The following is a 230,686-nucleotide window of genomic DNA, read 5'->3' on the forward strand; positions in this document are numbered from 1 at the left end:
TTCGACCTTGGCGAGCAGGTCGGTGGCCTGGGTGAGCAGTTCCTCGCGCAGGTTCCAGAACTCGTCGGCGGTGTCGGGGGAGTCGATGTCTTGGGCGGCGAGCAGGTCGTCGTAGGCGGCGCGGCGACGCTCGATCTGCTCGGATTCGGTCTCGGCCGCGGTCACCTGGGACTGCAGCGGGGCGATGTTCGCGCTGGAGCCGCTGATCTGGGCGTTGAGCGAATCCGCTTCGGCCTTGGCGAGATTCAGGCTACGGGTGACGTCCTCGTACTCGTTCTCGAGCTGGGCGATGGTGCCGTCGAGCGTGGTGATCTGGGTGGGGCTTTGGGCGAGGCGGACGTGGTCGGTGAAGGCGCGGACCATGGGCGCGTCGACGAGGTCGATGATGCCGAGGTCCGACGACTCAGAGGCGTAGCGCAGATGGATCTGCTCGATGTCGCCGAGGATCTTGCGCTTCTTCTGCGCGACGGCCAGCAGTTCGCGGGCTTCGACGAGGGGGTCGATCTGTTTGAGCGCTTCGGGGAGGCGGGCGAGACTGTCGGGTTCGTCGAGCATAAACTCGCGGACGAATTGCTCCAGCCCACCAACGCTTTTCAGTGACTTGGCCTTGCCGAGGAGTTGTTGGGCGGCGTCGGAGGCGCGGATTCCGATGGTGGCGTACAGCTGGGCGAGGTACTGGGATTCGACCTTGGTGGAGAAGCGCCACTGGTCGGTGAAGACCTTGGCGTCGAAGCGACCGGACGCCCAGCGGTTGCAGACGTCTTCGATGTCGAGGTCGCCGTCGCCGAGGACGAAGCGGCTGGAGGAGTCGTTGCGGGATTCGCCGGTGAGCCATTTGAGGACGAGACCGGTGACGGTGCGGCCAGAGTCGCTGGCGTAGGTGACGGCGACGGCCGACCAGGCGGTGCCGTCGCCGCGCAGGTACATGACGCGGCTGGTGCCGCCGTCGCTGCGCTGGCCCCAGGCGCCGCGGACGTACTTGTCCACGGTGCGGCGGCCGGCGCTGGACCCGGCGGCCGTGTTGTCGCCGGAGGCGTTGAAATTGCGGCGGTTAAACGGCAGGAAGCCGAGCGAAATCGCATCCAGGAGTGAGGATTTACCGCTGCCGGAGGCGCCGGCGATCAGGGCGCCGCCGGAGCTGAACGGGATCGAGTGGTAGCCGTCGAAGACGCCCCAGTTGATGACCTGCAGCCGGGACAGGTGGAACTGTTCAGTCAAGTTCGACTTCTTCCTCGGCGTCGGCGGGGGTGCCGCCGTTGAGTAGCTGTTCGAACTGCTGCTGCAGTTCGGTGATGACCGAGGCGGTCATGATGGCGGTGATGACGGGGGAGATGGTGTAGCTGTCCTCGTCGTCGCGGGTCTTGCGCAGGATCTCCAGGCTGGTGAGGCGGGCGATGGCGCCGTCGATGCGGGCGGCGAAGGTGACGGCGTCGCGGTCGGTGTCGTTGAGGACGCCGGAGAACAGGCCGTGCATCTCGTCGCGGCTGATGACGACGGCCTGGCCGCCGGAGGCGCGCGACATTTGGCAGAGGTGCAGGGCGAGGATGGAGTCGTAGGTGCCGAGCGGTTCGCGGCGCAGAAGCTTGATGCCCCTGGCGGATTCGTAGCGGGCCTGTTCGACGAAGGCGACCTCGGTGCCGTCGACGATGCGCAGGAGCAGGTCGAGTTCGGACAGGCGGACGGACAGGTCCTTGCGGTATTCGAGGACCCAGCTGTAGACGTCGGCGTCGGCTTCGGCGCTGATGTAGCGGCGGGTGAGCAGGTGCTGCAGGGCCCAGCAGGCGCGGTCGGGCAGTTCGGAGACGTCGCCGTCGAAGCGCGGACGACGTTGGCCGGGAGTGCGGGTCTGTTGGTCGACCTGGGGGAGTGAGGAGAAGTCGATATCGGCTTCTGTGGTCACGTGGCGGCTCCAGCGAGGGTCGTGATGGGTTCGGTGAATGTCAGGCGGGGGACGGCGATTTCGCGGTCCCGGCCGTCGAGTGAGCGGAAGCGGACGGTGGTGGACTCGATTTCTGGCGGGTTGGGCTGGGTGAGCGCCCAGGACCAGAGGACGATGACGTGGCCGAGGTAGGCGGTGTCGAGCATAGCGACGGCGTCGGGGAGCTCGACGGGCCCGTCGCGGAGGGCGTGGTTGAGCATGTCGGACATGGCGGGGGCGTCGACCTGGGTGGTGAGGGCGGCGAAGCTGGTGAGGTCGACGTCGCCCTCGGCGGCCTTTGCGGGCTGCGGGTTAGAGAGGTCGCCGATCTTGAAGCCAAGGGCGCCAACGGAACTGATGGCGTGACGGGCAAGGGGGACGTCGATGTCGAGGCGGGAGTCGGTGAAGCTGGTCTTGAGGAGAGCGCGGGCGGCACCGATGGCGTCGTTGAGTTGACGGGCGACGCCGCGGCTCTGTTCCATGGTGCCGAAGGCGGTGAAGCGTTTGACGCGCTGGGCACAGCGCTGCTGGATGCGTTCGACTTCGTCGATCTGGTGGCCGACGAGTTCGAAGAAGCCGGCCATGACCTTGCGCAGGGCGGGGTCGAGGGCGGGCAGGGCTTCGGCGACGGCGGCGACGTCGGATTCGAACTCGGCGCGTTGGTCGGGGTCGTTGATCATGCGCAGGAACGCGCGGTGGGAGTCGCGGCCCTGGGAGTCCCAGGCGGCCTGGTAATCCTCGTACATCTGGTTCTGGCGGTCGCGGTATTCGGTGTTGGAGTCGATGGGTTCGTCGAGGGCGGCGGTGGCCTGCTCGATCATGGTGCCGTACTGGCCGATGTCGGTGATGAGGCGTTCCATCTGCAGGGCGATGGCGCGGGCTTCGTCGTAGCAGTCGGTGACGTCGGGTTGGGGGCGTTGGCCGGCGTCGAGTTGGTCGAGTTCCTCATGAAGGGTGGCGATTTCGGCTTCGATGTGTTTGCGGATGCGGGCGGGGTCGTTGTCGACTTTGACGGCGACCTGCTTCAGACGCGAGGCGATGCCGGTGATGGAGCCGCCGGTTGCGATGGTGTCCTGGCGGCGCATGCCGCGGAGGAAGTCGAGGGCGCGGCGGGCGTCTTGGGTGAGGTAGCAGACGTTCTGGTTGTGGCGTTCGTCGACGATGCGGTGGAGCCAGCCTTGGGCGGCCCAGGACTTGATGAGGGCCAGGCCGGACTGGAGGTCGTCGAGGTCGTCGAGGTCGCGCTCGAGGCGGACGACGAGTTCGGTCTCGGGAAGTTGGCCGTCGCTGAGGTGACGCTCCATCAACGTCGCGTACAGGCTGAGGTTGATGGTGGCGAGTAGGCGGATGGCGCGGGAGCCCTGGAGATCGCGGTTGAGTTCGAGCAGGTCGGCTGTCGATAGCGCCGCGTTGTCGCTAGCGTGCTTCTCTCTATCTGGTGCGCTCATCTTGGCGTCCGAACATTGAGCAAGTCAACTACATGTCCGACGCGCAGAGACTTCCGCGGCCCGTCTCTCAAGCAACGGCAGGTTGGTTGTCGGCTGTCAACGACGCTTATCAAGTTTCCTCAGGAGGGTATTCGTGAGCAATTTGATGTCATTCGGGGTGTTTTGCAAACTGTTCCAACGTCTTTGGTCCTCTGGCCCGAGGTCCCAAGTACCTTCGGTCCACGCTGCGATTTCGTAAATGGGCTCTAGTCGGCTGCCTAGATCAACCTTCGGTAGATCGTCGACGCTGTGCGCTTCCGTAAGGGCGTCCATGACGTAGCCCATTGACTGAATACCGACACCGTGGGTTAGCCGAGACTTTCGAGGAATCAGTTTCCATTCGATGGGCCACATGCACTCGACGAGCTTCCAAAACGCCGTGAGGTGGAGAACCATCTGGTCAACATCGCCCGAACCATCGCTCGGATCGCGGTACTGATACAGCGCACCGTCGTACAAGCTGTTCTCGATCATCTTCAGGACGCTGTTGTCCTTGATGCGGCCTTCGGGCGACGTCGGTGTGGCGATGGCGCCGAGGAACGGGCCCTCTGGGTCGAGGTTGAGGCGCGTCATCACCTGCGCCGGGAGTTGGCGCCTTGCATACTTGGGCGGCAAATGCCCGGTCGCGTCGGGTAGGAGTTCGTGGATCAGGCCCTTCGGCAACGGCTTTGTGTTGTTCACCAAGATGAATTGCGAGCGCTGTTCTGCATCACCCGAGGCAATGAAAGCAACTGCAGCGACCGGGAACTCCGCAACATCTGCGTCGCGGATCGCGGCAGCGCGCTGCTGACCATCTACAAGCAGCGCTGGTTTCTCCGATTCGGGCAGCGACTCATCGACCGGAATGATCAACTCGCCCATCGTCGAGTACTCGACAGAGCTTTTTCGGCGTGCTGGCACGAAGCGCACGCGCGAGTCGAATGCAAGAACGACTGCATTAGGCAGCATCGCCTCTGGAGACTCGATGTATCGCCTGATTGCGCGAATGTGGTTCATCACCTCGGGGCGTTGGTAGCCATCCAGTCGCCCCTTCTCTGAACGCCTAACCCTAGATACAGCGGTGAACTCCAGGAGCCGTTTACCGTCCACCGCGAAGCAATAGATCGTCCGCTCGCCCTGCCGAACCTCAAGGGCGGGCACCTTGATTTCATATCTGTCAGCCACCGGCAGTCCTTTCGAGGATGGGCTCATCGGCCGGGCGGAGTGTTTTCATCTTCTCGGCCAGAACCGACAAGTTGTGGAAGCCGCGCCGCTTATTGCGTTCACTTGCGCGGAAGATCGCCATCTCGATACCGTGTCTTTCGCACAGTCCGCAACGGCAAGACTTCCAAGGCGCGGCTTTGAGGGTCTCGGAGTATGCGTCTCGATACGACTTCTTGACGCCAATTACCTCTTCGTAAGCGATTACTTCGTCGAGCGTCTGGTCGACCGTGAGTTCGCCCTTGTCGAACGCGCGCAACGCTTGCAGACTGTTTCGTTCGGCTTCGATGGCGTGCTGCTGTGATACGCGGCCAGCCAGAATCGCCCTTTTCAGCGACACGTTGCCATCGACCTGGGGAACTTTGATCGCTGCGAACGTCCGCGACGTCGTGTGGTAATTGTCTCTATCGTCCATGAATGACTGGCGGAATACCGACGTGCTGTCGAAGCTTGCGACACCCAGAGATTCGAACTCAGCCATCGCCTCGAGTCTGGTGATCCCCAGCAAGTGCAATTGTGTCTTCGGTGTTCGGATTCGCTCGATGGTCAAGAGACACGCCAAAATATCGGTGGTCTTGAGGGGGACCATACCTCCGAGCGCGATGCGGGTGTAACCCATGTCTTGCAGTTGCCGAACACTGTCTGCGTAGCTCTTGGGATCCCACCCCTGTGCGGCGCCCAACAAAGACATCGAAGAGTTCCGCGCCTCGGCCGCAGCCTTGAACGTCTCGGCCAGCGCTAGTGAGATTCGCCGGCGTTCCTTCCAATCGTCGGGAGCGTCACTGAGGTCTCGCCGGAAGCCGAGGATGATGTGATCAACGCTCACCCCGGCGTCAAAGCCGCAATGCTCGTAGAAGTCGAGCACTTCATCAACCGTGTAGGGGGGCTTCGGTTCGTTCACGTAGTTGAAGGCGCCGCAATCTCCCAAGGTTTCGACATCCGAAGGGAGCCGATAGAAACCCCGCACTCCGAGTCGGTAGAGGCGCTGCCTTTGGGGCATGGAGTACTTGCCGACGCCTTTTATGGATCCGTCGACGATTGCCTTTGATACGAGAATTCCGTCGTACGCCGGTGCCGTAAGGACCTCGTGGGCGTAGCGGTCGTCTCGCTGCCGAACGCGCAAAGGCGAATGCTCGTCGTGCACAAAGTCGTATGTGGGGCTAACTTGGTCGAGGCTGTCCGGAAAAAAGAACTTCATGCGCCACCTTTTCGGGCATCGACGTAGGCACGCGCCAGAAAGTTCGACAGAGCTGAAATATGCTTCGCCACGTTCTGCACGTCGTCCCAGGGAAGGCCCAACTCTTCCCATACACCGCCGGTCCAATGACACCGCTCGGCGATACGCGCGATCTCCTTCTGAGTCTCTGCTTGGGCGTTTGACGAGGCAGTATCAACGTGGACCATCACTCGGTCCATCAGCCTGCTCATCGCACGAATACCGACGCCTCCCATGAGTTTTGACTCCGTCGGAGGTCGTCCCCACGCATCGGGAAATACCTCGCGCACTGCACGCCAGTAAGTCAGGAGAATGCGTCGGATTCCATCTGTGTCCGTCGTTCCGGTCGCCATATTGCGGTACGGGAACAGCACACCAGAGGGAGATTCAAGCGATTCCTTGAGAGCCTCTACGAGGCTTGTGTCCGTCACTACCGCGGCACGTCGGTCTTCGACCTCAGTCGACGCCCGCTTGATCAACCCGTGGAAAGGCGACTCTGGATCCCGATTGAGCATATCGACGAGGGCTGAGGGCATCCTTCGCTGCGAAAGGCGCGGCGACGGAGCCGAAATGACCTCCGGCAGAAGTTCGGTAACCAGATTCGAGGGAAGCGGCGCAACAGTGTTGACCCTCAAGAACTGGTCGCGTTGTATCTCAAGCGTCGGAGCAACGAATCCGGCTACAGGTACTGCCAAATTGCTATTGGCGGTTCGCGCCAAGGCAAGGCTGCGCTGTTGTCCGTCGACTATCCACGCCGGTCGGGGTTGCGACTCGTCAGCGGGCAATGGAATCTCTATCGTTCCCGCGGTCGTACCGATATCGTCCGTAGTTCCGGGCCCACGGCTCGAGCGAAACCTCACTGTGTCTGGCAATGCCAGGATTAATCCGTTCGGGAAAAGGACGTCGCCTGAGTTCAAATACTCAAGGATCTGTTTTACGTGATTGCGCCGCTCTGGCCGTTGGTAGCCGATGAGCTTGCCTGCTTCGTCTCGCGATATTCGTGCAACGTCTGCAACCTCACGAATCTCATGTGCTGCCAATGCGAATAGGTACAGAGGTGTATGCGAGTTCTGTTCGATTCGAACCGCTCGCCGTTCTATGAGCTTGTCTTTCTTCGCTGTCATCGGGAGCCCGCTTCACGCCTGAAGAGCGCACCAAATCGCTTCTGTTCGCAGGCGATTCCGCGATCGCGAACTATTCGTAGGGCGCGGGTCGCCGACATGGCGCCGTCGTCGTGGACGATTTCGCGGATGACCTTCGAGATCTCATCGTCACCCATGGGCGCGCGGTCGTAGAGTTCCGAACGGCGTGCGCGCCGGGCCCACCGTGACCACCGGACATGGTCTGCGTTTGTGAAGAGTTCCTCTCCTGACCGGCGCGACATCCAACGTCGAGCCATGCGTAATCCAAGACTCGAGACTGTTCCTCCCAGAGCGTGTCGTAGATCTCGATCTGCAGGGAGACGAGGAAAGCCATCGATAGTTCGCCACCCTCCTACGAGCATGAAGTTGCCGCCGCGTTTCGCCATCTCAACAAGGTCATCGTCCATGGCGCGCGCGTAGTTCTCGGAGAGCACAAGCAGGGCGGGACCTCGCTGCAACTTCGAAAATGAGACAGTCTGTGGCATCTCGCGAAGGTGCTGCCACCAGTCAGGCAGTCGCTTTACATCTTGAATGACTGAGTCCGCATGGCCGCTAGCGAACGTTGCGGCGTACGAAGGGGCGAACTGAGTGACATCTCTCAGGCCCAGCCCAGCCGACGCGACCAGCATCTTGACCGTTGCGCCGCGTTGGCGTGCCTCATCAGCGAGGGCTTTGGCCTGGAGCCAAGCCTCACCTCGATATAGATCAAGGAGGCGGAAGGAGTCGTCTGCTCCTTCGACACGCCGACGCCATGATGCGAACCGTGTGGACGTGTCTCCAGCGGGCAACGCCTGAATACGCAGGTCAGCGCTTGGAGCAGCAGATTTACGGTCGGTGCAGTTGACTACGATGGTTAGTTTTCCCACGTCACCTCCTCCCTGTCGCAGAAACTACGCTTCAAACGTGTCGGAACCCGAGTGTAGTTTTGGCTACTATAACCGCATAGCCCGACAGATAGCCGGAGGTTTCGATGGGCGATCCAGCAGTAGTTTTACTCAGTGGGGGTCTGGACTCGACGACGGTGCTAGCCATCGCGAAGGATCAGGGTTTCGCGCCATATGCGTTGTCTTTTCGCTACGGGCAACGCCACGCGGTCGAACTTGAGTCTGCTCGGCGCGTCGCCGGCGCCCTCGGTGTGGTTCGTCATGTAGTCGCCGACATCGACCTGCGGGTTTTCGGTGGTTCTGCGCTTACCGCCGATATTGACGTGCCGAAGCACAACACCGTGGCTGAGCTATCCGCGGATATACCCTCGACGTACGTGCCCGCGCGGAACACGATCTTCCTGTCGTTCGCCCTCGCATTTGCCGAAACAGTTGGCGCACAGCACATATTCATCGGTGTCAATGCACTCGACTACTCGGGGTACCCGGACTGCCGACCCGAGTACATCGCGGCGTTTCAGCACATGGCGAAGCTCGCTACGAAGGCGGGAGTTGGTGGCCGTAGCCTGAAGATTCACACACCGCTTATCCAGCTGACCAAAGCCGAGATTGTCCGCACAGGGGCCTCTCTCGGAGTCGATTACGGACTAACGTCCTCGTGCTATGACCCCAGTACGAGCGGTCAACCCTGTGGGCGCTGCGACTCATGTCTGCTGCGTTTGAAGGGCTTCGAAGAAGCCGGTCTAACTGACCCCTTGGTATATCAGGCGGCCTGATGCCATACACAGTCAAGGAGATCTTCTACACCCTCCAAGGAGAGGGCACCCACACGGGACGGCCAGCGGTGTTCTGCAGGTTCGCCAGTTGCAACCTTTGGACTGGCAAGGAGAAGGACCGCGGTCGCGCCATCTGCCAGTTCTGCGATACCGACTTCGTTGGAACCGACGGGATGGGAGGAGGTCATTTCAAGACCGCTGACGACCTCGTCGCGGCAGTAGCAAGAACGTGGCCCGAAGCAGGACACGCGGACCGGATGGTTGTCTGCACGGGAGGCGAGCCACTTCTTCAACTCGACAAAACGCTTGTCGATGCGCTTCACAGTGAGGGTTTCTATGTTGCGATCGAGACGAACGGCACTCGACCGGCGCCGCCCGGTATCGACTGGATCTGCGTCAGTCCGAAGATCGGCGCACCACTGGTGCTTACGTCAGGTGACGAATTGAAGTTGGTATATCCGCAAGAAGGTTGTGACCCAGCACAGTTCGAAAGTCTCGACTTTCGGTTTTTCCGCCTGTCGCCAATGGACGGTCCAGTGATTCGTGAGAACACGGCCGCCGCTGTCGAATATTGCTTGAAGCGCCCGAAATGGCGACTGAACCTGCAAACCCACAAATTCCTAGGAATCCCATGACCGAAACGATGGAAATTTTCTACGAGTTCAAATTTGAAGCGGCGCATCGTCTTCCGAACGTCCCCAGTGACCACAAGTGCTCGCGCCTGCACGGGCATTCCTATCAGGTCCAGGTTCACGTCAAAGGGCCAGTCGGGGAGCAATCAGGTTGGGTCCTCGACTTCGGGAATATCAAGGACGCCTGCAAGCCCGTGATCGATCGACTTGACCACTACTACCTCAATGAGATCGACGGACTGGAGAATCCGACCAGCGAGCGCCTCGCCGCGTGGATCTGGCACGAACTCACATCGTCACTACCCATGATGTCTGCAGTTCAAGTGCGAGAGACGTGTACGTCGGGCTGTATCTATCGAGGACCGAGCGGCAGATGAAGGACCTGCTGCCTGACGTTCAGAGTGCGCCGGAGACCCGCGGTATCGCTATTGATGAGGTCGGCATCTCTGGCCTGCGGTATCCAATGACATTCGATGATGGCGTAATTGAGCAGTCCGGCATAGCAGAGATCGAGATGACCGTCGGCCTGCCCCGCGATCGTCGCGGCACGCACATGAGTCGCATGGTTCAGGGCGTCGAGTCTCATCTCTGCAGGGTGAATCCGTACGAGTTGCACACCGCGTTCAAGGCGGTCGCAGCCCTCTTGGATATCGCCGACCTTCGTGTCTCGCTCTTCATGCCAGTTGCCACGCGAGTTGACTCGCCAGCCACCAACAACTCCGGGTACCAAGTGCACGACATGTCTTTGAAGGGTCGGTTGGTCGATGGCAAGTTTGACCTGACGACAACGTTGACCACGGACGTTACAACGCTGTGCCCATGCAGCAAGGCGATTAGCGACTACGGCGCGCACAATCAACGCAGTCGAGTGTCGCTGTCGACACTCGGAACAAATGACTCTCCGTATCCGCTGCAGGTAACCGATCTGGTGCAGTTGATCCGCGGTGCCTCCTCGTGTCCGGTCTACCCCGTGGTGAAGCGACCTGACGAACGTGCGATCACTATGGCGGCGTACGACAATCCGAAGTTCGTCGAGGACCTGATCCGCGACTTAACGATCAGTTGCCGTGAAATCCAGGTGCCCCATGAGATCGTTACGCGCAACATCGAGAGCATTCACAGCCACGATGCGGTAGCGCGCCTTTCATGGATTCCGTCAGTTCCATAGTCGAGCAATTCATTACACCGCTTGGCGTAGAGCGTTCATGATCGCCGACGTGCCTTTAGCGTTGACGCGCACGATATCTCGGGTGCCGCGTTCCGCCTCGATGAATTCGGTTGCTGCATGTTTGGCGGCAGCAGTGACGATGACAAAAATGTCGGCATTTCTGCTCGCCTGTTCGAGCGCCGACGACCCGCCGGCTTTGTCACTGAATAGCCGAACGTCGATGCTAGGGATTATCTTTCGGAGTAATTGGGCTGCACGCGTCGCGGAAGTCTGCATCAGCGAGTACAGTGCTATCTTCTTATCCGCCAAGTATGCGTACTGGCTGGACTCGTCGTTTGCGCCGTCGAGGAGTAAAGCGGCGAGGATAGGTGGGAACTCCGCGGGGTACTCATCGCAAACGACCTGGATCGCCCGCAGGGCGACCGTCGACAGCGCGTACCGAAACGCGATGAACTGCTCGAGTGCTGAGGACACAAAGTTGTCTAGCGCGCCAACTTCGTCCTTCGACTTCGGGAACGAGGTGAGCATCTGGAAAAGATCGGCCTGCCATTCGACAGTGCTCGAAGCGGAGTTCGTGTGCCGAATGTCGTTGATATACGACACGGTTTCGGAGTACTCGGTGCCGGAGAAACTCGCGGAGAACGCCACATCGATGAGGCTCAGCGTCTGAGAGCGGATGCCGGACGACGCCTTCATACTCACTGCAAGAGCCCCGATTAATCTCCTACTCAAACCAGCGCCGGCGCTGCCAGCGGCCTCGATGACATCGCGGTGCGCGGCGAGAAACTGGCCCGACACTTCGCCGAGTGCCATGAGAGCGTCGTCGTTCATCGCTTCTAGGCGCGCCGACAGATCAGCAAACGAGAGCGGCGGCCACTGCGATGGATCCGAAGTTACGAAGTCAAGCGTGCCAGTCTCGGCATCGGCTTGTGTGATCTGATCGAGCCATGCCGTCCAGTCGGACGGCCCCTCGAACGCTACCGCCTGCTCGAGTGTCCGGACTGCGTTTCGGATCTGCTTGCTACTTAAAACTGCTGACCGAATATCCGCATTGGCTGAGATGTAGTCGAGCGCGCTCCTCGCCGCGGCTTTCTCATCAATATCGGCCGCCGCCAATACGGCCAAACGTGCTGTTGCGTTAGTACAGGGCAAACCAAGTACGAGTCGCAACGCGCCGCCTGGGTCGCCCGCCGCATAGAGTGCGAAAGCAGCTGCTTCCGGAGGAACCGGAACTGACGTGACGTCGGCGGACTTCGTAGCCACCGACGCAAGTCGTGACAGGCGTTGTGTCAGACCTACGCGCAGCTCGTCACCGACTCGGGCCATGCTCTGGACGAGGTCCGCTGGCAACGGGGGATCAGACGTTAGTGCAAGTAGAAGCTGAAACACCAACTCGTCACCGTGCTCTGCGCGCGGACCGGTGGCCGTAGTCCGATATTGAGCGGGCAGGTCGCGCGCCGCGTCGAGAAGGTCAGCGTCGCGTTCGGCTAAATCCAGTGCTGCGAAATAGCGTTGGTAGACGGCGCGCCGGATTGCCCTAGTAACACCAGGGGGTCTCGCAACCTGGAGCAGATCACTAATCGATCGATCTTCGATCAGACCAGCCCAGTCTTCGAGCGAAGCGAAAGCGCGAACGCGGACGAACGTCTGATTGAGAGTATCTAGGTCGCCGTTGGTTGACAGGCTCTCCAGGGCGCTGTCGACCGCGTCGCGATCGCGTGCAGCTAGAGCATGACCGAGGTCGTCGAGGATCTCGCTGGTCGACTTGGCGAGTTCAAACTCCGAATCGGGCCGATTGTCGAGGAGTGCTGCCAACCGGATCAAAGCCTCGCGGACAAACCGTCGAGCTTCGGCGACATGCGACGAACCAGAACGGGGCAAGACCTCGAACCGCAGAACCGTTGAAGGAGACAAGGACACGATGCGGGAGTCAAAGGGATCGAGGTGGTCGAGTCGACCACGTTTGACTGTCACGTCACTATGGGTGGGTCCGACCCAAGCGCCGAGTAGTTCGAGTATCTCATTGGCTCGTCGATCGCCGGGAGTAAAGACGTACCAGAAGAGTTGGCCATCAACCTCGCGCGGAAGAAATGATGTGCGCTCGGGATTGTCCAGCGATCGAATCCAGGTGTCGAGCTGCGTTCGCAGATGGCCGGCAACCATCGTCGGGTTCAACGTGTTGCCGTCGCCAAAGAACGCCGTGGCAAGTTCGTTCATGGAGTGCCGAACCGTTCGCGATAGTCGAGTCTGGCTGCGGCAATCGACTCCCTATTGTTGTCGAGTGTCAGTGCTTCCTCGTTGACCTCGCGTCCGTAGTGCGTGAAGTTCATCGATCCGTGTAGGAAGAATCGCTCGGTCAACAAGGCCTTCTCATGCAAGTTGTCATTCACTAGGACCTGGATCGTCGGGCTTCCGTCGTCGAATGATGCGTGGCGAAGTTTGTCGACCACAAGATGATTGCGCGGGTCTGGTCGGACAATGACGAAGATCTGGGTTCCTTGGCCCGCCAGGTAGACCAGCGTGTCGGTCAAAGGGATCGAACCGACTGGTCGAGAAGGCATCAATACGGAGAATGTGCCCGCGCTGTTGTCGATCACTGGTATGTCCGATATCCAAGGCGACAGTAGCCAGAGTTCGCGCGATGGTGTCAGGATCTCAGTTACGAAAAGCGATTGAACGAGATCGGATGCGAGAAGCGTGGGACCGCCCCCACGGGTTACTACGCGTCTCATCGAGTGCCCTCGGCAGTTTCAAAGGTGAGCACGGTGTTTCCGTTGCTGGCCCGCTCTACCTCCACGACGCCGGGATGCAGGAACATCCATTCGCTCTCCACGGGAGTTGCGGTGAGATTGACAATCAGATCGGATGCCAGGCCAAGATCGAAGCGCGGGACTATGACGCGTACTTGATCGTTGGCAGCGAGTAATTCGCGAATTTGGTGCTCTACGTCGCTGTCATGGATGGACACTGTCGGTGCTTCGTGTGGCGCCATTGCGCGCAGTAGCTCAGGCAATGGGTCGGGCAGAGTTGCGAACGGGTTCCACGTCTGCAGAGCATCACTTCGAACTCGCCAACCCGTCGGCCACAGCAAGCTGAGGATGATGTCGATTCGCCTCTGTTGTGCGTCGGGTGCAGGAGCAACACCGAGGGCCGCATCGTAGACGGCATTTCCGCTCGCAATGAACGCCCAAGTGCGGGTGGAGATCTCTATCCCTAAGCGCTCTTCTAGTGCCGATCGATCCGCGAGCAACGACTGCAGGGTCATGTCTGTCGCATGGGAGGTGTTCGGGCGCATTATGCGATTGGCAAGGTTACTGATGAACATCTGTTGGTCGCCGGACATGTGCATTTCGGACGCTGCCGCGCGTACAGCGCGCAGAGCAGAGACCCGTGACTGCTGGCTCTCGCTGGAACGGTAGAGGGCTACAGCTTCAGTCAATACGTTGTCGCTGCCTAGTTGGCTTACGATCGCCGTGAGTTGGTTTCCTACCCGTTCCGCAGGACCGGGCTGAATTGCACCCCACATCAGTCGGAGGAAGCGCCTGGGTTCGGCTTGTATTCGACGTGCGAGTGCCTCCAGGAATCCACCTCCGCCCATTGTCGGTTCGGACAACCACACCTGATTCCGCCGGGGGATGCTATCCGCGTTCAGTCCGGGTTCCACATCGACTAGCAACCCGTCCGGATCGTGATCGGGACATAGCGCCCGGGCGGCGGCAAAAGCAGCTTGTCCTACTGTCGACAGCAGACGATTACGTACCCACTCCATCATTTCGGTTGTGGGAGGGAGCCACAATTGAGGGATCAATTCGTCGAGTCTGTTGACGATGGCGGGTGCGTTCAGGAGCGAGGTCAAACGTTGGAGGAGCTTGCTTGGTTGGGAGTCAATGTTGTTGTCGCCCAGGATAAGGCCTGGGCGCTGGAATAGCGCCTCGAGTGTTGGTTTAAGGTGCGCAACGAGCGACCCGCTAATCGCTCGGTAGGAATCTTCGAGCGTGTCACCTCGCTCCGCCGCCTTGAGTACGAGCATCGTCTCCATCGCCTCGTGAAGCCACGTCAACTGGAACACGTTGGCGTACGCCAATAGTGCTTCGTCGGTCGTGATCAGGTGTGCAAACCACGCACTGCGCAATCCAGGATCTCGCGCGACGGCATCGTTGGTGGGTGTCGGAAGATCTACATCCAGTCGGAGCGCATCGACATCAAGGGTGACTCCAAGACCAGCAGGTGCGCCCTGGTGGGTAAATTGCGTTCTGGTCCTTCGCTCAGTTCCGTCCTCGAACTGTACTGTCGCGTCGCTCTCCACCGCCAGGCGACTAATCTGCACCCACGTGCTCTGCGCGTGTAGGAAGAATGTGGCCGCAGAGATGAGTGCACCGATCCTGTCAGTGGACGGCAACCTCAACGCGATTCCGGTTCCCTGCTCAATGAATTGGCTGCGCCAGGTGAGATGTGCGTTGGAGGAGTCGGTGATTTCTTCGGGGGCCAGTGCCAGGGTGGCGCGATGTGGTCGGACGACCTCGTAGGTCGTCAGTCTGCCGCGGTGCGTGATTTGCGGGATGGCGGAGACGTCAAAGTCGTCGACGAATGTCGAAACCTCCTGTGTGCTCTCACTACTCTCCCAGTCGACAGGAACCCAATGGCGATGCCAGGCATTCCGAGTTGCGTATCTCCGCGAGACCCGACCGGGGGCATATTCGCGCATCATCTGTGCGACACCCATTGACTCGATCGACATGTCCGAGGCATATGACGTCTGGGATGGAACGACGACGTCAACTTCCGAGAGACTGAGTTCGGTGAAGAGGTTTCCTGGAAAGTAATCGGGCAGAGGGTGGTCCGAGACGGCATCTGCCCCAGCGGTGACGATGGTAGCCGTCGCTGACGCAAACCGTGAGCGCAGGCGTCGAATGAGAGTCGGGACGGCCCCGAGGAGAACTGGCCGCGGTGGGTGCCAAAGTATCTCGTCGACTTCCGATGACGTTAACGCCAGCGAGAGTCGCAGCCATCTGGCCAGATCGTTTTGCGCGGATGGTTCGGCAAGGAGTGTCTCCAGCACTTCGACGGCTTTGGCGTGCATCTCGGCGTTCTGTCGGGCATACGAACCTTCGGGTGGTCCTTTGAGGTCCAGCCATAGGTTGGCCCGGGGATGCGTTACTCGGATCTTGACGGCCACCCACTCTAGGAGTGATTGGGCGGCATGCATGCGGAGGACAGCCCGGTTGTGGATCGGCAACGTGCGTGGAGGTAGAACTGGATCGAAAAGTGTGTCCCAGCCTTCGTAGGCGGCGCGATCTCGACCGTAGTCAGATAGCACTACCAGGGTGATCGGGCGCATTCCACGCGGTCGCCCAGCACGTCCTTTGCGCTGAATGAACTGTGCTGCATCTCGTGGCGCCTTGTGCTGAATCACCGCGCCAACCGTCGGATCGTCAAATCCGACCTCTAGCGACGCAGTTGCCACGACGGCTTGAGCTTCTGAATCAACGCCGACATCCTGTGACGACGTGCGGCCGATGCGAAGTCGGCCGGTCGCGTCAATGGGATGGCCTAAATGTTCAGGCAGATCCCATGACTGACCGGCCAGGCGGCGTGGGACGCCACCGCCCAGCGCCGGATTTCGCAATGCCGCCAATGGCTCCTTGCGGCCTGGAACTGCTCGGCCGGAGGCCGCGAGTCGTAGACCTTCGGCATCGGCGAGGTCGTAATAGAGCCTATTGGTTACGTCGAGATCGTCGGTGAACACGAACGTTTTACTGCCGTAGCCGCCAGCCGATAGGCCTGATACTGGTGTATCCATCAAGCGCGACAGCAGCATGGTGGACTGAATCGTCGCCGAAAGTACGCTCGTTCCACTAGTAGGATCACTGCGTGCTGCGACGAGATACTCGGCGCCTTCAGTAGTTAGTTCATCGGGTGTCGGTTCAATGCTTTGAACGGAGTTGGCGCTCACGCCAATGAGACTGGCGAAATAGTTGCCGGCGTCGACGAGCGTGGCCGACAAGCCGACGAACGTAACGGGAGTACTGATACGGTGCCGCCACCGTCGCAACACCATGGCGGTTTGGGCGCCGCTTGCACCTCCATAGGTGTGGATCTCATCGAGCAGCACAAGCCGGGGCCTCTTCGGTTCTGGCACGCCGATGCCGAGAATTGAACCACTGGAGAGGTCGATCATCGACCGGTTCAACATCTCCGTTGTACTAAAAACAATATCTGGTGCAACAGATTTCATGCGTTGGCGTGTGATGACTATCGTGTCGTCGCCGAACCGCGCACCGCAGGCCGCGCAGATCAGTAATTCCTCACCACGCTTCACGTGGTCGTCGGGCCAGTGCAGTTCGCCGCCGCAACCTTGGCCCTCGTCGCCAGGGCATGTGAGGTACGGGCAGAGATACCCGAGGGATGTATGTCGCCATTGCGAGAACTTCGTATCGAGCGTGGTGCTGCTTGCCGGTGCGGCGCCGTAGAAAGCGCCGAGTCTCAGCTTGCGTCCAGTTTCAGCTTCGAAAAGGCCGTCTGCGCGACGGGCATTCGCGAAAGCACTGGTGAACTGGTCGCGGAGCAGTTCATTACGCGGATAGATCGCGAGACAACGAGTCCACGTCGACGAGTCTTGAAGTGACGCAAGATACGCATAGGCAGGTAGGTAGAACGCGAGTGTCTTACCGCTGCCTGTGCCGGCCCCGACAACGATTCCGTTCGATTTCTTCGACTGAAGCGCACCAATGACTTCGCGGGTTGCTCGCACCTGAAAGCCGCTAAGAGCGAGTGACCCATTGTTCGTTGTGGTCAACGAAGCCAGGCTGCGACGCAGGGCGCCGTCAGCATCGTTTAGGCCGTCTAGCGTTGCCGTCCAGTCGAGGTCGCGTCGCGGGTATGAGCGGGGACGGCGCATGTATCGGAAGTCGGCCACCAGAGGTGTGCCTCGCCGCCAAGCTTCAGCAGGTTTGCTCGCGGGGAAAATCTGGCGAAGACGGGCTAGGAGTCGAAGACCTTCGGCGATGCGACTGCGCCAGCGGGGTGGCTGTACCGCGTCGTCATAGAACAGCATGCCGTGGTCTGTGAGTTGCTGGATGATGGTGTCCACGTCACCAAATGGGTTGTGCGCAAGTGTCCAGTCGAACACGACTTGACGCAGCTCGCGCGTCGAGAGGCCACCGTCGACAACTCCCCACGAGAGCAGCGCGTCTTCGCGGGACTCAATGGTGTCGAGGAGGTTGAGGAGTTGAGCGGAGTCCGTCACTGTCGGCCCTTGATGGAGTAGCGATCGGTGATGTTGTGGTTGTCGAGAAAGGCGCGGACTTCGTCGGTGAGCGCCGACAATGGCGCTCCGGTCGGACTATCGGTCTGCCGAAAGAATGCCGAGATCGCAGCAGGTACCACCCCGGATAGTCCTTCAGCGACGCGCCGCAACTCATCGACATGAGCGTTCCACTTCGCGACGTCGCCTTCGTGGGGTAGCGCTCGTTCGCTGAGCAGGTCGAGACCGAAGGACGCTTTGTCGTAGTCCTCGAGAAGGTCCTCGACATCGATGCCGGAGCGATTCAGGAGGTCGAGCAGTTCGCGGTCCACAACGGAACGACGGTGTTCGTTCCTGTACTCGGCCCAGGCGCCGCCCAAAATGCCTTCGACAAAATTGACGACGCGTTCTGCAGTGCCGACTCTCTCAGCGAATTGTGGCGTAGCACCGCCTAACTGCTGCGTGTTGGTCAGCGTCGCCATCTGTGTCAACTCGGTGTGAATGGTGCGGAAGTTGCCCACGGCGGGTGCGCACTCTGGTGCTTTGACAGTGACCAATTCGTCGTACGACGTGATGAGCTTTTGCAGAGAGCGGCCCAAGGTGGCGAGGCGTTGAGTGATGCGGTCGAGCTTGTTGAGGTCCTGACGAAGGGTCCCATCATCACGTGCTGCCTGAGCACGCCCCTCGATCTGCTGAAGTCGATCCAGAATCATCATGATTGCGATCCCTGTTGCACATGGCCCGCTATCGCGACAAGCGCTGCGTTGAGTTCGGTCGTTAGCGCGCGATCCGCGGTAGTTGACTGCTCTTTCAGTTGAGGATCGATTCTGGACTCGACCATGCCCTCCACCAGATCCAGGGTCTTAGTGACTGCGGCGATCCATGGTGTGAGCTTCGCAGCAGATAACGGCCAGTCACCACCCAGTGCCTTGAGCCGATCTGAATTCGTCAAACTTTCCCAACTGAGAAGGCTTTCGCGCAACCTGTTCACGCGTTGAACATCGCTCGAGTCGATGCCGTCACCTAGCCGATTCAGGCCAGCGACGTCGACTGATGCGGGAACCATGTTGAATGCTTGAAGCGACTTGATCGTCTTTTCGATCGCCTTAACCGTCTCCTTGACGTTCGAACTGACTGTCGTCGTGTCGGGTAGGACGGCCTCAATCGGAATTCGGAGTGAATCGAGGCTCTCATTTAGAGCAGTCATTCTTGACACGAAATCGACTACTCCGGAGGGGATCTCAGTGGGTATGGTCTCTCGACGAGCATCGTCTTTAAGTGACCGCAGGATACGAGCACTGTCTACTGCTGCTGCCGCGCCGGTACCCTGGCTGTAACTTGTGCGGCGCAACAGTAACCGCTGTAAGGTTTCTCGACCACTCTTGCCTTTGAGTTCATTGGCTCCCGAGCGCAACACCTTGACTGGCTGCGGCAAAAGGTCGGGTTCGCAGTCGGGTGCGGGAGCGAAGATTGAATCTACGACCTTGCCCGAGTCCTTAGGCTCGAAACTCGAAGGAATACTCAACATTTGAGCGCTTAAGAGCAAAGCGCTGGCTAGATAGCCCACCTCGGTATCTATTGCGTTCATGTCGTCACGGGGAACATCAAACTGCTGCTCAATGTGTCGCACCCACTTGGCCACCTGACGCGTTGCGAGACGTTGCAAATCGGCGCCGTGGTCCATATCGGTCCACGACCTGCCGTGGTCGAGGAAGGCGAGTGCACGCAGGGATCGCACAGCATCAATATCGCTGCGGTTGATGTCAAGTCGAATTCCCGTGATATTGGCCTGTTTAGTCCCTTCAAGGAATATCGAGATCTGCCCAAAAGTGGCCGCGCCCGACAGACTGCGCGTGGCCGGTTCTTGGTCATCATCGTCCGCACCCGACTCAGGCTGCGATGAGGGTTTGCGCTTAGTCGGGGTCCAATTGGACCCTCCTCCCAAAGAATCTTCGAAATCCAAAGCCGCGACGACAGCATTGAAAACGACCTTGCGAAGATCGTTTTGTGCTGCTTGCTTGAGTGACTGCCCACGAGACCATGCGTCGACAGCTTGCACCAGCTGAGGGTCAGTGTCGTCGCGAACCGCTGGTCGTGAACGGTCTTTGGGCCGGTATTGTTGCTTCCGCCGTTCATCGTCGTTGGTGCGACCGCCGGTGTCTTCGTGGCGGACGTCAGTCGAGTCTGGCAGTCCTACAACCTGCGGTATACCGAACGACTTATGAATGTAGGGGCTGAGGTTCTGTGGGACCGGTGAGCGCGCGAAGTACGTCAGCAACCTTCGTCGTCGATTGACTTGTTCATCTGACTCACCAGGGTTCCTAATCTGTGCCGTGTCTTCGATACTCCAATCAATTTCAAGAGCACGAGTCGGAAAGCGCTTCTCGAAGTCGGCAGAGGGAAAGTTCGATTCGGCAATGATCTCTCGGTCGTCTTGAAGAACTGGCCGTACAACATCTTTCAGCACATTCCGCGCTACGAAGATATCGCCGGTACTCTGCTGAGTCTGCATTGCCCGTTCGAGAGCTACAGCGTTGAACGGATAGAGTCCGATGCCGGCGCTTGATCCGTATGCGGTGTGACACGGGTCTGCTACCGGGCATTTTTCGCACTTGTTCGGGGGTTGCTCACGCGCTGCGAACGACTCCTCGAGTGCGTCTGCGCCCACACGCACTGCGTTCAGATAGGGTGCGACGAACGATGGCAAGTCAGTACTATTCGCCGAACCCGCGACGTCGAGGTCGAATGCAAAGTATGTTCTGGTTTTTGCAGTATCCGGAACCTGGTCGGCGAAGTAGCCAGTCGTCACTGCCATCACCACCCGCATGGGGCACAGCGGTACTGCGGCGGTCGGCACCTGCGTCATCGCATCGATGAGTCCACCCTGAACACCTTGGAAGATGGAAAAATCCTCGATTAGTAAGAGGAGTTCCTCCCCAGACTTCATGAGATCGAGGCGCAAGTCAATGAGCAGGTTCTTTAGGTCATCACCGCCAACGCCGAATACTGAACTTACGGCGGGCGACAGTTGCTCGTTAAGCATTCTCGCCGCCAGTTCGCGCAAGTGCATATCGCCGCCGAGCACATCGGCGATATCGCGGGCCGCCGCACTGGCGTTGTTCGTGTCGTCGACGGTGAGCCGCAAATCTTCGGCCCTGAACTCGAAAGGCTCTTCTTTATCTTCAGCCGATTTGCCCGAGAACTTCTCCTTCGACAAGCGCGCGAGGGCGCCGTCGTCGGCCAAAATTCTCCGCTTGAAGACTGGATCGTCGAGTAAACTCGGAAGCTCGTTGGCTAGGTACTCGCGTTCGGCTTTGTCATCAGCGTTCAGATGCGATGGGTCACGCGGCGATTCGGCAATCAAGTAGGACAGCACGGCTCGAAGTCGATTGCGAGCGTCAGTCTCGTTGTCCAGCTTCTCGGTCGCTTCGCGGACGCGCTGCCTGTACTCGTCAGCGGCAGCGCCGGTGGCCTCGTCGAGAATCAGGTCGAGAATCGCACGGAGGGACATCTTGTGTTTGGGGACGAAGATCACGCGGCGGTGAGGTCGCGAGTGGCTCAACTCGCGGAGTTGCAAGCGCAACCACCGAACCAAGTGAGACTTGCCGGTTCCCGAATTGCCAAGTATGGGAATGATCGGTAGATCGGCAGGCTGATTTTCGACAGCCGCGAGCAGATCCTCCTCCTGCACAACGTCGCCGCCAGGGCGGTTCAGATTTGACCGACGCACTATCGCGAGTTTGCTGTGAGTAGCTGCAAAGACCCCGTCGAGAGGAGTTTCTGCTTCAACCGGTATGACGTCCAGAACGGACGATGCCTCCCAACAAAGGATCGGAAGCGTTGCTGGCGCCGTCATGGGGAGTGTCCTCCGATTACCTCGATATGAGTGAGACGGCGCTGCGGCGTTGTGCCGAGGCCGATCGTTCGTCCGGTTGCGTCGGCTTGGGGAGGGGGCAGTTCCAGTATGGCTTCTTCCTCGAGTGCGAGAATCGATTGCGCGAGTGTCGTGTCGAGCAAGCCGATCGCTGCGTCTGGATCGGGATCAGCGGAGGTGTGCTGAAGAAAGCCCAAGTGCAGCTCTCCGCCGCTTAGAACTGGTAGACGACTTGTAAGGGTGTCGAGAAATCCGTCGATGGTTTGGCGCCCGGATGGCATGTCGAGGACCTGGTCGCGGACAGCCACCGTGGCGTCGGGGTAGATGCCCGCTACCTGAAACGCTGGTTGTGCCATTCCTAATGCCGCTGCCCATCGCATGAAAGCACCCCATCGGACTCCGTTTGCGAAGGGCCGCAACTCCGGACTGTCAGGCAACTGGTCTTGTTGGATCAACTGCACGCTCAGCAATCCGCCGTTGGTCTTGTCCCACGTGAGAGTGCTACGTACATCTTGTGCGAGCGACCATGAAAGTGCGCGATTGATGTCCTTGGTACCGCTCGTAAGGGTGTCTCCTGCTGCTAGACGCCACGGATCAGCATCGCCAACGGTAAACATGAAGTGCTGCAGTAGTTTTCGGTACAAGGATCGAGGAATTCGCGATCCATGAAGCATTGTCTGCGCCTGCGGTACGAGAAGCACTTTTGCATCTCGCTCTTCCGTAACTCCGATGTCCTTGAGCGCGAGCAGTGTGGCGTCGATATTCGATAATGGACTCTTGCCGGCGTGGAGTGACTCCGGGAGCAGTCTCGAGCGTAGTTTGTCCTTTTCCATCTCGAACTCTGCTTCGGCCAACGTGCTAACGATGAGGCGCCCGAGTCCGGGTAATGCTGCTCCACCTCCTGCGTTAATAACGGTCACTAGAGCCTCCTCACAAGATCGGCAAGCGAGGCATTGGGTTGGACAACGTCCTCAAGAGTGAGATGCGGACGATCTGCTGCCGGCGTACCAGACGGCACGACCAGGAGTCTCGTCATTGCGTGCGGCGGTGGGTAGATGAGGCTGGGCGGCAAGACTCCATCGCTATCGCTGACCACGACAATCGTGGGGTAGTCAAGCGCCCGGCGTGGCCGCTGCAAGTCGTTTGGCTCGACTATGACCAGTTCTGAGTGACCGACACCCCGCCGGATTTCACTAATTACAAGCTCGTTAAGACGCTCGGAGAACTGAATCTGCTTGATTCCGTTGCTGACCGCTTTGGCGACAAATCGACGAAAGTTAGTGCGATAGAGCGCTTGACGCACCGACACTGGATCGTAGGTGACGAGCATAATGTTGCGATCCATTAGTAACTCGGTGAGGGACGGCATCAGCGCGAACTTCATCTTGGGGATCATGGGAAGCGAGCGCGTGCCGATTACCGGGGATGAGTCAGATCGGCTGGGATGACAGCGGCCAGGACAACCGGAGCAAGACGAGCTCAAATGGTAGTTGGCGCCCGCGAGCTCAGGCACGTCCAATGAATACTCAGGGGCGAACACGTGACCCCAGCACCGTTCTAGCTCCAGCAATTGACGGATACGCCTGAATGACTCGTCTTCGCGTTCCTTGACGCTGCTTCGCACCTTTTGGAACGCGGCATTGAACACTGTCTCATCCAGACTGCCGCTAGGAACGTTTACGGTCACATCCAACTTGTTGTGGAAGTTCTCCCATTCAATCGCCGTTCGTTGTTCCCACTCGGCATCCGTTTCGGTCGAGGCACGTCGGAGTTCTGGCGGCGCAATCGGCGCGAAATCGACTACCTCTGCGCGTCGCAGGATTGTGATGATGTTCCTGTTCCATAGCCGGTTCTTGTCATTGTCGACGTCGCTGTGGGACGGCACCGTGCGTAGGTCGACGGTCATTGAGAACGCAGATCCGGTCGCGGCACTTTCGGCGCGGTCTCGCATGGCCATCCATCGACTCCAACCCTTTTGATGGCCGATCAGTCTGGTCAGTTCGATTCGCGACTTAGCAAAATCGGTACCGGAGTCTGGTAGCCAGATGGAGACGGAAGTGTGGCCGTCACGTCCTGCGCGGCCGACTTCCTGATAGAAGCGGTCAACTGAGCGCGGAATACACGCGTGAACGATCGTGCGTACATCAGACTGATCGACCCCCAACCCGAACGCGGTGGTACCGACGACAATGTCAATGGCGGTGCCGTCGCCCGAGTCAGTCCATTCGTTCAATATTGTTTCGCGTCGGTCGCTGGAGGTGTCGCCGTGAAACGCAGTCGTCCGCGCGAAGCCTTGGGCACGAAGGCTTTCGGCGATTTCCTCAGCGTCCTGACGCGTTGTCGTGTAGATGATCGCTGGCTTTGGACAACGTCGCATGAGTTCGGAAACACGCTGTGCGCGTTGAGTACTATCGGTTTCTGCGTACAGGTAGCGCAACTCGGTCCGCAAGTAATTGGTCCCAACGAAGATCGACCGACCATCAGAGAAGAGTTGATCGTTGAGCCTGAGGGCCTGCGCGGACAAGGTGGCCGTCATTAATAGTGTCTTGGCTTCCGCAACGCCTACGTGACGTGATATCGCACGCAACTCGTGAACCAGCGAAGCGGCCAATTGGAACTCGGGGCGGAAGTCGGTTCCCCACGCGTACACCAAGTGGGCCTCGTCGATTACAACGTATGTGAGTCCGCCTCGACTCGCTAAATCGCGTAGTGGTCGGGCGAGGCTTTGCACAAGCGCCTCCGGGGACGTGAATAGTAAGCGCTGAGTGCCGGACACAAGCCGATCGCGGATCGCCCGCTTCTCCTCAGTTGGGCGGAACCCGTGATACGCGAGTTCGCGAGGAAGTCCCGCCTCGGGGTAGCGATTTCTGGCCTGCAACTCCTGATCGAGCGCCAGGGCTATGGTCGGAACCACGACCACTGTCGTCGCGTTTGGCTGGATTAGTCCTGGAATTATCCCAACCAGCGACTTTCCCGAACCCGTAGGCAGCACAACGTGGATCGTCGATCCGGACTCTGCAAATGCTACCGCGCGCAGGGCGACGGCTTGAGCTGCTGACTTGTAGTGAATGATGTTCGGTGCGACCGCGTGCACCGCAGGATCGGCTGGAATTCGGGTTGGCGTCGGCGGTTGAGCGTCTGTACTGATCGGAAGGTTCGTCTCGTAAACGATCGTGTCGGGACTGGCGATAGCGTGATCTATCCAACGATGGTCGCCGCTCAACCACGTTGGAGTCCATGACTTTCCGGGCTCTAGTCGAACGAGTCCCCCATAGGCAGGGCTGGCGATGAGACCGAAGTCCTCTAACCGATCGCTAGGAATGCCCCTGTCTTCGAGGTGCATTTCCAGAGCTGGGTTCGGCCCGTCTGATGTAAGTCGCTGGTGATGAAGGACGTGAGAGACCAGCGACAAGATGTCAGCGTAGATATCCATACCGGGCACCGGCGAAGTCCATGCATCAGCGAGTCGCAGAAACGGGCCCTTGAGCTGTCGGCGGTCAAAGAACTTGTCTAGCAGTGCTTCTTGCACGCATTCCAGTTGTTTTTGCGTCATTCCGTCTGATCTTCGAGTGGGTGTCCTGCGACGATCACAATGCCGGTTGAGTCGAGACTTAGCCGTGGCGCGCGAATGGCTTTGTCCAATGTGGACGTCATGAGCTCCTCCAGTTCGCGTTCACGGCGGAGGTCTGCCCTTTCCAAGCCTTCACTGTAGGCCTCACGCAGCGCGAGTTGGCGCTGACGTGCTTGACCGTCGTACGCGCAGGACTCTAGTCCGGCGCCGACACGTTCGACGAACGACTCAAGGTGAACGATGGTCTGTCTCGCAGCTGCTTCCGCGTCTCGCCACGAATCTTTCCAGTTTGACTGTGGTAGAACGCTGTACGCCTCCCCAAGCCGTGCTGGATTCAGGTTCAGGTCACCGTCTGCCCCTGCGGTGGGTGGTTTGCGGTAGCGACGTTCGAGGATACCGACAATAGTAGGATCGACGATCGCCATCCCGTCGATGTCTATCCACACCGTTTCAACAGCGGGAGGAAAGATTGCGTCCGCGCGACGGCGCAAAGCCTTGGGCTCATCTCCCTGGGACGCGGGTTCCGCTGAGACGGATTGTGGTAGATCGGCCTCAACGTGGTAATCAAAGCGGTAGGCAATGAGGTCTTCGTCATGCCAGGAGGAGTCGTACCGCCACATCCCGAAACAGCGGCCTCGATCGTCGTTCCAGATGAAGTCGCTGATAGCGTCTATCAATGGCGACCCATACCGGTAGAGGCGAATGTCCGGTTGTTGAACTGCGACGTCCCGGCGGAACGTTCCAGCTTGTCCCTCGAGGTGAATGAAATCGCGTCGAATGCGCCACAGCGGGATCAGCGGCGGTTCTGCTCGGCTATCGGGAGTAACGGTGTAGCTTCCTGCGCCAGTTGTGGGCGTGCCAATACGTTTCATTCGAACATTGCCTGGTGCCCCATCACGAGCCAGGAGGTGATCCGTCGTTTCGGCGAAGTCTTGCTCGGCGGCCTCGACGGCGGAAATCTGAGCGTAGATCGATCGGGAATCCGTCCTAACTTCGCGACTGTCTAGCGCGTCCTGCTCACGTACGTTGCCTAGTTCCTCGGCTAATTCATCGCGAATAAGCTCGGCGAGCGTGTCGGCTACGCCTGTGCCGTCAGTTACGAACCTCTCCCATGACCGGGTCGCGCTGTTGTCCACTGCGTGCTGAAGGCTGGCGATGGATTTCGTGAAGACCTCGAATCCTTCACGGACAACCTGAAACCACGCGGTGTCCCACTGTTCGGCACCTAGGCCCGACACGATGAGGTAGGAGCGCGCAGGAGTGGGGGCAGCGTCACCGGACCACCGATCCGATCGCCCGATCCGCTGCTCGAGGCGGTTGACGTCGCTGGGCAAGCCAACGTGGAAAACGACGTCGGCGAATTGAAAATTGCGCCCTTCCTCTGCCGATCGGTCGCTTACCAGGATCCGGTTGCTCTTGCCGTTTGATTCGAAGGATCGAATCAACGCGTCTAGGGCGGCGGGATCGCTTTCCGCGATGTGCAAACCGACCGAACTCGCGCCGACGTGCTTCTGCAGCGCTCCACCTACCGCTTCTGCCACAGTCGTGGTGGGACAGAAGACTACGACTCGTTCGCGCACGGTGACCTCGTTGGTCACAAAGTCGGCAACTCGATTACTGAGTTCGGTATTGCCATCGGCGTTGTCCATCGTGTCTATAAGTCGCCGCAGCACCGACGCTTCGTCCTCGGTGCTTGCATCATCGCAGCGCCGACGCGCCCAAGTCGTTAAGGCGACTGGATCGAGAAGGACAGCGCAAGCTTGTGCTAACAATGCTCCGGCCTCCGATACGTCTAGGTCTCCAATTTCGACTGCCCCCAACGCGTACTGACGCCATTCGTCGATCAACGCAGATGCCGTTCGGAAGAGGGTGGTGTCGAGCGGTAGAGCAGTCGGCGTTGTCCGTCCCTGAACGCTGTACTTCTGAAACAGGTCCTCGGTCCTGCGTGTTCGAATCATCCTGCGGTGTACGCGATAGGCGTCGGCAACGTATCCTTGCAGCGCATCGATTGCTCCCGGCATTGCGGACTTGTCCTGTTCTGCGGCCGTTTCCACGGCGAGGATCAGACTCTGAACTTGGTCGTCAGCGGCGAGCATGGCGCGAAGATCGTTGAGACGGCGAACTATGACCGACGCGGGCAGAGACGGCTTAAGGCCGAGGAGTGATCGCGCGAGCTCCGTTCTTATGGCGACTCGCTTGCGAAGGTCCTCTGAGGTGGCTTGTCCATATAAAGAAGGATCAAGCAGGCGCAGCATTCCGAGGAATATGTCTTCGTTGTGGAGTACCGGAGTTGCCGACAGAAGAAGTAAGCGCGTGCTCCCCAGAGCAACGGACGCAAGCTTCTGATATCTGCCCTGCATCGCCGCGTCGTCACTGATTCGCAAGCGAGCGAGATTGTGCGCCTCATCGACGACCAGCAGATCTGCTGATGTCCAATCGTCGGGTCGGTCGTCCCGAGCGAAATTAATCCTCCCGATAGCGAAGTCGGCAATGCCGAATTTTGTATTCAGCTCACGCTTCCATTGATCCAGGAGGAACGGCGGCAGGATCAGACTTACGGTCGATGATGGGTGGTCGTCGAGAATCTGCCGTATGACGATGCCGGCCTCGATGGTTTTACCGAGGCCAACCTCATCCGCTAGGAGGTAACGCTGGATCGGGTCCTCGAGCACACGACGGGCGGCATCGAGTTGATGGGCGTGCAGTTGAATCGACGATGATAGGGCAGCGCCCACCCCATGCGCCGCTGATCGTTGACCGAGTGTGTGGTGCATAAACGGTCGTCGGAGATCGGAAAGGTACGGCGACTCCATCAATCCGGCCTCGCCGAATCCGACGGGGTCCTCTAGTGGACGGTCCCACCGGATGTAGACGTCCTTCTCTGGCAGGAACATCGATTCTCCGCGAGAGCGGACACTGATGTCGCGGTATTCGTTGATGTCTTCTAGGCGTCCGGAGTGCCAGATGCCGTTCTTCTCCCAAAAAACCCGCACCTCTTGGTCGAGCTTGAATCGCTTTAGGCCAGTCATCGGCACCTGGGCGCGGAACCGCTCGCCAGGAGCCTGCCCTGGATTGTCAAAATACTCGAGGGTCAGCGCATCACCGTTGCGTGCTACAGCCTTCCCGACACCGAAATTGTTAGCTGTTGACACGATTAGGTCGCCGATGTTCAAGGGTTGGCGTTTGCCGCGGGATGTCGACGGCGCGGCACGTTCGCCCGTCCGCTTACGCGCAGTGTCCCCGGATTTCTTAGGAGCGGCGCCTGAGTTCGACGCACTTCCTCTGCATGCTGGGAATCGGGTGCAGCCCAGAAATACCTGACCAGCCCGTGCGCCTCTGGTCGCCATCCGTTCCGTCATAGGCGACCCGCATAGTGGGCAGTGAATCACGTCAGTACTCATAACTTGCCAACCGTCGAGTGTCTTCAGGACGCGTTCGTAAACGAGGTGCTATCCGCCCGGTCCCGTGTTCACCGCCTCGGCGAGATAGAAAGGCGCGGCTATCAACTACCAACATTTCGCGGAGTAGTTCGAGCATCGTTCCGTTCTCACTCGCAACGTCCGGGGACGCCCCGTCTGCGGTCCCTAGCGTCGAGACCGGTACAAAAGCTGATTGATTGTCAGCCGTCACAGCGGGTCCCCTCCTGACTACGCATACCCTAAGCGGTGGCTATGAAACCCGTCAGCAACTTCGACGCTCAAAGATCCTCACCGGTTGATGTACGTGCTGCGAGTAGCGCAGACGGTTTGCTAGACGTTGTCGGGACCATCCGTTAATGGGTCCGCGATACAGTTCGAGGGTTCGCGAATCGCTGCTGACCAACCACGTGAGGCGACTCGAAGTCGCTACGCCGCGCGCATCTGTAGAACCCCTTGGAACTTCCATCGGCGCGTATGAAGCCCAGAACACGCGCATCTGGGCGAACATGAGGTAGGAGGGTGAATGGCGACTCCGGTGCTCTTGGGCGGATATGCGGCTAAGCGGTGCCCGGTTCGCGTGCAGAACGATTTTTCACCCGAGGTAGAGACCTTGAAGTGGTCGCCGTCGGCAGAAGACCTGGCCCGACTCCGGGCCGGTAACGATTTCGAGGCGATGATTTTCGCGCAGTTGGCGTCAATACATCCGGAGTGTGCGCAAATCAGTACCGGCTCAAAAGCTGACGCGATAGCGGCCACGGTAGCCGCCATGGACGCGGATGTCGGCCTGATCCTTGGCGGTTGGCTTCCTGATGACCCGTTAGGCGGTCGCACCGGCCGCCCTGACATCTTGATACGCGTCGATGGTGGCTACTTGCCCGCAGATGTAAAGAATCACAAGACAATGGGACCCGCTGCGAAAGCTTCGACGGTGTTATCACCGCTTTCTCGGCCGTCTTCTCGGCGGCCGGTGACGGCGTTGACGACTGCGACGTCGCACAGATTCGACGACGGCATGCAGTTGGCCCACTACACACGCATGCTGCAGGCTTGCGGGCGCCATCCCGGTGACGAGTTTCTGATCGGCGCCGTCCTTGGTACGAGTGAGGTTTCGCTTGACGGTCACGCTCCGACTGAGCGGATGTTCGTTTGGCACGACCTTTCGGAGCGAGTCGCAACTACCTATTCGCGTCGCTTTGGGAAAGCTAAGCGTTCCTTGTTGGAACGCTACGACCATGAGTTTCGCTTCCGGGTCAAGGTCGCTGAGCACGCCCTTCAGATCATCGGACGCGAAGACGATCCAGAACCTCTCGTGACACCTATAGGGCAGGCGGAATGTGGCACCTGCCCTTATGAGGTTCCGTGTGCCGAAGCGATGGGAGACGACCCATCAGCTGCGATTACTGTAGGCAGATTAAATACCCGCGAGTGGCTCACGTTGCGCTCACTGGGGGTCGCGACGACGCTGGAGCTAGCTGACCTTGATCCCGATGACACGGCCTTCTTCGACCTATACGCCGAGGAGGTCGCTCATCACAGCCGCGAGAACGCCCGCAAGCGCCTGGTGGTAGCCATCGAACGCGCCGCAATGATCCGCGACGGAATCGAATTCTGGCCGAACAGTGACGCCCCAGTTGAGGTGCCGACAGCAACGATCGAGATCGATCTGGATGTCGAGTCCGACCAGCACGGCCGGGTCTACATGTGGGGGGCTTGCATCCGCCGAGGCGCCGACGACGCCTGGGCGACCTACATTTCCGACTTCACCGCATGGGATCCACTCGATAACGCAACGGAATATGCCCTCGCTTCGCGGTTTGTCGAGTGGTTGCGCAGTCAACGCGCAGACGCGGTTGCGAACGGAGGAACTCTTCGCGTATTCCACTGGTCTCACCCTGAATGGTCCAACTTGAAGCGAATCCTGGGCGCAGACGCTGTGCGCGATTTGATCGGACATGGCGGCAGCGACGGGTTGGACGGCTACCACGCGGGGGTGTTCATCGACCTGGAAAAGGTCTTCAAGCGGCATTTCACAACGCTTCGCGGAACTAGCCTCAAGAAGGTCGCGCCGCTGTTCGGGTTTCATTGGCATGTGCCGGACCCGGGCGGCGACGTGTCGCAGACGTATTTATCGACTATATATACGAGCCCCGACGAATCGAAGGTTGCCGCAGCGAAGGCATGGCTTCTGTCCTACAACGAAGACGACAACAGAGCTATGACTGTGATTCGTGACGGGATGCGGGCATGGCGGCCCTGACGTGATCGAAACCGTGACAGACCCTCATTGTGCGAATACCGCATTTGGCAGAACGTGCACGCCTACGCCCCGTGACGGCAACGTCTACGTGCGAAAATAAGAAAATGGGGCGTAAGAACGTATTTGACCCGAGCCAGCGATCGGCGATGCGGCGCGAGTACCGCGGTCTCCCCGACGATCAGGCCGAGTTGTATGAGGGGCGCATGGCCCATCGCTTCGGCGTGGACCGCACGGTGATCCGCGCGGCATTGCAGTACAACCGGGGACGGTTCCCGTTCCGTGTGCAGGCCGCGCCTCCGGTAGAAGATCCGCACTGGGAGGGGCACGGGCAGTTGCCGTCTCACCAACCCAGAGGATTAAAGAAGGACGACTTTCAGTGCGACACGCCGTCACCGAAGCCGAAGCAAGAGCGCAAGTTGGTCAATGTGTTCCGCACCGGTCCGGCAACGAGGTCTAAAGCGAACACCGCTGAGGCGATCCGGCTAAGGACAGGCGCAGGTGAGCACCCCGCACGACCACGGTGATCTGAGTCCGCGCGCGCTCGCAATAAACGCACGTCCACGCATGATCCCCCCTGAATTTGCGCTTTGACGTGACTGTGAGACGCGGCACCGACAAGATTTTCGTCAAGACTTCCCGACACGGGAACCGGCCGATCCGTTCAGCTCAACGGCGTGTCAGCTTCTCCCGGACGTTGTCGCTGAGACTCCGCACCGCTGATACCGGCTGGAAGGCCCGAGCGGCGGTGGTCAGCGCATCGATCGCCTCCGGCTTCAGCTCGATGTCGGCAGCCTCGACGTTGAACTCGAGCTGCTCGACACTCGACGCTCCGGGAATGGCGACCACGCCGGGCAGACTGATCAGCCAGGCCAGCGCGACCTGCGCCGGTTTCGCGCCGACCTCGGCCGCCACCTCCCGCACCGCATTCAGCAACGGTTCGACCCGCTTGAGATTCTCGGTGCCGAACAACGGGTTGAACGCGCGCACCCCGCCGGGCCGGTTGTCGACGCCGTACTTGCCGCCGAGCAGTCCCTGCGCGAGGGGGCTGTAGGCCATCACCATCCGGTTCTCCCGCTCGGCGAACGGCACCAGGTCATCGAGCGGCTGCGCATGCGCCAACGAGAAGTGGACCTGATTGCTGATTACCGGGCGACCCAACGCTGCGTCGGCCTTGCGCCACCGCTGAAGCGAGTAATTGGACACCCCTGCCGCGCCGATGCGCCCGCTGTCGAGCAGGTCGCGCATCCCCGGCATGATCACCGAATCGGGGACCACCGGATTCGACTGATGAATCTGGTACAGCGGGATGCGTTCCAGCTGAAGCCTTTTCGCGCTCGCCGCCGCCCGCTGCTTCACGATCGCGGGGAACGGCGCGACCGGAAAGATCTTGCTCGCCACCACAACGTCGGAGCGCTCATCGCCGAGCGCCTCGCCCAGGATGCGCTCGCTCTTGCCCGTGCCGTAGATCTCGGCGGTGTCGAACAGGTTGACGCCCAGAGCGCGGGCGCGGGAGACGATGTCGCGCGCCGCGCCGGACGCGTAGCTGGTCCCGTAGCCCCACTCTCGCGATCCGAACTGCCACGTGCCCAGTCCGATCCTGCTGACCTGCCCCAGCCCGTCGACCTCCAGATGCTTCATGAATTCCACCGTACTGACCGTCGGCACCGGCGACCGTCGTTACCATCGGCACCGATCACAGGGGAGGTTTGATGGTGCGGTCACGCGGCGGCGAACGGTCGACGCATCGATGACGATCACGCCCAGCGAGACGCCGCGCCTGGCCAACGGCGCCGAACGCAAGGTCTACCAGGCACTGATCGACCAACTGCAGCCCAACGACCGGGTGATTCCGGGCCAGCGTGTCACCGACCATCTGAAGGACCACGAGGTCGACTTCGTCGTCGCCATTGAGGGCGCGGGCATCGTCTGCATCGAAGTCAAGGGCGGCGAGGTGTGGCACGACGGTGATTCCTGGCGCCAGTTCCGGGCAGGCCACAACCACGCGCACAAGATCGACCCGGTCCGCCAGGCGCGTGCAGCCTGCTATGCCCTGCGCGACTTCATCGAGAGTGATCCGCGCTGGACCCAGAACCGGTTGCGCTGGGACCACGTGGTCGTGCTCCCCAACGCCGAGATCGACGCCGACTTCGCGCTCCCGGAGTGCCCGCGTTGGAAGGTCATCGACCGCAATGACCTCGCGACTCTCGCGGACAAGCTTCGCTACATCCTGGTCCGACAAGAACTGGACCGTCCGCTGTTGTCGCGGCAGGGCATCGATCAGCTCTCAACGGCATTGAGCGGCAGGGGATTACCGCAACGCAGCGTCGTGGCGCGTGCACTGGCGAATGAGGACGCCGCCGACGCGCTCACCGAACATCAAGCTGTCGTCCTCGACGCCATCAAACTACTGCACCGTGTCGATGTCCGCGGGGGAGCGGGCAGCGGCAAGACCTTCCTCGCCATGGAACAGGCCCGCCGACTATCCGCGAAAGGCCAACGCGTCGCACTGGTCTGCTACTCGCACGGCCTCGCGTCGTATCTCGAGCGGATCACCGCCACCTGGTCGCGCCGCCAACAACCCGCTTACGTCGGCGAATTCCATGATCTCGGCAAGCAATGGGGTGCACCAGAAGGTCCGGACGAGTCTATCGCCAGCGCCGAGACAGCACAGTTCTGGGAATATGATCTTCCGCTCCAAATGGCCGAACTGGCAATGGTACTGGAGCACGGTCATCGTTTCGATTCCATTGTGGTCGACGAGGCGCAGGACTTCGCCGACTCCTGGTGGAAGCCGCTCCTGATGCGCTGAAAGATCCGGACGAGGGTGGGCTGTACGTGTTCACCGACGAAGGGCAGCGGGTCTTCGACCGGCACGGGTCGCCCCCGGTGCCGCTCGTGCCGCTGCTGCTCGACCATAATGTGCGCAACACCCGCCAGATCGCCAACGCGTTTCAACCGCTGGTCGACCATCCGATGCGATTCCTGGGCGGCGAGGGGCCAGCCGTGAGGTTCGTCGCCTGCGCTCGTGAGGCCGCGATGGACGCGGGCGACGACGAGGTCGACAAACTGCTCGACGACGGCTGGCGTCCCGAAGACGTCGCCCTGCTGACCACCGGAAGCCGGCATCCCGAGCAGAAGGAGCGCCAGGCCGCCGGCAGCGCCGCCTACTGGGATAGCTTCTGGGACGCCGAGCAGGTCTTCTACGGCCACGTCCTCGGCTTCAAGGGCCTCGAACGACGGGCGGTCGTGCTCGTGGTTAACGAGGAGTCCGCGTTCGAGCGCTCCCGCGAGCGTCTGTACGTCGGATTATCCAGGGCACGAGATCAACTCGTCGTCTGCGGGGATCCCGACTTCATCCGCGACGTGGGTGGGCCTGACCTCGCGCGCCGACTGAACCTGTCGGCGTAATTGGCGGTTCGACGTCGGTCACGTCAGCGCCAAATTCGTCCCGAAGAAACTGGGCGACACGGAAGGCGACGGTATCCTCCGCCTTGTCTTTCGTGTCAAACGCGAGCTGCCGCAGGGTCTTTCGCAGATCGTTTTCGCCTTCGGATATCTCGTCATAAGTCTCGTCGAGAAAGAACGCGAGCGAGGTTGTTGATAAGTAGGCGACGAGATCCACGAATATCTCCAGCTGGCGCGCCGCCAGCGGATCAACGCCATTCTTCTTCGGTCCCGCCATTGCAACGATATGGAGGTCATGGCCCCATAGGTCCTCTTCCAAATCATCTTCGTGGACCGTGAGAATGGTTGCGAGTGCACTGCTATCCGCGCGATCTCCTACTGCAGCGCGGACTTCGTAGATGAGCTCGTGAAAGTCTTCATCGCGAAGCGAGTACCCGACGAACATCATGTGGCGGGTCATCAGCATGCCCTGCACAAGCCCCATTAATGCTCCATGTCGTCGAGGCATGTCCAGGTAGTCGGATCGCGTGAGAATGATTTTCTCTGGTTCTTCGACTGATCCATGTAGCTTGAGCAGCCACCGTCCTCCTACGCTGCTGACACCTGGTAGCACTGTCACTTGCCGGCCGCGGGTCGACCATGCGGCCTCGAATAGGCAGTCGAAATTGGTAGTGACCGCTTCGCTACTTGGCAGCGAAGCCAGCAGGCCGTGCAAGAGTGTGTAGTAGCGAGAATCCAGCTCGCGTGCGACTTCATTCTTCAGTTCGTTGATACTCCTTCCGCCCTTAGCCATTCGGCTTTCGACGATTGATGCCTGGTCCCGCGGATCCTTCTCTGACAAAAGGCGGAGAGATTCTTCTGGGATTCCTGCGCTGTTGGCTAGGCGACCCAGGAGCGCGTTCCACAGCGGCAACCCTGCGCCTGAACTGCAGCCCGCTCCGAGGAACAGGACAAGATGGCTACGGACAGCCTTACTTGCCAATTCTCTTCCGCAAGAGATCAGCTCGGCCCTTCTAGGACTAGTCAGTGGCCAGTGTGCCTCGAGCGCATCGTCGTCGACGCCTATGAGCTGGCGGCGAGCACGCTGTGCGGCCGCATACTGCTTGGCACCGAACGTAACAAGCACGATGTCTACACCGTTGTCCTTCGCTAGGCAATCGAGGCTCCGTACGAGGCCACCTACGAGGTCGCCTTTTCGTTGTGAACCGCCACCTCGGCCTGATCCGATGAGGTTGACAGCGATTCGAGGGATCGGCCAATCATGAATACGATAGCGACTATCTGCCTTCAGCGACTTGGCTGCCCGCTCGACGAACTCCGTAACCGCTGGTTTGAATGCGTCCGCGAAGCTCCGACGATGTCCGAGTTGGCCGACGTTCGCCAGCCATACCCACGGGTGCTTTTGCCGTTGATCGAGATGAAGCGTTCTGTGCCCACCCCAGCTATGTGGAGCTTCGCGCCTTAGCTCAGCGATCTGCGCTCTATGGGCAGATTTGATCACCCGCCACTCGGGCTCGATCTTGAAGGATTCATCCGTCGGAATGAGGATGGCGTCGCAAGCCAGCTTGGTTAGATCACCGTCGATGACGAAGAGATGGCCGGTCATAGATTCCGACGCTTTCATAGTCAGTTGAATGGCATGTGCGAATTGAGTTTTTAGAGAATTCCTTTGCCGAGGTCTTCCGCCGCCAACTCCTTTGCCGCGCGCAGAGTCGGCGTCGGGTTCCAGCTGACAGTTTCCCTGGCGCCGGCCACATATCGAGTCAGCACCCAGCCCGTTTCATCGCGAATTGCTTTATACGTGCACTGTGTGTCGTCGATCCACGCCGTCATCGAGTGCTTGCCCGCGCGGAGCCGGTGCCAGCGGTAGGCAGGTTTCTTGGTCACACGAACCCCTCGTCGACGAGAATCGCGCCCGCGCTTGTGATCACATGCTCCTGACCGGACCCGCCCACCACTCGACACCAACTCTTCACATCGAGAAAGTTCTCCTGCAGTCGAATGTCGAAGCCGCCGTACATGCCCGGCACCGGAAACCATAGGTGACTGTCCGGCACTTCGTGGAGTATTGCGACGGGCGGGTACCGCAGGACCTCTCGCGGATCGCGGCCGTCAAACAGCGCGCGAACGCGTCCGTCGATGACTTCGGCGAGATGACTTTCCAGCGAACAGATTTCGTCCGGTGAGAGCGGTGATGGCGGCGGCGTCAGCTGCTCTTCAAGCAGGGTGCGCGGCGCCTGGGCGACGCCGGAATCCTTGCGCCAGTGGATCTTGCCCGCCCGGTCCATCAGCACATCGTGGGCGGTACGCCCGCTCGACTCCGTCAGCGTCAGTAGCGCACCACGTCGGATGACCGCGGCGACAACACTGGCCGGTGCACCGTGCCACGCCGCCTGGTGAAGCACCGTGAACCACGCGGCGCCCCCCGGCCGCCACCAATTGATGTCGATCGCCAACGTCGGATCGTTGAGCATGTGCAGTACGGCCGACCACTCACCGGCCTTCGCGGCATCGGCAAACCGGTGCGACGCGACGACGACGTGATCATGCAGCAGCGCCGGATCGAGCACGCCGCGCCACACCAAGGCCCGGCCGTTCGGCGACGACTTACCTGCCGGCATGACCGTCACTTCCTCGTTGATCGGCACCGCGAGAAGTTAGGCGTCGCAGCGCTTCCCGAAACGCGCGATTCGGATGCGCGCCCGGTAGTACGGCCTTGATGTCGCGCACGGCTTCGTCGACACATATGCCGCGCAGGCGCGCCCCGTACAGCGCGCCGATCGTCGGCGTCCGGCTGTACGCCCCGACGCAGTGCACCAACACCGTACGGCCCTCCCGTCGAAACTGCTCCACCAGCCGAGCGGTGTCCAGCAGCACGAAGTCGAGATGCGGGTTCTCGTCGTTCTCTGGCCGATCGATCAGGCGGACCTCGACATGCGGTACGTCGCCGCGCATGTCGTCGTCGGCGAGTCGGCAAAGTGAGACGACTGCGCCCACCTCCTCCGGTGGCTGTCGAAGGACGCCGATACCGCCGAGCAACACGCCGTCGTCGTACGGGTGACGGGCGAACGTGTCGATCGGCGAACCGAGATACGAGAAGTCGAACCCATCCGGTTTGCCGTTGCGCTCGATCGCCGACCCGAGCGCGACCAGGTCATGCGCGTCGATGCTCGGCCACCCGTGCAGCAGTCGACGCCACTCGCCTGGGACCGCTGATGCTCCATACACGGCACCGAGCAGGCCGCCCGCGATCGCCGCGACCGTGTCCGTGTCGTAGCCGGCCCGAACAGCCGCGTCCAACGCCAGCCGGAGGTGATCGGCACGGAACACACCGCCTTTCGGGTCATCGGCCGGCACCGGCGTTGTCGTTATCGCCGACACCGCCGCCTGCAGCGCCGTCACCACCCAACCGTTGTTCGGAAACGACGCCGGGGGAGCGGACTCGGCCTCGTCCAGTCGCTTCGACCATAGGTCGCGCCGGTCAGAATTAATGTGGCGCAGACCGATTCGCACGTCGAGCTTCCCGGTCTGCACCGCATGTCGAATGGCGCAGCACCACAGCACGCACGCATCGGCCGCATCTGGGTCGAAGTGTGTCAGCTCGCTGATCGCACGCGCCGCCTCGACCATCGCCTCCTCGTCGTCGAGATAGGCCAGCGCCACTGGCGCCGTGCGCATCAGCGATCCGTTGCCGGCGGTGCGACCGGTGCGCTGGTGGAGCTCGGCCAACTTGGCACGGGCGAGTTCCGCGGTGATGACGCCGTCGCGTGCCGCTCCGCGGAGGACCGAACTCGTTTGGATGCCCACGTCCTTCGCGTTGAGCGACCACTCGTACCAGCGCTGCACGATCAGATCTTGTGCTGACGCGTCGCGCAGGTCGGCGCCGGTCGCGGCCACCTCCGCGATGGCGATCGCCATCGACGTGTCGTCGGTCCACTCGCCCCGCTCCCAGCCGCCGCCCCCGACCATCGCCACCTCGAGCCCCGGCCTGCGCGGCGGCTTGAACTCGTATGGCGCACCGAGCGCATCCCCTGCAGCGGTTCCCAGCAGTACACCTTCGACTCGATCGTTGTATGAAGTCATCGTCGAACTCCCTCCCCTGAACTATTTTGAGCAAAACTCCGCTAATCAGTTTTCACTGTACGCTGGTGCACCGACATGAGCCAGCGACGCTACCGAGATTCCAGCGGGCGGACCCTCGCCGACTACCCGCGGCCGTCTGTTGCTGTCGACACTGCGGTGCTCACGGTGGACCCCGACCAAAGGTTGGTGGTGTTGGAAGTCCGCAGGCCAACGTCTTCCGGGTGGCTCCTGCCGGGAACCTTCTTGCACGAGGGGGAGACGCTGGCCGACGCCGTGGACCGGTCTCTGCGCGTCAAGGCCAACGTGCGAGGGCTGCATCCACGCCAGTTGCATGTCTTCGACGACCCACATCGCGACGAACGCGGATGGGTGCTGTCCGTCGCGCACGTCGACGTGGTTCGTGCGGAACAACTGGAGACGAGGTTGACCGACGTGACCAGGCTCGTTCCCGTCGACGCCCCGGGGCGCTTGCCCTGGGGCCACGAAGGCATCGTCAAGCGGGCGGTCGATCACGTCCGCGCCGATTACCTCGACAAGCCGGACCCCGCCGGTCTCCTCGGTGACGAGTTCACGCTTCGCGAGTTGCGGCTGGTGCACGAGGCCATCGCTGGACAGAGCCGTCAGCGCGACACATTCAGGCGCACGATGGAGCCGCATCTCGAGGCGACGGGCTCTGCCACGGTCGGCGGTCGGGGGCGGCCGGCGGAGTTGTTCCGACGACGGAGCGGGTAGTCGCGTCTGCATCAACGTCAAGTCCGTGTCCGACAGTCGATGTAGGCTGGCTTTGCTTCATGAGATGCCTTCTCCAAGCTCCGACTGGACGGCACGCCAACCCCACGCTCGCGGGTGGCTCGGATGACGAAGCGGCCAACACCAACCGGTGTCGGCAAGAGCGCTTCCCCCGCGGAGGCCCGAGTTCGGGAGTGCAGCCCATGTCTCAACGCGCCTGCGGGTCCTATTGGCCCGGCCACGAGATGCATTGGATCCATGCGAAGAAGTCATTTGAGGATGGTCAACCGGTCATCCGGGTGAAAGTTGTTGCGGTGCAGGATGACGGCAATGTCGACATCGAGGGTGACGACCTCGAATTGACGCTCTGGCACCACGATCCCGATCGCCTACGTTCGGCGCTTCGGTTCGGTGGTAGTGCTGAATGGAAGCCGAAGTATCACGTGTTGTACGTCATCTCGAGCGGATCATTCAATCTCGCAAGGCGCGAGCAAACGCAGCCGTGCAAGCCGCCGAGGTTGACGTGATCCCATCATGCGGTTGATAACCGCCGCAGTTCCCCAACAAAGCAAACCGTCCACCGGCCGTGTCTGAATTTGCCGCATAGGGGACACCAACCGCTGCGATAGCGTTGGGATCGTTGGAGGGGGTGGCATGGCGAAAGACCTCGATGTGCACGCGGGCGGGTTGCTGTTGGCTGCCGCTGACAGCGCCGCGTTAGCCGCTGGCTTGCGCGCAGATGGTGTTGTTTTGGTTTGCGCTCGCCCAAGCGGTGCCGGAGTTGCTGCATTCGACGCTGTGAGTGCTGCCGTTCGCTCCCGTCTGTCTAGTCGCATCGCTGGTCAAGCTGGTGATATAGGTGCGGCAGCTGGACGCTATGACGCCACGGACGGAGGCAATGCGGACACCATCTCGGTGACTGTGTGAACCCTGCCGCTACGCCAACGGCGGGCCCGAGCCGCTCGGACATCGAGGAGTGGAATTGCTCGGATCTGGATTCTGCTGCAGTTCGCTGGCAGGCATCAGCGGAACTATTGGAGTCTGCGATCGAGCAGCACAGGCAGAACATCCTGACCCCTGGCGGCGCGACCTGGGAAGGTGACGCCAAGGACGCGGCGCTGGATCGGGTGACCGCTGATATGGCGGCGGTACGTCTGCAGGGCGATGTGCATCGTGAAGCGGCCGGTGTCGCGAGGCGCGGCAGCGAGGACATCCGGGCTGCACGCGCGCAGGTGCTTGAAGCCATCGTTGAAGCCGAGCAGGACGACTTCAGCGTCGGTGAGGACCTCTCGGTGACTGACAACCGTGTGTATGACGGGGATACTGCGGCAGCCCGTGCGACCGCTGCGATTGAGCATGCTGAGTTCATTCGGTGGCGAGTTGAGCAGCTCGTTGCCACCGATGCTCTGGTCGGGCAACAGCTTCAAGCGAAAGCCGTTGAACTGGAGGGTGTTCAGTTCGAAGGCGAGAGCGACGGGAATCGGAGTGACTCCGCGGTGCGGCTCGTGGACCACAAGACCGAGGAGAAGGGCTCGCAGACAGAATCGTCGGAACGCTTGGAACCTGGCGCCCAGGAATCTTCAGGCACGTGGCGCGACATGCTGGTGCCTCCTGGAACTGCCGAAGCCGGTGATGCAGCCAAGTCGCCGTTGCACGCGCTGTTGGGGGAGGGCAAGACCACAGACGACGACCCACCCTCGAACCTTGATGAGGCGTTGTCCGGGGTCGCGGGGCAACCCGTTGCTGCGCCGCCCACGGCGTTGGAACGCATCATCAACGAGCATGCTGGTGGCGGCAAGGGCGAGAACAGGCGCTACACCCAGCATCCGCTGGAAGCTCCAATCGTCGGTGCCGATCCGTCGGCAGTCGGCCAGCAGCAGGCCAGGGTGGACGCCGCGCACGAGAACGTCGCATCCGCTCAAGACTCACTCGATGACGCTCTAGCTCAGGCCACGGTGGCGGGTGCCGGGGCCGGTCCTAGCCGCGACCAGCTAGAAGATCTGGGTCAGGCGTTGATGGATGCGCGCAGTGACGTGACCAGTCAGACCGAGATTCTGGAGAATCTCAACGCAGCGGCAGGTGAGCTTGGTTACGAAGCAGTGCCGATTCCTGAACTGCCTGAGAATGCTGATGTTCAGGCATTTCCGCCAGAGCCGTCGGCATTCGCCGAAGGCAGCCGCGCCCTGAGCGAAGGCAGTCTCGGTTTCATCCCCGATGTTGCCCACGACATCGATGTGTTCACCAATTGGAGCGAACACTCTGTTGAGGATCGCCTTGGAGCGGTGCTCGATGTCGCCGGGGCGGCACCCATCCCTGGCGGCAAGTTCGTGACCGAGGGCATCGAACACGCTGTTGATGGCTTAAACGCCTACCGACACCTGGACGACGGTCTCGATGCCGTTAGCTCGGGAACGCATCACGTTCCCGATGCGCCGTCGACTTCGCACGTTGACCAGACGACAGAGGGACCTAGCTCGCACGGTGGCGGCGGTGCCGACGCAGGTCCTACGGGCTCTTTCGGGTTTGAGGATGCCAGCTCGCTCTTACAGAGCAGTGAAGCCAACGGTGGACATCTCATCGAGCGTCACGTCGGGCAGACCTTTGATGACCTTTCCGCCCGACTGGATGAATATCCTCGACTCGGGCAAGTATCGACGTTCGGGTCGGTCGATGAGGCAGCTGCTGCACTCGGGAGCGCACTCAACCACAACAAGAATGCGTTCGATGATTGGATTACCAACGGAGCGAAGGGAAAACTCGAGTTGGTTGCACCGTTTGAAGGCGGATCGGTCTTAGCGCGGGGATCCGATGCCCCGGTACCGGGGTCAAGCGTCAAGATGATCCTCAAGTCCAATGGATCCGGCGGATGGTACGTACTAACAGGAATGGTCAATCCGTGAGCGCGAACTCGGTTTCAGGTCCCTTACGCCATTTCTTCGGGGCATACTTCCACGAGGACTGGGTGCTGGAGGCCGATGACTGGCTAGGGGTCGTCGACAGCTTTGTTCAGGACGAAGAACCGTCATCGGAGTTGCTTCGCACGTTGTCCCAAGAAATCGATGACCTGGCTGGCGAGTGCTCCGAACCCGACGCGGAACGACTTGTGACACGCACGATGGGTGCCAACTACTACCCGATGCCTGAACTCACTTACAAAGAGTGGCTCGGTCAGGTCGCTGCGCGCCTACGCCACCACTCCGCTGCGATTGATGGTGGTGCTTCCCCTCCCACTGCTTGAGGGCAGTTTCGCCTCGGAGGGTGTGCAACATCTCGAGCGTCACCGGTGAAGGACGGCCCGACCTCGGCGGACCTGAACCGCGCCGAACGGGAGCCGAAATATCAGGTGCTGTACGTCATCTCGAGCGGATGTTCAATGTTTCTACACGCCAGCAGGTGATGCCCTGCAAGCCGCCGATTGAGACGCGATCGGGGGCAAGACGTCTCCGTGAATGGCGGCGGCGAAGGACCGTGTGACTCGACGCAATCACAACCGACAAGTCCTCGAAGTTGGCGCGCCCGCGCTACTAACGGTCGCTGAGGAAGTCCTGCAGACGCTCCAGCTCGTTCACGTCATCGTTGAATGCCTGCACCGTCCAGTGTGAGGAGTCTGGGCCGGTGTCGGCCTCGAGCCGTGCGGTGCGCGACTGAGCCCGCTGGATCGTCCACCGGTGCGCAACGTCCGGCCAGAAGCGCGCTCGATCGCGGAATGTGCCACCGGGCATGTCGTCGATACGCGCGACGATGGCGGGCACTTCGCCGGCGTTGACTTCGCGGTAGCGGCCACGCATGGAAAGGTCGTCGGTCCAATTGCCGCAGTGGGGACTACGCGCAAGCCAGTTGCCCCTGCCCCAGTAGCGTTCGGCAGGCCGCTTCATCAGATTGGCGTCGCCGGTAGCCGGAACCCGAATTAGCGCTTGGTCGTCGATCTCGGCGAAATAGATCCAGCTGATGCATTCAGGCATGGTCAGCCCCTTTCTTGGCAATTTCAGTGGATTTGCAGGGGCTGTCGCGGGCACTTCACGCGGCTCTCACCTGCAATCACACTGTATCGCGGAGGTATGACATGGCCGTCCTCGTAATCGAATCGGGTGACGAGGCGCTTGCAATGAATGCGCGCAACTGAAGCTAACTCCACTGTCGACGTCGGAGAACGTTTGCGTATCACTAGGCCCTGTTGAAGATGAATGCCTCACAATCTCCCGCTTCTTGCGTCGGAAACAATCCCTCCGGATACGCCGCGCCAACCGCGCAGGACTACTAGCGTGAATTCTCCGTAACAGCTGACGCTGGGAGGCGAACGATGCGAGCCAAGTATGTGACCGACAGAAGTGGCCCACATCGACTGGCGGCCCTGTTCGCCGCGATCCTCATAGCGCTCCTTGGCACCGGGCTGCTGAACCCGGCACCCGCGCACGCGCAAGACGAGACCTACGTCATCGCTACCGATACGACGTTCGCTCCATTCGAATTCCAGGACGAGGACGGCGAATTCGTCGGCATCGACATGGACCTGCTCCGAGACATCGCAAAGGACCAGGGCTTCGAGGTCGACATCAAACCGCTGGGCTTCGACGCGGCACTGCAAGCGGTGCAAGCGAACCAGGTCGACGGCGTCATCGCCGGCATGTCCATCACCGACGACCGCAAGCAGGTCTTCGACTTCTCCGACCCATACTTCGAGTCCGGCGTCCAGATGGCCGTGCTGGCCACTAACAACGACATCAACGACTACGAAGACCTCCGAGGCCAGCGGGTGGCCGTGAAGAACGGCACCGAAGGCGCGACCTTCGCCGAGTCGATCAAGGACAAGTATGGCTTCGAGACCGTCTACTTCGCTGACTCCTCGTCGATGTACGACGAGGTGAAGACCGGCAACTCCGTCGCCGTCTTCGACGACTACCCCGTCCTCGCCTACGGCATCACCCAGGGCAACGGCCTGAAGACCGTCACGCCGAAGGAGAAGGGCGCCAGTTACGGCTTCGCCGTCAATAAGGGCCAAAACGCCGAACTTCTAGCGAAATTCAACGCCGGCCTCAAGAACCTCAAAGAGTCCGGCCGCTACCAGGAAGTGCTCGACACCTACCTCGGCGAAGATGCTGCAGCCACCGACAACTCGTTCTTCGGCCTGCTGAAGAGCACCTTCCCGCTGTTGATGGAAGGCCTGAAGATGACCGTCATCCTGACGGTCATCTCGATCGCATGCGCGTTGGTGCTCGGCGTGATCTTCGGCCTGATGCGGGTGTCCCGGTCGATCTGGCTGCGCGCGATCGGCACCACCTTCGTCGACATCTTCCGCGGCACACCACTTCTCGTGCAGGCATTCTTCATCTATTTCGGAATCCCCGCCGCACTGGGCTTCGAGATGTCGGCGTTCACGGCCGGCATCATCACCCTCTCGCTGAACGCGGGCGCGTACATGACGGAGATCGTGCGCGGTGGGATCCTGTCCGTCGACAAGGGGCAGATGGAGGCCTCCCGCAGCCTGGGTGTCGGATATCTGCCCACAATGCGCAAAGTGATTCTGCCGCAAGCGGTCCGAACGATGATCCCGTCCTACATCAACCAGTTCGTCATCACGTTGAAGGACACGTCGATCCTGTCGGTCATCGGCATCGCTGAGCTGACCCAGACCGGCCGGATCATTATTGCCCGCAACTTCCAGTCGTTCCAGATGTGGCTGATCATCGGCATCGTCTACTTCATCGTCATCATGGCGCTGACCAAGTTCTCGGATCGGCTCGAGAAGAGGATCAACAAATGAACCAGCTCGTCCCGGAGGCCGCGGCCGCCGAACCCGAAGGCACCGTGAAGATTCGCATCGAGGGACTCAAGAAGTCCTTCGGTGATCTGGAGGTGCTCAACGGCATCGACACCACCATCAGCCAGGGTGAGGTGGTCTGCGTCATCGGCCCGTCGGGATCGGGCAAGTCGACGTTCCTGCGGTGCCTGAACAAGCTCGAGGACATCACCGGCGGCAAGGTCGTGGTCGACGAATACGACCTGACCGACAAGAAGGTCGACCTCGATAAGGTCCGCCAGCACATCGGCATGGTGTTCCAGCACTTCAACCTGTTTCCGCACATGACGGTGATCGACAACGTGACCATGGCGCCACTGCTGACAAAGAAGATGGACAAGGCGGCCGCGGAGCAGAAGGCGCTCGAACTTCTCGATCAGGTCGGGCTGAAGGAGAAGGCTCAGGTGAAGCCGTCGACGTTGTCCGGCGGTCAGAAGCAGCGCGTCGCGATCGCCAGAGCGTTGGCGATGAACCCGTCGATCATGTTGTTCGACGAGGCCACCAGTGCCCTGGACCCCGAGATGGTGGGTGACGTGCTCGAGGTGCTGCGTGACCTCGCCGCAGGCGGCATGACGATGGTCGTCGTCACCCACGAGATGGGCTTCGCGCGGGAAGTGTCCTCACGGGTGCTGTTCATGGACGGCGGCAAGATCGTCGAGGACGCCCCGCCGGCGGAGCTCTTCGATAACCCCAAACATCCACGGCTGCAAGAGTTTCTGTCGAAGGTCCTGTAAGCGGAGGTTGGAGCGAACCGTCGAGACTGCGGGGGATGTATTCCAGCGCGTGGGTGTTCACTCTCCGCTGGTGCCCCAACGATTAGCTCAGATGGCAGTCAGTTGCTTTCGGGCAGTTGTGGTTCGTAGTCGTCCCTGCTGTGGAAGACGATCTCAGCACCGCATCCAGGGCAATGGATTGAGTACTCGTGCTTCCTGTCGGCAACATCCCCCGCCGCGACCCATAAACGCTTGTCGATCACCAAGTCGGCATCGCCGTTCTGCGGGCAGCGGATACCCTCCCATGAGCCTGCAGTGACCAGCTTGGTCACCTCGGTCCACCGCTTCACTTGTGAAGCGTAATCGGGCATTTCGTCAGTCACTGCTGCCGTCTTCGAACGCGGCGGCCTGCTGGCGCAGGCGATCCGCGACCTGACCCAGCCACTCCTTGTAGGTCAGCGGCTGGGGGCCGTAGTAAACACCGACTGTGCGCACCAAATAATGTTCCAAGTCCGGTTCCGCACGGGCCCCGCGCAGGTCGTCGATCTCCTGGGCCAGCGTCCGCAGGTGCCCGGCGGCGGGATCGGCGTTGACATAGTTGTCGACGACTCCCTGCCAATCGTCGGCTTCCAGATCCCAGTCCTGATGGAAGTATGCGGCGAAGAATTGATACAAGTCCGTCGAGATCGAGCCATCGTTCATGGTGTGGGGAATCCTGTCAGCACGTACCACCCGCCGTTTCCGTCGCCTTTGAGCACCACCCTAACGCCGGTTCCTGCCACCCCCTCCGCGCTGCCACGCTCTAGCACTGCTCCGCCATTGAAGGGTGCATCGAGTTCGAGATAACGGACAGCCCCGCTCGATAGCCATTCGTCAATCGCCTGCTGATTGCCTTGGAGCGCGGTACTGACGGCCGCGGCGGCCTCGTCGGTGGTGCTGAAGGACGAGACCAATGGCAATCGGGTCGTTTCTAGGCGCGCGGCAAGGTCGGCGGAGGTCTGGGCGACGTGGCGTTCGATGAGGTGACCACCACTGGATTCGCTATGGGCAAGGAGTGCAGCGGTTTCCTCCACCCCGAACTGCCCGACAAGCCCGGCGTCGGCATGGCTGTGGCCGTTGGTCGGTGCATCTACGCTGGGCGCATCCCCGCTGTGTCCTGCGCTGGGGCTGTCCACGACTTCATGCGGAATACCCGGCTGCACAACGTCATCGGCGTGCCGGCCTGCGGTGAACAGGTCGAGCCCGTGATGCAGCGCTTCTCCGAGAGGTTTGGCACCGGGCAACGGTAGTGAGCCTGAGGTGTCGAGTATGGCGCCGAGCTGCTCCTCTCCCGAGTGCTCACCCCAATTCGCGTACACTTCGGCGATCTCAGCGACATCCGGCACGATCCCGAACGTTTTCTCGCTGATGTCGTGACTGAACTCTGTGAGCCCCTCCCGTGCTTGCTCGGCAGCGCTGGGCGGTGCCGGGAACGCCTGCACGTCGGCGTTCTCTGGAAGCGCGGGAACCTCGACCTGCCGGCCCCCCGTCTCGGCGGCGGCCTGATTGAGGTTTTCCAGAATGTCGGTCTGCGTGGTCAGCTCAGCGCGAGCGTCGAACAGCGCCTGCGTCAACGGCTCAGTGACGTCGCGACCGGGACCAGCGCCGGCCCCCTGTATGACTGTCTGCGCGGCGGCGGCATCCAGATCGGCCTGGGCGGCGGCCACCGCTTGCTGGGCGGCTTCCACCCGCCCCACCTGCTGATCCACGATCGACGGGTCCGCCGCAGCGACCGGGTCTTCCAGCGGGGACCGCGTGTATGGCGTGTCGGCGGGGCTCTTTTCTCCTCGTGCTTGGGCGGCCAGCCGGTCCAGAACGCTTGGCGGTGTGGCGGCGCCGGGCCCGAACAGCGCCTCATCCACGTTGGCGGGTGTGTCAGGGTCGGCGCTCGATCCCTTTCCGGCCAACACGTCCAGAGGATTTGGCGGCCCGTCGTCGGCCGGGTCGGCGTCCTCACCTGCGGCCGCGTCCGGCCCCCTCTCCGACCTTTCGGCGTTGGGAGCGTCCGATTCCTCCGCAGGCAGCAGCATGTCTCGCCAGGTGCGGCCGCCGGCTTGCTCCTCCTTCCTGCCTTCTGACTTGTCCTCAGCATCGGACCCGATCATGTTGCCCATCAGCTGGATTGAGCTGTCAGGCCGGTCATCGCGTTCACCGTCGAACCGAATGTCCTCCAGCTCAACAGCTTTCTCCTGCAGACGCTTACCGACGAATTCATCGGTTTGCACCAGTCGCTCGGCGAACCAGCGGATGTCCTCGGCGTGCTCGCGCGCCGCCATCGTCCGCGCAGCGATCTCGCTCTCATCTACCTCGCGGGTATCGGTAACCGACAGATCTTCGCCGACCTCGAACCCGTCTGCCTCGGCCGCGGCGATGGCACCCAGAGCTTCCCGCTTGGCCGCCTGGATATCGCGGCTTCCGTCCTCGGCGATCTGAGCGCTCGCGCGTTGCACGGCGGTCTGGCCGGCGACCACGACGGCATCGGTGTTCACCCGGCTCACCGCGGCGTCTTTGGCGTCGCCGGCCCAGGTGGTGTTGATGACGTTCGCGCGATGCTGGGCGAAAGCTTCGTCGGACTCCGTCGCGGACGCACGCCACCGTCCCGCCGCCGCATCGAGGTCGCGGGTCGACCATTCGTCGATCTCCGAACATGACGGCACCCCGGGTGCCGCGCCGACAGGACTCACACCGTCGCCGAAATGTCTTCCGCGCTAGCGCCGTCGGTGTGGTCGTAGCGAGCAGCAGCCACCGTCAGGTGGCCGGCTTGGCCCGACACCCGCGCGGACTGGCGGGCGCGCATCGCACTGATCGGGGCATCCAGGGCCACAACTCCCGCAGCGCTGGGCTGTGCGCCAGTCGGGCCGCCCGCGGCCGCGCCCGCCAACGTCTCAGCCACGGCGCCACTGTCGGCGGCTGCCGCCCGAAGATCGCCCGAATCAACTTCCAGGTCGTTCCCCACGTCAATCCCCTCATCGGCCTCACACGCCGCAACCGAGACTAACTCAGCCGCGCTGTAGCTCTGTGCAGTAGTTTTCGCGGTCTACGCCGAGCCGGGTCCGGCGGTCTCCCGAGCAGCGGACCAATTGAGTTGTCGGTAGCTGCCGATAGCGTCGAATCAAGTTCAAAAGATGCCGCAGCCTCAGTCCGGCCCGGCGTCTCGTCTGCTGAGGGGAGATTGCCGTGATTCGACCCCACAATGCGACCGTAACCGCGGTCATCGTGCTCGGTGACGACGAAACCGTCCGCCGCTGTGAACAATTGACGGCTCGCGCCGCGCCGCACTCGCCGAACGTCGCCGCGATGTTTGCGTTCCCGTCGGGCGCGCCCGCTTCGCACGACGACTTGACGGAGGTCGACGCAGTCGTCGCTGCGATAGCTCGGGCGATCTCGCTCCGACTGCCGATATGGATGCCGGATCCGCTGACGGACCTTAGGCGCGAGCAGCACTACCGTCGGCTGAGTCTGGTACTGCAGCGGCACGGACTCGACCTGCTCGTGGGCCACGATCTCTGGCCGATGCCGGACACAGGTGGCATGAACGAAATCGACCATGCGTTGCGGCGCGAGGTGCAGACCGTCGACGACCTCGATCGCGCGGCGCTGGCCGCGGCCGGGGTCGCAAGTCTTGAGCGAGTGGTCGAACAGGCCGCGAACGCTATACCGGCGACCACGCACGAAAATGATTGGCCACCAACCCTTCCCCAGGCAGGCTTGCAGTGGGCTCAGCGTCACCAGTCGGTCATGAGCTATGTGCAGTGGCTGGTAGACGGTTGCGGTGTGACGCGTGCGGCGGCGGCGCGGGTGCTGAACTCGTCGGGTCAACGCACTCCCGACGGCCGGGCATGGCAGTCGCGAAACGTGTCGGCACTGCTCGACGGTCATTACGACCGTGAAGCAGCCGCGTGACTTATCGGCGTCTGGTGGACGTCAGTAGCGCACGGCCCGATGTGCTACGTAGGTGCTACAGTCGTAGCATGTCAACAGTGGCGTCCCGCGAATTGCGAAACGACACGGCGGGCGTGCTGCGACGGGTCCAGGCGGGCGAAGAGGTGACGATCACGGTTAATGGGCGAGCCGTCGCGATGATCACCGCGGTGCAGCCCAGGCGCCGGCGGTGGGTGTCGAAGGCTGAATTGGTCAAGCGGCTCGAGACCAGCCGGGCAGACCCCGGTTTGCGCGATGACCTCGCGGACCTCGCCGGTGAAACCACCGACGAACTCGACGAATTATGACAACAGATCAGCCCGCGGCCAGCATCCTCGACACCTCGGTCTTCATCGCCAACGAGAGTGGGCGCCAACTCGAGACGTCGCTGCTTCCAGATGAACTCGCCACGACTGTGGTGACCCTTGCCGAACTGAACGCGGGTGTGCTCGCGGCGCGGACCTCTGAGATCCGGGCGCGTCGCCTTCGCACGTTGGATGCCGTCGCCGACATGACCGCGTTACCGGTCGACGAAGAGGCAGCTCAAATGTGGGCGCTGCTACGCGTCCACCTGGCCGAGGCGGGACGGCGGGTCCGAGTCAATGACCTGTGGATCGCCGCAATCGCAGCCGCCAAGCGCCTGCCGGTGGTCACGCAGGATGGGGACTTCGACGTCCTCGAGGGTGTCGCGGGTCTCGCAATAGTCCACGTCTGATTCCGACTACCACTGCGCGCTGACATTGGCGGCGATCTGGTCGGCGATCCTCACCGCCGAATCGCCAGGGTTGGCGCTGCACGTGTTGATGTCGATGATGACGTTGTTGCGCAATGCCAGTGCGCGCCCACACGCCCAGCCGGGAGCACCGGCGTCCCGTTGCGCCGCAATGGTTCTCAGTGTGTCGCCGGCGACGGAGATGCGCCCGACCGACCACTGCGATCCGCTCTGCGTATGGATGTACTCGCTGCAGGCCGGCCACTGCTGGGCGGAGGCATCCAGAAACGTACGGGCCATTTCCACCGTGGGAAACAACACCACCGCCTGCTTGAGATAGTGCGTGAAGTCATCGCCGTTGTTGAGGCTCTGATCACGCTCGGCCCGAAAGCCGCTGTCGGCATACACCGGCGCCTCCGCCGCGCCGTCGACGGCCAGGCATTCCGCAGGCGCCATGGTGGCGCCGTTGTCGGACATCGAGGTCTGGGTGTTAGTGACCGTCATCCCGCTGTGCCCATCGCGACGTTCACCTGTTCGGGGCTCAGCAGCAACTTGACCAGCTCACGCTCGACGAGCGGACGCGGAATCATCGTTCGGGTGGTGGTCACCGACTCGGCGTTGCCGACATTGCTGACGCAGCCGGTGATCAGAACGGAGATGACTGCAACCGCCAGTGCGGTCGTGGGTCGGCGCATATGTCCCCTCCCGTCAAGGCGTGCGCAACCGATTCGTCACGCGTCATCCCCCTGTAACGCGCCGTGAGGAAATGATGCAGCAGCACCAATGAGGCCTCTGCGAGGTCGATCGGTGTTTCCTGGTCACGATGAGCAGTGCTTTTCATAACGGGTCGAGCACAGCGCGCAATAACACTCGAGGAGAGTCCGGTGTCGCTACCCCTCCGCAGCTACCAGCGACCCCAGCTTCACATCGGGATTGTCCCGCTGAAAACCCTCCAGCCGCCACGGCGTCGAGAACAGCACCAGCATCACGCCATCCGTGCGCGTCAGCACTTCCGCTGACACCTGCCGGTTCATGAACTCGGCGTCCGCTGGATCCACCACCCGCGCAACCTGATACGGCAGCGACTCCAGCGTGATCGGCGCGCTGTACTCGGTCGCCATCCGATGGGTGGCCACCTCGAACTGCATCGGTCCGACCGCGGCCAGCACCGGCGCCTGCTCGCCGCGCCGGTCTGACCGCAGCACCTGAACCACGCCTTCCTGCTCCAGCTGCTCAATCCCACGCCGAAACTGCTTGTGCTTACTCGGATCTGCACCACGGGCCACCGCGAAATGCTCGGGCGAGAAGCTCGGAATCGGCGGATACTGCACGGCCGCATCGACATACAACGTGTCACCCGGACGCAACGCCGCGGCGTTCGCCAACCCGATCACATCACCCGGCCACGCCGTATCCAACGTCGCCCGCTGCTGCCCAAACACCGACTGCGCATACTTCGTCACGAACGGCTTACCCGTCGCCGCATGCGTCAGAACATCTCCACGCTCGAACGTCCCCGACACCACCCGCGCGTACGCGATCCGATCGCGGTGGTTGGAATCCATCCCAGCCTGCACCTTGAAAACAAAAGCGCTGAACGGGGATTCGACCCCGCGCGCGGTCCCGTCGACGCCCTCAGCCCCGCTCGGCGCCGGCGCTAGTTCAGCAAGCACATCGAGCAGCTGATTTACACCGAAGTTCAACGCCGCCGACGTGAACAGCGTCGGCGTCGCCTCGCCGCTCAGGAACGTCGAACGGTCATAGTCGGAGTCGTCCGCCGACAACAGTTCCGACTCCTCGACCGCCGTATCCCAGTCGACACCGGCGGCCTCGAAAGCGTCACAAGCCTCGATGTGTTCTTCCGGCGCCGCGGTCGCGCCGCCGGCCGTGCGGGTAAACCGAATAAACCGACCGGACCGTCGATCGAGCACGCCTTTGAAGTCTCCGGCGATACCGACCGGCCACGTCAGGGGAGTGGGCCGCAACCCGATCCGCGAGTGAATCTCGTCCATCAACTCCAGCGCATGGCGACCTGGCCGGTCCCACTTGTTGATCACCGTGATGATCGGAATCCCGCGGTGCTTACACACCTGGAACAACTTCAGCGTCTGTGGCTCGAGGCCTTTCGCCGCGTCGATCAGCATCACCGCGCAGTCGACCGCCGTCAGCACCCGGTAGGTGTCCTCTGAGAAGTCGGCGTGGCCCGGAGTGTCGAGCAGATTGATGACGCACTCGCGATACGGGAACTGCAAGGCCGTCGAGGTGATCGAGATGCCCCTGGCCTTCTCCATCTCCATCCAGTCCGACACCGTCGAGCGTCGGCCCGCCTTGCCGTGGACCGCGCCGGCTTCGGTGATTGCCCGGGCGTGCAGCGCCAGCGCCTCGGTCAGCGTCGACTTGCCGGCGTCGGGGTGGCTGATCACGGCGAAGGTCCGCCGACGTTCCGCCTCAGCGGAGATACGGTCAGGTGGCGAGGCGACGGCGGCCAGGGCGTTGTCGGTCATAACGACAGCGATGGTATTGGCTCAAGGGGCCAAACCTGTAATCGAGCCAGGTCAGGCCAGGATCGACGCGAGTTCGGTCCGGGGGATCGAGACCGTCTGCGCTCCGGCGGCCGAGATCGTCCACTGGCCTTGACTGATGAAGAACAGCACCGCGTCATCGGTGAGGGCGAAGTTCTGGTACATCTCCGCGCCGATGGGATTGTCGCCGACGGTCGCGCCCGGCAACTGCTTCGTCAGCTCGGCCTGCACGAGGGGATCGAGCACGGCGACCGGGTCAGCCTCCGGCTTGAACAGCGTTTCGAACGTGACCGGCTCCTTCTTGGCCAGGTCGTAATTGAGCGCGTCGTAGTTCGTCACCGGATGGGCGCCACCGAAGTTGCTGTACTCCTCGAAGACCAGGCTTTCAGTACCTGGCGTTCCCGACCGGAATGTCTGCGACTTGATATCCAGCGCTTTGGGTACATCACGGACCGGCTCCTCCTCGACGAGCTCGATGAACCCCTCGCGCTGCTTCGTCAGGACGTCGACCACTGCGTCTGGGTCGGGGTAGTCGACCGGGAAGCTCATGTCGATCGTGTAGTTGGGCGTCTCGGCATGAACCGTGCAGAGGTTGGCTTCGCCGACCGTGCCCTCGAGTTCGGCGCACGCCGACGACGCGGCCGCGGTGGCGGACGGCGAGGCAGATGTGGTGGCTGCTGCAGACGTCGACGCGGCAGGCGGTGTCGTCACCGCCTCTGAGGACGCCGCGGGCTCGGTGGAACTGTCACACGCCGTAGCGGCGAGGACCACCGCGACCGCAATCACGAGGTGCCGTTTTGTCATGCATGCAGCATGCACCACCCGACGTCGCTTGCGTTGTGAACCACCAAGACTGAACAGCCTCGACAACGGCCGGATCGATGACGGATGCTCGACATCAGACAGAGGAGACGCCGTGGTCCGCAGCACAGCTCCGTCCACCGATACTGCTGGGCTGACTCTTGCGCCGAGGAGTCCGCTGTCGTTGCGACAGCAGATGAAGGCGGTCAAGGCATTTCACACCGGCCAGGAGACGCTGCGCGACGCCGGCGGACACGTGACGCGCTTGAAGAACGGTCCGACATGGTTGATTCCGGAGGCGGTCGTCGCAACCTCGCCACAGGCGGCCCGCGACATTCTCGGCGAGACCGGTAGCGCAGCCGAACGGACATCCGCCCACGACGAACTCCGCTTCCTCTTCGGCCCAAGCCTTTTCACCTTCACCCACGATGCCTGGCTACCCCGGCGGCGCGTGCTGCAGCCGGTCTTCACCAAACAGAACGTGCGCGTCTTCGGGGGTCACATGGCTCAGGCCGCCGACGCCGTTGCCGCCGGTTGGGGCGACACAGCGGTCGTCGACCTCGACACAGAATGTCGCCGGCTCACCCTCCGGGCACTCGGCCGCTCGGTGCTCGGGATCGATCTCGACGAGCGCGCCGACGCGATCGCCGAACCTCTGAGGACAGCCCTTGGCTATGTCACGGCGCGGATAACCAATCCCTTCAGACCGCCCCGCTGGCTACCCACCCCGGCACGCCGGCGGGCCCGCGCCGCGGCCGCCACCGTGCGCCGGCTCGCCGCCGAGGTCCTGCAGGCCTGCCGCGACGACCCCGCCCGCGACGCACCGCTGGTGCGGGCGATGATCGCCGCCACCGACCCGGACACCGGCCGCCCACTGACCGACGACGAGATCCGCGACGAACTCGTCGTGTTCATGTCGGCCGGACACGACACCACCGCCACGACCCTGACCTACGCACTGTGGGCGCTTGGCCGCAACCCTCACATGCAGGACAAAGTCCGCGCTGAAACCGACGCCATCGGTGACCGGGAACTCACCCCCGACGACGTGCCCCGCCTGCGTTACACCGTCCAGGTGCTGCACGAGGCGCTGCGCCTGTGCCCGCCGGCCCCCACGATTCCCCGATTGATCACCCGCGACATCGAGGTCGACGGATATCTCGTAGAGGCCGGCACGGTGTGCACGGTCGGGGTCTACGCGATGCACCGCGACCCCGGGTTGTGGGAAGACCCGCTGCGGTTCGACCCGGAACGGTTCGCCCCGGAGCAGGCCGCCGGCCGCGACCGGTGGCAATACATTCCGTTCAGTGCAGGCCCCCGCACCTGCATCGGCGACCACTTCGCCATGCTCGAGGCCACCCTCGCACTGGCCACCATCATCCGGCGCGTCGAAATCCACTCCCTTAGCGACGATTTCCCGGTCGCACTGCCGTTCACGTTGGTCGCGGCGGAACCCATTCGCGCACACGTGAAGGCCCGAAGCGTCTCGGCGTAGCCACTACCCGTGCGATCATCCCCAAGAGCAAAGGAGCTTGCCATGGCATTTGAGCGCATCGATGACCTACTCAACGGCGTGACTGCCGATGGGTCTCTGCACGGCATCGCCGCCACGATCGTCAGCCGCGACGGCGTCCTCTACGAGGGCGCAGCCGGAGACGCCAAGCCCAACAGTATGTTTCGGAACGCATCGATGACGAAGGCCGTCGCGACCACCGCGGCGCTGCAGCTCGTCGAGCAGGACCGCCTCGACCTCGACGCCACGGTCGCGTCGCTCGTGCCCGAGTTCGGCGATCTCCAGGTCCTCGACGGATTCGAGGGCGGCGAACCGGTCCTACGCCCGCCGAAGACGGACGCGACCGTCCGCCAGCTGATGAACCACACCTCCGGCTGCGGCTACCACTTCCTCAACGAGAAGCTCTTCAGGTACTGCACCGAGCACGAGTTCCCCCACGTGCTGACGGGAAAGAAGCAGAGCATCAGCGCGCCGCTGGTCCACGATCCCGGCACCGTCTGGGAGTACGGCGTCAGCACCGACTGGCTGGGCCAGGTCGTCGAGGCCGTGAGCGGCCATGCGCTGGGCGACTATTGCGCCGAGAACATCTACCGGCCACTCGGCATGACGGACTCGACATTCACGATGACTGCCAAGCAACACGAACGCCTACTGCCGACCCTCTCCCGGCAGCCGGACGGCAGCCTGAAGCCGACCACTATCGACCTGGATGTCGAGCAGGAGTGGAACGCCGGCGGCCACGGCTCCTACGGGACGATCGCGGACTACGGGCGTTTCGTGCGCGCCTGGGTCAACGGCGGCGAGCTCGACGGCACGCGCATCCTCAAAGAGGAGACGGTCGACCTCGCGTTGCGCGACCACCTCAACGGGGCGCCGCTGCCGCAGAAACTGGAACCGACAGACCCCGAGCTGGCCAACCCGGTCGAGCTGCTTCCCGTGCCGCAAGGATGGGGCCTCGGGTTTCACGTGTACTCGATCGATCTGCCAGGCATGCGCAGCGCCGGCTCCGGCGACTGGTCGGGTCTGTTCAACACCTACTTCTGGATCGACCGCAAGGCGGGAATCGGCGCCGTGATCGGGACGCAGCTGCTGCCGTTCTTCGACGGCAAGATGGTCGAAACGATCCTCGGCTTCGAGGCCGCGGTCTACGCGGAGCTCGGTGCTGCGGTGTCCTGACGTCGGGTCACGGCGTAGCGCAGATGCGCCACCCCGGGGGCATGTAGGACACGAACCAGTTCCATCTCCGGGACGCCCGCTTCGAATCCGTCGAACAGACGCTCGCCCGAACCGAGGATCGCCGCCGACACCTGCAGGTCGATCTCGTCAACGATGCCGGCCTTGATCGCCTGCCGGGCGCACGACGCGCCTCCCGCGATCGAGATGTCCCGGTCGCCGGCCGCCGCCTGGGCCTTCGCGTACGCAGCCTCGATGCCGTCGGTCACGAAGTGAAAAGTGGTCCCGCCCGCCATCTCGATCGGCTCGTGCGCGTAATGGGTGAGGACGAAGACCGGGCAGTGATACGGCGGCTCGTCGCCCCACCAGCCCTTCCAGTCCGAATCGGCCCACTCGCCACGGACAGGCCCGAACATGTTGCGTCCCATGATCGTTGCCCCCATGCCGTCCATCATCTCTGACATCACTTGCTGATTGACCGGATGTTCGCTGGCTGGCCCGATGTGCCACTGGTGAACATTGATCCCGCCCACGCCGAGCGGATTCTCCTCGCTCTGATTGGGTCCGGCGACGTAGCCGTCCGCGGAGATCGACATCGAGAGATTGGTTCGCGCCATGCCCAAGCAGACCACCGCGCCACCCGAAACTCATCGGCGAGGGTCGCGCAGGCATCACTGTGGCATCACAAACCGTTGACGATGGTGATAATTCGTCGCGATGTCGCCGCCCGTCGCCGAGCGCCTGATTAATCTGAGCGCATGGAGGAGCGCCGGGGGGCGTGGCCCGCTGTCGTGCGCATAGCCGGGTGCTGTCTGGCAGCCGGCGTGCTTCTGGCCGCACTGATGTTCCCGTTTGCCGGGGGTATCGGGTTGTTCTCCAACCGGGCCGCCGACGTCGTCGCCAACGGCTCAGCACAGCTCATCGAGGGTGAGGTTCCACAGGTCTCGACGATGGTCGACGCCGCCGGCCGGCCGATCGCGCGACTGTATTCCCAGCGCAGGTTTCAAGTACCAAGCGAAAAGATCGCCAACACCATGAAGCTGGCGATCGTCTCGATCGAGGACAAGCGGTTCGCCGAGCACAACGGCGTCGACTGGCAGGGCACGCTGACCGGCGTATCGGGCTATCTCTCCGGCAACGTCAACGCCCGTGGTGGCTCGACCATCGAGCAGCAGTATGTGAAGAACTACCAGTTGTTGGTGACGGCCCAGACCGATGCGGAAAGGCGGGCCGCGGTCGAATTGACTCCTGCGCGCAAGTTGCGTGAGATGCGCATGGCGCTGGCGCTCGACGCGATGCTGCCGAAGGCAGAAATCCTGACCCGCTATCTCAACTTGGTGTATTTCGGCAATGGCGCGTTCGGCGTGCAGGACGCCGCGCAGACCTACTTTGGCATCAACGCCTCGCAGCTGACGTGGCCGCAGGCCGCACTGCTGGCGGGCATGGTGAAGTCGACGAGTCTGTTCGACCCCTACACCAACGCCCAGGCTGCCATCGAACGGCGAAACGTGGTGTTGAACACCATGATCGAGAATCTTCCTGACCGCGCGACGGAACTGCGCGCCGCCAAGGCCGAGCCACTTGGCGTGCTGCCCCGGCCGAGAGAGATGCCGGGTGGGTGCGTTGCCGCCGGAGACAACGGCTTCTTCTGCGACTACGTGCTGGACTATCTCGCCAAAGCCGGAATCAGCAAGGAGCAGGTCGCACGCGGCGGCTACCTGATTCGGACGACGCTGGACCCGACGGTGCAGGCCTCGGTCAAGTCGGCGATCGACAAGTTCGCCAGCCCCACCCTCGACGGCGTGGCCAGCGTGATGAACGTGATCAGACCCGGCAAGGACGCGCATCATGTCACCGCGATGGCGAGTAACCGCACGTACGGCCTCAACGGCGACGCTCACGAGACGGTGCAACAGCAGCCGTTCTCGCTCGTGGGTGACGGGGCGGGCTCGATCTTCAAGATCTTCACCACCGCTGCGGCACTCGAGATGGGCCTGGGTATCAACGCGCAATTGCAAGTGCCGGGCTCAGTCCAGGCCAGAGGGCTCGGCAGCAGCGATACGCCGGGCTGTCCGAAGGAAACCTGGTGCGTGAAGAACGCCGGAAACTACCGCGGCTCAATGAATGTCACTGACGCGCTGGCGACGTCGCCGAACACTGCCTTCGCGAGGCTGATCCAGCAGGTGGGCGTGCCGCGCGCCGTCGACATGGCGGTCCGATTGGGTTTGCGGTCCTATGCGCTGCCGGGAACGGCGCGGTCCTACGACCCCGAGAGCAACGAAAGCTTGGCCGACTACATCAAGAGACAGAACATCGGGTCATTCACGCTGGGCCCATTCCAGCTCAATGCCCTCGAACTGGCGAATGTTGCGGCGACGTTGGCCTCGGGCGGGGTCTGGTGCCCGCCCAGCCCGATTGACAAGATCTTCGACCGCCGCGGCAAGGAAGTGCCGGTCGTCAGCCAGCCGTGCGAGCAGGTGGTCCCTGAAGGTCTGGCCAACACGTTCGCGAATGCGCTGAGCAAGGACGATCAGAGCCCGGGTACCGCGGCGGGGGCCGCGGCATCGGTGAACTGGAGCCTTCCGATGTCGGGTAAGACGGGCACCACCGAGTCGCACCGATCGTCAGGCTTCGTCGGGTTCACCAATCGATATGCGGCGGCGAATTACATCTTCGACGACTCGAGCAGTCCGTCCGGCATCTGTTCGTTCCCGCTGCGCGAGTGCGGCGGCGGCGACCTGTACGGCGGGAATGAGCCCGCCCGTACGTGGTTCGCGGCGATGGAGCCGATTGCCGACGATTTCGGCGACATCCGCCTTCCGCCGACGGATCCGCGTTACGTCGACGGGGGGCCGGGCGGGCAGGTGCCCAGCGTGTCGGGTCTGGGCATTGACATCGCGCGAAAGCGCCTCAGGGAGGCTGGCTTTCAGGTGGCGGAGCAAACGACACCGGTCTACAGTTCAGCGCGGTACGGAGCGGTGGTAGGAACCACGCCGACCGGTCAGACGATTCCGGGCTCGATCATCACGATCAACACCAGCAACGGGTCGCCGCCCCCGCCGCCGCGGCCAATCGAACCTCCGCCGCCGCCCCCACCCCCGCCACCGCCGGGAGTCAGTCCGATGGTCATTCAAATCCCCGGGTTGCCACCGATCTTCATGCCCCCGCCGCCTCCACCGCCGCCGCCGGGACTGCCCCCGCCGCCTCCACCGCCGCCGCCGGGGCTGCCACCACCACCACCACCGCCGCCGCCGCCGCCGGGATTGCCACCACCGCCGCCGCCGCCCTAGAAGCCAAAAGAGTCCATCGTGGATGTACTAGAGAAGGCTGTTCCGGTCGCGACGCTGCTGTTCGTCGTGTCCAGCATGCTCGCGATGGGGCTCGGGCTCACCGTCGCTCAGGTGACCGCCCCGCTGCGCAATCTGCGGCTGGTGTCGTTGTCGCTGTTGGCGAATTTTGTGCTGATGCCCGCCGCCGCGGTATTGCTTGCGAAACTCCTGCGACTCGATGAACCGCTCGGCGTCGGACTCCTGCTCCTGGGCGCGGCGGCCGGCGCGCCATTCCTGCCCAAGCTCACCCAGATCGCCAAGGGCAACCTCGCGTTCGCGGTGGCCCTGATGGTCCTGCTGATGGTGATCACCGTGGCCTACATGCCGCTGGTGCTGCCCCTGCTGCTGCCGGGCGTCTCGGTGAATCCCGCGAGGATCGCCATCTCGCTCGTTGTGACGATGCTGCTGCCCCTGTTCGTCGCGCTCGCCGTCAACGCCAAATGGCCGGCCGCGGCCGCCCGTGCCAAACCGCTGTTCGACCGCCTTTCCAGCCTCGGACTCATCCTCGTCGTGGTGCTACTCGTCGTCGTCAACTTCAGCAAGGTGCTGTCCGTTTTCGGCACCGGCGCCATTCTGGCCGGCCTCTTGTTCATCGCGCTGGGCTATGCCGCGGGATGGCTGCTCGGCGGGCCGACGGCAGACACCAGGACCGTTCTCGGTTTGGGAACCGCGCAGCGCAACATCGCTGCGGCGCTCGTCGTCGGCGGCCAGAGCTTCAGCGACCCCAGTGTCGTCGTCATGGTTGTCGTCGTCGCGATCGTCAGTCTGGTTGCGCTGCTGCCGGTTTCGCGACTGCTCGCCAAGAAGGCGTAGGCGGTCGCGGGGTCCACGCGGTACGCCAGCGCCTGGAGGGCGCACGCGCCGGTACCCTATGGGAAGATTTAAAGCATTCGTATCGGCGTGATGATGCGATGCGCGGGGGGTTTCGCCTGGTCAGCACCGTCGACAGGGTTGTCGATGGGCGCATCCACGCCTGGAAATGCCCGGAAGATGTTTGGAGTTTCCATGTCCGCCCACAGGGTTTCTGAGCACGAACCTGCCGTCTCAGCTCGCCACGACCGGTCCACCCTTGTCAGCGCCGGGGTGGTGGTTCTGCTCGCGGCGATTCTGACGTGGTTGGTGGCGGCCGTCGCCCTGACCGAGTCGACACCCTGGCCGATCGCGGCCGTCGTCGCGGCGACCTCAGCGTTCGGTCTGCTGGTCGGTGCGGTGAGCCGCGCGATCGTCTCCGGTGCGATTCGTGGTGGCCCCGGTGTCGCCGGACGCGCTGCCGTCCTGATCGCGATCGGGCTCGTGGTCGGCGAACTCGCCGCCGTCGTCGTGTTCTCCGGATCGATCGATCGACTGCTCGACGAGCAGGCGGCGCGCACCGCCGAATCCACCCCGGCAGCAGCGCAGGCCGCGGCCGATCTGGAGCGCAGTCGCACCGCGCGCCGCGGTCTCGACGAGGCGGTGGAGCAGGCCGTGCAACGCCGCCAAGAGGCCCTTGTCGTCGCCCGCTGTGAATTCAACCCCCGGCCCGACTGCCCCCAAACCACGATCACCGGCGTGCCCGGTGCCGGCCCCGAAAACCGAACGGCGAATGACTTTCTCGCCGACGCCCAGCGCACGCTCGACGGTGCGTTGGCCAAACGAGACCGTCAGGCACCCGTGCTCGACGCCCAAATCGTCGATGGCGAGCAAGAACTGGCGGAGGCCCGGCAAGCCGCGACGGCCGATGTCGATCGCGGGCTGGGCGCTCGATGGGTCGCGATGAACGACCACACGCTGGCCAACTCGGGTGCTCTCATTCTCCGATTGCTTGTCGACGGATTCTTCGTCCTGCTGAGCGTGCTGCCGCTGATCCTCAAGCTGTGGCGCGGCGAGACGTCTCAGGATCGCGGAATCGCCGCCGATGTCGAGCGGAATAAAGCGGAACTGCAGGCCGATACCGCGATCGCGGTGAAGCGGGCCGAGGTGCGCGCCGCGATCGACAACATGTGGGCCGAACAGCAGCTGACCAGTGCCCGCATGGCTGTCGAGGCGCAGCTGGAGATCGATCGCGAACAGCAGCGCCGCCGGGTGATCGAGGCGACCGGGCCGGCGGTGACCGCACGATCGGAGCGCATCCCCCCGGCCGCGATCGAAGATGTGTATCTGCCGATCGCCGCCGAAGCTGAAGCGGCGAGCCTCTTTCCGGCCGAGTTGCCCGCGGCGCCCGCTGTGGCCACCACCTCCGACGTCCAGGACAACTTGCCGTCGCGAATTGACGACGACGCCTCGGGGGAGCAGTCGGGACGCTCCCTGATCCCGGCCATTCCGGATGTCACCCGAGCCGCCGCGCGCTGGATTCGCCCACTGGTGCCGCCGATCATCGCCAGCGCGATCGACACCACCACCAAGCCATTTCGAGGTGTTCGGCAGATCTTCGAGGAGACCGAGGAGATTCACATCTCGATGCGACGCACGCATCGGGTGAGTTCTCAGGTCGAGGAGACCGAGGACGTTGTGGGAGAACGTGTTTCCGACCATGAGCCCGTCCCGCGGAAAACGACAACCGTCGAACGTGACAACCGCTACGACGGGCTCGGTGCTGCCGAGCATGCGGCGCACGCGGTGACGAATAGCAAGGGTCAGGCCGGACTCGCCGGAGGAAGCACGCGCGAACTACGTGGCCACAGCGGTCCCCGGGAACTCCCGCCGGGACGTTAACGACGCCGGGCACCGGCATCAGTTCTGCGGCTGATCTTCGCGCCAGATCTGCAGCACGTTGACATACGGGTCGGGCTTGACCGACAGCGCGCCGACGAAGGGATGCTCGAGCGCGAAGATCAGATACATCACGAAGCCCATCAGTCCCGCGGTCAAACCAACAGCCACAGCATGGATAACGAGGTCGCGGGTCCCGAACAGGAACGTGAACGCCATCACGACCGCGCCACCACCGATCAGCAGCACCCACAGTTCGCCCGGGACCGCCGACTCGCCCGTCGAGACACGAAGCTTGCGGTTCGCGCTCAGGTCGTTCAGCTTGACGATGTCGTGGTCGAAGAAGGCGATCTCGTTGCGGCTCTTCGGCTCCACTTTGAGGAAGGTCGACCAGAGGGCGGTCATGTGATCGGACTCCTCCTCGATGGTCTCGCCTCGCCGCATTCGCGGTAGTTCGTCGTTGATCACGTCCTCGGTGTACGCGACGAGTTGCTTTCGCACCTCGAGCCGGTACTCCGGAGGGATCGCCGTGGAATCCCGAAGAAGGTCTGCGATGGCGCTCGCCTCCGCTGCGGTCGCATTTTCGGCTTCTCCGAACTGCTCCCACACGACGACCACAACGAAGGCGACCAGCACCGCGTAGAGCACGCCTGCAAGCTGGAACACATCGCCTGCCATCCCGCTCGCTTTCTCGAGCCGGGTGTGGGACACCGCTTTTCGAAACAGGATCAGCCCGCCCACCGACACTGCGATGACGGACGTCACCGCGAAGAACCCGAGCAGGACAGCGGGCAATTGCAGAAGCCAGATCACAGCACCCCCGATAGCGCGGACGTTCGGCTGTCCGCTCCGTCAGTATGACCACGAAACCGGCGACGGGTGTCTGAGATGCCTAGCCAGAAGACGAAACGTTTATGACATCGAGAACAGATCCTGCATAACGACGACGCTCGCCACACGCTGCAGACCGCCTTCCACGGCGATGCGCTGATCGTCCGGGACCTCGAGCAGCTCATCCAGCGCCGCGCCGACCTTCGCCATGTCGAAGATCGGCTGATCTTTCGCAGCCTGTGACGCGAACGTATCCCGGTAGAACTCCAGCATCGGGTCGTTCGGGTTGCGCGTCGGCGGCGTCGTGAATGGATGCTTCTGCCGGTCGTACACCTCGGGGATCAACACATCCTTCGTCGCCTCCCGCAACACATGCTTCTCCCGAATTCCCTTGACCTTCATGCTTACCGGCACCCGCGCCGCCGTATCCGCCACATGGTGATCCAGGAACGGCACCCGCCCCTCGATCGAATGCGCCATCTCCATCCGATCGGCCAGATAGTTCAGGATGAAGTTCGGCAGGATCGTCTTGGCGTTCACGTACAGCATCTGGTTCAGGTGATCGCGGCCCGCAACACGCTGCGCGATCGGCAGCCGATCCAGCGCACCCACCAGTGGTTGATACTCGCCGATGGACGCCACGAGGTCATCACGGAACAGCGGCGCCACGCTATTCGTCTGCACCGCAGCCACATTCAGTGTCGCTGGCAACCACCCGAGCCTGCGCTCCACCGCTCGCATTTCGGGGTTGTCGACCTGCTCGGGCATCATCAGCGCCCGCGTCGCCGCATTCGCGCCGAGCATCTCGTCGAGCAGCTTCGCGCGTTCGTCGGCACCCAACGTCGGATCGTCATTCAACGCGTCGACGCGGAAGTACGGGTAGCCGCCCAGCATTTCGTCGGAGCCTTCGCCGGTGAACACCACCTTGATGCCGGCGTCGCGCACCGCGCGGCTGAGCAGAAACTTCGCGACGCCGTGCCCGTTGAACATCTGCGTCTCGGAATGCCAGATGGCATCCGCGAACGAGTCGGCGATCTCGCGCCCCGTGATCGGAATCGGGTAATACGACGCACCGACCAGTTTGGCTTGTGCCTCAGCGATTTTCGCCTCATCGTAGAGCGGGTTCTCGAACGTCAGGGTGAATGCACGGATCGGCCGATCCATCTCCTGCTGCGCCAGCCCGAGGACTGCACACGAGTCGATGCCGCCACTCAGATACGACGCCACCTCGACGTCGGCGACCAGCCTCTGCCGCACCGACTCTCGCAACGACTCGCGGAAGTCCGCGACGACCTCGGCCTCGCTGCGCGTGTCAGCAGCCATCTGGGCGGCCGTCGGAATCTCCCAATCCCAGTACGGGTAGATGCGCACGGCGCCGTCGCGGGCGATCGCGTAGCACCCCGGCGGCACTGTGCTGACCCCGGCGAATTCGGTCTTCTCGTGCGTCCTGCCGAAGCCGCCGGTCGCGCCCTCGAGATCCCAAACGGCGGGCACGCCCAGCGCGAGCAGCGCCTTGATCTCGGAGGCGAAGAACACCTCGCCGTTCGCCACGGCGTAGTAGAGCGGTTTGACGCCGAAGCGGTCGCGGATCGCATACATCGCCCGCTGGCGTTCGTCGGCTATCACGACCGCGAACTCGCCACGCAATTCCGTCGCTGCCTGGATCCCGCGCTCGTGATAGAGGTGCAGCGCGATCTCGCTGTCGCTCTCGGTGGAGAAGCGGTAGCCACTCGCGCGCAGCCGCTCGCGAATCTCGCGGTAGCCGTAGAACTCGCCGTTGACCACCATGTGGACAGCGCCGTCGGGGCTGGTCATCGGTTGGCTGCCGTTATAAAGGCCGATGATTGACAGCCGCGTGTGTCCGAGCGTCCACCGCCCGTCGCGTGAGCGCCAGAGGCCAGTGCCGTCCGGTCCGCGGTGCTCCAGTCGCCTGAGCGCCTCGTCGCAGCGATCGGCGGGCAGGCTGTCGCGGGTCATGGCAGCAAAGATTCCGCACATCGTTGTGTCCTCCCGACGTCATCGTCGCGCATCAACCTGTGAGTCGGCACTCAGATTGCAGTTCTCGTCGACGACACCAGCCCCTGGGATGTCTAACCGCGGTCGAGCTCTGACTTCGATCTAGCCGCGCGTGCGACCCGCACGCCATATAGCCAGACCGACCAATGTTCTAGTTGCCAACCTCACAGCGACTTTGTCGCTCATCTACTACCGCCACAACGCAAGTTAGCGACTTTGTCGCTCAGAGCTTGGCACTAGACGCATACGGTTTGGTCGAGCCGCTCACGCAGCGACAGTTAGGCCGCGCGGCGCTCCAACAACGGTTCGTAACCGCGATCGGGCTCCGGCTGCAGCTCCTCATGCACGCGGTAGCTCTGCAGATACCGGTCGATCTGCTCGCGCCGCAGTGGTCGCCCCCAGATGTTCGAGCCGTCGATCTCGATGCCGCTCTCGTTGGACGCCGCGCGCATGCGGGCGCCGATGCGGAACCCCGCGACCGTCGCGACCATCAACACAGCCATGCCGGCGCCGATAACACCTGCTAGCGGACTACCGACGGCCAGCGAGTAGACGAACGTCCCGAGTGCCACGAACGTCAACAGGAAACCCAGATATGCCACGTTCGTCGGAGAAACTCGTCCCAAACCCTTCCTCATTCTTTACCCTCCAACTACAGAAACGCTACGCGTATCGTAGCGCTACGCTTAGTGTAGCGTTTCTGCGGATGCGGGTATTCCCCAGCGGGAAAAGAGGAGCCGATGGCGCCACGCGCGAACACCGACGAACGCATCGCCGACGCGACCTTGGCATTGCTACGCGCGAAAGGTGCCGGCTCGGTGACGGTCGAGGCGGTGGCCGCGCGCTCGGGGGTTGCCAAGACGACGATCTACCGACGGCACCGCGATCGTCGCGACATGCTGTCCGCCGCGCTGTCGCGAATCGCGACACCCGAACCGCTGCCAGTCGATGCCGATGCGCCCGATCGGTTGCGGTGGCTGATCCAGCAAGCCGTCAAGGCCATCGACGACGGAATTGGCTTCGGCGGCCTCGCGTCGCTGCTCACCGACGACGACCCCGACTTCACCAAGATCTTCCGCCGCATCCTCGCTCGCCAGCGGGCCAAGCTGGAGGCCGTGATCGACGACGCGAAGGCCGACGGATCCTTTCGTGCCGACCTCGACGGCGCGACACTGATCGATGGCATCGTCGGTGCGCACATCGCCGAACGTGCTCGTGCCGGTCGGATTGCCACGGGCTGGGAGGGGCGGTTGTTCGACCTCTTCTGGCCGATCGTGCAGGTCTGAAACTCAGCGCTGGTCTCAGTCGCGCAGTGAGCACCGAAACGACCGATTATGTGGGAATGTTTTGGTCGAAGGGGCGAATCCGATCCGGCCAAGGACGAGGGTATGACTAACTCAATGTCGACTTACGTCGCAGTGCCCAGGCCGGTCGCGCAAGCCGACGGCTCGGCCCCGGACCGCGACGAGAACCAGCTCGACGAAATCGTGCTGATCACCGACCGCGGTATCGAGCACACCCGCAACGAGGACGCGGGCGCAGCCGGCACCATCGCCAACAATGACGGACCGCGGGCAATCGCGGCAGTGGTGTGCGACGGCGTCTCCACTTCGGCCGACGCCCAAAACGCGTCGAGGGCCGCGTCGGTGGCCGGCGTCGACGCCATGCTGACGGCGCTCGCCGCATCCCGCGACGTGACATCGGTGATGGTGGCCGGACTGACCGACGCGGCGAAGGCGGCTGCGGAGTCCACGTCGCCCGAAGAATTCAGCCCTGCGTCATGCACCTACACGGCGGCCGTCGTCGTGCCGGCCGCCGAGGGAGGGGTGCAGATCGCTGTCGCCAACGTCGGGGACAGCAGGGTGTACTGGCTGCCCGAGCCTCCCGCGCAGCCGCAACGGCTGACCGTCGACGACACCGTTGCGCAGCAATTGATCTCCGCGGGCATTCCGCCTGACTCACCCGCCGTGCTGAGAGGCGAGCACACCCTGACACGGTGGTTCGGTCGCGATGCCGATCGGGAGTCGTGGGACGAATCGAATGTCCACACGATGACCACCTCCGAGCGAGGTGTTTTGGTCCTGTGCTCGGACGGTCTGCACAACTACCTGCCCGAGGCCGCCGACATCGCCAAGTTCTGCATCGGAACCGCGCGGACCGAGGCCGCCCGTGCGCTCGTCGACCACGCACTGCGGGCCGGCGGCCACGACAACATCACGGTGATCATCGTTCCCGTCGGAATGTCATGAGTTCCGCTCTGCAACAGAAGCACTGAGGACGGCCGTCAGCCGTCACCCCGTTTCAACAGGCGACGCGAAGGGTAGAAAGTGCGTGCATGGCGGGAGTCAAGGGTGCGGTCAACGAGGTCACCCAGACGCGCGCCGTCGAGTGGATCGCACGTGCCGGATATCCGGTCAGCGGAATACTTCATCTGCTCGTCGCCTACGTCATCGTCCGGATCGCACTCGGCTTCGGCGGAGAGGCCGACCAGGCGGGCGCGTTGGCGACGCTCGCCAACAGTGGCGGTGGCGCTCTGCCGCTGTGGATCGTGGCAGGCGGACTCATCGCACTGGCGTTGTGGCGCTTCGCGGAAGCGGTGCTAGGACTGCATCCGGCAGAGAGCAGCCACGCCCACCGCCGCGACTCACCGATCAGCGACAGACTCAAGGCCTTCGGCTTGGGCCTCGTCTACAGTGCCGTCGCGTTCACGGCCATCCAGTTCGCGCTGGATGTTTCGCGGTGGGGCAAGGACACGACTGAGGGGCTGAGTGCGCGGCTGATGCAGTCGGGCGGCGGCAAGACCTTGCTGGTGATCGTGGGGTTCGTGATCGCCGCCATCGGCGCCTACTACGTGCACAAGGGGGCGACCCGAAAGTTCCTCGACGATCTGACGGTTCCGGGTGGCTGTCTGATCACGGCGCTGGGAATCTGCGGGCACGTCGCGGAGGGATTGGTGCTGTTCGCGGCCGGCCTGTCGGTGATCGTGGCGACCTATGTGAGCGATCCGGCGAAGGCGACGGGACTTGATGCGGCGGTCAAGTCGCTGGCGGAAGCGCAGTTCGGGACGGCGATATTGATCGCCGCGGCAACGGGTTTCGCGGCGTATGGCTTGTACAGCTTCGCGTTGGCGCGCTACTCGCGTATGTGAATCACTCGACGTGCGTCGTGCGCACATCCAGTCGGCGCAGCACGTCGTCGACGACAGTGGGATCCATTCCGGAATCGGAGCGTGCGCTGAGTATCTCCTCGCGCGCCGCAGTCAGCATCGCGTCCTTGACGGCGCGAATCTCGTCCGCCTGACCGCCGTCCGCGTCGGGTCGGCCCATCGCGTCCCACATCCGGTCTGCACCCTCCTCGACGTGGTCGATCACGTCGGCGTCGATACGGTCGTCGCCCCGCAGTTCGTCGAGCCGTCGCTGACCCGCCACCTGCGCCCGCCGCATCAGGTCCTGCGCCAGATCGTCCTGGTCGTCACCAGAGGCCGTCACATCCAATCTGCGTACCAAAGTCGGCAGCGTAAGTCCTTGCAGCAGAAGCGTTACTGCCACCACGACGAACGCGATGAAGACCAGCCGGTCCCGCTCGGGGAAGTTCGGTGGCAGTGCCATCGCCGCGATGAGCGTGACGACTCCGCGCATGCCCGCCCACGAGGACACCGTCATCTCGCGCCACCCCACCGGCTCGCCGGTCGGATTTCGTCGCCGACGGAGCCTCTCGTCGATCGTCGCCACCGGGAAGATCCAGACGAATCTGATCACGATGACCACGGCGGTGACGATCGCCGCCTGCGCGATCAGACTGCCCACCGGTTCGTCGACTTCCAACGCGATCGCACGCAGTTCCAAACCGACGAACGCGAAAGCTGCGCCCGTCACCAGTAATTCGACGATCTCCCACATCGTCATCGCGACGATCCGCGTCTGAGCCGACTCCTTGTCGCTGTACCGGCTCAGCGACAACGCCAGCGTCACCACCGCCACGACGCCGCTGCCGTGTGCCGCATCCGCTGCGGCATACGCAACGAACGGCGTGACCAAGACGAATGCGCTGCCCGACGGATGCGCGGGCAGCTTGTTCAGCAGCCACCGCGCCGCCACGGCGACGGCGAGTCCGATCAGGACTCCGACGGCGGTCGCCGTGGCCAACTGCATGCCGGCCTTCGCAGGCGAGAACGCCCCCGTCATCGCCGCTGCGACCGCGACCTCGTACAGCACGAGGGCGGTCGCGTCGTTGGACAGGCCCTCGCCCTCGAGAATCGTGCGCAGTCGGCGCGGTAGGTGGAGCTTCTGCGCGATGGCCGTCGCCGCCACCGGATCCGGTGGTGCCACGGCTGCGCCGATTGCCACCGCGGCGATCAAGGGCAACCCCGGGACCAACGCCTGCAGCACCCCGCCGACGACGAAGGCCGTCACGGCGACCAGGGCCACGGCGAGCAGTCCGATCGCCCGCCGGTTGTCGAGGAATTCCCGCCACGAGGTGCGTCGTGCCGCGGCGAACAACAGCGGAGGCAGGATCAACGGCAGCAGCAGGCTCGCGTCGATCGCGGGGACCTGCACCGCAGGCAACAGTGCCAATGCCATGCCGAAGACGAGCATCACCGCTGGATAGGGCACGTTGATGCGGTTGGCCAGCGGTGCGAGCACGACAGTGGCCACGAACAGCACCAGCAACAGGGTCAGCTCAGCCACCCGGCTTAGTTACCCAATCGAGCGTCGCGGAACCGTCACGCACCATGCCCGGCGAATCAGAACAGCGACAGCTGCCGCGTGTTCTCGTCACCGAACTTGATTGGCACCGGCCGCTGGCGCACTCGGACCGGCCACCAGAACCACCGTCCAAGAAGCGCGGCGATCGATGGTGTCATGAACGATCGGACGATCAGCGTGTCGAACAGCAGACCGAGCGCAATCGTCGTTCCGATCTGGCCGAGCACGATGAGGTCACCGACGACGAACGACGCCATGGTGAATGCGAACACCAGGCCCGCGGCCGTCACCACCGAGCCGCTGCCCGCCATCGATCGGATGATCCCCGTGTTGATGCCGGCGTGGATCTCCTCCTTGAACCGGGAGACCAGCAACAGGTTGTAGTCCGAACCCACTGCGAGCAGTAGAACCACCGCCAAAAGCAATATCACCCAATACAAGTCGATACCCAGCAGGTGCTGCCATACCAACACCGACAAACCGAACGATGCGCCCAACGAGAGCGCCACCGTGCCCACGATGACCAGCGCCGCCACGATGCTGCGCGTGATGAACATCATGATCAGCAGAATCAGGCTCAGCGCGGCGATACCGGCGATGATCAGGTCGTACTTGGCCATCTCCGCAATGTCCGCATAGGTCGCCGCCGTCCCGCCGATGTAGATCTTCGAGCCCGCCAACGGCGTTCCCTTCACCGCCTCCATCGCCGAATGCCTGATCGCTTCGATATGCGAAATGCCCTCGGGTGTAGCGGGATCCACGTCGTGCGTGATGATCATTCGTGCGGCTTTGCCGTCCGGCGACAAAAACAGTTTCAGCCCGCGCTGGAACTCCGGGTTGGTGAACGCCTCTGGCGGTAGATAGAACGAGTCGTCGGTCTTGGACGCGTCGTAGGAGGCGCCCAGCTGGGTCGCGTTCTCCAGCAGGGCCGCAGCCTGGTCATAGAGCCCCGACGTGGTGGCGTGGTTGGTCTTCGCCAGATCGCGGTTGGTTTCCTGATCCCTTATCTGCGGCGGAATCAGCGCGCTCAGCTTGGGTTGCAGCTCATCGAGTTTGGCGATACTGCCCGAGACGTTGGCCAACTGGTCGGTCAGTTGGTTGATACCGTCGAGCGCGTCGAAAAGAGATCGAAACGCCCAACATATCGGGATGTTGAAACAGTGTGGCTCCCAATAGAAGTAGTTGCGCATCGGACGAAAGAAGTCGTCGAAGGTGGCGATCTTGTCGCGCAGGTCTTGCGCCGTGGCGACTGTGTCCTGAAATGCCTGGCTTTGCTCGTGGGTGATGTCACTGGCCTGCTGTTGTAACGCAAACTGCTGCCGCAGCAGGTCGATCGAGTGATTGATGACACCCACCTGCGTCAGCAGGTCGGCGGCGCGGGCCTGCTGGAAGGGCAGGTTGTTGATTTGCGCCCCGCTCTGCGCGCTGATCTGAAATGGGATCGAGGTGTGGTCCAAGGGCGTGCCGAGCGGCCGCGTGATCGACTGCACCTGTGCGACACCGTCCGTGTGGAAGACGGCCTTGGCCACCCGCTCCAGCAGGATCATGTCGGTGGGATTGCGTAGGTCGTGGTCGGTTTCGATCATCAGCAGTTCGGGATTCAGCCGCGCCTTCGAAAAATGCCGCTCCGCCGCGGCGTATCCCACATTCGACGGGGCATCGGCCGGTAAGTACGGGCTGATGTCGTAATTCACCTTGTATCCGAAGAGCGACGCCAGTCCTATGAAGGCCAGTGCCAGTGTCGTGATCAGGATCGGCCCGGGCCACCGAACGATGGCCGTTCCAATCCGTCGCCAACCCCGTTTGGCCGTCTTGCGCTTGGGTTCCAGCAGGCCGAAGCGGCTGCCGATCACCACGACCGCGGGTGACAAGGTCAATGAGGCGGCCAGCGCGACTAACACACCGATGGCCGCCGGGATGCCCAGGCTCGAGAAATACGCCAGCCGGGTGAAGGCCAGACAGGCTACCGCTCCCACGATGGTCAGCCCCGACCCCAAGATCACATGCGACGTCCCGCGATACATGTCGTAGTACGCGGCCTCGCGGTCCATGCCGTCGTTGCGTCGCTCGTGATAGCGGCCCAGCAGGAAGATCATGTAGTCGGTTCCGGCGGCAATGACCAGAAGCGTCAGCATGTTGGTCGCATATGTCGACAGAGGGATGAAGCCGGAATTTGCCAGGAACGAGACGATTCCGCGCGCCGCCGACATCTGGATGAGCACCGTGATGAGTGCGAGGAGCATGGTGACGATCGAGCGGTAGACGATGAGCAACATCAATGCGATGACCCCGACGGTCAACAGCGTGACCAGGAGGGTGCTGTCGTTGCCTACCTCGAAGTTATCGGTGACCTGCGCCGCTGAGCCGGCGACGTAGGCCTTGACGCCGGGTGGTGCAGGCGTCTTGGCCACGATATGGCGCAGCGCGTTGACCGACTCCAGCGACAACGCCTCGCCCTGGTTGCCGGCGAGGAAGACCTGAACGTAGGCGGCCTTCCCGTCGGGGCTCTGTGAGCCCGCGGCGGTAAGCGGGTCGCCCCAGAAATCCTGCACGTGCTCGACGTGTTTGGTGTCCTCGTTGAACCGCTTGACCAACTCGTCGTAGTAGGCATGTGCTTCGGCACCCAAAGGCTGATCGCCCTCGAGCACCACCATTGCGGCGCTGTCGAAGTCGAATTCGCCGAATACCTTGCCGATCCGCTGGAACGCTTGTAGCGAAGGGGAATCGTGGGCCGCCAACGCCACATTCTGTTCCTCGCCGACGACCTCGAGTTGCGGTACGAGCGCGTTGGACAGCACGGTGATGACGAGCCAGAACAACACGATGGGCACACACAGCCGCCGGACCCACCTGGCGAAGCGGTCTGTGATCGTCGGGCGATCGGCGAGATGGGTGTTCATCCGGACTTGTCCAAGCAGTAGGTGAAGGCGTTCAACGCGTTGATCGTTCTCTCGTCCTTGACGACGTCGTCGATCTTGATTCGGCAGCCCAACGAGTCGCCGTCACCCTGGGCGGACACGTTGACGAAGACGGCCGGTTGAGTGGTGGTCGTGTCATAGGTCCACGGCAGCGTCACGGCGTCGGCCCGCTGCGGCTGGGCGTTCACGTCGGTATAGGTGATCGTCGCCTTCGTTCCCGGCGGACCGAAGACCTCCATGACAACGCGCTTGGGGTTGAACGGATGGATCTCATTGGCGGCGCCGCTGGGGGTGGAGACGACGTCTTCCGTGCCGAAGATGCCCTGGAGTCGGTAGACCGCGAATGCCGCCACTGCGACGACAAGCACCGCCACCCAGACCATCCAGTGCCGCAAGAGCCGGCTTCCGATCGAAACCCGTTGCATCCGTGACCCTTTCGACCCTCTTGGCACGTTACGGACGGTGTAGACGATATGGACGGTGTGACATCTGCCCGCTGTATATCAACTCGGTTGACAGTACGGTACGGGACCGGACCTCACAAGCGCCGGTCTTCGTCGGGTGGACAGGGCATCAGTCATTGTGACGGGTGAGGCCGGGGATGATGACGTTGTCGACGAGGCCGCGGATGGTTTGCCCAGTCGGCTGTTGACCGGTGAGGACCGCGCGATAGATGAGATAGCCGGGCAGCACGTCCCATAGCTCGTCGCTGATGGCGGAGGCTTTGATCTCGCCGCGGTCGGCGGCCCGCTTCAGCACGTGCGTCATGAGCGCTTTGCGCTGGTCGAGGAACTGTTCTTTCATCGTGGTGTGAAGCTCAGCACTCCTCGACGTCTCCACGAGCACCGCCCGGATGGTGCCGACATGGTCGCTGACGTGAGCGCTGATCTGCTCGGCGAGTGCCAACAGATCGCCGTGCAGCGTGCCGGTGTCGGGATCGACCGCGATTTGTCGGGTGCCCTCAATGAAGGCGGCCAGGACGAGCTCGGCCTTCGTCGGCCAGCGTCGGTACAGCGTGGCCTTGCTGGCATGAGCGGTCGTGGCCACCGCCTCGAGGCTCAACCGGTCGTAGCCGCGTTCGGCCAGTAGCTCCAGCGTCACCTCGAGCAGCTCGGTTTCCCGCGGTGACCACGGGGACGCCGTCGCGCCGTTGGAACTGCCTCTCACGGTGCCCCTTACGTCAGGCTGTGAGAACGAGTATCGGGCATTCAGCGTCGCGATAGGGCAGAAAGCGCCACCAACGTTTGTGGAAGGTATTGACGGCGATGATGATTTGCTTGGCGCACAGCACATATGGTCCCGACGGTGGGATAGGGACTAGGCCCGCGTCAGGCCACCGTCATCGCCTTGTCGTGTTCCATCACCTCGACAGCCGCACGCTCACCCGAGCGCACAGCCCCGTCGATGAATCCGTACATGATCGCGGAGCTTTCCGTGCCGGCCCAGTGGATGCGGCCACACGGCTCACGAAGGGAAGGCCCGAACTCGGTGAGCACACCCGGCGGCGTGTGCGCGATCATGCCTCCGCCCGAATAGCGCTCGATCGTCCAGTTCTGCTCGACGTAGTCCGCCAGGTTCCGCGCCTTTTCGCCGAACCTTTCGACCACAGCGTCGATCACGCCCTTCTTGCGCTCCTCCTCGCTGAGCTTCGTCATCTCTCGTGCGACGGGTCCCTCGGTGATGACACACAGAACTGCGGGCGACGGATTGTCCGTGCTGGCATCGATGGTCAAGTTCGCCATCGACCCCGGCGCGAACGACTGACCCGACAGACCATCGGCACGCCACCACGGCTCGTCATAGACCAACGCGATCTTGTACACCGCGCCCGACGGCATCCGCTGGTGGAGGAACGACCGATCCATCGGAAGCATTGGCTCGTACTGGATTTGCGACGCAATGCTCACCGGCACCGCCACGACAGCCCGACGGGCACGCACCACCATGTCGTCGGATCGGACCGTCACCCCATCGGCATCCTGCGAGATGCTCCGCACCGGCTGCGACAGGTGGATCGCATCGCCGAGCTCGTCAGAGATCGCCCGATGAATCGCGCCCATCCCGCCGACCACTCGCTCATCCTCGGCCGCATCCTTGACTCCGAGCACAAAGCTCGGCCCCCCTGCCGAGGCCATCTGATACAGCACGAAGAGCAGCGAGATCTCCGACGCCGCAGAGGTATACAACCCCGAGACCGAGTAATCCAGCAGTTGGTGCGCGGGCTTCGACAATGTGTTCCGGTCCAGCCACTCCGCCCACGTGATCTGGTCCCACTTCTTCGCCTTCGGCGCATCCCACGGCGCTGCCGGGTCGATCTGCTTGCACATCGACGTCAGTTCGAGGAAGACCTTGCCGATGTTGGCCACCGCCCACGGGCTCATCGACAGCGGGATCGTGCCCTTGTACTTGTACGCCTTACCTTCGATGTACATCATCGCTTGGCCGTCGGTGTACTGCTTGTAGCTCGGGATGCCGAACTCTTTCATCAGCGCGTAGATGGCGTCCTGGCCGGGCCCGATCCACGCGCCACCCCGATCGATCCACACCCCGTCGTCACGAGTCTCGGTCCACGTGCGGCCACCCACCCGGTCGCGCGCCTCCAGCAGCGCCACCGAATGACCCGCCTGCTTCAAACGCAACGCCGCGGTGAGCCCGCCGAACCCGGCACCCACGACGCAATAGTCAACATCCATGTGACACCTCTGCCGTCTGTGGCGCCGGCCCCAACCAACGCCTGATGGCTATTAGACATACGCCTAATTAGACGGTCAGTCAATAGGCCGTCGCCGTCAGACAGCAAATTCTCAGAAATGCCGTCAATAAAACCGGAATAGCTGTTGACATGGCAGTTGATACAAAGACCGCCTAGTAGTTGCGAAGTACAGTAACTACCGCACTGGCGCCAAGGTGAGCCCAGGAGCCACCGCCGCAGCGGGCGCCGGGACCGGCGCCGGCGCCACGGCCGGTGCCGCGGCCGGTGCTGGGACCGCACCCGGGATTGCGGGCCGGGGAGCCGGCGGCGGGGGAGGGGGAGTGTTGATGATCCGCAGGATGTCGGGCTTCATCTGCTGCAGCTGCGCGCCCCAGTAACCCCAGCTGTGCGTGCCGTTCGGCGGGAAGTTGAACACCGCATTGCGGCCGCCGGCGGCCTGGTACTTCTCTTGAAACTCCTTGTTCGTGCTCAGCGTGATGTTCTCCAGGTACGACGCGCTGAACTGCGTTCCGAAGCCTCCACCGCCGCCGTCGAGGTCGGACATCGTGCCGTTGCCGCAGTACACCCACAGGGCCGTGCGATTGGCCACCAGTCGATTGATGTTCAGCATCGGGTCATTCCGCTGCCACGCGGGATTGTTCGGCGGCCCCCACATGTCGGCTGCCTTGTAGCCGCCGGCATCCATCATCGCGAAGCCAATCAGCGTGGGCCACATACCCTTTGACGGGTTCAGGTATCCCGACAGCGATGCGGCGAAAAAGAACTGCTGGGGATGCCATGCGGCCAATGTCAGCGCCGCTCCGCCCGACATCGACAGTCCCACAACGGCATTACCGCGCGGGTCCTGTCCCTTGTTGGCCATCAGCCAGCTCGGCAGTTCGTTGGTCAGGAACGTCTCCCACTTGTACGTGGTCGTTCCATTGAAACCTGACGCCGGCGCATACCAGTCGCTGTAGAAACTCGACTGCCCGCCAACGGGCATCACGACGGACACACCCGACTCGTAGAACCACTCGAACGCCGCGGTGTTGATGTCCCAGCCGTTGAAGTCTTCCTGCGCGCGGAGGCCGTCGAGCAGATACACCGAATGCGGTCCGCCGCCCTGGAACTGGACCTTGATGTCACGTCCCATCGACGGCGACGGCACCATTAGCGTCTCGACCGGCAAGCCTTCGCGCGAATACGCCGAGGCCTGCGGCGACGCAACCATCACGGCCGCAGCCATCATCACTGCACAGACGACCAGCCTGCCGACACGACGCGCAAATCCCTCCACCACGGCGCGAAACTAACAACGCCGCTGAATAATCCAGCGCTCCCGCGCGAGGCAGTGATCAGTCTGTTATCGGGATGAGATCTGTCGTGACACTTCGCCGTAGCGCTCGATGCGGGCTTCATCGGCCAGCGCGTTGTACAGCACGACACGCGTGGCGAGGCCCCCGTACTTCGCGACCAGCGCGTCGGCCAACCCATCCCATGTCGACTCCGTCGCGAACGTCGCGATGTGCTCGTCGCTGATCTGCGCCGCCATCCCCTTGAAGTCGCCGGCCTTCTGCTTCTCGCGGATCCGCGCCGTCGTCCCCTCGAACCCGGCCTCGTCCCAGATGAACGCATAGTTTGGGGTGCTCCCGTAGAAGCTCATGCTCGTCCGGACCAGTTCACGTTCGCGGTCCCGCTCCTCGTCGCTGTCGCCGACGATCGTCATCACTGGCACGATCACCGCGATATCGTCGGGCGATCGCTCCGACTTCGCCGCTCCCTCAGCAACATTCGGTACCACGTGTCGTTCGATGTAACCCGGCTCGCCGAGCGGATGCACATGCACGCCGTCGGCCACCTCGCCGGCCATCCGCAGCATCCACGGGTTCACCGCCGCGATGTCCACCTTCGGATCCGGCGCATCGATCGGACCCGCGCTCCACTGCGGGGTGATGAAGTCCAGGCTGTAGAAGTCGCCGTGGTGATCCAGCTTGCCGGTGCGGAACGCGTGGAAGCACGCTTTGACGGCCCGCACGTAATCACGCAGCCGAGGACCGGGACGCTCGAAATCCACGCCGTAGCGCCGGACCACGTGGGTGCGCACCTGCGTACCGAGGCCGAGCCGGAACTTGCCGGCCGTCGCCTCCTGTAGTTCCCACGCCGACGCCGCCGTGACGAACGGACTGCGCGGAAACGCGACTGCGACACCCGTCGACAACTCCAGGCCCGGCGCGGCCTGCGACGCCACTGCCGCATTGAGATACGCAGTCCGGCCGGTCTCGGTGAACAGCAATCCGGAGAACCCGGCGGCTTCTGTACGACGGGCGAGCGCCCCGATCGTTTTCAGTGGCTGCGGGGTGATCATCGCGTCGACATACACAGTGGCACCGTACGCCCGGCCAGTGGGCCCACGCGGTAAGGCCACACACCGATCGAATCTTGCCGCGTCGGCTGATTTTCTGGCTCCCCGGCCAGCGCTGTCGTACGCTCACGGCATGGAACTACTACGCGATGTAGTTGTATTGCTGCACATCGTTGGCTTCGCCGTGACCTTCGGCGCCTGGACCACCGAGGCAGTCGCGAAACGGTTCCGCTTCACCCGCGTCATGGACTACGGGCTGCTGCTCTCGCTGCTCACCGGGCTGGCGCTGGCCGCGCCCTGGCCGGCGGGCATCGAGCTCAACTATCCGAAGATCGGCATCAAGCTCGTCATCCTCATCGTGATCGGCGGTGTGCTCGGTATGGGCAGCGCACGGCAGAAACGCACCGGCAATCCGGTGCCACGTCCGCTGTTCGTCACCGTCGGGGTGCTGTCCTTCGCTGCGGCCGCCATCGCGGTGCTCTGGTAGCTCTCGACAGCTGACTCAGCGCAGCTGCGCGACGAGCGCCTCCGTCACCTCGACCGTCGACGCCGTCCCGCCCAGATCGCCGGTACGCGTCTCCGGCTTCGCCAGTGTCGACTCCATTGCCGCCATCACTTCACTCGCCGCGTCCGAATGCCCCAGGTGCTCGAGCATCAATGCCGCCGACCACACCGCGCCGATCGGGTTGGCGATCCCACGGCCCGCAATGTCGGGTGCCGACCCGTGCACCGGCTCGAACATCGACGGGTACATCTTCGTCGGGTCCAGATTGCCCGACGGCGCGATGCCGATCGAGCCTGCGACCGCCGCGGCGAGGTCGGACAGTATGTCGCCGAACAGGTTTGACCCCACCACGACATCGAAGCGTTGCGGCTGCAACACGAACTTCGCGGCCAGCGCGTCGATGTGCTCGCTGTCCATCCGCACGTCCGGGAACTGTGCTGCCCTCTCGGCGACCACCTCGTCCCAGAACGGTAGCGTGTGCACGATCCCGTTCGACTTCGTCGCCGACGTGACGTATCCCCGTCGCGACCGCGCCAACTCGAATGCATAGTCGGCGATCCGGCTCACCCCGACGCGGGTGAAAACCGATTCCTGGACGGCCATTTCGTCGGGAAACCCGCGGTTGAGACGTCCACCGATCTCGCTGTACTCGCCCTCGACGTTCTCCCGCACCACGACGAAGTCGACCTCGCCGGGGGCCCGCAGTGGGCTGTCGACGCCGTTGAACACCTTGATCGGGCGCAGGTTGACGTATTGCCGGAACGCCCGTCGGATCGGGATGAGCAGTCCCCACAAAGACACGTGGTCGGGTACTCCCGGCCAGCCGACCGCGCCGAGCAGGATCGCGTCGAACTCGCGCAGCGTGTCGATGCCGTCCTCGGGCATCATGGTTCCGGTGCGGGTGTAACGCTCACATGACCAGTCGAAGTCCGTGTAGGACAACTCGATTGCGTGCTTGGCCGCGAGCGTGTCGAGGACCGCGCGGGCCGAAGTGATGACCTCGGGTCCGATACCGTCACCCGGGATGACCGCGATAGAGGTCATCCGCCCAGTCCCAGCAGGCCCACCATGATCGGTAGCAGGATGATGATCAGGATCGCGCCCGCAATGTCGAAGGTGATGCCGGACTTGATCATCGTGGTGATCTTCACGACGCCGGAGCCGTAGACGATCGCGTTCTGCGGCGTCGACACCGGGAGCATGAACCCGAACGACGCCGCGAAAGTCGCCGCCAGTGCGGGCACGAACGGATTGACGCCCGCGGCCATCGCCACCGGAATGACGATCGGCACCACCACCGCGGCCGACGCCGTGTTGCTCGTCGTCTCCGACACGATGATCGCCAGGATCACCGCGAAGATCGTGATCGGCACGATGCTCGACAGGCCCAACGCGTCGTCGATGGAGGTACCAATGGTTTCGGCCAGTCCGGTCGAGCTGATGAGCGACCCGAAGATGATGCCGCAGCCGAACAAGATGATGGTGCCCCAGTCGATTTCGGCGGCGTCACTCCAGCGCAAGGTGAACTCGCGCTCTTTCCAGTCGGTGGGCAGTAGGAACAGCAGTGCGGCGCCGAACACGGCCACCACACCCTCGTCGAAGCGGTCGCTGATGAACTCGTAGGCGCTGGACTCGGTGCCGGAGATCAGCGCGACGATGCCGGGCAGGATCCACAGCGTGACGGTGATGCCGAACGCGATCAGCGTGTTCTTCTCCGCGCGCGAGAACGAACCCAGCTTCTCGCGCTCCTCAGCGACGTACTCGGCCACGCCGTCGATTCGCTTGATCTCCGGCTTGTTGAGTCGAAGCAGGATGAGCGCCAGAAGCGCGAACATGACCAAGCAGATCGGAATGGCCATCACCATCCACTGCCCGAAGCTGATGCGCTCGCCGGTGGCCTCCTCGATCAGGCCGCGGCCAATCAGGTTGGGCGGGCTGCCAACTGGGGTCAGCAGTCCACCGACGCTGGCACCGTAGGCCAGCATCAGCATGATCGCCGCACCGACGCGCAGCCGCTGCGGATCGAAATCCTCTTCGACGTCGCCGCGCTTCTGCAGGAGCTTGGCGATGACGCTGAGGATGCCGATCGCGGTCGGAAGCAGCATCGCCACGGTCGCGGTGTTGGAGACGAACGCCGACAGCAGACAGGTGATCGCGCCGAACGCGAGGATCACGCCGGTGGTGGAATTGCCGACGCCCTTCAGCGACAGGATCCGGAAGGCGAACCGTCGCGCCAGACCGTGTTTGAGCATTGCCTGGGCCAGGATGAACGCACCGATGAACGTGAAGATCGTCGACGATCCGAACGGTCCGAGGACGTCGTCGACCGGCGCGACACCCAGGAACACGGCGACGGCGACGCCGAGTAGGCCGCCGACGGGAATCGGGATGGCTTCGCTTATCCACAGCGCGATGACGCCGAGCAGCACCGCGCCCAGCACCTGTTGCTCGCGCGGAATGTCGATGGGCAGAACGAGGAAGGCAACGGTGAGCAGTGGAGCGAGAAAAAGGCCGACCGTACGTCGACCCTTTTCGAAGCGTTCTTCCTGAGGGGAGAGTTTCTGCTCACCGAGACTTCGGTAGGTCGCGCTCCCGAGGAGGGCTTTGTCGACGTCAGTCGGCTGGACCGGGCTGTCTGTGCTCATGGCGGCTCCATCCACTGCGGCTGTGTTCTACACCACACTCGTCGCTGGGGGATGCCTGTTAATCGCGCAGATTAAACATGCCGGCACTTGTCGGGGGTCCGGGGATGACTCTCGTGGTGCCAAGCTCAGAGCGACAAAGTCGCTCAAGTGCGCGTCGCGGTAGTAAGAACAGCGACTCTGTCGCTCAGAGGTTGGCAGCACACATATTCACCCCGGGACGCTGCGCGGTTCAGCCCACGAGTGACAGCGCGTGCGCGCGCCGCAGCTTGCCCGAGGGCGTCTTCGGGATCGTCCCGGGTTCGAGCACCATTACGTTGCGAGGCCGCACGTCGACCTCGGCGAACACCTCGTGGGCGACCTGGCGTTCGACGCGTCGCACCTGCGTCGGATCCGCGAAGTCGGTGCACTCCACCGCGACGGCGAACGTCTCCCGCGACAGCCCCGCGTCGAGCCGCACTGCGACGGCGCAGCCCGGCCGCACGCCGTTCACCCGGCACGCGGCACGTTCGATATCGGTCGGGTAGATGTTGCGCCCGGCCATGATGATGACGTCTTTGATGCGCCCGCACACGACCACGTTGCCGCACTCGGTGAGATAACCGAGGTCACCGGTGTCGTACCAGCCGTGTTCGTCCTGCGCGGGAATGAATCCGGCGATGGTGGTGTACCCCCTGGTCACCGGCTCCCCGCGCACCTCGATGACACCAACGCCCCTTGCGGCCAGCACGGCGCCGTTCTCGTCGACGACGCGGACCTGAATTCCGTCCAGCGGCTGACCGAGGGAGACCAATCGTCGGGTGTGCCCCTTCGCAGCCGGGATGGCGCGATGCAGTGTCGACAGCAGATCGGCGTCCACCTCGTCGACGACCATGCCCCCACCGCACTCGGAGAACGACACGGCCACGGTCGTCTCGGCCATACCGTAGGCGGGGATGATCGCCTCGGGCCTCAACCCGAACGGTGCGCCCGCATCGCAGAGGTCCTCGACATCGACCGGGTCGACCTGCTCGGCGCCCGACAATGCCCAGCGCAGCGTGGACAAATCGAACTGTCCGGGCTTGGCCTGTCTACGCAATCGCTTGGCGAGCAGATTGTAGGCAAAGTTTGGCGCGGCCGTCATCGTGCCCTTGTACTTGTCAATGAGCTTGGCCCACAACAACGTATCGTGCAGGAAGTCCAGGGGTGTGACCTTGACGAGCTCGGCGCCGATGTACATCGGCACCGTCAGGTAACCCGTCATGCCCATGTCGTGGAAGCACGGCAGCCAGCTCACGATCACATCGGTGTCGACGTCGAAATCGCAGCCGACGACCATGGCCTCGGCATTGGCGACGATATTGCCGTGGGTGATCTGGACCGCCTTTGGCGAGCCCGTCGACCCCGACGTCAGCTGCATCAGAGCGACATCGTGGTCGAAGCACTCGAGCGGCTCGATGGGGGTGTTGGCCAACAGCGACTCAATGGTCAGCACCGTCATCCCGAGTTCCGCCAGCACCGGCGCCGCCGCCATAAACGGATCGGAGACCACAACGGCACCAGCCGAAATCATGTCGATGACGGCGGTGGTCTCTTGGGCCCATCGCGTCAGGTCGGTGCGGGGAGTGGGCTGGTGAACCATGGTCGCGCTGGCGCCACGCATCCAAATGCCCTGCGCGGTCGGGGCGATCTCGACCGGGGCGCCGGCCAGCACCGCGACGGCGTCGCCGGGCCCGATGCCAGCGGCGGCCAGTCCGCCAGCCACTCGCCGGGCCCGCTCGTGCACCTGCGCCCACGTATGGCGGACGGGTGCGTCGGGCTCCCCGGTGACCATGCCCTTTTGACTCGATTGGGCGTTGCTGTACATCGTTTCGGTGAATCGACTCACGACAATCCCTCTGCGCCTAGGCGGTATATCGCCGTTGATTGGCTTTATCGGTGACTCGGTGCGAAATTGCTGTTGCGCCAGGTCGTATGGGAATCGCTCCGGTCGAAGCGACGCGCCGCGCGTGTCGAACGCAGATGACTGTACAGACCGGTGGTCTGTCGTACGCTTGAACGCGCCGGTAGCAGCCCAGGAATTCGGAAACTTATCCGAATCGTTGCCTGATGCGGGAGATGAGTTGCGCCGCAATCGATTCTTTGGCGCTCGTTGGGCGGCGCTTCACATACGGCCAAGGGCTGTTTCGCTCTGGAACGGCGTCGGTGCGCACATGTTTGAGTTGACCGCGAAGATGGCTGCGCAAGTTATCGAGCGCCGGGTCCGTCCACCGGTTGACGGCCTCGGTCGAGTCGTCGGTCAGGTCGTAGAGCTCCCACTGATCGTCCAGCGGCGACGTCCGATATGCCTCGCCGCCAATACCGTTCGCCGCGAGGTGACGCACACCGGGCTCCGTCCACGTGGCCGGATCGTCGAAGGTACGCACCAGCTTCCAGAGATGCCCTTCGCCGCCGTCGGCCTCGTCGACCCGGACGACCAGGCCTTCGAAATTGGATCCGACATGCGCGGGTATCTGAATACGCAGCGGCATAGGGGGATTCACCGTCAACTTCATCTGGCGTGCCACGCCTGACGCGCCGGTGTCACCCTCGAGCATGTTGTCTCGCGTCATCAAGTACACGGCGCGTGACTCGTCGGCGGGCGCACCGTCGACCACCGGCATCAGGTCGCGACCCGGCAGATCGTGCACCTCCGAGAACGTCTCCCGCAGCGTCGCCGCGACCGCCGCGACGTCGATGCCCGCAGCCCCCAGCAGCGTCGGCACCAGATCGACGTGTGACGTCGGCGCGGTCACCGTCCGTGCCGACGTCACTTGCGCGCCGGTGCGTGCGACGACGAACGGAACCCGGGTGGCCTCGTCGTAGAGGTTGAACCATTTCTGGTGCAGGCCACCGTGGGCGCCGAGCAGATCGCCGTGGTCGGAGGTACGTACCAGCACCGCGTTGTCCGAGCCGTCGGTCACGACCCGGCGCACCCGGTCCAGCGGTCCGTCGACTTCCGCGTGCAGCCGGTAGTAGAGGTCGCGGTAGCGCTGCGCATTGCGCTTGTACGTCCGGTCGACCGCGGGTGCCACGCCGTAGCCGGTGTAGTACGCCTCGCGGAAGGCGATCTGCGCGGCGGGCTTCGTCGACAGGTCCTCGTCGGCGGTGGGCGCCGCGGGCACGTGTGGTGGATCCAGCGGCGACGGTTGCACGGGACTCTTGCGGGACCATGCGGGGAACAGCACGATGTCGTGCGGGTTGACGAAGCTGGCCACCAACAGGAATGGCTTCAGCGCCTCCGATTCGCCGGCGCGGCGCCGCGTGTAGCGGTCGTCGAGCCACGCGATGATCCGATCGGCGATCAACGCGTCGCGACGGACACCGGCGTTGGCCAGCAGCGCACCGTGCGGCTCGGGTCCCACCCAGCCCGAGAATCCAAACGGCGCAAGGGGATCCGCGTCGAGGTAGCGTTGAACTGCGTCATGGTCGATGACGCCGTCGTCGTCGTTGGTCGCGAGCGGCTTGCCGGTGGCGGGATCGGTCAGATCCGCGTGCGTGATGTGCCATTTGCCGTCGTAGTGGGTGTCGTATCCGGCCGCGCCGAACCAGTTACCGAGTGTGGGCACCTCGCCCCGGCGCAGCCAGCGCATGCGGGAGTCGCTGTACACCTTGCCGATGCCGTCGGTCTGCGTGACACCATGCAGATCGGGGTACTGACCGGTGAAAAGCGTTGGGCGACTTGGCACGCAGGCCAGAGAGCCGGTGTAGTGGCGGCCGAAGCTCACCCCATGTTCGGTGAACCACGTGCGGCCGGCCAGGGTGCGATCGCGCCAGTCGAGGACCTCGGGTGCCTCGTAGGGCGGTATCGCGCGTTCTTCGTCCGTCATCAGGATGACGATGTCGGGCCGATCAGACACGTGAGTTCTCCAATCGCTTGGCGAGTCCGGCGAGCAGACCGTCGGACTCTCGGGTCATCAGCCGACACATGACACGTTCGGCGAGCTCCCGCATTCGGCCGGAGCCGATCTCGACGGTGCTCGTCAAAGTGACGACGGTCGAGTCCCCTGACGATCGCAGCGACCAGCGGTTGTTGACCCGGCCCAGCCGCGTGGGCAGGCCGTCGATGTCGTAGGCCAGGGTGTGTGGCGGGTCGTAGTCGACGATGCGTTCGACGAGCGTCTGACGTCCCATCTGCACCCGGCGGGCCGTGCCGATATGGCCGTCGGCGCCGTGGGTCAGGATGCACGAATGGTCGACGCGGTCGACCCAGGTGCTGAGTGCACCGAAATCTGCAAGAACTTCCCAGACTTCCTGCGGTGCAGCGGCGATGGTGCGGGATCGCTCGATCTGGGCCACGGGCTCACGCTACGCGTTGTGGCCCGCCGGACGGGTGAAAGTGCACGATGGAGAGATGACCGACGACGACATGTCCTCTGAGCGTGAATTCAACAGGCACAACATCGACGAGTTCCGCAGTAACGACGGCAAAGTGGGTGGGCAGTTCGAGGGCTTCCCGCTTCTCATTCTGACCTCCATCGGCGCCAAAAGCGGTGACGAGCGGGAGAACCTCATCGCCTACTTCGACATCGACGACAAGATCTACGTCGTCGGGTCCGCGGCGGGACGCCAGGCGAGTCCGGCATGGGTGTTCAACCTGCGCGCGCAACCCGAGGCCAGGGTCGAGATCGGTGCGGATCCGAGGCGGGCGGTCGTCGCCAAGGAGCTGCCGAGGGCCGAGCGCGACCGCATCTACAAGATCGTCGTCGAGCGCGCGCCGGGGTTCGCCGAGTACGAGAAGCGCACCGATCGCGTGATCCCCGTCTTCGAGCTCGCCTCTGAGTGAAAGCGCTGCGTTAGGCCCGCAGTCGCTGCGCCAACCCGGATGCTCGGACCGCGCGCCGTTGCACCGCGGCGCGCACCGAGTCCTCCGACCCGATGACGCGGATCTTCTCCTTGGCCCGCGTCACCGCCGTGTAGAACAGCTCGCGGGTGAGCAGGCGCGAATCCTCGGGCGGCATGAGCACCGTCACCTCGTCGGCCTGGCTGCCCTGCGACTTGTGGATCGTCATCGCGTGCATGGTCTCGACGTCGGCGAGTCGCCCGGTCGCGAACTCGAGCGGCTCACTGCCCGCGGCGACGACCGCGCGCAATCCGTCGCCGCGCACAACCGTGACGCCGGTATCGCCGTTGTACAGCCCCAGCCCGTAGTCGTTCGCCGTCACCAGCACGGGTCTGCCCGCGTACCACTGCGTCCACAGCGGCTCACCCGTCGCGTCGGTCAGCCATCGCTCAACCTGGTGGTTCCAGTACCGCACCCCGTACGGCCCGCGGCGATGCGCGCACAGCAGCCGGTGCTCATCCAGTGTCGACAACGCCGCCCTGGCGTCACCGAGTATCGATGCTTCCCGCAGCCGTAAAGCATGGGGGAGAAGCACTTTCCGTAACGGCTCGGCCGGAGTGTCGGTATCGAGCCACTCGATGTGGTCGCCGCCAGTGCGCAGCAGCGCGATGACGTCGTCGACGTCGCCGGTGCGGATGGCCGACGCCAGCGTGCCGATGGACTCGCCGAACCGGTGCGATGTCTGCAGCGCTGCGATGCGGACGTCGGGTCGCTCGCCAAGACCATCGACCATGTCCGCCAGCACTGCACCCGCTTCGACCGACGCCAGTTGATCGGGATCGCCGACGAGTAGCAGTCGGCTGTCGGGGCGCAGCGCCTCGAGCAGACGTGCCATCAGCGTCAGCGACACCATCGACGTCTCGTCGACCACGATCACGTCATGCGGCAGGCGGTTCTCGCGATGATGCCGGAACCGCGACGAGTTGCCGGGCCGTGGCCGCAACAACCGATGCAGCGTCGAGGCTTTCAACGCAGGCAGGCGATCGCGGTCGACGGCGTCAAGCTTGTCTACCTCCAACTGCACCGCCTCGAGCAGTCGCGCCGCCGCCTTACCCGTCGGCGCCGCCAACGCGATACGCAGCGGCGGCCGGCCCGACAGCGACGCCTGCTCGGCCAGCAGCGCCAGCAGCCGCGCGACCGTCGTCGTCTTGCCGGTGCCCGGGCCGCCGGTCAGCACCGTAAGCGACTGTGTCAGCGCGATTTCGGCCGCGGCACGCTGCTCTTCCCAGCCGACGGGGAACAACCGCTCCAGGCTGGGTACCTCACCGGGCAGGATCGACGACAGCAGCGTCAGCACGTCGGCGCACACCTGCTGCTCTTCGAGCCAATAGCGGTCCAAATACAGCAGGTCGCCAAACAACCGCAGCACCGGTGTCGCGGTGACGAGTGTGCTCGCCCGCACAGCCGCCAGCCAGTCGTCCGGCGACGGCCACGGCAGGTCGGGCCTTTCGAGTTGCGCAGCGATCGACCGCAGATCCACGCACACCGAGCCGCCGCGCAGCGCGCGCACCGCGATCGCCACGGCCAGCGCGACCGACTCGCCGGGTTCCTTCGCCATCGCGGTGAGACGTTGCGCCACATGCACATCCGCCGGTTCGAACAAGTCGCTGAACGCCTCGAGACTCATGCGGCCACCGCCCCGGCATCGAGCAGGTCGGACATCGCGACGATCAGCGACGCAGGCGGCCGCCAGCTGAACACGCCCATCGGATGGCCGTCGACGATCGGCGTCTGCGCGCCACACATCCCCCTCACGAACAGGTAGAGCACCCCGCCCAGATGTTCTTCTGGCGAGTAGCCGGGCTGCCGCCAACGCAGGAACCGATGCAGCACAACGCAGTACAACAGCGCCTGCAGCGGATAGTCCGAATGCAGCATCGCCTCGACCAGTCGTGGCTGGCCGTAGTCGGCCGCCGTCAGAGGGACCTCCGGCTCGCCCAGCCAGTTCGTCTTGTAGTCGACCACCAGGTAGTGGCCGTCGGTTTTCCCGGGGACCCGCAATACGACGTCAAGCGAGCCCGTCAGATACCCCTTCAACGATTGTGCGCCCAGTGCGCCGTCGGAGAGCCGTCCAGCGTAGGAGATCAGCGGATCGTCGGCGGGCAGGTGTTTAGCCAGCAGCCGACCGACATCGGCCAACGTGATCGACGGCGTTTTGGCGCGTGCGTCTCCACCGGCCAGCGGGAACTCGAACTCCATCTCCTGCAGTCGATCTCGAAGACCGATCTGCCGCAACGTCACGTCCGGTGCCAATGGGCCCAGCGGGGTGTCGTTCAGCGGCACCATGGCCGACGCCAGCTCTTCGGGTGCCACGTCGACGGGCCACCACACCGAGTGCTCGCGGATCTTCGCTTCCAGCTCGGCCGCGAGGTCGACCGCGAACGGGTCGGCGGTTTCCAGCACCGCGTGCACCAGGGTGCCGAACTTCGCGCCCATCGGGAGGTCCGCCATCGGAGACGGCACGTCGGTCCCGGGTCCGCCGGCCTCCCGGTCCGGGACTCCACCTGTCTCCAGGCCGACCTCGTCGTCGAGCTCGATCACCTCCGGCTCGCTGGTCACCCCAGCCGATTCGGCCGCCCGGATCAACCCCGAGTACGACGTCCGCCGCCACGACGCGTCGATCTGACGATGGAAGTGCCGGACGTCAAGACCTGTTGGTGTGGGCGGTAATTCGACCGCAGTCTGGGGTGCGACCACCGACTCTTCGAGAACCGGCCCGCCGACGTTCTCCCAGGCCCGCAGAGCGGTCAACGCGTCCGCGTCGTCGATCTTCGGCGGATCGCAGCGGTCGGGCACCACCGGATCGCCGGGCTGTCGCCCACGCAGCAGCCGCGACAGCCCGCCGTTGGGTTCGTCCCACGACGGCGCCCACCACGCGACCACCTGTGACTGCGCGCGCGTGAGCGCGACATAGGTGAGCCGGACGTCGTCGCTCGCCGCCTCGCGTCGGCCCTGCTGCTGCACCGCGTTGTAGTCGGGGCTCTGTTCGCCGCCGATGTGTAGACAGCGGGTGTCGCCGTCATGGAACAGCACGACGTCGCGAGTCTGGATGTTGCGGTTGAACGCGAACGGCAGGTACACCACCGGATACTGCAGTCCCTTACTCACCCAGACCGTCATGATCTGCACCGCTGCCGCATCGCTGTCGAGCCGCCGGTTCCGTTCGGTGGCGCCACTTCGCTCCTCGCGCTGCGTGCGCAACCAGTCACGCAGGGCGGGCAGGCTGAAGTGTTCGCGATGTGCGGTGTCGTGTAACACCTGCGTCAGGTGCGCCAAGTCGGTCATGTGACGCTCACCGTCGATCCAGGACAGCACCCGGGTACCCATACCCCGCAGCTGCGCGGCTTCGAAGACAGCCGCGACGCCGCGCTCGCGGGCGTGGTCGGCCCACTCCCGCAGAGTGTCCGCGATCCGGTCGGTCAACGTGTCACCCTCGGCGGCAAGGGTTTCGGTGGTCTCGCCAAAGAACATGGTGGTCGCCGCCGCTCGTACCAGCCCGGAGCGGTGCGGCTGATCGAACGCTTCCAGCAGGCACAACCAATCGTCGGCCGCCGGTGAACCGAATACATCGGAGTCGCCGGTGTATACGGCGGGGATGCCCGCGTCGGCCAGCGCGTCGAAACACACCCGACCGTCGCGGTGCGTCTCGACGATCACCGCGATGTCACCGGGCCGCAGCGGACGGTCGCAGAACGTCGCACCGCTCGACAGCAGTGCGGCGATGTCGGAGGCCAGGTCGGCGCTGATGTGGCTGCGCAGCCGGTCCATCGTGATGACGCGATCCTGCTTGGTGCGCAATGTCTCTCGCGAGACGATGCGTAGCCGGAACGGCTCGTTGCGCGGTGCGCCGGTGAGTCGGTGCTCCTTGTGGTTGGCCGCGACCTCCCGCACGACGATCCTGGGGTCCCCGAGCTGCGCATCGCGCATGACGGCCTGGAGGCTGTCGACGAGCGGGGCGTCGCTGCGCCAGTTGGTGTTGAGCGTCTGACGTTCACCCGCGCTGTCGGCGGCGTGCAAGTACGTGACGATGTCGCCGCCCCGAAACGCGTAGATTGCCTGCTTCGGATCACCGATCAGGATCACCGTGCAGTGTCCGGAAAACGCGCGGTCGATCACCTGCCACTGCACCGGGTCGGTGTCCTGGAACTCGTCGACCATGACGATCGACCAGCGACGCTGCATGCGTGCCCGTGCCGGTGAATCGTCAGCTTCCAACGCATTTGCCAGCCGCGAGAGCAGGTCGTCGTAATGGAGTATTCCAAGCTTTCGCTTGCGCTTCTCCAGCTCTGCACACACGGCCTTCGCGAAGTCGACACGCACTGCAGGCTCGAACCCCGGCGGTGGGTCGGCCGGCCGCAGCTCGGTGTGTGCGCTGTTGACGACTTCGCGGGCGAGATCGAGTGCCTGCTCACGGGTGAGTTCTGGATCCTGCTGCTGCTGCCCGAAGTGGGCGAGATACAGATCGTCGACGATCTCGGTGACGACATCGTCGAGGCTCTCGACAAGCTGCACACCGGCATCGGTATCACCAGCCACACCAAGCGATTTCAAGACAAGCTGACAGAACTGATGGGTGGTCGCGATGGTCGCGGCATCGAAACCCGCCAGCGCGTCACGCAGCCGGAGCTGCCGCTCGGCCAGGTCCTCGGGGCTGCCGTCGAGCAGGTGCGCGACCACCTGGTTGTCGCCGACGATCGTCGGATCGTCGAAAGCCTGTAACGCCTCGAGGATCTGGCTGCGTACCCGCTCCCGCAGCTCCTGGCTCGCCGCTCGCCCAAACGTGATGAGCAGCATCTGATCGAGCGTCGCGACGCCTTCGGCGACATAGCGGGTCACCAGGCCCGCGAGCGCGAACGTCTTACCCGTGCCAGCGCTGGCTTCCAGCACGGTTGTCGACCGCGGTGTCGGCAGCGGCCCGAGCAGATCGAACGGCGGCATGTCCATCAGTCCGGATCCCTCTCGGCCGACAGCAGCGGCAGCCACAGTCGCGACGCGTAATCGGGCAGCCCGGCGGCAACCAAATCCTCGAGTGCAAAGCCCGGGCCCCACACCCGCACGTGCGCGGGCTCCTGATCCTCACCGGGATACTTGCCGGTTCGCCACCGCCAGCCCGCCTCGCGCATCGAGGCACCGCGATGGTGATCCGTCTCTGCCCACGCATAGGAAGTCTTGAGCGGCAGCGGAATCGGCTCGCGGCGGCCTGCGTCGTACATGGCGACGAGATCGCGCAGGAGCTCCACGGCCGCGTCCGGTGGCCCGAGCAGCCGTTCCCTTGGCGGTCCGTCCCGCTTGGGTCGTCCGATGCACACCGCTGTCCACTCCACGCCCGAATACTGAGCGGTCAACGCCACCAGGCGAATCCACGATTCCAGCAGGTGCCTGCCATCCAGCTTCGAATACGTCACCGCGACCAGCCGGTCACCGTAGAGCCGCGGCACCGTGCCCGTGACGCGGCGGCTGGACCCCACATCGATGTCAACGTCGAAGGCCCTGGGCTCCTGGGTGCGGTGCCGCTTGGCGGCGGTCGCGAGTGCATCGGCCTTCTTGCAAATGTCTGTCGCAGTACGCCATCCGAGCTTGCCCGGCGGGAGCGAGCCGCGCCGCCATTCGGCCTCCCTGGCGGCCTCGGGCGTCATGCCGCGCAGCATGTCGTCGAGCATCCGGTCGCCGACCTTCCACTCCTGCAGGGCATCGATTTCGACGGGCATCGCGTCCTCGACGGCGTCGACATCCCAGGGCAGTGTGTAGTCCAGCGCGCGGAAGAACCCCTTGACCGGATCCTTGAAGAAGCCGATCAGGTCGTCGAGCGCGATGTCGTCGGGCGGCGGGGCGGCCAGCGGCCGGCCGATCAGTGGCGGTCGGTGTTCGCGGTGACCGGTCGCGACCCGAGCGGCGGTCAGCGCGGTCGGATCGAACGTGAACGGTTGACCCGTCGGCATGCCGAGCTCGCCGGGGGTCACGTTGCGAAGATCGAACGGCTGCAACGGATGTTCCACCAGCACCCGGTCGCGCACCTTCTCCGGCATCGTGGCATCGAGGGTGTCGAGCAGCTCGACGAGCGGCACCGCGGGAGGCTTACGCTGCCCTGAGTATTCGTTGGCGCCGGTGTACGTGACGACGAGCTTCTCGGTTGCCGCGCCGATGGCGTCGAGCAGCAATTGCCGATCCTCCGAACGGATGTCGCGCTCACCGGTCATCGGGTCACGCGCCAGCACGTCGTCACCGTCGACGACACCGAGCCGCGGGAACACGCCGTCGTCGAGCCCGACCAGGCAGACGACCCGGTGCGGCACGGACCGCATCGGCACCATCGTGCACACAGTGAGTGTGCCGGTGCGAAAGTTCGCACGGGTGGGCCGACCGGCGAGGTGGCGGTTGAGCAGCGCCTTGATGTCGGGCAGCCGCATCACGGTTTCGGCGTGTGGACCCGCCTTGGCGAGTACGTCGTTGAACTCACGCTCGACCTGGCTGGCCTGCCACAGGTCGGCGTCGGGCACCGCGGTCAGCGAGGAGATGCCGGTCGACAGCGCGGTGAGCCATGCGCGCAACGGTCTTGCACCAGAGAGTGATTCGACACACGTGTGCAGACGGTCGACATACTCGGCGAGCCGGCCGGCGAGTTCGATGCGGTTGCTTCCAACGTCGTCGAGCGGCAACGTGGTGTCGATCCACGCGTGTGAGTCGTCGGACATCGCCACACCCGCCAGAACCCGGTCAATACCGAAACGCCACGTGTTCTGGATGAAGTCGACGCCATAGGGGTGCCGATGGTCGCGGTCGAAACCCCAGCGGATGTTCGCTTCGCGGACCCAGTCGGCGATGGCGTCGAGGTCGTCGTCGCTGAAGGTGAATCGGGCGCGCACGGGGGCTGCCTCGGCAAGGTTGAGAACCTCGTTGGCCGTCGCTCGTCCACCGGCCAGGGCCAGCAGCTGCGACGCCACACCGAGCAGCGGGTTGGTCTGCGTCAGTGCGCGGTCGGCGAGCTTGACGCGAAGCTTGTGTGCCGGGTGTGCACCGTCCACGACGTCGCCGAGACCGAATCCCGCGACGATCAGTGGTGCGTAGGTCTCGATGTCCGGGCACATGACGAGGATGTCGCGCGGTTCGAGGGTCGCGTCGTCGGTGAGCAGGCCGAGCAGTACTTCGCGCAGGACGTCGATTTGGCGGGCGGGACCGTGGCAGCTGTGTACCTGCACCGAGCGGTCGTCAGCGTTCAGTGTGCGGCCCCGGGGGCGGACGGCGTTGGCGGTGATGTCGGATTGCAGCCAGCCGAGCAGCGTGTCGGGATGGGCCCTACCGCCAAGGTATTCGTCGGTCTGCCGGTGCGCGGGCAGGCTGTGCTGCAGTTCGCGCAGATCGCGTCCGAGCGTCGCCAGCAGCGGGTGGTGGACGCGGCGGTGGGTGGTGTCGTCGCGACGGGGGATCGGTCCATGCTCGTCGGCGAGCGAGGTCCACAGTTCGTCGCTGGGGTGCGGCAGCCACAGGTGCAGATCGTGGTGGGTGGCCAGCGCGTCGAGCAGTTCGATCTCGGTGCTCGGCAACCGAGTGTGGCCGAACAAGGATAGCCGTTGCGGCAGCTTGGTGGGTGACTCCTGCAGTGTGGCAAGGGTTTTGGCGTGGCGAATGTGCGGTGGGTCGGCGTCGATGCGGCCGATCAACGCGCGCCACAGCGGCGGCTGCCACTGCAGATCGTCGTCGATGCCGCCGTCGGCGCCGCTCTCCCAGTCGACGAGCAGTTGAGGACGCTGGCGGGCATAGGACGCGAAGAGTCCGGCCAGCCGCCGGGCGACCGAGTAGCGCCTGCCTTGGCGTAGTTCGCGCTCGTCGCCCGATTCGAAGTGGCCGAGGTGGGTCGACAGTGTCTTGCACCAGGGTTGGTCGCAGCTTTCGTCGATGACGTCGAGCAGCGGCCAGACCATGGCGTCGGGCGACCACGGATCGTCGCGGTCGGTGCCGCTGATCTCGGCGATCAGCGAGTAGGGACTGCGGAAGGAGATGCCGGCGCACACCCCGTCGGAGCCGCTGCCGCGGCCGAGGACGTGCGATAGCCGTTGACTCAGCCAGCGTTCGACACCCTTGGCTGGGACGATGACGACTTCCTCGGCGAAAGGGTCGGGCAGCGGGTCCGAAAGGAGGGTGCCGAGACCGTCGGCCAGCAGATCGGTGCGCTCAGCACGGTGCAGGTGCAGTGCCATCAGCGTCCACCATAGGAGCCGCGAACCGCTAACTCCGGTTGTTGCGCCGGATAATCAGAGAGGCCTCCAAAGCCGCGACCCGCGCCTCCAGATCCTCGAGAGCGGTCATGCCCTCATCCTATGGCGGCGACGGCGGACCAGCCTGCGGAAGCATCGATGCTGTGGACAAAAGCAGTGACCGTCAGACGAGCACGATTCGGTCGCCGCCCTCGACCTGGCGCTTCAACTCGTCGACGACGCGGCCCAGCTCGTCGACCATCCAGCTGTCCAGGCCGCGCTTGCGGTACGCCTCGAGCAGCCCGCCGTAGTACCAGAGGTGATCGCGCGGGTCCTTCACGGTGAAGCGCTCCCACAGCTTGGGGCCGTGTTCGTGGTAGTCCCGCAGCATCGACCGGGCGTTGTCGAGCTTGTCGGCGACCGACACCAGCAGGGTGTCCGTACCCACGTGCGCGAGGTGCTCGATGTAGGCCGTCTTGCGTTCGCGCCACGGCGGTTTCGGCTGCACGTCCGTGTCGCTGCACTCGTCGACGATGGTGGCGACGCCCTCGCCGAAGTTCTTCCGGATCTCGTCCAATGTCGGCGCGCCGCCGGCGTCCTCGACGCAGTCGTGGAGCAGCGCGGCGATGGCCTGGTCCTCCGAGCCGTTGTCGTTGATGACGAGACTCGCCACCGACATCAGGTGTCCGAAGTAGGGGATGGTGCCGCCCTTGCGGACTTGGTTGTGATGCTTCAGCTCGGCGTATACGAGCGCTTTGGAGAACTGGCCGGTCAGTTTGGGCGTCGAGGTCTGTTCACTCACGTCGTTTCCTCCTACCACCCGACCATAGCCCCGGGGGGTGACATGCCTCGGTGCCAACCTCTGAGCGACAAAGTCGCTCAACTACTACAGCTGGGTCGAACATCAGCGACAAAGTCGCTCTGAGGTTGGCAACTCGAGTAGTGCCCGGAGAGCGATCAGCCGCGGGTGACGGTATTCGATCCGGTGTTGTCGACCTGCGGATCGCCCGAGAGATAGACGATTTCGTTGTCGAATCCCGACGCGGAGATCGTGGCTGCGCTGTCGACGGTGATCTTGTTCTCCACGCCGGACACATTGACGGTGCCGCAGTTTCCGGTCAGCGTGATCGTGTTGTTGACGCCGCTGATGTTCACGTCGCCGCCTTCGCAGACGACCGTTTTGGTCCCGTCGATGCCGGAGACGCTTGCCGGCGCGGCGGGTGTCGCGGTCTGTTCCGTGTCGTCGCTCGGCATGCCGGGCATGTCCGGGAAACTCGGGAAAGTGATCGTCGGCGGGACGAACGTCCGCGTGCCGCCGGGGTTGTCGACCGATCCACCGCCGCCCGCAACGCCCGAGTCCTCGATCGTGGACGACACGTTCCACACCACCAGGCCGATTCCGGCGAGGATGACGAACACGACCGCGATCAGCCCGATGACCAGTGCGGCCGGAACGCCGCTCTTCTTCTGGACCGGCGTGTAGTGCGTGCCGAACGGGGGCTGGTACGGGTCCCCGTAGGGCTGCTGACCGTAGTTCGGCTGACCGTAAGGCTGCTGGCCATAAGGCGGCGGGCTGCCGTATGCCGGGGGCGGCGCGCCATATGCCGGTGGGGGCAGCTGCGACGAGGGGTCGACGCCGCCGCTGTACTGGGGCTGGTCGGTGCCCAGTTCCTGTGCCCCGTAAGCGGCGGCCGACTGCTCGAGCTGGCGAATCCGTTCCTCGGGGTCTTCCGGGGAGGTCATGCGCAGATCCTGGCATATGGCGATGGCGTGCGGGCGGCGAAGCATCGACGACAGGTAACTTCTTTGCCATGCCCTCGAGCTTCAAAGAACGCATGCAGGCATCGAAGTGGATTCCGATCACGTTCGCGGTGCTCGCCGTGGCCCTCCTCGTTATAGCTGTGGTGCTGGTGATCAGGCCCCGGCTCGGCGGTAACTCGGCGGCGCCCTCGACCGAGGCCTCAGCACCCAGCTCACCGTCGCCCACCTCACCCGTCGCACCGCCCTGCGCCGAGGCCGAAGCCTTGGTCAACGCCATGCCGACCCGCGACAAGCTCGCCCAGCTGCTGATGGTCGGCGTGACCGGCGCCGAGGACGCCCGCGCCGTCGCCGCCAACCACCGCATCGGCGGCATCATGATCGGAAGCTGGACCGACCTGTCGATGCTTCAGGACGGATCACTGCCCGCCATCGCCGCATCCACCGGCCCGCTGCCGCTCGCCGTCAGCGTCGACGAAGAAGGTGGCCGCGTATCACGCCTGGCGAAAATCATCGGCGAGCAGCCCTCACCGCGCATCCTGGCTGCGACCAGTACGCCCGAACAGGTGTACGCCATCGCCTTCGAGCGGGGCGCCGCGATGAAACAGCTCGGAATCACAGTCGATTTCGCGCCGGTGGTCGACGTGACCGACGCTCCCGATGACACAGTCATCGGCGATCGGTCGTTTGGTTCCAACGCCGAAACCGTCACCACCTACGCCGGCGAGTACGCGCGCGGGTTGCGTGACGCCGGGGTCCTCCCGGTGCTCAAGCATTTTCCCGGGCACGGCCATGGCTCCGGTGATTCGCACACCGGCGGGGTGACCGTCCCACCGATCGAGCAGCTGCAGAACGACGACCTGATCCCGTACCGGACGCTGACCACGCAGCATCCGGTCGCTGTGATGCTCGGTCACGTACAGGTGCCCGGCCTGACGGGCAACGACCAGGCCAGCCTGTCGAAGCCGGCGTACGACCTGCTGCGCTCGGGCGGCTACGGCGGGCCGCCCTTCACCGGTCTGGTGTACACCGACGACCTGTCCAGCATGGCCGCCGTCAACCAGCAGTACGGGGTCCCCGAAGCGGTGCTGCGCGCGCTGCAGGCCGGCGCCGATATCGCACTGTGGATCACCACTGACGAGGTACCTGCGGTGCTGGATTCGCTTGAGCAGGCGGTCAATTCAGGTCAGCTGAGCATGGATCGCGTCAATGAATCGGCCACGCGGGTGGCGGCGTCGAAGAGCTCAACCCCCAACTGCGGAGGCTGAGCGCCGCCCAGCTGCTGTTTGCTGTGCCGCGATAACGGCAACCCTGTTTTCATGTTCGGCAAAAGTGACGAAAGGCTTACGAGCCACGTCGCGGGCACTGAGCAGTGGTACCCAGGAAACATGGCGGCACCAGGCTTCATTGCCATCGGCAGCGGTCCCGCGGGGGTGAGCGCTGCGGAGACGTTTCGGAGCAAGCACCCCGGCATTCCTGTGCGCATCCTGACCGTCGATCCTGCGCTGCCCTACGCCAAGCCCCCGCTGAGTAAGGGCTATCTGTGCGGGCGCGAGGACAAACGCGACCTGCACAGCGCCGGCTGGTTCGACCGCAACAACGTCGACCTCATTCGCGGCGTGACCGTCGATCACATTGACACCGGCAGCCAGGAGGTGGTCACCGCGGGCGGGCAGCGCTACCCCTACTGGCATCTGGTCGTCGCATCGGGCGCGACCCCGATCAAGCTGACGATCCCCGGCGCCGAGGCGGCCCTCACGCTGCGTTCGTTCAGCGATGCGGTCGCGATGAAGATGGCCGCTCGCTTCGCCGACTCGGCGGTCGTCATCGGCGGCGGTCTGATCGGCTGCGAGGCCGCGGCAGCGCTGGCGGCGTGCGATGTGGACACCGTGCTGGTGGCTCCGGAAACCGTTCCGCTGCAACGGCGATTCGGGGTCGAGGCCGGCGAGCGTGTGGTCAAGATTCTCTCCGACAACGGGGTCGGCTTCGTCGGTGGCGCCACCGTCGCCGAGATCGGCGACTCGGGCGTGGTGCTCGACGACGGCTCCACGGTCAAGGCCGATCTCGTCGTGTCGGCCAATGGTGTGCGACCGGACATCCGACTGGCCGAGTCGGCTGGGTTGGAAACCCGCGACGGGCGCATTGTGGTCGACGAGCACATGCACGCCTCGGCGCGCAACGTCTACGCCGCGGGTGACGTCGCATTGGCGCACAACGTCACTGCCGGGCGTCGTATCCGCGCTGAGCACTGGCGTGACGCCGCGCAGGAGGGACTGATCGCCGGGCTGACCGCCGCCGGCTTCTCCGCCGCGTGGGATCAGGTGCCGGGATTCTCTTGCAAGATCGGCGATTCGGTGCTCAAGTACCGCGGGTGGGGCGGGTACGAAACGTGTCGGCTCGTCGACAATCACAACGGGTTCACTGTCTGGTACGAGTCCGGCGGGGAGGTCGTGGGAGTGCTTGCCCTGAACGCCGACGAGGACTACCGTCGCGCGGAAGAACTGCTGCGGGCGTAGCGATTACAGCCAATCCCGGCGTTTGAACATCCAATACAACCCGAGCACGATCAGGACGATGATCGACGTGCTGGTGATGAAGCCACCCACGGTATCGATCCCGGGGTAGAGCACGTTCTGGCCGTAAAAGCCGGTGATAGCCGTGGGCACTGCGATGATGGCGGCCCAGCCGGTGAGCTTCTTCATCACCGTGTTCAACCGTGCATCTTGCAGCGACAGGTTGGTCTCGAACACCGTGGTGATCATGTCCCGCAACGATTCTGTCCACTCCGACGCGCGCAGCACGTGGTCGTACAGGTCGGCGTACAGCGGATCCAGGTCGGGCGACGTCTTCGCGTCCAGCCTGCGATGCTGGATCGAGTTGACGACCTCGCGCATCGGCAACACCACCCGCCGCAGCTGGACCAGATCTTTGCGTAACCGAAAAGTTTTACGCTGCAGTCCTTTTCGCACGTTGTTCTCGAACAGATCGTCCTCGACCGACTCGATACAGTCGTCGAGCGCCTGAACCGCGTCGAAGTGTCCGTCGACGACGACGTCGAGGAGCCCGTGCACCAGCGACCCAACGCCGTGCTCCTGGCCGCCGAGCTCGTCGAAACGCTCCGAGACGGCCTCGATGTCGAAATGGGGTGACAGCCGCACCGTGATCAGACCGTGCGGCAGCACGAAGCCCGAGATCCGGTGGACGTCCAGAATCGACTCTGAATCATCCTCGGGCAGCGGATCCTTGACCGCCACGCTGTACACCGTGAAGAAGGTGTGCGTGCGGTAGACGACGGCCTTGGTGCGTTCGGCATCGGCGATGGCGTCCTCGACCGCCCAATTGTCGAGTTCGAGTTCCTGGGCCAGATCCTTGAGGATCGCGTGGTCGGGGTCATAGATATCGCACCAGACCAGCGTGTCTTCGTCGGCGAGATAGTCCGAGATCGACCCGAACTCGAAGTCTTCCTGCGGCTTGCCGTGGCACCACACCCGGCCTCGAACGTTGGTCACGTCTCCATCATGGCAGTGCGGCGCTTGCGTAATCCTGGGATCAGCATGGGGACCCGTTGCCGGTACTCGGCGTAATGCGTGCCCAGCGCCGCCATCAGGTCATGCTCCTCGAGCTGCAGGGCGAGCAGGATGTATCCCGTCATCACCGCCGCGAACAGCAGATGGCCCGCCGACATCGTCGGGGCGGCCCAGAACGCGATGAGGAAGCCCAGCATCAGCGGATGGCGCACCACCCGGTACAGCAGTGTCACCCGGAAACCGGTTTCGGCGGCCGGCCGTGCCCGCCAGGCCGCGAACACCTGCTTGAGCCCGAACAACTCGAAGTGATTGATCATGAATGTCGCCGCCAGCACCATCGCCCAGCCCAGCCAGAACAACGTCCACACCGCAAGTCGTGCGGGCTGCCACGTCACGTTCCAGATCACGGTAGGCAGCTCGCGCCACTGCCAAAACATCAGGGCGAGAACGAGACTCGCGATCAACACATAGGTGCTTCGCTCGATGGGTTCCGGCACTATGCGGGTCCACCATTTCTTGAAGGCCGGACGTGCCATGACGCTGTGCTGCACGGCGAACAGCGTGAGCAGGACGACGTCGATCGCCACCGCCCACCCCAGCGGGGCGGCGAGGGCGTTGTCGACGCTGCGTGGCACGAAGAGGCCACCGACGAAGCCGATCAGGTACAGAAAGACGACGAGAAACAGGGTGTAGCAGAGTGAGCCGTAGACGACGGCAAGGGTTCGGTTCATGCTTCGACCTTCTGCCCGGACGGCCCACCGCCGCATGAGGCGGATGCCTCAACTCTCGCGAGATTCCGCCAGCCCGTGCTCGAGTGCATACATGCTTGCGCCGATCCGGTTGGAAACGCCGATCTTGGTGTACGTACGTTCCACGTGATTGCGAACCGTCTTCTCGCTGAGCACCAGCTTGGCCGCGATCTCCTTGTTGCTGGCACCCTGCGCGACGAGACGCAGTACCTCGACCTCGCGTGCGGTCAACCCGTGCGGCCGCGCTTTCGGCCGGCTCGGCGCATGGCCGGAGGCGTAGAGCACGGCGTCGGCCGCGACCGAGTCCAGCTCGCCGTCGCGAACCCGCTCGCGCAGCCGACGCGCCGCCCCGGCCGGCCCGAGCGCCTCGCGGTAGGGCCGCGGTTCCAGGGCGCTCTGATAGCTCACGGCGCACGCCAACAACCGGTCGGGCATCGTCAGCTGCCGCGCCGCCAGGCCTCGTGGATAGCCGGAGCCGTCCAGGCATTCGTGATGGTTGGTGGCTACGGCGGCGACGTCCTTCAGACCCGGCACCCGGGACAGGATGCGTTCGGACAGATACGGGTGTAGACGCATCCGTTCGAACTCCGCCATGGTCAGATCGCTTGACTTGGACCAGATCTGGTTCGACACCCCGATGCGCCCGATGTCGTGCACCCAGGCCGCCCTGCGAGTCAACGTGACGGCGTCCTCGTCCAACCCGGCGGTGACGGCGGCGTCGGCGGCAAGTTCGGCGACCGCGCGCGAATGCCCGAGAGTGAAGGGGCATTTGAGGTCGACGAAATCGCCGAGCGCCATCAACAGCGCATCCAGTGAAGGCCCATCGAGGCGGGTGCCGCGGTCGGGTGCGTGCTGCAGCGCCGTCGCCCAGACGTCGCCTGCGGACGGGACCGCGAGCACTCCCGCCGGGTCGGCGACGAACGCGTCGACGACCGCGGGATCGAATTGTCCACCGCGGCGGCTGCGCGCCATCGCGACCGCACCGTCGGTGCCGTACTCGCGCTGATGCACCTCGACCATGTCGGCGAGCTGGGCCACTCGCATCTCGATCGGAATGGCCACGCCCGCAGCCCCGGTCGGCAAGCCGCCGCCGTCGAAGCGTTCGAAGGTGAACCGCAGCGCGGTCTGCACATCGTCGGACAGCCCGATCCGTTGGGCCAGCAGTGCCGCCGAGGTGCAGTGCGAGTGGATGAGTTCCGAAATATGGCCCCGCGCATTGGCATACAGCGTCGCGGCGGTCTTCAGCCGCGACAGCAGGGACTCGCCGCGGCCGATGTTGGTCAGCAGGAAGCGCTGGTACGGCAGGCCCGACCAGTCGACGAGATACGAACCGCGCCGGACGGCGATGTCGTCACCGAACCACCGCGCGTACTCATGCGAGTCGGCGTGACAGCCGATCCACATGATCAGCGTCGCGTAGTAGATGCAATCGCGCTGTGAGGCACTGAGTCCCAGACGGTCGGCGATCCGGGTGGCGATCAGCGCCGACCGCAGCATGTGCTCGGCGGGCTGCCCCAGCCCGAGGTCGATGGCCACGGACAGCGCCGCCAGCACCTCCGCACGGGTCGGGAGGGCTGGCGGCGACTGCCGAGGGGGCATGTACCGATTCTGCGCTGTCGTCATCGCTCGGTCAGCTGGAAAGGTCAAGACGGTCGCCATCGCGGTGCCGCGCGACGTCGAACGCTTCGAATCGGCCCTGCGCGACGACGCAGATGCCGCGCTGGGGGAGCTGGAAGTCCGCCAGGTTGCCCTGAACGGGGTGTGGCCCGACGGGGCCGAGATCCTCGCCACGGACGACGGCACTGGAGTCGGCGACTGCCCACACCCGCCTCGGTGCGATCCGGAACTCCTGCCCGTTGGGCAGGTTGCCGGTGAGCTTGATCCGGCCGATGCCCAGCAGCGGTCCGACGAGCGGGCTGATCGCGGCGAGCACCTTGCGGCTCCGCGACATCTTCGCGGGCATCGTTGATCCGACGACGCTCATCAGTCGCGTCGCGGGCGTCGTGGTGATGTCGACGCGCCAATCCAGAACTCCGTCAATGGAAATCGCCAGCGACCACGGAGTGACCCAGTGCGACGTGATGGCGCAGACAACCGGATCGACAGGGGTGGCCGAGCTGAAGTAGCGCGAGCAGCTCTGCGGGCCGGGCGTGGTCGCGTAGAACGTCCACACCCCGTCGGGAGTGCGGTGCCATACCGACAGATAGGCGGGGGAGAAGGACGTCTCGGGGAAGTCGCGGAAGGCGAGGTAGTGCCCGTTGGCGAAGGGCAGGCCCATGACGCCGAAGCCCACGACGCGTTCCTCGTCGCCGTCGGGCAGGGGCATGTTCTTGGATGCGGTCGCGGCCGCTTGGGGTGTGGTAGTCATGCCGTCATCATTTGTCGACGGGCTGCGCGGCGGCATGGGGCAATTGCCCCAACTTCCGTTTGGCGCGAGCGACCGTGTCTGTACGCCGACGCGCCGTAAACTGCGTGCATTTTGGGGTCACTCGCGGCGCGCGATCAAGCGCCCCGGAAGCCCGCCAGCACCGCCCCGACGCCCAGCTTCCACCGCCGCTCGACCGACGGCCCCGTCGGCCCCAGCCACCGGCCCAACTCCTGCACAGCCAGACCCTGAGCCAATGCGAGCAACACATGCGCGATGTCCGTGACGTCGCCCGACATCAGCCCCGCATCGACACACCGCTGGATCCGGCCGATGAACACCTCGCGCACGGACGCCCCCGCCGCCAGTTCGTCGGGTCCGGGTTCGAAGTCCATGAATGGCCGCGAGAACATCACCTGCGCCAGCCGCGGGTAAGCCCGGCAGAAGAGCCGGAATACCGGCACCAGCCGCTCCAGGTCGGCCAGGGGATCGTCGCTCACGGGCACCTTTGCCAGCTCGGCTCCCAGCAGACGAAAGCCTTCGAAGAACATCGCGCGCACCAGGCCCGCCTTGTCGACGAACAATTCGTAGACCGCGGGCACCGACGTACCCGCCCGCTCGGCAACCCGCCGCGTCGTGAATCCGACGAAACCGTCCTCAGCCAGCGTCGCGATCGCGACCTCTAGCAGGTGCGCGCGAAGTTCCGGCGTACGTTGCTTGGCCCTCGGCATCTCAGCGGCCTAGCCGAGGCTGAATTCCGTTGCCAATCCATCGATTCCGGCCTGGATCGCCTTCAACGCAGACTCGCGCGCCTTGAGTTTGGTCGCCACGTGGGCGCCAGTGTGCAACTGCGCGGCCGCGGCGGCAGTGGCCTGGGCGCTGGCGAGCACCTGGTCCTTCTCGACGATCTCGTCCAGCCAGCCGGCCGCGATCGTCTCGTCCCCGACGTAGATCGAGGCAAGTGCGGCGCCGCGGTGGAAGGCCGCCGGAGTCAACCTCATCCGCATGATCTCGAGCGCCGAGATCGGAATCGTCATACCGATCGCCACCTCGATCGCCTGACACTTGGTCTTCGGCTGCCCCACCCGGTGGTCGCCCGACAACAGGAGAAACGAGCCCATCGCGATAGCCGAGCCCGTCGCCGCCATGATCACCGGCGCGGGGAACGTCAGGCACCGCACCGACAACTCGAAGCCGCCTGCCAGCATGTTGTGCGCCGCCTGCGCGTCGCCGGACTGGAACACCGCCAGGTCGAACCCGCCGCTGAACACGCGATCGTTGCCGGCGAGCACCACTGCTTTCGCGGAGTCCTTCTCAGCGCGGTCGAGGGCCTCGTTGATCGCGGCCTGCATGTCCGGACCCAGCACGTTGACCTTGCCGTCGTCCATGGTGATCGTCGCGACTGAATCATTGAGCTCATAGCCGACTGGGCTGGTCATCGCCTCTCCTCTGAGTGCGCCGAGATTTCAGACCGATGTTACGTAACAGTGTTACGAAATCCAACCCCAAGCCGCACTAGGCGAGATCGCGCCGGTGCCTGGGCCGTCCGTTGATCACCTGGGTGTGAGCGTCGTCGTCGTCGAAGTTAGTGCCGTTGAACTGTGCTTCGCGCGCAGGCGTGAGAAACGGCGTTTCCACCGGCCCGGTACTGAACGGAACTTCGCGCGGCGGCGGCGGGGGCGCTTTACGTGGAGCCTCGCGCGGCGGCGCGGGCTCCTGGGCGGCGGGCGTCTTCACCTGGGCGGCGGTCAGGCGCTCGCGCATCTTGTCGGCAGCCGTGCGGACCCTGTTGATCTCGCTGCGCAGCACCTCTTCGCGACTCTCGCTTGCCGCGTAGTGGTAGTAGGTCAACAGGTTTCGCAGCAGCTCGAGCTTCTGCTTTTCCTGTCGCGCCAGATCGTGGGTGGTCAGCAATTTCAGGCGTTCGACGGGATGCAGTGTCGCCCAGTCCAATACGGCCGCGGACCGGAACTGGCGGCCGGTGGCGCGCTTCGCCCCCTTGGTCGTCGGTGTGTCGGAGTACGTGACGGCGCCGTCGAAGCGCGAGGCAATCGTTTCCCCGAGTTCGCGGCGGTCCAGCGCTGAGTCCCACACGATCCGGAATTCTTGCGACGGCGCCAGATACGGGATCTCTGCGGGGAGATTGAGCGGAACGATGTCGACGTAGCGGTCCTCGTAGACGTTCTCGTACTTGCCGACGGTGGGAGGGTGAGCCCACTCGAATCGGATGCCGTACGCCGGCGTCTGACCGAAGTTCTTCACGACGAGTTCGACGAGGTGCCAGTCGTTGGCGGCGGGCTCCATGAACATCGACACGTTCGGCTGCATGAGCTCTTCGGCGTGTGCCCTGGCCCGCTGATATGCCCGCCATGCGTAGATCAGCGCCGCGACGAGGACCATGACGGCCACCCAGGCGGCCAGTGCGATCCACCCGTGGGCCGAGACGTCGGTCACGCGCAGTGCCCGGAGGTCGGTTTCCACGCACCGGTGTATACCACGGTCCGATCACTCCCACCGCATCAGCAAAATTGGCGCCAGCGTCATTTGCTGGAAAATCCCAGGAAGGTGGGTAAGCAGAGACGGGAGTGCTTACAGGGGTTCGCGACAACCTTGCCAGCTACGGCAGCGGAACCTGGACGCCGGGACTGTCCGGTTCGGAGTGCAGCTCAATGGCTTCGGGCACGGTGCCCGTCGGCACGTCGAACGCGATGGACACGTCGGTGGCTGTGCCCGGCAGGAGTTCCGCCGCCGTGCCCCCGAGATAGGCCGTCGCCTCGTCAGCCACCGGATAGGTGGTGCCGCCGGACAGAAGTGTCTGGAACATGCCGACGAACGACTCGGCATCGGGCCCAGTGTTCGACACGGTCATGTGCACGACGACGAATTGCCCCTCCGCGTTTTTCTCGAGAGGTCCATTCGACATGCCGACCGTCGGGCCGATCTCCATGCCGTGGACGGTGAACGACATGGGGCCGTCCGTCGCCTGCCCGGGCGGAACGGGCGGCGCGGGAGCGGGCGGCTCGAAACCGTCCGGTCCCGAGTCTTGAGTCGCTTCGGTGGTGATCGCCCCGTCGCCAGGCGCTGAAAGTTGTACCTCCGGAGACTTCTTGATCAGAAACCCGTAGACGGCCAGGCCGATGAGGATCACCAGGAGAGCGGCGCATGCGGCGCCAAATTTAATGAGGAGGCCGCGGCCGTCGTTCGATGGCGGTGGCGCCGGGTCGAGGGCACCGGCGGCCGGTTCCGTCGGTACTGGCCGCAGATGGACGACGGCCGTGGGTTCCTCGTTGGTCCACGAGTTTCCGTCCCAATACCGTTGACCGTCACTGCCGTCGGGATCGGGGTACCAGCCTGCGGACGTGGGTGTCGTCATCGCACCGGGTCCTCCCCATCGCGCGCACCAGAGGCGCTGCGGACGGAGAATAACCCAGGCCGTCGACACCCGGCGAGTTTTGCTACGGCAAACTCCAACGTCGCGCGGGGTCAACCGCCCATCAACATGCGCCACTGGTCCAGATTGCTGGCACGGTATACGTAATTCGTGCGCTTGACCTCCGACAGCGCGGCGCTGGGCTCCTGCGAATACCAGTGGCCAGGAAAGACTGTCGGATCGCCAGAAAGCTGCGCCAGCGCTTGCAGACTGCGGAACATCTCGTCGACGTCACCGCCGGGGAAGTCGGTGCGGCCGCAGCCCTCCAGAAAGAGCGTGTCACCAGCGACGAGCCGGCCGTCGAGCAGGAAGCACTGGCTGCCCGGGGTGTGGCCGGGAGTATGGAGTAGCTCGATGTCGATATCGCCGACCTTGACGACATCGCCGTGCTGGTGGTCCGTCAGCTCGCTGCGGGCGATGCCGGTGACACGTGAAACCCATTCGGCCTCAACGCTATTGACGTGGACAGGCACGCTCACCCGCTCCAGCAGCTCGGCGAGACCCTTCAGTTCGAAGCCCATCATCGAGCCGCCGACGTGGTCGGGATGGTGATGGCTGACGAGCACGCCTGAGAGGTGCATACCGTCGGATTCGAGCGCGTCGACCAGATCGCCCGCTGCATACGCCGGATCGACGACGACGCAGTCCCCGGTCTCGCGGTCGCCGATCAGATAGGAGAAGTTGCGCATCTGCTCGGCGATCATGTCCCCGGCGGCGAAATCTCTGCCGGACAGCAGCTGGCGGAAGTACAAGCGGTCGGTCATGCCCCAAGACTATTCAGTCGCTGCGGCGCAGCCGCACCATGCGGGTCGTGCTGCTCTCGTCGAGCTCGGCCACGTCACTTCGGGAGCGCAGGAAATCGCTGAACGAGCGGAATCCCAGCGACTTCTCCGAGAACGACGGGTCCATCCGCTTCATCTGAGCCTTGACCGCGGAATTGTGTAGCCAGTCGGCGTCGTCCTTCTCGTGACCGATCCGCAGGGCCCGCTCCAGAAGCGCGGTGGCAGTGGCTTGCGGGTCGGGTGAGTCCGACTCCCCGTCGCCGTCGGCGGCCTTCTTGCGGGGCTTCTTCTTCGGCGGCTCGGTCACCGGCACACCCGGCAGCGCGTCGTAGGTGACGAACTCGTCGCAGGCCGCCGTCAGCGACCGGCTGATCGAGCCCGTGATCCCGATGCCGACGACGTAGCGGCCTAGCCGCTTGCACCGCTGCGCCAGGGCGATGTAGTCGGAGTCCCCGGCGACGATGACGACGTGGGTGAGGTCGGGCAGGCGGAACATGTCCTCCACCGCGTCGACCGCCAACCGGATGTCGGCGCCGTTCTTGGCATAAGCGGCGGCGGGAAAGAGTTGCACCAGGTCGACGGCACGGCCGACGAGTTGGCCCTGGTATTCGGCGTTGACGTCGGCTGACCAGTCGGCGTAGGCCCGCGTCAGCACCAGCGTGCCGAACGAGGACGCGAAGTCGATGATTGCGCCGACGTCGACGGTGGCCTCGGTGAGCCGGCCGGGCTTGGTGTGAAATCCGGCCGTTCGGTCCTTCTGAAACGAGTTGCGTCCGTGAATCTGGTCGTATCGGGAGATGACGATGTTGTCGAAGTCGAGATAGACGGCCACGCGAGGAGTGCCGGGTTCGATCACGTAACCGTCCTATCACCACCAGCAGTTTGGCGTGTTAAACGGGGAGAATGTACCCTCTTTAAGGCCCACGGCGAGACCGTCGGGTCAGGCCCCCTTAGCTCAGTCGGTAGAGCGTTTCCATGGTAAGGAAAAGGTCAACGGTTCGATTCCGTTAGGGGGCTCGGTGGACGGCCCGGTTCGCCGGACCGGACTATCGGGGCGGTGTAGCTCAGCTGGTTAGAGCGCACGACTCATAATCGTGAGGTCGGGGGATCGAGTCCCCCCACCGCTACAAGACGTTAGAACCGTAAGACAAAGGACGAGAGAAGTGGCCTCCAGTACTGACGTACGGCCCAAGATCACCTTGGCGTGCGAGGTGTGCAAGCACCGCAACTACATCACGAAGAAGAACCGTCGCAACGATCCCGACCGGCTCGAGATCAAGAAGTTCTGCCCGAACTGCGGTAAGCACCAGGCACACAAGGAATCGCGCTAGCGATCGCCAACCCGTGGGCGTCCGCCTGCGGCTTGACGGATTGGTCCACTGTGGCGCTGTCGAAGCAGATCGTCGGGATGCACTACCGCTATCCCGATTGCTACGTCGTCGGACGTGAGAAGCTGCGCGAATACGCGACCGCGGTGAAGAACGACCACCCTGCCCACCACGACGACGATGTGGCCGCCGAGCTTGGCCACTCTTCGATTCCGGCGGCGTTGACCTTCATTTCCGTCTTCGGCTACATGGCGCAGTCGGCCTTCTTCGCCGATGCCAACATCGGCATTTCCGACATGAAGATCGTGCAGGTCGATCAGACGTTGAAGTTCCGCAAGCCAATCCACGCCGGTGACACACTTTATTGCGACGTCTACGTGGATTCGGTTCGGCAGGCGCATGGCACCGACATCATCGTGACCAAGAATGTCGTCACCGACGGCAGGGGAGAGGTAGTCCAGGAGTCGTACACGACACTGGCAGGGCGTACCGGGGAAGAAGGAGAAGAGGGTTTCAGCGATGGCACTGCGTGAGTTCGATTCGGTGAAGGTGGGCGACCAGCTTCCCGAAAAGGTGATCCCACTGACTCGAGGGGATTTGGTGAACTACGCCGGCGTATCCGGCGACCTGAACCCCATCCACTGGGATGACGAGATCGCCAAGCAGGTCGGCCTGGACACCGCGATCGCCCACGGCATGCTCACCATGGGGCTGGGCGGCGGCTACATCACGTCCTGGATCGGCGACCCTGCTGCGGTCACCGAGTACAACGTGCGGTTCACCGCTGTGGTCCCGGTTCCCAACGACGGCGTCGGTGCCGAAATCGTCTTCAACGGACGCGTGAAATCCGTTGAGCCCGAGACGAAGTCGGTCACCATCGCGTTGACCGCCACTGCGGGGGGAAAGAAGATCTTCGGCCGCGCCGTCGCTACCGCGAAGCTGGCATGACCCATGGCACTTAAGACAGACATCCGGGGGATGGTCTGGAAATACCCCGACACATTCGTTGTGGGCCGCGAGCAGGTTCGCCAGTACGCACGGGCAGTGAAGTCGGCTGCGCCTGCCACGGTCGACGAGGCAGCAGCCGCTGAACTCGGTCACGACGCCCTCATTGCGCCGCTCACGTTCGCGTCGATTTTCGCGGTGATGATCCAGAATCACTTCTTCCAGCACGTCGACGTCGGGCTGGAGACCATGCAGATTGTCCAGGTCGACCAGAAGTTCCACTTCCACCGGCCGATCAAGGTCGGGGACAAGCTGACCGGGACGATGTACATCGAGACGGTCGACGAGCGGTTCGGCGCCGACATCGTCACCACCCGCAACGTCTGCGCCGAGCTGGACGGCACGGTCGTGATGGAGGCGTACACCACGCTGATGGGCCACGAAGGCGACAACTCGATCTCGGCCAAATGGGATCCGGAAACGGGCCAGGTCGTGCGCACCGCCGTCAGCACCAACGGCCAAGCGGCGGATTAGTACCTGACGCGGGTGGCGCGCTACACTCGCTACTCGGGGTTTTCCCAGTCCAGCGCGCTGTCCGTCGGTTACAGATCGACCGAACGGGGAGCGCGCAAATTGTGTGAGCCCCGGAACCGGTGATACGGAAGTGCCAGCGGTGTCATCGTGAAGGGGCGTAGCTCAACTGGCAGAGCAGCGGTCTCCAAAACCGCAGGTTGCAGGTTCAAGTCCTGTCGCCCCTGCTCAACTGAATATTCGACAAGGCGTGGACACTGGAAGGTGTCCGCACAATTAGACGATCAGAACAAGGAAGGCATGCGGTGAGCGACGAGCGTGATCGTGACGGCTCCGCAGGGTCCGACGACACCGGCGGCAGCGGCGCGGTCGTAACCCGGCCTACCCGGCCCAGCGGCAAGCGGTCGCGCCGCGTGGCCAGCGGCGAGGACGTCAGCAGCGCTGTCGACCTGGAGACCGGCACCGAAGCGTCGCCGACCAAGAACGGCTCGGGCACAGGAAAGAAGACCGCCAAGAAGCGCGCCGACGGCTCCTCGCGTAACCCGTTCGTCTTTGTCTGGAACTACCTGAAGCAGGTCGTCGCCGAGCTGCGCAAGGTGATCTGGCCGAACCGCAAGCAGATGGTCAGCTACACCATCGTGGTGCTGGTCTTCCTGGCGTTCATGGTGGCGCTGATCGGTGGAGTCGATCTGGGCGTGGGCAAGCTCGTCATGTGGGTGTTCGGCTGACGAGTGAAGTACTGAGAGAGGACTGACTAGTGACTTCCTTCGAGGGCGATACGCCTTCGGCCGTGTCCGATGCGCTCGCAGAAGCGGCGGACCCGGCAACCGTGATTGCAGACGAGGCCGCTGAGCATCTGGACGACAGCACAGCTGCCGAGGCTGTCGAGGACGCCGCACCTGTCGAGGCTGAGGCCGCCCCAGAAGCTGAGGCGCCAGTAGATGACGAGGACGAGGACCCGGCTGTCGCGCTGAAGAAAGACCTGCGCCTGCGGCCCGGCGACTGGTACGTCATCCACAGCTACGCCGGCTACGAGAACAAGGTGAAAGCCAACCTCGAGACCCGCGTGCAGAACCTCGACGTCGGCGACTACATCTTCCAGGTCGAGGTGCCCACCGAAGAGGTCACCGAGATCAAGAACGGCCAGCGCAAGCAGGTCAACCGCAAGGTGCTGCCGGGCTACATCCTGGTTCGCATGGAACTCAACGACGAGTCGTGGGGCGCGGTGCGTAACACGCCCGGCGTCACCGGTTTCGTCGGCGCGACGTCGCGGCCGTCGCCGCTGAGCCTGGACGACGTCGTGAAGTTCCTGCTGCCGCCGGCCGCGGCGAAGAAGCCGGCCAAGAGCACGGCCGGCGCGGCCGCGTCGTCCGAGGCGTCGATCGAGCGTCCGGAGATCCTCGTCGACTTCGAGGTCGGCGAATCGGTCACCGTCATGGACGGTCCGTTCGCCACGCTGCCCGCGTCGATCAGCGAGGTCAATGCCGAGCAGCAGAAGCTCAAGGTGCTGGTGTCCATCTTCGGCCGCGAAACACCTGTTGAACTGACCTTTACTCAGGTCGCCAAGATCTAAAGCACGCAAGAAAGAAAAGGAACCGAACACTCATGGCCCCGAAGAAGAAGGTCGTCGGGCTGATCAAGCTCCAGATCCAGGCCGGGCAGGCCAACCCCGCCCCGCCCGTGGGTCCGGCGCTGGGCCAGCACGGCGTCAACATCATGGAGTTCTGCAAGGCGTACAACGCTGCGACGGAAAGCCAGCGCGGCAACGTCATCCCCGTGGAGATCACCGTCTACGAGGACCGCAGCTTCACGTTCGCGCTGAAGACCCCGCCCGCCGCCAAGCTGCTGTTGAAGGCCGCAGGCGTGCAGAAGGGTTCCGGCACCCCGCACACCACCAAGGTCGCCAAGGTGACCTGGGATCAGGTGCGCGAGATCGCCGAGACCAAGAAGGAAGACCTGAACGCCAACGACATCGACGCGGCGTCCAAGATCATCGCCGGCACCGCCCGGTCGATGGGGATCACCGTCGAGTAGCCGGATCCCGTGGGAGGGCTGGCATCGGCCCGACTAACCACACCTCATCAATTAGGAGATACCAATGAGCAAGAACAGCAAGGCATATCGCGAAGCGGCCGAGAAGGTCGACAAGGACAACCTGTACTCCCCGCTGGAGGCTGTGCGCCTCGCCAAGGAGACGTCGTCCAAGAAGCAGGACGCGACCGTCGAGGTGGCGATCCGGCTGGGTGTCGACCCGCGTAAGGCCGACCAGATGGTGCGCGGCACCGTCAACCTGCCCAACGGCACCGGTAAGACGGCGCGCGTCGTGGTGTTCGCCGTGGGTGACAAGGCCGAGGCCGCCGCGGCCGCAGGTGCCGACGAGGTGGGCAGTGACGACCTGATCGAGAAGATCCAGGGCGGCTTCCTGGACTTCGACGCCGCTATCGCGACGCCCGATCAGATGGCCAAGGTCGGCAAGATCGCCCGCGTGCTGGGCCCGCGTGGCCTGATGCCGAACCCCAAGACCGGCACTGTGACTCCTGATGTGGCCAAGGCTGTGTCGGACATCAAGGGCGGCAAGATCAACTTCCGTGTCGACAAGCAGGCCAACCTGCACTTCGTGATCGGCAAGGCGTCCTTCGACGAGAAGAAGCTGGCCGAGAACTACGGCGCGGCGCTCGACGAGGTTCTGCGTGCCAAGCCGTCGTCGTCGAAGGGGCGCTACCTGAAGAAGGTTGTCGTCACGACGACGACCGGTCCCGGTATCCCCGTGGACCCGGCGGTCACGCGTAACTTCACCGAGGAGTAAAGCGTCAAGCGGAGCCCCTGAAAGCCAATGGCTTTCAGGGGCTTCAGCGTCTGGTGGGCGGGGAACGCCGGACGGCTTTCGACGCTCGCGAGAATGTTTGCCAGAAAATATTTGCGAAGTTCACGGTTTTGCGGTGTGCAGCCCCCTGACTATGTGATTGTTGACAGATGCGTAAGTCCACCAGGCTATTTCTTCTTTCTTTGCTGGGTCTGCTGAGCACAGCTGTGCTCACTGCCATGACGGCTCTGTTGGCGGCCGTCAGTCTGGCCGCTACGACGGCGCTGATCGTGCCGGGTACTGGAACGCCCAATGCGAACGACGTCGGTGATTACATGGAGAACTTCCGCGACTACTACATGCGGGACTCGTCGTGCACCGTGGCGAACAGCTGCGAACTCGAGGGTGTGAATTATTACGCGTCGTTCTGGCCGCTACCCCTGCCCGGCTGGTGCGACCCCGGTCGTTGCGAGAAGTTCGATGTATCTGTCGCCGATGGTGTCGACAATCTCGAAGAGGAGTTGCAGGCCCTCAAAGACGCCGGCTATACCGGCGACGTCGTGATCGCCGGCTACTCGCAGGGCGGCCGCGTCGCCAGCATCGCGAAGACGAAAATCGCCAGCGGTGAATGGGCCGACTTGATTAGCGAATTGGAGGACATCGAGTTCGTCTTCATCGGTAACCCGAATCGCCCCAACGGTGGCATCTTGTCGCGATTCGGCATCCTCGGCACCATTCCGATCATCGATGTCACGACCGGCCAGCCGACGCCGACGGATACCGGATTCAAAACCGAAGACTGGGCGATCCGGTGGGAGGGCATCGCTGACTTCCCCCAGTACCTGCTGAATCCGCTGGCGGTGGCCAACTCGCTTCTCGGCTTCTACTACGACCACGGCACCTACCTGGCGATCAACGAGGACAGCGATCCTGATGAAACACCCGCTGGATACTCCATCGCCGAGTGGAAAGAGCTCACCAAGAACCCTCATCTTTATCCCCGGAATGTCCAGATTCAGCACGTGCCAGGCAGCGACACCACCTACTACACCGTTACCCCCAAGGTGCTGCCGCTCGTCCGGCCGCTGCATTCAATCCCGTTCCTGGGCAAGCCGATCGCGGACCTTATCGAGCCCGCCCTACGCGTGATCATCGAAGAGACCGGCTACAACCGCAACATCCCGTTCGGTCAGGCCACCCCGATCGAGCTGTTCCCGCTGTTCGATCCGGTCACGCTCATCGTGAAGTTGATCCCGGCGATATTCCAGGGCATCAACAACTTCTTTGCGAACTTCGGATTGGCGACCGAAATCCCGCTTACCCCGCCGATACCGGTTCCCGTGGTATCAACGCTGGGCGACGAGGAGGGCGACGACCTCGAACAGTTCTCGATGCTCAGCGATTTCGACGACGCGTCCAAGTCGAGGCTTTCGCTGGTGCAAGACAACATCGAGCAGCAGCCCGATGGCGACGAGAAGAACGCGTTCCTGTCTCTCGACAACGGGCTGGATGGAGCAGGGCTCCAGCAGGACCCCGGGGGCAGCGTCGATGGGCTGGTCGACCCGATCCAGGGTGACCCGATCCAAGGCGACCCGATCCAGGGTGACCCGATCCAAGGTGACCCGATCGAGGGCGATCCGATCCAAGGTGACCCGAACCAGGGTGACCCGATCGAGGGCGATCCGATCCAAGGTGATCCGAACCAGGGTGACCCGATCGAGGGCGACCCGAACCAGGGTGACCCGAACCAGGGCACCCAGATCGGCACCAAGGATCCGGAAGAGAACAACGACGCGGGTGGGAACAGGGTCGACGCAAACGGTGGCGGCGTGTCGTTGAATTTCTCGCCGAACAAGCCCGGCGAGGGCGCGACTGTCGGCGGTGACACTGCCGGCCAGGTCGATCCCGACGAGGTCGAGGGTCCTGAGGAGGGTGCGGAAGGCGCAGAGAATGCGGCGGGCTCTGAGCCGGCTGCTGCCTAACGACAGCTAGGCGCCAGCTACATCCAACTGCCCGCCACATTCGCCGTAGCGCCTGCGCAGGAACTGCCGGGCCGGGTCCGAACCCGCTTGGTCCAACGCGTGCAGGTACCACCGCTGCGCCTCCACATGTCGACCCGCCCGACGCAACAAGTCGGCGCGAATCGATGCGACTGTGTTAGAGCGGGCCAGCCGCGGGTCGGCGGCGACGTCGTCCAGCGCTGCCATGCCCGCATCGAACCCTTCGAAAAATCCGACCGCAAGGGCGCGGTTTGCTCTCGCAACGGGGGAGTCGGTGATCGCGATCAGTCGGTCATAGGCGCGGCAAATCCCGTGCCAGTCCGTGTCCTCCCACCGCGGGGCCGTCGCGTGCAGCGCCGCGATCACCGCCTGTGGCAGGTACGGTCCCGTCGCTCCGGCCGCGTTGCGAAGACGATCGAGCCCCCGAGTGATGCGCACGCGGTCCCACCGGCTGCGGTCCTGCTCGTCGAGAGGTACGAGTGCGCCGGCGGCGTCGACGCGGGTCTGTCGCCGCGAATCGTGCAGAAGCAAGAGCGCGGCCAGCGCGTGGCCGTCGCGCTCGTCGGGCAACAACGAACACACCTCGCCGGCCAGGCGGATCGCCTCGTCACAGAGCTCGTCGCGGATGGCCGACGGTCCGGCCGTCGACCAGTATCCCTCGGTGAACACCGAATAGATGCAGGCGAACACGTGAGGTGTGCGCGCAGGCAGCAGATCGGGCGGCGGCACCCGCAGTGGGATGTTGGCATGCCGAACCTTGTTCTTGGCACGAGTGATTCGTTGACCGACCGCCGATTCTGACTGCAACAGCGCCCTGGCGATCTCGGGGACCGTGAGCCCGGAGATCAGCCGCAGCGTGAGCGCCAACTGCGACTGCGGGTCCAGCGCCGGATGCGCGCAAGTGAACATCATCCTCAGTTCGTCGTCGCGAATCTGATGCGGCACGCCCGGGCGGTCGGTGCGGGCGGATATGTCGTCGATCACCGCAGCGAGTTCCTTTCCGGGCCTGACGGATTCACGGCGCAGCCGATCCAGCGCACGGTTGCGCGCGACCGCGACAATCCATCCGCCGGCGTTATCGGGCATGCCGTCGCGGGGCCACGCCCGCAACGCCTCGGCGAACGCCTCCTGAACGGCGTCCTCGGCGACGGTGAGGTCACCTGACCAGCGCGCCAGTGCCGCGACAGCCGAACCCCATTCGCGTCGAAAGACGCCGTCCAGGTTGGTCATTCGGCTACTACAGGCCAGAGAGACCCATGAGTTGACGGAGCTCGATAGTCGTCGCCGGGATCATCGACGCGACCTTGATGGCCTCGTCCCGGTCGGTGACGTTGAGGATGTGGTAGCCGTTGGCTACCTCGGCGCCCTCGATGTAGGGGCCGTCGGTCAGCAACGTCTTGCCGTCACGCACGCGCACCGTCGTCGCCGTCGATGGCAGATGCAGCGGCGCACCGCCGTTGGCGCGATCTCCGACCGCCGCGGCGAACTTCCCGTGTTGTGCGGCGATGTCGTTCCATTCGGGGGTACCCGGCGCGAGAACGGAGTCAGCGGGCTCGAGCAGCAGCGCGATCCAGTTGTTGTCGAGTGGTTTGGTGGGCGGCATGTACTCCACCATCGGCCACACCTCGACGGCGCCGTTCTGGCACGCGGGAATGGCGGCTGCGATGGTCAACACCTCGTCGAGATTCTCAGCCTCGAAGACGTAATAGCCGCCGGCCACCTCGGCCGCCTCAGCGAACGGCCCGTCGGTGACGACGGGCGCGTCGGCCCCGCCGGTGATCCGGGCACCCGTGGCTGACGGGACGAGGGCGTCGCCGGCGCGGATCGCGGAGCCGAAGTTGGCGTGGAAATTCTCGTAGGCCGACATGATCTCGGCTTGGGTGGCGGCGTCGGGCTCATCGGTGGACTCGGGTCCCAGCAATAGGGCGAAGTAGTACATGGCGTCACCTTCCTGATGCGAGCAGAACCCTGTGTTCCACTCTCTACCAGGACGACGAACGATGCCGCCGGGATCCGACAACCCGCGGCGATGAACCGAAGAACTAGGCCGCTGCGGCGCCCGGCTTGAGGTAGGTCACCAGGCTGACGTCGATGGACTCGTCGATGAAGTAGTACTGCGCGCCCAGGAGATACCGCATGTAGCGGTGGTAGTTCTCCTCGTCGGTCGCGGCGATGGCCGCGTCCTTGTCGCGCTCCAGCCGGTCGGCCCAGATGCCAAGGGTCTTGATGTAGTGGTTGCGCAGCGACTTCGGCTCAGGCACCACGAAGCCGGCCTTCTCGCCGTGCTCGACCATCATCTGCGTGGTCGGCAGGCGGCCGCCGGGGAAGATCTCCGTGATGATGAACTTGATGAACCGGGCCAGCTCGAACGTGAGCTTCTTACCGCGCTCGGCCAGGTCGTAAGGGTGGTAGCCGACGCTGCTCTGGATGGTCATCCGGCCGTCGTCGGGAAGGATGTCGAAGCAGGTCTTGAAGAAGTCGTCATAGCGCTCGAAGCCGAAGTGCTCGAAGGCCTCGATCGAAACGATCCGGTCGACGGGGGAGTGGAACTGCTCCCACCCCTCCAGCCGCACATCGAACGTCCGCTCGCTGTTGAGATTGCCCAGCAGTTGGTCGCAGTAGGCCTTCTGGTTCTTCGACAGCGTCAGGCCGATGACGTTGACGTCGTACTTCTCCATCGCCCGCTGCAGGGTCAGGCCCCATCCGCAGCCGACCTCGAGCAGCGTCATACCGGGCTTGAGGTCCAGCGCGTCGAGGTGCTGATCCACATTGGCGATCTGGGCCTCGGACAGCGTCACGTGGGGGCTGGTGAAGAAGGCGCAGCTGTACTTGCGCGTCGGATCCTGGAAGACCCCGAAGAAGTCGTCGGACAGGTCGTAGTGGTGCTGGATGTCCTCGAAGTGAGGAGTCATATCCTTCGTGCCGGTGGAATTGTCAGACATGATTCGCTAGTTGGCCTTCCTGGTGACGTGTACGGATTCGCCACGTGGTCTGGTCGTACACCCTAGCGTTTGGCGCGGGTCTGCCCCTAATTCGACGCCTGTTTGGCGAGCGTGAATTGGTTGACGTCGATATAGCCCATCCGAAAGCCCCAGGCGCAGCCTGTTAGGTAGTGCATATAACGGTCGTAGACCTCTTCGGACTGCACGACAATCGCCTCGTCCCGGTGGGCCTCGAGCGCTGAAGACCAGGTGTCCAACGTGCGCGCATAGTGCAACTGCAGCGACTGGCGGCGCGTCAACGTGAAGCCGGCCGGGGTCGCGTGCTCGGAGACCTTCTCGATCGACGGCAGCCGCCCACCTGGGAAGATCTCGGTGAGGATGAACTTCACGAAGCGCGCCACCTCGAAGGTCAGCGGAATCTTACGGTCGGCCATCTGAGGCAGCGTCAACGCGGTGATGGTGTGCAGCAGCATGACACCGTCGTCGGGCAGCGCCTGGTAGGCCATCCTGAAGAAGTCGTCGTAGCGGTCGAAGCCGAAATGTTCGAACGCCCCGATGCTGACGATGCGGTCGACGGGCTCATCGAACTGTTCCCAGCCCCGCAGCATCACCCGCTTGTCGCGCGGGCTGTCCGACTTCGCGAAGATCCTTTCCACATGCGCCTTTTGGTTTTCGCTCAAGGTCAATCCGATGACGTTGACGTCATAACGCTCGATCGCGCGCATCATCGTCGAACCCCAGCCGCAGCCGACGTCGAGAAGCGTCATACCGGGCTGCAGGCCCAGCTTGCCCAGGGCCAGGTCGATTTTCGCGAGCTGCGCTTCTTCCAGCGTCATGTCGTCGCGCTCGAAATAGGCGCAGCTGTACGTCTGGCTGGGATCCAGCCACAGCCGAAAGAATTCATCTGACAGGTCGTAATGTGCCTGTACGTCGTCGAAATGTGGTTCTAACTTGCGGGCGACAGCCATCTTTTCCGGTGCCTTTCTGGGGCGAATCAGCAGCTCCGCCGTCATCTACGTTGACAGCTCGCAAAGCCCTGAAGCACTCGGCTTCGAATGTAGACCTGATTGCTCTCGTTGACTAATTACGAATTACGGATCACAGGCCTTGCGCAGGCGCAAAACACTTACGCCACCGAAAAATTCGTCTTCAGTTCACCGACGATGTCGTCCCACAGTTCGCGCGGCAACTCGTGTCCCATGCCGTCGAAGAGCACCAGGCGCGCGCCCTTGATCGCACGGGCAACAGCGCGTCCGCCGGACGGCCGCATCAGCTTGTCGGCCTTGCCGTGGATGACGACGGTCGGTGCGGTGATCTGACGGTCGTAGTGCAGCAGGCTGCCGCTGCCCATGATCGCGGCGAAGTGGCGGCCGATGCCCGCGGGGTAGTAGGCGCGGTCGTATCCCTCGATGGCCTCGGCCCGGACGCGGTCCGCGGGCGCGGGATAGCCGGGACTGCCGATGATCCCGCTGACCCTGATCGCGTTCTCGATGATCGCTTCGCGGGTCGCGCCCTTAGGCCGCTGCAGGATGGCCAGCAGTTGCTTCGGCCCGGGCGGCGGCAGCACTGGCTGGTTATTGCTCGAGAAGATCACGGCCAGCGTCTTGGTCCGCGTGCTGTGCCTGGCGGCGAAGACCTGCGCGATCATGCCGCCCATCGACGCGCCGACGATGTGCGCGGTGTCGATCTTCAGGTGGTCGAGCAGCGCGCCGGCATCATCGGCCACATCCTCGAGTGTGTACACCGCCGGGCTTTTGAGCCCGAGGAAGGAGCGCGCCATTCGTGGCAGCAGCGGCGCGCCGGAGTGCTGTCCCGTCACCTTCGAAGACAGGCCGACGTCCCGGTTGTCATAGCGGATGACGCGAAGGCCCTGGTTGACGAGCTTCTCGCAGAAGTCCTTGCGCCACAACAGCAATTGCGCACCGAGACCCATGATGAGCAGGACCGCGGGGTCGTTGGGGTCGCCCATGTCCTCGTAGTAGATGTCGAGCTCGCCAGACTTCGCGATGCCGGTGCGGGTCTGCACTACGCTTCGACTTCTTCGGTGTGCTCCCTGCTGACCTCGACCATGAAGTTCGCGAAGTAGCCCGTCAGCTGCGGGTCGGTCATCATCTGCCACTTCGGCGCGAGCAGCTTCATGTAGCGCTCCACATAAAGGAACTGCTTACCGATCAGCACGAGCTCGCGCGGCAGCTTGACGTCATACGCGTCGGCCAGCGTCGAAAGTTGTTTACCGATCTCGGCATAACTCATATCGCCCAGCGACGACATGGTCAGCGGCGTCGCGAACTTCTCCAGATCCTTGGCGGCCTGGGCCTCGGGCTTCATGGTGCCGACGGCGCCCATCAGTACAACGATCTTGCCCGCCGCGGCGTGGTCCTTCTTGACCAATAGCGCGTACACGAGCTCGCGCAGCAGCCAGCGGGTGCGGGGGTCGATGCGGCCCATGATGCCGAAATCGAGGAACACGATCTTGCCGTCAGGGTCGACGAACAGGTTGCCCGCGTGCAGGTCGCCGTGGAACAGGCCGTGCCGCAGCCCACCCTCGAAGACGCTGAACAGCAACGCTTTAACGAGTTCGGTGCCGTCGAACCCGGCCTTGCGGATCGCGGCGGCGTCGTCGATTCGAACACCGGCAACCCGCTCCATGGTGAGCACCCGCGCGCTTGTCAGATCCCAGTAGACCTGCGGCACACGGATGTTCTTGCCCAGCGGCGAGGCGTGCATGTGTGACACCCACGCGTCCATCGACTGCGCCTCGAGCCGGAAGTCCAGTTCCTCGGCGATGTTGTCCGCGAAGTCCGCGACGACGTCCTGCGCCGACAGCCGCTGGCCGAGCTTGGCGAACTCCACCAGGCGCGCACCACGTTTGAGGATCTGCAGGTCGGCCGCGACGCGGCGACGGATGCCGGGTCGCTGGATCTTGACGACGACCTCCTCGCCGCTGTGCAGGGTCGCGTAGTGCACCTGGGCGATTGACGCCGACGCGAACGGCTTCTCGTCGAACGTCGCGAACAGGTTGGCCGGATCGTCGCCGAGCTCCTCGCGGAACAGCTTGTGCACTTCGTCTTCATCGGCCGGCGGGACGGCGTCGAGCAGACTGCGGAACTCGCGGCTCAAATGCTCGCCGAACGCGCCCGGGCTCGACGCGATGATCTGACCGAACTTGACGTAGGTGGGTCCGAGGTCGGCGAACGCCTTCGGGATCTCTTTGATGATCTTCTGCTGCAACGAGCCCTTGCCCGTGAGCTTGCTGACGACTCGCGCGCCAGTGCGGGTGATCTGCCAGCCGGTCGCGCCAACGCGGGCTGCCTCAACCGGTAGCGGTACGCGGTCCAGTCTGGCCACCTCGCGGGATTTCGAGGTACTCATGACGACCAGTCTCTCAAAAACGGCGATGAGCCGCGAAAACGTGTGGACCGGGTCACATATGAGCACAATGCGCAAAACCAGCACATCACGTGTTAGACGACTAGTGCGCACAAGCGCGCCGCAGCGGTCTGCCGCCCGTAGCTTCGGACTCGAGGACGCGTCTGAGGAGCGAGAATGGCCACTTTGGCAACCGAGTCGGGCACATCGATCAAGCGGGTCGCACTCGCCAGCTATGTCGGGTCGGCGATCGAGTACTACGACTTCTACATCTACGGCACAGCCGCCGCCCTCGTGTTCCCCAAGGTGTTCTTTCCGCACCTCGGCACCACGATGGCAACCGTCGCCTCAATGGCCACTTTCGCCGCGGCGTTCCTCTCCCGTCCGATCGGCGCCGCGTTCTTCGGGCACTTCGGTGACCGGCTGGGTCGCAAGTCGACCCTGATCGCCACCCTGTTGATCATGGGACTGTCGACGGTGGCCGTCGGCCTGGTGCCGGGTGCCGCGACGATCGGCATGGCCGCACCGTTGATTCTGTTGACGCTGCGACTCGTGCAGGGGTTCGCGGTCGGCGGCGAGTGGGCAGGCGCGGCGCTGCTGTCCGCGGAGTACGCGCCGGCCGAGGAGCGCGGCCGTTACGGAATGTTCACCCAGATGGGTGTCGGCAGCGGGCTCGTGATGAGCAGCCTGATGTTCCTTCTGGTGAATCAGACGATCGGGGAGGCCAGTCGGGCCTTCCTCGAGTGGGGGTGGCGCATCCCGTTCTTGTTCAGCGCGGTGCTGATCGTCATCGCCATGTATGTGCGGCTGAATGTGGCCGAGACGCCGGTGTTCGCCGAACTTCGGAAGCGTGGCACCGACCGCGCTCCGTTGGCCGACTTGTTCGGCCATCAGCGTCGCGAGGTATTGCTCGCCGCCGGAGCCATGATCGGCTTCTTCGCGCTGGGTTTCATGGGCAACACGTTCATGATGAGTTACGCCCATACCCACATGGGCTTTTCGCCGTCGCTCGTCCTGATGGTCAGCCTGCTCGGCGGTGTGGTGGCGCTGGTATGCAACACGCTCAGCGCGGTGCTGTGCGACAGGTTCGGACGGCGTCGCGTCATCATGGCCGCGTTCGCTGTCGGAGTGCCCTGGTCGTTCGTCGTGCTCCCGCTACTGAACACCGGCAGCACGTTGTGGTTCGCCGTCGCGATCGCGGGCACCTTCGCTGTCGCCGGTTGCGCGTACGGGCCGATGGCGGCGTTCATTCCGGAGATCTTCGCGACGCGCTACCGCTATAGCGGTGCGGGGTTGTCGCTCAACCTCGCCGGGCTGGTCGGTGGCGCAGTGCCGACGATCGCGGCCGCGCCGTTGTTGGCGAGCTACGGCGTGGCATCGGTCGGTGTGATGCTGGCGGCGGTCGTGGCGGTGAGCCTGGTATGCACGGCGCTGCTACCCGAGACGAAAGGTGTTGCGCTGCAGCGTCTCAACTGAAGCTGAGCTCCACCTCTTTGCGGGACAGGACCGGGTCGTCGCCGAGCGTGTATTCCGGCAGCGTGTGCTTCACCGTCGTACCGGACTTGACCCTGGCCTGGGCTTGCCGGAACTCCGGTGCCGGACCCGCCGCGACGTGCAGGCCGTTGATGATGCTCCACACCGCGGCGCGTCTGGCTGTGCGCTCAATGATGTTGGGGTCGCGATGCTGGATCAATTCCTTGGCCCACTTCGGCATCGTGTCACGGATGGCCCAGTCGATGGCGTTGTGCGGCATCGGGAGGTTTGGCCCGGTCGACATCGCCATGCCGTGGGTGACGGCGAGCCGGGGGAGGTACGACTTGAGGCAGTCCAGGGTTTCGGCCTTGGTGGTCGGGAGGTCGGTGCCGCCAAGAGCATGCCCGACGCGCACGAATTCGCCGTAGTAATCGTCGATCTTCTTCCCGCGCAGCGGGTTCGGATGATACAGCTCATGCGCGGTGGCGAGGCCCCAGACGACTGTCGCGTAGTTCCAACGCAGCCACTCCGGATCGTCGGCGTCGTAGGTGGCCCCGTCGGGACGAGTGCCTTTGATGGTGTGGTGCATCGAGCGCACCGACTTGGCGAGTCGCTCCGCGGTCTCGCTCGAGCCGTACGCCGTCCCGATGAAGAACGCCACGGAATGGCCGAGTCGCACGGAGGCGCCCTTGGGGTCGATTTCGGGGACGGCCGTTCCGTCCTTGTCGCGTTTGACAAGTCGCGAATGGTGCATGCCCATCCAGTAGATCGATGGGTCGAGGCGCTCGAGGTACGCGGCGCACTGCAGGCCGAAGATCAGCGCGTGCATATGTGAGTGCACATGCCAGACGGCGCTGCCGGGTCCGAACCAGCCGGGATCGGCGACGGGTGCGGCGAACTCCATGCCCCGGAAGAAATGCTTGCGCACACCCTCGTCGAAGCGCTGGTTCACGAACTGCCCGACCATCTGGTGCGGCAGATACACGGCGGCTCCCCTCTGAGTTCTGGTCACGGCTGTAGCCAGAATACTATTTGGACACGGATGTGACCAGAGTTGGCGCGTGCGGCCTACTCTGTGTTGATGTCCAGTCCGACCCGATGGGCCGGCGTGCCGCTGACCGACCGTCGCGCCGAACGCCGCGCGCAGCTGATCGAGGCTGCGTTCCGCCTGTTCGGTGACGGTGGCGAGGCCGCTGTCGCCGTGCGGTCGGTGTGTCGCGAATGTGGGCTGAACACGCGCTACTTCTACGAAAGTTTCGCGGACACCGACGATCTGCTCGGCGCGGTCTACGACCAAGTCAGCGCCCAGCTCGGGGCGGAGGTGGAGGCGGCGATCAACGCGTCGGGCGATTCACTTCGGGAGCGGACGCAGGCCGGGATCGCCGCAGTGCTCGGGTTCAGTTCCGCCGACCCGCGCCGCGGCCGGATTCTGTTCACCGACGCGCGCGCCAATCCGGTGCTCGCGGCGCGCCGGACGGCCACCCAGGATCTGCTTCGCGAGGGAGTGTTGACCGAGGGCTGGCGGCTGAATCCCGGCTCGGATCCTGTTGCGGCGCAAGTAGGTGCGGCGTTGTACACGGGCGCGATGGCGGAGTTGGCCCAGCAGTGGCTGGCCGGCAACCTCGGCGACGATCTCGATGCGGTGGTCGAGTACGCGGTGCAGACGGTGCTGCGCTGACTATCGAACGTATGTTCTAATGAGGGTATGTCCCTAGATACTCTGGCACCCGGAGCGCAGTCCACCTATTTCGACACGCCAGATCCGGTGGTTCCACCCGTCGCAGAAGAGCCCGTCGCGGAAGAGCAGGTCGAGGAGAAGCCCAAGAAGGCTCCGGCCAGGAAGGGGGCGGCCAAGAAGCCCAAGACGCTCGAGCTGACGCTGACGGTCACCGGTACCGCCGACGGCGAGTGGAAGGCCGAACTGAAGCAGGGCAGCACGTACCGGGCGCGGAATCTCGCGGTGGCGGCCGCTGCGGTCTCTCGCGCTGCGAAGGAACTGCACGAAGATCTGTCAGTCCCGATCGACGAGTTGATCGAGGAGGCGCGTACCCAGCAGGCCGCCAAGGTGGCGGCCCTCGAAGCTGAACTCGAGGCCGCTCGCGCGGCTCTCGCCGAACTGGAGTGAGCCGTGTGACGATCGCGATGCGGTCGTCGTAGCAACGCATTTCGGACGGTCCCGCGCTAGGCGCGGGGCCGTCCGACGCGTCTGGCCGAGCACAAGCAATTTCGGGACCTCCTCCGGGGTATACGTGCCTGGTGCCAAGCTCTGAGCGACAATGTCGCTGAAGTTGGTCATCGCGGTAGTAGTTGAGCGACAAAGTCGCTGTGAGGTTGGCACGCAGATCTATTGGTCCGTGGAGCAGAAGCAGGGAGACGCTGCCCCCATTGCGATATCCATCCACAGACGCCTTGGACACCCAGCGCAAGCCGCCACAGATGTCTGAATCGAATGCCACCGTCGCGTCATGGACGCGCAGAACTCGCGACAACGAAAAGTACTGCAGGGCATCGAACTCCGCTACATGCTCACGGTGAACCTGGACATTCACGGTTCGGCGTCGATCTTCGAGCTGATCGAGCAGCTTGATTACCAGGGCTTTGCGATCCCCGGACGGGCATCGAAAGCAGTGTCCGATGCGTTGCGCTGGGAAATCCGCCGCGGCCGGGTCCGTCGGCTCCGACGTGGCGTCTACGGGCCCGGGCAGATGCCACGCTCCACCCAGCATCACATCCACCAACGGGCTACCCGCACTCCGCGATGAAGCCGATCAAGGCACGCGTCGCTACAGTGACGCCTACTGGGATGGCTTGGATGCTGAGCCTTGAGACTCGGCCTCGAAGTTCTCCGTCAGCGCTTCGACGACGGGACGCCAAACCGGTTGGGGCAGATCGTGTCCCATCCCGTCGACAACGACATAGCGGGCGCCGTCGATGATGCGCGCCAGGTTGCGCCCGTTGCGTGGCCGAACCATCGGATCTTCCGAGCCATGAATGACGACCGTCGGCGCCACGATGCTGCGCGTGTACCGAATCAGGCTCCCGGTACCCAGGATCGCGTCGAACTGGCGCAACATGCCCTGTGGGTAGTCGCTGCGCGCACGCAGATCCTCGACCCGCCGGCGCAATTGGTCAACTGGCGGAAGGAAATTAGGCCCGTTGATGATCGAGATGTTGCGCACCTCCGACGCCAACCTGTCCTCCCATGGCGCGTCCTTACCCGGTCCGCCGAGCGCCAGCCTGATCACCCGCCACCGCGGCAGAGCCGAAAACGCCTTGCCCGAACTCGACATGACGATGCCCAGCGAGCGGACCCGGTCGGCGTGATTACCCGCGAGCACCTGGGCGATCATCCCGCCCATCGACGCCCCGACCACATGCGCGCGGTCGATCTGCAGAAAATCCAGCAGCGCGGCGGCATCGTCGGCCATATCGACCAGCGTGTACGGGACCGGGCTCGTCCGCCCGACCGCGTACCGTGCCACCCGCCGGTACACCGAGCCCTCCGCGCGGTGACCGGCCATCTTCGTCGACAGTCCGATGTCGCGATGGTCGTACCGAATCACCCGATACCCGCGCTCGACCAGCTGCTCGCAGAAGCCGTCCGGCCACATCGGCAGCTGCGCGCCCACGCCCATGATCAGCAGGACGGGCGGCGCTGCAGGGTCACCGAGATCCTCGTAATAGAGCTCGACTTCCCCGCAGACCGCCGTCCCGCTGCGCGTTTGCATACCTAACTGTTTACCGGCTCCTTGCCCCATGGCGTCAGCCACGGTGTCGGCTCCCAGTCCTCAAGCCCTGCCAGCAGCTCGTAAAGGGTTGCCCCGTCGATGCTTTCGCGGATGATGTCGGCCTGACCGGCGTGCCGGGCCAGCTCCTCGATCATGTGAAACAGGACCCATCGCACCGACCACGCCGGGACATCCTTGGGAAACCACGGCACATGCTGGGGAATCGGGACTGCTGCGCCGAGGTCGACAGTCTCGACGAGCCGGATCGTCTCCGCGTTCTGCTCGTCGAACTTGGCGAGCAGCCCTGCCAGTGTCTCGTCCTCGCGCATGATGAACTCGTCTTGATAATCGGCCTGCTGATCTTCCATCGGCCGCTTGTCACTCTCGGTCATCTCCGGCGCAGCGGCGACCCGTTCCATCCAGCCGCGCTGGACGCCGGTCACGTGTTTGATCAGCGCGCCGATCGACAGCGCACTCACCGACGGCGTGGACCGTGCCTGCTCGTCAGTCAAGCCGAACGCCACCGCGTGAAACGCGTAGTGCTGTGCGGCGATGTACTCGCGCAGTCCTGCGCGCTCGTCGGCGATCGGTGGGGGCATCGCGGCCATGCTCAATTTCCCTTCGTGGTGGTGTGGACGTAAAGATCTCGTATACAAGCAATTTCGGCGCCGTGATGGATGACCTCGCGGTTGATGTGCAGAATAAGCGTGGCCATCGGATAGTCGCCATACGGCCCCTCGGCCGGCCCGCACGGCCGCCACAAATCATCTTCGGACAGCGCGCGCACGCCGTCGCTCCAGGTTTGGTACTGCTCGTCGAGCTGACGCAGTGCCGTGGCGGCGTCCGTCGCGTACGACCAGGTCTCGTAACTCGCGTCGGGCGCACCGAAGTGACTGTGGTTGCGCATCGCGAAGACGCCGATGATCACATGCGCCAGCCGCCACGCGATCGTTGTGAACGGCGCCGGCTCGGGCGGGGGATAGACGAAGTCCACGCCGCCGTCGCGGTGAACCGTCCAGCAGTCCGGCACGGGCTGCCAGAAGTACTCGTCGTCGGTCAGGCCCTCCAGCCGCGGCCGCAACGCCTGCGTCCATTGGAAGTCGAGCTGGAAGGCCAACTCCGTGGTCAGGCTCGTCGTCATGTTCATAGGATTACCCTGAAACACATATAGGACAGTTTCAGTCCTATAACCACAGCAGAGTCGAAAACATGGCGGAAACGACCAGCAGGGTGCTGCAGCTTCTCGGGCTGCTGCAGTCGCGGCGGGTGTGGACCGGCGAGGAGCTTGCAGACCGCCTCGGTGTGACGACCCGAAGCGTCCGCCGAGACGTCGACCGGCTGCGTGACCTGGGCTATCCCGTGCACGCCAGTAAGGGTCACGGCGGTGGCTATCAGCTGGGCGCGGGGGCCGCCTTGCCGCCGCTGCTGCTCGATCCCGACGAAGCCGTCGCGATGGCCGTATGCTTGCGGCTCGCGGCGGGCGGCACCGTCGCCGGCGTCGGCGAGTCCGCGCTGAGGGCGCTGAGCAAGCTCGATCAGGTGATGCCGGCGCGGCTGCGATCCCAGGTGGCAGCGGTGCACGACGCCACCGTCACGCTCACTTCGCCATCGTCCGACGACGCCGTCGAACCCGACGTCCTGATGACGCTGGCGCGCGCGTGCCGCGACCGCGAGCACGTGAACTGCGGCTACGTCGACATCCGCGGCAAAGCCACCCAGCGACGACTCGAGCCATATCAATTGGTGACAACCGGCAGGCGCTGGTACCTGCTCGCCTATGACCGCGACAAGCAGGACTGGCGCAGCCTTCGGCTGGACCGGATGGCCGATGTCCGTGCGCTCGGCAGCACATTCGTCGCCCGCGACGCACCGGACGCGGCGAAATATGTCCAACGGTCGATCAGCAGCTCGCCGTACCGCTATGTGGCGCGGGTCCGCTTCAACGCACCAGAAGAAGCCCTGGCGCAACACTTTTCACCGGCATCTGTGACCATCGAAGCCGACGGTCCGAACGCCTGCATCGTCACCACCGGCGCCGACGACCCGGAACGGATGATCTTCTACTTCGCCACCGTCGGCCACGACTTCGAGGTCCTCGAACCACCCGAGGTGGTCCGCGCGGTCGATGCCGTCGCGCAACGGCTCCGCCGCGCCGCCGGGCTTGACTCTCTCCCTGCGGGAGACCCCACCGTGGGGGCATGACAACAAACAAGCAAGCGTGGGATGAACTACCCCCGACCATCACGACCTACCTGGCAGCGCACGAGGCGAAGAACGCGACCACGGCGATCACGTCGTTCACTGCTGACGCGGTCGTGACCGACGAGGGCAACACCTACCGCGGCCGCGACGAGATCGGAGATTGGTTGCGTAATGCGGCGTCAGAGTTCACCTTCACCACCGAGTTCGTCAGCGCCACAACGTCGGAGGCGGGGCACGTCGATGTCCTGCAACATCTGGAAGGCGACTTTCCTGGCGGGGTTGCCGACTTGCACTTCCGCTTCATCATGAACGGTGCTTTGGTCAGCCGACTGGTGATCGAGCCCTGAGCCATGGCGAAAACATGGTTCATCACCGGTGGCACACCCGGCGGATTCGGCATGGCCTTCGCCGAAGCGGCCCTCGAGATCGGCGACAATGTCGTGCTGACGGCACGCCGACCTGATGAATTGCGTTCGTGGACCGAGAAGCACGGCGAACGCGTATTCGTCGTACCCCTCGATGTCACCGACTCCGGGCAGGTGCAGGAGGCAACACGCGCGGCAGAGCAGCATTTCGGCGCTATCGATGTGCTCGTCAACAACGCAGGCCGTGGCTGGTACGGGTCAATCGAGGGCATGGACGAGGCCGATGTGCGGGCGATGTTCGACTTGAACTTCTTCGGCATGCTCTCGGTCATCCGGGCGGTTCTGCCGGGTATGCGCGACCGCGGCAGCGGGTGGGTCGTCAACATCTCGTCGGTGGCGGGTCTGCTGGGTGCGAGCGGGTTCGGCTACTACAGTGCCAGCAAGTTTGCCGTCGAAGCCGTCACCGAAGTACTCCGGGAAGAAGTTGCGCCGCAGGGCATCCGCGTGATGGCCGTCGAACCGGGAGCATTTCGCACGCGGGCCTACGCCGGCTTCGCCGACGAACCAATCACCGAGACCATCCGTGCGTACCGACCCATGCTGGAGCAGGTGCGCCAAGGGTTCATCGAGCAGAACGGTGTGCAGCCCGGCGACCCGGCGCGTGGCGCACGCGCGGTGATTGCGGCGATGGCTCAGGAGCAGCCGCCGCGGCGGCTGGTTCTCGGCAGCGACGCATTCGACGATGTGATGGCCTCCCTCGAGGGGGCCTTGGCCGATATCCGAGCGAGCGAACCACTCTCGCGCGGTGCTGATTTCCCCCGCTAGGACCGTGCGAGACGGAACACCGGCCAGCCGATCTCGGTACGCCAGGTCGCCGGGTCAGAGGTGTCGCGCGGTCCCACCGTGTATGTCTCCTGAATGGGGCCGTCCACAGCCAGCGCGTGACTGACCACCCACGCGCCGAGTCGACCGTAGGTGACATCGATATCGTCGTGCGGGCCCGGATGGACCGTGACAGCGAGCTCGGCCGCTGCCAACTCGACAACCTCGATCCGGCCGGAGGCGCGGGGCGCCCGAACGGGTCGGTACACGGCCATCGCGCCGGCGCCGTCGGTGAACAACTCATTGGCGTAGTGCCCGCCGGGCGGACCCGTCCGCTCCGCCGGCGGAAACGCCGTGTCCAACTCGGCCATCGCGGAGTCGTACCAATCGAGTGAATCAGTAAGCTGCACAACAACTTTGATAGCCACCACTGTGCGAGCGGGCATCGATCTCAACTCGATGCCGAACTCGTCGGGATCGGGACGCAGCAGCCGCCGCAGCGACACCACGGCCGCCTGGGTGCGGTCCAGCTCGGCCTCGAGGCGGCGCAGGTGCCCCGCGATCACCTCGGCGCGCTGCTGCGGATCACCTGCGGCGAGGATGGACTCGACCTCGGCCAGCGGCACGTCGAGCTGCCGCAACTGATAGATGACCTGAGCAGTCGGGATCTGCTCGGCCGTGTAGTACCGATAACCGGTGGACGGATCGACCGTGTCCGGCTCCAGGAGTCCGCCCGCATGGTAGCGCCGCAATGTGCGCACACTCAGCCGCGACAATGTGGCGAACTCCCCGATGGTCAGGCCAGAGCGCATGGAAGTGAACTTAGCCTCGACCTCCGTCAGTCACTGAGCCTGAGGCGGTCGGCAAGGAACAGGAATGCCGTCGCGAAATCGTTGTCCTTCGTCGCAGTCCGCAGATGGTCCCAGTCGACCTGCTCGCGGACCGCGCGTACGCCGGGTATCAACGCCGCGAAATCGCAGTTGTGCTCGTTGAGAGCGTTGAGCTTCTCGGTCAACACGTACGTCGGCGCGAGCACCCGCATTCTGATCGCGAGCACGTCGAACTCCTCCGCGACCTCGATCGCCTCGGCCTCGACCGGCACCCCGTTGAGGCGGTGCAGCACGTCGATCACGAAATCGTTGCCGACGCACGCCTTGAACAGCCAGTCCTCGGGCGTTCGCTCGATGTTGAATCCGGCCGCCCGCAGTGTGGCGGCCGCCTGTTCCGTGTCGGCCTCTGCGACCACGAAGTCCACGTCGTGCACGGGTTCGGGCGCCCCGAACACCCACAACGCGTAGCTGCCGGCCAGCGCGAAATCCGGACCCTGCGCGCGCAAGGCAGACGCAGCACGTTTGAGTGCGTCGCGGAGATGGTCGTTTCGTGCGGGCACGGGTCTCCTGATCGGCTGACGGCTATTACGGGTATGTGAGTACCCATGCGGATGGCCACCTTCAACATCCTGCACGGACGCAGCGTCCACGACGGGCTCGTGCACCGCGACAGGCTTGTCGACGCGATCCGGCAACTCGATCCCGACATCCTCGCGCTCCAGGAAGTGGACCTCGACCAACCCCGCTCCGGGAGGTCCGATCTGACCGCCGTCGCCGCGGCCGCGATGGAGGCGAACAGTCATCGATTCGTCGCCGCCATCGCGGGCACGCCCGGCGCGACGTGGATGGCCGCGACGGGCCGCGAACAGCCGGGCACCGCCGCCTACGGCATCGCGTTGCTGTCGCGCTATCCCGCCGATGCCTGGCAGGTGGTGCGGCTGCCCCGGATCCCGATGAAGTTTCCGATGTACCTGCGCGCTCCGAATCGCGTGCAGGTCGTCAACGAGGAACCGCGGGCGGCCGTGCTGGCGCAGTTGGACACCCCCGTCGGCCCGCTGACCGTCGCCAACACCCACCTGTCGTTCGTGCCTGGCTGGAACCGACGGCAGCTTCGGCTGCTCATGCGCGACCTCCATGGCTTCCCCGGCCCGCACGTCCTGATGGGCGATCTGAACATGACGCCGGTCAAAGCCGGCCGGTTGAGTGGCCTGCGCGCGCTTGGCGAGGCGGCGACGTTCCCGGCCGACGCACCAGAAACGCAACTCGACCACATCTTGACCGATGACGATGGACTGCGCGTGGACAGCTGCGCCGCGCCCCGGCTGTCGATCTCGGATCACCGAGCGCTGGTCGTTGACATTTCGCGGTCCTAACGCCGACTCGACTGCGTAGGGTTTTGGAGTGCAGTTGATCTCCGCGGAGTCGACGGAGCTATTCACCGGGCCGTCGCACGCACCGCAGCAGTTGGTGCGGGTCGCCTACACCGATGGTGGCGGGAACGTACGCATCGAAGGCGAAGGTCTCACCGGGCGCGCGCAGGCCGGCCCCGGCGACGGCAGCATCGAGGTGCCCGTCGTGGTGACCGATCCCGTCATCGGCGAGCAGCGCGATGCGCGGGTGGTCGGCGGGGACAGCATCACCGGATTCGTGTTCACCGTCGCCGAGCCCGGCTGGACGATGCACATGATCAGCCACTTCCACTACGACCCCGTGTGGTGGAACACCCAGGCGGCCTACACCAGCGTGTGGTCCGAAGACCCGCCCGGCCGCTGCAGGCAGACCAACGGCTTCGACCTGGTGCGCGCCCACCTCGAAATGGCGCGGCGCGAACCCGAATACAAGTTCGTGCTCGCCGAGGTCGACTACCTCAAGCCGTTTTGGGATACGCACCCCGAGGACCGCGCGGACCTGCGCAGGTTCATCGCCGACGGTCGCGTCGAGATCATGGGTGGCACTTACAACGAGCCCAACACGAATTTGACCAGCCCGGAGACCACCATCCGGAACTTCGTGCACGGCATCGGTTTTCAGCGCGACGTCCTTGGCGCCGACCCGGCCACCGCATGGCAGCTCGACGCTTTTGGGCACGATCCTCAGTTCCCCGGTATGGCGGCCGACGCCGGGCTGACCTCCAGTTCGTGGGCGCGCGGCCCGCACCACCAGTGGGGCCCGATGGCCGGTGGCGGCGACCCCGAGCGCATGCAGTTCAGCAGTGAGTTCGAATGGATCGCCCCGTCCGGGCGCGGCTTGCTCACCCATTACATGCCCGCGCACTATGCCGCGGGGTGGTGGATGGACTCGGCGGCGACGCTCGAGGAGGCCGAGGCTGCGACGTACGAACTGTTCTCGGGGCTGAAGAAAGTGGCGCTGACGCGCAACGTGCTGCTGCCCGTCGGCACCGACTACACGCCGCCGAACAAGTGGGTCACGGAGATCCATCGAGACTGGAATGCACGCTACACCTGGCCGAAGTTCGTGTGCGCGTTGCCAAGTGAGTTTTTTGCCGCAGTGCGTGCCGAACTCACCGAGCTTGGCGTCGACGCCTCACCGCAGACGCGCGACATGAACCCGATCTATACCGGCTGCCACGTGTCCTACATCGACACCAAACAGGCCAACCGGGCGACCGAGGACGCGGTGCTCGACGCCGAGAAGTTCGCCGTCTTCGCGGGACTGCTCGGCGGTGCGACATACCCGGAGGCGGCGTTGGCCAAAGCCTGGGTGCAGCTCGTCTACGGTGCACACCACGATGCGATCACCGGCTCGGAGTCCGATCAGGTCTACCTCGACCTGCTGACGGGATGGCGCGACGCGTGGGAGCTGGGCACGACCGCTCGAGACAACGCGTTGACGCTGCTGTCGCGCGCCGTTGAAGGAAGCGTCGTCGTCTGGAACGCGTTGGCGCACAAGCGCAGTGACATTGTAAGCGCCCGTTTCAACGAACCCGTCGCGCCCGGTGTTCAGGTGTTCGACTCGGACGGCGCCGAGCTGCCCGCCCACGTCGAACACGGCGGCCGGGTGGTCCGTTGGTTGGCACGCGAAGTGCCGTCGCTGGGCTGGCAGTCCTACCGGCTGACGTCCGTGGCAGCAGACACTGACGGCTGGAAGCCGTTGGACGGGAACGTGATCAGCAACGACCACTACCGCGTTCGCGTCGAGCCCGAACGCGGCGGTGGAGTGATCTCCCTGATCGAGACCGCGTCGGACCGAGAGTTGATCGCCGACGGGGAGGTCGGCAACGAGCTCGCGGTCTACGACGAATACCCTGCCCATCCCGAGGCAGGCGAAGGACCATGGCACCTGCTGCCCAGGGGTCCCGTCGTCTGTTCGTCGGCGGCCCGAGCCGAAGTTCAGGCATACCGCGGGCCCCTCGGTGAGCGACTGGTCGTGAACGGTCGCATCGGGGATTTGTTGCGCTATACGCAGACTCTCACGCTCTGGAATGACGTCGCGCGGGTCGAATGCAGCACCACCGTCGACGAGTTCACCGGCGAAAACCGCCTGCTTCGACTCCGCTGGCCGTGTCCGGTGCCCGGCGCGCTACCGGTCAGCGAGGTCGGGGACGCGGTGATCGGCCGCGGCTTCGGCCTGCTGCACGACAAGGGCGAGGAGTCGGCCGTCGACTCCGCGGTGTACCCGTGGACACTCGACAACCCGGCGTACGGCTGGTTCGGGCTGTCGTCCGCGGCGCGGGTACGGGTCGGTGACGGTGTGCGCGCGGTGTCGGTGGCCGAGGTCGTGTCTCCGAAGGAATCGGCGTCGTCACCGCTGGCGCGCCCGCTGATGGTCGCTCTCGCCCGCGCGGGCGTCACCGCGACCTGCAGCGGCGCCGAACGTCCGCGCTACGGTGACCTCGGCGTGGACTCGAACCTGCCGGACGCGCGCATCGCGCTCGGCGGACCCGACGAGAATGGTTTCACCGCAGCAGTTTTGGCTGAGGCAGACGCCGTCTACACCGAAGAGCTGGAACGGCAGCTGACGGCAACCGGCAGGGCCAGAGTCTGGGTGCCGCCTACCGCTTCACTGGCCGACGAGTGGGTGCCGGGCGCGGATCTGCGTCCGGTGCGGGCGCTGCCGGTACTCATCATTGCGGGAGCGGAACTCGAGGCTGCCGTCGAGTCGGTTGTCGAGGACCTCGCCGACTTCGAGATCGCCGTGGACCAAACCGCACCAGCCGGACTGGAGCCGTTCGAGGCGCGCACTATTGCGGTGCTCAACCGCGGAATGCCAGGATTTGCGATCGATTCGGACGGCACGCTGCACACCTCGCTGATGCGCTCGTGCACCGGTTGGCCGTCGGGAACCTGGATCGACCCGCCCCGGCGCACCGCACCCGACGGATCCAACTTTCAACTTCAGCACTGGACCCACACCTTCGAGTACGCGGTGGTCTCCGGTGACGGCGATTGGCGTCAAGCCGAGATCCCGGCTCGCAGCGCCGAGTTCTCCCGCCCGCCGCTGGCGGTTACCGAAAACGTCCACGCCGCAGGCGGTCTGCCGCCGTGGGGGTCGCTGCTGGAGATCGAGCCGGCGGGGACCGTGCAGCTGGGAGCGTTGAAGGCGGCGGGCAACCCGCTGACGGGCGGCAGCGCCCGGCACGTACAGCCGACCGACGGTGTCGCGGTGCGCCTCGTCGAAACCTCCGGTGCGGCAACCACGGTGGAAGTTCGCTCCGGACTGCGCCGGGTGTCGGCGGGCGCCCGCGTCGACCTTCTCGAACAGCCTCGAGTTCAGCAAGTGTCGGACGAACTCGCCTTGCACGGTTTCGAGATCGCCACCGTGTTGACCCGACTGAACATGCCGCAGGTATTGGAGGCCGATCACACGGTGCTGGCACCCGACGCGGAGGCGGCACAACCGCTGTACGCGCGGTATTGGCTGCACAACCGCGGACCCGCTCCGCTGGGCGGCTTGCCTGCCGTCGCGCACTTGCATCCGCAGCGCATTGGCGTCGAAACGAATTCCCAAGCGCAGCTGCGGCTTACAATCGCCAGCGACTGTAGCGATGCGGTGCTCCACGGCAGGGTGCGACTGCTGTGCCCGGACGGCTGGGCCAGCGATCCGCATCAGCTCCCGTTCATGCTGCCGCCGGGTGAGCATCTGGCGACCGATGTCGTCCTGAACGCTCCGCCGAATGCGGCGCCGGGCCTGTATCCGATCCGGGCGGAACTCGCACTGACCGGAAACCACGTATCGATGCCGCCATCGTGGCGCCAGGTGGTGGAGGACGTGTGTGTCGTATCCGTGGCGGCACCGCCGGAGGACAGGCTGCTGCGCATCGTCACCGACCCGCGGCCCGTCGACATCAAGGCGGGTGAACGCGCCGAGCTGAAAGTCGGCATCGCCACCGACGCGTACGCGGACATCGCGGTGGAAGCACACCTGATCAGCCCGTGGGGAACCTGGGAGTGGATGGGGCCGCCGGCGTCAGGTATCGAGCTCGCCGCGCGCGGCACGGCCGAGCTGAGCTTCGACGTCGCGCCGCCGGTGTGGGTGGAACCCGGCGAATGGTGGGCCCTGATCCGAGTCGCCGGCGCCGGGCAGCTGCTGTACACCGAGGCGGTCAAGGTGACTGTCGCATGACAATCGCTGCGACGGTCGACGGGGTGCCGGTATCGGTCCACGAGGTCGACGCACGCGAAGCGCAGCTGCGGTCGTCACGCTCGGCGTCGTCGTTGCCGCGCCCCGGCACCAGCGAGGGACGACAGCTAAGACGTTGGCTGACACAGCTTCTCGTCACCGAACGGGTGGTAGCCGCGGAGGTCGCCGTGCGCGGACTCAGTGCCGACGGTGCGCCGCGCGAGGACGATCTGCTGCCGGACATGACCGTGCGACTCGAGCTCGGCAGCGTGGCGGCGTCCGTGCTGAGCGACCCGTTGGTGCGGGCGCTGTTCGAGGACGTGACCGAAGCCGTTGACGTGACCGGCGAGGCCGTCGCGGCATACGAGGCACGCAACCCGTCGCGCTTCGGCGACACCGCAAGCGTCGCCGAACACCTGCGCGCTGCGGCCAAGCGCCGTGCGTTCCGGCTGTGGCTGGATGCCCGGTGTGCCGCCGTCGTCCAGTTGGCGCCCGGCTACGAGCATCCCGGCGATCCCCGTCAGCCCGACAACACCCACCGGCACTGATGACCACAACACTCGCAATCGACATCGGCGGTACGAAGATCGCCGCGGGCCTCGTCGACGACGAGGGCACACTGGTGCATCAGGCGAAGTTGCCGACGCCAGACGGTGACGCGGAGGCGATCTGGGCAGTGGTCGAATCGCTTGTCGCCGAGGCATTGTCGAGGGCACACGGGACCGTGCGCGGCGTCGGGATCGCGTCGGCCGGTCCGATCGATGTGCCCGCCGGCACTGTCAGCCCGATCAACGTCACCGAGTGGAAGCGCTTTCCGATCGTCGAGAAGGTGGCCGCGGTCGTCGATGCGCCTGTACGGCTTGGCGGAGACGGGCTGTGCATGGCGATGGGGGAGCGGTGGCGCGGTGCGGGTCGCGGCGCCGAGTTCGTGCTCGGCATGGTGGTGTCCACCGGAGTCGGCGGCGGGCTGGTGCTCGACGGGGTGCCGTACGACGGTCGCACCGGCAACGCAGGACACGTCGGCCATGTCGTCGTCGACCCGGACGGTCTGCCATGCACGTGCGGTGGCCGCGGTTGCGTCGAGACGGTCGCGGGCGGGCCACGAATGGCGCAGTGGGCCAGGGAGCAGGGCTGGGATGCGCCCGCTGAGGCCGACGCCAAGGAACTGGCCGATGCCGCGACCGCCGGCAATGCCATCGCATTGCGAGCGTTCGAACGCGGTGCGACGGCCGTGGCGGCGATGATCGCGTCCGTCGGTGCGGTCTGCGACCTCGATCTCGTCGTGATCGGTGGCGGTGTGGCCAAAGCCGGCGCGCTGCTGTTCGACCCGCTGCGCGCAGCGCTGGACACCTACGCGGGGCTGGACTTCATCCGCGATCTGCGGGTGGTGCCCGCTGAACTCGGCGGTGACGCCGGACTCGTCGGGGCCGCAGCGTTGGTGGTTGGTGCCTGAGAGCCTCTGCGGGCCATGTGCTTTCGACCCCACGCGCACAGCCCCTCCAGCACCGGCGCAAGTGTCATTCCGTACTTCGATATCGAGTAGTGCACGCACGGCGGCACGGTCTGGGCATCGTGGCGCTCGATGATGCCGGCGTCGACCAGCTCCCGCAGATGGCGAATGAGCATCCGCTCGGTGATATCGGGAATGCTGCGACGAAGCTCGGATGTGCGCATCGGGCCGTCCTGGAGTCGCCACAGGATCGTGCCTTTCCACCGTCCGTCGATGACTGTCAGCGCGGTGTCGATGGGGCACTCGTTGACGCCCTTCTTGGATACCGCCATCGTCGCCCCTAAGCTGACAAATTTGTCAGTACCTTGTTTTTTGACAGCATAGCCTGCACGGTCGAGGCATGAGGGAAATCATCGAGATCGTGGCCCTGGCGATCGCAGGTCCGATGGTCGGCGTCGAGATCGCCGTCGGCGCGTTCACCAATCCCATCCTGGGTCGGCTGCCAGACGACGCGTTCCGGCAGGCGCGCAGCGACGGCAGTCGGCTCCTGGGTCGCGTCATGCCGTTCTGGTACATCGCGACGTTCGTGGTGTTGATCGTCGCGGCGTTCCTCACCTGGGAGAACTGGCTCATCATCGCGGCGGCCGCCGTGCTGGGCGTCGTGGTGCTGATGACGGTCACGCTCATGGTGCCCATCAACAACCGCATCGGAGGCTGGACCGACGCCGTCGATCGTGATCTGGCGCGGCGCTGGGACCGATTGCACGGGCTGCGGGTGATCCTGCTGCTCGCGATGGTGGTGCTGCTGGCTGCCGGCGTCTCGAAGTAGGAACTGAAGTAGCGGGCATCATGTGGGCATGCGAGTCGGAGCGGTATTCCCCCAGACCGAGCTGGGCGGCGACGTCGGCGCGGTCCGCGCCTACGGCCAGGGTGTCGAAGCCCTCGGATATGACCACCTGCTCGCCTACGACCACGTCGTGGGTGCCGACCCCGCCGTGCACGTCGGGTGGGACGGGTACTACGACGTCGACACCACGTTTCACGAACCGTTTGTGATGTTCGGATACCTCGCCGCGGCCACCACGACGCTCGAATTCGTCACCGGCGTCCTCATTCTCCCGCAACGCCAGACCGCACTGGTCGCCAAGCAGGCCGCCGAAGTCGACCTGTTGGCACAGGGCAGGTTCCGGCTCGGCGTCGGAATCGGTTGGAACGAAGTCGAGTACGACGTCCTCGGTGAGGACTTCAGCGTGCGGGGTGCGCGGTCCGAGGAACAGATCGAGCTCATGCGACGGCTGTGGACCGAGCGCAGCGTCATGTTCGAGGGCAGGTTCGACATCGTCAAGGGTGCAGGCATCGCACCGCTACCGGTGCAACGTCCGATCCCGGTCTGGATCGGCGCGGGGTCGGTGAGGGGGTACGAACGGGCCGGGCGGATCGCAGACGGGTGGTTCCCGATGATGGGCCCGGGCCCGAAGCTCGACGAGGCCCGCGCGGTGGTCCGTCATGCCGCGGTCGCCGCGGGACGCGACCCGGATGCGCTGGGGATGCAGGGCCAGGTGCGATCGGCGATCGACCCCGACGGCGCCGCGGTAGAACTGGCCGCATGGGGTGAGGCGGGCGCGACCCACGTCGCGGTCAGCACCATGGGCCACGGCCTGACCACCGTCGACGACCATTTGGCCGCCCTGGAGGCCATCTCCGGCCGTTTTGGCTGATCGGCGGGTCGTCAGCTATATTTGTCGGCGTTCTACCGAAGACCGTTGGTCACCGAGAAATCGGTTGAAGGTCCGGGACTACCCGGCGGCCCACGCAGGAGGACGAGGCTGAAGCTTTTTCGCGAGCTTTTGGAACACGCCCCGACCTGTCTGCGTCGGGGCGTTCGTCATTTCCGGACGTGATACCTCTCGGCTCCCTCGGTCCCCATCTACGAGGAGGCATGCATGGCCAAGGCTGAAAAGGCCACCGCGGTTGCCGACATCGCCGAGCAGTTCAAGGACTCGACGGCGACGCTCGTCACCGAGTACCGCGGCCTGACGGTTGCCAACCTCAAGGACCTGCGCCGTTCGCTCGGTGAATCCGCCACTTACACAGTCGCCAAGAACACGCTGGTCAAGCGTGCTGCGGCGGAGGCGGGCATCGAGGGCCTCGACGAGCTTTTCGTCGGACCCACCGCGATCGCGTTCGTCAAGGGTGAAGCCGTCGACGCCGCCAAGGCGATCAAGAAGTTCGCCAAGGACAACAAGGCGCTCGTCATCAAGGGCGGCTACATGGATGGCCGCGCCCTGAGTGTTTCCGAGGTCGAGAAGATCGCTGACCTGGAATCGCGCGAGGTGCTGCTGGCCAAGCTGGCCGGCGCAATGAAGGCCAATCTGTCGAAGGCCGCCGGCTTGTTCACTGCGCAGCAGGCGCAAGCTGCCCGGCTGTTCGCCGCACTACAAGAGAAGAAAGCTGCCGAGGCACCCGCCGAAGCCGCATCCGAGAGCCCGGCGCCGTCCGACGACGCCGCCGAATAAAGCCACCAAAACCCACACGTAAGTAAGTAAGAAAGGTTCAACCATGGCCAAGCTGTCCACCGACGACCTGCTCGACGCGTTCAAGGAACTGACGCTGCTGGAGCTCTCTGAGTTCGTCAAGAAGTTCGAGGAGACCTTCGAGGTCACCGCTGCCGCTCCGGTCGCCGTCGCGGCTGCCGGCCCAGCCGCCGGTGGTGCACCGGCCGAGGCCGCCGATGAGCAGTCCGAGTTCGACGTCATCCTCGAGGGTGCCGGCGACAAGAAGATCGGCGTGATCAAGGTCGTCCGCGAGATCGTCTCCGGCCTGGGCCTCAAGGAGGCCAAGGACCTCGTCGACGGCGCTCCCAAGCCGCTGCTCGAGAAGGTCGCCAAGGAGGCCGCCGAGGAAGCCAAGACCAAGCTCGAGGCTGCCGGCGCGACGGTCACCGTCAAGTAATTCAGCACAATCTGTGGGGTCGGTCCGGAATCGGGCCGGCCCCACAGTTGTGTGCGGGCCTGTCTGAGGGCATATGTATGTAGTGCCAAGCTCCGAGCGACAATGTCGCTGAAGTTGGTCGCTGCGGTAGTAGTTGAGCGACAAAGTCGCTATGAGGTTGGCACGCAGGCATATTGGCCGCCGTACTGGTCCGTAGCATCACGGTAACTCGACCTTGCTGGAAGCCATCGGCCGTCGACCTTCTCCATCGTCATTTTGATGCGACTGCGATCGATGCGCGGAGCGCAGCCACCGTGCCGTGCGCGGCGGCCTTGTTGTCCAACTGCGTACTTCGTTGCCGCATCGAGGGCTTCTTCGGGCATAACGGCGCCTGCGCGACGGGTCGGACACATACTGCTGCCACCACGATGCATCTCCGCAAAAGTTAAGCAGCATTCAGAAACTGAACCGTTTGATCAACGCAGCGCGCGTCGTAGCCGAGGACGCTGTTGACAGCGCTGCTTCGAGGTATCTGACGCGGACGTAGCTATTCGGATACCCCGCGTCGCGAGAGGAAGCCAGCGTTGCGGCGTGGATTCCGCAAACGGCCCCGATGAGCGTCCCCGGCGCCGCGCGTCGAGTAGTCGAGTTCGCCGACCACACCGGCGCTGACGTGCGGGTTAATTCCAATCCGGAGCATCGGCGGTATCGGACGTGACACATCCCCAGTGCTGAGTATCGGCGTACGCTACAGTGACTCAAGCCACAGGCGGTAGCCCTGTGGCCTGCGACATTGGCGGAAGGATCCCCGCGTGGGCATTGGAATTCAGGTTGAGGGACTCACCAAGTCCTTCGGTCCCCAGCGAATCTGGGAAGACGTCACGCTGGAGATCCCGGCAGGTGAGGTCAGCGTTCTGCTCGGCCCGTCCGGTACCGGTAAGTCGGTCTTCCTCAAGTCACTGATCGGTCTTCTGCGGCCCGAGCGCGGCAAGATCATCGTCGACGGCACCAACATCATCGAGTGCACGGCCAAGGAGCTCTACGAGATCCGCACGCTGTTCGGCGTCATGTTCCAGGACGGCGCCCTGTTCGGCTCGATGAGCCTGTACGACAACACTGCTTTCCCCTTGCGTGAGCACACCAAGAAGAAGGAAAGCGAGATCCGCAACATCGTCATGGAGAAGCTCGACCTCGTCGGTCTGGGTGGTGACGAGAACAAATTCCCCGGTGAGATCTCCGGCGGTATGCGCAAGCGTGCCGGTCTGGCCCGCTCGTTGGTGCTGGATCCGCAGATCATCCTCTGCGACGAGCCGGACTCCGGTCTGGACCCCGTTCGTACCGCGTACCTGAGCCAGCTGCTCATCGACATCAACGCGCAGATCGACTGCACGATCCTGATCGTGACGCACAACATCAACATCGCGCGGACCGTGCCGGACAACATGGGCATGCTCTTCCGTAAGCACCTGGTGATGTTCGGTCCCCGCGAGGTGCTGCTGACCAGTGACGAGCCGGTCGTGCGGCAGTTCCTCAACGGCCGCCGTATCGGCCCGATCGGTATGTCGGAGGAGAAGGACGAGTCCACGATGGCCGAGGAGCAGGCCATGATGGAAGCCGGCCACCACGACGGTGGTGTCGAGGAGATCGAAGGCGTGCCGCCGCAGATCCAGGCCACCCCGGGTATGCCCGAACGTCAGGCCGTTGGCCGTCGCCAGGCCCGCGTCCGCGAGCTGATGCACACCCTGCCGCCCGCCGCGCAGGAAGCGATCCGCGACGACCTCGAAGGCACCCACAAGTACCAGTCGCATGAGTTCGCAACCCAGGAAGCTTCGGTGCGGGGCCGCCATCAGGATGACGACGCGCCTACCGGCGTCATCCCGACGGTCGACAGCCCGACGGTCGAGACCAGGACTGTCGAGAGGTAAAACGTCGTGGGCGTCGAGCACAAGCCGACGTTCTGCCGGATCTGCGAGCCGCTCTGCGGCATGATCGCGACCGTCGAAGATGGTCGTCTCACTGCGCTGCGCCCCGATAAGGAGCATCCGCTCTCGGCGGGTTTCGCCTGCCAGAAGGGCATTGCGTTCAGCGAGATCGTCAACGATCCCGATCGCGTCACCGAACCGCTGCGACGCACGGCGAACGGGTTCGAACCGGTCAGCTGGGACGAGGCGATGTCCGATATCACCGCCCGGCTGACCGATATCCATCGCAGGCACGGATCCGGTGCCGTCGGCTGGTACTACGGCAACCCGGGTGCATTCAGCTACAGCCACACGCTGAGCCTGACCAGCCTCATGCTCGGATTCGGTCCCAAGTTGCATGTGTTCACGGCAGGCAGCCAAGACGTCAACAATCGATTCGTGGCCAGTCAGCTCCTGTACGGCACGCCGCTCGCGCTCCCGGTGCCCGACGTTCTTCGCGCCGACCTGCTCGTCGTGATCGGCGCCAATCCCGTTGTGTCCCACGGCAGTGTGCTGACCGTGCCGCGGATCAAGGACCGTATGCACGACATCGTCAAGCGTGGTGGCCGCGTGCTCGTCGTCGATCCGCGCAAGACGGAGACCGCCGCACAGTTCGAATGGCTTGGCATCGTTCCCGACGGCGACGCCTACCTGTTGCTGTCGCTGCTGCAGGTGATGTTCAGCGAGAACCTCGTCGACCGTGGCCGGCTGGCGCGCCAGGCCGACGGCGATGCGTGGCTCGAGGTGCTGGCCCAGCCGTTCAGTCCCGAGGCAACGGCGCCGCGGACCGGCATCGACCCGGACACCGTGCGCTCCCTGGCCCGCGACCTGGTCCGCACCGAGCGCGCCGCAGTGTACGGACGCGTCGGCACCAGCATCGGCGAAAACGGCACGCTGACAACGTATTTGCTCGATGCGGTCAACCTGGCGGCAGGCAATCTCGACGTGGCGGGCGGCAGCATGTTCGGCCGCTTGGGGTTGCCAGGCGAGCGCTGGCTGGGTATGGCCGGCGGCGCGCTGCTGCGCGCGATCTACTCCCGCAGGCGCTCGCGCATCGGCGGTTTCCCGTCAGTGCTGGGATCAGAGCCCGCCGGGGTGATGGCCAAGGAGATCGCCACGGCGGGACGTGGTCAGGTCAAGGCGCTGTTCGTCAGCGCGGGCAACCCGGTGCTGTCGGTCCCCGACGGCAACGAGTTGGAGACAGCGCTGGAGTCCTTGGACCTGATGGTCGGCATCGACCTGTACGTCAACGAGACGCTCGCGCATTGCGATTACGTCTTGCCCGCCGCGTCGATGTACGAGCGCGACGACTTCCCGCTGCCCTTCCAGACACTGCAGCCGACACCGTTCCGTCAGGCCACCGAACCCGTGATCGACCCGATGGGCCAAGCCCGCCCAGAGTGGGAGATCATCGACGATCTCGCCGCGCGGCTGCGGCGCCGCACACCCGGCTTCGCGATGCTGGCGGGGGCCCGAAAGATGTTCTCACTCTTCGGGGTTCGACCGACCCCGCGCCTCCTGGTCGACGCGGTCATCCGGTTGGGCGAGGCCGGCGACAGGTTCGGGCTGCGTCGGGGTGGCTTGTCCTTCGCCCGGCTGGCCGCAGAACATCCGCATGGCTACGTGCTGGCGCCGAATCTGCGTGCGGGCGTGCTCGGCGACACCGTCGTCTACCGCGGCGGACGGGTGAGGCTGCGCCATCAGGAGATCGCCGACGAGGTCGCCAAGCTCGCGCGCCGTGCTGCGCCCGACGCGTATCCGATGCGGCTGATCGGGATGCGCGAGGCCCGCTCGGAGAACTCCTGGCTGCACAACGCGCCGCTGCTGATGCGCGGCGAACGTACCCAACATGCACTCATTCACGTCGACGATGCGGCGGCGGCCAACATCTCCGACGGCGACACCGTGCGCATCGCATCAGCGCACGGCGAGATCCAAGTACCCGTCATCGTCACCAAGGACATCGTCGGGGGCGTCGTGGCGGTTCCGCACGGATGGGGCCACAAGGGTACCGCCGGCTGGCGGCTGGCCAACCGTGCCGGCGGCGCGAACGTCAACGAATTGATGTCCAGCAACCCCGAGGACATCGAGGCGCTGGCCGGTATGGCGCGCCTGACCGGCGTGCCGATTCGTGTGGAGCGGATTGCGCCCTAGCAACCGCCGATATCTGACGGAAGCGTAGATTCTCCCGCGCGTGCCGACCACGCACGCTATCTTTCTCGCGGTCAGCGAACAGGAGAAGTGATGGTCGACCGGTTGTTGGTGTGGTTGGGCACGGGCGTGGTCACCGCGGGTCTCTCGGCGGCGTTGCTGGCCGGGGCTGGTGTCGCGACGGCAACCGACGGCGACTCCTCGGACGGCGGCGGCAAGTCGACTTCAGAATCATCGGATTCCGCTGGCAAGAAGGATGATTCGGCGGCTGGACAGAGCCCAGCGAGCGGCCCGAAGGACGACGACGCAGTCAAGGACGCAGACAAGAAGGGCGATGATCCCGCGGGCCATCAGCCGAACGTCGACGACAACACCGACGGCAACGTCATCGATGGGGACACGAAGGACGACGAGGGTAAGGACGAGACCACCGACGAGACCACCAACCAGGGCGCCCAGGACGAGACCCCCGGCGAGGAGGACGTCAAGGACGAGGAGGTCATCGAAGACGAGATCACCACCGATACCGACGGCGGTGCCGGCGAACTCGTCGACACTGCGAAGCAGCCCGGCGACGGCACCGGTTCGCGCGCGAACGAGGGTCAAGAAAATCAGTCGCAGACGCTGGACCTGAGTCAGACCGTCGTCGGGGATTTCGACTCTGCGACGAAGCTCGCGGGCGAGGACGTCGCCAAGAAAGACGCGTTGATCGACACCGAAACCGAATCGGGGGAAGACCTCACTGTGGTCCCACTGGGGGCCGCGTTCAAGAACCTGACCGAGGAGACGGAGACTCCGGAGTTCGCCGCGGTGATGTTCTCGGCCCCTGAAGCCGCAGAGGTAGGCGCCACGGCGACTGCGCAACCGCTGAACCTTCTGCTCGACTTGGTCGGGACGGTCATCTTCGGTCTGTACGGCCTCGTCACTCAGTTGATCGGCGGACCGCCCGTTCTCCCGCCCGGCAGCAGCGTCTCGGTCTACAGCTCCAGGCTGCGGATCGACTGCGGATGTGCACCCGGAGAGGGGGAGGAAGTCCCTGTCGACTGGTACGTCCCGGAAAACCCCGATCCGGATCGCATCGTCTATCTGCAGCATGGATTCCTGGCGGCTGGCCCCTGGTACAGCTACACCGCCGCGACGCTGGCGGAACAGACGAACAGCATCGTCGTCGCACCGTCGATCACGTCGAACTTCCTCTCATACGACCAGTGCTGGCTCGGCGGGGCGCCGATGCACCAGGCAATGGCCGGCCTGTTCGACCCCAAGAACACGGCGCTCGCCGACAGTCTGGGCGCGACCGAATATGACGGGGAGCTGAAGTGGAACAAGGTCGTGTTGATGGGTCATTCATTGGGCGGCGGTGCGGTCTCGGGTATCGCCGGCTACATGACCGACCCCGTCACCGGCCTCACCGATGATCGACTGGTCGGCGTTGTCCTGCTAGACGGCGTCGGTCTGAACGGCGAAATGGTCAACGACCTAGAGAAGGTCGACAGCCGTGTCCCGATCTACCAGCTTGCTGCCCCTAAGTACATGTGGAACATGTTCGGCAGCGGCACCGCGGCACTGATCGAGGCGCGGCCCGATGCCGAGTTCTACGGCGTGACGCTTGCCGGCGGCTCCCATGTCGACACGATGCGCGGCGGCAACTTTCTGATCCAGTTCTCGCAGCAACTTGTGGCGGGCTTCTCCACACCGCAGAACGTCGCGGCGGCCGAGATGCTGATGGTCGGCTGGGTCAACGACATGTTCGTCGAGCCGGGGGAGCCTCGTAAGGGCATCTATCTGACCACCGGTGAGACGCGCACGATCGACACATCAGCAGGCCAGGCAACATTGGTTGACCTCCCGAACTCGCTCCGCAGGCCGTACCTCCTGAACTTCCTGGAACCGTTCATGGCACTGAGCGGCGGGCTCTTCACCCTCCAGCCCGGTTGTATGCGCGAGTCGACCGGGACGACCGCCGGCTGCGCGCAATCCGTGGCGGTCTGACGGTGATGCCGGCACGCCGCAAACTGGCCCTTAGCGCAAAACTCCACACCAAACGCCGCGTTATCTCTTGACGGAAACGCTGCGAGGGGTCACTCTGTTGGGCAGCATGTATGTGAGGATTCAGGATGCCAGCCAGCGCCTGACTACTTCTGCATGCGGAGGTTGAGGAATACGCCGTCCTGCGGTACTGTTGGACGTTGCGCTGGCTGCATCCTGCCCTCCTAAACCTGGCAACCTGACACATTTGGCCTGAGTCCGCTCAGTGATCTAGTCGTGTGTGCTGTGTCAGGGGGCATTTGGGCTTGATATGGCCAGCCGAACCGACGCAGATACCGCGGCATTTCGGCAAGGGCACAAACCCGGCACCGAATCAGTCGCATGAGGTGCTGGAAGGATGCATCTTGGCAGGGTCCCGCCAATCCAAGTCTTCGCTAGTAGCTACCAATAGCTCCGTACCAGGAGCCCCAAACAGAATTTCCTTTGCAAAGCTCCGTGAGCCGCTCGAGGTTCCGGGGCTACTCGACGTGCAGACCGATTCCTTCGAGTGGCTGATCGGCTCGGAGCGTTGGAAAGAAAACGCCAAGGCTCGCGGCGACGCCGTCGATCCCGTTGGCGGGCTCGAAGAGGTGCTCACCGAGCTTTCGCCGATCGAGGACTTCTCCGGTTCCATGTCGCTGTCCTTCTCGGACCCGCGCTTCGACGAAGTCAAGGCGCCGGTCGACGAGTGCAAAGACAAGGACATGACGTACGCGGCTCCGCTGTTCGTCACGGCTGAGTTCATCAACAACAACACCGGTGAGATCAAGAGCCAGACGGTCTTCATGGGCGACTTCCCGATGATGACCGAGAAGGGCACCTTCATCATCAACGGCACCGAGCGTGTCGTGGTGTCCCAGCTGGTCCGTTCGCCGGGCGTGTACTTCGACGAGAGCATCGACAAGTCCACCGAGAAGACGCTGCACAGCGTCAAGGTGATCCCGGGCCGCGGCGCCTGGCTCGAGTTCGACGTCGACAAGCGCGACACCGTGGGTGTGCGCATCGACCGCAAGCGCCGCCAGCCGGTCACCGTGCTGCTGAAGGCGCTGGGCTGGACCAACGAGCAGATCGTGGAGCGCTTCGGCTTCTCCGAGATCATGATGGGCACCCTGGAGAAGGACAACACCGCAGGCACCGACGAGGCGCTGTTGGACATCTACCGCAAGCTGCGCCCGGGCGAGCCGCCGACCAAGGAGTCCGCGCAGACCCTGCTGGAGAACCTGTTCTTCAAGGAGAAGCGCTACGACCTGGCTCGCGTGGGCCGCTACAAGGTCAACAAGAAGCTGGGCCTCAACGTGGGTCAGCCGATCACCAGCTCGACGCTGACCGAAGAGGACGTCGTCGCGACCATCGAGTACCTGGTGCGGCTGCACCAGGGCGACCAGACGATGACCGCCCCCGGCGGCTCCGAGGTCCCCGTCGAGGTCGATGACATCGACCACTTCGGCAACCGTCGTCTTCGTACCGTCGGCGAGCTGATCCAGAACCAGATCCGCGTGGGCCTGTCCCGCATGGAGCGTGTCGTTCGCGAGCGGATGACGACTCAGGACGTCGAGGCGATCACGCCGCAGACCCTGATCAACATCCGTCCCGTCGTGGCGGCGATCAAGGAGTTCTTCGGCACCAGCCAGCTGTCGCAGTTCATGGACCAGAACAACCCGCTTTCGGGTCTGACCCACAAGCGCCGCCTGTCGGCGCTGGGCCCCGGCGGTCTGTCCCGTGAGCGTGCCGGCCTCGAGGTCCGCGACGTGCACTCCAGCCACTACGGCCGTATGTGCCCGATCGAGACCCCGGAAGGGCCGAACATCGGTCTGATCGGCTCACTGTCGGTGTACGCGCGGGTCAACCCGTTCGGCTTCATCGAGACCCCGTACCGCAAGGTGGTCGACGGTGTCGTCACAGACGACATCGAGTACCTGACCGCCGACGAGGAGGACCGCCACGTCGTGGCGCAGGCCAACTCGCCGATCGACGGCAACGGCCGCTTCGAAGAGGAGCGCGTCCTGGTCCGCCGTAAGGGTGGCGAGGTCGAGTTCGTGTCGGCGTCCGAGGTCGACTACATGGATGTCTCGCCGCGCCAGATGGTATCGGTCGCGACGGCCATGATCCCGTTCCTCGAGCACGACGACGCCAACCGCGCCCTGATGGGTGCCAACATGCAGCGCCAGGCGGTTCCGCTGGTGCGCAGCGAGGCACCGCTGGTCGGCACGGGCATGGAGTTGCGCGCCGCGATCGACGCCGGTGACGTCGTCGTCTCGGACAAGGCCGGTGTGGTCGAGGAGGTCTCCGCCGACTACATCACCGTGATGGCCGACGACGGCACCCGGCACACCTACCGGATGCGCAAGTTCGCGCGGTCCAACCACGGCACCTGCGCCAACCAGCGCCCGATCGTCGACGCCGGCGACCGGGTCGAGAGTGGTCAGGTCATCGCCGACGGTCCCTGCACCGAGAACGGCGAGATGGCGCTCGGCAAGAACCTGCTCGTTGCGGTCATGCCGTGGGAAGGCCACAACTACGAGGACGCGATCATCCTCTCCAACCGTCTGGTTGAGGAGGACGTGCTCACCTCGATTCACATCGAGGAGCACGAGATCGATGCCCGCGACACCAAGCTGGGCGCCGAGGAGATCACCCGGGACATCCCGAACGTCTCCGATGAGGTGCTGGCAGATCTCGACGAGCGTGGCATCGTCCGCATCGGCGCCGAGGTCCGCGACGGCGACATCCTGGTCGGCAAGGTCACCCCGAAGGGTGAGACCGAGCTGACACCGGAGGAGCGACTGCTCCGCGCGATCTTCGGCGAGAAGGCTCGCGAGGTCCGCGACACGTCGCTCAAGGTGCCGCACGGTGAGTCCGGCAAGGTCATCGGCATCCGCGTGTTCTCGCGCGAGGATGACGACGAGCTGCCCGCCGGTGTCAACGAGTTGGTCCGCGTCTACGTTGCGCAGAAGCGCAAGATCTCCGACGGCGACAAGCTGGCCGGACGCCACGGCAACAAGGGCGTCATCGGCAAGATCCTGCCCGTCGAGGACATGCCCTTCCTGCCCGACGGCACGCCCGTCGACATCATCCTGAACACGCACGGTGTGCCGCGACGGATGAACATCGGCCAGATCCTGGAAACCCACCTCGGGTGGGTGGCCAAGGCCGGCTGGAAGGTCGACGGAACGCCCGACTGGGCGGCCAATCTGCCGCAGGAAATGCTGGAGGCCGAGCCGGGAAGCATCGTCTCGACGCCGGTGTTCGACGGCGCGCGGGAGGACGAGCTCCAGGGTCTGCTGAGCTCGACGTTGCCCAACCGCGACGGCATCACGCTCGTCGACCAGGACGGCAAGGCCGAGCTGTTCGACGGCCGCAGTGGTGAACCGTTCCCGTACCCGGTGACGGTCGGCTACATGTACATCCTGAAGCTGCACCACTTGGTGGACGACAAGATCCACGCCCGCTCCACCGGTCCGTACTCGATGATCACCCAGCAGCCGCTCGGTGGTAAGGCGCAGTTCGGTGGTCAGCGGTTCGGCGAGATGGAGTGCTGGGCCATGCAGGCCTACGGCGCGGCGTACACGCTGCAGGAGCTCTTGACCATCAAGTCCGACGACACCGTCGGTCGCGTCAAGGTCTACGAGGCGATCGTCAAGGGCGAGAACATCCCCGAGCCGGGCATTCCCGAGTCGTTCAAGGTGCTGCTCAAGGAGCTTCAGTCGCTGTGCCTCAACGTCGAGGTGCTGTCGTCTGACGGTGCTGCGATCGAGATGCGTGACGGTGACGACGAGGACCTGGAGCGCGCTGCCGCGAACCTGGGAATCAACCTGTCGCGCAATGAATCTGCGTCCGTCGAGGACTTGGCCTAATTTCGATTTCTAGTCCCGCAAGGGGAAAGGGAGTTACGTGCTAGACGTCAACTTCTTCGATGAACTCCGCATCGGTCTAGCGACCGCGGATGACATCCGTAACTGGTCCTTCGGCGAGGTCAAGAAGCCGGAGACCATCAACTACCGCACGCTCAAGCCAGAGAAGGACGGCCTGTTCTGCGAGAAGATCTTCGGACCTACTCGCGACTGGGAGTGCTACTGCGGCAAGTACAAGCGTGTCCGCTTCAAGGGCATCATCTGCGAGCGCTGCGGCGTCGAGGTCACTCGCGCCAAGGTGCGTCGTGAGCGGATGGGCCACATCGAGCTGGCCGCTCCCGTCACGCACATCTGGTACTTCAAGGGTGTGCCGTCGCGGCTCGGGTACCTGCTCGACCTGGCGCCGAAGGATCTCGAGAAGATCATCTACTTCGCGGCCTATGTGATCACGGCTGTCGATGATGAGATGCGGCACAACGAGCTGTCCACGCTCGAGGCCGAGATGGTCGTCGAGAAGAAGGCCGTCGAGGATCAGCGCGATGCCGACCTCGAGGCCCGGGCGCAGAAGCTCGAAGCCGACATGAAGGAGCTCGAGGACGAGGGCGCCAAGTCCGACGTCAAGCGCAAGGTGCGGGACGGTGGCGAGCGCGAGATGCGTCAGCTCCGCGACCGCGCCCAGCGTGAGCTGGATCGGCTCGACGAGATCTGGACCACCTTCACCAAGCTGGCTCCCAAGCAGCTCATCGTCGACGAGGTGCTCTACCGCGAGCTCATCGATCGCTACGGCGAGTACTTCACCGGCGCCATGGGCGCGGAAGCGATCAAGAAGCTCATCGAGACCTTCGACATCGATGCCGAGGCCGAGGAGCTGCGCGAGGTCATCCGTAGTGGCAAGGGCCAGAAGAAGCTTCGCGCACTGAAGCGGCTCAAGGTCGTCGCGGCGTTCCAGTCCAACAGCAATTCGCCGTTGGGCATGGTGCTCGACGCGGTTCCGGTCATCCCGCCGGAGCTGCGCCCCATGGTGCAGCTCGACGGTGGTCGTTTCGCCACGTCGGACCTCAACGACCTGTACCGCCGCGTCATCAACCGCAACAACCGGTTGAAGCGACTCATCGATCTGGGTGCGCCCGAGATCATCGTCAACAACGAGAAGCGCATGCTTCAGGAGTCGGTGGACGCGCTGTTCGACAACGGCCGCCGCGGCCGTCCGGTCACCGGACCGGGCAACCGTCCGCTCAAGTCGCTGTCCGATCTGCTCAAGGGCAAGCAGGGCCGGTTCCGTCAGAACCTGCTCGGCAAGCGCGTCGACTACTCGGGCCGTTCGGTCATCGTGGTCGGCCCGCAGCTGAAGCTGCACCAGTGCGGTCTGCCCAAGCTGATGGCACTCGAGCTGTTCAAGCCGTTCGTGATGAAGCGTCTGGTCGACCTGAACCACGCGCAGAACATCAAGAGCGCCAAGCGCATGGTCGAGCGTCAGCGTCCCCAGGTGTGGGATGTCCTCGAAGAGGTCATCGGTGAGCACCCGGTGCTGCTGAACCGCGCACCGACGCTGCACCGCCTCGGCATCCAGGCTTTCGAGCCGCAGCTGGTGGAGGGCAAGGCAATTCAGCTGCACCCGCTGGTCTGTGAGGCGTTCAACGCCGACTTCGACGGTGACCAGATGGCAGTCCACCTGCCGCTGTCCGCCGAAGCGCAGGCCGAGGCTCGCATCCTGATGCTGTCGTCTAACAACATCCTGTCGCCGGCGTCGGGCCGCCCCCTGGCCATGCCGCGTCTGGACATGGTGACGGGTCTGTTCTTCCTGACCACCATGATCGAGGGCGACACCGGCGAATTCGTGGCCGCCGCAAAGGATCAGCCGGAGACGGGTGTGTACAGCTCACCCGCCGAGGCGATCATGGCGATGGACCGCGGTGCGCTGAGCGTTCGCGCCAACATCCGCGTGCGGCTGACCCAGCTGCGTCCGCCGGCCGACATCGAAGCCGAACTCTTCGAGAACGGCTGGAAGCCGGGCGACGCGTGGACTGCCGACACCACGTTGGGCCGGGTGCTGTTCAACGAGCTGCTCCCGACCGCGTATCCGTTCGTCAACGAGCAGATGCACAAGAAGGTGCAGGCGCGGATCGTCAACGATCTGGCCGAGCGCTACCCGATGATCGTCGTCGCGCAGACGGTGGACAAGCTCAAAGACGCCGGCTTCTACTGGGCCACCCGTTCGGGTGTCACCGTGTCGATGGCCGACGTGCTCGTGCCGCCGCAGAAGCAGGAGATCCTGGAGCGTCACGAGCTCGAGGCCGACCGGATCGAGAAGCAGTACCAGCGCGGTGCGCTCAACCACGACGAGCGCAACGAAGCGTTGGTGAAGATCTGGCAGAACGCCACCGAAGAGGTCGGTGACGCGCTGGAGGCCCACTACCCGAGTGACAACCCGATCATCACGATCGTGAAGTCCGGCGCCACGGGCAACCTGACCCAGACCCGCACGCTGGCGGGCATGAAGGGTCTGGTGACCAACCCGAAGGGTGAGTTCATCCCGCGTCCCATCAAGTCCTCGTTCCGCGAGGGCCTGACGGTGCTGGAGTACTTCATCAACACCCACGGCGCCCGAAAGGGTCTGGCGGACACCGCTCTTCGTACCGCTGACTCGGGTTACCTGACCCGTCGTCTGGTCGACGTGTCGCAGGACGTCATCGTGCGCGAGACGGACTGCGAAACCGAGCGTGGCGTCAACATCACGCTGGCCGAGATGGTCGACAAGACGCTGGTTCGCGATCAGCACATCGAGACGTCGGCGTACGCGCGGACGCTGGCCACCGACGCCGTCGACGCCAAGGGCAACGTGGTCGTCGAGCGCGGTCACGACCTGGGTGACCCGGCGATCGAGGCACTGCTGGCCGCGGGTATCACCGAGGTGAAGGTCCGCTCCGTGCTGACCTGCGCGACGGGTACCGGCGTGTGTGCCATGTGCTACGGCCGTTCGATGGCGACGGGCAAGCTCGTCGACATCGGCGAGGCGGTCGGCATCGTGGCCGCGCAGTCCATCGGTGAGCCCGGCACGCAGCTGACCATGCGTACCTTCCACCAGGGCGGCGTTTCCGGCGGTAGCGACATCGTCGGTGGTCTGCCTCGCGTGCAGGAGCTGTTCGAGGCGCGCATCCCGCGTGACAAGGCGCCCATCGCCGACGTCACCGGTCGCGTGCAACTCGAAGAGGGCGAGCGCTTCTACAAGATCACCATCATCCCGGATGACGGTGGCGAGGAAGTGGTGTACGACAAGCTGTCTCGTCGTCAGCGCCTGAAGGTGTTCAAGCACGACGACGGCACCGAGCGGCTGCTGTCCGACGGCGACCACGTCGAGGTGGGCCAGCAGCTGATGGAAGGCTCCGCTGACCCGCACGAGGTGCTTCGTGTCCAGGGCCCCCGCGAGGTGCAGATCCACCTCGTCAAGGAGGTCCAGGAGGTCTACCGCGCTCAGGGCGTGTCGATCCACGACAAGCACATCGAGGTCATCGTCCGGCAGATGCTGCGTCGCGTCACGATCATCGATTCGGGTGCGACGGAGTTCCTGCCCGGCTCGCTGACCGAGCGTGGCGAGTTCGAGACCGAGAACCGTCGGGTCGTCGCCGAGGGTGGCGAGCCCGCGGCCGGTCGTCCGGTGCTGATGGGTATCACCAAGGCATCGCTGGCCACGGACTCGTGGCTGTCGGCGGCGTCGTTCCAGGAGACCACTCGCGTGCTCACCGATGCGGCGATCAACTGCCGCAGCGACAAGCTGCAGGGTCTGAAGGAGAACGTGATCATCGGCAAGCTGATCCCGGCCGGTACCGGCATCAACCGGTACCGCAACATCCAGGTGCAGCCGACCGAGGAAGCTCGGGCCGCTGCGTACACGATCCCGTCCTACGAGGATCAGTACTACAGCCCGGACTTCGGTCAGGCGACCGGTGCCGCAGTGCCGCTGGACGATTACGGCTACAGCGACTACCGCTAAAGCAATACGAGAAAGCCCCCGCATTCGTGCGGGGGCTTTTTCGTGCTCGAGTGTCGGGTTGTTGCACGTTTTCGCGCGCTGTGCGTGACACAAGCCGACACTCGACGACGTGTTGGCAAACGCGTTGTGGTTCCTCGCCGGCCTGGCGGCTCTCGTCGCGGGCGCCGAGGTCATGGTGCGGGGTGCCACGAAAATCGCTTCGCGGCTCGGAGTCAGCCCAATCATCGTCGGCCTGACGATCGTCGCGATCGGGACCAGCATGCCCGAGATGGCGATCGGCGTGGTCTCGGCATCTGAAGGCAGCGGTGCGCTCGCGGTCGGCAACATCGCGGGCGCCAACGTGATCAACCTGATGTTCGTGCTCGGGCTGAGCGCGCTGATCCTGCCGCTGGCCATCGAGATGCGCACGCTTCGCGCGGAGCTGCCGGTGATGGCGGGGGTGGCCATCCTGCTGTGGGTGCTCGCGGCCGACGGCGGCCTGTCGCGCGTCGACGGCGTCATTCTGGTGACGGGTGCGATCGTCTACACCGGCGCGGTGGTGTGGGCCGCGCGGCGTGAGACCCGCGACGCCGCAGCCGAATTCGACCACACCTATCCACCCGTTGCGGCGAGTGGCGGCCGCACGCCACTACACGTGGGCATGATGCTCGGCGGCATCGCGGTGATCGTGCTCGGCGCACAATGGTTGGTCGACGCGGCCGTCGGCCTGGCTCGCGGATTCAACGTCTCCGATGCGCTCATTGGCCTCACCGTCGTCGCGATCGGAACCACGGCACCGGAGTTGGTGACGACCGTCGTCTCCACGCTGCGCGGCGAGCGTGACATCGCCATCGGGAATCTGCTCGGCAGCAGCATCTACAACATCCTGCTGATCCTCGGAGTCACCTGCCTGGTGCCCCCGCATGGCCTCCAATTACCGCCCGAACTGGTACGCGTCGACATCCCGATCATGGTGGCCGCCACGCTGATCTGCATCCCGATCTTCATCACCGGACGGCGCGTCACTCGGTTCGAGGGCGGCGTGATGGTCGCTGCCTATGTGGCCTTCTTGGCGTTCTTGCTCACCACGCAGACGTGAGCGTTGCGAGACCCGGCCCGTCGAGCTCCCTGCCGGTCACGGGCCGTCCGGACACCGTCAACAACAGCGCCAGTGCGGGCCCGGCTACCTCGGGACCGTCGCCGATGGTGAGATCCGCATCCGTCGCGACCAGCCGTACACCGGCGACGAGTTCCTTGGCGCCGCCGAAAGCCGTTGAGGTTCGAACCTGTTGGCGCAGCGACCGGACAACTGCCTCCTGCGCATAGGTGTGCTTGATGCCCAGCGGCCTGCGGATGTCCTCGCCGTGCACGACCTCTTCCACGAGCCGGGTGTCCAGCGGCGCGATGGGGGTCGACGTCCGCGCCGCCGCCTCGCGGAGCCGCTGCAGTGTCTCGTCGGGTGAACCACCGCGCGCGCGGTCGATGCCGCGCGCGTTCTGCCGGTCGAAGTCGAAGCCGGCGCGCACCATGTCGACCGCGAAACCGAGCCGCGTCGAGCGCGCGACGTCGACCAGATGTGCCACCGCGTCGTGCACGGTCCACCCCCCGCAGAGCGAGGGCTTCTCCCATGCGGCGTTGTCGAGGCCAGTGAGGTCATCGATCAAGGCCGCACGCTCGGCGTGCACCAGCGGCCAGACGTCGTTGCGCATAACCGGGTAGACCCGAAGCGGGGACAGAACTCATCGGCCACACTCGACGGATGACGACGTGGTTCCGGCTGCCGCTGATCGTGCGCGCCGCAGCCATCGGCGTCGGGTGGCTGGCGTACCTAGGACTCATGCTGCGGCTCCCGACTCCGGAGAACGCGGCCGCACTAGCGCTGCCCGTCGGCATCGCGTGCGCATTCGGATCCGCAGTCGTCGCGGCCGCCGACTATCGCCTGCACAGCAAGTTCGACACCGTGGATCGGATGTCGGTGTACCGGCGCGCACTGCGGACCGGGAAGCTGCCAGAGGGCGCCGAGGTCGACGTATGGGCGCGCTGGCTGCGCGGCAGTGAGGCCGCCGTCGGCGTAGGGGCGCTGTGCGGCTTCCCGTTCGTGATGTTCGGCTTGTTGGTCAGCCTCGACAGCCGGTCGCCCTACCGCTGGGTGCCCGTTGCGCTGTTCACCCTGCTGCTCGGATGGGGCGCCACTGTTCTGGTCCGCAGGGCCGCGGCGATCAAGCAATTGACCGCCGCCGTGCAGCGGCGCCGCGCGTCGGTACGCCCTGCCGCGACCACTCCGACGTCGAAGACCGTGATGACGGAGAACACTTTCGAGATGCCGCTCGCGGGGCGTCTCGCCTCGAGCTTCCTGATGTGGTCGGTAGTTGCGTTCCTGGTGCTGTTGCTCGTCGACCTCGGCACCCTCGCGTTCGGCGGGCCGTGGATCATGCGTCTCGACGTCGCCGCCGGCCTGGCTGCGCTGGTCGGCCTCGCGTGGGCGTTGCTCGGTGAGGACCGGGATCTGCGCCGCAACTTCGCCTCCTACGACAAGTACCTGGAGTACCACCGGACCTTGCGGACCGGCGAGATGCCCGCCGACATCGAGCCCGAACTGTGGCACCGGCGACTGGCGGGTTCACGCCAGGAGAACTGGGCCAGGGCGATGCTGGCGGGCTTCTTCACCGTGCTCGGGATCGCGGCGATCGCGGCCGGCCGAAACGGCTACCACTGGGTGATCGCGTCGCTATGTGAGCTGATGGCGATCTGGCTGCTGATCAATTGGTGGGTAGCGCGAGAGAGGCTCAGGCGGTTGGCGAAAGCGGTCGACCGGCAGGCCGTCCGCCAGACGTGGGGGTGAGTCGCGTGTCGGCCCACGCGCTTAAACTCGGGTCGTGCTTATCGGTTCCCATGTTCACGGAGATGACCCCCTGGCCGACGCCGCCGCGGACGGCGCTGACGTCGTGCAGTTCTTCCTCGGCAATCCGCAGAGCTGGAAGAAGCCCAAGCCGCGTGAGGACGCCGACGTTCTCAAGGCCGCCAGCATGCCGCTTTATGTCCACGCGCCGTATCTGATCAACGTCGCCTCGGCCAACAACCGCGTGCGCATCCCGTCGCGCAAGATCCTGCAGGACACCTGCGACGCGGCATCGGAAATCGGCGCGACCGCGGTCATCGTGCACGGCGGTCACGCCGACGACAATGACTACGAGGCCGGCTTCGAACGCTGGGTGAAGGCGCTCGACTACCTCGAGACCGATATGCAGGTGTACCTCGAGAACACCGCGGGTGGCGACCACGCGATGGCCCGGCACTTCGACGTCATCGGCCGGCTGTGGGACCGCATCGGGGACACCGGCATCGGTTTCTGCCTGGACACCTGCCACGCCTGGGCCGCGGGCGAAGAGCTGATCGACGCCGTCGCCCGCATCAAGGCGCTCACCGGCCGCATCGACCTGGTGCACTGCAACGACTCCCGCGACGCCGCGGGGTCGGGCGCCGACCGGCACGCCAACTTCGGTACCGGTCAGATCGACCCGCAGTTGCTCGTCGCGGTGGTCGGAGCCGCCGACGCCCCGGTCATCTGCGAGACCTCCGACGCAGGCCGAAAGGACGACATCGCATTCCTGCGCGAGCACCTGGGCTGACCGGCCAAAGGGGCACGGCGAAGTAACAAATACTCGATTCAAATTTCGGGTGGACTGGCGGTTAACTAGGCTTTCCGACGGGAACAGGCGGTACCGATCGCCGACCGGCACCCGAGAGGCCTTCAGTGTCCGCCATTGACGAGTCGTCAATCGCGCCGCCGCGCGCTCTCGAGACAGTCGAGCCTTCTCCTCCGCCAGGTCGCTCTGTTCCATGGCTGCGCATCGTGCGGTGGACCGCCGTCATCATCTGGGCGGCGGCCATCATCTATCGCACCGCGACCGACGGCTTCGCGTTCAACCGCGAGCTCGTGCTGCTCTACGTCTGCACGGGTCTCGCCGCAGCCAGCATCGGTCAGGGCCGCCGGATGCTGTACATCATCAGGGACTGGCTGCCCTTCGCGCTGGTGCTCATCGCCTACGACCTGAGCAGGGGAGCGGCCGACATGATCGGCCGGCCGACGCTGTGGGAGTGGCCGGCCGACGCCGACCGCTGGCTGTTCTCCGGGACGATGCCGACCGTGTGGCTGCAGGAGCAGCTGAAAATGCCGCACCCGCCCTGGTGGGAAGTGGTCATCAGCAGCGTCTACATGTCGTTCTTCATCCTTCCCTACGTCGTCGCGGCGGTGCTCTGGCTGCGTGATCGCGAGGAATGGAAGTCGTTCGTCAAGCTGTTCGTCGGGCTCAACGTCGTGGGGTTGGCGATCTACGCGACCCTGCCGGCTGCACCGCCATGGGCGGCCGCCCGCTGTACTTCGACCGACGTCGCCGGCGGTCCCGCGAACCCGCGGTGCATGTTCAAGTCGGCTCGCGGTGTGCCCGACGGCGGCCTGCTGGGCGCGATGCAATCCACGCAGGACGGCGCGAACAACTGGATCGAACGGATCGTCGGCCGCGGCTGGGGAAACCTGAACCTGCATTCGGCGACGGCGCTACTCGATCAGGGCCAGGCGAGCGTCAACCTCGTGGCGGCGATTCCATCGCTGCACGCCGGCATGACCGCCGCTGTTGCGATGTTCCTGTGGAACCGGGTGCACCGGGGCTGGCGACCGGTTCTGGTGATTTATCCGCTGGTCATGGCATTCACGTTGGTGTACACCGCCGAGCACTACGTCATCGATATTCTGCTCGGCTGGGCGCTGGCCATCGTGGTGATCCTCGTGCTCAACCGCCATGAAGCACGCCGGGCGCGACGCCGATCGGAACCGCTACCCGCCTGATATTACGACTATTTTTCGACTGTCGTAAAAGTGTAATATCGGCGGCATGTCAGACACGCACGTCGTCACCAATCAGGTCCCGCTGCTGGAGGACTACAACCCCGCCACGTCCCCGGTTCTGACCGAGGCGCTGATCCGCGAAGGCGGCGAGTGGGGCCTCGACGAGGTCACCGATCTCGGTGCGCTCTCGGGCTCCAAGCAGGCGCAGCGCTGGGGTGAGCTCGCCGACCGAAACCAGCCGATCCTGCGCACGCACGACCGGTACGGGCACCGCGTCGACGAGGTCGAGTACGACCCCGCGTACCACGAACTGATGACTGCGGCGGTCGGCCACGGTCTGCACGCCGCGCCCTGGGCCGACGACCGCGCCGGCGCTCACGTCGTGCGTGCGGCCAAGATGTCGGTGTGGACGCCCGAACCGGGACACGTGTGCCCGATCTCGATGACGTACGCCGTGGTGCCCGCGCTGCGCAACAACACCGAACTCGCCGCCCGCTACGAGCCTCTGCTGACCAGCCGTCAGTACGACCCCGAGCTGAACGTGCCGTCGACGAAAGCCGGTATCACCGCGGGCATGTCGATGACCGAGAAGCAGGGCGGTTCCGATGTGCGGGCCGGCACCACGCAGGCAGTTCCCAACGGCGATGGAAGCTACCGCCTGACCGGCCACAAGTGGTTCACGTCGGCGCCGATGTGCGACATCTTCCTGGTTCTCGCGCAAGCGCCGAAAGGTTTGAGCTGCTTCTTCTTGCCGCGAATCCTGCCCGACGGCAGCCGCAACCGGATGTTTCTGCAGCGCCTCAAGGACAAGCTCGGCAATCACGCCAACGCGTCCAGTGAGGTCGAATACGACGGCGCGACCGCGTGGCTCGTCGGTGAGGAAGGCCGCGGCGTTCCGACCATCATCGAAATGGTGAACCTCACCCGACTGGACTGCACTCTGGGTAGCGCGACCAGTATGCGCAGCGGTCTGGCCCGCGCGATCCATCACGCACAGCACCGAAAGGCGTTCGGCGAGTATCTGATTGATCAGCCGCTGATGCGTAACGTGCTGGCCGACCTGGCCGTGGAGGCCGAGGCGGCAACCATCCTCGCGATGCGCATGGCCGGCGCCACCGATGCCGCAGTGCGCGGTGACGAGCGTGAGACGTTGCTGCGCCGCATCGGTTTGGCGGCGGGCAAGTACTGGGTATGTAAGCGCGCCACTCCGCATGCCGCCGAAGCAATGGAGTGCCTTGGCGGCAACGGCTACGTCGAGGAATCCGGTATGCCAAGGCTTTACCGTGAGGCACCTCTGATGGGTATCTGGGAGGGGTCGGGCAACGTCAGCGCGCTGGACACGTTGCGCGCCATGGCAACCCGGCCAGAATGCGTCGACGTGCTGTTCGACGAACTCTCCCGAACCGCCGGCCAGGATCGGAGGCTGGATGCCGCCGTCGAAGCGCTGCGCCCCGAACTTGGGGATCTCGAGACCATCCAGTACCGCGCCCGCAAGGTCGCCGAGGACATCAGCCTCGCATTGCAGGGCTCGCTGCTGGTGCGCCACGGTCACCCCGCGGTTGCCGAAGCGTTTCTCGCGACGCGGCTGGGCGGCCAGTGGGGCGGCGCATTCGGAACGCTGCCCACCGGTCTGGATCTCACGCCGATTCTCGAGCGTGCGATGGTCAAAGGATGACGCACGCGATTCGGCCCGTTGATTTCGACAACCTGAAGACGATGACCTATGAGGTCACCGATCGGGTTGCCCGCATCACGTTCAACCGGCCCGAGAAGGGCAACGCAATCGTCGCGGACACACCGTTGGAGTTGTCCGCGCTCGTCGAACGCGCTGACCTCGACCCCAACGTGCACGTGATACTCGTTTCCGGTCGCGGCGAAGGCTTTTGCGCGGGTTTCGATTTGTCCGCCTATGCGGAGGGCTCCTCGTCGGCGGGTGGCGGCAGTCCCTACCAGGACACCGTGCTGTCGGGTAAGACGCAGGCCATCAATCATCTGCCCGATCAGCCGTGGGACCCGATGATCGATTACCAGATGATGAGCCGTTTCGTTCGCGGGTTCTCCAGCCTGCTGCACGCCGACAAGCCGACGGTCGCGAAGATCCACGGCTACTGCGTGGCGGGCGGAACCGACATCGCGCTGCACGCCGATCAGGTGATCGCGGCCGCAGATGCCAAGATCGGGTACCCGCCCACCCGCGTCTGGGGTGTGCCCGCCGCCGGGATGTGGGCGCACCGCCTCGGCGATCAGCGTGCCAAACGTCTTCTGCTGACTGGTGATTCGATCACGGGCGCCCAAGCCGCCGAATGGGGGCTCGCGGTGGAGGCGCCCGCTCCGGAGGATCTCGACGAACGCACAGAGCGACTGGTCGAACGCATTGCGGCCGTCCCGATCAATCAGCTGATCATGGTGAAGCTCGCCATGAACTCCGCGCTGCTCAATCAGGGCACCGCCAACAGCGCTATGCTGTCGACGATCTTCGACGGCATCGCCCGGCACACCCCGGAAGGACATGAGTTCGTCGCGCAGTCCCGCGAACACGGTTTCCGGGAGGCCGTCCGCCAGCGTGACGAGCCATTCGGTGACCACGGTCGAAAGGCGTCCGGGGTCTGACAATGTCGTTGCCCTCGCGGATGACAGCACGCTCGGTCGTGCTGAGCGTGCTCCTCGGGGCGCATCCGGCGTGGGCGACCGCGAGTGAACTCATCAGGCTCACCGCTGATTTCGACATCAAAGAGCCCACAGTGCGGGTGGCGTTGACCAGGATGGTGAGCGGGGGCGACCTCGTGCGGTCGCAGGACGGATACCGGCTGTCCGATCGTCTGATGGCCAGGCAGCGACGCCAGGACGACGCGATCAACCCCCAGCTGCGAACGTGGGACGGCACGTGGAAGACCCTGGTGATCACGAGTATCGGCACGGACGCCCGCACACGTGCCGCCCTGCGGACCGCCCTGCAGCACAACAGGTTCAGCGAGCTCCGGGAAGGCGTATGGATGCGTCCCGACAACCTCGACGGGACGCTGCCGGATGACGTGCTGAACCGAGGCAGGGTGTTGCACTCCCGTGATGACGATCCCGTTGAACTCGCCGCGCAGCTGTGGGACCTGTCCGGTTGGGCTCGTACAGGCCGTGAGTTGCTCGACGGAATGAACTCGGCCGCTGACGTTCCCGGGCAGTTCGTCACCGCGGCCGCGATGGTGCGACACCTGCTCACCGATCCGGTGCTGCCGCCCGAGCTGCTGCCCGACGAGTGGCCAGGTAAAGCTTTGCGCGATGCGTACAACGAATTCGCCGCGGAGTTGATTTCACGGCGCGACAACGAACTGATGGAGGCGACATGACAGGTGGCGTGCGAGTCGAGAAGAACGGTTCGGTGACGACGGTCATCATGAATCGGCCCGAGGCCCGCAACGCTGTCAACGGACCGGCAGCCGCGGGCCTGTATGCGGCGTTCGACGAGTTCGACAAGGACGACTCGGCCGCCGTCGCGGTGCTCTGGGGTGACAACGGAACATTCTGTGCCGGAGCCGATCTCAAGGCCTTCGGAACTCAGGACGCCAATCCCGTCCACCGCAGTGGCCCCGGACCGATGGGGCCGAGCCGGATGGTGCTGTCGAAGCCGGTGATCGGCGCGGTGAGTGGCTACGCGGTCGCGGGCGGTCTCGAACTGGCGTTGTGGTGCGACATGCGGGTGGTCGAGGAGGACGCGGTCATGGGCGTGTTCTGCCGCCGCTGGGGTGTGCCGCTTATCGACGGTGGCACGGTGCGGCTGCCAAGGCTGATCGGGCACAGTCGGGCGATGGATCTCATCCTCACCGGCCGCGCTGTCGAGGCCCACGAGGCGCATGCGATCGGCCTAGCCAATAGGGTCGTGCCGAAAGGTGAAGCGCGGCAACGAGCCGAGGAGCTTGCGGCCGAACTCGCGGCGTTGCCTCAGCAGTGCATGCGCGCGGATCGCCTGTCCATGCTCCATCAATGGGGGGAGTCGGAAGCCGACGCGATGGACTTCGAGTTCGGCAGCATGTCGAAGGTCGCCGCCGAATCACTGGAGGGCGCCGCGCGATTCGCGGCGGGAGCGGGCAGGCACGGCGCGAGCGCCTAGCCCCGGAAAACGCTAGCCCTTGCCGATCTTGTTGTTCGAGCCGGTGTCGTTGACCTTCGGCTCGCCGTCCTTATAGGTCACGGTGTTGTTCAGGCCCACGACGCTGATCTCTTTGTCGATGCGGTCGAACGTGACCTTGTTGTCGGCGCCGCCGATGTTCACGTTGGCGCACGTGCCCTTGACGGTCAACGTGTTGTTGGAGCCACCGATGTTGAGCGACTTGCCATCTGCGCAGTCGATGTCGGCGGTGGTGCCGAAGGATCCGTAGTTGATCGTGTTGCCGACCTCGACCTGTGCGCCGGAGCTGCCGGCGGTTGCCGTCGGTGTCTTGGTGTCTGAGCTCTCCGAGCCGCAGCCCGCGAGCACCATGGCGGCGGCGGCGACGGCGGCGGCCAGGGCGGTTGCGCGCATCATCCGACCAGCCGCTGGACGTTGTTCGTCATGCCCAGTTCGCGGCCGCGATCCCAGACCTTCGGTGCACCGTTCTTGTAGAGCACAGTCTGGTCGAAGCCGTACACCGTCACGTCGTTGATGATGTTGTCGGCGACGATGAGGTTCGCGTTGCCTTGGACGGTGACCGCCCAGCAGGTCCCCAACGCGGTGATTTCATTGCCGCCGCCGTTCACCAGCAGCGTGCGGTTGTTGCAGTCGATTGTCTGCTTGATGCCGCTACCGGTGATGTGGGTGTCGCCCTGGACGTCGTCACCCACGACGACGTTGCCGGCGCACTGACGCAGATACGGGTTGCAGACGCCGGGCGGTTGAGCACTTGCGCCAGGAACTCCGACGGTCATCGCGACGGGCAGGGCGACGGCGCATACCGACGCAGCCCGGGCCACAAGACTCCACATCATGGGGGAGAGAGTACGGGCTCACGCGCAGGTGGTGGCTGGGTTCGTCCAAGTCGCTATTCGTGACGGTGCTGGGTAGCGTGTCATGTGCGATGCGTTGGCGTGTCAATCAGATTGCTGCCGCGGCGGTCACGGTGGCGGCGATCGTTGCAGGATGTTCTTCGACCGTCAGCGGTACCGCGCGACGGGCGCATCCGGCCGTACCCGATCCAACGCGTAGCTATGGCTATGTCGACGATCGCTGCGGACTTCTGCTCGACGGTTCCGTTCAGGAAACGTTGACTGCCGATCACATCGTCCGCCCGTATAGCGGCGCCGTATGCCAGTACGTGCTGACGCGCGGCGATAGGACCATCGACGTGACGTTCTCCTGGTTCGAATCCGGCAGCCTCGAGCGCGAGCGGGAGCTTGCCACCGAACGCGGCGCGACGATCACCGACGCGGACGTCGAACGGCACGAGGCGTTTCTGGCCCGGCGCAACACCACCGGTGCGGCATGCTCGGCGACGGCCGCGGCCGGCACCGGCGTGCTGAGCTGGTGGGTGCAATTCCGCGGCGACTCCCACAGCGCCGATCCGTGCCCAGATGCCGAGAAGCTGCTGTCTGCGACCCTGCGATCGGACTTGTAGTGTCTGCGCGGCAAGCGGTTCGGTGGTTGGTGACGGCGGCACTGCCGATGGCTTTGGTGGCGACGGCCGCCGCCGGCTGTGGCTCGTCCGAGGAGAGCGCCGCGCCGCCGACCACCGCAGCGGGAACCCCGGGGGGCTTCCGAAGCGGCGACTGCAACGGAATCACCGACGCTGACATCACCGCCGCCGTCGGGCCGGCCCAGTTCACCAAGTCCGTCGTCAGCGACTCCGGCTGCTTCTGGCAGGAGAACTCCGTGTTCGGCACCGTCGGCGCGGGCATGGGGATTTCGACGTGGTGGTACCGCGGCAGCGATATGGACACCGAGCGGGCCCTGGAGAAAAGCGCCGGACGCACGCTGACCGAGCTGTCGCTGGACGGCAACAAGGGTTTCAAGGCCTACGACGGCAACGCCTGCAGCATTTACGTGGCCAAGGGTGGCGACGTGATCACGTGGTCGATCCAGACGTTGAACCCGGCGACGCTGCCGGATCTGTGTGCGGTCACCGAGCAGCTCGCCCAGCTGAGCCAAGACCGGGTCAACTGACACACCGACCCACGGAGACTGACCAGGAAAAACTAGAGGTGTTAGTTTTGCCCTGAGCGAATGCGCCGAAATCGAACGGGAGGGGCGACGTACATGGCAGCTCAGCCGCCGAGCACCACCGGTAGGCGCCCGGCGAGACTGAGCCGCGACTCGATCGTCAATGCGGCCCTGACATTTCTGGACCGCGAAGGATGGGACGCGCTCACGATCAATGCGCTCGCGACTCAACTCGGGACGAAGGGCCCGTCCCTCTACAACCACGTGCACAGCCTTGAAGACCTGCGCCGAACTGTGCGAATGCGAGTGGTCGGCGACATCATCGAGATGCTCAACACTGTCGGACAGGGCCGCACCCGCGACGACGCGGTGACGGCGATGGCAAGTGCGTATCGCAGCTATGCCCACCACCATCCGGGACGGTATTCCGCGTTCACCCGGATGCCGCTGGGAGGTGACGACCCGGAATTCACCGAGGCGACGAGGGCGGCCGCGGCCCCGGTGATCTCCGTCCTCGGCTCCTACGGACTGAACGGTGAGAACGCGTTCTATGCCGCACTGGAGTTCTGGTCGGCGATGCACGGATTCGTCCTGTTGGAGATGACCGGCGCGATGAACGGTATCGACGCGGACGCGGTTTACAGCGATATGGTCATGCGGCTTGCGACCGGTATGGAGCGGCGGTCGGCGCCGGCGCTGTGACCTGCGGTTAGCCGTTCACGGACGGGTTTGGTCGGCGCGCGCCATCCTGGTATTGTGGACGATCGTGCCTGGCAGATAAGGCGCTTGCGTCCTTCTAGTCGCAGGCATGCCTGCACGCCGGGCCAATTCGCGTGTCCACGAAGCCTAGAGGAAAATCTTCGCGGCGGGCGCATGCGACACACCCGATCGCGGGGTACGCGAACGGGACATAACTGCAGTACAGGGACTTTTAGCAAGACTTCAAGCAAGACCTAGAGACACACGAGCAACACAGAAAGCCGGTAGATGCCAACCATTCAGCAGCTGGTCCGTAAGGGTCGCCGCGACAAGATCGCCAAGGTCAAGACCGCGGCCCTCAAGGGCAGCCCGCAGCGCCGCGGCGTGTGCACCCGCGTGTACACCACCACCCCGAAGAAGCCGAACTCGGCACTTCGCAAGGTGGCGCGCGTCAAGCTGACGAGCGCGGTTGAGGTCACCGCCTACATCCCCGGCGAAGGCCACAACCTGCAGGAGCACTCGATGGTGCTCGTGCGTGGCGGTCGTGTGAAGGACCTGCCGGGTGTGCGCTACAAGATCATCCGCGGCTCACTCGACACTCAGGGCGTGAAGAACCGCAAGCAAGCGCGCAGCCGCTACGGCGCCAAGAAGGAGAAGAGCTAATGCCGCGCAAGGGGCCTGCACCCAAGCGTCCGTTGGTCAACGATCCGGTCTACGGGTCGCAGCTGGTCACCCAGCTGGTCAACAAGGTGCTGCTGGACGGGAAGAAATCGCTGGCCGAACGCATTGTTTATGGTGCGCTCGAACAGGCTCGCGAGAAGACCGGTACTGATCCGGTCGTCACGCTCAAGCGGGCGATGGACAACGTCAAGCCGGCCCTCGAGGTCCGCAGCCGTCGCGTCGGCGGTGCCACCTACCAGGTGCCCGTCGAGGTCCGTCCGGACCGCTCGACCACCCTCGCCCTGCGCTGGCTGGTGAGTTTCTCCAAGCAACGTCGCGAAAAGACCATGATCGAGCGCCTGGCGAATGAGCTCCTCGACGCCAGTAACGGCCTGGGTGCCGCTGTGAAGCGACGCGAGGACGTGCACAAGATGGCCGAGGCCAACCGCGCCTTCGCGCACTACCGCTGGTGATTCCGCGCCAGTCGGCAGTGCTGCCGCAGGCGCTTTGAAGACAGCAACCGAAGCAAGCGAAAGAGTGGGAATTTAGCCGTGGCACAGAAGGACGTGCTGACCGACCTGACCAAGGTCCGCAACATCGGCATCATGGCGCACATCGATGCGGGTAAGACGACGACGACCGAGCGCATCCTCTACTACACCGGTATCAGCTACAAGATCGGTGAGGTGCACGACGGCGCCGCCACCATGGACTGGATGGAGCAGGAGCAGGAGCGGGGTATCACCATTACCTCCGCCGCTACCACCTGCTTCTGGAACGACAACCAGATCAACATCATCGACACCCCCGGGCACGTCGACTTCACCGTTGAGGTGGAGCGCAGCCTGCGGGTTCTCGATGGTGCCGTTGCCGTGTTCGACGGCAAGGAGGGTGTCGAGCCGCAGTCCGAGCAGGTTTGGCGCCAGGCCGACAAGTACGACGTTCCCCGCATCTGCTTCGTCAACAAGATGGACAAGATCGGGGCGGACTTCTACTTCTCCGTGCGCACGATGGAAGAGCGCCTCGGCGCCAACGTCATCCCGATTCAGCTGCCAGTTGGCTCCGAAGGCGACTTCGAGGGCATCGTCGACCTGGTCGAGATGAAGGCCAAGGTCTGGCGCGGCGAGACCAAGCTCGGTGAGACCTACGAAACCGTCGACATCCCAGCCGAATTGGCTGAGAAGGCCGACGAGTACCGCACCAAGCTGCTCGAGGCGGTCGCCGAGACCGACGAGAAGCTGCTCGAGAAGTACTTCGGCGGCGAGGAGCTGTCGATCGAGGAGATCAAGGGTGCTCTGCGCAAGCTGACCATCAACTCCGAGGCTTACCTCGTGCTGTGCGGCAGCGCATTCAAGAACAAGGGTGTTCAGCCCATGCTCGACGCGGTGATCGACTACCTGCCGTCGCCGCTGGACGTGCCGCCGGCCGTGGGACACCCCCCGGGCAAGGAGGACGAGGAGGTCACGCGCAAGCCGTCGACCGATGAGCCGTTCTCGGGTCTCGCGTTCAAGGTCGCTACGCACCCGTTCTTCGGCAAGCTGACCTACGTCCGCGTCTATTCGGGCACTGTCGAGTCCGGCAGCCAGGTCATCAATGCCACCAAGGGCAAGAAGGAGCGGCTGGGCAAGCTGTTCCAGATGCACTCCAACAAGGAGAACCCGGTCGAACGGGCCTCCGCGGGGCACATCTACGCCGTCATCGGGCTCAAGGACACCACCACCGGCGACACGCTGTCGGATCCGAACGATCAGGTCGTGCTCGAGTCGATGACCTTCCCCGATCCGGTGATCGAGGTGGCCATCGAGCCCAAGACCAAGAGCGACCAGGAAAAGCTCGGCACGGCCATCCAGAAGCTGGCCGAAGAGGATCCCACGTTCAAGGTGCACCTGGATCAGGAGACCGGCCAGACCGTCATCGGCGGTATGGGCGAGCTTCACCTGGACATCCTGGTGGACCGCATGAAGCGCGAGTTCAAGGTCGAGGCCAACGTCGGCAAGCCGCAGGTGGCCTACAAGGAGACCATCCGGCGCACAGTCGAGAAGGTCGAGTACACCCACAAGAAGCAGACGGGTGGCTCCGGTCAGTTCGCGAAGGTGCTCATCTCCCTCGAGCCGTTCACCGGCGAGGACGGTGCGACCTACGAGTTCGAGAACAAGGTCACCGGTGGCCGCATCCCCCGCGAGTACATCCCGTCGGTGGACGCTGGTGCGCAGGACGCCATGCAGTACGGCGTGCTCGCCGGCTACCCGTTGGTGAACGTCAAGGTCACCCTCCTCGACGGTGCGTATCACGAGGTTGACTCCTCGGAAATGGCGTTCAAGGTCGCGGGATCACAGGTGCTGAAAAAGGCTGCAGGCCAAGCACAGCCGGTGATCCTCGAGCCGATCATGGCCGTCGAGGTCACGACGCCCGAGGACTACATGGGCGACGTGATCGGCGACCTGAACTCCCGCCGTGGTCAGATCCAGGCCATGGAGGAGCGGTCCGGTGCCCGCGTCGTCAAGGCGCATGTGCCGCTGTCGGAGATGTTCGGTTACGTCGGCGACCTTCGGTCGAAGACGCAGGGCCGGGCGAACTACTCCATGGTTTTCGACTCGTACGCTGAAGTTCCGGCGAACGTGTCGAAGGAGATCATCGCGAAGGCGACAGGTCAGTAATCTGACCCGTTGTTTTCGCGGGACCACACAACTGCAAAGATCCAAGCACTGCTTCAGATTCAGATAGAAGAAGCACCAACAAGTCCAGGAGGACACAGAAGTGGCGAAGGCGAAGTTCGAGCGGACGAAGCCGCACGTCAACATCGGGACCATCGGTCACGTTGACCACGGCAAGACGACGCTTACTGCAGCAATCACGAAGGTTCTGCACGACAAGTACCCCGAGTTGAACGAGTCGCGCGCATTCGACCAGATCGACAATGCGCCTGAGGAGCGTCAGCGCGGCATCACGATCAACATCTCCCACGTGGAGTACCAGACCGACAAGCGCCACTACGCGCACGTCGACGCGCCTGGCCACGCGGACTACATCAAGAACATGATCACCGGTGCCGCCCAGATGGACGGCGCGATCCTGGTGGTCGCCGCGACCGACGGCCCGATGCCCCAGACCCGTGAGCACGTGCTGCTCGCCCGTCAGGTCGGCGTGCCCTACATCCTGGTTGCGCTGAACAAGGCCGACATGGTCGACGACGAGGAGCTCATCGAGCTCGTCGAGATGGAGGTCCGCGAACTGCTGGCCGCCCAGGAGTTCGACGAGGACGCACCGGTCATCAAGGTGTCGGCGCTCAAGGCCCTCGAGGGTGACCCGGAGTGGGTCAAGTCCGTCGAGGATCTGATGGACGCCGTCGACGAGTCGATCCCGGACCCGGTCCGCGAGACCGACAAGCCGTTCCTGATGCCCGTCGAGGACGTCTTCACGATCACCGGTCGTGGCACCGTCGTCACCGGCCGTGTCGAGCGTGGCGTGATCAACGTCAACGAAGAGGTCGAGATCGTCGGCATCCGTCCGACCGTCACCAAGACCACCGTCACCGGTGTCGAGATGTTCCGCAAGCTGCTCGATCAGGGCATGGCGGGCGACAACGTCGGTCTGCTGGTTCGTGGCATCAAGCGCGAGGACGTCGAGCGTGGCCAGGTTGTGGTCAAGCCCGGCACCACCACCCCGCACACCGAGTTCGACGGCAGCGTCTACATCCTGTCCAAGGACGAGGGTGGCCGCCACACGCCGTTCTTCAACAACTACCGTCCGCAGTTCTACTTCCGTACCACGGACGTGACCGGCGTGGTGACCCTGCCCGAGGGCACCGAGATGGTGATGCCCGGTGACAACACCGACATCTCCGTCAAGCTGATCCAGCCCGTCGCCATGGACGAGGGCCTGCGCTTCGCGATCCGCGAGGGCGGCCGTACCGTCGGCGCCGGCCGAGTCACCAAGATCCACAAGTGATCTGATTCTGCTGCGAAGCGGCGCTCACCCTTCCGGGTGGGCGCCGCTTTCGTTTGCGTGGGTCGCTAGATCGCTAGACCATCGTCAGCACCATGCGGAACCGGGCATCGCCGTCCATCATCTTGTCGAAGGCGGCCTGCGCCTCGGCCAGCGGCATTGTCTCGATCATCGGCCGCACGCCGGTGATTGCCGAAAAGCGCAGCGTGTCTTCGGAATCCTGCGATGTACCGGACGCATGACCCTGCACCGCAGCAGATTTGAAGATCAGCGGCGATAACGGTGTCTCCATGGGTTCGGCAGGCGCGCCGACGACGACGAGCTGACCGCGCGCTTTGAGACCGCCGATCGTCGCCGCCATCGCGTCGGCCACCGTGACGGTGGCGAGGACGACCTGTGCCCCGCCGAGTTTGTTCAACTCCTCGGCGACATCTACCGCCTTGGAGTCGATGTAATGGTGTGCCCCAAGCTGTTTGGCCAACGGTTCTTTGTCTTTGCCGCGCGCGATGGCAGCTACTTCGAAGCCCATCTTCGCCGCGAACTGGATGCCGAGGTGTCCAAGGCCGCCGACTCCGAGAACCGCGACGAGATCGCTCGGCCGAGCCACGGATTCCCGGAGGGCGTTGAATGTCGTGATGCCCGCGCACAACAGCGGTGCGGCGTCCACGTCGGCGAGGTCGTCGGGAATGCGGGCGAGGGTCTCGGCAGGCGCCACCATGTACTCCGCATAGCCGCCGTCGTACGAGATGCCGGGAATTTGGGCGTTCTCGCACGAAATGAAGTCACCGCGCCTGCAAGGTTCACAGGTGAAATCGCAGCCGCCGAACCAGCCGACGCCGACGCGATCTCCGACCGCCCAGGACGTGACACCCTCGCCGACTGCATCGACGACGCCTGCGACCTCGTGGCCAGGCGCACGCGGATACGAGTTGCCCAGCATGCCGATCACGGTCAGGACGTCGGAGTGGCAGACGCCGCACGCGTGGACTTTGACCCGGACGTGATTTGGGCCGGGTTCCGGGATTTCGACGTCGACGATTTCGAACTTCGCATTCGCCGCGGGGATGCGGGCGATCTTCATTGTGGCCACGTTGGCGACGTTACCCAAGGTCATGAGGTTGCACCCCCCTGATGAGAACTGACCTGTAACGCCTGCGGCCGCTTGGCCGATGTATTTCGCGTATGCCCTGGTCGGGGCTCAGAAGGGTATGGATTTCATGTTCCGTTCCGCCGCCACACTCGCGTGCGCTGTATTCGCCGGTGCCGCAGTCGTCGGTCTGTCCGGTACAGCCTCGGCGCAGGCCGCCTGCCCCGACGTGCACTGGATCGGCGCGGCGGGCTCCGGCGAGCGCACGCCCGTCGAGGTGGTGCAGAACGACGGAATGGGCCGCGTGGTCTACCGGTCCCTGCAGGAGTTGTCCGCCCAGGTGCAGCAGGACGGTCGCACCATGACCGCCGAGGCAGTCGAGTATCCCGCCGTCGAGGCGCCGGGTGAAGACGGCGGCGCGGGCGAGTGGCTCGGTTTCATCGGAAGTGTGGATGCCGGTGCGGCGGCGTTGGGCAAGCAATACGAGGGGTTTGTCCAACGCTGTCCGGCATCCAAGGTGGTGCTGGCCGGCTATTCACAGGGTGCGATGGTGGTGCACCGCAATCTGCACGCACTCGAGGCCAGCCCCAACCTCGCCGCGGTGCTGTTGGTCGCCGACGGCGACCGCCTGCCCGAGGATCCGACATTGAACCTCGGCACGGCCAGCGGCATCCCGGAGCGCGGAAAGGGTGCGGCACAGGACTGGCCGATCCTCGCGCACGCGCCTGCGCCGTTGACGCCGGCCATGGGCGCCCGCACGATCAGCGTCTGCAATCTCGGCGACGCGGTCTGTGACTACAACCCCGACGATGACGATTCCTCGGTGGCGTACGCACGCGGTGTCGCCATCCACACCGGGTACGCCAGGACCGCGGGTCTGGACTGGACGGCTCCGCTGCATTTCCTGCTCGGCGGACCGGACGCGCAGGCTCCCGCACCGCAGGCACCCGAGGCGCAGCCGATCGTTCCGCTCAGCGCCCCGGCACCGTCGCCCTAGGCGCTCGGGAGATCCACAGCACAACCGCACTGGCCGTAAGTAACAGTGCGGCGAGGACACCGAGGATGACGTCGATGGCTGCAGCCGTAGTCTGCCCGCCGTGCTCGAGCATCTCCAGCACCGTCCCGGACACCGCGACACCGACGCCGGCGAGGGTCACCAACGCAGTCAGTGTGACGCCCGCGGCCTCGCCTGCCCGTTCGGGTCGGACCACGGCCTGAGTCGCGACGGTCGTGAACGCATACACCAATCCCAGCGTGAACCCACACGCCGACAACGCGGGCAGGTAGACGAACCAGTCGTCCGAGGTGGCGAGCGCGACCAGGGATACTGCTGCAGCCACACTCGTCAGCCCCATCACCAACAGCGGTGGCCGTTTGGCGGCGAGGCGTCCGGACAGCACACCGCCCAGCGCGGCACCGGCCGAGGGGCCGAGGAATGCCAGGCCCGCCATCAAGGGGTCGAGCGCACGGACCTGCTGCAAGTTCAGCGTCGACAGGAAGATCGCCACCGCATAGGCGATGTTCGCGATGGCACCCGCGATCACCAACACCGCGAACCGGGCATTGCGCACCAGGGACAGATCGACGAGCGGCCATGCGACGCGGTTCTCGACGACTACGAAGAGTGCGAGGGCCGCCAACGCCGCCGCAAACGCGACAGCCGTCGGCGCCGACAGCCACCCCCAGTGAGGCGCACGGTCAAATGTCAACGTGAACAAGCCGATTCCGACCGTGATCAACGCCAGCCCCGTGATGTCGATGCGACGCGGCACGGACCGGTCCGACGATTCGTCGATGCTCCACGCGCCCAGGGACAGCGACACGATCGTCAGTGGAACGTTGAGCCAGAAGATCCACCGCCAGCCGACGGTGTCGGTCAGCAGGCCGCCGATGAGCGGACCCGCAGCGTTACCCAATCCCGCTATGCCGTAAGCCAATCCGATCGCATGACTGGCCCTGACCGCGGGAAAGGCGTTGGTCAGTACGCTCACCGAAACCGGGAAGATCAGCGCGGCCCCGAGACCCTGCAGCGCGCGGAAGGCGACGATCAGCGGCACCGACGGCGCGACCGCACACAGCGCGGACGCGATACCGAACAGCGCGATTCCGGTCATCAACGCCCTGCGTCGCCCGAAGATATCGCCGATTCGCCCCGCCGGAACCATGAAGGCGCCCAGCGTGAGCATGTAGACGCTGATCACCCATTGCAGGTCTGACGGCGTGCTGTGAAGGTCAGATGCCATCCGCGGCAACGCGAGATTGGCCGCGAAGTAATCGATTTGCACGCAGAACAGCGCCATCGAGACCGCCGCCAGGACCCACCGGGACTTCACAGCATTCCCGGAGTCGTCACCCGTGGTCACCGCCCGACGATAAGGCTCGCGAGACTCGTTTTCCGGCTAATCTGACACGCGAACTACGCGCGGACCATTTCCCTTAGGAGCTTGGCCATATGTCCACTTTCTGGCGGTACGTCAAAATTCAGGCGTTCGTGCTGTTGTGCGGAATCGTCGGGCCGATTTTTCTGGCCATCTACTTCGTAGTCGGCCCGCATCCGGCAACGCAGTGGATGCTCTGGGCAGGTCTGGGCATCACGGTCCTGGACGTACTGATCGCCTTGGCCATCGTCGGTATGGGCTCGCGATCGGCGGCCAAGACGCAAGCTCTCGAGCAGACCGGGGTGCTGGCGCTCGCACAGGTCGTCGGCATTCATGAGACGGGAACGCGGATCAACGAACAGCCGCTGGTGAAGATCGATCTGCAGATCTCGGGGCCCGGTATCGCACCGTTCGCCAGCCAGGACCGAGTGATCGCGTCTATCTCGCGATTGCCGATGATCACGAGCCGCAAGCTTGTCGCGCTGGTCGACCCTACGACGAACCAGTATCAAATCGACTGGGAACGAAGCAGTCTGGTGAGCGGCCTGATGCCCGCAACTTTCACCATCGCCGAAGACAACAGAACCTACGACCTCAGTGGACAGGTCGGCCCGCTGATGGAAATCCTGCAGATCCTCAAGGCCAACAACATCGGGCTGAACAACATGATCGACCTGCGCGCGAATCCCGCAGCTCGCCAACAGGTGCAGGCCGTCGTGCGTCGTGCCGCAGCCGCCCAAGCACCCGCACCCGCCGCGCCGGCAACCGCGGCACCGTCGCATCCCGCGGCACCTGCGGAACCGTCGACCGCGCAGCGCTTGCAGGAACTCGAAACGCTCCGTGCGACCGGCGCAGTCTCAGACGACGAGTACACAGCCAAGCGTCAGCAGATACTGGCAGACCTCTAGTCGACCGTCAGGAGTGGATCGATGACCGATCTCGAAACGACCACACCGAAAAGCGATCCGAAGGTCAGCCTGCCGACTCTGACCGCAATGGTGGTCGGCTCGATGATCGGATCCGGCGTCTTTCTTCTGCCGCGCAGGTTCGGCACCGAAACCGGCGTGCTGGGGGCGCTTATCGCGTGGACGATCGCCGGCATCGGAATGCTGATGTTGGCGTTCGTGTTTCAACGCCTAGCGACACGCAAGCCGGATCTTGATGCAGGTATCTTCGCCTATGCCAAAGCGGGTTTTGGCGATTACGTCGGCTTCAATTCGGCGATCGGGTACTGGGCGTCAGTCTGTGCAGGGAATACCTCGTACTGGGTGCTGATCACCGCGACGATGAGTGCGATGGTGCCCGCGTTCGGAGCCGGAGACACCGTAGTCGCCGTGGTGGTGTCGGCGATCGGCGTGTGGCTGTTCGCGTCTCTGGTGATGCGCGGAGTCAAGGATGCGGTCGTGATCAACTACATCGTCACCATCGCCAAAGTGGTCCCGATCCTGATGTTCATCGTGATCGTGGCGATCGCGTTCCAGGCCGATGTGTTCGCCGACAACTTTTGGGGTGGAGCGGAGGGCTACTCGTTCGCCGCGATCTGGGACCAGGCCACCGGCACCATGCTGATAACGGTGTTTGTTTTTCTGGGTATCGAGGGCGCCAGCGTGTATTCGAGGATGGCGCGCAAGCGAGAGGACGTTGGTCGCGCCACTGTCGTCGGGTTCCTCGGAGTGCTCAGTGTTTTCGCTCTGGTCACACTGGTCTCGTACGGCGTCATGCCGCAGGACGAATTGGCCGGTGTCAGCCAGCCGTCCATGGCGGCGGTACTGGAATCCGTTGTGGGGCACTGGGGCTCGATCTTCATCCGCGTCGGCGTGATCGTGTCGGTGCTGGGCGCATACCTGGCGTGGACCCTGATGGCCGCAGAGGTGCTTTACATCCCGGCGAAGTCCGATGACATGCCGCGATTCCTGGCCCGCACCAACCGCCACGGCGCGCCCGTCACCGCCCTCGCGATGGCCGCCGGGCTGACGTCACTGCTACTCGTGGCATTGCTGTTCGCCGCCGACGCGCTCGATTTCATGTTGGATCTGACCGCCGCGCTCTCCCTGATTCCGTACCTCCTCGCCGCGGCGTACGCACTGAAGCTGACCGCAACCCGTGAGACGTACACGGACCGAAAATCTCTTGTCCCAGACATGGTGGTCGCCGGTCTGGCGACGGTGTACACCCTGTTTCTCGTCTACGCCGCAGGCGTCGACAAGCTGCTGTTGTCCTGCATCTTGTACGCACCGGCGGCCGCGCTCTATTTCAAGGCGCGACGCGAGCGAGGCCTTCGTGTTTTCCGGCCGGCCGAAGCGGTGCTGTTCGGAGTGATTCTCCTCGGCGCCGTCGCAGCTGTGGTGTCCTTGGCAACGGGAGCGATCGAGATTTAGTGGTACCGCGTGAGAGGAGTTGAAGTGACGAGCCCTTCTGCGAACTACGGCGTTCACTCCGAAGTCGGCAAGCTGCGGAAAGTGCTGGTGTGTTCGCCCGGACTGGCACACGAGCGGCTCACCCCGAGCAATTGCGACGATCTGCTGTTCGACGATGTGTTGTGGGTGCAGAACGCGCGCCGCGATCACTTCGACTTCATCGACAAGATGCGCGAGCGCGATGTCGAAGTGGTCGAGTTGCACGAACTGCTCGGCGAGACAATGGAGATCCCTGAGGCGAAGGCCTGGCTGCTGGATCGCAAGATCGTGCCGAACGAAGTCGGACTGGGCCTCGTCGACGACACCCGCGGATTTCTGGACTCGTTGACCACTCGACGGTTGACCGAGTTGTTGATCGGCGGCATGTCGACCCGCGACCTGCCGTCCGACATGCAATCCGGGTATCGCGCGTTGGCCAGGGAGGCGACCGGTGTCACGGAGTATCTGATGCCGCCGCTGCCGAACACGCTCTACACCCGCGACACCACATGCTGGATATACCAAGGGCTGACGCTCAACCCGCTGTTCTGGCCGGCGCGGCACGACGAGACGCTGTTGATGAAGGCCATCTACGAGTTCCACCCCGACTTCGTCGGATCCACGGTGTGGTGGGGTGACCCGGAAGAGTCGTGGGGAATGTCGACCATCGAGGGCGGCGATGTGCTGGTGCCCGGCAATGGCGTCGTGCTCATCGGGATGAGTGAACGGACGTCGCGGCAGGCGATCACCCAGGTCGCCGCAAAGTTGTTCGCCGAGAACGCAGCCGAGAAGGTCGTCGTTGCCGGCATGCCCAAGCTGCGGGCGGCCATGCACCTCGACACGGTGTTCACGTTCGCCGACCGAGATGTCGTGACGCTCTACCCCGAGATCGTCGATTCGATCCAGACGTTCGTCCTTCATCCCAGTGATGCCGAGCCGGGTGTCGAGGTGGAGGAGGCGACCAAACCGTTCGTCGAAGTGGTCGCTGACGCGCTCGGTCTCGGTGCCCTACGTGTGGTGGAAACAGGGGGCACGAACTACGACTCCGAGCGGCAACAGTGGGACAGCGGCAACAACCTGGTCGCGGTCGAGCCCGGCGTCGTCTTCGCCTATGACCGCAATACCCATACCAACACCCTGCTGCGCCGGGCCGGCATCGAAGTCATCACGATCGTCGGCGCCGAACTGGGCCGCGGCCGCGGCGGAGGGCACTGCATGACCTGTCCGATCATCCGCGACCCCGTCGACTGACCGGTTGTTAGAACACGTTCTAGTTCGGCTGCTAGCCTGGTCCGCAGCTTCACGAAAGGAGCAGCGGTGACGGCATCTGGCGGGCCCCTGGAAGGGCGAGTGGCATTCATAACGGGGGCCGCGCGCGGCCAGGGTCGGGCCCATGCGGTCCGGTTGGCCAACGAGGGCGCGGACATCATCGCCATCGATGTGTGCAAACCGATATCCGATACCGTCACCTACCCGTTGGGCACGTCGGAGGAACTCGCCGAAACCGTGCGTGCTGTGGAGGCCACGGGTCGCAAGGTGCTGTCCCGAGAGGTCGACGTCCGTGACCTGGCCGCGCTGCAGCAGGTGGTCGCAGACGGCATCGAGCAGTTCGGTCGGCTGGACATCCTCGTCGCCAACGCGGGCGTGCTGAGCTGGGGCCGTCTCTTCGAGATGTCCGAGGAACAGTGGAACGCCGTCATCGACGTGAACCTCAACGGCACCTGGAAGACGATCCGCGCGGCTGTCCCGGCGATGATCGAGGCCGGCAACGGCGGATCGATCATCATCGTGAGTTCATCGGCGGGGCTGAAGGCCACCCCGGGCAACGGCCACTATGCGGCGTCCAAGCACGGCCTGACCTCGTTGACCAACTCGCTGGCATTGGAGGCGGGCGAGTTCGGGATTCGCGTCAACTCGATTCATCCGTACTCGATCGACACGCCGATGGTAGAGAAGGAAGCAATGATGGAGCTCTTCGGGAAGTTTCCGAGCTTCATCCACAGCTTCAAGCCGTTCCCGTATCGCCCTGTCAGTCAGGAGGGCGCGTCGAGCCTGCAGGATTTCATGACGGCCGAAGAGGTTTCGGACGTGGTGGCGTGGCTGGCCGGCGATCAGTCGCTGACGATCTCGGGCAGTCAGATCAACGTCGACCGCGGCACGATGAAGTACTAGCCCGGCAGAACCAGGACCGGTACTGGGCTGTGCCGCAGGATCTTTGATCCCCGCGAGCCAAGGAACACCCTGGCGATTCCGCCCGACGGCTTCGTGCCGATTGCGAGCAACTCACCGTCCTGCCAGTCGGCGGCGTCGATCGCCTGATCCCAGCCATTGCCGGTGACCACCTGCAGCTCGACGTCGTCGCCGACGACGCCTTTGGCGTTCAACCCGGCCAATGTCTCCCGTGCCTGCGCGGCCCACGCCTCGAGGATCGAATCTTCGGCGCGTAGCCCAACCTCGGGCGGATACATGGTGCGGCCGCGGACCGCGAAGGTGATGACCCGCATCGGGACATTCAGTCTCTCTGCAAGCGCCGCAACGCGTTCAACGACGAATACACATTCCGGCGTGCCGGGGTAGGCGCACGTGATCCTGGTCAATCCCGTTGCCTTCGAGCCACGGTAGCCGCGCGGGCTGATGGACAGCGGGACTGACGATGAGTGCAGCAGCCGGTCCGCCGTCGAACCGATGACGACCTGCCCCAGCTTGCCGTCCGCTGCCGACCCCAGCACCAGTGCTTCGGACTTCAGCTCGTCGACCGCGTCGAGCAGGCCGCCGGAGGCCGAACGGTGCGAGACCTTGTGGAAGTCGACCGTGACGCCCTTGCCGATCGACGCGAGACACTCCTGCGCCTCTTGCGCGGAGTCTGCCGCCAATTGGTCGGCATACTGGGCATATTCGGCATCGATGCGGGCGAGCGAGGGAGTCATCCACGGTCGTGGCACCACGGTGACCACGGTCAGCGATGTCTTGAGAGCCTTCGCAGCTTCCACCGCGAGGTACAGCGGCGAGCGGCCGCCCTTGCCGGCCAGATAGCCGACGGCCACGCTCATTGAGGATCCTTGATCACGTCGCCCTCACCCGCGACGGCCGTCGGGATGATGCCGTCACCGCCGTCGATGAGCGCGCTGTGTCGCCGGCTCCACAGGAAGTAGAAAGCCAAGACCACCGCCACCCAGATCCCGAACCACAGCCAGGTGTTCGGGGGCAGACCCCACAGCACCCACAAGCAGGCGGCGATCGACAGGACGGGCGTCACCGGATAGCCGGGGACCCGGAAGCCGCGCGGTAGGTCGGGCTCGCGGACCCGCAGGATGATCACGCCGACCGCAACCGTGATGAAGGCGACGAGTGTGCCGATCGACACCAGGTCCCACAGGTAGTCGAGCGGGACGAAACCGGCGAGGATCCCCGTCACGCACGCCACGATGATCGTGTTGTTCACCGGCGTCATGCTGCGTGGGTTGACCTTTGCGAACGCCGAGGGCAGCAGCCCATCGCGACCCATCGCGAACAGGATGCGGGTCTGGCCGTACATCACCACGAGCGTGACCGAGAAGATCGAGATGACCGCTCCGGCAGCGAGAATCGTGCTGGCCCACGTCGACCCGCTGAGAACGTTTTCCAGAATTTCCGAAAGTCCCGCCTCGGCTTGTTCCTCGGATCCGAACGCTTCTGCGGACTGCGTGCCGAGACCGGCGAATGCCACCAGGATGTAGATGGTGGTGACGGCGATCAACGCAGCGATGATCGCGCGCGGCATGGTCTTTTGTGGATTCTTGACCTCGTCGCCCGCGGTCGACACCGCATCGAGTCCGATGAAGGTGAAGAAGATGGTGGCCGCCCCCGCGGTGATGCCTGCGAAGCCGGCATTCCAGAAACCGGCGAAGTGATCGGTGGTGAACGCGGTGAAGGCGATCGCGATGAACAGCGCGAGCACACCCAGCTTGATGATGACCATGACGGTGTTGACCGCCGCGGATTCGCTGGCCCCGCGAATCAGCAACAGCGCACACATCGTGATGAGTAGCACTGCGGGCAGATTGACGATGCCGGGTGTCTCACCCCACGGCGCCGCGGTGAGGGAGTGCGGCAGCGTGAAGCCGAACAGGTTGTCCAGCAGCTTGTTCAGATAGCCGCTCCAGCCGATCGCGGTTGCCGACATCGAGACGCCGTACTCGAGCAGCAGGCATGCGGCCACGCCCATCGCCACGACCTCACCCATGGTGGTGTAGGCATATGAATAGGTTGATCCGGAAACTGGTACCGCGGATGCCATTTCGGCATAACAGATGGCGGACAGGCCAGCGGCGATGCCGGCGATGACGAACGAGACAAGAACTGCGGGACCGGCCTTCGGCACGGCCTGCTGGAGCACGATGAAGATTCCGGTGCCGACGGTGGCGCCGACCCCGAACATCGTGAGCTGGAACGTGCCGATACTTCGTTTGAGGTGGTCGGATGCGCCATGTGCGACCGGCGCGCCGATCACCGGTCGGCGTCGCAACATCTGAGCTGAGAGGCTAAGCGATGGGCCGGTCATGGTGCCTCCTGTGTGCCGTAAAGCGCTACCGGGACAAGTGTGAGCCCGACTCAGCCAAAACTTGGGCGAATTGGTCAATCGCCCAGTCGATCTCCTGCGCGGTGATCACCAACGGTGGTGCGAAGCGCAATGTCGAACCATGCGTGTCCTTGACCAGGACACCACGTTCGGCCAACATGATGGTGATCTGCTTTCCGGTGCCCAGCGCCGGATCGATGTCCACGCCGGCCCATAGGCCCAATCCGCGAACGGCGACCACGCCGGACCCGATGAGAGCGCGCAGCCGTGCATGCAGATACTCACCGAGTTCTGCTGAGCGCGACTGGAATTCGCCACGGTTCAGCATGCGCACGACAGTCGTGCCGATGGCTGCCGCCAGCGGATTGCCGCCGAACGTCGAACCGTGTTCGCCGGGGTGCAACACCCCGAGCACATCGGAGTTGGCGACCACCGCGGACAACGGAACGACGCCGCCGCCCAGGGCTTTGCCGAGCAAATAGATGTCGGGCACCACTCCGAAGTGATCGCATGCGAATGTGCGTCCGGTGCGCGCCAGACCCGATTGAATCTCATCGGCGATCATCAACACATTGCGTTCGGTGCACAGCGCGCGGACGCGGGGCAGGAAATCGCGGGGCGGAACGACGATCCCGGCTTCGCCCTGGATGGGCTCGAGCAGTACGGCAACGGTGTTCTCGTCGATCGCGGCGGCCAGCGCGTCGGCGTCACCGAAGGGCACTGCGCGGAAACCGGGTGTGTACGGGCCGAATCCGCGCCGCGCCGTCTCGTCGTCGGAGAAGCTGATGATGGTCGTAGTGCGGCCGTGGAAGTTATTGTGGGCCACCACGATGTTGCTGCGACCCGCGGGCACCCCCTTGACATCGGTGCCCCACTTCCGGGCGACTTTGATCCCGCTTTCCACGGCTTCGGCGCCGCTGTTCATCGGCAGCACCATGTCCTTGCCGCAGAGTTCGGCCAGCGCCTCGCAGAACGGGCCGAGCCGGTCCGAGTGGAAGGCCCGGCTCACCAGCGTCAGGTTGTCCAACTGCGCGTGGGCGACGGCGGTGATCTCCGGATTGCGGTGACCGAAGTTGACCGCGGAATACGCGGCGAGGCAATCGAGGTACCGACGCCCCTCGACATCGGTGACCCAGACGCCGTCGGCGCTGGCGGCGACTACCGGCAGCGGCGAGTAGTTGTGGGCGACGTAGCGGTTGTCGACGGCGATCGCCGCTTCGGTGATGTTCATGGTGTCGACGACGGTCACGGATATACCTCCAATGTGCAGCACTTGACGGATCCGCCGCCCTTGAGCAGTTCGGACAGGTTGATACCGATGGGCCGGAAGCCGGCGTTCCTCAGTTGTCCGGCGAAGCCGGTTGCCGCAGCGGGCAACACGACGTTGAGGCCGTCGGAGACGGCGTTGAGGCCCAGCACGTAGGCGTCAGCACTGCCCACCTCGATGGCGTCGGGGAAGAGCTCGAGGAGTTTCGCTCTGGACTGGTCGCTGAATGCCGGCGGGTAGTACGCGATCGTGGTGCTGTCGAGAACCGCGAGCGCGGTGTCGAGGTGGTAGAACCGCGGATCGACGAGTTCGAGGCTGACGACAGGCATCTGCATGATGGCGGCGATTTCGTCGTGTGCCTGCCGCTGTGTTCGGAAGCCGTAGCCCGCCAGCATGATTGATCCGACGACCAGCAGATCACCCTGGCCTTCGTTGGTGTGGCGGGTGTCCGAGGGCCGGTAGCCGTGACGGATCATCCATTCGGCGTAGGCGGCGGACTCGCCGGCGCGCTGCGGGTAGGCGAACCGGGCGGTGACGGCTTTTCCCTTCACGATCATTCCGCCGTTGGCGGCGTAGACCATGTCCGGAAGGCCGGCGACGGGTTCGATCACCTCGACGGTGTGCCCGAGTTCCTTGTATGTCTGGCGCAGGCTCTCCCACTGGTTGAGAGCGAGATGGGTGTCCACGGCGACCGAGGTGTCCATCCACGGGTTGATCGCATATTCGACGGTGAAGAACGTCGGCGCCGTCATCGCATAGCGGCGTATCGAGGGCACACGGTCAGGGGTCGCGGCGACATCGGACACCGGGGCCGCAGCGGCGGCGACATCTGAGATCGTCATAAATCAACGATATGACGGGGAGTTTTTGCAATCAATCACCGTCTATTGCGTATTGGCCTTTGATTTCTTGTGCTGAAGCTAGAATATCGGTGATCTGTTGCGTGGAGGTGATCATGGACCGTTTGGACGAGACGGACGAGCGCATCCTGGCCGAGCTCGCCAACGATGCACGTGCTACCTATGCCGAGATCGGCGAGCGGGTGAACCTGTCCGCGCCCGCGGTGAAGCGCAGGGTCGACCGACTGCTCGACAACGGCGTCATCCGTGGTTTCACCACGGTCGTGGACCGCAGCGCGCTGGGCTGGAACACCGAGGCCTACGTGCAGGTTTTCCGCCACGGCACCATTGCGCCAGAACAGTTGCGCGCGGCGTGGATTGGCATTCCCGAGGTGATCGGAGCGGCCACCGTCACGGGCACTGCCGACGCGATCCTGCATGTGCTCGCGCGCGACATGCGCCACTTGGAACAGGCGCTGGAGCGTATTCGCGTAGCCGCCGATGTCGAACGCAGCGAAAGCATCGTGGTGCTGACCAACATCATCGATCGGGACCGCAGCTGACGGGGTGGCGGACCAATGGCCGGAGGGATCGTGCAAAATTTGCGCATGTCCACCACTGCGGGAGTAGTCATCGTCGGCGGCGGTCTGGCGGCTGCGCGCACGGCTGAACAGCTGCGGCGCTCCGAGTACGCCGGGCCGGTCACCATCGTCAGCGACGAGGACCATCTGCCGTACGACCGGCCACCGCTCTCCAAGGAAGTGCTGCGCGCCGAAACCGACGACGTCACGCTCAAGCCCGCCGAGTTCTACGAAGAGAACGACATCACCGTCGCGCTCGGCAACGGAGCCCGATCGATCGATACCGCGGCGAAGACGCTGACGCTCGCCGACGGCACCGAGATGCCCTACGACGAATTGATCATCGCCACCGGCCTGGTGCCCAAGCGCATCCCGTCGTTCCCGGATCTCGGCGGCATCCACGTGCTCCGCAACTTCGACGAAAGCCTTGCGTTGCGTGCGGAAGCGGGCTCGGCGACGCGGGCCGTCGTCGTCGGTGCGGGTTTCATCGGTTGCGAGGTTGCGGCAAGCCTGCGTGGCATGGGCGTCGACGTGGTCCTGGTGGAGCCGCAGCCCTCGCCGCTCGCGTCGGTGCTCGGCGGACAGATCGGTGAGCTGGTCGCCCGGCTGCACCGCGCCGAGGGCGTCGACGTGCGATGCGGCGTTGGGGTGTCGGAGGTCAGCGGAGCCGAGCGGGTCGAGAGGGTCGTCCTGGGCGACGGCACCGAACTCGACGCCGATCTCGTGATCGTCGGCATCGGTTCGCATCCGGCCACTGAATGGCTCGACGGCAGCGGCCTGGAGATCGACAACGGCATCGTCTGCGACGACCACGGCCGCTCCAGCGCACCGCATGTGTGGGCGATCGGCGACGTCGCGTCCTGGCGCCACACCCTAGGACACCAAGTGCGCGTGGAACATTGGAGCAACGTCGCCGACCAAGCACGCGTACTGGTGCCCGCGATGCTTGGGCAGGATGCGCCCACGGCGGTCTCGGTGCCCTACTTCTGGAGCGACCAATACGACGTCAAGATCCAGTGCCTGGGTGAGCCCGAGGCCGACGACGTCGTCCACGTCGTCGAGGACGACGGCCGCAAGTTCCTGGCGTACTACGAGCGCGACGGCGTGGTGGCCGGCGTGGTTGGCGGCGGCATGCCGGGCAAGGTCATGAAGGCCCGCGCGAAGATCGCGGCGGGCGCCCCCATCGCCGACGTCCTCGGCTGACCGTCAGAGCTGGCCTAGATAGAACCGCGTGCCCTGATCGTCGGTGCACTGTGCCGATCGGCCGTACGACTGCGTCGACGGCTCCTCGATCACGGTGCCGCCTGCTTCCCGCACCCGTGCCACCGCGGCATTGATATCGGCGACCGTCCACATCGGCACCGTGACCGCCTGAGCGCTGCCACCCGCGACCCCCGCCATCGGCTGGGTGTGCTGGATCTGCCAGCCGTCGTCGACGCGGCCCGGCTCAAACGACCAGAACAGCAGTCCGCTGTAGAAGGAGCGGAAGGCACTCGAGTCCGGAACCTCGTAGGTGATGTACGAAAGTTCGCCGGGCCCAGAACCATTCAATGGGGGCCGGGCGATATGCGGTGCGGGCTCGAACACCGCGAAGCTTGTCCCCGCGGGATCTGCCGCATCGCAGAGGGTGCCGAAGTCGAAGTCGAGCACCTCACCGACCGTCCCGCCGGCGGCGACGATCGCCTGCCGGGCGGCCGCGAGGTCGACCACCGCATAGCTGCACAGCATCCCCTGTGGACTGTCGACGCTGTAGATGCCGATGCGCTGTTCGGTGTTGGTGACCTGATGGGTGGCCGGATCGTAGATCCAGCCCAGGACTTGGCCGTAGAAGGCGGCCGCGCGGCCGGCGTCGGGCGTCCACACCGAGATATAGCCGACGTCGCCGTGCTGGATCGTCACCGCGGCGCCGGTCGTCGGGCCGTTGAGCGACCAGCAGTGCCCGAACGGGTCGATGATCGCGGCGTTGCGTGAGCCGTGCGCCTCGCGGGCTTCCTGGCGTACGGTGGCGCCGCGGCCGCGGGCTCGTTCCACCGCAACGTCGGTATCGGCGACGGCGATCACGAGCATCACTGAAACGGACTGTGGAGCAGGGGCTTTCATGCCGATCTCCGGATATTCGTCGGCGAGGTAGAACATGCCGCCGCCAAGTGCCAGCTCGGCGTGACCGATGCGGCCGTCCTCCATCACGATCGGTTCCCCGACCACCGTCGCTCCCAGCACGTCGACGTACCAGTCGATGGCCTCCCGCGCGTTGGCCACGGACAGGTAGGGCAGTGCCGCCGACCGTGGCACGGTCGAAACGGCGGGTTCGGCAAGTTCGGCGATAGCGGTATCGGTGCCACTCATGACAACTCCTTCGGTTCGATTGGGCATGTTCACAGCAGATTCCAGGCGTGCGCGCAGTCGAGCCGCGAACGCCGGATCGGGTTGGGCGACAAGCTCATCGCCGTGCAGCACGGTCAGCGGATCGTGGCTGTTGTTGATGCCGTCGTTCACGACTTCCCTCCTTCCGGCTCCGGATAGTGGGCTCTGAAAGCTCGTCGCGCCCGCACCAGCAGTGCCTCGGTGGCGTGCACGGTCCGTCCGATCAGCTCCGCGCACTCGGGCACCGAACAGTCGTCCATGTAGCGCAACGCGAGCACGGTGCGATGCTGCTCGGGCAGTTTGGCCATGACACTCTCCGCGACGATGCGGTCGAGTTCGGCGTCCCACTCGTCGCCCGCTTCGACGGGCTCGGGCAGTTCGGCGACGGGGACGTTGAACCGGTCATGGCGACGCCGGTAGTGGTCGGCCAGTTTGTGGCGCGCCACTCCGAGGAGCCACGGCAACGTCATCGGCGGTGGCACGTCCTTGCGTGCGGCGTCCATCGCCGCCAGGAATGTGTCCGACGTCAGGTCTTCTGCCGTTCCGCGGTCACTGCAGCGCCGGACGAAATACCCGTACACGACCGGCATCGATTCGTCGTACATCGCCAGCAGCTTCCGCGGAGCGTCGTTGCCATCTGATTCGGCGCTCACACCCTTATCGTCGCCGCGGCGGTCCGAACTCCGACGCCCTAATCGCGAATTTTTTCAGCGGGTGGGATCGTCCAGCGCCTTCAGCCCGGCACTGACGGTGTCGAAGGCGTCGCCGAGCGCCTGCGCGAGCGACACCGACTCGTCGTCCAGCCAGTGCTGATACGCCGACAGCGCGGCACCGAGCATGGTCCACGCGACCGTCTGGGGCACGACGTCGGCCTCCTTCATGCCGAGCCGGCGCGCGACGAACGCGGCGACCACCGCGCGCCAGCCCGCGTACATCGTCATCGAATAGGCCTGCAGCTCCGCGGTCTGCAGGATGACCCGCATGCGCTGCCGGTGCCGTGCGGTCTCGGCATCGTCAAAGGTGTTGAACGCCAACAGCGCCGTGCGTAGGGCGGCATCGATTCCCACGTCGGGGTCGAGGTTGGAGAGCAGGTCGCGCATCCAGGTCAGGTGGGCGTCGAAGTCGCCCCAGGGCAGCGCGTTCTTGGACGGGAAGTAGCGGAACAGGGTGCGCCGCGCGATGCCCGCGGCCTCGGCGACGTCGTCGACGCTGACCTCGTCGAACCCGCGGGCGGCGAAAAGATCGATCGCTACGTTGCTGATGTGTTCCCAGCTCGTCGACCGCCGTCGGCCGACGCGGTGCTGGGGTTCCTGCTGCACGTCAGCTCCTTTTCGGGGGTCCGCTTTCATTCTGGCACTCGATGCCATATTATTGCGATCTCGATCACAGTTTGTCGAGATCCTGTGAAGGAAAGGTGCGGATAGTGGAGCCGAATCAGACAGTCGAGACCTCGGGCGACGAGCTCGTCACCGAAACCCTGGTCGAAGAGGTGTCGATCGACGGGATGTGCGGGGTCTACTGATCGTGGCCTCATCAACAGCTGAGACCGGGACCGACATCGCGTTCGATCCCGACCTCAGTTGGCGGCTCCACCCTCAGGTGGCCGTGCGGCCCGAGCCGTTCGGTGCGCTGCTGTATCACTTCGGTACGCGCAAGCTGTCGTTCTTGAAGAACCGGACGATCGTCGAGGTGGTCAACTCGCTGGCCGACCACCCCGACGTCCGGTCCGCCTGCCGTGCCGCCGGAGTCGACGACGCTCAGCAGGCCCCCTACCTCCACGCACTCCGCGTGCTCGTCCAATCGAAGATGTTGGTGCCGCAATGACAACCATGGAAACGCCTGCCGCTCAGCCCGTTCCGCGGCTGATCGAGCAGTTCGAGCACGGGCTGGACGCGCCGATTTGCCTGACGTGGGAACTCACCTACGCGTGCAACCTCGCCTGCGTGCACTGCCTGTCGTCCTCGGGTAAGCGCGACCCGCGCGAGCTGACCACCCAGCAATGTAAGGACATCATCGACGAGCTCGAGCGGATGCAGGTGTTCTACGTCAACATCGGCGGCGGGGAACCGACTGTGCGGTCGGACTTTTGGGAGCTCGTCGACTACGCCACCGAACACCACGTCGGGGTCAAGTTCTCGACCAACGGCGTGCGCATCACTGCAGACGTGGCGGCGCGCCTGGCGGCCAGTGACTACGTCGACGTTCAGATCTCCCTCGACGGTGCGACGGCCGAAGTCAACGACGCGGTCCGAGGGGCGGGCTCGTTCGCGATGGCCATCCGCGCGCTGGAGAACCTCGCGGATGCAGGTTTCAAGGACGCCAAGATCTCCGTTGTGGTGACGCGCGAGAATGTCGACCAACTAGACGATTTCGCGGCCCTGGCAGCGCGTTACGGCGCCACGCTGCGGATCACCCGACTGCGGCCCTCCGGCCGTGGCGCCGACGTGTGGGATGAACTGCACCCCACCGCCGAGCAGCAGGTGCAGCTGTACGACTGGCTGGTGGCCAAGGGTGACGGCGTCCTCACCGGTGACTCGTTCTTCCACCTCTCCGGGCTCGGCGAGCCGGGCGCGTTGGCGGGCCTGAACCTGTGCGGAGCGGGCCGTGTGGTCTGCCTGATCGATCCGGTCGGCGACGTGTATGCGTGCCCGTTCGCCATCCACGATCGCTTCCTCGCCGGAAACATCTTGACCGATAACGGTTTTGACAGCGTGTGGAAGAACGCGCCGCTGTTTCGTGAGCTGCGCGAACCGCAGTCGGCCGGAGCATGCGGCAGCTGCGGGCACTACGACAGCTGCCGAGGTGGATGCATGGCCGCAAAGTTCTTCACCGGATTGCCGATGGACGGTCCGGACCCCGAGTGTGTGCAGGGTTACGGGGCACCGGCGTTGGCCGCCGAACGCGTGAAGCCCAAGTCCAGTGTTGATCACTCGCGGAGCAAGCCGGTCATGCTCAAGCTGCTGACCAAGCCTCCCGCGCGACTCTGTAACGAAAGCCCGGTGTAACTCATGGCCGACATCTGGTTCGAGACGGTCGCGGCCGCCCAAGAGCGGGCCAAGCGACGGCTACCCAAGCCGGTGTACTCCGCGCTGCTCGCCGCGAGCGAGCGTGGCGTCACCGTCGCCGACAACGTCGACGCCTTCGCCGAACTGGGTTTCGCGCCGCATGTCATCGGCGCGACCGAGAAGCGCGATCTCGCGACAACCGTTATGGGTCAGGATATTTCGATGCCTGTCCTGATATCACCGACAGGTGTGCAGGCCGTACACCCCGACGGTGAGATCGCAGTCGCGCGCGCCGCCGCCGCACGGGGGACCGCGATGGGCCTGTCGTCGTTCGCGAGCAAGCCGATCGAAGAGGTCATCACCGCGAACCCCAAACTCTTCTTCCAGGTGTACTGGCTTGGTGGCCGCGACGCGATCGCGGCGCGGGTCGAGCGGGCGCGCGCGGCCGGCGCCGTCGGGCTCATCGTTACCACCGACTGGAGCTTCTCGCACGGACGTGACTGGGGTAGTCCGAAGATCCCCGAAGAGATGAACCTGCGCACAACCGTGCGGATGATGCCGACCGGGCTGACCAGGCCCGCGTGGTTGTGGCAGTGGGGTAAGACCTTCCGTCCGCCGAACCTGCGGGTGCCGAACCAGGCCGCGCGCGGCGAGGCCGGTCCGCCGTTCTTCGCGGCGTACGGAGAGTGGATGGGCACCCCGCCGCCGACCTGGGAGGACATCGCCTGGCTGCGCGAGCTGTGGGGCGGACCGTTCATGCTCAAGGGCGTGATGCGAGTCGACGACGCGAAACGTGCTGTGGAAGCAGGTGTTTCGGCGATCTCGGTGTCCAATCACGGCGGCAACAACCTTGATGGCACGCCTGCGTCGATTCGCGCGCTGCCTGCGATCGCCGAGGCCGTGGGCGACGAGGTCGAGGTGCTGCTCGACGGCGGTATCCGACGCGGCAGCGACGTGGTGAAGGCCGTTGCTCTCGGTGCGCGTGCGGTCATGATCGGGCGCGCCTATCTATGGGGTCTGGCCGCCAATGGTCAGGCGGGCGTCGAGAACGTGCTCGACGTTCTTCGGGGCGGCATCGATTCTGCGTTGATGGGCCTCGGCCATGCATCGATTCACGACCTTGGTCCCGACGACGTCTTGGTGCCCGACGGGTTCGCTCGGGCGCTCGGAGTGCCGGGCAACTCGGCCGTCTGACACAGCCGGCGCCGGCTGGGCGAACTTCCTGGTGCAGGCGTGGCTCAGGGGGCTGACGTGAATGCCTCGCTGTCGCTCGCGCAAATTTCTGGAAATCAATTGCTGCGCATGCGCCAACAATTGGCGCACACCAGGTGAATTCGGCCTACCATCGGCCTGTGCCCTATGGAAGCGAGCTCGCGAACGCAACGTCGCGACAGCTGCAGAGCACGCCATCAGCATTGATCATCCCTGTCGGCTCCACTGAGCAGCATGGGCCTCACCTGCCGCTTGACACCGACACCCGCATCGCGAGCGCCGTCTCGCGCGATCTCGCAGACCAGCTCGCGTCCGCCGATAGCTCGACATGGATGGTGGCTCCCGCCATCGGATACGGCGCCAGCGGCGAGCACGAGGAGTTCAGCGGCACGGTCTCGATCGGCACGTCCGCCCTGCGGCTCTTGCTGGTGGAGTTCGGCCGGTCGGCATCGCGGTGGGCGTCGCGCCTCGTCTTCGTCAACGGGCACGGCGGCAACGTGGAAGCGCTGGCCACGGCCGCGGCATTGTTGCGATACGAGGGCCGCGACGTGGGCTGGTGTTCCTGCAGCGCAGAGAACGCCGACGCCCACGCTGGGCATACCGAAACCTCTGTATTGCTACATATTTCGCCTGCCGACGTCTGCATCGACGAGCTGGTTCCGGGTAACAGCGCCCCGCTGGGGCAGTTGATGCCCGCAATGCGCCAAGGAGGGATCGCCGCGGTCAGCGAAGTGGGTATCCTCGGTGATCCCACCACCGCTACCGCTGAGGAGGGCGCGCGCATCTTCGCCGAGATGGTCGACGGATGTTTGCAGCGCGTGACTCGATGGACGCCTGACCGGAACGGGATGCTGACATGACCGGACCACGTCTACCCGACGGGTTCGCCGTTCAGGTGGACCGCCGGGTGAAGGTCCTCGGCGAGGGATCCGCGTTGCTGGGGGGTTCACCCACCCGGTTGCTGCGGTTGGCGCCCGCCGCTCAGACGATGCTCGCCGGCGGGCGGCTCGAGGTGCACGACGCGGTCAGCGCACAGCTGGCGCGGACACTGCTGGACGCGACGGTGGCGCATCCGCGGCCTGCGACCGGACCGTCGCATCGCGATGTCACGGTTGTTATTCCCGTGCGGGACAATATCTCTGGTCTACGCCGGCTGGTCGCGGCTCTTCGTGGCATGCGGATCATCGTGGTCGACGACGGGTCGGCGACCCCGGTTCAGCAGGCCGACTTCGCGCAGATGTACAGCGATGTGCAGATCCTGCGGCACGACCGAAGCAAGGGTCCTGCGGCGGCCAGAAATACCGGCTTGGCGGCATGCCACACCGACTACATCGCGTTTCTCGACTCTGACGTGGTGCCGCGGCGCGGGTGGCTGGAGGCGCTGCTCGGGCATTTCTGCGATCCCGCGGTGGCGCTGGTCGCGCCGCGGATCATCGGCCTGCGCGAGCCCGAGAACCTGGTGGCCCGTTACGAGGCCGTGAGGTCCTCACTCGACCTCGGTATGCGCGAAGCGCCCGTCGTGCCCTTCGGAACCGTCGCGTATGTACCCAGTGCCGCGATCATCTGCCGCGGCACCGTGCTCAAGGAGTTGGGTGGCTTCGACGAGACCCTCAAGTCCGGCGAGGACGTCGACCTGTGCTGGCGGTTGATCGAGGCCGGCGCCCGGCTGCGCTACGAGCCCGTCGCGCTCGTTGGTCACGATCACCGCACCCAACTGCGAGAATGGCTCTCGCGCAAGTCTTTCTACGGAGAATCAGCGGCCCCGCTGTCGGTCCGCCATCCGGGCAAGACGGCACCACTCGTCATCTCGGGATGGACGCTGGTCGCGTGGATGCTGATGGCGATGGGCTCGGGTATCGGGTACTTGGCCTCGATGGTCGTCGCCGCGATCACCGGGCGCCGGATTGCTCGGTCGCTGTCCACCGTGGAGACCGAGCCCAAGGAAGTCGCCGTGGTGGCCGCCCACGGACTGTGGTCCGCGGCGCTACAGCTGGCGTCAGCCATCTGCCGCCACTACTGGCCCGTGGCGTTCGTCGCGGCACTGCTGTCGCGACGATGCCGCCAAGTGGTGTTGGTGGCGGCCATCGTCGACGGGGTCGTGGACTGGATCACCCGCAACGGCAACGGTGACGACGACACGAAACCGGTCGGTCTGCTCACTTACATCTTCCTCAAGCGGCTCGACGACATGGCCTACGGCGCGGGACTGTGGACCGGCGTCGTGCGCGAACGCCACGTCGGCGCACTCAAGCCGCAGATCAGGACCTGAAGTCCGCCTTGCACAGCGATGTGCTGATCGTCGGCGCCGGTAGCGCTGGATCTGTATTGGCGGAACGGCTTTCGGCCGACCCGGGTCGCCGGGTCACAATCGTCGAAGCGGGTCCCGGCCCATCGGATCCCTCGGTTCTCACCCAGATCACCGACGGCCTGCGCCTGCCGATCGGCGCCGCCAGCTCGGTGGTGCGACGGTATCCGACGACACTCACCGGCGATCCCGAGCGGCACGCCCAGATCATGCGGGGTGCGGTGGTCGGCGGATCGGGGGCCGTCAACGGTGGTTACTTCTGCCGTGGGTTGCCGTCGGACTTCGACGGCTGGGGGCTGCCCGGGTGGGCGTGGTCCGACGTGCTCCCGCACTTCCTGGCCATCGAGACCGACCTCGACTTCGACGGTCCGCTGCATGGTCGCGACGGCCCCATCCAGGTTCAGCGAGTCGCCGAATTCGACGGCTGCACCGCGACTTTCGTCGATGCCGCCGCGACGGCAGGGTATCAGCGGGTGGACGATCTGAACGGGTCGACGCCGGAAGCGCCGTTGCCGCCGGGTGTCGGCCGGGTCCCGCTGAACATCAACGGGGGAACCCGCGTCGGTCCGGGCGGGGCCTTCCTCAAGCCCGCGATGGATCGGCCCGGCCTCACGGTCGTGACCGACACCAAGGTGCTGCGCATCCGGATCGTCGATGGTCGCGCGGTCGGCGTGCAATGCGTCGGAACCGACGGCCCCGTCGACCTGACCGCGGACCGAATCGTGTTGTCTGCCGGTGCGATCGGATCGGCGCATCTGCTGATGTTGTCCGGTATCGGTCCACATCAGACCCTGAGCACCGCGGGTGTGCCGGTGGTGGCTGATCTGCCGGTGGGCGTCGCAACGACGGACCATCCGGAGTGGGTACTCCCAGTCGACTGGGCCGAAACGCACGGACTGCCGCCGTTGGAAGCGGTGCTGACCACCGACGACGGACTCGAAATCCGTCCTTACACCGCGGGTTTCGGGGCGATGGTGAGTGGCCGTCGCGACGACCCGGCCGATCACCCGCACATCGGCGTCGCCCTGATGCAACCGAGATCGCGAGGCAGAGTCTGGCTGGTGTCAGCGGACCCGGACGTCAGTCCCGCCATCGAGCATCGGTACGACAGTGAACCCGCGGATGTCGACGCGCTGCGCGCCGGTGCGGAGCTTGCGCGGGAACTCGCCGGTGCCCATGCACAATCCGACGTGGCCTCGTGGTCGACGTCGCAACATCTTTGCGGCACCGCGCCGATGGGACCCGATGATAACGCGACGGCAGTCGTGGACGCTCGGTGCCGGGTGCATGGCGTCGACGGGCTATGGGTGGTCGACGGCTCGGTGCTTCCCGCGATCACCAGCCGCGGCCCGCACGCCACTACCGTCATGCTCGGCCACCGGGCCGCCGAGTTCATCGTCTGAATTGGCGGTGATCCGGCGCGCGAGGCCAGACTGTCTCCCGTCGCGGCCGGGGGCCCAGATCGCGACGAACGCCGAGGCGAGCGCCAGCACAATCGCCAGTACGAGCAGCGCCAGGCTCATCGAGTCGATGAACGCCGCGGTGGCGAGGTCGGCCAGATGTGCGCCCTGCGGGCCCATCTGCTCAGCAATCGCGAGCGCATTGGCAAGGGATTCAAGGGCTCCGGTGCGTATCTGCTCAGGGAAGTCGGCCAACGTCGGCGAAAGCACGGTGCCGTACTGCGCCGCCAACACCGAACCGGCGACCGCGATGCCGACGGCAGCGCCCACCTCGCGCGTGGTGTCGTTGACCGCCGATGCGACGCCTTGCTTCTCGGTCGGTACGGCGTTCATGATCGCGGAGGTGGTCGGCGCGACGCACAACCCGATGCCGGCACTGGTGACCAGCATCGGCCACACGATATCGAGGTAAGACGACCCGGCGTCGAGGTAGCGCATCAGGAACAGGCCCAGCCCGATGAGGAACAAGCCGAGTGCGACGGCGGTGCGAAGCCCAACCTTCGGCAGATAAAGATGCATCGTCGTGCCAAGGATCATGATCGGCACCGCGAGCGGCGCGAGAGCGAATGCGGTCTGCAGCGGGGTGTAACCGAGAACCAGTTGCAAGTACTGCATCTCGATGAAGAAGAATCCGAAGTTGGCGAAGAACAGAATGGTGATGCCGATCGATCCGGTGGCGAAGTCAGGCCTGCTGAACAGGCGGACGTCGAGTAGGGGATGGCGGCGGCGCAGTTCCACCGCAGCGAAGGCCGCGGCCAGCACGACACCGGCCGCCATACAACCCCACACGAGCGGATGCGACCAACCGCGTACCGGCGCTTCCACCACACCGAACACGAAAACCGCGACGGCCGAACCGATCAGCACTGCACCGATGCTGTCGATCGGCGTTGCGGTGTCGTCGCGTGACGACCGAATCGTGAAGGTGCAGACCATCAGAACGACCGCCGACGCGGTGAACGCGTAGAAGATCGACTCCCAGGAGAAGAACTGCAGGAGCAGCCCGGTGCCCATGAAGCCGACGATCGCGCCCGAGCTAGCGACCCCGGCCCAGATGCCAACGGCCTTGTTGCGCTCCGCTTTCGGGAACGCCGCGGTCAACAGGGACAGCGTTGCGGGCATGATGAACGCCGCCCCGACGCCTGCGACCGCGCGGGCGAGGATGATTTGGACCGGACTGTCGAAGAACACCGGAGCGATCGAGGACACCGCGAAGATCGCCAACCCTGCGACCAGCGCACCCCTTCGCCCGTACCGGTCACCGATCGCACCGGCAGGCAAGAGCAGGCAGGCCAGCACCAGCGTGTAGCCGTCCACGATCCAGGTGAGTTGGGTCTGTGTCGCGGCGGTGTCCACCGCAAGGTCGGGCAGCGCCGCGTTGAGCGCGACCATCGAGGAGATGACCAGCAGCACGTCGAGTGCGGCGACTGTGAGCAACCAGAAGCGCCCGAACTTGGACAGGGTCGCCAGGTTCGCGTCGATAATCTGGTCAGGCCGGGTGAGGGTGTCGACCATGGATCGCTCCCTTCCGCGGAGATATTTTCGAGACTAACAGTCTCGTAGCAAGACCAACAGTCTTGTTCCCACTGAGGAGGTGGTGCAAACAGTGGCCGTTCCCACCGACGCGGGTCAGGGGAGCACGGACCCGCGACCCGCCCGGTCTCGGGCTCGATTGCTCGAGGCCGCGACCACCCTGTTGCGCACGGGCGGTCCTAGTGCGGTGACGATCGATGCGGTCACCCGCAGCGCGAACGTCGCCAGGGCCACGCTCTATCGCCATTTCCCCAGCGCCAACGACCTCGTTGGCGCGGCTTTCATGAGCCTGCTGGAGCCCGCGCCGATGCCACCGCCCGAAGGCGGCCTGCGCGAGCAGCTGCTCGTGGTGGTGGAGGGTTGGATCGACGCCATCGCTGAGGTGCCCGCCATGCTCACCGCATTGACGTGGCTGGCGTCAGGACCCGATGCCGGTGACTATTCCGAAGTACGCCAAGCGGATTCGGACTCAGCAGGCCCACTGCGAGCCCGCATCATCCAGCTCTACTCGGTGCCCTTCGATGCCGTCTTCGACAGCCCGCAGGCGGACGCCGAGATCGAGGTGCCCGACCGCATTCAGGCGATCGCACTGCTGATCGGTCCGCTCATCCTCGGAAGGCTCAGTACCGTCGCCGATTTCGACTACCGTGCGTGTGCCGAGGCCGCCGTCGACGGCTTCCTGGCAACGCATGCCCGTCAGCGCAGGGAGTAACGGATCGGCAGGTGCTTGAGCCCGCCGACGAACGTGGTCGCCGCAAGCTCCGGCTCGCCCGCGAGTTCGATGGAATCCAGCCGGGGGATCAACTCGGAGAACAGGCTGTTCATCTCCATCCGTGCCAACGCGGCACCGAGGCAGAAATGCACGCCGTATCCGAACGCGACGTGCTTGTTGGGGTCGCGGCCGACGTCGAACCGGAACGGCTCGTCGAAGACGTCTTCGTCTCGGTTGCCGGAAACGTAAGCCAGATAGACGGATTCGCCCTTGGCGATGGGAACGCCACGGATCTCGGTGTCCTCGGCCGCGGTGCGCATGAACTCCTTGACCGGCGTCGTCCACCGGATCATCTCCTCCACCGCGGTGCCCATGAGGCTGTGGTCCTTGCGCAGACGCTCCAATTCGCCGGGGTTCTCGATCAGCGCGAGCAGCCCGCCGGAGATCGCGTCCTTGGTGGTGTCGTGGCCTGCGCTGGCGACGATCACGTAGTAGGACGCGGTGTCGACGTCGGACAGCGGCTCACCGTCGATGCGACCGTTGGCGATCGCCGATGCCAGGTCGGCGGTCGGATTTTCGCGACGAGACGCGGTCAGCTGCGCGAAGTAGGTGAAGAAGTCGACGAGAATCGCCAGCTGCTCTTCCGGCGACTTGCCGCGCTTGTTGTACTCCTCGTCGTCGCCGCCGAACATCTCCTGTGTGAGCTGATGCATGCGCGGGAAATCCTCCTCGGGCAGGCCGAGCAGCGACATGATCACGTAGAGCGGAAAGTTGACAGCGATCTCGGTGACGAAGTCACATTCGGGACCGATATCGCGCATCCGGTCGACATACCGCTTGGCCAGCGCGTCGACGCTGACCTTGAGATCGCGCATGGCCTTGGGACGAAACCAGTCCGCGCCGATGGTGCGCACCTTGCGGTGATGCGGATCGTCCATGTGGATGAGGGTGCGCAGTCCGGTGCCCGCCTCGAGTTGCTGCTTCCCGAAGTCGTCAGCTTCTGCGGTGACCAGCAGCGGCCGAGGCTCGGACAGAAAGAGGTTGTTGTCCCGCTCGATGGCCATGATGTCGGCGTGCTTGGTGATCGCCCAGAACGGCCGGTACGGGTTCTTGTCGACCCAGGCCACCGGAGTGTTCGCTCGCAGATGGGTCAGCGCCGCGTGCAGCCGAGCATCGTCGGCATACGCCGTCGGGTCGGTGAAGACTTGGGCGGCATCGTCCATCGTCGGCGTGCTCATACGGGCTCCTCATTTCCGGGGGCTGACGGAACTTGACGGGTGTCAAGTTCGGAGTCTATGTGACGGAGGCCACGCAAGGGAAGAGAGGTCCCTCAGTAGTCTCGGGGCCGATGCCAGTTTCAAAGGTTCGCCGTCGGGGCTACGTCATCTCGGTCATCGCGACAGTGCTGATCGCCATCGCCGCGCTCGCGGGATGTTCACGCGGCCAATCGGCCGCCATCGTTGTGCCCGACGATCCGGGAGTGGTGCAGACCGTATCGGGTTCAGTGCGCGGACTCGTCTCGGTGGACCACCGTCTGTTCGCCGGAATCCCTTATGCTGCACCGCCGGTCGGGGAACTGAGATGGCAGCCGCCCGCGCCTGCGGCCGAGTGGACCGGGTTTCGCGATGCCACGCAAGCCGGCCCGCGATGCGTTCAGGACGTCAGCAATGACATCGACCAACGCGCAACCAGCGAGGACTGCCTGACGCTCAATGTGTGGACACCGCCGCCGTCGGGGGAGAAACGGCCCGTGATGGTGTGGATTCACGGCGGCAGCTTCATCAACGGCAGCGGCGACATCTACGATTCGCGGTGGCTGGCGAGCCGCGGTGACGTGGTCGTCGTCACGATCAACTACCGGTTGGGCACGCTTGGCTTCCTCGCGCACCCAGCGCTCGGCCCCGCCGGTGATGTCGGCAACTACGGCCTGGCTGACCAGCAGGCCGCGCTGCGATGGGTGCGCGACAACATCGCGGAATTCGGGGGCGACCCGGACAAGGTGACGATCGCGGGGGAGTCGGCAGGGGGAATGTCGGTGTGCGACCACCTCGTCGCACCCGCCTCGGCGGGCCTTTTCAGCGCCGCGATCATCCAAAGTGGGCCGTGCCAGGCGCAATACGACCTGCCCGCCGCGGAGCGCGCGAGTGAGGAGTACGCCGCCGAGGTGGGGTGCGCTGAAAAGACCACAGCGGCGGCCTGCCTTCGCGCGCTTCCGCCGGAGCGACTGCAGCGGCCAGTGCTCTATGGACGCATCGGTAGCGAACGGTTGAGCGGACCGGTGACGGGAACGAAGGCTCTGCCGGTCGACCCGATGACCGGTGCCGCGCAGGGGCGAGCTGCCAAGGTGCCGGTGATGATCGGGACGACCGCCGACGAGTTCACTCTTTTCGCCGCGCTGCAGTACATCCGCGGCCGTGCGTTCGGCGCGACCGACTATCTCGGATTGCTTTCGGAGGCATACGGCAGTGCACATGCCGGCGTCGTCGCACAGCAGTATCCGCCGGAACAGTTCGGCGGAAGTGTGCCGCTGGCGTATTCGGCCGCCGTGACCGACGGCACCTTCGCCTGCGTGGCGGACCGTCTCGCGGACTCGTTGTCAGCAGAAGAGTCGGTGTACTTCTCCGAGTTCGCCGACCGCGGTGCGCCGGCGCCCGAGCCGCTGGCAGCCGCACCGTTCCCAGTCGGCGCCGGCCATTCGCTGGAACTGCGCTATTTGTTCGACGTGGGCGGAGCGCCCCCGCTGAACCCTGAGCAACAGCGGCTCTCCGACGAGATGATTGACGATTGGGTTGAATTCATATCGACGGGTTCGCCGGGTTCGGGGTGGCCATCGCTAGACGGACCCGAGGGCGAGCGAATGTCGCTGCAGCCCGGCGGTAATCGCGTCATCAGCGGTTTCGATCAGGCGCACAGGTGCACCTTCTGGGCGGCGTTGAAAATCTGAATTTGCACATGCAGCGACGCGCCGAATTCTCGTTTACATATTTGACGCAACGGGAAGCCTTCGCCCCGACGCTCGAGAACACGGGCGCGTCCGAGGGGGCATCGTGGCGGTATTGGAACGGGTCAGCGGGTACGACGCATTTTTCCTCGAATTGGAGTCGGCAACGCAGCCGGTGAACGTGTGTTGTCTGCTCGAACTGGATACGTCGGCGATGCCGGGGGGCTATCAGTACGAACGGCTCGTCGGCGCACTGGATGCCCGAGTCGCGGCCGCTCCCGACTTCCGTCTGAAACTAGCTGACAGCCAACTGAATCCGTCGAATCCGGTCTGGGTCGAAGACCAGGACTTCCGGCTCGACCGCCATGTTCATCGCATCGGACTCCCACGGCCCGGTGGTCGAACCGAGTTGGCCGAGATCTGCGGTCACATCGCCGCACTGCCGCTGGACCGGTCACGTCCGCTGTGGGAGATGTGGGTGATCGAGGGCTATGACGAGGCCGAATCCATCGCGGTGATGATGAAGTCGCATCACGCCGCGGTCGACGGCGTCGGGGGTGCCGACCTGCTGATGCAGCTGTGCGGCCTCGACAGCGGTGTGCCCGTGGCTGAGCCGGTGAGCGGACCGCCCGCCACCGGGCGAATCGAGATGGCCGCCGCGGGAATCGCCGACGTGGTGCGTCGGCCGTGGCGGCTGGTGACCGCGATCCCCGACACCGCACGGACGGTGGTGCACACCGTGCAGCGCGCGGTCAGCGGCGAGGCGATGGCGCCTCCGTTCGCGGCTCCGGCCACCGCCTTCAACGCACCGTTCACCAGCCGGCGGAACATCGCTTTCACTCAGGTGAACCTGGCGGACGTCAAGAAGGTCAAGGAGAAATTCGGGATCACCGTCAACGATGTGGTGGTCGCGATGACGGCGGGTGCGCTGCGCCGGTTCCTGCTCGATCGCGACGAATTGCCCGAGCACCCTTTGGTGGCGACGGTGCCGATGTCGACGCGGAACAAGGCGGACCGTCCTGGGCGCAATCACACGATGTGGATGTTCTGCCGGCTCGCCACCGACATCGAAGATGTCGCCGAGCGGCTGGAAACCATCTGCGGCAACATCTCTCACGCCAAGGGTCACGGCAACGAGATGGCGCCGACGCTCATTCAGGATTGGACGGAGTTTCTCGGCCGGTCGGCGCTCAACGCGGTAGTTCGGTTGGCGCGCCACATTCCGCTCCCGGAGCGGCCGATACACAATCTCGTGCTGTCGAACGTCCCGGGACCGCAGCAGCCGCTCTACTTTCTGGGCTGTGCCATCACTGCGCAATATCCGTTCGGGCCCATCGTGATCGGCGCGGGCCTCAACGTCACGGTGATGTCGCTGAATGGCCGGCTGGGCATCGGCGTGATCTCGTGCCCGGATCTCGTCTCGGACGTCTGGGACCTCGCCGACGAATTCCCGGTGGCGCTGGACGAACTGCTGCAGATCTAGCCCCGGTCCGCAGTCTCGCGGCTGATCATGGACCTATGAGTGCAGAAGAGATCGTTCGTGCCGAAATGGCGGCCTGGGGGCGCAACGATGTCGACGAGGTCATCAGCCATTTCGCCGAGGACGCCGAGTTCTATCTCGGCCCCTCCTATCCACAGCTGTCCGGGCGCGACTCGATCCGAAAGATGATGAAGCAGTTCTTCGGTCGCGGCACATGCATCGAGCTCGAGATCCGTCACCTGGCGGTCGACGGAGATGTCGTGTTGATGGAGCGCACGACCACTGGATGCTGGAAGGCAAGCCGACGAGCTGGCCCGTCATGGGTGCTTACGAGGTCAAGAACGGCAAGATCACGTCCTGGCGCGAGTACTTCTACCCGCCAAGCTGACCGGAGTCGCCGATTCCGAGCAGGTGCACCCGCGAAGGCCACGGCACATATTTGCCATGAGTCGCAGCAGTCGCAGCGGTCGGCGTTTTGCAGACTTCTACTCGGACTTTGTCTGCGAAACGTCGTTCTGTGTGACGGGCGTGATTCAGCAGATGGTGCCGACGGTCAAAACAACGTGTATCAGTACCGCAACTGGCACCATCGAAGCTCGTGGAAGGCGATTCAGCTCGTCCGCGCTTGGCCGGCCTGCATCACTTCGGGATTTCGGTGGCCGACCTCGAGCGCAGCATTCGTTTCTATTGCGACGTGCTCGGCGCTGATGTCTTGGTGGCGGAAACCCCCGAGGGTGACGACCAGCGTCGTTTTTCCGGGCGCGCGGCGATCCTGAGCCTGGGCGGTCACGTGTTCGACCTGTGTCAGCACTCGAGCAACGCAGGTGAACAGTTCGACCCTGTGCGTACCGGTCTGGATCATTTCGCGCTCGAGGCGCAGTCCTTGGATGACCTTTTGGCCTGGGCAAGGTGGCTTGATACCTCCGGTGTCGCGCGATCGGAGATCCGGAAAGTAGCCGGGGACCTGGGAACAATGTTCGACTTCGTCGACCCTGACGGAATCCAGATCGAGTTCGCCCACTTCAATGTCGGCTGAATGGAGACGGCCGCCGGGCTACCTTACTCCAGAGTAAGATAGCTTCGGCGGCGGACCGGCCGGGCCAGCGGGTTTCCCATGGCCAGGGATTTGGAGCAGGCCCAGATCTAGGGCATACTGTTCGGGTTGCCTTGAGCCAGGACGGCGCCCTTCGGGACTGCCTGGCAGGGGGCATACGACCTGCGCCCCCAGGGGCGCGTCCGGTCCAAACCTCGATCGCGACGGATTTCCGACGTGAGAGAGCGTGCGCGAGGGCGACACACCCGAGCGCGGGGGTCGGTGAACCACAGACAGGTAAACAGCGGCGGCATAGCCGCGCGATCGGGTTGGTCTCGGCGCGTGGCAGCAGACCCAGGTTTTTCACGCCCGAGCGTGGGAGCCCGTTAGTAGTGAGGTAGGAGAAGCGTGGCGGGACAGAAGATCCGCATCAGGCTCAAGGCCTACGACCACGAGGCAATTGACGCCTCGGCGCGCAAGATCGTTGAGACGGTCACACGGACGGGCGCCAGCGTGGTCGGCCCAGTGCCGCTGCCGACCGAGAAGAACGTGTATTGCGTCATCCGGTCCCCGCATAAGTACAAGGACTCGCGGGAGCACTTCGAGATGCGTACTCACAAGCGGCTGATCGACATCCTCGACCCAACGCCGAAGACCGTTGACGCACTCATGCGCATCGATCTGCCGGCCAGCGTCGACGTCAACATCCAGTAGGAGACCCAAGAGAAATGGCTAGAAAGAGCATTCTGGGCACCAAGCTGGGCATGACGCAGGTGTTCGACGAGAACAACCGGGTCGTGCCGGTGACGGTCGTCAAGGCCGGCCCCAACGTCGTCACGATGATCCGCACTCCGGAGCGTGACGGCTACAGCGCGGTGCAGCTTGCATACGGCGAAATCAGCCCGCGCAAGGTGAATAAGCCTGTGACAGGGCAGTACTCGGCTGCGGGCGTGAACCCGCGCCGCCACATCGCCGAGTTCCGGCTCGACGACGAGGCTGCTGCGGCCGAATACGAGCTCGGTCAGGAGTTGACCGCCGAGATCTTCGCCGACGGCGCCTACGTCGACGTGACGGGCACCTCGAAGGGCAAGGGTTTCGCGGGCACCATGAAGCGTCACGGCTTCAAGGGCCAGGGCGCCAGCCACGGCGCCCAGGCAGTGCACCGTCGCCCGGGCTCCATCGGCGGATGTGCCACTCCCGGCCGTGTTTTCAAGGGCACCCGCATGTCAGGCCGCATGGGTAGCGACCGCGTCACCACGCAGAATCTGTTGGTGCACAAGGTTGATGCCGAAAACGGCGTGCTGCTGATCAAGGGCGCCATTCCCGGCCGCAACGGCGGACTCGTGATGGTGCGCAGTGCAATCAAGCGAGGCGAGAAGTAAATGGCCGACAAGACCTCAAAAGATTTGAAGATCGACGTCCACACCCCCGCGGGTAAGAAGGACGGCTCTGTCGAGCTGCCCGCCGCGCTGTTCGACGTCGAGGCCAACATCGCGCTGATGCATCAGGTCGTCGAGGCGCAGCTGGCAGCCAAGCGTCAGGGCACGCACGCCACCAAGACGCGCGGCGACGTGCGCGGTGGCGGCAAGAAGCCGTACCGGCAGAAGGGCACCGGCCGCGCCCGTCAGGGTTCGACGCGTGCACCTCAGTTCACCGGCGGTGGCGTGGTGCACGGTCCTCAGCCGCGCGACTACAGCCAGCGGACCCCGAAGAAGATGATCGCCGCCGCACTGCGCGGGGCGCTCTCGGATCGGGCACGCAACGGCCGTATCCATGCGGTGACCGAGCTCGTCGAGGGGCAGGCTCCGTCAACCAAGGCCGCCAAGACGTTCCTGGCGACGCTAGTCACCGAGAACACGGCCAAAAACAACAAGGTGCTGATCGTGATCGGCCGGACCGACGAGGCCGGTGCCAAGAGCGTTCGCAATCTGCCCGGCGTGCATGTGCTTTCGCCGGATCAGTTGAACACCTACGACGTGCTGAAGGCCGACGACGTGGTGTTCAGCGTGGAGGCGCTGGACGCGTACATCTCTGCTCACACGAACAAGGACGAGGAGGTGTCGGCCTGATGGCTACCGTCACTGATCCGCGCGACATCATCTTGGCGCCGGTGATCTCGGAGAAGTCCTACGGGCTCATCGAAGAGAACGTGTACACGTTCGTCGTGCACCCCGACTCGAACAAGACCCAGATCAAGATCGCGATCGAGAAGATCTTCAAGGTGAAGGTCGACTCGGTGAACACCCTCAATCGGCAGGGCAAGCGCAAGCGCACCCGCGCCGGCTACGGCAAGCGCAAGGACACCAAGCGCGCCATAGTCACGCTGGCGGCAGGCAGTAAGCCGATCGACCTGTTCGGAGCACCGGCATAGCCGGGGGATAAGCAGAGAGACTTAGAGAAACATGGGAATTCGCAAGTACAAGCCGACGACCCCGGGTCGTCGCGGTGCCAGCGTCTCCGATTTCGCCGAGATCACTCGCGACCATCCGGAGAAGTCGCTGGTTCGCCCGCTGCACGGCAAGGGCGGCCGCAACGCACACGGTCGGATCACCACGCGTCACAAGGGCGGCGGGCACAAGCGCGCCTACCGCGTGATCGACTTCCGTCGCAACGACAAGGACGGTGTCAACGCCAAGGTCGCACACATCGAGTACGACCCGAACCGCACCGCCAACATCGCACTGCTGCACTTCCTGGACGGCGAGAAGCGCTACATCATTGCGCCGCAGGGACTCTCGCAGGGCGACATCGTGGAGTCCGGCGCCAACGCCGACATCAAGCCGGGTAACAATCTGCCGCTGCGCAACATCCCGGCAGGCACGCTCATCCACGCTGTGGAGCTGCGGCCCGGTGGCGGTGCCAAGATGGCGCGGTCGGCCGGCGCGAGCATTCAGCTGCTGGGCAAGGAAGGCACCTACGCCTCGCTGCGTATGCCGTCCGGTGAGATCCGTCGCGTCGACGTGCGCTGCCGCGCCACCGTCGGCGAGGTCGGCAATGCCGAGCAGGCGAACATCAACTGGGGTAAGGCCGGCCGTATGCGGTGGAAGGGCAAGCGCCCGACCGTCCGTGGTGTCGTGATGAACCCGGTCGACCACCCGCACGGCGGCGGTGAGGGCAAGACCTCCGGCGGCCGTCACCCGGTCAGCCCGTGGGGTAAGCCCGAAGGCCGTACCCGCAAGTCCCACAAGCCAAGCGACAAGCTCATCGTTCGTCGCCGACGCACCGGCAAGAAGCACCGGTAGGAGTAAACGATGCCACGCAGCCTGAAGAAGGGCCCGTTCGTCGACGACCATCTGCTCAAGAAGGTCGACGTTCAGAACGAGAAGAACACCAAGCAGGTCATCAAGACCTGGTCGCGTCGATCGACGATCATCCCCGATTTCATCGGGCATACCTTCGCGGTGCACGACGGCCGCAAGCATGTCCCGGTGTTTGTCACCGAGGCGATGGTTGGGCACAAGCTCGGCGAATTTGCACCGACCCGCACATTCAAGGGTCACATCAAGGACGACCGGAAGGCTAAGCGCCGGTAATGACTACGACGACTGAATACCCGTCTGCGGTCGCGAAGGCGCGCTTCGTGCGCATCTCGCCGACCAAGGCGCGCCGGGTCATCGACCTGGTGCGCGGCAAGTCGGTGACCGAAGCGCTGGACATCCTGCGGTGGGCACCGCAGGCCGCCAGCGAGCCGGTTGCCAAGGTCATCGCGAGTGCCGCGGCCAACGCGCAGAACAACGAGGGTCTGGATCCGACCACCCTCGTGGTCGCCACCGTCTATGCGGACGAGGGCCCGACCGCCAAGCGCATCCGGCCGCGTGCACAGGGCCGTGCGTTCCGGATTCGCAAGCGCACCAGCCACATCACGGTGATTGTCGAGAGCAGGCCCAGCCGTGAGAGTGGGCGTGGCGGCGCGTCCGCTTCGTCGGCCAGCGCCGCGCGCTCGCGTCGCGCGCAGGGCAGCAAGGCTGCCGCGGCGAAGAAGGCACCGGCCACCAAGGCGGCAGCCGAGACGACCACCGAGACGGTGACTGTGGAGACGGCGCCTGCCAAGAAGGCAGCCGAGAAGAAGGCTCCGGCCAAGAAGGCGGCCGCAAAGAAGGCCGACACAAAGAAGACTGCAGAAGCTTCTGACGAAGCGAAGGAGGGCTCGGAGTAGTGGGCCAGAAAATCAATCCCCACGGCTTCCGGCTCGGTATCACCACCGACTGGAAGTCCCGGTGGTATGCCGACAAGCAGTACAAGGACTACGTCAAGGAAGACGTGGCGATCCGTCGTCTGCTTGCTACTGGTCTTGAGCGCGCCGGCATCGCCGACGTGGAGATCGAGAGGACTCGCGACAGAGTCCGTGTCGATATCCACACCGCGCGCCCCGGCATCGTCATCGGCCGTCGCGGCACCGAGGCCGACCGCATCCGTGCCGACCTGGAGAAGCTGACCGGCAAGCAGGTTCAGCTGAACATCCTCGAGGTGAAAAACCCTGAGTCGCAGGCTCAGTTGGTGGCCCAGGGTGTTGCCGAGCAGTTGAGCAACCGTGTCGCGTTCCGTCGCGCCATGCGCAAGGCCATCCAGTCCGCGATGCGCCAGCCCAACGTCAAGGGCATCAGGGTGCAGTGCTCGGGCCGTCTCGGCGGCGCCGAGATGAGCCGCTCGGAGTTCTACCGCGAAGGCCGGGTGCCACTGCACACGCTGCGCGCCGACATCGATTACGGGCTGTACGAGGCCAAGACGACCTTCGGCCGCATCGGCGTGAAGGTCTGGATTTACAAGGGCGACATCGTCGGCGGCAAGCGTGAGCTCACCGCTGCGGTTCCGGCCGGTGCAGACCGTCCGCGTCGCGAGCGTCCATCGGGCACCCGTCCGCGCCGTAGTGGCGCATCGGGCACGACCGCCACGAGCACCGAGGCCGGTCGCGCTGCATCAGGCACCGAAGACGCCCCGGCAGTCGCCGAGGCAACGACCGGTACCGAGGCCGCCGCTGGTGAAGCGCCGACCACGGAAACTACGGAGAACTAGCCATGTTGATTCCCCGCAAGGTCAAGCACCGCAAGCAGCATCACCCGAGACAGCGCGGCATCGCCAGCGGTGGTACCTCGGTGAGCTTCGGTGACTACGGCATCCAGGCGTTGGAGCACGCATATATCACCAACCGGCAGATCGAGTCCGCTCGTATTGCCATCAACCGGCACATCAAGCGTGGCGGCAAGGTGTGGATCAACATCTTCCCCGACCGTCCGCTGACCAAGAAACCCGCCGAAACCCGCATGGGTTCCGGTAAGGGTTCGCCGGAATGGTGGATCGCCAACGTCAAGCCGGGTCGCGTGCTTTTTGAGCTCAGCTACCCCGACGAGAAGACTGCGCGCGAGGCGCTTACCCGCGCGATCCACAAGCTGCCGATCAAGGCACGCATCGTTACCCGAGAGGAGCACTTCTGATGGCTGTGGGAGTGACGCCGGGCGAGCTGCGCGAACTGACCGACGACGAGTTGAAAGACAAGCTGCGCGAGTCGAAGGAAGAGCTGTTCAACCTGCGCTTCCAGATGGCGACCGGACAGCTGGCGAACAACCGCCGCCTTCGCACGGTGCGTCAGGAAATCGCACGCGTATACACCGTGCTGCGTGAACGTGAACTGGGCCTGGCATCCGGGCCCGCAGGTGAGGAAGCGTAATGGCAGAGACAAAGGGCAAGGGCCCCAAGCACACTCCTCGTGCCGAAGAGCAGCGCGGCCGTCGCAAGACGGTCATCGGCTACGTGGTGAGTGACAAGATGCAGAAGACCATCGTGGTCGAGCTGGAAGATCGTAAGAGCCACCCGCTCTACGGCAAGATCATCCGGACCACCAAGAAGGTCAAGGCGCACGACGAGCAAGGTGACGCCGGTATCGGCGACCGCGTTTCGCTGATGGAGACGCGTCCGCTGTCGGCCTCCAAGCGCTGGCGTCTCGTCGAGATCCTCGAAAAGGCGAAGTAGCGCTAAGCTTCGTACACCGAAAGGTCCCCGCATCCCTATGGTGCCGGGGGCCTTTTGGTTTCCGGGCAGTCGGCGTATTCCGAGCTCAACAGGCGTGCGTTTGAAGACCGCGACGGTTGGTTAGACTCCGCCCGGATGAGGTTTGGATCTGAATTCTTCAAGCGCGCCATGGCCATCGGTGTGACCGTCGTCGCTTTCCAGTTCGTCAACTCCGGGACACCCGTAGTGCACGCTGCACCCGATGAGGCCGGGCAGGTAGCGGACGCGCCGACGCTCAGCTTGACGACGCTGGGCGCTGAGCCCGATATCGCGCTGTACGGACTGCAGGGAACTCAGACGATCACCGTGCCGGTGCCGAAGGGGCTGGCGCCCGGCGCGTTGACCGCCGACGTCGAGTTACCGCCATACGTTCGGGGCGGAACGCTCATCGTCACCCAGGACCGTCGCACGCTGTCACGTATCGAGCTGTTGGCGGCGGAGAACACGCCGCTGTCGATTCCGTTGACGGGTGCTCGAGTCGTCGACGACACCGTGACGTTCACGGTGCGCAGTCGGCTATTGCCCGAAGAGGGTGACTGTCTGTACGACTCGACGGTGCCATTGCAACTCTCGGATGCGGCGATCGACTACACCGGCAAGGAGTCGGCGCCCACCATGGTCGCCGATTTCCTGCCATCGGTACTGGAGAAAATGACGATCTTCGTTCCCGAGAAACCGACCTCCGCGGAATCCGATGCCGCGGTGCAGATGACGACCGCTGTGGTGAACCGCTACGGCACACAGAACACCGACATCGACATCGCATCACTGGGTGATGACGAGGTCGCGCCGCCGTCGGCTCCGCTGGAACGCAACGTTGTCATTCGTGAGGGATCGGATCCCTCCGTATCGCTGTACAACGGGGACGGCGGCGTCCCCGCACTGCAGATCACCGGTGCGGCAGATGATCTCGCCAACCAGGTGAGGCTGCTTGGCAGTAACCTCTCCCAACTGGCCCTGTCCGCCAAAGTGGTTGCCGGGCCGATCAACTCGACGAATGAGGTACCGGCCAGCCCGGCCACGTTGAAGGACCTCGGTCAGTCAGGAGTAAGCGCGACCGCGTTCAAACCGCAGGTGGTGGTCGGCCTGGACCAAACCCGCCTGAGACGACCCGTACATGACATGCGGGTGCGGTTGAAGGGTTCCTACACGCCACTGCCTTCGACTGTCGGCGGACAGGTGCTGGTTTCGGTCGACGGCGAACCCGTCGGCCAGTGGGCGGCAGACTCCAGCGGCGCGATCGACCGATCCATCAGCATTCCGCAGTCAGAGCTCCGGCGCGACACCAAGCTGACGGTCGCCGTCGACATCGCGGGCGATGTGGGGCGGTGCGGTGACTTTCAACCGGTGACTCTGAAGATCGACGACGACACCTCGATCGAGAGCACACCCGCGGACCCCCCCGATCCCGCCGGATTCCAGTCGGTTCCGCAGGCGCTGATGCCGGAGGTGCAGGTGGGCGTCGAACCGGAATCGTTTGACGACACCAGGCGCGCCGTCGCGATCATGGAGGGGCTGCAGCGGATCAGCGGACCGCGTCTCGATGCCGAGGTGGTGCCTCTCGACAGCGCGATCGACAGCCGTTCGCCGGCGATTCTGATCTCGGCCGACGGCTGGGACAATGACAAAGTCGTTCCCCCGGTGCGCAGTTCGACGGGTGGAACGCTCGAAGTGCAACGTGTCGGCGGTCCAGGCGCGGCGGCTCTGACTCTTGATCCGGCGACGCCGTTCGCGTCGCTGCAAGTCGGCCGGGCCGGCAGCCGGACCGTCTTGTTCGCGACATCGGACAATGCACCGGACCAACTCGACTCGCTGCTCGACTGGCTTGACGGCGATGTGCGTCGATGGGCGGCGCTGGACGGGACCGCGGCGATCTCGCTCCCAGATCGCGAGCCGGTGAGCGTCGATACAGGGATGGTTGCATCGCCCGATGCCTCGCAAGACAGTGGAATCAGCGTGTTCTGGTGGATCGCGGCATGCGCGGGTGTGGCCATTGGTGCAGGTGTCCTCGCGGTGGCGATACACCGAAGGCGTCGCGGCTGAGACTTAGCCCTTGATCAAGCCGGACTCGAGATAGCCGCGATCCGTGTTCACCTGCCACGGGTCGACGTCTTCGCCGAAGTACTGAGCGACACTACGCAGGGCACTGAGCATGGCGTGGTCCTGGTTGTCGTAGTGGTGCATGCCATTTCGTCCCATTGGGTGGAGGGAGGGATGGATGCGACGCAGGTAATCGCGGAGTGTCGCGACGCTTTGCTCGCGCATTGGGTCGTTGATCGGATAGGCGAACTGCGAGCGGACGATCGTGCAATGTTCGAGGACGGAACCGTCCACACCGAGCGTGCGGAGGTCCTGTTCGACTATTTCACCGAGGCTTTCGTTGCTTGCCACCCATAGATCGTCGCTGGGGAGGGTGTAGTACTCGAGGCCCAGGTACGTGCCCTTCCAGTTCTCGGGAGCGAGTTCGCTCGACCATCGCTGGTAGTTCTGGATCCGCCCCACCCGGAATTCGTTGCCCGGCGTATAAACCCAGTTGAACGGGATATCCAAGCGCTCTTGGAGAGCGACCGCGACGGTGATCACCGAGCGGTGCCGCAGAGATGCGGCGATCTCCCGAATGTGCTTTGGGGGTAACGGTTCCAGGTTCTCGATGAGCAAGCGCAATGGCATGCTGGAGAACACCGCATCCCCGGACGCGGTCTCGCCATTCTGTAGCTCCACGGTCCAGGTCTCGCCGACCTGCCGAATACGCGTCACATAGGAGTTGAGCGAGGGAACCACGCCGAACTCCGCCAGCGCCGCAGCAGCGGCTTCCCAGAGCTGGCCTGGTCCACGCCTGGGATATCGGAAAGCGTCCTCAGTTGCGGGATCCTGCTCGTCCGGCGCACGCCAAGCGATCGGTTTTATCCTCTGATCCGCCCAGTCACTAGCCAGGGTGTCCGGGTCTGCGAGCCACGTCTTGCGAACATAGCCATCGAAGAAGACGTCATACCAGTGACGGCCGAATTGTTCTGTGCCCCATTCCCGGAAACTCGCCGAATTGCGTGTCGGACGTATGCGGCTACGCAACCTTGACCACAGGAAATATCTCAGGCCGCGCGTACCGCTTCGAAATCCCAACTGAGACAAGAGGTCACGGCCCACGAGCGGATAGCGGACATAGCAACCGTCGACAAGCATGGCGGAGCGTCGACGGACCGAGATCCACTGATCGGCGGGAAGCAGCGACCTCCACAGGTCAGAGATCTCTTCGCTCCTGGTGAAAAACCTATGACCACCCGGGTCGATTCGCCATTCGCCGTCGGTCGGCGTGCGGGCCAAGCCGCCGACTTGTGCCGACGACTCGAAGATTCGGGGCGTCACCCCCCTCTTCGCCAACTGGAGCGCGGCGGTGAGACCGGCGGGTCCAGCGCCGATGATCAACGGGCTCCGTGTGGACACCATGGCGGCCCTACCGGCCCCTCAACTGCGGAAAGCGCCGATGGTCAGCGATGAGATCGTCGATGTCCTGCGCGGTCAGGTCGTTGAGCGGCGTCGATAGGAAGACCAGTTGGGCGTACTGGCTCTGCAGGGGCAGAAATCCGCTGAGCAGCGGCTCCGCGGTGGTCCGGATGACCATGTCGACGTCGGCGATGTCGAACGCTGCCCTGATATCGCACGCTTCGCGCTGAGCCCGCTGTTGTGCGGTGCGCAATTCGTCGTAGGCGTCATAGGCCGCGAGGACATTGATGCGGAATTCGTTTCCCGTCATTGCGAGTTCGAGATCTTTTGCGGCAGAGACGTATTCGTGCGGCAGCGCATTTCGGTCGCCATGTAAACGAAAACTGCAGGTGGCTCGATCGAACTGAGCGGGAACCAGCGTCGTCAGGAAATGCTCCGACGCCGCAAACACGGGTTCGAGCTCGGTGTGATGCCGCGCGAGGTTTGCGCGACTGAGGTTGTACACCGTCACGGTCTGCACACCGTGTCGCTGCAGCGCCAACAGAATCTCGGTGACCTTTTCCGCGCCGCGGTGGTACGCGTCGAACAAGGTGGTGTCGTGGCTGGCCGCCCAACGCCGCAAGCCGTCGGGAATGAGGCCTACATGAGCTGGTTCGCGACCCACCTGAAAACCCCCACCGGCAATTCCCCCTAAAAGCGGAATGTAACTCAAACTCGATTGCTTGCATAGGCAATGGACAAAACGTCATTTCGCCACGCCGTAGAAAGGGATAGACAATTTGAGAAGCGCTCAAACTTTGCGCCGGCGAATCAATCTTCCGTGGGTCGCAGCACCGCCAATGCCCGCCTTGACCCTGTGCCGCTCGCCGTAGCGCCGCTTTCGCATCTCGAACAATTCGACGAACTCTGGGTTGACGAACCGAACGGTTGCTATGTCCGGGAGAAACGAAGTGGCCTTTTCTCTACGATCTTCCAGCAGCGTCGATGTCGGCGGGCAGCTCAAACGCGGCGTCGTAGGCGTCGAATACCGCATTCCGTGAATAGGTCGCCAGAAAATGCCTTCTCGCCTCTGCCGAGACTTCGCCGTTGTAAACGGGATCGGTCAACGAGCAGAGAAGGTCTGCGATCTCGGTGGGCTCGCCGCCGACGAGCACGCCACTGCCCGGACCGCTCGCTATCCCTTCCGCGCCGACTGGGGTTGACACCACCGGTAGCGCGCGTCCAAGTGCCTCTATTACTTTCAATTTCACGCCGGAGCCGAACCTCAGCGGGTTGACAAGTGCGGCGGCCGCCCCGAGAGCAGTGGACAGGTCGGGTATATACCCATCAATAGTGACGCTGGATGTCAGTTCCTCGGCGAGAGCCAGCACGCCGGGTCTCGGGTCTCGACCGATCACCCTCAGGTGGGCATCTGGCAGCCGCGCGAGTACGTCCGGCCATACCCGACGTAGAAACCACTGCAAACCGTCGTCGTTGTGTGGGAGTGACAGAAGGCCGAGGAAGACGAATTCGGGCGTGCCCCCAAATCCGCGTTCCCCCGAAGACACTGGTGCGAGAAGTGGTGGGACGCAACGGATTCGATCCGGCGGAGAGTCGGTGCGCCGCGTCAGAACGCCGACCTCCTCCTCGTTGACCAGCAGACAACGGCGGAAGGCGCGCGCCGCGCGGTCCTCACTGCGTCGCACCAGGGAGCGTTCGGCGCGCAGCAGGGCCGTTCGGGCGGTGCGATTAGCGCCAAGGGCGTGGAGTCGACGCGGTATATGTTCGGCGAAGTTGCCGAGCGGGCTGCTGTCGACATCGGGGAACCGCTTTGCTGCCTGCAGCATCCGGTCGTAACGCTCGGAGAACAGATCGTCGAGATAACAGATATGGTGTGCGGCTTCGCGCGTCGTAACGTACTGCGCCATCCGGACGGTGTCGTAGACCTGCAGCTGGGGACTGATCTCGCCAATGATTTTCCGAATAGCCAACTTCGTTTGGTGCGAGCCGAGGAATGCTTCCTGAAGACTCGTTCGGCCGGTGGCCACCTTCGTCGCGATGTTGCGGATCACGGCAGCACGGCTGGGCCCCGGCACGACGTGCAGGTTCACGGGGAAATCGTCGCTCCGTGGTGCGGACCCGACCTTGACGTAATGGACGTTGTCGCGGCCGTAGCGTTCGGCGAAGTAGTCGAGGAAGCCGGCGAGGACGACCTTCTTCCCCGCGTCGGTCGGATACGGATCGACAGCACTGACCAGTGCGACTGACATCGCGACATCGTCTCACGACCTGCTGCGATGCACGCATGATTAAGGCCTGCTGTGTGTAGCGTTTCCTCTGAATGCGATGGGAGCTAGGAAGAGGATGCTTACGCTGGGATCATGCCGGTTGAGTCGTTTGCTGGGGGTTAAGCGTGGCGGTTTCAGAGCCGGCTGAGGGAGGCCGGGCAGCTGCCGGCGGCAACACGACGTCCGGCGGTCACGATCAGACTATCGACCCCGATGAGTCCGAGCCGGTTGCTGCCGGGCCGCCGCCCGCGACCGGGCGGCAGGCGGCCTGGAATTACCTCGTTTTCGCTCTGAGTAAGAGTTCAACACTGTTGATGACAATGGTCGTCGCGCGCATGCTCGAACCGGAGGAATTCGGCCTGTTCGCGTTGGCGCTACTGGTGGTCAACCTATTCGATTACGTCAAGGACCTCGGCGTGGCTCCCGCGTTGGTGCAGAATCGCCGTGACTGGCGTGTGATTGCGCCGACAGGTTTGACTCTGTCGGTTCTGTTCGGCGTGGTTACCGCCGCTCTGCTGGCTGCCACCGCGGATCTCACGGCACGCGCGCTCGGACACCCGGAATTGACGGGTTTCATCAGGGTTTTGGCGATCGGCCTTGGAATCTCGGCGCTGAGTACGGTTCCGGCGGCGTGGTTACGACGGTCGATGAATTTCTCGGCTCGGCTGGTGCCTGAAGCTTCCGGTGCGTTGACCAAGACCGTCCTCACGATCGTGTTGGCGGCCACCGGTCACGGCATTTGGAGTCTGGTCTACGGGCAGCTCGCCGGCACGGCAGTCATGACGGTGTTGTACTGGTGGGTGGGACGGACCCATCCCAAGCCCGCGATCAATGGCGCGGTCGCACGCGAGCTGATCCGCTTCGGCATTCCCGTCACGGCTGTGGCGCTGTTGGCGTACGCCATCTACAACGTCGATTACCTGGCCGTCGGAACGCGTTTGGGGCCAACCGATCTCGGGTTGTACACCCTGGCTTACCGCGTTCCCGAACTCGTCGTGCTCAATCTTTGCATTGTGGTCAGTGAGGTACTCTTCAGCGCGCTGTCGGGCCTGCAGCATGATCGGCAGTTGCTGATGAAGCACTACCTCGACGCGCTCGTCGTGGTAGCGGCCCTTACCGCCCCGATCGGCATCATGCTGGCGGTGACGGCGCGACCGCTGGTCGACACTCTCTACGGCGCCAACTACGCGGGGTCTGCGCCGATACTGTCGGTACTTGCCCTCTACACGGTCCTGTACTCGGCGTCCTTCCATGCCGGGGATGTCTTCAAAGCCATAGGTCGACCGGGGGTACTCACCGCGATTAGCGCTGGGAAGCTCGTCGTGCTCGTCGGACCGGTCTGGTGGGCTGCTGGGCACAACGTGGTGCTGGTCGCTTGGGCTCTGCTGGGAACCGAGGTAGTCCACTTCCTGGTCCGTATGGCGGTGCTTCATCGGATGACGGATGTTCGATGGAGTGCAATAGCCGGTGCGCTAGTTCGTCCGACCTCCGCGGCGTTGCCCATGGGCGTGGTCCTGCTTTGCCTCACGCGGGTCACGGGAGAGCTTGCCGCCCCGTTAGAACTTGGATTGCTGATCGCGGTCGGCGTCGCAATCTACGCCGCACTACTACGCTTCACGGCACCGCACCTCGTCGCAGCCGCGTGGGCAATGGTGCGGCGTCGCCTTCACCGGACCGCGGCGACGACGCCGACCCCAGCGAAAGAGGAACAATGACCAGGCGTCGCATTATCATTATCGCTGCACTGGCGCTGATCGGCGCTGTCCTCGGGGCGGGGTGCGGAGCGCTGGCAGCGCCCACGGCAGACCGTTATACGACGTCGGCCAATGTCGTGCTCGTTCCCCCACCGGAGTTCACGACCGCCGAGTCATCCAGCTTCTGGGATGTGCTGACTCGCGGGCAGGTCAGTCGAACCGCAGCCATCGTCTATGACGACGCGCGCTGGCTGCCTACGGCGGCAAAGGCCGCGGGTGTCCCGCAGGGCGAATTGACCGTGACCGCCGCTGCGTTGCCCGACACGACGGTCGTCACGGTGACCGTGACGGCGGGGTCGCCGGCCGCCGCCGAGGCGGCCCTGAATGACGTGTTGACCACTGCAGCCCCAGAGGTAGCCTCCGTCACCGCACCTTTTCTGGCGAAGGTGCTACCAATACAGGGCGGTGCCGAGCCGGTGCCCGTTCCAGGACGATTGCAGGTCGCAGCGGCGGGTGCGCTGGCAGGCTTGGTGGTCGGTGGTGGCATCGGATGGTTTGTTGCGCGCCGAGATCGGACTCGTCGTTCGCGACTCGACGATGATGCTGACGACATCGGCGAGGACGGGGCGCGGCACCGGTCATGATCAAGTTGACCCGGCCCGTTGTGCCCGCGAGCGAAATCCCGGGTTTCATCTTGGCGGCAGTCGTGGCGACAGTCGGCGCGCTCGTCGTCCTGGGTTCGCGAGACCCGGTGCTTCTGCTCGCTGCTCAGGTCGGTGCGATCGGGTTCGTCTTCGCGGCGCGGCGCCCGCTCCTGGCGCTGATCGCCATTGTCGTCATGGAAGTCACCAATGTGTCTGGGGTGCTGACTCCTCGGACGGGGATTCCTTTCTTCCATGCAGCTTTGTTACTCGGTCTACTCGCAGTCGGATTCGCCCTACGCGATCCGAACGCCAGGCAACGACTCAATGCCTGGACGGTGTTGTCCGCCGGTTTCATGCTCGTGTATCTGGCCACACAGGCGGTAGCGACCGTCGGAAGCGTGGACCTGTCGACGTCTCTGGCCAGTCTGATCAGGGCGACACTTGACTGCGTTTTCGTCATGTTGGTGTTGATACTCATCCAGCTGACAGGACGGCCGTGGATGGTCGCCGGCGCCATCGTCATACCGCTGGCGGTACTTTCGTCACTGACCATCGTCAATGAACTGGTCTTCAACGGGGGCGTGTCATTCGGTGGATTCGCCACCGTGGCACGCCATTCGGGAAAGCTCATCACCGATATCGCTACGCACCGCTACGGCGGTCCGTTGCCGGACTCGAACTTCTGGGGTCGCTACTTGGTCATGGGGCTTCCATTGGCAGCTGCGCTGCTGACCCGGGCTCAGAGATCTGGCAGGCGGTCCGAAGTGGTGTTGTGGCTGCCGCCGGTCGTCCTTCTGCTCGGCGGAATCTATCTGACTCAGTCCCGAGGGACCTTCTTCACCGCGGGCATCGCGATCGTCGTTTGGTTCGTCGCCTCCGAGCGATCGGTCCGGCGGCGCGGTCTAGCGATGCTGCCGGTGGCCTTGCTCATTTTCGCGGTGCCGGGCATCGGAAATCGCTTGGTGGGGGCATTTGCCGATTTGTCGCAATCGAAGGTGAACTTCAACATCGACCCTTCGGTGCTGAATCGACTCGCGGCCCAGGAGGAAGCCTGGATGATGTTCGAGGAGCGTCCGTACTTCGGATTCGGGCCGGGGACCTTCCCAGGACTGGTGATCGATTTCGCAGGGCGGGTCCCGACTGCCGCCCGGAACCCGACGGATGCGCCCCACAACCTTTACGCCGAATTCGCCGCTGGCTCCGGAGTGTTCGGCTTGCTGGGTCTGGCAGTGCTCATCCTCGGATTCCTGAGCTTGGTGGTGCTGCGAATCGTCGTGCAGCCCCGCTCCGTTGACAGAATCCTCGCTGCTGCGGTGTGCGCGGCGATCGTGGCGTGGTCAGTAGCCAGTATCGGGCTGCACTTGACGTACTTCCGCATGTTCGGGATCGTGCTGGCCCTCGCGGCAGGACTAGCGCCTGCGTGGCCTTTGCCGGTTGACGTGATGCGCCGACTGCTTGATCGCCTGGCCGTATTGCTGGTCGCGGGAGTGCTCGGGTTCTCCGCCTTCTGGTTGTCCCTGTCGGTTACCAGCTCTCCGGCATTCACCGCGACCCAGCGGGTGACGTTGGTTCCGGTCGGGCCGATGGACGGCTGGTACGCCTACGCGCTCGACATCCGCTCACGGGTGGAACTGCTGCCCACGTTTGCGGTCGTCATGCACGACCAGTCGTCGCCCGTCAGCATCACCGCCGACCCGGTGCGTGGGGTGCTGAAGCTCACTGCGACAGCAGACTCAGCTGACGAGGCCCGCGATCAGATCCAACTTGCCGCCGCGCACGCCGATGCGGCTATGCATGCCGCCTCGAGTTACCAGCAGTATTCGTTGCAGACCGTCGGCAGCATGCAGATCGTCCCATCGCGGCAGCGCTCTTCGCTGGCTCTCGTGGTGAGCGGGGGCGTCGGTGCCGTTACCGCACTGGCGGCCGGGATGGCGCTGTCCCGCGTTCTGGCGAGGAGACGAATGGACGAGTCGGCCATCGAACCTTCACGCGGGGATTCTGTGCCGGTATGACTCGCAAGCCCGTAGTGCTGGTAGAGCTCTCGCCGTCCGGGGGTTTGTTTCAGTACGCCTATGAATTGGGTAGCGCCCTGGCCGCCGCCAGCGGCGAGCGGGTCGAGCTCTGGACCGGTCCTCGACCTGAATTCGCCTCGTCACAGCCAGGATTCACGGTTCGTGCGGTTCTGCCTACCTGGCACCCTGGCGACGACCGTGTGCATTCCCGGCTGTTCCGTTTGATACGACGTGCCCTGCGCGCCGCTCAGTTGTTGTTGGCCTGGATTGTGCTGAGCGTCCGACTTCTAGTAGTCCGACCTGATGCGCTGCTCTGGTCGCAATGGCGGTTCACGTTCGAGCCGCTGTTCGCGGTTGCTCTTTCAAAGGTGTTGCCGTCGACCAACTTCGGGCTCGTCGCGCATGAGCCGCTGCCACGATCAGATGCCAAGGACACCAGTAAACCCAAGACAGGTGGGCTGCTCACCTGGGCCTTCCGGTCTGCCTGGCAGAGTCTGGACGTGGCGTTCGTCCTTGGTCCACGGACGCGCGATCTCGCGATCTCGCACTGGCAGCCGCACTGTCCGGTCTATGTCATCCCGCACGGCTATGAGACGAAGATCCGCGACGGCGCAGACGTGCGATCGGTGACGGAAACGGAACCCGTCGTGCTCTTCTTCGGAGTGTGGTCCAAGTACAAGGGCATCGAGGTGCTGCTGGATGCTTTCGCTCTGGTGCGCGCTCAACTTCCAGAAGCGCGATTGGTATTGGCAGGGGCACCTGGAGCGGACATCGACGTGGCCGCTGTGCTCGAGCGTGCGCGAGAAATCGGTAACGTCGACGCGCGCCCGGGCTACGTGCCGATGCAGGACGTGGCCGGATTGCTCGACTCAGCACGGGTAGTGGCCACGCCCTACATCCGCGCGACACAAAGTGGCGTCGCCCACCTGGCTTACACCTTCGGCAGACCGGTCATTGCCACTGCAATCGGAGATCTGCCCGATGTGATCGAGCACGAAGTGACGGGTCTGCTGGTCGAACCCGAAGACGTAGATGGGCTGGCTTGCGCGATACTGAGGCTGTTGAGCGATCCGGCACTCGCCGCGACGCTGGGCACGGCGGGGGAAGACAGCGTGCGGGGTGCGTGGACCACCGCGGCAACTCGCATTTTGGATGCACTGGCCCAAGCGGGGGGGACCGATGGCGATCGACGGTAAAGCTAAGGCGTCGAGACACCGTTGGGCGTGGCAGAGCGTTGCCGCGGTCGTCACCGTCTCGACCGTGGTCGCCGCGGGTCTTCCAGCGTGTTCGCAACCATCCCTAGCGTCTTTACCAACTCCATTCTCGCCCTCTAGCCCGTGGCGTCAGGAACTGCCCTCAAACCCTCCCATCGATCCCGGCAGCGCGGCGATGATTGCAGCCGTGCAACCTGAGCCGGCGCTGTACGCCAACCTGGTCGAATTCGGCATTCCTATTTACGAGACCGACTCCAACACGCCTTCGCACGCGGTCAATTGCACCGTGGTCGACTTTGGAGAGTGCCCGTTTGACGGCTGGCAAGTGTTGATTCCTGATGCCGCGGTGCCTAATTCGGGTTCGGACGGTGTGCTGGTGACCGTCGATGAGTCTCGCGCGATCAGCTTCGAGTTCTGGCGGGCTGTTAAGAGCGGGAATAAATGGTCGACGAGCTTTGGTGCCGTCAACAGCCTCAGTGGCTCCGGATGGGGTGGTGCAGCCACCGGCTCGGGTGCGTCCCGCCTGGCCGGAGTGATCCGGCTTGAGGAGATCGCGGCAGGAGTGATCCCACATGTCCTGGCGCTGCAGACAAGCAACGCGTGCAATACTTTCCGACCGCCCGCGTTGAAAAGCGACGGCGACTCGACCAGGGCTGACTGCCTCCCCGAAGGCGCCCGGCTGCAGCTGGATCCGTCGCTCGACTTGAGCAAGTTGAATCTGTCGGCCGGCGAAATGGCGGTGGCGACCGCGATGCAGCGTTTCGGCGGTTATGTCATGGACGTGTCCGGCGCGCCGCTCAGCGTCAGTTTCGAACTCGACACGAACGCCGCCCCGGGAACATTGGGAACGGTGTACCAAGACGCCGGTTTTCGTTGGGACTACGACGCGATGGAGCGCATTCCATGGGACAAGCTAAGGGTGCTGAAATGACACCGGGTATTCGCGCGCTGGTGTTGATCGACGCGTTCCGAATGGGTGGCGCTGAAACGCTACTCGCTCCAATGATTGTCGCCGCGCGCAACACCGACGTCCAAATGGACGTCATGAGCGTGCTGTCCGAAGCGCCGAACTCCGATAAGACGATGCAGATCTTGGCCGATGCGGGTATCGCGACGCGCTCACTCGGCATTCGCAGAACTCTCGACCCGGTCGGAGTCCCGCGACTCGCCAGTGCGATTCGTCAATCGGGCTACGACGTCGTGCATGCTCATTTGGAGCTGGCGATGACGCTCGCGGTTCCGGCCGCGGCATTGGCGCGACGGCCTGCCGTTTGTACCTTCCACCACGTCATGCGCCCCCTGACCGGACGCGCAGCCTGGCGTGAGCGCCTGGCGGTTGAGGCCGCAACCCGTTCCCGCGCAGTGTTGTTCGTGTCGGAGGCATCTCGTCAGTCCTTTCAAGAGGCCTACCGGCCCCGCAAGATGCCCGCCAACTGGGCGGTCATGCACAACGGCATCGACCTCGGCAATTTCGTTCCCGGCGATGGTGATTCCGCGGTACGTGCCGAGCTGAGCGGTGGCCGAGCCGGCCCGCTCGTGGTGCTGTCGGCCGCCTTCCGTGACTTCAAGGGCATCCCGGTGGCCATCAAGGCCTGGCCGGCAGTTCGGCAGCGATTCCCCGACGCGGTGCTGTCGTTGGTCGGTGGCGGCGAACTGGATAGCGACTTGCGGCGGCTCGTTGCTGAGGGCGGGTTGGGTGATGCGGTGGTCTTCGCGGGCGTGCGCACCGACATGCCGGAGGTGTACCGCGCCGCCGACGTCGTGCTGCTGCCCTCCCTCTACGGTGAGAACCTGCCGACGGTGCTCATCGAGGCCTCGGCGACGGGTCGGGCGATCGCCGCATCACGAATAGGTGGCATACCTGACATCGTGATCGACAACGAGACCGGGCTGCTCTTCGAATCTGGTTCTGCAGACGGTCTGGCCGACGCGGTTTGCCGCCTCTTGAAGGACGCGGAGTTGCGACAGCGGCTCGGAACAGCGGCGTGCGGCCGGGCACGCGATGAGTTCTCAGCGACAGCATGGGTTGCCCGGCTACGGTCGACATATCTCGAGGTGATGGGCGCACGTCCGTGAGCCGAGCCCATGTCGTGTACCTGGTGTCGCGATTCCCGCTCACGTCCGAGACGTTCATCGTTCGCGAGATCGACGCGCTGGATCAGTTGGGTGGATTCGACCTCGAGCTCAGATCGCTGTTCCCGTCGCCGGACGAACCGGTGCACGATATCTCGCGGCGCTGGACCGAACGTCTCGTGCGCCCGTCCAACGCTGCCGCGCTGGCCGCCTTCGCCTGGGCAGGATTGACTCGGCCGCTGGTGCTGTCATCGGTGCTGGCCCGCGTTATCGCCGACTATCGTCGTTCGCCGTTGCTCGTCCGCGCCCTGTTGACTGTGCTCATTGGCTGCGCACACGCCAGAGACCTTGCGCGACATGCCCGACCGCTGCACATTCACGCGCACTACGCCACCTACCCGGCGTTGGCGGCGTGGGTGTGTAAGCGGCTCATCGGTTGTTCATACAGCTTTACCGTCCACGCGCACGATCTCTACGTCGACACCTCGATGCTTGACCGCAAGATCGCCGATGCACGCTTCGTCGTGACGATCTCGGAGTACAACCGCAATCTGCTTGAGCGAAACAATGGGCGGCACACGCCGATTCGTGTCGTGCATGCCGGAATCGATACAGCAGCCTATAGCTTCCGGCCGCGCGCCATTCCAGCCGCCGGCCCAGTCCGGGCGCTGACGGTTGCGTCGCTGCAGGCATACAAGGGGCATGCGGTGCTGCTGGAGGCCTTGGCCATGGGCGGCGATTCCGTGGACCGAATCACGCTGGACCTCATCGGGAACGGCGGGCTGCGTGGCGAACTAGAGGCCCTCGCCGACCGCTTGGGACTGCGCGAGCGGGTCCGCTTCCTCGGAGGCCGCAGCGAGGACGAGGTCCGAGCCGCGCTAGACGCCGCGGATCTGTTCGTCCTACCCAGCGTGGTCGCCGACGACGGTCAGATGGAAGGGCTCCCGGTCGCCCTCATGGAGGCACTCGCGTGTGGAGTCCCGACGGTATCGACCGAACTCTCCGGCATCCCCGAAATCGTCATCGACGGTGTCACCGGGTTGCTGGCGGACCCAGCCGACGCCGCCGACCTCAACCGCACCTTGACGGCCATGGTGGAGCGTGCCAGTGTCACCACCGAGTTTGGCGATGCCGGCCGGGCGCTGGTAACCAGAGATTTCGACCTGGCACAGTCGGTGGCTGCTCTAAGAGAGCTGATGGCGGAATACGTAGGCAATCGCGAGTAGGCCGACTGGCTACGTGATCGAGGAACTCGACGCCGACGGAATCCTTCTGACCATCACCAGTGAGATGTCGATGAAGTCGGAGCGGTCTGCAATCTGCGTCGGAAGTGGACAATTCGTCCGATAGCGCTCAAGAGTCGTCTAAGGTGACGAAGGGTTGCCCACGATGGTGAGGAGACTCAACTGCCCACGATTTCGGCCGTGAGTCCCAGTCGGGTGGGCCGTCTGGCCGCACTCACCGCAGTCATTGCGATGCTCATCTTTTCGGCGCCATCGGTTAAAGCCGAACCGACACTGTCGCTGAACGATCTAGGTGGGGGCGCCACCCTGTCGTTCTACGGGGATACCAGTTCGACCTCATTGTCCTTTCCGGTGCCGGTGGGCCTGTTTCCCACGTCGCTGAACACCACCGTCGTACTTCCGTTCAACATCAGGTCCGGGATCCTCACCGTCACCCAGGATGATCGGCTCATCACCAAACTCGGACTGCCGCTGACAGACGGTGCACCCTTGGTCATACCGCTAGGCGGCGTCGAGATTGTCGACCAATCGGTTGATTTGACATTGGCACTCGCCTCCCGCGCCGAAGACGGATTCTGTTTGGATACATTGCACCCCATCGAATTCGCCAACACTTCAGTCACCTACGACGGAAGGGAAATTGCGCCACAGACTGTTGCCGACTTCCTCCCGCCGATTCTGAGCACCGCGACGATCGCGGTGCCCAGAGAACCGTCAGAAGCCGAATCTGAAGCCGCAGTCCAGTTAGCGACTGTCTTGACGACTCGCTATCGCGGCCAGAACACGCAAACAGCCCTAGTGCCGCTCGCGGACGGCGCCGCCGCGCTCGGCGGCGTGCCGGAGCCAATGGAACGGCGCATCGTCATCAAAGAGGGCCCGGACGATGGCATTTCGTTGTCGGGGGCCCCCGCAACGCCCGATCTGCTCATTTCCGGCCCGGCAGACAAGCTGACCACTTACACCAGACTGTTCATCGATGGCTCTCTGGACATGGCCGTGAGCACGAAGGTGATCCCGGAAGACCTGCCTCTAGTGGACCCCCCACCGCCAGGCGACTCCACAACCCTGACGCAGCTGGGTCAGCCGGCCCTGACTGCAACTGCAGTGGCGCCGCAGGTGAGTATCGGATTGGACCAGACCCGGTTCGGCAGTCCTACACAGGGGTTCCGGGTGCACCTGCTGGGTTCGTACACGCCCGTGCCAGCCGACTTCGGTTCGCAGATGACGGCTTCGGTCGGTGGAGAGGTGATCACGTCGTGGCCGACCAACGCGGAGGGCGCGATCGACCAGTGGGTGGATATTCCCGACCGTCTCCTGCAGCGCAGCACCAGCCTCGTTGTCGAGGTCGAAACCAGTGGGAATACGGGCAGCTGTGATGAGTTCAGGCCGATCAAGCTCTCCATCTACGGCAGCTCAACTGTGGAAAGCAGTCCAGCTCAATCGCCGAACCCGACCGGTTTTCGGTCCCTTCCGCAAGCGTTGATGCCGCGAGTGCAATTCGGTATCAGTATGAACAGCGTCGCGGACACCGTCCGTGCGGTGCAGATCGCGGTGGGACTCCAGCGCCTCAGCGCGGTGCCACTGTCAGTCGACCTGAAACCTCTCGAGCAGGCGGTCGGCGGTGACGATCCAGCTGTCCTCATCAGTCCTGACGGCTGGACGGATGCGTCGATTGCGCTCCCGGTGAGCTCGAAAGACAACCGCCTGGACCTTGTGGGTTTCAATCCTGGCGATGAGGAGACGACGCTCATCCTCGACCCGGGTATCCAATTCGGATCTCTGCAAACGGTATTCGAAGGCAAACGCACTCTGCTGATCGCGACGTCCAATGGCGCGGCGCCAGAACTCGACAGATTGTTGGAATGGCTGACTGCAGACCCCAAGCGATGGTCGACGCTGCGTGGGGCTGCGGTAGTCGCCATTCCCGGACGCCCGCCGGAAATGGTTCCTGGTCGCGCGCCACTGGCTGTCTACGGGCCACCGACATCGCCCGCCGCCCAGAACGCTTCCGACAGCCGCGATGGTATTTCGCCGTGGTGGGCTGCGGCCGGTGTCGGCGCGGCGCTCATCATCGCCGTCGCGGCGTTCCGGTTGGGTATCCGAAGAGCAAGGCCCCGCAGTGGTGGGCCGGTCGAGGATGGTGGCCATCAGTCGTGACGCGTGTCGTCAGCGACTGAGTCGGCATCATTCGCCGTTGTGCAAGACCGGCAGGCCGGACACCGCCGTCAGCGTGCTACGTCGCAAAACGGAATCGCCGATCGTTTATCTGCTGTTCAGCTAGGCTAAGTTCGGCTGTTGGGCCCGAATTTAGCAACGTGTCGGGGGGTGCCTTTCAACATGCGTGGATGGATCAAAGCCGGTTTGCTGGCGGCCTATTTGGCGAGTTCGTACTCCTACTATCAGGGTCGAATAGCAATGTTGGGGGTGAGCGCGGGGCTGGTCATGTACTTGGGCCTTTTCGCCCTGACCACAGCGGCATTCTTACTCGCCGCCTGGATTCGCCAAGGTTGGATACGTTGGCCGATAGCGCTGATTTTGGCGGTGAGTGCGGCGTTCTTCGACACCTACATCCACACCACCGATTCCTATCTGACCTACGACGCGTTCATCTCCATGCTCGATGCGGCCGGATTCGCAGGAGAAGCACTGGATCAGTACCGCGACCAAATCCTGATGGCCGTGGGCAAGTCGTTGCTGTTGCTGGTGGGAATTGGACTTCGACCCGGACCCGCGCCCCGTATGCCGCGACTGTTGCCGGTCGCCGCGCCGCTAGTGGCCCTGGTGTTGGTGATCGGCATTCTGTTCGTGCGATCCGGGGACGGCGCGCGAGGCCTGGCGCCGATGTACCCGCCGCTCGGTTACTTGAGTTTGTACGGCTACGAGATGCTCGCCGGCAGTGTCAGCCCGCGCCAGCCTGTCACTCTTGCCCACGACCGCGCGCCGATGGCACGGGACATCGTGCTGATCATCGACGAAGCCATTTCTGGTAACTATCTCGACATCAACAATCCGGCGGGCGTCACCAGCAATCTGGTCCAGGCCCAACCCGGGGTCGACATCTTCAACTACGGCTATGCGGCCGCGATCACCAACTGCAGCGCCGGCAGCAATGTCACTCTGCGCTATGGCGGCACCCGGGACGACTATCCGCGGATCAACACGAGTATGCCGTCGATCTGGCAGTACGCGAAGACGGCCGGGTTCCGCACTGTCTACATCGATGGCCAAACCACCTCCGGCAAACTGCAGAATCAGATGAATGAGGCCGAGATGACTGACATCGACGACTTCGTTCAGTTCGACGGAACGCCGGTGATGCAGCGTGACATGGCCGCGTTGGACAAACTGGTCGCGCTACTCAAGGACGGTGAGCAGCAGCTGGTCGTGATCAATAAGGTTGGCGCCCACTTTCCGATTGCCAACAAGTATCCGGACGAATTCGAGAAGTATCAGCCAGTGCTGCCCCGCCAGGAGTCCTCCGACGACGTCGCCGAAATTGGCACCAAAGAGGGGTTCGACGGGAGTCCCGAAGCATGGGTGCAATACCGCAACAGCTACCGCAACACCCTCCTTTGGAACGTCGGTGAGTTCTTCAAGCGCCTGTTCGCCGAGGCGGACCTGAGCCAAGCCGTGGTGATCTACACCTCTGACCATGGGCAAACCCTGCACGAGCGGGGCGACCCAGGGGTTAACACCCACTGCGGCACCGATCCAGAGCAGGAGGAGGGCGTGGTGCCATTGGTGGTGATCCAAGGCAAGGGGGTCAAAGCCCTGAATTGGCAGGCTCATCTCGCGGAGAACCGAAATGCGTCCAGCGCCTACAACATCTTTCCCACGCTCTTGCTGTTGATGGGGTACGACCCGGCTGGCGTTGCGTCGGTGTACGGCCGGTCCCTGGATGTTCCGACGGACGATCCGTTCACCTTCAACGTGAAATTCAATGTGCGGTTGCGTGCTCTACCGGATTTCCGGCACATCGATGTGAGCCAGATCGTGTCACCGCCCGCGTCGGACGACCCGGGGTCCAGCAGAAGGGAGCCTGGTCATCGGTGAGCGGTTTCACCGAATGCCCCCGGCCATCACGAATTAGTCGTCGTCGCCGTTCTTGTTGTCGCGCCAGGCCCGCTCAAATGGCAGACGCCACGCATTGGGCGCGATCAGCTGGTGGATCGCGTTGGGACCCCACGTCCCCTGCGGGTACGACTTCACGGACGGCGGATCGTTGAGCAGGCCCTCCGAACGCTCCCATAGGGATTCGATGCCCTCGGCGGTGGTGAAGAGCGTGTGATCGCCGCGCATCGCGTCGAGGATGAGGCGCTCGTACGCCTCGAGAACGTCGCCGACCGTATCGATCTCCTGCGTCGAGAACTGCATCGACAACTTGTCGAGCTTCATGCCCGGCCCGGGTCGCTTGCCGTAGAACGACAGTGACACCTTGGAGTTGTCGGCCAGGTCGAAGGTGAGGTGGTCGGGCCCCTGGGAGCCAACACCGGATCCGGCCGGGAACATCGATCGAGGGGCCTCCTTGAACGCGATCGAGATGATGCGGATGCCCTCGGCCATCCGCTTGCCCGTGCGCAAGTAGACGGGCACGCCCGCCCATCGCCAGTTGTCGATGCCCACCTTCAGCGCAATGAACGTCTCGGTGTCGGAATCCTTTGCGACACCTTCGAGATCGCGGTACCCGGCGAACTGACCTCGCACCACGTCGGAACACTTGATCGGGAGCATCGATCGGAACACCTTGTTCTTCTCTTCGCTGATGGCTCGCGGTTCCAAAGCCGTCGGCGGCTCCATCACGACGAACGCCATCACCTGTAGGAGGTGGGTGACCACCATGTCCTTATAGGCACCGGTGCTCTCGTAGAAGTTGGCGCGCTCGTCCAGCCCGAGTGTCTCGGGAATGTCGATCTGGATGTGGTCGATGAAGTTGCGGTTCCAAATCGGCTCGAACAGACCGTTTGCGAAGCGGAAGGCCAGGATGTTCTGGGCCGCCTCCTTGCCGAGGAAGTGGTCGATCCGGAAAATCTGGCTTTCGTCGAACGTCTCGTGGACGAAGTCGTTCAGTTCGACGGCGCTGGCTAGATCGGTGCCGAACGGCTTCTCCATCACCACTCGCGAACGGTCAACCAGGTTGGCGTCCTTGAGCATTGTGATGACCGCGCGCGCGGCCTTGGGAGGCACCGACAGGTAGTGCAGTCGACGGACGTCGGGGCCGAGTTTCTCCTCGGCGGCCGCAACCGCGGCGGCCAGCGCTTCGGGCCCGGCGGTCTGAGGCACGTAGGTGACGGTCTGGGCGAACCGCGTCCACTGTTCCTTCGTGAGCTTGTGGGTACCGAATTCGTCGATCGCCTCTTTGGCGACCTCGAGGAAATCCTCGGTGGAGATGTCCTCGAGCGAGGTGGCGATGATCTCGATGTGAGGTGCGAGCTCGGATTGGTCCAGATAGGCGAGGCCCGGAATCAGCTTGCGTCTGGCCAGATCGCCGGTCGCGCCGAACAGCACGACCACGTGCGGGTCCACCGCATAGTCGTCGTGACGGCCGGGACGTGAGCCGGGGTGCGGATAGGAGATCGTCTGCGGTTTGGTTGTCGCCACTCTCGGCATACTGTCACCGGCGCAGCGCTCTCGCACGGCTACTCAGATTGTGCTGTCATTCTCGCGGCCACACCATCAAGGATCTGCTGTAGTCCCGCGCGGAAGTCGGCCAGGTGATCGACGTCGACGGCGTCGAATGCACCGGCCTCCACAGCCGCGGCGAGTGCGGGGAACCGCTGGCCGTCGACGAACCGGCGGAGCAGGTCAGGGTAGTCCGGGCCGTCCACCTGTGCCGCCTCGATGTGCAGCGCCGCGGCGCCGCGGACGTAGTGCAGCATGGCCATCACTGCCGCGAGCTTGTCGCGCTCGGACAGGCCGGTCGTGCCGAGGGTGGTCAGTCCCGCATTCAGCCACGCCAACTGTCCGGGGTCGGCTGGCGGGCCAGACGCCGCGGCCGGCAGCACCCACGGGTGCCGGTGGTAGATGTCCCACAGTCCGAGGGCCCAATCCGCAAGGGCGCCACGCCAATCCGCGGCGTCGGCGACCGGTGGCGGGCCCGGGGCCGCCGACAGCATGAAGGTCACCAACTCGTCCTTGTTGGCGACATGTCGGTACAGCGACATCGTGCCGCAGCCGAGCCGTTCGGCCAATCGAGCCATCGACAGGGCGCCGAGGCCGTCGGCGTCAGCCAGCGCGACGGCCGCCTCGACAATGCGCTCCCGGCTCAGCCCTCGCGAGCGGGTGGACGCGCTCGGTTTTTCCCACAGGATCTCCAGTGCGCGGGGCAGGGGATCGCTCATTTGATGTCAGCATAAACGATTGCACGGCTGGCTGCGTATACCGTACGCTTTATGCGTATGACATACGCAATCAAGTCGCGGTCGCGTTGGTTGACCCCGGTTCTCGCCGTGATCGTGGCGGCATTCCTGCTGTTCTCGCTGCCGCCGTACGTCACGGGCGGCACCAGGGTGCCTTCGACGTTCGGGCTGCACTATCCGCTGCTGGTGGCCCACGTGATGTTTGGCAGCGTCGCCATGGTCACCGCCGTCGCGCAGATCTGGCCCCGGCTGCGTCAGCGGCACCCGGCGCTACACCGTCGAACCGGACGGGTGTACGTCTGCGCGGCGATTCCCGCCGCCGCATTCGCGATGGTGATCGGTGCCGCCACCCCGTTCGGGCCGTTCCTCGCGGCCAGCAATGTGCTGCTGGGCGCGGTGTGGCTGTGGTTCACGATCAACGGGTTCACCGCGGCGCGGCAGCGGCGCTTCGCCGACCACCGCAGGCATATGGTCCGCAGCGCCACGGTCGCGCTGTCGACCATCACCAATCGGATCTGGACGCCGGTGCTCTTCCTTTCACTGCAGCCGTTGCAGGACAGTGTTTTTGACGGGAACGAGGAGCACTACCTGTGGTTCGTGGCCGGCCTCGGTGCCTGGCTGGGCTGGACGATTCCATTGGCAGCAGTGCAATGGTGGCTGACACGTAAACGGCACGGACCGGCGTCGCCAATTTCTCAGTCTGAGCTCATATCGCCGGGGTAATCTCCCCGGCCATGGCGACGGAATTCCACGGCAGAATCGAACTCGACATCCGGGATTCGGAACCCGATTGGGGTCCCTATGCCGCGCCGACGGCGCCCGAGGGCGCGCCCAACGTTCTCTATCTCGTGTGGGACGACACCGGCATCGCGACGTGGGACTGCTTCGGCGGTCTGGTGCAGATGCCGACGATGAGCCGCATCGCCGAGCGGGGAGTCCGGCTCTCGCAGTTCCACACCACCGCGCTGTGCTCACCGACGCGGGCGTCGCTGCTGACCGGACGCAACGCCACTACGGTCGGCATGGCGACCATCGAGGAGTTCACCGACGGCTTTCCCGGTTGCAACGGGCGTATCCCGAACGACACCGCGCTGCTCTCTGAAGTTCTCGCCGAAAAGGGTTACAACACCTACTGCGTCGGCAAGTGGCATCTGACCCCGTTGGAGGAGTCCAACCTCGCCTCCACGAAACGACATTGGCCGCTGTCGCGAGGATTCGAGCGGTTCTACGGCTTCATGGGCGGCGAGACCGACCAGTGGTATCCCGAACTCGTCTACGACAATCATCCCGTCGCACCACCGGGACTGCCCGAGGACGGCTACCACCTGTCGAAGGACATCGCCGACAAGACAATCGAATTCATCCGTGACGCCAAGGTCATCGCCCCCGACAAGCCGTGGTTCTCGTATGTTTGTCCCGGTGCCGGGCACGCACCGCATCACGTCTTCAAGGAGTGGGCCGACCGTTACGCCGGCACCTTCGACATGGGCTACGAGCGCTACCGCGAGATCGTGCTGGAGAACCAGAAGCAACTCGGCATCGTGCCGGCCGACACCGAACTGTCTCCGATCAACCCCTATTCGGATGTCAAGGGGCCTAACGGCGAACCGTGGCCCGTCCAGGACACCGTGCGTCCGTGGGACTCGCTCGGAGACGACGACAAGCGGTTGTTCAGCCGCATGGCCGAGGTGTTCGCCGGATTCCTCAGCTACACCGACGACCAAATCGGGCGCATCCTGGACTATTTGGAGGAGTCCGGCCAGCTCGACAACACCATCATCGTGGTCATCTCCGACAACGGTGCCAGTGGCGAAGGCGGGCCGAACGGCTCAGTCAACGAGGTGAAGTTCTTCAACGGCTACGTCGACACCGTGGAGGAGGGTCTGCGGTTCATGGACAACCTGGGCGGGCCGGAGACCTACAACCACTACCCGATCGGGTGGGCCATGGCGTTCAACACGCCGTACAAGTTGTACAAGCGCTACGCGTCGCACGAGGGCGGCATCGCCGACACCGCGATCGTCTCCTGGCCCAACGGCATCGCCGCCCACGGTGAGATCCGCGACAACTACGTCAACGTCTGCGACATCACCCCGACGGTATACGACCTGCTCGGTATCGACGCGCCCGAGACCGTCAAGGGCATCACCCAAAAGCCACTCGACGGTGTGAGTTTCAAGGGGGCCCTTGAAGATCCGGAAGCGACGACGGGCAAGGAGACACAGTTCTACGCGATGCTGGGAACCCGTGGCATCTGGCACGACGGCTGGTTCGCCAATGCCGTTCACGCCGCGTCACCGGCAGGCTGGTCGAATTTCGACAAGGACCGGTGGGAGTTGTTCCACATCGAGGCCGACCGCAGCCAGTGCCACGATCTGGCGGCTGAGAATCCCGACAAGCTCGCCGAGTTGAAGGCGCTGTGGTTCAGCGAGGCCGAGAAGTACAACGGGCTTCCACTGTCGGATCTGAACATCCTCGAGACGCTGTCGCGGTGGCGGCCCT

General features: G+C 64.2%; 201 protein-coding genes, 3 tRNA genes, 4 pseudogenes and 1 riboswitch (2 of these 209 running past the window's edge). Of the genes and pseudogenes, 117 read left to right on the top strand and 91 right to left on the bottom strand.

From position 1 onward, the window contains the following. From ACIA48_RS16585 to dbpB (ACIA48_RS16610), 6 genes are all read right to left on the bottom strand, one after another. On the bottom strand, positions 1 to 1,218 hold the 5' portion of the coding sequence (locus ACIA48_RS16585) for an ATP-binding protein (RefSeq protein WP_396733482.1). 2,172 nt of this gene lie to the left of the window's left edge; 1,218 of the gene's 3,390 nt are visible here — the first part of the coding sequence; it begins with the start codon at positions 1,216 to 1,218; its stop codon lies beyond the left edge, outside the window. Next, positions 1,211 to 1,900 carry a DUF4194 domain-containing protein gene (locus tag ACIA48_RS16590; protein WP_396733484.1) on the bottom strand — a complete coding sequence of 230 codons (690 nt, stop codon included), beginning with the start codon at positions 1,898 to 1,900 and terminating at the stop codon, positions 1,211 to 1,213. Before ACIA48_RS16590 ends, ACIA48_RS16585 begins: the two co-directional genes overlap by 8 nt. Then, the gene (locus ACIA48_RS16595) at positions 1,897 to 3,366 is read right to left on the bottom strand and encodes a DUF3375 domain-containing protein (RefSeq protein WP_396733486.1); all 1,470 of its coding nucleotides are present in this window, start codon (positions 3,364 to 3,366) and stop codon (positions 1,897 to 1,899) included. Before ACIA48_RS16595 ends, ACIA48_RS16590 begins: the two co-directional genes overlap by 4 nt. 96 nt (positions 3,367 to 3,462) lie before the next feature. Continuing rightward, positions 3,463 to 4,569 (bottom strand): DGQHR domain-containing protein DpdB, encoded by a 1,107-nt coding sequence (dbpB, locus tag ACIA48_RS16600; RefSeq protein WP_396733489.1) that lies wholly within the window; start codon positions 4,567 to 4,569, stop codon positions 3,463 to 3,465. Next, complete coding sequence (gene dpdA, locus ACIA48_RS16605) at positions 4,562 to 5,914, bottom strand: tRNA-guanine transglycosylase DpdA (RefSeq protein ID WP_396733492.1); 1,353 nt, start codon at positions 5,912 to 5,914, stop codon at positions 4,562 to 4,564. The genes dbpB (ACIA48_RS16600) and dpdA overlap by 8 nt, the downstream gene beginning before the upstream one ends. Beyond that, the gene (dbpB, locus tag ACIA48_RS16610) at positions 5,800 to 6,945 is read right to left on the bottom strand and encodes a DGQHR domain-containing protein DpdB (RefSeq protein ID WP_396733494.1); all 1,146 of its coding nucleotides are present in this window, start codon (positions 6,943 to 6,945) and stop codon (positions 5,800 to 5,802) included. The genes dpdA and dbpB (ACIA48_RS16610) overlap by 115 nt, the downstream gene beginning before the upstream one ends. Positions 6,946 to 7,933: 988 nt before the next feature. On the opposite strand from dbpB (ACIA48_RS16610), the gene queC reads away from it, so the two are divergent. Genes queC through ACIA48_RS16630 form a run of 4 tightly spaced genes read left to right on the top strand, consistent with a single transcriptional unit; the run spans position 7,934 to position 10,423 of the window. Continuing rightward, positions 7,934 to 8,623: a 7-cyano-7-deazaguanine synthase QueC gene (gene queC / locus ACIA48_RS16615; protein WP_396733496.1), complete on the top strand. Its 690-nt coding sequence runs from the start codon at positions 7,934 to 7,936 to the stop codon at positions 8,621 to 8,623. Continuing rightward, on the top strand, positions 8,623 to 9,258 hold the full coding sequence (gene queE / locus ACIA48_RS16620) for a 7-carboxy-7-deazaguanine synthase (RefSeq protein WP_396733499.1): 636 nt from the start codon (positions 8,623 to 8,625) through the stop codon (positions 9,256 to 9,258). Before queC ends, queE begins: the two co-directional genes overlap by 1 nt. An 8-nt stretch (positions 9,259 to 9,266) precedes the next feature. Next, positions 9,267 to 9,632, top strand: a complete 366-nt coding sequence (queD, locus tag ACIA48_RS16625) for a 6-carboxytetrahydropterin synthase QueD (RefSeq protein ID WP_396735028.1) — start codon at positions 9,267 to 9,269, stop codon at positions 9,630 to 9,632. After that, positions 9,629 to 10,423: a GTP cyclohydrolase, FolE2/MptA family gene (locus tag ACIA48_RS16630; RefSeq protein WP_396733502.1), complete on the top strand. Its 795-nt coding sequence runs from the start codon at positions 9,629 to 9,631 to the stop codon at positions 10,421 to 10,423. The genes queD and ACIA48_RS16630 overlap by 4 nt, the downstream gene beginning before the upstream one ends. Before the next feature lie 12 nt (positions 10,424 to 10,435). Here the strand turns inward: ACIA48_RS16630 and dpdD are convergent, their stop codons facing one another. Genes dpdD through dpdE form a run of 8 tightly spaced genes read right to left on the bottom strand, consistent with a single transcriptional unit; the run spans position 10,436 to position 28,284 of the window. Next, a complete protein-coding gene (gene dpdD / locus ACIA48_RS16635) occupies positions 10,436 to 12,640 on the bottom strand; it encodes a protein DpdD (RefSeq protein WP_396733505.1) in 2,205 nt (734 codons plus the stop codon). Then, positions 12,637 to 13,155, bottom strand: a complete 519-nt coding sequence (dpdK, locus tag ACIA48_RS16640; protein WP_396733508.1) for a phospholipase D-like domain-containing protein DpdK — start codon at positions 13,153 to 13,155, stop codon at positions 12,637 to 12,639. Before dpdK ends, dpdD begins: the two co-directional genes overlap by 4 nt. Continuing rightward, positions 13,152 to 17,669, bottom strand: coding sequence for a protein DpdJ (gene dpdJ, locus ACIA48_RS16645; RefSeq protein WP_396733511.1), 4,518 nt, complete (start codon positions 17,667 to 17,669; stop codon positions 13,152 to 13,154). Before dpdJ ends, dpdK begins: the two co-directional genes overlap by 4 nt. Further along, entirely contained in the window at positions 17,666 to 18,382 is a 717-nt protein-coding gene (locus ACIA48_RS16650; RefSeq protein WP_396733514.1) for a hypothetical protein, read from the bottom strand. The genes dpdJ and ACIA48_RS16650 overlap by 4 nt, the downstream gene beginning before the upstream one ends. Further along, positions 18,379 to 21,522 carry a protein DpdH gene (gene dpdH, locus ACIA48_RS16655; RefSeq protein WP_396733517.1) on the bottom strand — a complete coding sequence of 1,048 codons (3,144 nt, stop codon included), beginning with the start codon at positions 21,520 to 21,522 and terminating at the stop codon, positions 18,379 to 18,381. The genes ACIA48_RS16650 and dpdH overlap by 4 nt, the downstream gene beginning before the upstream one ends. Further along, entirely contained in the window at positions 21,519 to 22,460 is a 942-nt protein-coding gene (gene dpdG / locus ACIA48_RS16660) for a protein DpdG (RefSeq protein ID WP_396733520.1), read from the bottom strand. Before dpdG ends, dpdH begins: the two co-directional genes overlap by 4 nt. Next, complete coding sequence (gene dpdF, locus ACIA48_RS16665) at positions 22,460 to 25,093, bottom strand: protein DpdF (RefSeq protein ID WP_396733523.1); 2,634 nt, start codon at positions 25,091 to 25,093, stop codon at positions 22,460 to 22,462. Before dpdF ends, dpdG begins: the two co-directional genes overlap by 1 nt. Beyond that, the gene (dpdE, locus tag ACIA48_RS16670) at positions 25,090 to 28,284 is read right to left on the bottom strand and encodes a protein DpdE (RefSeq protein ID WP_396733525.1); all 3,195 of its coding nucleotides are present in this window, start codon (positions 28,282 to 28,284) and stop codon (positions 25,090 to 25,092) included. Before dpdE ends, dpdF begins: the two co-directional genes overlap by 4 nt. A gap of 769 nt (positions 28,285 to 29,053) precedes the next feature. On the opposite strand from dpdE, the gene ACIA48_RS16675 reads away from it, so the two are divergent. Continuing rightward, complete coding sequence (locus tag ACIA48_RS16675) at positions 29,054 to 30,787, top strand: ribonuclease H-like domain-containing protein (RefSeq protein ID WP_396733528.1); 1,734 nt, start codon at positions 29,054 to 29,056, stop codon at positions 30,785 to 30,787. A gap of 104 nt (positions 30,788 to 30,891) precedes the next feature. Then, positions 30,892 to 31,311, top strand: a complete 420-nt coding sequence (locus tag ACIA48_RS16680) for a hypothetical protein (RefSeq protein WP_396733531.1) — start codon at positions 30,892 to 30,894, stop codon at positions 31,309 to 31,311. Between the two features lie 142 nt (positions 31,312 to 31,453). On the opposite strand, the gene ACIA48_RS16685 is transcribed toward ACIA48_RS16680, so the two are convergent. Continuing rightward, positions 31,454 to 32,425, bottom strand: a complete 972-nt coding sequence (locus ACIA48_RS16685; RefSeq protein ID WP_396733534.1) for an aldo/keto reductase — start codon at positions 32,423 to 32,425, stop codon at positions 31,454 to 31,456. Positions 32,426 to 32,534: 109 nt separating this feature from the next. Here ACIA48_RS16685 and ACIA48_RS16690 point away from each other — a divergent pair. After that, positions 32,535 to 34,195, top strand: a pseudogene (locus ACIA48_RS16690) (NERD domain-containing protein). On the opposite strand, the gene ACIA48_RS16695 reads toward ACIA48_RS16690, so the two are convergent. Genes ACIA48_RS16695 through ACIA48_RS16710 form a run of 4 tightly spaced genes read right to left on the bottom strand, consistent with a single transcriptional unit; the run spans position 34,140 to position 38,275 of the window. Further along, positions 34,140 to 35,798, bottom strand: a complete 1,659-nt coding sequence (locus ACIA48_RS16695; RefSeq protein WP_396733537.1) for an SIR2 family NAD-dependent protein deacylase — start codon at positions 35,796 to 35,798, stop codon at positions 34,140 to 34,142. The pseudogene ACIA48_RS16690 and the gene ACIA48_RS16695 overlap by 56 nt on opposite strands. A 50-nt stretch (positions 35,799 to 35,848) precedes the next feature. Then, positions 35,849 to 36,079, bottom strand: coding sequence for a hypothetical protein (locus ACIA48_RS16700; RefSeq protein ID WP_396733540.1), 231 nt, complete (start codon positions 36,077 to 36,079; stop codon positions 35,849 to 35,851). Beyond that, on the bottom strand, positions 36,076 to 36,840 hold the full coding sequence (locus ACIA48_RS16705) for a hypothetical protein (protein ID WP_396733542.1): 765 nt from the start codon (positions 36,838 to 36,840) through the stop codon (positions 36,076 to 36,078). The genes ACIA48_RS16700 and ACIA48_RS16705 overlap by 4 nt, the downstream gene beginning before the upstream one ends. Beyond that, positions 36,800 to 38,275: an ADP-ribosylglycohydrolase family protein gene (locus ACIA48_RS16710; protein ID WP_396733545.1), complete on the bottom strand. Its 1,476-nt coding sequence runs from the start codon at positions 38,273 to 38,275 to the stop codon at positions 36,800 to 36,802. Before ACIA48_RS16710 ends, ACIA48_RS16705 begins: the two co-directional genes overlap by 41 nt. 75 nt (positions 38,276 to 38,350) lie before the next feature. Here ACIA48_RS16710 and ACIA48_RS16715 point away from each other — a divergent pair, with 75 nt between their 5' ends. The 3 genes from ACIA48_RS16715 (at position 38,351) to ACIA48_RS16725 (ending at position 42,242) form a co-directional block, all read left to right on the top strand. Further along, on the top strand, positions 38,351 to 39,007 hold the full coding sequence (locus ACIA48_RS16715) for an NrtR DNA-binding winged helix domain-containing protein (protein ID WP_396733547.1): 657 nt from the start codon (positions 38,351 to 38,353) through the stop codon (positions 39,005 to 39,007). Between the two features lie 55 nt (positions 39,008 to 39,062). Beyond that, positions 39,063 to 39,174: riboswitch (SAM riboswitch) on the top strand. Positions 39,175 to 39,927: 753 nt separating this feature from the next. Further along, positions 39,928 to 41,904 carry an RNase A-like domain-containing protein gene (locus tag ACIA48_RS16720; protein ID WP_396733549.1) on the top strand — a complete coding sequence of 659 codons (1,977 nt, stop codon included), beginning with the start codon at positions 39,928 to 39,930 and terminating at the stop codon, positions 41,902 to 41,904. Then, positions 41,901 to 42,242: a contact-dependent growth inhibition system immunity protein gene (locus ACIA48_RS16725; RefSeq protein ID WP_396733552.1), complete on the top strand. Its 342-nt coding sequence runs from the start codon at positions 41,901 to 41,903 to the stop codon at positions 42,240 to 42,242. The genes ACIA48_RS16720 and ACIA48_RS16725 overlap by 4 nt, the downstream gene beginning before the upstream one ends. Before the next feature lie 286 nt (positions 42,243 to 42,528). Here ACIA48_RS16725 and ACIA48_RS16730 read toward each other — a convergent pair whose 3' ends face one another. Further along, entirely contained in the window at positions 42,529 to 42,966 is a 438-nt protein-coding gene (locus ACIA48_RS16730) for a hypothetical protein (RefSeq protein ID WP_396733554.1), read from the bottom strand. 338 nt (positions 42,967 to 43,304) lie between these two features. On the opposite strand from ACIA48_RS16730, the gene ACIA48_RS16735 reads away from it, so the two are divergent. After that, positions 43,305 to 44,765: an amino acid ABC transporter substrate-binding protein/permease gene (locus ACIA48_RS16735; RefSeq protein WP_396733557.1), complete on the top strand. Its 1,461-nt coding sequence runs from the start codon at positions 43,305 to 43,307 to the stop codon at positions 44,763 to 44,765. Further along, positions 44,762 to 45,535, top strand: a complete 774-nt coding sequence (locus tag ACIA48_RS16740) for an amino acid ABC transporter ATP-binding protein (RefSeq protein WP_396733560.1) — start codon at positions 44,762 to 44,764, stop codon at positions 45,533 to 45,535. The genes ACIA48_RS16735 and ACIA48_RS16740 overlap by 4 nt, the downstream gene beginning before the upstream one ends. A 98-nt stretch (positions 45,536 to 45,633) precedes the next feature. On the opposite strand, the gene ACIA48_RS16745 is transcribed toward ACIA48_RS16740, so the two are convergent. From ACIA48_RS16745 to ACIA48_RS16760, 4 genes are read right to left on the bottom strand one after another with little or no spacing between them, the layout of a single operon-like run. After that, positions 45,634 to 45,864 carry a hypothetical protein gene (locus ACIA48_RS16745; protein ID WP_396733563.1) on the bottom strand — a complete coding sequence of 77 codons (231 nt, stop codon included), beginning with the start codon at positions 45,862 to 45,864 and terminating at the stop codon, positions 45,634 to 45,636. A gap of 25 nt (positions 45,865 to 45,889) precedes the next feature. After that, positions 45,890 to 46,216, bottom strand: coding sequence for a contact-dependent growth inhibition system immunity protein (locus tag ACIA48_RS16750; RefSeq protein ID WP_396733566.1), 327 nt, complete (start codon positions 46,214 to 46,216; stop codon positions 45,890 to 45,892). Continuing rightward, the gene (locus tag ACIA48_RS16755; protein ID WP_396733569.1) at positions 46,213 to 48,237 is read right to left on the bottom strand and encodes an RNase A-like domain-containing protein; all 2,025 of its coding nucleotides are present in this window, start codon (positions 48,235 to 48,237) and stop codon (positions 46,213 to 46,215) included. Before ACIA48_RS16755 ends, ACIA48_RS16750 begins: the two co-directional genes overlap by 4 nt. After that, positions 48,234 to 48,446, bottom strand: a complete 213-nt coding sequence (locus ACIA48_RS16760; protein WP_396733571.1) for a hypothetical protein — start codon at positions 48,444 to 48,446, stop codon at positions 48,234 to 48,236. The genes ACIA48_RS16755 and ACIA48_RS16760 overlap by 4 nt, the downstream gene beginning before the upstream one ends. A gap of 284 nt (positions 48,447 to 48,730) precedes the next feature. On the opposite strand from ACIA48_RS16760, the gene ACIA48_RS16765 reads away from it, so the two are divergent. From ACIA48_RS16765 to ACIA48_RS16775, 3 genes are all read left to right on the top strand, one after another. Next, a complete protein-coding gene (locus ACIA48_RS16765) occupies positions 48,731 to 49,456 on the top strand; it encodes a hypothetical protein (protein ID WP_396733574.1) in 726 nt (241 codons plus the stop codon). Between the two features lie 68 nt (positions 49,457 to 49,524). Then, positions 49,525 to 49,782 (top strand): type II toxin-antitoxin system Phd/YefM family antitoxin, encoded by a 258-nt coding sequence (locus ACIA48_RS16770; RefSeq protein ID WP_396733577.1) that lies wholly within the window; start codon positions 49,525 to 49,527, stop codon positions 49,780 to 49,782. Beyond that, positions 49,779 to 50,189 carry a type II toxin-antitoxin system VapC family toxin gene (locus tag ACIA48_RS16775; RefSeq protein WP_396733580.1) on the top strand — a complete coding sequence of 137 codons (411 nt, stop codon included), beginning with the start codon at positions 49,779 to 49,781 and terminating at the stop codon, positions 50,187 to 50,189. Before ACIA48_RS16770 ends, ACIA48_RS16775 begins: the two co-directional genes overlap by 4 nt. A gap of 6 nt (positions 50,190 to 50,195) precedes the next feature. Here ACIA48_RS16775 and ACIA48_RS16780 read toward each other — a convergent pair. The 3 genes and pseudogenes from ACIA48_RS16780 to ACIA48_RS16790 all read right to left on the bottom strand — a co-directional run bounded on the left by ACIA48_RS16780 (position 50,196) and on the right by ACIA48_RS16790 (position 53,512). Next, a pseudogene (locus tag ACIA48_RS16780) lies at positions 50,196 to 50,881 on the bottom strand (sensor domain-containing protein). A gap of 195 nt (positions 50,882 to 51,076) precedes the next feature. Beyond that, the gene (locus ACIA48_RS16785) at positions 51,077 to 52,690 is read right to left on the bottom strand and encodes a peptide chain release factor 3 (protein WP_396733583.1); all 1,614 of its coding nucleotides are present in this window, start codon (positions 52,688 to 52,690) and stop codon (positions 51,077 to 51,079) included. A 51-nt stretch (positions 52,691 to 52,741) separates the two neighbouring features. Then, the gene (locus ACIA48_RS16790) at positions 52,742 to 53,512 is read right to left on the bottom strand and encodes an esterase (protein WP_396733585.1); all 771 of its coding nucleotides are present in this window, start codon (positions 53,510 to 53,512) and stop codon (positions 52,742 to 52,744) included. Between the two features lie 112 nt (positions 53,513 to 53,624). Between ACIA48_RS16790 and ACIA48_RS16795 the strand changes: the two genes are divergently transcribed. Together ACIA48_RS16795 and ACIA48_RS16800 are read left to right on the top strand one after the other, a co-directional pair. Further along, positions 53,625 to 55,004 carry a cytochrome P450 gene (locus ACIA48_RS16795; RefSeq protein WP_396733588.1) on the top strand — a complete coding sequence of 460 codons (1,380 nt, stop codon included), beginning with the start codon at positions 53,625 to 53,627 and terminating at the stop codon, positions 55,002 to 55,004. Positions 55,005 to 55,046: 42 nt separating this feature from the next. Then, positions 55,047 to 56,198 (top strand): serine hydrolase domain-containing protein, encoded by a 1,152-nt coding sequence (locus ACIA48_RS16800; protein WP_396733591.1) that lies wholly within the window; start codon positions 55,047 to 55,049, stop codon positions 56,196 to 56,198. Here the strand turns inward: ACIA48_RS16800 and ACIA48_RS16805 are convergent. Further along, a complete protein-coding gene (locus ACIA48_RS16805; protein ID WP_396733593.1) occupies positions 56,168 to 56,812 on the bottom strand; it encodes a dihydrofolate reductase family protein in 645 nt (214 codons plus the stop codon). The two genes, ACIA48_RS16800 and ACIA48_RS16805, sit on opposite strands and share 31 nt — an antisense overlap. A 141-nt stretch (positions 56,813 to 56,953) precedes the next feature. Between ACIA48_RS16805 and ponA2 the strand changes: the two genes are divergently transcribed. From ponA2 to ACIA48_RS16820, 3 genes are all read left to right on the top strand, one after another. Next, a complete protein-coding gene (gene ponA2, locus ACIA48_RS16810; protein ID WP_396733596.1) occupies positions 56,954 to 59,485 on the top strand; it encodes a transglycosylase/D,D-transpeptidase PonA2 in 2,532 nt (843 codons plus the stop codon). A gap of 18 nt (positions 59,486 to 59,503) precedes the next feature. Continuing rightward, positions 59,504 to 60,337 (top strand): bile acid:sodium symporter family protein, encoded by an 834-nt coding sequence (locus ACIA48_RS16815; RefSeq protein ID WP_396733598.1) that lies wholly within the window; start codon positions 59,504 to 59,506, stop codon positions 60,335 to 60,337. A gap of 192 nt (positions 60,338 to 60,529) precedes the next feature. Continuing rightward, positions 60,530 to 62,215: a DUF4407 domain-containing protein gene (locus ACIA48_RS16820; RefSeq protein WP_396733600.1), complete on the top strand. Its 1,686-nt coding sequence runs from the start codon at positions 60,530 to 60,532 to the stop codon at positions 62,213 to 62,215. Positions 62,216 to 62,233: 18 nt separating this feature from the next. Here ACIA48_RS16820 and ACIA48_RS16825 read toward each other — a convergent pair whose 3' ends face one another. The 3 genes from ACIA48_RS16825 to ACIA48_RS16835 form a co-directional block, all read right to left on the bottom strand. Next, the gene (locus ACIA48_RS16825; RefSeq protein ID WP_396733603.1) at positions 62,234 to 63,025 is read right to left on the bottom strand and encodes a DUF4239 domain-containing protein; all 792 of its coding nucleotides are present in this window, start codon (positions 63,023 to 63,025) and stop codon (positions 62,234 to 62,236) included. Positions 63,026 to 63,124: 99 nt separating this feature from the next. Beyond that, the gene (gene asnB / locus ACIA48_RS16830; RefSeq protein WP_396733606.1) at positions 63,125 to 65,041 is read right to left on the bottom strand and encodes an asparagine synthase (glutamine-hydrolyzing); all 1,917 of its coding nucleotides are present in this window, start codon (positions 65,039 to 65,041) and stop codon (positions 63,125 to 63,127) included. A gap of 296 nt (positions 65,042 to 65,337) precedes the next feature. Further along, positions 65,338 to 65,661 carry a hypothetical protein gene (locus ACIA48_RS16835; RefSeq protein WP_396733608.1) on the bottom strand — a complete coding sequence of 108 codons (324 nt, stop codon included), beginning with the start codon at positions 65,659 to 65,661 and terminating at the stop codon, positions 65,338 to 65,340. Positions 65,662 to 65,799: 138 nt separating this feature from the next. Between ACIA48_RS16835 and ACIA48_RS16840 the strand changes: the two genes are divergently transcribed. The 3 genes from ACIA48_RS16840 to ACIA48_RS16850 all read left to right on the top strand — a co-directional run bounded on the left by ACIA48_RS16840 (position 65,800) and on the right by ACIA48_RS16850 (position 68,207). Then, entirely contained in the window at positions 65,800 to 66,345 is a 546-nt protein-coding gene (locus tag ACIA48_RS16840) for a TetR/AcrR family transcriptional regulator (RefSeq protein WP_396733611.1), read from the top strand. A gap of 102 nt (positions 66,346 to 66,447) precedes the next feature. Next, positions 66,448 to 67,308, top strand: a complete 861-nt coding sequence (locus tag ACIA48_RS16845; RefSeq protein WP_396733613.1) for a PP2C family protein-serine/threonine phosphatase — start codon at positions 66,448 to 66,450, stop codon at positions 67,306 to 67,308. Positions 67,309 to 67,394: 86 nt separating this feature from the next. Further along, complete coding sequence (locus tag ACIA48_RS16850; RefSeq protein ID WP_396733616.1) at positions 67,395 to 68,207, top strand: DUF1206 domain-containing protein; 813 nt, start codon at positions 67,395 to 67,397, stop codon at positions 68,205 to 68,207. Position 68,208: 1 nt separating this feature from the next. Here the strand turns inward: ACIA48_RS16850 and ACIA48_RS16855 are convergent, their stop codons facing one another. From ACIA48_RS16855 to ACIA48_RS16885, 7 genes are all read right to left on the bottom strand, one after another. Continuing rightward, entirely contained in the window at positions 68,209 to 69,747 is a 1,539-nt protein-coding gene (locus ACIA48_RS16855; RefSeq protein WP_396733619.1) for a Na+/H+ antiporter, read from the bottom strand. A gap of 56 nt (positions 69,748 to 69,803) precedes the next feature. Next, positions 69,804 to 72,665 (bottom strand): RND family transporter, encoded by a 2,862-nt coding sequence (locus ACIA48_RS16860; protein WP_396733621.1) that lies wholly within the window; start codon positions 72,663 to 72,665, stop codon positions 69,804 to 69,806. After that, complete coding sequence (locus tag ACIA48_RS16865) at positions 72,662 to 73,108, bottom strand: MmpS family transport accessory protein (RefSeq protein ID WP_396733624.1); 447 nt, start codon at positions 73,106 to 73,108, stop codon at positions 72,662 to 72,664. The genes ACIA48_RS16860 and ACIA48_RS16865 overlap by 4 nt, the downstream gene beginning before the upstream one ends. 148 nt (positions 73,109 to 73,256) lie before the next feature. After that, the gene (locus ACIA48_RS16870; protein ID WP_396733626.1) at positions 73,257 to 73,850 is read right to left on the bottom strand and encodes a TetR/AcrR family transcriptional regulator; all 594 of its coding nucleotides are present in this window, start codon (positions 73,848 to 73,850) and stop codon (positions 73,257 to 73,259) included. Between the two features lie 161 nt (positions 73,851 to 74,011). After that, entirely contained in the window at positions 74,012 to 75,376 is a 1,365-nt protein-coding gene (locus ACIA48_RS16875; RefSeq protein ID WP_396733629.1) for a flavin monoamine oxidase family protein, read from the bottom strand. A 195-nt stretch (positions 75,377 to 75,571) separates the two neighbouring features. Further along, on the bottom strand, positions 75,572 to 76,624 hold the full coding sequence (locus ACIA48_RS16880) for an esterase family protein (RefSeq protein WP_396735031.1): 1,053 nt from the start codon (positions 76,622 to 76,624) through the stop codon (positions 75,572 to 75,574). A 114-nt stretch (positions 76,625 to 76,738) separates the two neighbouring features. Next, a complete protein-coding gene (locus ACIA48_RS16885) occupies positions 76,739 to 77,755 on the bottom strand; it encodes a TIGR03617 family F420-dependent LLM class oxidoreductase (RefSeq protein ID WP_396733632.1) in 1,017 nt (338 codons plus the stop codon). 115 nt (positions 77,756 to 77,870) lie between these two features. On the opposite strand from ACIA48_RS16885, the gene ACIA48_RS16890 reads away from it, so the two are divergent. After that, on the top strand, positions 77,871 to 78,224 hold the full coding sequence (locus ACIA48_RS16890) for a Fe-S protein (protein ID WP_396733635.1): 354 nt from the start codon (positions 77,871 to 77,873) through the stop codon (positions 78,222 to 78,224). 15 nt (positions 78,225 to 78,239) lie between these two features. Here ACIA48_RS16890 and ACIA48_RS16895 read toward each other — a convergent pair whose 3' ends face one another. From ACIA48_RS16895 to ACIA48_RS16915, 5 genes are all read right to left on the bottom strand, one after another. Continuing rightward, positions 78,240 to 79,286 (bottom strand): tartrate dehydrogenase, encoded by a 1,047-nt coding sequence (locus ACIA48_RS16895; protein ID WP_396733638.1) that lies wholly within the window; start codon positions 79,284 to 79,286, stop codon positions 78,240 to 78,242. Continuing rightward, a complete protein-coding gene (locus ACIA48_RS16900; RefSeq protein ID WP_396733641.1) occupies positions 79,283 to 80,887 on the bottom strand; it encodes an SLC13 family permease in 1,605 nt (534 codons plus the stop codon). The genes ACIA48_RS16895 and ACIA48_RS16900 overlap by 4 nt, the downstream gene beginning before the upstream one ends. 229 nt (positions 80,888 to 81,116) lie before the next feature. Further along, positions 81,117 to 82,751, bottom strand: coding sequence for a fatty acyl-AMP ligase (locus tag ACIA48_RS16905; RefSeq protein WP_396733643.1), 1,635 nt, complete (start codon positions 82,749 to 82,751; stop codon positions 81,117 to 81,119). Between the two features lie 202 nt (positions 82,752 to 82,953). After that, entirely contained in the window at positions 82,954 to 84,762 is a 1,809-nt protein-coding gene (locus ACIA48_RS16910) for a sulfatase-like hydrolase/transferase (RefSeq protein WP_396733645.1), read from the bottom strand. Then, a complete protein-coding gene (locus tag ACIA48_RS16915; RefSeq protein WP_396733648.1) occupies positions 84,755 to 85,201 on the bottom strand; it encodes an SRPBCC family protein in 447 nt (148 codons plus the stop codon). The genes ACIA48_RS16910 and ACIA48_RS16915 overlap by 8 nt, the downstream gene beginning before the upstream one ends. A gap of 55 nt (positions 85,202 to 85,256) precedes the next feature. Between ACIA48_RS16915 and ACIA48_RS16920 the strand changes: the two genes are divergently transcribed. Continuing rightward, positions 85,257 to 85,688 carry a nitroreductase family deazaflavin-dependent oxidoreductase gene (locus ACIA48_RS16920; RefSeq protein ID WP_396733651.1) on the top strand — a complete coding sequence of 144 codons (432 nt, stop codon included), beginning with the start codon at positions 85,257 to 85,259 and terminating at the stop codon, positions 85,686 to 85,688. Positions 85,689 to 85,698: 10 nt separating this feature from the next. Here ACIA48_RS16920 and recD read toward each other — a convergent pair whose 3' ends face one another. The 5 genes from recD to ACIA48_RS16945 all read right to left on the bottom strand — a co-directional run bounded on the left by recD (position 85,699) and on the right by ACIA48_RS16945 (position 95,680). Continuing rightward, a complete protein-coding gene (gene recD, locus ACIA48_RS16925; RefSeq protein WP_396733654.1) occupies positions 85,699 to 87,372 on the bottom strand; it encodes an exodeoxyribonuclease V subunit alpha in 1,674 nt (557 codons plus the stop codon). Further along, the gene (recB, locus tag ACIA48_RS16930; protein WP_396735034.1) at positions 87,369 to 90,683 is read right to left on the bottom strand and encodes an exodeoxyribonuclease V subunit beta; all 3,315 of its coding nucleotides are present in this window, start codon (positions 90,681 to 90,683) and stop codon (positions 87,369 to 87,371) included. The genes recD and recB overlap by 4 nt, the downstream gene beginning before the upstream one ends. A gap of 5 nt (positions 90,684 to 90,688) precedes the next feature. Then, the gene (gene recC, locus ACIA48_RS16935; protein ID WP_396733657.1) at positions 90,689 to 93,940 is read right to left on the bottom strand and encodes an exodeoxyribonuclease V subunit gamma; all 3,252 of its coding nucleotides are present in this window, start codon (positions 93,938 to 93,940) and stop codon (positions 90,689 to 90,691) included. Between the two features lie 181 nt (positions 93,941 to 94,121). After that, the gene (locus tag ACIA48_RS16940) at positions 94,122 to 94,739 is read right to left on the bottom strand and encodes an HD domain-containing protein (RefSeq protein ID WP_396733660.1); all 618 of its coding nucleotides are present in this window, start codon (positions 94,737 to 94,739) and stop codon (positions 94,122 to 94,124) included. A 155-nt stretch (positions 94,740 to 94,894) separates the two neighbouring features. After that, positions 94,895 to 95,680, bottom strand: coding sequence for a DUF3060 domain-containing protein (locus tag ACIA48_RS16945; RefSeq protein WP_396733663.1), 786 nt, complete (start codon positions 95,678 to 95,680; stop codon positions 94,895 to 94,897). A 68-nt stretch (positions 95,681 to 95,748) separates the two neighbouring features. Here ACIA48_RS16945 and ACIA48_RS16950 point away from each other — a divergent pair, with 68 nt between their 5' ends. Continuing rightward, a complete protein-coding gene (locus tag ACIA48_RS16950) occupies positions 95,749 to 96,963 on the top strand; it encodes a glycoside hydrolase family 3 N-terminal domain-containing protein (RefSeq protein WP_396733666.1) in 1,215 nt (404 codons plus the stop codon). Between the two features lie 120 nt (positions 96,964 to 97,083). Next, the gene (locus tag ACIA48_RS16955) at positions 97,084 to 98,211 is read left to right on the top strand and encodes an NAD(P)/FAD-dependent oxidoreductase (RefSeq protein ID WP_396735036.1); all 1,128 of its coding nucleotides are present in this window, start codon (positions 97,084 to 97,086) and stop codon (positions 98,209 to 98,211) included. Positions 98,212 to 98,214: 3 nt separating this feature from the next. Here ACIA48_RS16955 and ACIA48_RS16960 read toward each other — a convergent pair whose 3' ends face one another. From ACIA48_RS16960 to ACIA48_RS17005, 10 genes are all read right to left on the bottom strand, one after another. Further along, positions 98,215 to 99,204 carry a magnesium transporter CorA family protein gene (locus ACIA48_RS16960; RefSeq protein ID WP_396733669.1) on the bottom strand — a complete coding sequence of 330 codons (990 nt, stop codon included), beginning with the start codon at positions 99,202 to 99,204 and terminating at the stop codon, positions 98,215 to 98,217. After that, entirely contained in the window at positions 99,201 to 99,953 is a 753-nt protein-coding gene (gene mddA / locus ACIA48_RS16965) for a methanethiol S-methyltransferase (RefSeq protein ID WP_396733672.1), read from the bottom strand. Before mddA ends, ACIA48_RS16960 begins: the two co-directional genes overlap by 4 nt. Positions 99,954 to 100,001: 48 nt before the next feature. Then, complete coding sequence (locus ACIA48_RS16970; RefSeq protein ID WP_396733675.1) at positions 100,002 to 101,570, bottom strand: HD domain-containing phosphohydrolase; 1,569 nt, start codon at positions 101,568 to 101,570, stop codon at positions 100,002 to 100,004. 31 nt (positions 101,571 to 101,601) lie between these two features. Beyond that, positions 101,602 to 102,339 (bottom strand): hypothetical protein, encoded by a 738-nt coding sequence (locus ACIA48_RS16975; protein ID WP_396733678.1) that lies wholly within the window; start codon positions 102,337 to 102,339, stop codon positions 101,602 to 101,604. Between the two features lie 134 nt (positions 102,340 to 102,473). Further along, positions 102,474 to 103,067 (bottom strand): TetR/AcrR family transcriptional regulator, encoded by a 594-nt coding sequence (locus tag ACIA48_RS16980; protein ID WP_396733679.1) that lies wholly within the window; start codon positions 103,065 to 103,067, stop codon positions 102,474 to 102,476. 9 nt (positions 103,068 to 103,076) lie between these two features. Further along, positions 103,077 to 103,775, bottom strand: a complete 699-nt coding sequence (locus tag ACIA48_RS16985) for a crotonase/enoyl-CoA hydratase family protein (RefSeq protein WP_396733682.1) — start codon at positions 103,773 to 103,775, stop codon at positions 103,077 to 103,079. 76 nt (positions 103,776 to 103,851) lie between these two features. Continuing rightward, positions 103,852 to 104,817 (bottom strand): hypothetical protein, encoded by a 966-nt coding sequence (locus tag ACIA48_RS16990; protein ID WP_396733685.1) that lies wholly within the window; start codon positions 104,815 to 104,817, stop codon positions 103,852 to 103,854. Between the two features lie 136 nt (positions 104,818 to 104,953). After that, complete coding sequence (locus ACIA48_RS16995; RefSeq protein WP_396733687.1) at positions 104,954 to 105,709, bottom strand: DUF4352 domain-containing protein; 756 nt, start codon at positions 105,707 to 105,709, stop codon at positions 104,954 to 104,956. 110 nt (positions 105,710 to 105,819) lie between these two features. After that, positions 105,820 to 106,530 carry an MBL fold metallo-hydrolase gene (locus ACIA48_RS17000; protein ID WP_396733690.1) on the bottom strand — a complete coding sequence of 237 codons (711 nt, stop codon included), beginning with the start codon at positions 106,528 to 106,530 and terminating at the stop codon, positions 105,820 to 105,822. 13 nt (positions 106,531 to 106,543) lie between these two features. Continuing rightward, on the bottom strand, positions 106,544 to 107,404 hold the full coding sequence (locus ACIA48_RS17005) for an NYN domain-containing protein (RefSeq protein ID WP_396733692.1): 861 nt from the start codon (positions 107,402 to 107,404) through the stop codon (positions 106,544 to 106,546). Positions 107,405 to 107,492: 88 nt separating this feature from the next. Here ACIA48_RS17005 and ACIA48_RS17010 point away from each other — a divergent pair. The 12 genes from ACIA48_RS17010 (at position 107,493) to ACIA48_RS17065 (ending at position 114,137) form a co-directional block, all read left to right on the top strand. Then, a tRNA-Thr gene (locus ACIA48_RS17010) sits at positions 107,493 to 107,565 on the top strand. A gap of 36 nt (positions 107,566 to 107,601) precedes the next feature. Further along, positions 107,602 to 107,675: transfer RNA gene (locus ACIA48_RS17015), tRNA-Met, on the top strand. A gap of 36 nt (positions 107,676 to 107,711) precedes the next feature. Continuing rightward, on the top strand, positions 107,712 to 107,879 hold the full coding sequence (gene rpmG / locus ACIA48_RS17020) for a 50S ribosomal protein L33 (protein WP_003929651.1): 168 nt from the start codon (positions 107,712 to 107,714) through the stop codon (positions 107,877 to 107,879). Positions 107,880 to 107,929: 50 nt separating this feature from the next. Then, positions 107,930 to 108,409, top strand: coding sequence for a (3R)-hydroxyacyl-ACP dehydratase subunit HadA (gene hadA, locus ACIA48_RS17025; RefSeq protein ID WP_396733696.1), 480 nt, complete (start codon positions 107,930 to 107,932; stop codon positions 108,407 to 108,409). Further along, positions 108,396 to 108,824, top strand: a complete 429-nt coding sequence (gene hadB, locus ACIA48_RS17030; RefSeq protein WP_396733698.1) for a (3R)-hydroxyacyl-ACP dehydratase subunit HadB — start codon at positions 108,396 to 108,398, stop codon at positions 108,822 to 108,824. Before hadA ends, hadB begins: the two co-directional genes overlap by 14 nt. A gap of 3 nt (positions 108,825 to 108,827) precedes the next feature. Continuing rightward, positions 108,828 to 109,355 (top strand): (3R)-hydroxyacyl-ACP dehydratase subunit HadC, encoded by a 528-nt coding sequence (gene hadC / locus ACIA48_RS17035; protein ID WP_396733701.1) that lies wholly within the window; start codon positions 108,828 to 108,830, stop codon positions 109,353 to 109,355. 151 nt (positions 109,356 to 109,506) lie between these two features. Then, positions 109,507 to 109,579: transfer RNA gene (locus ACIA48_RS17040), tRNA-Trp, on the top strand. 78 nt (positions 109,580 to 109,657) lie between these two features. After that, on the top strand, positions 109,658 to 110,080 hold the full coding sequence (gene secE, locus ACIA48_RS17045) for a preprotein translocase subunit SecE (protein WP_396733704.1): 423 nt from the start codon (positions 109,658 to 109,660) through the stop codon (positions 110,078 to 110,080). A 128-nt stretch (positions 110,081 to 110,208) separates the two neighbouring features. Beyond that, positions 110,209 to 110,925, top strand: coding sequence for a transcription termination/antitermination protein NusG (nusG, locus tag ACIA48_RS17050; protein WP_396735039.1), 717 nt, complete (start codon positions 110,209 to 110,211; stop codon positions 110,923 to 110,925). 32 nt (positions 110,926 to 110,957) lie between these two features. Further along, positions 110,958 to 111,386, top strand: coding sequence for a 50S ribosomal protein L11 (gene rplK, locus ACIA48_RS17055; protein WP_396733707.1), 429 nt, complete (start codon positions 110,958 to 110,960; stop codon positions 111,384 to 111,386). Positions 111,387 to 111,450: 64 nt separating this feature from the next. Beyond that, positions 111,451 to 112,158 (top strand): 50S ribosomal protein L1, encoded by a 708-nt coding sequence (rplA, locus tag ACIA48_RS17060; RefSeq protein WP_396733710.1) that lies wholly within the window; start codon positions 111,451 to 111,453, stop codon positions 112,156 to 112,158. A gap of 236 nt (positions 112,159 to 112,394) precedes the next feature. Continuing rightward, a complete protein-coding gene (locus ACIA48_RS17065; protein WP_396733712.1) occupies positions 112,395 to 114,137 on the top strand; it encodes a PE-PPE domain-containing protein in 1,743 nt (580 codons plus the stop codon). Positions 114,138 to 114,143: 6 nt separating this feature from the next. Here the strand turns inward: ACIA48_RS17065 and ACIA48_RS17070 are convergent, their stop codons facing one another. From ACIA48_RS17070 to ACIA48_RS17095, 6 genes are all read right to left on the bottom strand, one after another. Continuing rightward, positions 114,144 to 115,385 carry an RNA polymerase sigma factor gene (locus ACIA48_RS17070; protein ID WP_396733715.1) on the bottom strand — a complete coding sequence of 414 codons (1,242 nt, stop codon included), beginning with the start codon at positions 115,383 to 115,385 and terminating at the stop codon, positions 114,144 to 114,146. A gap of 7 nt (positions 115,386 to 115,392) precedes the next feature. Beyond that, the gene (locus ACIA48_RS17075) at positions 115,393 to 116,094 is read right to left on the bottom strand and encodes a YciI family protein (RefSeq protein ID WP_396733717.1); all 702 of its coding nucleotides are present in this window, start codon (positions 116,092 to 116,094) and stop codon (positions 115,393 to 115,395) included. Positions 116,095 to 116,197: 103 nt separating this feature from the next. Next, entirely contained in the window at positions 116,198 to 117,097 is a 900-nt protein-coding gene (locus ACIA48_RS17080; protein WP_396733720.1) for a cyclopropane mycolic acid synthase family methyltransferase, read from the bottom strand. 86 nt (positions 117,098 to 117,183) lie between these two features. Beyond that, complete coding sequence (locus tag ACIA48_RS17085) at positions 117,184 to 118,065, bottom strand: cyclopropane mycolic acid synthase family methyltransferase (protein WP_396735041.1); 882 nt, start codon at positions 118,063 to 118,065, stop codon at positions 117,184 to 117,186. 158 nt (positions 118,066 to 118,223) lie between these two features. After that, on the bottom strand, positions 118,224 to 119,123 hold the full coding sequence (locus ACIA48_RS17090) for an alpha/beta fold hydrolase (RefSeq protein ID WP_396733723.1): 900 nt from the start codon (positions 119,121 to 119,123) through the stop codon (positions 118,224 to 118,226). Next, entirely contained in the window at positions 119,123 to 120,469 is a 1,347-nt protein-coding gene (locus ACIA48_RS17095; protein ID WP_396733725.1) for an ABC1 kinase family protein, read from the bottom strand. Before ACIA48_RS17095 ends, ACIA48_RS17090 begins: the two co-directional genes overlap by 1 nt. Before the next feature lie 174 nt (positions 120,470 to 120,643). Here ACIA48_RS17095 and ACIA48_RS17100 point away from each other — a divergent pair, with 174 nt between their 5' ends. After that, positions 120,644 to 121,942 (top strand): MFS transporter, encoded by a 1,299-nt coding sequence (locus ACIA48_RS17100; RefSeq protein WP_396733728.1) that lies wholly within the window; start codon positions 120,644 to 120,646, stop codon positions 121,940 to 121,942. Here the strand turns inward: ACIA48_RS17100 and ACIA48_RS17105 are convergent. Then, the gene (locus tag ACIA48_RS17105) at positions 121,935 to 122,924 is read right to left on the bottom strand and encodes an oxygenase MpaB family protein (protein WP_396735044.1); all 990 of its coding nucleotides are present in this window, start codon (positions 122,922 to 122,924) and stop codon (positions 121,935 to 121,937) included. The two genes, ACIA48_RS17100 and ACIA48_RS17105, sit on opposite strands and share 8 nt — an antisense overlap. 96 nt (positions 122,925 to 123,020) lie before the next feature. On the opposite strand from ACIA48_RS17105, the gene ACIA48_RS17110 reads away from it, so the two are divergent. The 3 genes from ACIA48_RS17110 to ACIA48_RS17120 all read left to right on the top strand — a co-directional run bounded on the left by ACIA48_RS17110 (position 123,021) and on the right by ACIA48_RS17120 (position 124,701). After that, positions 123,021 to 123,617 (top strand): TetR/AcrR family transcriptional regulator, encoded by a 597-nt coding sequence (locus tag ACIA48_RS17110; protein ID WP_396733731.1) that lies wholly within the window; start codon positions 123,021 to 123,023, stop codon positions 123,615 to 123,617. A 27-nt stretch (positions 123,618 to 123,644) separates the two neighbouring features. Continuing rightward, a complete protein-coding gene (locus tag ACIA48_RS17115; RefSeq protein ID WP_396733734.1) occupies positions 123,645 to 124,064 on the top strand; it encodes a DUF6319 family protein in 420 nt (139 codons plus the stop codon). Positions 124,065 to 124,404: 340 nt separating this feature from the next. After that, on the top strand, positions 124,405 to 124,701 hold the full coding sequence (locus ACIA48_RS17120; protein WP_396733737.1) for a hypothetical protein: 297 nt from the start codon (positions 124,405 to 124,407) through the stop codon (positions 124,699 to 124,701). Between the two features lie 33 nt (positions 124,702 to 124,734). Here the strand turns inward: ACIA48_RS17120 and ACIA48_RS17125 are convergent, their stop codons facing one another. Genes ACIA48_RS17125 through ACIA48_RS17135 form a run of 3 tightly spaced genes read right to left on the bottom strand, consistent with a single transcriptional unit; the run spans position 124,735 to position 126,814 of the window. Beyond that, positions 124,735 to 125,667, bottom strand: coding sequence for an alpha/beta fold hydrolase (locus tag ACIA48_RS17125; protein ID WP_396733740.1), 933 nt, complete (start codon positions 125,665 to 125,667; stop codon positions 124,735 to 124,737). Positions 125,668 to 125,669: 2 nt separating this feature from the next. Next, entirely contained in the window at positions 125,670 to 126,275 is a 606-nt protein-coding gene (locus ACIA48_RS17130) for a DinB family protein (RefSeq protein WP_396733743.1), read from the bottom strand. Between the two features lie 2 nt (positions 126,276 to 126,277). After that, complete coding sequence (locus ACIA48_RS17135) at positions 126,278 to 126,814, bottom strand: DinB family protein (protein WP_396733746.1); 537 nt, start codon at positions 126,812 to 126,814, stop codon at positions 126,278 to 126,280. A gap of 62 nt (positions 126,815 to 126,876) precedes the next feature. Here ACIA48_RS17135 and ACIA48_RS17140 point away from each other — a divergent pair, with 62 nt between their 5' ends. Genes ACIA48_RS17140 through ACIA48_RS17150 form a run of 3 tightly spaced genes read left to right on the top strand, consistent with a single transcriptional unit; the run spans position 126,877 to position 129,059 of the window. Continuing rightward, entirely contained in the window at positions 126,877 to 127,869 is a 993-nt protein-coding gene (locus ACIA48_RS17140; protein ID WP_396733749.1) for a helix-turn-helix transcriptional regulator, read from the top strand. Beyond that, positions 127,866 to 128,216 carry a nuclear transport factor 2 family protein gene (locus ACIA48_RS17145; RefSeq protein ID WP_396733752.1) on the top strand — a complete coding sequence of 117 codons (351 nt, stop codon included), beginning with the start codon at positions 127,866 to 127,868 and terminating at the stop codon, positions 128,214 to 128,216. Before ACIA48_RS17140 ends, ACIA48_RS17145 begins: the two co-directional genes overlap by 4 nt. Before the next feature lie 3 nt (positions 128,217 to 128,219). After that, on the top strand, positions 128,220 to 129,059 hold the full coding sequence (locus tag ACIA48_RS17150; RefSeq protein WP_396733755.1) for an oxidoreductase: 840 nt from the start codon (positions 128,220 to 128,222) through the stop codon (positions 129,057 to 129,059). On the opposite strand, the gene ACIA48_RS17155 is transcribed toward ACIA48_RS17150, so the two are convergent. After that, positions 129,056 to 129,868: a MerR family transcriptional regulator gene (locus ACIA48_RS17155; protein ID WP_396733758.1), complete on the bottom strand. Its 813-nt coding sequence runs from the start codon at positions 129,866 to 129,868 to the stop codon at positions 129,056 to 129,058. The two genes, ACIA48_RS17150 and ACIA48_RS17155, sit on opposite strands and share 4 nt — an antisense overlap. 26 nt (positions 129,869 to 129,894) lie before the next feature. Then, entirely contained in the window at positions 129,895 to 130,446 is a 552-nt protein-coding gene (locus ACIA48_RS17160) for a hypothetical protein (RefSeq protein ID WP_396733762.1), read from the bottom strand. 45 nt (positions 130,447 to 130,491) lie between these two features. On the opposite strand from ACIA48_RS17160, the gene ACIA48_RS17165 reads away from it, so the two are divergent. From ACIA48_RS17165 to ACIA48_RS17180, 4 genes are read left to right on the top strand one after another with little or no spacing between them, the layout of a single operon-like run. Next, entirely contained in the window at positions 130,492 to 131,259 is a 768-nt protein-coding gene (locus ACIA48_RS17165; protein WP_396733764.1) for an endonuclease/exonuclease/phosphatase family protein, read from the top strand. Positions 131,260 to 131,287: 28 nt separating this feature from the next. Beyond that, positions 131,288 to 135,469, top strand: coding sequence for an NEW3 domain-containing protein (locus ACIA48_RS17170; RefSeq protein ID WP_396733766.1), 4,182 nt, complete (start codon positions 131,288 to 131,290; stop codon positions 135,467 to 135,469). Continuing rightward, positions 135,376 to 136,014 (top strand): malonyl CoA-ACP transacylase, encoded by a 639-nt coding sequence (locus ACIA48_RS17175; RefSeq protein ID WP_396733768.1) that lies wholly within the window; start codon positions 135,376 to 135,378, stop codon positions 136,012 to 136,014. Before ACIA48_RS17170 ends, ACIA48_RS17175 begins: the two co-directional genes overlap by 94 nt. After that, positions 136,014 to 136,919 (top strand): ROK family protein, encoded by a 906-nt coding sequence (locus tag ACIA48_RS17180; protein WP_396733770.1) that lies wholly within the window; start codon positions 136,014 to 136,016, stop codon positions 136,917 to 136,919. The genes ACIA48_RS17175 and ACIA48_RS17180 overlap by 1 nt, the downstream gene beginning before the upstream one ends. On the opposite strand, the gene ACIA48_RS17185 is transcribed toward ACIA48_RS17180, so the two are convergent. Then, positions 136,817 to 137,248, bottom strand: coding sequence for a winged helix-turn-helix transcriptional regulator (locus tag ACIA48_RS17185; RefSeq protein WP_396733772.1), 432 nt, complete (start codon positions 137,246 to 137,248; stop codon positions 136,817 to 136,819). The genes ACIA48_RS17180 and ACIA48_RS17185 overlap by 103 nt on opposite strands. A gap of 68 nt (positions 137,249 to 137,316) precedes the next feature. Between ACIA48_RS17185 and ACIA48_RS17190 the strand changes: the two genes are divergently transcribed. The 4 genes from ACIA48_RS17190 (at position 137,317) to rplL (ending at position 139,868) form a co-directional block, all read left to right on the top strand. Continuing rightward, a complete protein-coding gene (locus tag ACIA48_RS17190; protein WP_396733774.1) occupies positions 137,317 to 137,745 on the top strand; it encodes an anthrone oxygenase family protein in 429 nt (142 codons plus the stop codon). 28 nt (positions 137,746 to 137,773) lie between these two features. Further along, positions 137,774 to 138,634: an LLM class F420-dependent oxidoreductase gene (locus ACIA48_RS17195; RefSeq protein ID WP_396733775.1), complete on the top strand. Its 861-nt coding sequence runs from the start codon at positions 137,774 to 137,776 to the stop codon at positions 138,632 to 138,634. Positions 138,635 to 138,859: 225 nt separating this feature from the next. Continuing rightward, positions 138,860 to 139,432, top strand: coding sequence for a 50S ribosomal protein L10 (rplJ, locus tag ACIA48_RS17200; RefSeq protein WP_396733777.1), 573 nt, complete (start codon positions 138,860 to 138,862; stop codon positions 139,430 to 139,432). A gap of 43 nt (positions 139,433 to 139,475) precedes the next feature. Beyond that, the gene (gene rplL / locus ACIA48_RS17205) at positions 139,476 to 139,868 is read left to right on the top strand and encodes a 50S ribosomal protein L7/L12 (RefSeq protein ID WP_396733779.1); all 393 of its coding nucleotides are present in this window, start codon (positions 139,476 to 139,478) and stop codon (positions 139,866 to 139,868) included. A 198-nt stretch (positions 139,869 to 140,066) separates the two neighbouring features. Here rplL and ACIA48_RS17210 read toward each other — a convergent pair. Then, positions 140,067 to 140,152: pseudogene (locus ACIA48_RS17210) on the bottom strand (Mce protein); the annotation flags it as partial. Positions 140,153 to 140,659: 507 nt separating this feature from the next. Here ACIA48_RS17210 and ACIA48_RS17215 point away from each other — a divergent pair. The 6 genes from ACIA48_RS17215 (at position 140,660) to ACIA48_RS17240 (ending at position 154,907) form a co-directional block, all read left to right on the top strand. Then, a complete protein-coding gene (locus ACIA48_RS17215; protein WP_396733781.1) occupies positions 140,660 to 141,772 on the top strand; it encodes an ABC transporter ATP-binding protein in 1,113 nt (370 codons plus the stop codon). Positions 141,773 to 141,778: 6 nt separating this feature from the next. After that, positions 141,779 to 143,962, top strand: coding sequence for a molybdopterin-dependent oxidoreductase (locus ACIA48_RS17220; RefSeq protein WP_396733784.1), 2,184 nt, complete (start codon positions 141,779 to 141,781; stop codon positions 143,960 to 143,962). Positions 143,963 to 144,052: 90 nt separating this feature from the next. Next, positions 144,053 to 145,951, top strand: coding sequence for an alpha/beta hydrolase (locus ACIA48_RS17225; protein ID WP_396733786.1), 1,899 nt, complete (start codon positions 144,053 to 144,055; stop codon positions 145,949 to 145,951). Positions 145,952 to 146,352: 401 nt separating this feature from the next. Further along, positions 146,353 to 149,841 (top strand): DNA-directed RNA polymerase subunit beta, encoded by a 3,489-nt coding sequence (locus ACIA48_RS17230; protein ID WP_396733789.1) that lies wholly within the window; start codon positions 146,353 to 146,355, stop codon positions 149,839 to 149,841. 37 nt (positions 149,842 to 149,878) lie between these two features. After that, positions 149,879 to 153,829 (top strand): DNA-directed RNA polymerase subunit beta', encoded by a 3,951-nt coding sequence (locus tag ACIA48_RS17235; protein WP_396733792.1) that lies wholly within the window; start codon positions 149,879 to 149,881, stop codon positions 153,827 to 153,829. A gap of 109 nt (positions 153,830 to 153,938) precedes the next feature. Further along, the gene (locus ACIA48_RS17240; protein ID WP_396733794.1) at positions 153,939 to 154,907 is read left to right on the top strand and encodes a calcium/sodium antiporter; all 969 of its coding nucleotides are present in this window, start codon (positions 153,939 to 153,941) and stop codon (positions 154,905 to 154,907) included. Here the strand turns inward: ACIA48_RS17240 and ACIA48_RS17245 are convergent. After that, on the bottom strand, positions 154,891 to 155,517 hold the full coding sequence (locus tag ACIA48_RS17245) for a maleylpyruvate isomerase family mycothiol-dependent enzyme (RefSeq protein ID WP_396733797.1): 627 nt from the start codon (positions 155,515 to 155,517) through the stop codon (positions 154,891 to 154,893). The two genes, ACIA48_RS17240 and ACIA48_RS17245, sit on opposite strands and share 17 nt — an antisense overlap. 50 nt (positions 155,518 to 155,567) lie before the next feature. Between ACIA48_RS17245 and ACIA48_RS17250 the strand changes: the two genes are divergently transcribed. From ACIA48_RS17250 to ACIA48_RS17280, 7 genes are all read left to right on the top strand, one after another. Then, positions 155,568 to 156,650, top strand: a complete 1,083-nt coding sequence (locus tag ACIA48_RS17250; protein WP_396733800.1) for a hypothetical protein — start codon at positions 155,568 to 155,570, stop codon at positions 156,648 to 156,650. Between the two features lie 34 nt (positions 156,651 to 156,684). Beyond that, a complete protein-coding gene (locus ACIA48_RS17255; RefSeq protein WP_396733803.1) occupies positions 156,685 to 157,437 on the top strand; it encodes a deoxyribonuclease IV in 753 nt (250 codons plus the stop codon). Positions 157,438 to 157,562: 125 nt separating this feature from the next. Next, positions 157,563 to 158,654, top strand: coding sequence for a phosphatase PAP2 family protein (locus ACIA48_RS17260; protein ID WP_396733806.1), 1,092 nt, complete (start codon positions 157,563 to 157,565; stop codon positions 158,652 to 158,654). Positions 158,655 to 158,700: 46 nt separating this feature from the next. After that, on the top strand, positions 158,701 to 160,329 hold the full coding sequence (locus tag ACIA48_RS17265) for an acyl-CoA dehydrogenase family protein (RefSeq protein WP_396733809.1): 1,629 nt from the start codon (positions 158,701 to 158,703) through the stop codon (positions 160,327 to 160,329). Continuing rightward, positions 160,326 to 161,264, top strand: coding sequence for a crotonase/enoyl-CoA hydratase family protein (locus ACIA48_RS17270; protein WP_396733811.1), 939 nt, complete (start codon positions 160,326 to 160,328; stop codon positions 161,262 to 161,264). Before ACIA48_RS17265 ends, ACIA48_RS17270 begins: the two co-directional genes overlap by 4 nt. 2 nt (positions 161,265 to 161,266) lie before the next feature. Further along, complete coding sequence (locus ACIA48_RS17275) at positions 161,267 to 161,995, top strand: PaaX family transcriptional regulator C-terminal domain-containing protein (protein WP_396733814.1); 729 nt, start codon at positions 161,267 to 161,269, stop codon at positions 161,993 to 161,995. Beyond that, positions 161,992 to 162,756, top strand: coding sequence for a crotonase/enoyl-CoA hydratase family protein (locus tag ACIA48_RS17280; protein WP_396733817.1), 765 nt, complete (start codon positions 161,992 to 161,994; stop codon positions 162,754 to 162,756). The genes ACIA48_RS17275 and ACIA48_RS17280 overlap by 4 nt, the downstream gene beginning before the upstream one ends. Positions 162,757 to 162,768: 12 nt before the next feature. Here ACIA48_RS17280 and ACIA48_RS17285 read toward each other — a convergent pair whose 3' ends face one another. Together ACIA48_RS17285 and ACIA48_RS17290 are read right to left on the bottom strand one after the other, a co-directional pair. Beyond that, positions 162,769 to 163,170, bottom strand: a complete 402-nt coding sequence (locus ACIA48_RS17285) for a DUF3060 domain-containing protein (RefSeq protein ID WP_396733819.1) — start codon at positions 163,168 to 163,170, stop codon at positions 162,769 to 162,771. Then, on the bottom strand, positions 163,167 to 163,610 hold the full coding sequence (locus tag ACIA48_RS17290) for a DUF3060 domain-containing protein (protein WP_396733821.1): 444 nt from the start codon (positions 163,608 to 163,610) through the stop codon (positions 163,167 to 163,169). The genes ACIA48_RS17285 and ACIA48_RS17290 overlap by 4 nt, the downstream gene beginning before the upstream one ends. An 89-nt stretch (positions 163,611 to 163,699) precedes the next feature. Here ACIA48_RS17290 and ACIA48_RS17295 point away from each other — a divergent pair, with 89 nt between their 5' ends. The 7 genes from ACIA48_RS17295 to tuf all read left to right on the top strand — a co-directional run bounded on the left by ACIA48_RS17295 (position 163,700) and on the right by tuf (position 170,085). Continuing rightward, positions 163,700 to 164,236, top strand: coding sequence for a DUF3558 domain-containing protein (locus tag ACIA48_RS17295; RefSeq protein WP_396733822.1), 537 nt, complete (start codon positions 163,700 to 163,702; stop codon positions 164,234 to 164,236). A 47-nt stretch (positions 164,237 to 164,283) separates the two neighbouring features. After that, complete coding sequence (locus ACIA48_RS17300) at positions 164,284 to 164,781, top strand: DUF3558 domain-containing protein (RefSeq protein ID WP_396735046.1); 498 nt, start codon at positions 164,284 to 164,286, stop codon at positions 164,779 to 164,781. Positions 164,782 to 164,874: 93 nt separating this feature from the next. Further along, positions 164,875 to 165,480, top strand: a complete 606-nt coding sequence (locus ACIA48_RS17305; protein ID WP_396733824.1) for a TetR/AcrR family transcriptional regulator — start codon at positions 164,875 to 164,877, stop codon at positions 165,478 to 165,480. 285 nt (positions 165,481 to 165,765) lie between these two features. Next, on the top strand, positions 165,766 to 166,140 hold the full coding sequence (gene rpsL, locus ACIA48_RS17310; RefSeq protein WP_014209181.1) for a 30S ribosomal protein S12: 375 nt from the start codon (positions 165,766 to 165,768) through the stop codon (positions 166,138 to 166,140). After that, a complete protein-coding gene (gene rpsG / locus ACIA48_RS17315) occupies positions 166,140 to 166,610 on the top strand; it encodes a 30S ribosomal protein S7 (RefSeq protein WP_396733828.1) in 471 nt (156 codons plus the stop codon). Before rpsL ends, rpsG begins: the two co-directional genes overlap by 1 nt. A gap of 78 nt (positions 166,611 to 166,688) precedes the next feature. Continuing rightward, positions 166,689 to 168,794, top strand: a complete 2,106-nt coding sequence (fusA, locus tag ACIA48_RS17320) for an elongation factor G (RefSeq protein ID WP_396733831.1) — start codon at positions 166,689 to 166,691, stop codon at positions 168,792 to 168,794. Positions 168,795 to 168,894: 100 nt separating this feature from the next. Beyond that, on the top strand, positions 168,895 to 170,085 hold the full coding sequence (gene tuf, locus ACIA48_RS17325; RefSeq protein ID WP_014209178.1) for an elongation factor Tu: 1,191 nt from the start codon (positions 168,895 to 168,897) through the stop codon (positions 170,083 to 170,085). 73 nt (positions 170,086 to 170,158) lie between these two features. Here the strand turns inward: tuf and ACIA48_RS17330 are convergent, their stop codons facing one another. Further along, positions 170,159 to 171,196, bottom strand: a complete 1,038-nt coding sequence (locus ACIA48_RS17330) for an alcohol dehydrogenase (RefSeq protein ID WP_396733835.1) — start codon at positions 171,194 to 171,196, stop codon at positions 170,159 to 170,161. A 103-nt stretch (positions 171,197 to 171,299) separates the two neighbouring features. Here ACIA48_RS17330 and ACIA48_RS17335 point away from each other — a divergent pair, with 103 nt between their 5' ends. After that, a complete protein-coding gene (locus tag ACIA48_RS17335) occupies positions 171,300 to 172,166 on the top strand; it encodes a cutinase family protein (RefSeq protein WP_396733838.1) in 867 nt (288 codons plus the stop codon). On the opposite strand, the gene ACIA48_RS17340 is transcribed toward ACIA48_RS17335, so the two are convergent. Continuing rightward, complete coding sequence (locus ACIA48_RS17340; RefSeq protein WP_396733839.1) at positions 172,141 to 173,532, bottom strand: MFS transporter; 1,392 nt, start codon at positions 173,530 to 173,532, stop codon at positions 172,141 to 172,143. The two genes, ACIA48_RS17335 and ACIA48_RS17340, sit on opposite strands and share 26 nt — an antisense overlap. A gap of 89 nt (positions 173,533 to 173,621) precedes the next feature. On the opposite strand from ACIA48_RS17340, the gene ACIA48_RS17345 reads away from it, so the two are divergent. The 4 genes from ACIA48_RS17345 (at position 173,622) to ACIA48_RS17360 (ending at position 178,115) form a co-directional block, all read left to right on the top strand. Beyond that, positions 173,622 to 174,455 carry an SHOCT domain-containing protein gene (locus ACIA48_RS17345; protein WP_396733842.1) on the top strand — a complete coding sequence of 278 codons (834 nt, stop codon included), beginning with the start codon at positions 173,622 to 173,624 and terminating at the stop codon, positions 174,453 to 174,455. Between the two features lie 21 nt (positions 174,456 to 174,476). After that, on the top strand, positions 174,477 to 175,925 hold the full coding sequence (locus ACIA48_RS17350) for a basic amino acid/polyamine antiporter (protein ID WP_396733845.1): 1,449 nt from the start codon (positions 174,477 to 174,479) through the stop codon (positions 175,923 to 175,925). A 24-nt stretch (positions 175,926 to 175,949) separates the two neighbouring features. Continuing rightward, entirely contained in the window at positions 175,950 to 177,194 is a 1,245-nt protein-coding gene (gene arcA, locus ACIA48_RS17355; protein WP_396733848.1) for an arginine deiminase, read from the top strand. Positions 177,195 to 177,260: 66 nt separating this feature from the next. Further along, positions 177,261 to 178,115 (top strand): mycofactocin-coupled SDR family oxidoreductase, encoded by an 855-nt coding sequence (locus ACIA48_RS17360; RefSeq protein ID WP_396733851.1) that lies wholly within the window; start codon positions 177,261 to 177,263, stop codon positions 178,113 to 178,115. On the opposite strand, the gene ACIA48_RS17365 is transcribed toward ACIA48_RS17360, so the two are convergent. The 4 genes from ACIA48_RS17365 to ddaH are packed head-to-tail and all read right to left on the bottom strand — an operon-like array spanning position 178,112 to position 182,610. Next, positions 178,112 to 178,993 carry a universal stress protein gene (locus ACIA48_RS17365; protein ID WP_396733852.1) on the bottom strand — a complete coding sequence of 294 codons (882 nt, stop codon included), beginning with the start codon at positions 178,991 to 178,993 and terminating at the stop codon, positions 178,112 to 178,114. The genes ACIA48_RS17360 and ACIA48_RS17365 overlap by 4 nt on opposite strands. Beyond that, on the bottom strand, positions 178,990 to 180,483 hold the full coding sequence (locus ACIA48_RS17370) for an amino acid permease (protein WP_396733855.1): 1,494 nt from the start codon (positions 180,481 to 180,483) through the stop codon (positions 178,990 to 178,992). The genes ACIA48_RS17365 and ACIA48_RS17370 overlap by 4 nt, the downstream gene beginning before the upstream one ends. A 25-nt stretch (positions 180,484 to 180,508) precedes the next feature. Next, the gene (gene rocD / locus ACIA48_RS17375) at positions 180,509 to 181,732 is read right to left on the bottom strand and encodes an ornithine--oxo-acid transaminase (protein WP_396735049.1); all 1,224 of its coding nucleotides are present in this window, start codon (positions 181,730 to 181,732) and stop codon (positions 180,509 to 180,511) included. 14 nt (positions 181,733 to 181,746) lie between these two features. Beyond that, complete coding sequence (gene ddaH, locus ACIA48_RS17380; RefSeq protein WP_396733858.1) at positions 181,747 to 182,610, bottom strand: dimethylargininase; 864 nt, start codon at positions 182,608 to 182,610, stop codon at positions 181,747 to 181,749. Between the two features lie 113 nt (positions 182,611 to 182,723). On the opposite strand from ddaH, the gene ACIA48_RS17385 reads away from it, so the two are divergent. Continuing rightward, positions 182,724 to 183,170 (top strand): Lrp/AsnC family transcriptional regulator, encoded by a 447-nt coding sequence (locus tag ACIA48_RS17385; protein ID WP_396733861.1) that lies wholly within the window; start codon positions 182,724 to 182,726, stop codon positions 183,168 to 183,170. Between the two features lie 15 nt (positions 183,171 to 183,185). Next, the gene (locus tag ACIA48_RS17390; protein ID WP_396733863.1) at positions 183,186 to 184,391 is read left to right on the top strand and encodes an FAD-dependent oxidoreductase; all 1,206 of its coding nucleotides are present in this window, start codon (positions 183,186 to 183,188) and stop codon (positions 184,389 to 184,391) included. Between the two features lie 3 nt (positions 184,392 to 184,394). On the opposite strand, the gene ACIA48_RS17395 is transcribed toward ACIA48_RS17390, so the two are convergent. The 3 genes from ACIA48_RS17395 to mftR are packed head-to-tail and all read right to left on the bottom strand — an operon-like array spanning position 184,395 to position 186,901. Then, positions 184,395 to 185,672 carry a VOC family protein gene (locus ACIA48_RS17395; RefSeq protein WP_396735051.1) on the bottom strand — a complete coding sequence of 426 codons (1,278 nt, stop codon included), beginning with the start codon at positions 185,670 to 185,672 and terminating at the stop codon, positions 184,395 to 184,397. Between the two features lie 8 nt (positions 185,673 to 185,680). Further along, positions 185,681 to 186,205, bottom strand: coding sequence for an RNA polymerase sigma factor (locus tag ACIA48_RS17400; RefSeq protein WP_396733866.1), 525 nt, complete (start codon positions 186,203 to 186,205; stop codon positions 185,681 to 185,683). A gap of 54 nt (positions 186,206 to 186,259) precedes the next feature. Beyond that, on the bottom strand, positions 186,260 to 186,901 hold the full coding sequence (gene mftR / locus ACIA48_RS17405) for a mycofactocin system transcriptional regulator (RefSeq protein ID WP_396733869.1): 642 nt from the start codon (positions 186,899 to 186,901) through the stop codon (positions 186,260 to 186,262). Between the two features lie 74 nt (positions 186,902 to 186,975). On the opposite strand from mftR, the gene mftA reads away from it, so the two are divergent. The 7 genes from mftA (at position 186,976) to mftG (ending at position 193,477) form a co-directional block, all read left to right on the top strand. Further along, positions 186,976 to 187,074, top strand: a complete 99-nt coding sequence (gene mftA, locus ACIA48_RS17410) for a mycofactocin precursor MftA (RefSeq protein WP_396733872.1) — start codon at positions 186,976 to 186,978, stop codon at positions 187,072 to 187,074. Further along, entirely contained in the window at positions 187,059 to 187,376 is a 318-nt protein-coding gene (gene mftB, locus ACIA48_RS17415; RefSeq protein ID WP_396733874.1) for a mycofactocin biosynthesis chaperone MftB, read from the top strand. Before mftA ends, mftB begins: the two co-directional genes overlap by 16 nt. Before the next feature lie 5 nt (positions 187,377 to 187,381). Then, positions 187,382 to 188,557 carry a mycofactocin radical SAM maturase gene (mftC, locus tag ACIA48_RS17420; protein ID WP_396735054.1) on the top strand — a complete coding sequence of 392 codons (1,176 nt, stop codon included), beginning with the start codon at positions 187,382 to 187,384 and terminating at the stop codon, positions 188,555 to 188,557. Between the two features lie 3 nt (positions 188,558 to 188,560). Then, on the top strand, positions 188,561 to 189,751 hold the full coding sequence (mftD, locus tag ACIA48_RS17425; RefSeq protein ID WP_396733877.1) for a pre-mycofactocin synthase MftD: 1,191 nt from the start codon (positions 188,561 to 188,563) through the stop codon (positions 189,749 to 189,751). A gap of 134 nt (positions 189,752 to 189,885) precedes the next feature. After that, a complete protein-coding gene (mftE, locus tag ACIA48_RS17430; protein WP_396733879.1) occupies positions 189,886 to 190,629 on the top strand; it encodes a mycofactocin biosynthesis peptidyl-dipeptidase MftE in 744 nt (247 codons plus the stop codon). Then, entirely contained in the window at positions 190,626 to 192,038 is a 1,413-nt protein-coding gene (mftF, locus tag ACIA48_RS17435; protein ID WP_396733882.1) for a mycofactocin biosynthesis glycosyltransferase MftF, read from the top strand. The genes mftE and mftF overlap by 4 nt, the downstream gene beginning before the upstream one ends. An 8-nt stretch (positions 192,039 to 192,046) precedes the next feature. After that, positions 192,047 to 193,477 (top strand): mycofactocin system GMC family oxidoreductase MftG, encoded by a 1,431-nt coding sequence (gene mftG / locus ACIA48_RS17440; protein WP_396733885.1) that lies wholly within the window; start codon positions 192,047 to 192,049, stop codon positions 193,475 to 193,477. Here mftG and ACIA48_RS17445 read toward each other — a convergent pair. After that, positions 193,376 to 195,049 (bottom strand): MFS transporter, encoded by a 1,674-nt coding sequence (locus ACIA48_RS17445; RefSeq protein WP_396733888.1) that lies wholly within the window; start codon positions 195,047 to 195,049, stop codon positions 193,376 to 193,378. The two genes, mftG and ACIA48_RS17445, sit on opposite strands and share 102 nt — an antisense overlap. A 91-nt stretch (positions 195,050 to 195,140) precedes the next feature. On the opposite strand from ACIA48_RS17445, the gene ACIA48_RS17450 reads away from it, so the two are divergent. Further along, positions 195,141 to 195,779, top strand: a complete 639-nt coding sequence (locus ACIA48_RS17450) for a TetR/AcrR family transcriptional regulator (protein ID WP_396733891.1) — start codon at positions 195,141 to 195,143, stop codon at positions 195,777 to 195,779. Here the strand turns inward: ACIA48_RS17450 and ACIA48_RS17455 are convergent. Next, positions 195,764 to 197,017, bottom strand: coding sequence for a cytochrome P450 (locus tag ACIA48_RS17455; protein ID WP_396733894.1), 1,254 nt, complete (start codon positions 197,015 to 197,017; stop codon positions 195,764 to 195,766). The two genes, ACIA48_RS17450 and ACIA48_RS17455, sit on opposite strands and share 16 nt — an antisense overlap. Before the next feature lie 110 nt (positions 197,018 to 197,127). Here ACIA48_RS17455 and ACIA48_RS17460 point away from each other — a divergent pair, with 110 nt between their 5' ends. The 17 genes and pseudogenes from ACIA48_RS17460 to ACIA48_RS17540 all read left to right on the top strand — a co-directional run bounded on the left by ACIA48_RS17460 (position 197,128) and on the right by ACIA48_RS17540 (position 209,282). Further along, the gene (locus tag ACIA48_RS17460; protein ID WP_396733897.1) at positions 197,128 to 198,723 is read left to right on the top strand and encodes a carboxylesterase/lipase family protein; all 1,596 of its coding nucleotides are present in this window, start codon (positions 197,128 to 197,130) and stop codon (positions 198,721 to 198,723) included. A 112-nt stretch (positions 198,724 to 198,835) separates the two neighbouring features. Beyond that, positions 198,836 to 200,203, top strand: a complete 1,368-nt coding sequence (locus ACIA48_RS17465) for a wax ester/triacylglycerol synthase family O-acyltransferase (RefSeq protein WP_396735057.1) — start codon at positions 198,836 to 198,838, stop codon at positions 200,201 to 200,203. Between the two features lie 65 nt (positions 200,204 to 200,268). Further along, positions 200,269 to 200,445, top strand: a pseudogene (locus ACIA48_RS17470) (nuclear transport factor 2 family protein); the annotation flags it as partial. A gap of 41 nt (positions 200,446 to 200,486) precedes the next feature. Then, positions 200,487 to 200,588 (top strand): limonene-1,2-epoxide hydrolase family protein, encoded by a 102-nt coding sequence (locus tag ACIA48_RS17475; protein WP_396733900.1) that lies wholly within the window; start codon positions 200,487 to 200,489, stop codon positions 200,586 to 200,588. A 210-nt stretch (positions 200,589 to 200,798) separates the two neighbouring features. Continuing rightward, positions 200,799 to 201,236 (top strand): VOC family protein, encoded by a 438-nt coding sequence (locus tag ACIA48_RS17480; protein ID WP_396733903.1) that lies wholly within the window; start codon positions 200,799 to 200,801, stop codon positions 201,234 to 201,236. A 405-nt stretch (positions 201,237 to 201,641) separates the two neighbouring features. Next, complete coding sequence (rpsJ, locus tag ACIA48_RS17485; RefSeq protein ID WP_003883485.1) at positions 201,642 to 201,947, top strand: 30S ribosomal protein S10; 306 nt, start codon at positions 201,642 to 201,644, stop codon at positions 201,945 to 201,947. 14 nt (positions 201,948 to 201,961) lie between these two features. Further along, entirely contained in the window at positions 201,962 to 202,615 is a 654-nt protein-coding gene (gene rplC, locus ACIA48_RS17490) for a 50S ribosomal protein L3 (RefSeq protein WP_278219503.1), read from the top strand. Then, the gene (gene rplD / locus ACIA48_RS17495) at positions 202,616 to 203,302 is read left to right on the top strand and encodes a 50S ribosomal protein L4 (protein ID WP_396733961.1); all 687 of its coding nucleotides are present in this window, start codon (positions 202,616 to 202,618) and stop codon (positions 203,300 to 203,302) included. Continuing rightward, positions 203,302 to 203,604, top strand: a complete 303-nt coding sequence (gene rplW / locus ACIA48_RS17500; RefSeq protein ID WP_014209146.1) for a 50S ribosomal protein L23 — start codon at positions 203,302 to 203,304, stop codon at positions 203,602 to 203,604. The genes rplD and rplW overlap by 1 nt, the downstream gene beginning before the upstream one ends. A 31-nt stretch (positions 203,605 to 203,635) precedes the next feature. Next, complete coding sequence (rplB, locus tag ACIA48_RS17505) at positions 203,636 to 204,475, top strand: 50S ribosomal protein L2 (RefSeq protein WP_396733964.1); 840 nt, start codon at positions 203,636 to 203,638, stop codon at positions 204,473 to 204,475. A 9-nt stretch (positions 204,476 to 204,484) separates the two neighbouring features. Beyond that, positions 204,485 to 204,766 (top strand): 30S ribosomal protein S19, encoded by a 282-nt coding sequence (gene rpsS / locus ACIA48_RS17510; RefSeq protein WP_010908582.1) that lies wholly within the window; start codon positions 204,485 to 204,487, stop codon positions 204,764 to 204,766. Further along, positions 204,766 to 205,389, top strand: a complete 624-nt coding sequence (gene rplV / locus ACIA48_RS17515) for a 50S ribosomal protein L22 (RefSeq protein WP_396733969.1) — start codon at positions 204,766 to 204,768, stop codon at positions 205,387 to 205,389. Before rpsS ends, rplV begins: the two co-directional genes overlap by 1 nt. Then, positions 205,389 to 206,246 carry a 30S ribosomal protein S3 gene (rpsC, locus tag ACIA48_RS17520; protein WP_396733972.1) on the top strand — a complete coding sequence of 286 codons (858 nt, stop codon included), beginning with the start codon at positions 205,389 to 205,391 and terminating at the stop codon, positions 206,244 to 206,246. Before rplV ends, rpsC begins: the two co-directional genes overlap by 1 nt. A gap of 2 nt (positions 206,247 to 206,248) precedes the next feature. Then, on the top strand, positions 206,249 to 206,665 hold the full coding sequence (gene rplP / locus ACIA48_RS17525; protein ID WP_396733975.1) for a 50S ribosomal protein L16: 417 nt from the start codon (positions 206,249 to 206,251) through the stop codon (positions 206,663 to 206,665). Continuing rightward, on the top strand, positions 206,665 to 206,898 hold the full coding sequence (gene rpmC / locus ACIA48_RS17530; RefSeq protein WP_014209141.1) for a 50S ribosomal protein L29: 234 nt from the start codon (positions 206,665 to 206,667) through the stop codon (positions 206,896 to 206,898). Before rplP ends, rpmC begins: the two co-directional genes overlap by 1 nt. Next, positions 206,898 to 207,200: a 30S ribosomal protein S17 gene (gene rpsQ / locus ACIA48_RS17535; RefSeq protein ID WP_396733979.1), complete on the top strand. Its 303-nt coding sequence runs from the start codon at positions 206,898 to 206,900 to the stop codon at positions 207,198 to 207,200. Before rpmC ends, rpsQ begins: the two co-directional genes overlap by 1 nt. A gap of 135 nt (positions 207,201 to 207,335) precedes the next feature. Next, positions 207,336 to 209,282 carry a hypothetical protein gene (locus ACIA48_RS17540; protein WP_396733982.1) on the top strand — a complete coding sequence of 649 codons (1,947 nt, stop codon included), beginning with the start codon at positions 207,336 to 207,338 and terminating at the stop codon, positions 209,280 to 209,282. A 3-nt stretch (positions 209,283 to 209,285) separates the two neighbouring features. Here ACIA48_RS17540 and ACIA48_RS17545 read toward each other — a convergent pair whose 3' ends face one another. The 3 genes from ACIA48_RS17545 to ACIA48_RS17555 all read right to left on the bottom strand — a co-directional run bounded on the left by ACIA48_RS17545 (position 209,286) and on the right by ACIA48_RS17555 (position 212,929). Continuing rightward, the gene (locus tag ACIA48_RS17545) at positions 209,286 to 210,683 is read right to left on the bottom strand and encodes an FAD-dependent oxidoreductase (RefSeq protein ID WP_396733985.1); all 1,398 of its coding nucleotides are present in this window, start codon (positions 210,681 to 210,683) and stop codon (positions 209,286 to 209,288) included. Positions 210,684 to 210,690: 7 nt separating this feature from the next. Next, a complete protein-coding gene (locus ACIA48_RS17550; protein ID WP_396733988.1) occupies positions 210,691 to 211,344 on the bottom strand; it encodes an undecaprenyl diphosphate synthase family protein in 654 nt (217 codons plus the stop codon). Positions 211,345 to 211,642: 298 nt separating this feature from the next. Then, entirely contained in the window at positions 211,643 to 212,929 is a 1,287-nt protein-coding gene (locus ACIA48_RS17555; protein WP_396733991.1) for a glycosyltransferase family 4 protein, read from the bottom strand. 143 nt (positions 212,930 to 213,072) lie between these two features. Between ACIA48_RS17555 and ACIA48_RS17560 the strand changes: the two genes are divergently transcribed. The 9 genes from ACIA48_RS17560 (at position 213,073) to ACIA48_RS17600 (ending at position 225,881) form a co-directional block, all read left to right on the top strand. Further along, entirely contained in the window at positions 213,073 to 214,662 is a 1,590-nt protein-coding gene (locus ACIA48_RS17560) for a lipopolysaccharide biosynthesis protein (RefSeq protein ID WP_396733994.1), read from the top strand. Further along, complete coding sequence (locus ACIA48_RS17565; protein ID WP_396733997.1) at positions 214,659 to 215,285, top strand: hypothetical protein; 627 nt, start codon at positions 214,659 to 214,661, stop codon at positions 215,283 to 215,285. The genes ACIA48_RS17560 and ACIA48_RS17565 overlap by 4 nt, the downstream gene beginning before the upstream one ends. After that, positions 215,282 to 217,297 carry an O-antigen ligase family protein gene (locus ACIA48_RS17570; RefSeq protein ID WP_396734000.1) on the top strand — a complete coding sequence of 672 codons (2,016 nt, stop codon included), beginning with the start codon at positions 215,282 to 215,284 and terminating at the stop codon, positions 217,295 to 217,297. Before ACIA48_RS17565 ends, ACIA48_RS17570 begins: the two co-directional genes overlap by 4 nt. Beyond that, positions 217,294 to 218,493 (top strand): glycosyltransferase family 4 protein, encoded by a 1,200-nt coding sequence (locus ACIA48_RS17575; protein WP_396734003.1) that lies wholly within the window; start codon positions 217,294 to 217,296, stop codon positions 218,491 to 218,493. The genes ACIA48_RS17570 and ACIA48_RS17575 overlap by 4 nt, the downstream gene beginning before the upstream one ends. Beyond that, positions 218,477 to 219,442, top strand: a complete 966-nt coding sequence (locus tag ACIA48_RS17580; RefSeq protein WP_396734006.1) for a hypothetical protein — start codon at positions 218,477 to 218,479, stop codon at positions 219,440 to 219,442. The genes ACIA48_RS17575 and ACIA48_RS17580 overlap by 17 nt, the downstream gene beginning before the upstream one ends. Then, positions 219,439 to 220,587, top strand: a complete 1,149-nt coding sequence (locus tag ACIA48_RS17585) for a glycosyltransferase family 4 protein (protein WP_396734009.1) — start codon at positions 219,439 to 219,441, stop codon at positions 220,585 to 220,587. Before ACIA48_RS17580 ends, ACIA48_RS17585 begins: the two co-directional genes overlap by 4 nt. Beyond that, positions 220,584 to 221,810 (top strand): glycosyltransferase, encoded by a 1,227-nt coding sequence (locus ACIA48_RS17590; protein ID WP_396734012.1) that lies wholly within the window; start codon positions 220,584 to 220,586, stop codon positions 221,808 to 221,810. The genes ACIA48_RS17585 and ACIA48_RS17590 overlap by 4 nt, the downstream gene beginning before the upstream one ends. Positions 221,811 to 222,008: 198 nt before the next feature. Further along, positions 222,009 to 223,985 carry a hypothetical protein gene (locus ACIA48_RS17595; protein ID WP_396734015.1) on the top strand — a complete coding sequence of 659 codons (1,977 nt, stop codon included), beginning with the start codon at positions 222,009 to 222,011 and terminating at the stop codon, positions 223,983 to 223,985. 258 nt (positions 223,986 to 224,243) lie between these two features. After that, positions 224,244 to 225,881, top strand: a complete 1,638-nt coding sequence (locus tag ACIA48_RS17600; protein ID WP_396734018.1) for a sulfatase-like hydrolase/transferase — start codon at positions 224,244 to 224,246, stop codon at positions 225,879 to 225,881. Positions 225,882 to 225,914: 33 nt separating this feature from the next. Here the strand turns inward: ACIA48_RS17600 and zwf are convergent, their stop codons facing one another. Together zwf and ACIA48_RS17610 are read right to left on the bottom strand one after the other, a co-directional pair. Further along, positions 225,915 to 227,426: a glucose-6-phosphate dehydrogenase gene (gene zwf / locus ACIA48_RS17605; protein ID WP_396734020.1), complete on the bottom strand. Its 1,512-nt coding sequence runs from the start codon at positions 227,424 to 227,426 to the stop codon at positions 225,915 to 225,917. A 38-nt stretch (positions 227,427 to 227,464) separates the two neighbouring features. Next, positions 227,465 to 228,166: a TetR/AcrR family transcriptional regulator gene (locus ACIA48_RS17610; RefSeq protein ID WP_396734023.1), complete on the bottom strand. Its 702-nt coding sequence runs from the start codon at positions 228,164 to 228,166 to the stop codon at positions 227,465 to 227,467. Between the two features lie 57 nt (positions 228,167 to 228,223). On the opposite strand from ACIA48_RS17610, the gene ACIA48_RS17615 reads away from it, so the two are divergent. After that, positions 228,224 to 228,907, top strand: coding sequence for a DUF2306 domain-containing protein (locus tag ACIA48_RS17615; RefSeq protein WP_396734025.1), 684 nt, complete (start codon positions 228,224 to 228,226; stop codon positions 228,905 to 228,907). An 11-nt stretch (positions 228,908 to 228,918) separates the two neighbouring features. Beyond that, positions 228,919 to 230,686, top strand: partial view of an arylsulfatase gene (locus tag ACIA48_RS17620; RefSeq protein WP_396734028.1) — the 5' portion only. The gene runs 584 nt beyond the window's last position; the window shows 1,768 of its 2,352 coding nt (coding positions 1–1,768); it begins with the start codon at positions 228,919 to 228,921; its stop codon lies off the right edge, out of view.

This window comes from Mycobacterium sp. NPDC051804 (genome assembly GCF_044452905.1).
Taxonomy (GTDB): Bacteria; Actinomycetota; Actinomycetes; order Mycobacteriales; family Mycobacteriaceae; genus Mycobacterium.

Excerpts from the sequence above, each read along its gene's own strand:
- ACIA48_RS16595 (WP_396733486.1), bottom strand. The coding sequence starts at position 3,366 with ATGAGCGCACCAGATAGAGAGAAGCACGCTAGCGACAACGCGGCGCTA.
- dpdA (WP_396733492.1), bottom strand. The coding sequence starts at position 5,914 with ATGGGAAGAGTTGGGCCTTCCCTGGGACGACGTGCAGAACGTGGCGAA.
- dbpB (WP_396733494.1), bottom strand. The coding sequence starts at position 6,945 with ATGACAGCGAAGAAAGACAAGCTCATAGAACGGCGAGCGGTTCGAATC.
- queC (WP_396733496.1), top strand. The coding sequence starts at position 7,934 with ATGGGCGATCCAGCAGTAGTTTTACTCAGTGGGGGTCTGGACTCGACG.
- queE (WP_396733499.1), top strand. The coding sequence starts at position 8,623 with ATGCCATACACAGTCAAGGAGATCTTCTACACCCTCCAAGGAGAGGGC.
- queD (WP_396735028.1), top strand. The coding sequence starts at position 9,267 with ATGGAAATTTTCTACGAGTTCAAATTTGAAGCGGCGCATCGTCTTCCG.
- ACIA48_RS16630 (WP_396733502.1), top strand. The coding sequence starts at position 9,629 with ATGAAGGACCTGCTGCCTGACGTTCAGAGTGCGCCGGAGACCCGCGGT.
- dpdD (WP_396733505.1), bottom strand. The coding sequence starts at position 12,640 with ATGAACGAACTTGCCACGGCGTTCTTTGGCGACGGCAACACGTTGAAC.
- dpdK (WP_396733508.1), bottom strand. The coding sequence starts at position 13,155 with ATGAGACGCGTAGTAACCCGTGGGGGCGGTCCCACGCTTCTCGCATCC.
- ACIA48_RS16650 (WP_396733514.1), bottom strand. The coding sequence starts at position 18,382 with ATGATGATTCTGGATCGACTTCAGCAGATCGAGGGGCGTGCTCAGGCA.
- dpdH (WP_396733517.1), bottom strand. The coding sequence starts at position 21,522 with ATGACGGCGCCAGCAACGCTTCCGATCCTTTGTTGGGAGGCATCGTCC.
- dpdF (WP_396733523.1), bottom strand. The coding sequence starts at position 25,093 with ATGACGCAAAAACAACTGGAATGCGTGCAAGAAGCACTGCTAGACAAG.
- ACIA48_RS16675 (WP_396733528.1), top strand. The coding sequence starts at position 29,054 with ATGGCGACTCCGGTGCTCTTGGGCGGATATGCGGCTAAGCGGTGCCCG.
- ACIA48_RS16680 (WP_396733531.1), top strand. The coding sequence starts at position 30,892 with ATGGGGCGTAAGAACGTATTTGACCCGAGCCAGCGATCGGCGATGCGG.
- ACIA48_RS16685 (WP_396733534.1), bottom strand. The coding sequence starts at position 32,425 with ATGAAGCATCTGGAGGTCGACGGGCTGGGGCAGGTCAGCAGGATCGGA.
- ACIA48_RS16695 (WP_396733537.1), bottom strand. The coding sequence starts at position 35,798 with ATGACCGGCCATCTCTTCGTCATCGACGGTGATCTAACCAAGCTGGCT.
- ACIA48_RS16710 (WP_396733545.1), bottom strand. The coding sequence starts at position 38,275 with ATGACTTCATACAACGATCGAGTCGAAGGTGTACTGCTGGGAACCGCT.
- ACIA48_RS16715 (WP_396733547.1), top strand. The coding sequence starts at position 38,351 with ATGAGCCAGCGACGCTACCGAGATTCCAGCGGGCGGACCCTCGCCGAC.
- ACIA48_RS16730 (WP_396733554.1), bottom strand. The coding sequence starts at position 42,966 with ATGCCTGAATGCATCAGCTGGATCTATTTCGCCGAGATCGACGACCAA.
- ACIA48_RS16735 (WP_396733557.1), top strand. The coding sequence starts at position 43,305 with ATGCGAGCCAAGTATGTGACCGACAGAAGTGGCCCACATCGACTGGCG.
- ACIA48_RS16740 (WP_396733560.1), top strand. The coding sequence starts at position 44,762 with ATGAACCAGCTCGTCCCGGAGGCCGCGGCCGCCGAACCCGAAGGCACC.
- ACIA48_RS16750 (WP_396733566.1), bottom strand. The coding sequence starts at position 46,216 with ATGAACGATGGCTCGATCTCGACGGACTTGTATCAATTCTTCGCCGCA.
- ACIA48_RS16770 (WP_396733577.1), top strand. The coding sequence starts at position 49,525 with ATGTCAACAGTGGCGTCCCGCGAATTGCGAAACGACACGGCGGGCGTG.
- ACIA48_RS16775 (WP_396733580.1), top strand. The coding sequence starts at position 49,779 with ATGACAACAGATCAGCCCGCGGCCAGCATCCTCGACACCTCGGTCTTC.
- ACIA48_RS16785 (WP_396733583.1), bottom strand. The coding sequence starts at position 52,690 with ATGACCGACAACGCCCTGGCCGCCGTCGCCTCGCCACCTGACCGTATC.
- ACIA48_RS16790 (WP_396733585.1), bottom strand. The coding sequence starts at position 53,512 with ATGACAAAACGGCACCTCGTGATTGCGGTCGCGGTGGTCCTCGCCGCT.
- ACIA48_RS16800 (WP_396733591.1), top strand. The coding sequence starts at position 55,047 with ATGGCATTTGAGCGCATCGATGACCTACTCAACGGCGTGACTGCCGAT.
- ACIA48_RS16805 (WP_396733593.1), bottom strand. The coding sequence starts at position 56,812 with ATGGCGCGAACCAATCTCTCGATGTCGATCTCCGCGGACGGCTACGTC.
- ponA2 (WP_396733596.1), top strand. The coding sequence starts at position 56,954 with ATGGAGGAGCGCCGGGGGGCGTGGCCCGCTGTCGTGCGCATAGCCGGG.
- ACIA48_RS16820 (WP_396733600.1), top strand. The coding sequence starts at position 60,530 with ATGTCCGCCCACAGGGTTTCTGAGCACGAACCTGCCGTCTCAGCTCGC.
- asnB (WP_396733606.1), bottom strand. The coding sequence starts at position 65,041 with ATGTGCGGAATCTTTGCTGCCATGACCCGCGACAGCCTGCCCGCCGAT.
- ACIA48_RS16840 (WP_396733611.1), top strand. The coding sequence starts at position 65,800 with ATGGCGCCACGCGCGAACACCGACGAACGCATCGCCGACGCGACCTTG.
- ACIA48_RS16845 (WP_396733613.1), top strand. The coding sequence starts at position 66,448 with ATGACTAACTCAATGTCGACTTACGTCGCAGTGCCCAGGCCGGTCGCG.
- ACIA48_RS16850 (WP_396733616.1), top strand. The coding sequence starts at position 67,395 with ATGGCGGGAGTCAAGGGTGCGGTCAACGAGGTCACCCAGACGCGCGCC.
- ACIA48_RS16860 (WP_396733621.1), bottom strand. The coding sequence starts at position 72,665 with ATGAACACCCATCTCGCCGATCGCCCGACGATCACAGACCGCTTCGCC.
- ACIA48_RS16865 (WP_396733624.1), bottom strand. The coding sequence starts at position 73,108 with ATGCAACGGGTTTCGATCGGAAGCCGGCTCTTGCGGCACTGGATGGTC.
- ACIA48_RS16875 (WP_396733629.1), bottom strand. The coding sequence starts at position 75,376 with ATGGATGTTGACTATTGCGTCGTGGGTGCCGGGTTCGGCGGGCTCACC.
- ACIA48_RS16880 (WP_396735031.1), bottom strand. The coding sequence starts at position 76,624 with ATGATGGCTGCGGCCGTGATGGTTGCGTCGCCGCAGGCCTCGGCGTAT.
- ACIA48_RS16890 (WP_396733635.1), top strand. The coding sequence starts at position 77,871 with ATGGAACTACTACGCGATGTAGTTGTATTGCTGCACATCGTTGGCTTC.
- ACIA48_RS16895 (WP_396733638.1), bottom strand. The coding sequence starts at position 79,286 with ATGACCTCTATCGCGGTCATCCCGGGTGACGGTATCGGACCCGAGGTC.
- ACIA48_RS16900 (WP_396733641.1), bottom strand. The coding sequence starts at position 80,887 with ATGAGCACAGACAGCCCGGTCCAGCCGACTGACGTCGACAAAGCCCTC.
- ACIA48_RS16920 (WP_396733651.1), top strand. The coding sequence starts at position 85,257 with ATGACCGACGACGACATGTCCTCTGAGCGTGAATTCAACAGGCACAAC.
- recD (WP_396733654.1), bottom strand. The coding sequence starts at position 87,372 with ATGAGTCTCGAGGCGTTCAGCGACTTGTTCGAACCGGCGGATGTGCAT.
- recB (WP_396735034.1), bottom strand. The coding sequence starts at position 90,683 with ATGCCGCCGTTCGATCTGCTCGGGCCGCTGCCGACACCGCGGTCGACA.
- recC (WP_396733657.1), bottom strand. The coding sequence starts at position 93,940 with ATGGCACTGCACCTGCACCGTGCTGAGCGCACCGATCTGCTGGCCGAC.
- ACIA48_RS16945 (WP_396733663.1), bottom strand. The coding sequence starts at position 95,680 with ATGACCTCCCCGGAAGACCCCGAGGAACGGATTCGCCAGCTCGAGCAG.
- ACIA48_RS16950 (WP_396733666.1), top strand. The coding sequence starts at position 95,749 with ATGCCCTCGAGCTTCAAAGAACGCATGCAGGCATCGAAGTGGATTCCG.
- ACIA48_RS16955 (WP_396735036.1), top strand. The coding sequence starts at position 97,084 with ATGGCGGCACCAGGCTTCATTGCCATCGGCAGCGGTCCCGCGGGGGTG.
- mddA (WP_396733672.1), bottom strand. The coding sequence starts at position 99,953 with ATGAACCGAACCCTTGCCGTCGTCTACGGCTCACTCTGCTACACCCTG.
- ACIA48_RS16970 (WP_396733675.1), bottom strand. The coding sequence starts at position 101,570 with ATGCCCCCTCGGCAGTCGCCGCCAGCCCTCCCGACCCGTGCGGAGGTG.
- ACIA48_RS16975 (WP_396733678.1), bottom strand. The coding sequence starts at position 102,339 with ATGACTACCACACCCCAAGCGGCCGCGACCGCATCCAAGAACATGCCC.
- ACIA48_RS16980 (WP_396733679.1), bottom strand. The coding sequence starts at position 103,067 with ATGCCGAGGGCCAAGCAACGTACGCCGGAACTTCGCGCGCACCTGCTA.
- ACIA48_RS16985 (WP_396733682.1), bottom strand. The coding sequence starts at position 103,775 with ATGACCAGCCCAGTCGGCTATGAGCTCAATGATTCAGTCGCGACGATC.
- ACIA48_RS16995 (WP_396733687.1), bottom strand. The coding sequence starts at position 105,709 with ATGACGACACCCACGTCCGCAGGCTGGTACCCCGATCCCGACGGCAGT.
- ACIA48_RS17000 (WP_396733690.1), bottom strand. The coding sequence starts at position 106,530 with ATGACCGACCGCTTGTACTTCCGCCAGCTGCTGTCCGGCAGAGATTTC.
- hadB (WP_396733698.1), top strand. The coding sequence starts at position 108,396 with ATGGCACTGCGTGAGTTCGATTCGGTGAAGGTGGGCGACCAGCTTCCC.
- hadC (WP_396733701.1), top strand. The coding sequence starts at position 108,828 with ATGGCACTTAAGACAGACATCCGGGGGATGGTCTGGAAATACCCCGAC.
- rplK (WP_396733707.1), top strand. The coding sequence starts at position 110,958 with ATGGCCCCGAAGAAGAAGGTCGTCGGGCTGATCAAGCTCCAGATCCAG.
- rplA (WP_396733710.1), top strand. The coding sequence starts at position 111,451 with ATGAGCAAGAACAGCAAGGCATATCGCGAAGCGGCCGAGAAGGTCGAC.
- ACIA48_RS17065 (WP_396733712.1), top strand. The coding sequence starts at position 112,395 with ATGACGGCTCTGTTGGCGGCCGTCAGTCTGGCCGCTACGACGGCGCTG.
- ACIA48_RS17070 (WP_396733715.1), bottom strand. The coding sequence starts at position 115,385 with ATGACCAACCTGGACGGCGTCTTTCGACGCGAATGGGGTTCGGCTGTC.
- ACIA48_RS17075 (WP_396733717.1), bottom strand. The coding sequence starts at position 116,094 with ATGTACTACTTCGCCCTATTGCTGGGACCCGAGTCCACCGATGAGCCC.
- ACIA48_RS17080 (WP_396733720.1), bottom strand. The coding sequence starts at position 117,097 with ATGTCTGACAATTCCACCGGCACGAAGGATATGACTCCTCACTTCGAG.
- ACIA48_RS17085 (WP_396735041.1), bottom strand. The coding sequence starts at position 118,065 with ATGGCTGTCGCCCGCAAGTTAGAACCACATTTCGACGACGTACAGGCA.
- ACIA48_RS17095 (WP_396733725.1), bottom strand. The coding sequence starts at position 120,469 with ATGAGTACCTCGAAATCCCGCGAGGTGGCCAGACTGGACCGCGTACCG.
- ACIA48_RS17100 (WP_396733728.1), top strand. The coding sequence starts at position 120,644 with ATGGCCACTTTGGCAACCGAGTCGGGCACATCGATCAAGCGGGTCGCA.
- ACIA48_RS17110 (WP_396733731.1), top strand. The coding sequence starts at position 123,021 with ATGTCCAGTCCGACCCGATGGGCCGGCGTGCCGCTGACCGACCGTCGC.
- ACIA48_RS17115 (WP_396733734.1), top strand. The coding sequence starts at position 123,645 with ATGTCCCTAGATACTCTGGCACCCGGAGCGCAGTCCACCTATTTCGAC.
- ACIA48_RS17120 (WP_396733737.1), top strand. The coding sequence starts at position 124,405 with ATGGACGCGCAGAACTCGCGACAACGAAAAGTACTGCAGGGCATCGAA.
- ACIA48_RS17125 (WP_396733740.1), bottom strand. The coding sequence starts at position 125,667 with ATGCAAACGCGCAGCGGGACGGCGGTCTGCGGGGAAGTCGAGCTCTAT.
- ACIA48_RS17130 (WP_396733743.1), bottom strand. The coding sequence starts at position 126,275 with ATGGCCGCGATGCCCCCACCGATCGCCGACGAGCGCGCAGGACTGCGC.
- ACIA48_RS17135 (WP_396733746.1), bottom strand. The coding sequence starts at position 126,814 with ATGAACATGACGACGAGCCTGACCACGGAGTTGGCCTTCCAGCTCGAC.
- ACIA48_RS17140 (WP_396733749.1), top strand. The coding sequence starts at position 126,877 with ATGGCGGAAACGACCAGCAGGGTGCTGCAGCTTCTCGGGCTGCTGCAG.
- ACIA48_RS17145 (WP_396733752.1), top strand. The coding sequence starts at position 127,866 with ATGACAACAAACAAGCAAGCGTGGGATGAACTACCCCCGACCATCACG.
- ACIA48_RS17150 (WP_396733755.1), top strand. The coding sequence starts at position 128,220 with ATGGCGAAAACATGGTTCATCACCGGTGGCACACCCGGCGGATTCGGC.
- ACIA48_RS17155 (WP_396733758.1), bottom strand. The coding sequence starts at position 129,868 with ATGCGCTCTGGCCTGACCATCGGGGAGTTCGCCACATTGTCGCGGCTG.
- ACIA48_RS17165 (WP_396733764.1), top strand. The coding sequence starts at position 130,492 with ATGCGGATGGCCACCTTCAACATCCTGCACGGACGCAGCGTCCACGAC.
- ACIA48_RS17180 (WP_396733770.1), top strand. The coding sequence starts at position 136,014 with ATGACCACAACACTCGCAATCGACATCGGCGGTACGAAGATCGCCGCG.
- ACIA48_RS17185 (WP_396733772.1), bottom strand. The coding sequence starts at position 137,248 with ATGGCGGTATCCAAGAAGGGCGTCAACGAGTGCCCCATCGACACCGCG.
- ACIA48_RS17190 (WP_396733774.1), top strand. The coding sequence starts at position 137,317 with ATGAGGGAAATCATCGAGATCGTGGCCCTGGCGATCGCAGGTCCGATG.
- ACIA48_RS17195 (WP_396733775.1), top strand. The coding sequence starts at position 137,774 with ATGCGAGTCGGAGCGGTATTCCCCCAGACCGAGCTGGGCGGCGACGTC.
- rplJ (WP_396733777.1), top strand. The coding sequence starts at position 138,860 with ATGGCCAAGGCTGAAAAGGCCACCGCGGTTGCCGACATCGCCGAGCAG.
- rplL (WP_396733779.1), top strand. The coding sequence starts at position 139,476 with ATGGCCAAGCTGTCCACCGACGACCTGCTCGACGCGTTCAAGGAACTG.
- ACIA48_RS17225 (WP_396733786.1), top strand. The coding sequence starts at position 144,053 with ATGGTCGACCGGTTGTTGGTGTGGTTGGGCACGGGCGTGGTCACCGCG.
- ACIA48_RS17245 (WP_396733797.1), bottom strand. The coding sequence starts at position 155,517 with ATGCGCAACGACGTCTGGCCGCTGGTGCACGCCGAGCGTGCGGCCTTG.
- ACIA48_RS17250 (WP_396733800.1), top strand. The coding sequence starts at position 155,568 with ATGACGACGTGGTTCCGGCTGCCGCTGATCGTGCGCGCCGCAGCCATC.
- ACIA48_RS17265 (WP_396733809.1), top strand. The coding sequence starts at position 158,701 with ATGTCAGACACGCACGTCGTCACCAATCAGGTCCCGCTGCTGGAGGAC.
- ACIA48_RS17270 (WP_396733811.1), top strand. The coding sequence starts at position 160,326 with ATGACGCACGCGATTCGGCCCGTTGATTTCGACAACCTGAAGACGATG.
- ACIA48_RS17275 (WP_396733814.1), top strand. The coding sequence starts at position 161,267 with ATGTCGTTGCCCTCGCGGATGACAGCACGCTCGGTCGTGCTGAGCGTG.
- ACIA48_RS17280 (WP_396733817.1), top strand. The coding sequence starts at position 161,992 with ATGACAGGTGGCGTGCGAGTCGAGAAGAACGGTTCGGTGACGACGGTC.
- ACIA48_RS17285 (WP_396733819.1), bottom strand. The coding sequence starts at position 163,170 with ATGATGCGCGCAACCGCCCTGGCCGCCGCCGTCGCCGCCGCCGCCATG.
- ACIA48_RS17290 (WP_396733821.1), bottom strand. The coding sequence starts at position 163,610 with ATGATGTGGAGTCTTGTGGCCCGGGCTGCGTCGGTATGCGCCGTCGCC.
- ACIA48_RS17295 (WP_396733822.1), top strand. The coding sequence starts at position 163,700 with ATGCGTTGGCGTGTCAATCAGATTGCTGCCGCGGCGGTCACGGTGGCG.
- ACIA48_RS17300 (WP_396735046.1), top strand. The coding sequence starts at position 164,284 with ATGGCTTTGGTGGCGACGGCCGCCGCCGGCTGTGGCTCGTCCGAGGAG.
- ACIA48_RS17305 (WP_396733824.1), top strand. The coding sequence starts at position 164,875 with ATGGCAGCTCAGCCGCCGAGCACCACCGGTAGGCGCCCGGCGAGACTG.
- rpsL (WP_014209181.1), top strand. The coding sequence starts at position 165,766 with ATGCCAACCATTCAGCAGCTGGTCCGTAAGGGTCGCCGCGACAAGATC.
- rpsG (WP_396733828.1), top strand. The coding sequence starts at position 166,140 with ATGCCGCGCAAGGGGCCTGCACCCAAGCGTCCGTTGGTCAACGATCCG.
- ACIA48_RS17330 (WP_396733835.1), bottom strand. The coding sequence starts at position 171,196 with ATGACCTTGGGTAACGTCGCCAACGTGGCCACAATGAAGATCGCCCGC.
- ACIA48_RS17335 (WP_396733838.1), top strand. The coding sequence starts at position 171,300 with ATGTTCCGTTCCGCCGCCACACTCGCGTGCGCTGTATTCGCCGGTGCC.
- ACIA48_RS17345 (WP_396733842.1), top strand. The coding sequence starts at position 173,622 with ATGTCCACTTTCTGGCGGTACGTCAAAATTCAGGCGTTCGTGCTGTTG.
- ACIA48_RS17350 (WP_396733845.1), top strand. The coding sequence starts at position 174,477 with ATGACCGATCTCGAAACGACCACACCGAAAAGCGATCCGAAGGTCAGC.
- ACIA48_RS17365 (WP_396733852.1), bottom strand. The coding sequence starts at position 178,993 with ATGAGCGTGGCCGTCGGCTATCTGGCCGGCAAGGGCGGCCGCTCGCCG.
- ACIA48_RS17370 (WP_396733855.1), bottom strand. The coding sequence starts at position 180,483 with ATGACCGGCCCATCGCTTAGCCTCTCAGCTCAGATGTTGCGACGCCGA.
- rocD (WP_396735049.1), bottom strand. The coding sequence starts at position 181,732 with ATGAACATCACCGAAGCGGCGATCGCCGTCGACAACCGCTACGTCGCC.
- ddaH (WP_396733858.1), bottom strand. The coding sequence starts at position 182,610 with ATGACGATCTCAGATGTCGCCGCCGCTGCGGCCCCGGTGTCCGATGTC.
- ACIA48_RS17385 (WP_396733861.1), top strand. The coding sequence starts at position 182,724 with ATGGACCGTTTGGACGAGACGGACGAGCGCATCCTGGCCGAGCTCGCC.
- ACIA48_RS17390 (WP_396733863.1), top strand. The coding sequence starts at position 183,186 with ATGGCCGGAGGGATCGTGCAAAATTTGCGCATGTCCACCACTGCGGGA.
- mftR (WP_396733869.1), bottom strand. The coding sequence starts at position 186,901 with ATGAAAGCGGACCCCCGAAAAGGAGCTGACGTGCAGCAGGAACCCCAG.
- mftC (WP_396735054.1), top strand. The coding sequence starts at position 187,382 with ATGGAAACGCCTGCCGCTCAGCCCGTTCCGCGGCTGATCGAGCAGTTC.
- mftD (WP_396733877.1), top strand. The coding sequence starts at position 188,561 with ATGGCCGACATCTGGTTCGAGACGGTCGCGGCCGCCCAAGAGCGGGCC.
- mftF (WP_396733882.1), top strand. The coding sequence starts at position 190,626 with ATGACCGGACCACGTCTACCCGACGGGTTCGCCGTTCAGGTGGACCGC.
- ACIA48_RS17445 (WP_396733888.1), bottom strand. The coding sequence starts at position 195,049 with ATGGTCGACACCCTCACCCGGCCTGACCAGATTATCGACGCGAACCTG.
- ACIA48_RS17455 (WP_396733894.1), bottom strand. The coding sequence starts at position 197,017 with ATGAGCACGCCGACGATGGACGATGCCGCCCAAGTCTTCACCGACCCG.
- ACIA48_RS17460 (WP_396733897.1), top strand. The coding sequence starts at position 197,128 with ATGCCAGTTTCAAAGGTTCGCCGTCGGGGCTACGTCATCTCGGTCATC.
- ACIA48_RS17475 (WP_396733900.1), top strand. The coding sequence starts at position 200,487 with ATGCTGGAAGGCAAGCCGACGAGCTGGCCCGTCATGGGTGCTTACGAG.
- rplC (WP_278219503.1), top strand. The coding sequence starts at position 201,962 with ATGGCTAGAAAGAGCATTCTGGGCACCAAGCTGGGCATGACGCAGGTG.
- rplD (WP_396733961.1), top strand. The coding sequence starts at position 202,616 with ATGGCCGACAAGACCTCAAAAGATTTGAAGATCGACGTCCACACCCCC.
- rplW (WP_014209146.1), top strand. The coding sequence starts at position 203,302 with ATGGCTACCGTCACTGATCCGCGCGACATCATCTTGGCGCCGGTGATC.
- rplB (WP_396733964.1), top strand. The coding sequence starts at position 203,636 with ATGGGAATTCGCAAGTACAAGCCGACGACCCCGGGTCGTCGCGGTGCC.
- rpsS (WP_010908582.1), top strand. The coding sequence starts at position 204,485 with ATGCCACGCAGCCTGAAGAAGGGCCCGTTCGTCGACGACCATCTGCTC.
- rplV (WP_396733969.1), top strand. The coding sequence starts at position 204,766 with ATGACTACGACGACTGAATACCCGTCTGCGGTCGCGAAGGCGCGCTTC.
- rplP (WP_396733975.1), top strand. The coding sequence starts at position 206,249 with ATGTTGATTCCCCGCAAGGTCAAGCACCGCAAGCAGCATCACCCGAGA.
- rpmC (WP_014209141.1), top strand. The coding sequence starts at position 206,665 with ATGGCTGTGGGAGTGACGCCGGGCGAGCTGCGCGAACTGACCGACGAC.
- rpsQ (WP_396733979.1), top strand. The coding sequence starts at position 206,898 with ATGGCAGAGACAAAGGGCAAGGGCCCCAAGCACACTCCTCGTGCCGAA.
- ACIA48_RS17540 (WP_396733982.1), top strand. The coding sequence starts at position 207,336 with ATGAGGTTTGGATCTGAATTCTTCAAGCGCGCCATGGCCATCGGTGTG.
- ACIA48_RS17545 (WP_396733985.1), bottom strand. The coding sequence starts at position 210,683 with ATGGTGTCCACACGGAGCCCGTTGATCATCGGCGCTGGACCCGCCGGT.
- ACIA48_RS17555 (WP_396733991.1), bottom strand. The coding sequence starts at position 212,929 with ATGTCAGTCGCACTGGTCAGTGCTGTCGATCCGTATCCGACCGACGCG.
- ACIA48_RS17565 (WP_396733997.1), top strand. The coding sequence starts at position 214,659 with ATGACCAGGCGTCGCATTATCATTATCGCTGCACTGGCGCTGATCGGC.
- ACIA48_RS17570 (WP_396734000.1), top strand. The coding sequence starts at position 215,282 with ATGATCAAGTTGACCCGGCCCGTTGTGCCCGCGAGCGAAATCCCGGGT.
- ACIA48_RS17575 (WP_396734003.1), top strand. The coding sequence starts at position 217,294 with ATGACTCGCAAGCCCGTAGTGCTGGTAGAGCTCTCGCCGTCCGGGGGT.
- ACIA48_RS17580 (WP_396734006.1), top strand. The coding sequence starts at position 218,477 with ATGGCGATCGACGGTAAAGCTAAGGCGTCGAGACACCGTTGGGCGTGG.
- ACIA48_RS17585 (WP_396734009.1), top strand. The coding sequence starts at position 219,439 with ATGACACCGGGTATTCGCGCGCTGGTGTTGATCGACGCGTTCCGAATG.
- ACIA48_RS17600 (WP_396734018.1), top strand. The coding sequence starts at position 224,244 with ATGTTGGGGGTGAGCGCGGGGCTGGTCATGTACTTGGGCCTTTTCGCC.
- ACIA48_RS17610 (WP_396734023.1), bottom strand. The coding sequence starts at position 228,166 with ATGAGCGATCCCCTGCCCCGCGCACTGGAGATCCTGTGGGAAAAACCG.
- ACIA48_RS17615 (WP_396734025.1), top strand. The coding sequence starts at position 228,224 with ATGACATACGCAATCAAGTCGCGGTCGCGTTGGTTGACCCCGGTTCTC.